Source organism: Nocardia puris (genome assembly GCF_003315035.1).
Classification (GTDB): domain Bacteria; phylum Actinomycetota; class Actinomycetes; order Mycobacteriales; family Mycobacteriaceae; genus Nocardia; species Nocardia puris.
Genome location: NZ_QNRE01000009.1, coordinates 113,866 through 296,168 on the forward strand (window position 1 = coordinate 113,866; position 182,303 = coordinate 296,168).

Below are 182,303 nucleotides of genomic sequence, written 5' to 3' on the forward strand. Positions count from 1 at the left end.
CGCCGAGGATGTGCTCGATCTGCTTGCGCGCGTTGGTGCCGACCTCCTTGAGGCGCGCACCGCCCTTGCCGATGACGATCGCCTTCTGACTCGGCCGCTCCACGTACAGCAACGCGTGCACGTCGAGCATGTCCGGGTTCTCCTCGCGCTCGAGCACCTCCTCGATGACCACGGCCAGCGAATGCGGCAGCTCGTCGCGCACACCCTCCAGCGCGGCCTCGCGGATGAGCTCGGCCATGAGAGTTTCCTCCGGCTCGTCGGTCAGCTCACCGTCGGGGTAGAAGGCGGGGCCCGCCGGCATCTTCGAGGCGATCACGTCGACGAGGACCTCGACCTGTTCGCCCTTCACCGCCGACACCGGCACCACGTCGGTCTCGGACCCGAGCAGCTCCGACACCGCCAGCAACTGCGCGGCGACCTGGTCGCGGCTCACCTTGTCGATCTTGGTGACCACGCCGAGCAGGGTGGTCTTGGGCGCCATCTGCTTGACCTGGGAGACGATCCAGCGGTCGCCGGGGCCGATCTTCTCGTCGGCGGGAATGCACAGCGCGATCACGTCCACCTCGGAGTAGGTGTCGCGCACGAGATCGTTGAGCCGCTGGCCGAGCAGGGTGCGCGGGCGGTGCAGGCCCGGGGTGTCCACCAGGATCAGCTGGGCGTGGTCGCGGTGCACGATGCCGCGGATGGTGTGGCGCGTGGTCTGCGGCCGCGAGGACGTGATCGCGATCTTGGCGCCCACCAGCGCGTTGGTCAGCGTCGACTTGCCGGTGTTGGGCCTGCCGACGAAACAGACGAATCCGGAACGGAATTCGGTGCCCGGCGCGTCAGCCACCCTGCACCTCGACGGCCGCGTCGTCGACGATGTCGAACACGGACTCGCCCGCCCGGTCGGTGAACACGATCCGCGCCGAGGGCGACACCTCGCGCACCGCGGCCACACCGGCATCGGAGAACCGGCCGGCCACCACGACCGCCGCCTCGAACCCCTCCGCGCCGCTGGACAGTGCGGCGGCCACGGCGGCCTGCAACGCGGTCAGGCGCAGCGCCTGCAACTCGACCTCCCCCGCCGCGTAGGTGCGCCCGTCGGTGTCGCGCACCGCCGCGCCGCCCGCGCCACCGGTGCGGCCCATCGCGCCCCGCGCCAGGGTGAGCAGCTTGGTGTCCTCGGCATCCAGTTCAGTCATCGGTGTCTCCGTCCTCGTTCCCATTGCGTGTGCGCTTGCCGCCGACCGATTCTCCGTCGCCCGGCGCCGCCGCGTCCGCTTTCGCGGATTTCTCGGACTTGTCCGGCGCCTTGCGCACCAGCACCGTGTTGACCCGCATCCGGCCGCGCTGATCGGGGCCGCCCTCGCCGCGCAGCACCAGCCCGTGCGCGACCACTTTCGACCCGGGCAGCGGCACCCGGCCCAGCCCGTGCGCGAGCAAGCCGCCCACGGTGTCGACGTCTTCGTCCTCGATGTCCAGGCCGTACAGTTCGCCGAGATCCTCCACCGACAGCCGCGCCGACACCCGGAACCGGCCGTCGCCGAGATCCTCCACCGGCGGGGTCTCGTCGGTGTCGTATTCGTCGGCGATCTCACCGACGATCTCCTCGAGCACGTCCTCGATGGTGACCAGGCCCGCGATGCCGCCGTACTCGTCCACCAGCAGCGCCATGTGGTTGCGCCGGCGCTGCATCTCGTCCAGCAGATCGTCCAGCGGCTTGGAGTCGGGCATGAACACCGCCGGGCGCATCACCTGGCGCACCAGCACCTTGCGGCTGCGATCCGCGTACGACACAAGGTCTTTCAGGTACACCACGCCGAGGATGTCGTCGACTTTCTCCCCGACCACCGGGATGCGGGAGTGGCCGCTGCGCACCGCGAGCGAGAGCGCCTGGGCGGCGGTCTTGTCGGCCTCGATCCACACCATCTCGGTGCGCGGCACCATGACCGCGCGCGCCGGGGTGTCGCCGAGTTCGAAGACCGACTGGATCATGCGGCGTTCGTCGTCGGCCACCACGCCGCGCTCGCCGGCCATCTCGACCACCTCGCGCAACTCGATCTCCGAGGCGAACGGACCGTTGCGGAAGCCCCTACCGGGGGTGATCGCGTTGCCGATGAGGATCAGCAGGCGGCTGACCGGGCCCAGCAGCGCGCCGATGAACTGCAACGGCAGGGCCGAGGCCAGCGCCAGCGAGTAGGCGTGCTGGCGGCCCAGGGTGCGGGGTCCGACACCGATCACGACGTAGTCGACCAGCACCATGATCGCCGCCGTGGCGACCAGCGCCCAATTGTCGTCCCAGACCGCCATCAGCGCCGCCGCGAGCAGCACCGTCGCGCCGATCTCGCACAGCACGCGCAACAGCACCATCAGGTTCACGTAGCGGGCGCGGTCGGCCACGATCCGGCTCAACCGGGCCGCGCCGGGCCGTTCGGCGCGCGCCATATCGGCGACCCGCGCCGGGGACACGGTGTTGAGCGCGGCGTCGACGCCCGCGAACAGGCCACCCGCCGGGACCAGCAACACCGCCAGCAGGATGAGGGTCGCCGGACTCACGCGGGGCCCAGCGCGTCACCGGGGCCGGTGAAGCCCGCCTTGCCGAGCAGGCGCGCGTCGCGTGCGGCCAGTTCGGCCCGCCGCCGCGCCTCGCGCAGGCTCTCGTACCACTCCTCCAGCAACCGCGCCTGCAGCGCGAACATTTCCTTCTCCTCCTCCGGCTCGGCGTGGTCGTAGCCGAGCAGGTGCAGTACGCCGTGCACGGTGAGCAGGGCCAGTTCGTGTTCCAGGGAGTGGCCCGCCTTGCGCGCCTGCGCGCCCGCGAACTCCGGGCACAGCACGATGTCGCCGAGCATCGAGGGGCCGGGCTCCGGGCTGTCCGGGCGCCCGCCGGGCTCGAGTTCGTCCATCGGGAACGACATCACGTCGGTCGGGCCGGGCAGATCCATCCACCGCATGTGCAGATCGGCCATGGTGTCGAGATCCACCAGCACCATCGACAGCTCGGCGGCGGGGTGCACGTCCATCCGGGCGATCACGAACCGCGCGACACTGACCAGATCCTCCTCGGGTACGTCGATGCCCGACTCATTGGCGATCTCGATGCTCACCTGATCAGGGTATTCGGTGCCCCCCATCACGTCCCGACCGGCTCGCGGTCACGAGTCACCCTCGATGTTCCGTGCACGGCCGACACGGTTGGTGAGCCGGGGCGCCTCCGGAAACGGCCAGCGCGAGTGCGCACCGACCGGCGCGCCGGGAACGTCGCTCCATCCGACCGGGAATCACCCGCGATTCGACTCCGGTCAGGACGGTCGCCCGGCACACGGGATCATCCGCGGCGGGGTGCCGCCGCGCGCACAAGTCGACCCGCTACATGGCCGAATGCCGCGCGCACCGCATCCGCGCTACACCCCGCGACCTGAGTCAGGCCCAGCCACTCTCAGCGGCGGGCCGAGCGCCCAGCGGCGCGGCGCTGGGCACGGTTGCCCGGCATGTGCGGACCGACCGGACGGGTGTCGGCCTCGAAGCGGTCGTAGGCGTCGACGATGTCGGAGACCAGGCGGTGCCGGACCACATCGCTGCTGGTGAGCTCGGCGAAGTGGATGTCCTCGATATCGGTGAGGATCTCCGTGGCCGCCCGCAGACCCGACCGCGCCCCGCTGGGCAGATCGACCTGCGTGACGTCACCGGTCACCACGATCTTCGACCCGAACCCGAGCCGCGTCAGGAACATCTTCATCTGCTCGGCCGTGGTGTTCTGCGCCTCGTCCAAGATGATGAAGGAGTCGTTGAGCGTGTTGTGCGTCAGCAGGAAGTCCTCGGTGACGTACAGCGAGTCGGCGGCCGCGACCCGGATGCACACGGCTTCCTCGGTACCGGCCGATTCGATGCGGTCGATGAACCGCATCGGGCGGCCACCACCGTGCTCGGCGTACTTCGCGGCTTTGCGCTCCAGCCGGAACGGCTCGATACCCTCGGGCAGCCGGATGTCGAGAATGTGTGCGTCCGAACGATGTTCGACCGCCCGGCCCTTCGCCAGGCCGGGTGAGCGGCCTTCGGCAAGGCGGGTGCGGCTGTGGGCGATACCACCGAGCGACTGCACCAGGAAGATCACGTTGTCGCGCAGTTCCTCCGAAACCGTCGTGAACTGGATCCCGCAGGCGCGCCCGTGCTGCGTGACCGGCCCACCGTCGGCGTCGAGCAGACCTTGCAAGACACCCAGCCGGACCTCGTGATCGTTGTACAGGTACTCACGCGGCACGAACTTGGTCGCCGAGCGGGCGCCTGCCAGACCCAACTGCCGCGCTATCGCGGTCACCGGGTTGGCGGTCGTGAACACGTCACTGGGGGCGGTCACTCGATTCAGGACGTCATCCACGCCCGACTCGTGCCGAACCACGATCCCGGGAATCGACCGCTCGAGCACCCGCGCGAGCTCGGGATCGTTCGTCGCGAAGGTGGGCGTCGTCGAGCCGGTGAGGCACCCGTCGCCGAGCAACAGGCCGAGCGCGTACGGGTCCATCGGCACCGCGACCGACGGGAATCGAACAGGCGAACTGAGCAGTGGCAATTCGTACCGGTGGTAGTGCGCCGCGCGCAGATTGCCGATCATTTCCTTGGTCTGGAGCACCCGTGGGGGCTTCCCGCGGCGGCGATCGTCGCGCGTGTAGACCGACCAGAGGTGGTCGCCGGATGCCAAGGTCGATGCGCCGTCCTGCGTGTGGACGCGGTAGATCTCCTTGAACCCCTGCGGATAGACGCCGAGCACCTCGGTAGCGCTACCGTCGGACCCGATGACGAAGTCACCGACCTCGATCTCACCGATCGGCCGGAAACCGGCCGGCGTCAGCACCTTGGTGTGCAGCGGCTGCGCGCGGCCCCGCATGTACGCCAGGGGCGCTACCTCGATGACGCCGGCGGCCATGAGTTTGGGGATGGCCTCGGGGTCCATCATGTCGTGCAGGGCGTCGTAGAGCGGGCGCAGGTAGGGGTCGATCTTCTCGTTCAGCGTGCCGGGGAGGAACCCGAGGCGTTCGCCGGCCTCGACCGCCGGGCGGGTGAGGATGATGCGGTTGACCTGCTTGGACTGCAGCGCCTGCACGGCCTTCGCCATGCCCAGGTACGTCTTGCCGGTGCCCGCGGGGCCGATGCCGAACACGATGGTGTTGGCGTCGATGGCGTCGACGTAGCGCTTCTGGTTCAGGGTCTTGGGCCGGATGGTCTTGCCGCGCCGGGACAGGATGTCCAGGCTCAGCACCTCGGCCGGGGACTCGCTCGACCCCTCGGTCAGCATCGACACCGTGTGCCGCACCGCCTCGGGGCCGACCACCCGGTTGCGGCCGGTCAGGGCGATGAGCTGCTCGATCACCCGCTCGGCCAGCGCCACGTCGGCCGCCTTGCCGGTGAGGGTGACGGAGTTGCCGCGCACGTGGATGTCCGCGTCGAGGAGGCCCTCGAGCTCACGCAGGTTCTCGTCGGCCGAACCGAGGAAGGGGAACACGGATTCCGGAGCGAGTTCGATGCTGGAGCGTACGGTGCGTGCCGCGGGCACCGAACCGTTGTCGCGGGCGGCGGTACCCGCCACGGGGTTGGTCGGGTCTCCGATCTCGCCTTGTGTTCGCAAAAGTTGTGCAGCCTGCTTCCGGTCTCGACAGCCAAAGGAATGACCAAAGTCTAACCCGCACCACCGACACCGGACAGTGAATAACCGGCCACCGATCGGTCGCCGTCGGGCCTCGTCGGCGCGCATCGGGCACACTGTGACCCGTGAGTGAGCCGGAACCGACCTCGAACGACGACGGCGCCGCCCTGAGTACCGGGGTGGCCCTCGGTCTCTGCTTCGGACTCGCCTTCGGGCAGCTGATCCTCGACGACCTCGCGCTCGGCCTGTCCCTCGGCCTGGTCTTCGGCGTCGCCTACGGCGTGCTCGCCGGGCGTAAGAATCGCTGACGCGGCCGCTACCAGCGCGCGGTCAACGCCCCTAGCGCGCCGAGCGCCACCGCCGCCGCGGTCGACGTACGCAACACGGTCGGACCGAGCAGCACCGCCCTGGCACCGGCGTCCGCGAGCGCGGCGAGTTCGTCGTCGGCCAATCCGCCTTCGGGACCGACGATCAGCACCACCTCGGGTGCCTCGCGCAGCGGCAGTTCCGTGAAACGTCCTGCGCCGGACTCGTGTAGCGCCGCGACCACCGCCCCCCGCGCCACCTCGTCGCGCACCAGATCGAGCAGATCGCGCGTGCGGTGCAGGTCGGTGACCTCGGGGATGTAGGCCCGACGGGACTGCCGCGCGGCCGAGCGCGCCGCCGACCGCCATTTCTCGACGCCCTTGGCCGCCTTGGCTTCCCAGTTCGCGACGCAGCGCGCGGCCTGCCACGGGACGATCCGGTCGGCGCCCGCCTCGGTCATGAGTTCCACGGCCAGCTCCGAGCGCTCCGATTTGGGCAGCGCCTGCACCACCGTGACGCGCGGCGGAACCGGTTGCGCCACAACCTTTTCCAGCACCGTCAACTCGAGCCGATCGCGTTGGGCGGCAACGACTTCCGAGGCGGCGAGCACACCGCGCCCGTCGGACAGCGTGATCGGCTCGCCCACCCGGATGCGCCGCACGGTGGCGGCGTGGCGGCCCTCGGGGCCGCCGAGCACCGCGCGGCCGCCCGGCTCGGGAATGTCGTCGAGGTAGAAGACCGTGGCGGCCAACGGATCAGCGCCCGCTGAACGAGGCGCGCAGCCGGGCGAACAGTCCGCTGTTGTGCTCGGACTGCGCCGACATCACCTCGGCGCGGTCGCGGTCGCGCATGCCTTTGTACTTGCGCAGCAGATCGGTCTGCTTACCGTCCAGCTTGGTGGGGATGACGATGTCGAGGTGCGCCAGCAGATCACCGCGCGCGCCCGAGCGCAGCCGCGGCATGCCGTGCCCGCGCAGCACCGAGACCTCGCCCGGCTGGGTGCCCGCGGGGATGGACAGCTCGACGGGGCCGTCGAGGATGGTGTCGATGACGACGGTGGTGCCCAGCGCGGCGTCCACCATCGGCACCCGCACCGTGCAGTGCAGGTCGTCGCCGTCGCGGACGAACACGTCGTGCGGCTGCTCCACGATCTCGACGTACAGGTCACCGGCGTGACCGCCGCCGGGCCCGACCTCACCCTGCGCGGCGAGCCGCACGCGCATCCCGTTGGCCACACCGGCCGGGATCGGCGCGGCGATCTCGCGGCGGGCGCGCACCCGTCCGTCGCCGCCGCACTTGTGGCAGGGGTCGGGGATGGTCTCGCCCGCGCCGCGGCAGGTGGGGCAGGGCCGCGAGGTGAGCACCTGGCCGAGGAAGGACCGCTGCACCGACTGGACCTCGCCCGCGCCCCCGCAGGTTTCGCAGCGCACCGGCTTGGAGTTGCCGTTGGTGCCCGCGCCGTGACAGGAATCGCACAGGATGGCGGTGTCGACGGTCAGGTGCTTGGTGACGCCGACCGCGCACTCGGCCAGGCTCAGGCGGGTGCGCAGCAGCGAGTCCGCACCCGGCTGCACGCGCCCGCGCGGTTTGCGCTGGCCGCCGCCCGCGCCGCTCATCCCGCCGAAGAACGCCTCGAACACGTCGCCGAGACCGCCGAAGCCCGCGCCGGAGAACCCCGCGCCGCCCCCGCCGGATTCCAGCGGATCGCCGCCCATGTCCACGATGCGGCGCTTCTCCGGATCCGAGAGCACCTCGTAGGCCGCTGACACTTCCTTGAACTTGGCCTGCGCTGCCTCGTCGGGGTTGACGTCGGGGTGGAGTTCGCGCGCGAGCTTGCGGTAGGCGCGCTTGATCTCCTGGTCCGTCGCGTTCTTCGCGACGCCGAGCAGTCCGTAGTAGTCCCGTGCCACTTGAGTTCTCTAGTCCTTGGTCGCTGTCCACCCGCCGGCCGGGTGGCCGGGGAGGTCGCTCGTCGTCATGGTTCCCACCGGTGCCGGCCACAACATTAGCCGGACACACTCAACTTTAACCGGCGGGAGGTTCGAGGGTAGCAGCGGCGACCTCGCGGCCCGCTCAGCGCTCGGCGAGCACCTCGCCGATGTAGCGCGCCACGGCGGCCACCGACGCGATCGTCCCCGGGTAGTCCATGCGGGTCGGGCCGAGCACGCCCATCCCGCCGAGGACCGCCCCCTCGGTGCCGTACCCCGTGGACACCACCGAGGTGCCGCGCATCTGCTCGACCTGGGTCTCCTCGCCGATCCGGACGGTGACGGTGCCCGGCTGCTGCGCGGCGGCGATCAGCTTCAGCACGATCACCTGCTCCTCGAGCGCCTCGAGCACCTGGCGCAGCGAACCGGGCAGGCCGAAATCGCCCGCGTTGCGGGTGAGATTCGCGGTGCCGCCCAGCACCAGCCGCTCCTCGGGATGCTCGACCAGGGTCTCCACCAGCACCGTCGACACCCGGATCAGCACATCGCGCAGCCGCTGCGGTGCGGTCTCGGGCAGGGCGGCGACCGCGGCGGAGGCGGTGGCCAGGCGCTTGCCGTCCATCGCGCCGCCGAGCATGGCGCGCAGCGCCGCCAGATCCTCGTCGTCGATGACCGCGCCGAGTTCCACCAGGCGCTGGTCGACGCGGCCGGTGTCGGTGATCACCACCAGCAGCAGGCGGGCCGGGTTCAGCGCGACGACCTCGATGTGACGCACCGTCGACGCCGACACCGTAGGGTACTGCACCACCGCGACCTGCCGGGTGAGCTGGGCCAGCAACCGCACGCCGCGGCGCAGCACGTCATCGAGGTCGACGCCGGATTCGAGGAAGTCCATGATCGCGCGGCGCTCGGCGGGCGAGAGGGGCTTGACCTCGGAGATGCGGTCGACGAACTGCCGGTACCCCTTGTCGGTGGGGATGCGCCCGGAGCTGGTGTGCGGCTGGGTGATGTAGCCCTCGGCCTCGAGCACGGCCATGTCGTTGCGGACCGTGGCGCTGGACACACCCAGGTTGTGCCGCTCCACCAGGGTCTTCGAGCCGATCGGCTCCTTGGTCGATACGTAGTCCGCCACAATCGCGCGCAGGACCTCGAAGCGCCGATCCTCGGTGCTCGACATCGGCCCAACCTCCTCGCTGCCTCCCTGCGCCGCGGGCTCGCCGGCGCAGCCCGGGCGTGCGTCACCACCGTTCCCGGTGGACTGAGTATCCAGTTTAATTGTCTCTCCGCCAATCGACCGTGCGCGACCGTCCGTGTCCGCGCCGATCGATCCCACTGCGCCGCAGGCGATTGCGCCGTGACGCACGTCACTGTCACACCTCGCGATGCCGCGTCGTCCCCTCAGCGAAGTCCCGAGCGGAAGAGGAGAACGACATGCGGGTAGCGGTGATCGGCGCGAGCGGACGGATCGGACGCGAAGTGGGCGCCGTCCTGAAGGACAAGGGCCACGAGGTCGTGGAGATCACGCGGGCCGGTGGCGTGGACGTCTACACCGGCGAGGGGCTCGCGGCCGCGCTGACCGGGGTGGATGTGGTGGTGGACGCGGCGAACACACCGGTGGTCGACACGGCGGCGGTGACGGATTTCTTCGCGACCGTCGCCCGCACCGTGCAGCGGACCGCGTCGGCGGCGGGCGTGCGGCGGATCGCGGTGGTGTCGATCATCGGCATCGACGTGTTCAGCGAGGGGCACTACGCGGGCAAGCTGGCCCACGAACGCGCCTACGCCGAAGGGCCGGTGCCGGTGCGCGTCCTGCGGGCGGCCCAGTTCCACGAGTTCACCGAGATGATGCTCGGCTGGACCACCGACGGTGACACCGCGTTCGTGCCGGAGTTCCGCGCCCAGCTGGTCGCGGCCCGCACGGCCGCCGAGCACTTGGCCGAGCTGGCCGTGGCCGACGACGCGCCCGACCGGGTCGACCTCGCGGGACCGCACGCAGTGAATCTCGCCGAAGCGGCGGCGAAGGTGGCGGCCAGGCGCGGGCACCCGGCCCGGGTGGAGCAGGTGTTCAACGCCGACGATCCGAACCAGCGGCCGCAGGCCGAGGGCGCGCTGCTCCCCGGTCCGGACGCGATCCTGGACGGGCCCACGCTGGACGAGTGGTTGGACGAGCACTACCCGGTGCGGTGAGCGCGGGCCGGGTCAGCGCGGCGGGATGACGATCTGCCTGCCGGCCAGGGCGTCGAGCCCCAGCATCGCGAGCAGGGATTCGCAGTCCGCGGCATTCTGCGAGTGGCCGGCCACCGTGCGGGCCGCCATCGCGTTGACCCGCTCGACCTCCGCTTTCTCGGCCGCTTTCGCCTCGGCGAATTCATTCTGATCATGGACGAGCCGGACGCGCCGTGCGGTTGACATAAGTCTCCTCGTGGTTGAAAGGGAGCCTACGCCAGAGGGGTGAGTCAGGTCACGCCGCCCCGCCGAGGGTGAGCGAAGTGGCCGGTCGGAGGTGGTTTCGGAGGGCGCTGGCGAACGAGCTGTCGCCGGATTACGTGTCCGGGACGCTGCCGAGGACAAGGGGTGTCCTGTGTCGAAGGTTCACGCGCCGGTCTCGGAGCGTCGGGTGACGTGGTCAGGAGTGGTCGCGCCGAGTCGGTCGCGGTTCCGGGGATCCCAGTCGGGACCGCGGTCAGAGCAGCAGGTCGCGGATGATGCCGTCGGCCAGGAGGCGGCCGCGGTCGGTGAGGATCAGGTGGGTGGGGGTGCGGGTGGCGAGGCCGTCGGCGACGGCGCGGTCGACGGCCGGACTCGCCGAGGGGTCGAGGTCGGCCAGCGGCAGCCCGGAGCGCAGGCGCAACGTCAGCATGACGCGCTCGGTGTACTGCTCCTCGGGCGTCAGGGTCTCCCAGCCCGCGGCGGGCAGTCCGCCGCGGGCGACGCGCTCGGCGTAGCGGGCAGGGTGCTTGACGTTCCACCACCGCACGCCGCCCACGTGGCTGTGCGCGCCGGGGCCCGCGCCGAGCCAGTCACCACCGTCCCAGTAGCCCAGATTGTGCCGGCAGCGCGCGGAATCATTTGCGGCCCAATTGGATACCTCGTACCAACGGAGCCCGGCCGCGCCCAATCGCGCGTCGATGCGTTCGTAGCGGGCGGCGAGCACGTCCTCGTCGGGGGCGGGCAGTTCGCCGCGGCGCACCTTGCGGGCCAGGGCGGTGCCGTCCTCCACGATCAGCGAATAGGCCGACACATGGTCCACGCCTGCGGCCAGCACCGCGTCGAGGCTGGCGTCCAGATCGGCGTCCGTCTCGCCGGGGGTGCCGTAGATGAGGTCGAGGTTCACGTGGTCGAACCCGGCGGCGCGCGCCTCCCGCGCGGCCGCGACCGCGCGGCCCGGCGTGTGCGTGCGATCCAGGATCGCGAGCACGTGCCGGGCGGCGGACTGCATGCCCAGCGAGACCCGCGTGTATCCGGCGTCGCGGATGCGCGCGAAGAATTCGGGCGAGGTGGATTCGGGGTTGGACTCGGTCGTCACCTCGGCGTCGGGTGCCAGCGGGAACTCGGCGCGCACCGCGTCGAGCACGGCGGCCAGTCCGTCGCCGCCGAGCAGCGAGGGCGTGCCCCCGCCCACGAACACCGTCGCCACCTCGGGCTGCGCGCCAGGCAGCCGCCCGAACTCCGCCGCCGCGACGCCGAGTTCGCCCCGCAACGCCGCCAACCACGACTCGGGCGAGGCCGAGGTGCCCAGCTCACCCGCTGTGTACGTGTTGAAATCGCAATAGCCGCAACGCGTCGCGCAGAACGGCACGTGCACGTACACACCGAACGCCCCACCCCCGAAGCCCCGGAGCACGGGTCCTTGGTCGACGGCAGGCGCGGAGCTACTCACCGAACCATTGTGCCGCCCGCCCGACCTCCGCTCCCACCGGGACCCGCCCGCGCCTACACCACTACCGGCGTGTTCTGGCCGACGGTGAGCAGCCACCGCCCGTCCTCGCGGGTCATCACGTACAGTGGCGTCCCCTCGCCGTCCACCGCGCCGTCGAGGGTGATGTATCGCTGCCGCACCTTCACCGCCGCCACCTCCGGGCGGATGAACTGGACATGTTCGACCTCGTAGGTCGCGTGCCCGTGCGTGTTGGCCCCCGGCAGCACCTCCTCGGTGAACTCCCGGATCGCCGCCCGCCCGTACAACCGCTTCCCGTGCCCGGTGGTCCACAGCGCGTCCTCGTGGAACAGCGCCAGGAAGTCGTCCACCGACTCCGCCCGCTGGGCCCGATCGACGGCCGCGACCACGGCGTGAACGGCGGCGATATCAACTTCGGTACCGGTCTCAGTGCTCATGACGACAACCCTCCGACCTGAACAACACTCGAGGTCAACAGCTGTGACCCATCCCACTCCCTCGACGCGCGACGGCGGAGGCGGTGCCGCACCCCACACCGGACAGTTCGGGCGAATCACCGGTCGCGACCGTAGGGAGGTCTATGACGCCGGTCACAAATGGGCCCCGTGGTCCAGGGAATTTCCCGGGTTTTCGCGGGGAATACCGGCATCCCGGTCGGAGCGACCTCGCTGACGTGGCAGAATGGCTCGCATGCGCGCATTCGGAGTACGACTGGTGGCACGTCGCCACGTCGATTACAAGCGCGTCTGCAGCGACTGTTGTCGGCCCGGGTTCTCCCGGTAGCCCAGCGGCGCCTCCGTCCGGATCCTCCGGCGACTCCCCCATCGGTCCGCTGATACCGCGGGCGTGAGATCAGCCCCTCGCGCCTTCAGCACGGATGTTCCACCCACCCCGCAGGAGCGACCCCATGACGTCGAGCACCGACGCCGGTCACACCGATCAGCCCGCACCCGCCGCCCGTCCGGCGCGCTCGGCCACCGAACGCCCGCAGCGCGCGGACGCCGAGCGTCCCGAACGCCCGGCCGCGGAACGCCGCGCCCGTGCCAACCGCCCGGAGCGACCCCGCCGGGAGGTCCCGGCCGGCACCCGCGCCCGCACCGGCGCCCCGGTCCGCCGCAAGTCCGAGGGCCAGTGGGCGCTCGGCTACCGCGAGCCGCTGAACCCGAACGAGCAGAGCAAGAAGGACGACAACCCGCTCAACGTCCGCGCGCGCATCGAGAACATCTACGCGCCCGGCGGTTTCGCCAGCATCGACAAGGCCGACTTGCGCGGCCGTTTCCGCTGGTGGGGCCTCTACACCCAGCGTGAGCAGGGCTACGACGGCAGCTACACCGGCGACGAGAACATCGACCTGCTCGAGGCCGAGTACTTCATGATGCGGGTGCGCTGCGACGCCGGCGCGCTCAGCGTCCGCCAGCTGCGCACCCTGGGCCAGATCTCCACCGAGTTCGCCCGCGACACCGCCGACCTGTCCGACCGCGAGAACGTCCAGTACCACTGGATCCGCATCGAGGACGTGCCGGAGATCTGGCGACGCCTCGAGGACGTCGGCCTGCAGACCACCGAGGCCTGCGGCGACTGCCCGCGCGTGGTGCTCGGTTCGCCGCTGGCGGGCGAGTCGCTCGACGAGGTCCTCGACCCCACCCCCGCCATCGAGGAGATCGTGCGCCGCTACATCGGCGACAAGCGGTACTCGAATCTGCCGCGCAAGTTCAAGTCCGCGATCTCGGGCCTGCAGGACGTGGTGCACGAGATCAACGACATCGCGTTCGTCGGCGTGGTGCACCCCGAGCACGGTCCCGGCCTGGACCTGTGGGTGGGCGGCGGCCTGTCCACCAACCCGATGCTGGCCCAGCGCGTGGGCGCGTGGGTGCCGCTGGACGAGGTGCCCGACGTGTGGGAGGCCGTGGTGGCCCTCTACCGCGACTACGGCTACCGCCGCCTGCGCACCAAGGCGCGCCTGAAGTTCCTGGTCAAGGACTGGGGCATCGAGAAGTTCCGCCAGGTGCTCGAGGACGAGTACCTGAAGCGCAAGCTGATCGACGGTCCCGCGCCGGAGCAGCCCGCCAAGCCGATCGACCACGTGGGCGTGCAGAAACTGCGCAACGGGCTCAACGCCGTGGGCTTCTCCCCCATCGCCGGCCGCGTGTCGGGCACCATCCTGCAGAAGGTGGCCGACGCGGTGGAGCGCGTGGGGTCCGATCGCATCCGGTTCACGCCGTACCAGAAGTTGATCGTCCTGGACGTCGCCGACGACAAGGTCGAGGAGCTCATCACCGAGCTGGCACCGCTGGGCCTGCAGGCACGTCCGTCCATCTGGCGGCGAAACCTGTTGGCGTGCAGCGGTATCGAGTTCTGCAAGCTCTCCTTCGTGGAGACCCGCAAGCGGTCACAGGTGCTCGCGCCCGAACTGGAGCAGCGCCTGGCCGACCTCAACGCCGACCTCGACGTGCCGATCACCGTGAACATCAACGGCTGCCCGAACTCGTGCGGGCGCTCCCAGATCGCCGACATCGGCTTCAAGGGACAGTTGGTGGACGACGGCGACGGGAATCAGGTGGAAGGCTTCCAGGTTCACCTGGGTGGCAGTCTCGGCCTCGACAGCGGCTTCGGCCGCAAACTGCGCCAGCACAAGGTGACCAGCGCGGAACTCGGTGACTACATCGAGCGCGTGGTGCGCAACTTCGTCAAGAACCGCGACGCGGACGAGCGTTTCGCGCAGTGGGCGGTGCGTGCCGACGAGGCCGATCTGCGATGAGCGTCGTGACTCGCGTGACGGGAGAGCAATGGTGACAACGAAACTCGCGGAGAAGCTGTCCGAGGACGAGCTGCGGTCCCTCGCCGAACAGGGCGCCGCCGACCTCGGCCCCGACGCCTCGGCGATCGATCTGCTGCGCTGGACCGACGAGACCTTCGGCACCGGGTACATCGTCGCCTCGAACATGCAGGACGGCGTGCTGGTGCACCTGGCCGCGCAAGTGCGTTCGGGCGTGGACGTGCTGTTCCTCGACACCGGGTACCACTTCGCCGAGACCATCGGCACCCGCGACGCCGTGGAGGCGGTCTACGGCGTGAACGTGGTGAACGTGCGGCCCGACCACACCGTCGCCGAGCAGGACGACCTGCTCGGCAAGGATCTGTTCGCCCGCGACGCGAACGAGTGCTGCCGCCTGCGAAAAGTGGTGCCGCTGAAGCGATCCCTGGCGCCCTACAACGCCTGGGCCACCGGCATCCGCCGGGTGGAGGCGCCGACACGGGCGAACGCGCCGCTGGTCTCCTACGACGAAGCCTTCGGCCTGGTGAAGATCAACCCGATCGCGCCGTGGTCCGACGACGAGATGCAGGCCTACATCGAACAGCACGGCATTCTCGTCAATCCCCTGGTGGAAGAGGGATATCCGTCCATCGGCTGCGCTCCGTGCACGCGGAAGCCGGAGCCGGGTGCCGATCCGCGCAGCGGCCGCTGGGCCGGCCTCGCCAAGACCGAATGCGGGTTGCACAAGGCATGAGCGAGGCGCACACCGTGCCCGCGGCACGAGGAGACAGCATGACCGAGTCAGGGCCCGCAGGCAGCTCGCGTAACCACGTGGGGCCGCTCGGGAATGCGAAAGAGGGAACAGCATGACGAACACCGTGAAGACCGAACGTTCGCTCGGGATCAGCGAATTCGACACGCTGGCCGCGCTCGAATCCGAGTCCATCCACGTATTCCGTGAGGTGGCGGGCGAATTCGAGCGGCCGGTGATCCTGTTCTCCGGTGGCAAAGACTCCACGGTGCTGCTGCACCTGGCGCTCAAGGCTTTCTGGCCCGCGCCGCTGCCCTTCGCGCTGCTTCACGTGGACACCGGACACAACCTGCCCGAGGTGCTGGAGTTCCGCGATCACGTGGTCGAGAAGTACGGTCTGCGCCTGCACGTCGCGAAGGTGGAGGACTACCTCGCCGACGGCCGGCTCACCGAGCGCCCCGACGGCATCCGCAACCCGTTGCAGACGGTGCCGCTGCTGGACGCCATCACCGAGCACCGCTTCGACGCGGTGTTCGGCGGCGGCCGCCGCGACGAGGAGCGTTCGCGCGCCAAGGAGCGGATCTTCTCGCTGCGCAACGCCTTCGGCCAGTGGGACCCCAAGCGCCAGCGCCCCGAGCTGTGGAACCTCTACAACGGACGGCACGCGCCGGGTGAGCACGTGCGGGTGTTCCCGCTGAGCAACTGGACCGAGCTGGACATCTGGCGCTACATCGCCAGGGAGAACGTGGAATTGGCCACGATCTACTACGCCCACCAGCGCCCGGTGTACCAGCGCGACGGCATGTGGATGACCCCCGGCGTGTGGGGCGGCCCGCGCGAGGGCGAGGTGCTCGAGACCCGTTCGGTGCGCTACCGCACCGTCGGCGACGGCTCCACCACCGGCGCCATCCTGTCCGACGCGGCGACCAACGAGGCGATTCTCGCCGAGGTCGCGGCGTCCCGATTGACCGAACGCGGTGCCACCCGCGGTGACGACCGTGTCTCCGAAGCCGCGATGGAAGACCGCAAGCGAGAGGGTTATTTCTGAGATGTCCGACCTGTTGAGGCTGGCCACCGCCGGTTCTGTCGACGACGGCAAGTCCACCCTGGTCGGACGGCTGCTCTACGACACCAAGTCCGTGCTGGCCGACCAGATCGACGCGGTGACCCGCGCGTCGGTCGACAAGGGCCTGTCCACCCCGGACCTGTCGCTGCTCGTGGACGGGCTGCGGGCGGAGCGGGAGCAGGGCATCACCATCGATGTCGCCTACCGCTACTTCGCCACGCCCAAGCGGTCTTTCGTGCTCGCGGACACCCCCGGGCACGTGCAGTACACCCGCAACACCGTGTCCGGCGCGTCCACCGCGCAGCTGGTGATCCTGCTCGTCGACGCGCGCAAGGGCGTGATCGAGCAGACCCGCCGCCACGCCGCGGTGCTGGCGCTGCTCGGGGTGCCGAAGCTGGTGCTGGCCGTCAACAAGATCGACCTGGTCGACGACGCCGCCACCGTATTCGCCGACATCTCGGCCGAATTCACCAAGCTCACCTCGGCACTGGGCTGGGCGCCCGAGGACGTGCTCGAGATCCCGGTCTCGGCGCTGCACGGCGACAACATCGCCAGCCGCTCGGAGAACACGCCCTACTACGACGGCCCATCGCTGATCGAGCATCTCGAATCGGTGCCGGCGGACGCCGACAACACGGGCACGCATTCGCTCGGCCTGCGGTTCCCGGTGCAGTACGTGATCCGCCCGCGCACCCCGGAATACCCCGACTACCGCGGCTACGCCGGGCAGATCGCGGCCGGTTCGGTGGCGCCCGGCGACGAGGTCGTGGTGCTGCCCTCGGGTGTGCGCACCACGGTCGAGCGCATCGACACCCCCGACGGCGAGCTGGCGGTCGCGCAGTTCGGGCGCAGCGTGACGCTGATCCTGGCCGACGACGTGGACATCTCGCGCGGCGACATCATCGCCTCGGTGGCCGACGCGCCGGAGCCGATCGACAGCTTCGACGCCACCGTGTGCTGGCTGGGCGACAAACCGCTGCGCCCCGGCGCCCGCCTGCTGCTCAAGCACGGCACCAAGACCACCCAGGCCATCGTCGGCGCGCTCATCGAGCGGTTCGACGAGCAGCGCCTGGCCGCCGATCCGAATCCGGAAGCGTTGTCGCTCAACGATATCGGCCGCATCTCGGTGCGCGTCGCGGAGCCGATCGCGACCGACGACTACCGGGCCAACCGCCACACGGGCAGCTTCCTGCTGATCGACCCGGCGGGGGGCAACACCCTCGGCGCGGGTCTGGTCGGTGACGTGCTGACCGCCGTCGAGGTCGGCGCGGGAGTCTGAGGTGAGCGCGGTGTTCCCCGGAATCCGGCCGGACCGCGTGGGCCCGGTCGCGGGGGCACGTCCCGCGTTGATCGCGGTAGCGCACGGCAGTCGTGATCCGCGGTCGGCGGCCACCATGGCGGCGGTCGCGGCCGGGATCGCCGCCGCGCGGCCCGATCTCGACGTGCGGCTGGCGTTCCTCGACCTGAGCGCGCCCTCGGTCGAGCAGGTCGTGGATGCCGTTGCCGCCGAAGGACATTCGGAGGCGATCGTGGTGCCGCTGCTGCTGGGCAGCGCGTTCCACGCCCGGGTGGATCTGCCGGGATTGCTCGACGCGGCGCGTGCGCGTCATCCGCGGCTGACGCTGACGCAGGCGGATGTGCTCGGGCCCGATCCGGGGCTGATCGGCGTGCTGCGCGACCGTGTGATCGCGGCCGCAGGGGCGCTCGAGCCCGGTCTGGGTATCGCGGTGGCCGCCGTCGGTTCGTCCTCGGCCGCCGCCAACGTGCGCACCGCGACGGTGGCGCGTCAGCTCTCGGCGCTGACCGGATTGCCCGCCGAAATCTGCTTCGCGACAACGGAACCCACCGTGCACGAGGCCATCACGCGCCTGCGCGCCCGCGGTGCCGGGCGGGTGATCGTGGCGCCGTGGTTCCTGGCGCCCGGCCTGCTGACCGATCGGCTCCGCACCGCCGCGCCGGAGCTGGTGCACGCCGGTGTGCTCGGCGCGCACGGCGCACTCGTCGCGTTGGCCTGCGCGCGTTACGAATCGGCGTACAGCGGCGCGCTCGCACTGTCGGCCTGAGGGATTCGGGGCCGGACCACGACTCACTGCGGCATCCTGCACCATGCCTGAGTGCTGGAGTGCCGATGCCGCCCGGCCGAGCCCGTCACTCGCCGCGACCACCCGGAGGGCAGGCGCGACACCCGCGCGGCAGCGACCGGCATGTGTGAATCCCGTTCCGCGAGCCAGTTTTCAAGCCAGCAGGCGGTCCACCAGTTGCCGCGCCATGCGAACGCGCTTCTCATCGCCGAACTGATGGGCGGTGCTGGCGGCTCCCACCAAGACGTCCAGTTCGAACGCGAGGGCGTCGGGGTCGTGGCCGGTCAGCGCGCCCGCCGCCTGCGCCTTGCCGATCTCGCCCGCGAGGAAGGTCAGCCATTCGTCGCGGTCGGCGGCGATGGCGTCGCGCACCGGGCCCGGCCTGCTGTCGAACTCGGCGACCGCGGCGGTGCGGAAACACCCGCCGGGGAAGGACGGCTCCAGCACATGGTCGAACCAGCGGTCGATCAGGACGCGGAGTCGTCCAGGTCCAGACGGCTCCGCCATGGCGGGCGCGATGATCCGCTCCACGAACACCTCCCGCGCGGCCCGCACGGCGGCCAGTTGTAGCGCTTCCTTCGACCCGAACAGCGTCGCGATGCCGCTCTTGCTGACGCCGAGGTCGGCCGCCAGCCGCCCGATGCTCACGCCGGTGAGCCCCTCGACCGAGGCCACGTCGGCCGCGTGCCTGGCGATCGCCGCGCGGGACCTCGCGCCCTTGACCAGGCGCTGATCGGTTGTCGTCTCGGCCATGTGCGTCATTCTTCCATCGGGGGCTTGCACGGACGAACGATCGGCCATACTTTAATGCACGAACGATCGTACGTTTTGTTTCTCTCCCGAAGGATACCCATGTCCGAGGTGCGGACCGAGAGTCCCCCGACCACCGGCCCCCTGCTCGTCGCCTGCGGCGCGGCGTTCATCGCGTTTCTCGATCTCTCCGTGGTCAATATCGCCTTCCCCGCGATCGCCCGCGACTTCCCCGGCACATCCACCGCCACCCTCACCTGGGTGGTCAGCGGCTACGCCGTCGCCTTCGCCGCGCTGCTCACGCCGGGCGGCCGCCTCGCCGACGCGCTCGGCCGGCGGCGGGTGTTCCTCGGCGCGTTGCTGGCGTTCGCGCTGACTTCGGCGCTGTGCGCGCTGGCGCCGAACGCCGCGACGCTGGTCGCCGGGCGCATCGCCCAGGGCGCGAGCGCGGCGCTCATGGTGCCCGCCGCGCTCGGACTGGTACTCGCCGCGAGCAGGCCGGAACGGATCGGCGCCGCCATGGGCGCGTGGTCGGCGGCGGGCGGGTTCGCCGCCGTCGTCGGGCCCGCCGTCGGTGGCGGTCTGGTCGAATTGTTCGGCTGGCCAGCGGTTTTCCTCGTCAATGTGCCGGTGGTCGCGATCCTGATCGCCGCCGTGCTGCGGGTGGTGCCCGCCGACACGCACCGCGACGGGCGGTGGCCAGACCCCGTGGGCACCCTCGCCGTGGCGCTCGGTCTCGGCGCGATCGTCGCCGGGATCACCGAGAGCCATCGGTGGGGCGCACTCGGCACGTCCGTCGCGATCGTCCTCGGCGGCGCGCTGCTCGTGCCTGCGGTGCTGCGGTCGGCGCGCCACCCCGAACCCGCCGTGACGATAGACCTGTGGCGCGATCGCGGATACGCGCTGGCGGGCGCGAGCTCGTTCGTCTTCGGCGCGGCGATGTTCGCGTGGTTGCTGGCCGGACCGCTGTTCCTGGACGCCATCTGGGGCTACTCGACGCTCGGGGCGGCGGGCGCGCTGTCGATCGGCGCGGTGTCCTCGATGGTCACCGCCGTGGCGGCGGGCCGCCTCACCACGCCACGGGCGCGGCGCGCGGCCGGTGTACTCGGCACGCTCCTGTTCACCGGGACCCTGGTCTGGATGAGCACCGACGCGTTCGGGCCCGAGCCCGCGCTGTGGACGGCCTGGGTGCCCGCGGGCATCCTGGGCGGTGGCGGGGTCGGGATCGTGGTCACCGTGCTGTCCGCGGCGGCCGCGAGTGTCGTGCCACCGCAACGCTTCGCGGCGGGCATCGGGATGACGCTCACCGCCCGGCAGCTCGGTGGCGCGCTCGGCGTCGCGATCCTCGCCGCGGTGTTCGCCGCGAATCCCGGCGCACCGCTCACCGCGCTCCATACCGTCTTCGCGATCGGCGCGGGCATCACCGTGCTCGCCGCCTGCTTGATCGCCCTGCCCGTCCCCGCCGCCGATTCCCGATCAGGAGAAACGATATGACCCGCGATATCCCGCGCACCGAAGCCGACGACCCGATGGTGTTGTCTCCCTATACCGCTCGCGCACTGCTCTTGGACGCCCCGTGGCGACGGTTCGCGGTGCTGGGCGACTCGATCGCCGAGGGGGTCGGCGATCCCCGGCCCGGTTACGCCGACGGCGGCTGGGCGAAGCGCGTCGCGGGCGCGCTCCGGGCCGCGCACCCCGACACCGCCTACCTCAACACCGGGCTGCGCGGGGCCACGTCGGCGCAGGTCCGTGCCGAACAGCTCGGTGCCGTACTGGATTTCGCGCCCGACCTGGTGCACGTGACCTGCGGCGGCAACGACCTGTTCCTCGCGGGCGCGGGTCTGGAGACCGTCCGCGCCAACCTGGATGCCATATACGCGGCCCTCGCGCGCACCGGCGCGCAACTGTCCACTTTCACCGTCGCGGACGTGTGGGACAGCGACCGCATGGCCCCGATGCGGCCCATGCGAGCACCGATGGCCGCGCTCAACGACATCATCCGCGACCTCGCGGCCCGCTACGACGCCGTCCTCGTGGACTTCTGGGAGCACCCCCTGCGCCTGCGCACCGACCTGATGAGCGACGACCTGATCCACTTCGCCGCCAGCGGCCACGCGGTGGTCGCGACCGAAGTGGTGCGAGCACTCGCCCAGCGAGCGGCGGTGCCGACCGGGTAGGCACGATCGAGTGGTCGCCGTCGACCCAGCCGAACGCGGGCCGCTCTTCGACCCGGCACATGTCGTCTTCGTTCGCCTCCGAACCAGTGACGGGTGAGTTCGGCGAGCGCGATGTGGTTCGGCTGAAGGCGAGCCGTCGCCGGGACACGGATCGGGCCGTGCCGGAGATTCCGGCACGGCCCGATTGTGGTGCGGTTCAAGGGAATCCGCGTCAGCCCTGGATCAGGGCAGCACCTGGGGCATCAGGTGCGGGGCGATCGCGCCGACCAGCAGGCCGACGACGGCGCCCGTCACGGCGCCGCTCAGCGCGCCGGAGATGCCGCAGGGCACCGCCATCACGATGAACGCGGGCAGGCAGGTGGCCGCGGCCAGCACACCCGAACCCGCGGCGCCGGCGGCCGCGCCCGCGACCGCGCCATTGGCCAGCGGATCGGAGTTCTGCGCGTTCGGGTCGGTGGCGACGTCCTCGAGCGGGATACCCACCGCGGCCGCGAACACCGGCACCTGCGCGGGCTCGGCGATCTGCTGGACCACCGGCGCCGGCGCCGCGACGGGTGCCGCCTGCGCCGGCGCAGGCGGACCGACGAGCGCGACCGCCGCCGCCACCGGCAACGCCGCCGCGATCACCGTGCGACCGGCGTTGCGGAAGATTGCACGCCCCATGATATTTCTCATCTCTCCCCCGACCATGATCTCGAATTTCGTTGCTGGGCAACGACAGTCCGGAACCTCGCGAACCGGACGAGATCATGCAAGCCGGTCCGGCATCCGGAAGGCAAACTCAGTGGCTCAAATCACGTTTAGCCGCGTCGGTGTACGGGTCCGGCCGCATGGCGGACCCATACTCGAGATCGACCGGGCCCGCACCATGGAGAGCACGAGTCCCGCCGTCTGGTGGACCCCAGACGATCACTCGGCGGCTCCGGTGGGGCGGATCCTCGGCGGTGGGCGGCGAGCACGTCGCGACGATACCGACCACCGTGCGCGGCGACCAGCTCGACGGTGGCGGCCGCCGTGAAACCGCTTCCAGGAACGGCTAATTCGCGGTCGCGCCATACCGCCGCAGCAGTTCCGTCCCGAGTCCGGCCAGTGCCTCCAGTACCGGGGCCGGTCCCAGCACCTCCACGTCGTCGCCCCAGCCCGCGAGCTGGCGGGCGACCATGCGCGGGGTCGGGGCGGTGATGCGGACCAGGACGCGGCCGTCCCCGACCGGCCCGTCCACCTCGCAGTGCCTGCCCTGCTGGTCACGCAGCACCGGAAGCAGATCCGGGGCCACCAGGACGTCGGCCGAGGTGGCGGCGCGGCGGCGTTCCATCTCCTCCACCACCTCCGCCCACGCCTCGGCGAGATCGAAATCGGCTGGGCGGTCGAAGATTTCGTCGAGGGGGCGGGATTCCACGATGCGGTCGACGCGGAAGGTGCGCCTGCCGCGGTCGGTGCCCGCGACCAGGTACCAGACGGCGTCTTTGTCGATGAGGCCCCACGGATCGACCGTCCGCGTGGTGCGGCGGCCCGCGCTGTCGTAGATCAGCCGCACACGGCGACGCTCGACCACGGCACGTTGCAGCACAAGCACTTCCGCCGGACGCTCCCGGTCGCGAGCGCCCCAGCGTGACGGGTCCACGACCACCGCGTCGGCAGCCGCTTCGGCGTCGGCGCGGAAGGTGTGCGGGAGCGCACGAATCAGCTTGCGCAGCACCGACTCAAGCTCGGGATTGCCGGTGGCCGAGGGCCCGGCGAGCAGGAACAATGCCCGCGCCTCGGATTCGGTGAGCCCGGTGAGATCGGTGCGCGCCCCGCCCACCAGCTGCCAACCTCCACCGCGACCCGGTTGCGGATACACCGGGACACCCGCCGCCGACAGCGCCTCCAGGTCGCGGCGCGCCGTCGCCACCGACACCTCGAGTTCGGCGGCGAGTTCAGCCGCCGTCACCCGCCCGCGCGCCTGCATCAGCAACAGGGTCGCCACCAACCGGTCCGCTCGCATACCGGAAATTCTGCCAGGAAAAGTGCTCACTCGATGAGCACTTTGCCCGCGAGGATGGTTTCACCAGCACGAACGACGAACCAAGGAGACGGACATGTTGCGCGGAATGACCACGGTCACCTACTACGCCGACGACCTCGAGGCCGCCAAGGACTGGTACACCGAATTCCTCGGCCAACCGCCCTACTTCCGCGTCCCCGGCGGCTACTACGAGTTCCGCGTCGGCGACTACCAGCACGAACTCGGCCTCGTCGACCGCCGCTACGCCCCGCCCGGCGCGAGCGACACCCCCGGCGGCAGCGTCCTGTTCTGGCACGTGGACGATCTCGAAGCCACCGTCGAACGCCTGCTCGCCCTCGGCGCGACGGTGTACGAGCCGATCACCCCGCGCGGCGAGGGTTTCGTCACCGCGTCCGTGGTCGACCCCTTCGGAAATGTCTTGGGCGTCATGACCAACGCCCACTACCTGGACGTGCTCGAGCGGACCGGCGGGTGAGCCGACGCCTGCGGCGTGCTCGGCAGTAGGTGCTCGAGTCCGCAGCGGGTGGGGTCACCGCCGCCGTGGGCGCCTCGTCCGCGGTAGCGGGTGCCGCGCTCGCGGCGACCAGCGGCGGCGCGGCCGCGATCCTGGCTCAGCGAGGCGCACGCCGGAGCCCACGGCCTGCGGGCGGACGTAGGTGCGGGTGCCGCGCCGCCTCGAAGAGGTGCGCCGGCAGATCGGTCCCACCACCGAGACCCTCTCGCAGCGCCTGGGCCGTTGGCATCACGGTTCAGCCGGTGGTGACCGACCTCGAATCGAGCTTCGCGGGCTCAGAACCAGCGTTCGAGGATGCGGGCCGCGCCGTCGGTGGTGACGTCGGTGGTGATTTCGTCGGCGAGGTCCTGGATTTCGGCGGGCGCGTTGGCCATGGCCACGGAATGGCCTGCCCAGGTGAGCATTTCGCGATCGTTGTAGCCGTCGCCGATGGCGAGGGTTTCGGCCCGGGGGATGTCGAGGGCGCGGCGCAGGCGTTCCAGCGCCCAGCCCTTGGAGACGCCGCGGGGCGAGACGGTGAGCCACGGGCCGAGATCACCGTGCACCCAGGAGGATTCGGGCGACTCCCAGGATTCGAGCAGGGGCAGCATCTCCTCGAGCGAGCCGTCGGGCCACCAGCAGTTGAGCCGCGGCGTGGGTTCGCTGCCCAGGGCGTCGTGGTCGACCAGCAGGTAGTCGCCGATCGGGTAGCCGCCGGGACTCGCGCCGGTCGCCCAGGTGCCGACCCCGACCTTCTCCACCGCGAACACCATCTCCGGGAACAGATCACGCAGCGTCGCGACGGCGGGCGCCGGGTCGAACGCGTGCACCGCGACCGGCGCGCTGCGCCGCACATCGATGTGCACGGCGCCGTTGGAGCACAGCGCGTGCCCGTCGACGAGCCCGAGTTCGGCCAGCACGGGCCGCGTCGCCAGCAGCGAGCGCCCGGTGGTCACGACGACATGCGCGCCCTGCGCCACGGCGGCGCGCACCGCCGCGACCACTCGCTCGCTGACCGGCACCCCGGCGTCCAGCAACGTCCCGTCGACGTCCAACGCGATCAACCGAGGCCGTCCCCCACGCACAACCACCAGCCCATTGTGCCCTCCCCTCCCCCACCCCGTCCCCGAATTCCCCGGGCTGACCGGGGGTGTTCACCCTCGCCGCACGCGGCAGTCGCACGGGCCGGAGACGGTGGAACCCAACGCGCTACCACCGGACCGGATGTACCGCCATCCGCTGAACAAACGTCGGCCGACAAGGCTCGACCGTCACCGCCACCCGAACCGCCGTAGCCGCCAGCGGATTCGGCACTGCCGCCGGTCGAGCACGGCCGCTGATCAGACCGCCGCCGACAAGGCTCGCCCGACTGCCCGGCCGATCTGTGGAGGTAGTGGTGAGTCATCGGCGGCCACCGCCCGGGCGCGCCCTGTACCCGCACCCGCCCGCGAGGCTCCGGTTTCGCCGTCACTGTGACATCGCGATCCGTGCCGCTCAACCGAACACGCGGCGAATTTGCGACGGGTCTGCGCGGGATCGCTTGTGGCTGTGAGCGCTTCGTCAGCGGCCGCCGCCACGGGCACCGCCGCCGCCTCCACCACCACCGTTGCCGCCGCCGCCCGAACCACCCGAACCGCCGCCGGACTTGGAGCCGCCGCCGGAGCTCGAGCTGCCGCCGGAGCTGTCGGAGCCGCCGCCGGAGCGTGAACCGCCGGAGCCACCGGAGGACTGGCTGCCGCCCGAGCCACCGCCGCCACGGGAGGACGAGTTGGAGCCCGAAGAGTTGCCGCCGGAGGAGGAGTTGCCGCCACCGCCGCTGGACGAGGCGCCGCCGCCGGAGGAGTTGCCGCCGCCGGACCCACCCGAGGACGCGCCCCCGCCGGATTTGCCGCCACCCGATGCGCCGCCCGACGCACCACCGCCGGACGCACCACCACCGGAAGCGCCACCACCGGAAGCGCCACCACCGGAAGCACCTCCGCCTGAAGCACCACCACCGGAGGAGTCACCACCCGAGCCACCGGAGCCGCCCGAGCCGGCGCCGCCGGAAGACGCACCGCCCGAGGAGGTTCCGCCTCCGGCGCTGTCGGAACCACCGCCGGAGGAGGCCCCACCGCCGGTACCTCCGCCGGTCGATGCCCCACCGCCGGCCGCGCCGCCGGTTCCCGTCGATCCGCCCGATGTACCACCGGAACCGCCGGTCGGCGAACCGTCGGACGGGTTGGTCCCGGGCGCACCGTTGGAAGGCGTACCCGCACCGGGAGTTTCGCCAGTTCCCGGCGCCCCCGTGCCCGGCGCTCCGGTTCCCGGCGCCCCCGTTCCGGGCGCTCCGGTCCCCGGCAGTCCGGAGCCGGGCGTCCCCACACCGGGCACCCCGCTCCCCGGCACCTCCCCGATCGGATCCACGGGCCCCGGATTCGGCTGCGGCGCCGGATTGTTCGGGTTCGGCAGCGACGGCAGGCTGATCCCGGGCACCCCGGGCCGCTCCCAGCCGGGCGAACTCACCGGCCGGTCGCGCTGGAACGGCAGCGGGTTCCGGAAGTGCGCCGGATCGGCGTATTGCGTTCCCGTGCCGCCGGTTCGGTGATCGCCGGGGCTGCCCGACCGATGATCACCGAGCACGCCGCTGCGCGTGAGCGCGGGCCCGTAGGTCATCGTCTGGCCCACCGACGACATCGCGCGACTCACCGCGCTCACCCCGCTCATCGCGAAGGTGGCGTTCTGCACCAGGCTCGCGGGCAGGCCGTTGCGCACCGCGCGATCCACCACGGTGTCACCGTTCGGCTCGTACAGCAGCGCGTTCGGCGGCAGCGGCAGCGCGACGGGGAACCGGTCGAGCACCGGCAGCAGCCCCGAATCACCGGACCCGCCGAACACGGTCGCCGCCGACATCGCGAGCGCGGAAGCCACTGCCGCACTGGAGAATACGGCCACGCGCGGGGCAGGACGATCACCGTCACCGGCGGGTGCGAAGGCGCGCAGCGCGAACCGCGCGGCACCCACCGCGGTGATCTGGCCGGGATCGGCCGACACCACGACCGGCCGCCCCAACTCCCCCAGGGTCCGCGCCACCTCCGCGGGGCGCGACGCACCGCCGACGAGCAGCACGCGGCTGATATCCGACATCGCCAGCCCGGTGGAGCGCACGCAGTCGCGCACCAGATCGAAGGAATCGCGCACGTGGTCGGCGCGCAACCCGTCGACGTCGACCATCGCGGTCATCGGCAGCGCAGCGCCCGGCGCGGACCGGCCTCCGTACCTGGCGATCATGTCGCCCAGCGAGCGCCCGCCGAAATCGTAAGAGCGGACCGGCTTTCCCACGATCGGGTGGTCTTCCCAGTCCGGTCCCACGCGCACCACCGAGACGTCCAGACTCTCGCCGCCGAGGTCGTAGACGAGGACGAAGCCGGTCTCGAGCGGCCCGTGCTCCCAGTCCAGCCATTCGGCGGCGGCCACCGGCTCCGGCACCAGCAGCACATGCCGCGCGCCGCCGAGGTCGAGCGCCTGGCGCAGCAGCGCGAGTTGTTTGTCGGTGTAGACGGCCGGATACGTGGCCACGGCGCCCGAATCAGGTTCGGCGCCCTCCAGCAGCCCGTTCACCACCGCCGCCACGAGGTTCGCGGGCGAGAAGAGCCTGCCGCCGACGATCATGGCTTCGGGGTCGCGCGCGAGGTCGGCGAATTCGGTTGTGGCGGTGTCGTACTGGGAGATGCGACTGAGTCGTGCGCCACCCGCGTCGTCGAAGGTGAGCGCGGTTCGCCGGGTACGCACGGTCGGTCGTAGTCCGGCGGCCGATACCGCGGCCGACACGGAGTTCACTGAACCGATGCTGAAACCCAGACCAGTAGTCATATGCCATCCCGTCAACGCACCGTGACCACGTCCAGCACACAGTCCAGCCATGTGGCCGCGGTCGTCTTCCAAACAGCCCCCACAGGTTAGCTGCTGATCGACTTTTCCGGATGCCAATTTGATATGAAACGTTTTGCTTCTGTTGATGATGGGTCGAACGCCCAGGTAGGAAGGCCCGCGACCGACGGTCCAGCCCCCTCGACGCGTCGCAAAAACCAAGCGCCAGGCCCGATTCCGCTACCAATCAGCGACCCGAAGTCGCTACTCGCGAGTAGCGGGTCACGGGGTGGTCACCCTCCGGCAAATCGGGTAACAGACACCGACCGGTCGGTAACTGAAGGATTGCCACGAGTTTCCCCGCTCGACGACGCCCATTCCACCCTATAGATGACACGTCAAATGCCATGGCCGATCTCCGCCAGCACGCCCACCGACGGACCGGTTGACTCGATAGCACCGGCCGGACAACGCACACGAAAGGTCAAAAACCAGAAGGGAAGTGGTCACCATGGCGACACGATTCGCCGATCGGGTCGTGCTCATCACCGGAGCCACCTCGGGCATCGGGCTCGCGGTGGCGGAGCGGCTCGCCGCCGAGGGCGCGACCTTGGTCCTCGGTGCGCGCGGCAAGGACGCGGGCGAGGAGGTCGCCGAACGCCTGCGCGACGCCGGCGCGCGGGTCACGTTCGTCCCCACCGATGTGACCGTGGAATCCGAGGTCGCGCACCTCACCGACACGGCCGTGACCGAGTACGGCCGTCTCGACGCCGCGTTCAACAACGCGGGCGCGATCAGCGCCTACGGCCCCGTCGAGGAGATCGACGAAAACGGTTGGCGCGCCGATATCGAACTCAACCTGACGGCGGTCTTCTACGGCCTGCGCCACCAGGTGCCGGCCATCGCGGCCTCCGGCGGCGGTGCGATCCTCAACACCGCCTCCAACCTCGGCGTGGTCGGCATGGGTTCGGTCGCCCCGTACGTGGCGGCCAAGCACGGCGTCATCGGGCTCACCCGCGCCGTCGCGATGGAGGGCGCCGAGCGCGGGGTCCGGGTGAACGCACTGGTCTCCGGCGCGGTCGACACCCCCGCCTTCCGCTCCTCGATGGGCGCGACCCCCGAAGGCGTGGCGCGGGTCGAAGCGTTGCACCCGCTGGGCCGCGTCGCGAGCGCGGACGAGATCGCGCCGCTGTGCGCCTACCTGCTCAGCTCGGAGTCGAGCTTCGTGACCGGCGCGGCGCTGACGATCGACGGTGGATTCACCGCGCGCTGACCGCGAAAACGCCGAACGTCACGCCGGAAAGGGCGTGACGTTCGGCGTGGTCTCGTCCGCCCTCATCGCGGACCGAGAGCGGCGGGCCTCAGGCGCGAGCCAGCAGCCTGCGTAGCGGACCCGGTTGCGGACTCACCGCGCCACCGGCGATCACGCTGGGCCTGCGTTCGCGCACCAGCCGATCGAAATCGGCGGCGCCACGGGCGGGTTCGGGCAGCTTGCCCGCGTTGTAGTCGTCGGCCAGCTGCCGCACCGTCTCCTGCGCGCACGACTTGTTCGTGCCGATGAAGCCGGTGGGGCCGCGCTTGATCCAGCCGGTCACGTACGAGCCGGTCAGCACCGGGCCGTCGACGCCGTCGAGCACCCGGCCCGCGCTGTTCGGGATGACACCGGCGCGCTCGTCGAACGGCAGCCCGCGCAGCGGCACACCGCGATAGCCCACCGAGGTGAGCACCAGCCCGGCTTCGACGCGGTCGGTCTCACCGGTCGCCACCGCGGTGGTGCGGCCGTCCTCGCCCACCACCAACTCGTTGCGGGCCAGCTCGATACCGGCCACCCGGTCCTCGCCGAGCACCGCCACCGGAGTGGACAAGTAGCGGAACACGATCCGCTTGCGGTCGCCCACCGGGCGGTCCGCCACCTGGTGCAGCAGCCGCAGCTTCTGCTCGACCTTGTACGGCAGGTCCGGCGTGATCGGGGGCAGTTCGCCCGCCACCACGATGTCCAGATCCGCGGCCAGCAGGCCGACGAATTCCGGGACGGTGAACGCGGATTCGGCCGGACCGCGGCGGGCCGCGATCACGACCTCCTCGATCTTGCTCTCCCGCAACGCCTTCAGCGCGTAGGGCGCGATATCGGTGCCCGCCAGCGAATCGGGATCGCTGACCAGGATGCGCGCCACGTCGAGCGCGACGTTGCCGTTGCCCACGATCACCGCGCGCCGCGCGGACAGATCGAACTCGTCGTCCGCGTGGTCGGGATGCCCGTTGTACCAGGCCACGAAATCGGTGGCCGACACGGTGCCGGGCAGGCCCTCACCGGGGATGCCGAGCTTGCGGTCGGTGGAGGCGCCCACCGCGTAGATCACCGCGTGGAAGTGCGCGAGCAGCTCCTCGTGGGTGATGTGCGAGCCGACCTCGACGTTCAGGTACGAGCCGAAGCCCGGCTGCGCCGAGATCACGTCGAACAGGTGGCTGACCTGCCGGGTGCGCGCGTGGTCGGGCGCCACGCCGTGGCGGGCCAGGCCGTAGGGCACGGGCAGCCGGTCGAACACCGTGACCGCCACGTTCGGCTGGGTGAGCAGTTCGTCGGCGGCGTACATGGCCGACGGTCCCGATCCGATGATCGCCACCCGCAGCGGGGAGCGCTTCGTGTGGATCTTCGCCGCGGGCACCGGCCGGGCCAGCAGCGGGCGCGGCCGGCTCTGCCGGTAGAAGTCGGCGTTGATCTCGATGAACGGCTTCTGCTCCTCGGTGAGCTTCTTCGAGGAACTGATCGCGTCGACCGGGCAGGCCGTCGCGCACGCGCCGCAGTCCACGCACGCCTTGGGGTCGATGTAGAGCATCTCCGCCGTCAGGAAGTCCGGTTCGTCGGGCGTGGGATGGATGCAGTTGACCGGGCAGGCGTACACGCACGACGCGTCGCTGCAACAGGATTGAGTGACGACGTAGGGCATGGGGTACCGCCGCTCAGCTCGCCTTGACGACGCGCAGCGGCTCCGAGCGGTAGCGGCTCATCGGGCCGTCGATGCCCAGCAGCTTCCACACCCGCTTGGAGATCGGGTTCATCAGGCCGAGCTCCTTGGCCAGCGCGCGCACGTCGACGAAGTAGTCGGCGAAGACCTGCTTGGCCTCGGGCGAGCCGTAGAACAGCTCCTTGCGGACCTTGGCCGGGATGTCGAACTCCTTGAAGAACGACTTCGGCGGGGTCGCGATGGAGCGGCCCAGGATGAACATGATCGTCGGCATGGCGATCGAGAGCACGAACTTGTTGGCCGCGTTCACCTCGGGCACGTGCTTCTTGAGGAACTCGTGCGCGAAGGAGATGTGGCGGGCCTCCTCGGCGACGTGGATGGCCATCACGCCGAGCATGATCGGGTGGACCTCTTCGCCGGAGCGCAGGATCTCCTTCTGGATGTGGTCGATCGGCTCCTCGCCGGCGAGCACGGCCATGAAGAACAGGTTGGGGAATTTGGCGGCGACCGGCGCGGCGAGGTACTTGAACATGCTCACCAGCGGGCCCATGCCGGGCACGTCGATGCCGATGCGGTTCACCATCTCCTGGAACATCAGGGTGTGGTTGTGCTCCTCGATCATCTCGTGGGAGCAGTAGCGGAACTCGGGCGAGCCGTTGGGCAGGCCGAAGTTGTAGGTCACCATGCCGCTGATCAGGATGGACTCGAACTGGAGCCCGACCTTGGCGATATTGGCCTGGCGGTACTTGCCGAGGGTGATCTGCTCGTCCTTGGACAGGGCCAGGTACCAGGGGTGGCGAGCGAGCGGATCGGCCGACTTGGGCAGGATCCAGCGCTCCTCGCCGGCGTCGGCGGCGTAGTCCGGGTTGTCCCAGTCGATGTCCTCGAACGGGTCGAAGTGCTTGTTCACCGAGCCCTCGGACAGCAGCAACAGCCTGGCGGCGTATTCCTGCGCCTTCGCGAGATCGGGATCAACTGCGGGCGTCGCGGCTGTCGACATCGTCGTCACTGCCTTCCTCATGGGACGTATTACCTGTACCCAATAGTTACACCAACGATGGGTCACGTCAACTCTGACGGCAGACACGCCGACGGCGGCCGGGCTCGCGTGCCCGGCCGCCGTCGAATGGTTCCGATCAGAACAGTCCCAGGGCGCCCAATCCGGCGATCACGCCGTCGGCGGGGACGGCGATCGCCACACCGACACCGCTCGCGATCATCGCGAGCGCCGCGGCCACACGCGCGGGCTTGCGCCGCCGAGCGGACAGCAGACCGCGCCGCTTGCGCACGCCGGCCGCCTCCTCGGCGGCCTCGGCCGTGCGGCGGGCCAGCAACGCGGCACCGTCGGCGATGGTGCGCTCCGGATCCCGGGCGACGATCACCGGTCGCGCCAGTTCCTCCTCCAGCACCCGCGCCACCTCGGCGGGCCGGGCCGCGCCGCCGACCACGAGCACGCGGTCCACGTCGGCCATCGTCACGTCGGCCAGGCCGAGGCAGCGGTAGACCAGCTCCAGCGAGGACCGCACGTGGGCGATGCGCAGTTCATCGGCGTCGACCGACGACGAATCGCCCGCACCGCGCGTCACGACCGACGCGCCGAACGCCCGACCGCCGAAATCCGCTGAGCGCAAGGGTATTCCGACGATCGGATTGTGCGGGCGGCCCGCGCCGACCCGCACCAGCGTGACGTCGAGGCTGGCTCCGCCCAGGTCGTAGACGAGCGTGAGACCCGGCATGAGCGGGCCGTGTTCGGCCTCCAGCCAGGTCGCGGCCGCGACCGGTTCGGCGACGAGCGCGACGTCCTCGCGCCCGATCGAGTCCAGCGCCTCGCGTAGTCGGGCGACCTGCTCGGCCGTGTAGACGGCCGGATGGGTGAGGGCGACGCCGAGTCCGTCGCCGCATTCGGTGCGCGCCTCGGCGACAAGGCGGTCGGTCACCAGGGCGACCAGGTCGGCGGGGCCGAGCGAGCGGTGCGCGACCCTGGCCCGCACCGCGCGCTGGCCCAGATCGGCGAATTCGGTGATGGCGCGGCCGTGGCGCGGGATGAGTCCGACGCGGGCGGTGCCCGTGCTGTCGAAGGTGAGGGTGGTGCGTCTGGTGACGGCCGGCGCGCGACCCGCGGCGCGGCGGTGGCCGAGCAGCAGGCCCGGCGGCGCCTTCCCCGCCCCTTCCTCCGCGCGCGCGGAAACCGTGTTCACCGTGCCGATGCTCAAACCCATACCTACTGCCATCGCGAAATACCCGATCGACGAGCGGACGTGCTTCGAACACCGCCCACGCAACCATCCCGCGATCGTGATGCCAAGCACAGGACAACCGGTTGTCCGCACACCGCCGCCCCGTTCGCCCCACCAGCCCCGTGAAGAACAGCAGGACGACCGGCCGACACCACCGCCCACCCACCCGAACACACGGATCCCCTTCCAGGGAGAGGACATTCACCGTTCGCCGGTCTACGGTTGCCCGTCGTCTGCCAGACGGCGGGCAACCGCGTCTCCCCGGTCGGCATCACGCAACGTCGGCAAGGATCAGTGTCTTTGTCGAATAAGTCGCGGCAGGTGAGACCGCGTCGAGCGATGAGATTGTGTGGTGCGCGGAGTCTCTACTTTCACACCCGCTCGCATCGAGGGGTGGCACGGTTCCCCATTGCGGGTGGACGACGGAGGTTCGATGAGCAATCCGATTCGGCTATATATGTCGATGTCGCTGGACGGCTTCATCGCCGGGCCGGACGATCGGCCGGGACAGGAGCTCGGGCGTGGGGGCGGGCGGTTGTTCAACTGGCTCGACGACCGGGAATCCGACGGTCCCAGCGGGCAGATCTATCGCGAGGCGCTGGCCACCGGCGCGCTCATCTCCGGCCGGCGGACGTTCGAACTCGCCCGGCGCTGGCAAGGTGACCATCACGACGGCGTGCCGATCTTCGTCCTCACCCATCGCGTCGAGGACGGGGACGTGCCGCCCGGCCACGCGCGTTTCGTCACCGATGTCGACGACTGCGCGCGTCAAGCCCGTGCGGCCGCCGGTGACCGGCCCGTCATGGTCCACGGCGCAGGCGCGGCCCAATCACTGTTGCGCGCCGGGCATCTCGACGAGATGGAGATCCACCTCGTTCCGGTGCTCCTCGGCGAGGGCCGTCGGCTGTTCGACCATCTCGGCGACGAACACATCGAACTCGAGCTCGTCCGCCGCCTCGACGACCGGGACGTCACCCACCTTCGCTATCGGGTGCACCGCCCCGCGTGAGGGCGTAGGCAGCCCATCACGTCTCCGGCAGCTCCGGAATGCGGGTCGCCCGCGCGTACACGGTCTCCCCGTCCGACAAGCGCAGCGCTTCCGCGTCGCCGCGGGTGACCTGGGCGGAGAAGCGGTCGCCGGTGGCGGCGTTGAGGAGGTCGACGCGGACCTCGAAGCCGAGGTGGACGACGCGCTCGACGGTGGCGCGGGTGACGCCGGCCGAATCGGCGGTGCCCTCGTCCTTGGCCAGCGCCATGCTGGGATCGCGGCCGATGCGGATGTCGTGCGGGCGCACCAGGTGGCCGTTGAGCCGCGCCACATCGCCGAGGAAGGACATGACGAATTCGTTGGCGGGCCGGTCGTAGACGTCCTCGGGGCTGCCGAACTGTTCGATGCGGCCCTTGTTCATCACCGCGATCCGGTCGGCGACGTCGAGCGCCTCCTCCTGGTCGTGGGTGACCAGCACGGTGGTGACGTGCACCTCGTCGTGCAGGCGGCGCAGCCAGGTGCGCAGATCGGCGCGGACCTTGGCGTCCAGCGCGCCGAACGGCTCGTCGAGCAGCAGCACCTGCGGGTCCACCGCGAGCGCGCGGGCCAGCGCCATGCGCTGGCGCTGACCGCCCGAGAGCTGCGCCGGGTACCGGTGCTGGAAGCCGTCCAGGCCGACGATGCCGAGCAGCTCGTCGACGCGCTTGGTGATCTCGGCCTTCGGACGCTTGCGGATCTTGAGGCCGAACGCGACGTTGTCGCGCACCGTCATGTGCTTGAACGCGGCGTAGTGCTGGAACACGAAGCCGATATCGCGCTTCTGCGGCGGCACGTGGGTCACGTCGTTGCCGGCGATCACCACGACGCCGGAATCCAGCGTCTCGAGTCCGGCGATCGAACGCAGCAGAGTCGATTTGCCCGAGCCGGAGGGCCCGAGCAGCGCGGTCAACTCGCCGGACGGGATGTCGATGGTGACGTCGTCGAGTGCGGCGAACGTACCGTATTTCTTGCGCGCACCGGTCACGGTGATCATTGGTCGCCCCGCTTGCGTTCGAGGAGGGTCATCAACAAAAGGGTCACGATCGCTATCCCCATCAGCAGCGTCGCGGCGCAGTACGCGCCGAAGGTGTTGTGGTCATCGATGTAGCGGCTGTGCACCAGCAGGGTCAGCGTCTGCGAGACGCCGGGGAATCCGGACGACACCATGATCACCGCACCGAACTCACCGAGCGAGCGCGCGACGGTGAGCACCACACCGTAGCCGAGGCCCCATCGGATGGCGGGCAACGTGACACGTACGAAGGTCTGCCATCCCGACGCCCCCAGGGTCGCCGCGGCCTGTTCCTGTTCGATGCCGATCTCGTGCAGGACGGGCTCGACTTCGCGCACCACGAACGGCAGGGTCACGAAGATGGTGGCGATCACCATTCCGGGCAGCCCGAAGATCACTTTGAACCCCAGACCTTCGACACCGCCCAACCAGCCGTTGGCGCCCCACAGCATGATCAGCGCGACACCCACCACAACTGGCGATACGGCGAACGGCAGGTCGACGATGCCCTGCAGCAGGGTCCGGCCCGGGAAATTGCCCCGCACCAGCGCGAGCGCGGTAACGACGCCGAAGGCGACGTTGAGCGGGACCACTATCGCCACGATGAGCAGCGAGACTTGGAACGCAGCTTGCGCCGCCGGAGTCGTGATCGAGTCGAGAAACGCTGCGACACCGTTCTCGAACGTGCGCCACAGGATGATCAGCATCGGTAACGCCACCAGTACGAACAGGTAGCCCAGCGCCACGGTGCGCAACGAGATCCGCGTCAGCGCGGACGGCTTCATCGGACCATCACCCCCGATCCGGCGCGGCGCGCCGTTGCGCTGTGGTTCATCAACTGTCCTTGTCCTTGCGCGCGGTCCGTTCGGCGAGGACACGCAGGGTGACCAGCACCAGGAATGAGATCCCGAGTAATGCCACCGACACCGCCGCCGCATTGAGCGGACGGTCGATCTCGATCTGCTGCTGGATGTATTGCGAGGCCACCTGGGTCTCCCGAGGGATATTGCCGCCGATCAGCACGACCGAACCGAACTCGCCGATGGCGCGGGCGAAGGCCAGGCCACCACCGCTGATGATGGCCGGGGCGAGCGCGGGCAGCACAATGCGCCGGAAGGTAGTCCAGTTGTTCGCGCCGAGCGACAGCGCTGCCTGTTCCACGTCCTTGTCCAACTCCATCAGTACCGGCTGCACCGAGCGGACGACGAACGGCAGGGTTACGAACGCCAGCGCCACTACCAAACCGGGTTTGGTGGCGTTGAGGTGAACGTCGATCGGACTCTGCGGACCGTACAACGAGAGCAGCACGATGCTGGCAACGATGGTCGGCAGCGCGAACGGCAGGTCGATCAGCGTGTTCACCAGACCCTTGCCGGGGAACTCGTCGCGGACCAGCACCCAGGCGATGAGCGTGCCCATCACCACGTTGATCAGAGCGACCACGACCGATACCAGCACGGTCACCCGCAATGAAGCGAGTGCAACCGGTGCGGTCACGGCATCCCAGAATCCGGAGAAGCCGGCGTCGAAGGAGGCGACGGTCAGCGCGGCCAGTGGCAACAGCACGATGATGCTGAGCCACAGCACGGCCACCGCGACACCGAGGTGCCCGGACGATCCGGTGATCCACGACCGGATCGACCTGCCGCGCGGGGGACGAGTCGTCTGATTGCCAGGGCCAAGAGAGCGGGGAGTGGCTCCGCTCCGCGCGGCACCGCCGGTACTGCTGTCAGTCACTGTTCGAGTATCCCGTGTGCGATCGGCGTCCCTTACCTGGTGGCTTCGTCGTAGACCACCGCTACCGAACCCGTGTCGGGAGCGAACAGTTCGGTGTCGACGGTCGGCCAGCCACCCAGGTCATCGATCGTCCAGATCTTGTCGGGTGTCGGAAAATCGTCCGCGAAGTCGGCGGCCACCTGGGGATCGACCGGGCGGAAGCCGGCCTCCGCCCAGGCGCGCTGCGCCTCGGGTGTGAACAGAAAGTCTCGGAAGGCCATAGCCTTCTCGACGTTCTTGCTGTTCTTCACCACCGCGACCGGATTCTCGATCCGGAAGGTGGTCGACGGTACGACGAAGTCGATCGGATGACCTTCGCGCTGAACGAACAGCGCCTCGTTCTCGTAGCTCAGGAGCACATCACCGGTGCCTTGCAGGAATGCTTCGGTGGCTTCCCGCCCGGACTTCGGCTGGACTCGGATGTGGTCGGGGCTCACCAACCTGCTCAGGTATTCGATACCGGCCTGCGGATCGCGGCCGCCTTCGGACTTCGCGGCGTAAGGGGCCAGCAGGTTCCATTTCGCCGCCCCCGAGCTGAACGGATTGGGCGTCACCACCTCGACTCCGGGCCGGAGCAGGTCGTCCCAGGTGCGGAGGTTCTTGGGATTGCCTTCCCGCACCACCAGCACCACCACTGAGCCGAAGGGGATTCCCTTGTCGGCGCTCGAGTTCCAGTTCTCGTCTACCAAACCGGCGTCGACCAGGCGGGTGACATCGGGCTCGACCGAGAAGTTCACGACGTCGGCGTCCGCACCGTCGCGCACCTTGCGCGACTGGTCGCCGGACGCGCCGTAGGACTGCTGAATCCGGACTCCAGCACCCGCCTCGGTCTGGTTGAACAGCGGCACGACTCGGTCGAATCCGGGCTTGGGCACCGCGTAGGCGAACAAGTTCACCGTCCCGCCGCTGCCGTCCGCCCCGGTTCCACCGACCTCGTCGCTGGGGCCGGGATTGCACGCGGTGAGCGCGACGGCCGCGAGCACGGCGAGGGCTACGGCGCTCCGTCGGAGGGTGGGCGACCATGATCTGCCTGGCATCGGGATGGACCTTTCCTGCGACCGCCTCACCGGGGCCTGCCGGGGCGGAGGGTTCGTGTCGGTCTGGACGCATCATTTCGCGCTCACAGCTGCCGTCAGCGGCGAGCCGGCACGGCGCGTGAAAAAGCGCGGCCGAGTTTACGGGCCGCGTCCACGGGACGTGCCTGACGAGCGATCAGCGACAGAGAATGTCCGCGACAGCGAGATTGCCGACAGCGATCAACGCCAATTCATGGCGGACCTGCGGAACGGCGCTCGAAGACACGGGCAGACTGTAGCAGAGCACTACGGTGGAGATCGAATCGACGAGATGTCCCGAACAGGGGGGTTCCAACTCATGACCAACAGCCCGGACCGGGTGCGCGCGCACTTCCCCGAGATCAGCACCCGCACGTGGGAACACCCGGCCGATCGCACCGCGCTGGTGACGCTGCGCTCGCTGAGCGGATTCGACACCGTGCTGCGCACGCTGTCGGGTTTGCTGCAAGAACGCCAGCACCGGCTGCTGTACCTGGCGACGGCGGTGCGGGTGGACGACAAGCAGTTCCGCACGCTGCATCACCTGCGGGCGGATTGCGTGCGCATCCTGGACGCGCCCACCACGCCGGAGATGTTCGTGCTGCAGAGCCCGCAGGTGAACGCCTTCACCATCGGCATGGACCGGCCGTTCATCGTGCTCACCACCGGGTTGATCGAGCTGATGGACACCGAGGAGCTGCGGTTCGTGGTGGGGCACGAGCTCGGGCACGCGTTGTCGGGGCACGCGGTGTACCGCACCATGCTCATGCATCTGCTGCGCATCTCATCGTCGTTCGGGTGGATGCCGGTGGGCGGCTGGGCGTTGCGCGCGATCGTGGCGGCGCTGATGGAGTGGAGCCGCAAGTCCGAACTGTCGGGCGACCGCGCCGGGCTGCTGTGCGGGCAGGACGTGGAGGCGTCGGTGCGCGTGCACATGAAGACGGCGGGCGGCGCGTGGCTCACCGAGATGAACCACGGCGCGTTCCTGGCCCAGGCCGACGACTACGAGCGGTCCGGCGATCTGCGCGACGGCGTGCTCAAGCTGCTGAATCTCGAACTGCAGTCGCATCCGTTCTCGGTGCTGCGGGCGGCCGAGCTGCGCCGCTGGATCCAGTCCGGCGAGTACGAGCGCATCCTCGGCGGCGACTACCCGCGCCGCGCGCACGACAAGAACGCCCGCATCAGCGACGAGATCAAGGGCGCGGCGCGCACCTACCGCCAGAACTTCGACCAGTCCGAGGACCCGCTGATCCGCACCGTGCGCAACCTGAGCCGCGATGTGGGCGCGGCCGTCGGCACGGTGGGCCAGGAGGTCGGCGAGACGGTCTCCAAGCTCGGTAAGCGCCTGTCGGATTGGCGCAACGGGGAGGGCAAGGACTGAGCGCGACGGGCCGGATGTTCGCGTCGCCGCAGCCGCGCGCTCGGAAGAACGCGGCCCGGCGAGTTCACCGACCCCGCGCGACTGGAAGCGCATACCGGAGCGGTCATAGACGTCGGGAAGCGCTCAGCGCGTGAAGAACCAGGCGATCACGACGAGCGCGAGCAGGGCGATGAGGGCGAGTTGCACCCGGGAGCGCGGCATCAGCGGACTCCGCTCTGCGCGGGCTCGCGGCGCGCGTCCTCGCGCACCGGGAAGTCCGCGGGCAGCGGCGGACCGGCGACGGCGGCGGCCTCCTCGCGGGCGACCACGCGGTCGCGCCCGAGCAGGCGCAGGACGGCGCGCAGGGAGCGGTCGAGCAGGTAGGCGATGCCGAGGCTGACGGGCACCATGCCGATCAGCACCACGAGGAACTGCGGGAGGAACGGCAGACCCGCCACCCACAATTCGAAACCGTCCCACCAACCCGCGATGCGCTGCACGATCTCCAGCCTACTGCGCGCTCGCGCGGCGGCCCTCGGCGCGTGCGGTGGACGGCGGACGCGTCGCGCCCCGATGATGGGGTATGGCGTCGACCGATGATCTGCCCGTCCCCAGCATGCTCACCGAATCCAGGCACCACGGCTCGTTCCCGCCCATCGACGACTACGCCTTCCTCTCCGACTGCGAGACCAGCTGCCTGGTGGCCAGCAACGGCGCGGTGGAGTGGATGTGCGTACCGCGCCCCGACTCCCCCAGCGTGTTCGGCGCGATCCTGGACCGCAGCGCCGGGCATTTCCGCGTCGGCCCGTACGGCGTCAACGTGCCCGCCGCGCGCCGCTACCTGCCCGGCGGCATGATCCTGGAGACCACCTGGCAGACCGACACCGGCTGGCTGATCGTGCGCGACGCGCTGGTGCTCGGCACCTGGCACAACAACGATCAGCGCAGCCGCACACACCGCCGCACCCCCATGGACTGGGACGCCGAGCACATGCTGCTGCGCACGGTGAAGTGCGTGAGCGGCACGGTGGAACTGGAGGTGAGCTGCGAGCCCGCCTTCGACTACCACCGCGCCGCCGCCCACTGGGAATACACCGGCAAGGTGTACGAGGAGGCCACCGCCCGCTGCGTCGACGATTCGGGCCAGGGTCCCGCGCTGGTGCTCACCACCGATCTGCGCCTCGGCCTCGAGGGACGCGAGGCGCGGGCCAGGACCAGGATGAAGGACGGCGACGAGAAGTACGTCGCGCTCACTTGGTCGGATCTGCCCGCCCCGAAGACATTCGCGGACGCGGCCGAGAAGATGTGGGCCACCACCGAGTGCTGGCGGCAGTGGATCACGCTCGGCAAGTTCCCCGACCATCCGTGGCGCAGCTACCTGCAGCGCAGCGCGCTCACGCTCAAGGGACTCACCTACGCGCCGACCGGTGCGCTGATGGCGGCGGCCACCACCTCGCTGCCGGAAACCCCTGGCGGCGAACGCAATTGGGACTACCGCTACACCTGGGTACGGGACGCCAGCTTCGCGCTGTGGGGCCTGTACACGCTGGGCCTGGACCGCGAGGCCAACGACTTCTTCGCCTTCCTCAACGACGCCACCACCGGCGAACGGGGCGAGCCCGTGCCGCTGCAAGTGCTCTACGGCATCGGCGGCGAACGCGAACTCACCGAGCAGGAGCTCGACCACCTCTCCGGCTACGAGGGCGCCCACCCGGTGCGCATCGGCAACGGCGCCTACAACCAGGACCAGCACGACATCTGGGGCACCATGCTCGACGCGGTGTACCTGCACGTGAAATCGCGCCAGCAGGTGCCGGAGACGCTGTGGCCGCTGCTGGAGCGCCAGGTGAACGCGGCCATCGCGCACTGGCGCGACCCCGATCGCGGTATCTGGGAAGTGCGCGGGGAGCCCCAGCATTTCACCTCGTCGAAGGTGATGTGCTGGGTCGCGCTGGACCGCGGCGCGAAGCTGGCCGAACTGCACGGGCAGTTCGAGCGGGCGAGCGAATGGTACGAGATCGCGGAGACGATCAAGGCCGACGTGCTCGCCCACGGCGTCACCCCCGAAGGGGTGTTCACCCAGACCTACGGCGGCACGACGCTGGACGCCTCGCTGCTGCTGGTGGTGCTGACCCGCTTCCTGCCGTCCGACGACCACCGCGTCCGCGCGACCGTGCTCGCGATCGCCGACCACCTCACCGAGAACGGACTGGTGCTGCGCTACCGCACCGAGACCACCGACGACGGATTGTCCGGCGAGGAGGGCACGTTCACCATCTGCTCGTTCTGGCTGGTGTCGGCGCTGGTGGAGATCGGCGAACTGCAACGCGCCAGGCACCTGTGCGAGCGGCTGCTCGGCTACGCCAGCCCGCTGCGGCTCTACGCCGAGGAGATCGACCCGCGCAGCGGACGCCACCTCGGCAACTATCCGCAGGCCTTCACCCACCTGGCGCTGATCAACGCGGTGACGCACGTGATCCGGGCCGAGGAGTCCCGCGACGCGAGCCAGTTCCAGCCCGCGCACACTCCGGCGGCGCGGACGCTCTGAACGGGGGTGGGTCGGGCGGCCAGCGCCGCGGCACGGATGCCTGACCCGTCGGCGGGGTGGGTCAGGCGGTCAGCGCCTCGGCGCGGTCGCGTAGCGCGCGCAGGCTCGACAGCTGCGCTTCGAGATCGGCGATGCGCTCCTCGCGGCGGTCGCCGTACTTGCTGTAGGACTCCTCCGCCGCGCGCAACGCGTCGTCGGCGGTGCGCAGTACCTCGTCGGCGATATCGGTGAAGTGGTCGCGCAGCGCGCGCTGCACGGCGCGCAGGCGATTGCGCGACTCCTTGCTCACTTGGAAGATCACGTCGTCCATGAGCCGCGCGACCGCGACCTTGGCCTCCGACCGGCGGCGCAGTTTGCGGTTCTTGCGGTCGTCCCAGATCGCGTTGACGCCGAGCAGTACGCCCGCGCCGGCCGAGTACCAGTTCACCAGCGACATGCCGAGCAGGCTGGTGGCCAGGCCGACCATGAGGATGCCGCCGTAGGAGCCGCGCAGACCCGACAGGAACTGTTCGGTCACCGCGGGTTTCGCGCTGTCCAGCGATTCGAGCGGGGCCACCGGCTCGAGCACCTCGCCCGGATTGGCCAGGCGCAGATCCGGCAGCGGCGGGGTGCGGTTGTCGGCGGGGAACTTCGCGGCCACCTGCTCGCACAGCTCCACCGAGCGGTAGTGCGCCATGACGAAGTTCTCCTCGACCGCCTCGCAGATGCGCGCGTCGAGGTCCTCGCCGAACTCCTTCCAGGTGCGCGCCGGATCGGTGCGCGCGATGTCGGCTTCGGCGTCGCGCACCAGGCTGCGCAACCGGTGGCGCAGGTCGTGCTCGATATCGGCCATCAGCTCGGTCGCGCCGTCGGCCAGCGCGAGCTGCCAGTTGGCGGTGCGCTGGCGCAGCCGGTCGGCGTCCTCGCGCGCGGCGGCCAGCTGCTGGGTGATCTGGGCCCGGCGGCTCGGGTCGCGCAGCGACTCGGCCTCGGTGTAGAGGGTGACGGCCAGGTGGTCGGAGACCAGCCGGATGTCGCGCAGCGCCGAGTCCCGCGCGACAGCGTCGGCGCGGGCCACCACGTAGTCACGCAGGTGGTCGATCAGCTGCGGCACCCCGGATTCGATATCGCGCTGGTAGTTGCCCGCCTGGCGATGCAGCAGCGCCGAGACCGGCGCCACCGCGAAACCGAGGCCCGCGGCGTCGAGCAGATCGCGATCGCGCTGCTGCACGTGCGACCACTGCGGGTACATGTCGATCTTGTTCAGCACGCAGATCACCGTGGGGCACAACTGCTGCACACGCTGCAGGTACTCCAGCTGCGCGGGCGTCAGCTCGGCCGCGGCCTCGGTCACGTAGAGCACCGCGTCGGCGGCGGCGATCATCGACCAGCGGGTGCGCTCGTCACCGGAGCCCGGCGCGTCCATCAGGACGATGCCGTCGGCGAGCAGCTGGCTCGGCTCAGTGAACTCGGCCCGCACCACACCCTTCGCGAACAGCGCGGGGCCGGGGTCGAGCGGGTCCACCGGCTGGCGTTCGGTGTGGCCCGGCCCCACCGACTTCACCAGCGTGGCACTGGCCTCCGGGCCGTACTCCACGATCACGGGGGCGCTCACCGCGGTGTCGGTGGCGCTGACCTGCGCGCCGACCAGACTGTTGACCAGCGTGCTCATCCCGTTCTTCGGATCGCCGACGACGACCAGACGCACCCGGGGATCGCCGATGCGGGCGCGGACCATGCCCAGGCGTGCGCCCAGGTCGTCGCGTCCCGCGGATCGAGCCGTCTCCCGCAGTTCGTCCAGTATCCGGATGAGCGGCGTCATCGCGTCCGGATGTTTCACCGTCGCGGACCCCAGCCCGGCTGCGGCAGACAAGCCTCCTCCTAACTCCCGTGTGGTCTCGTTCGTCGATAAGCCGTCCCGGACAGTGTCCGTCGTTCCCCTCGCCCGGTCAGATCCGGTAGAACAGGTCGGCGTCGTGAGCGGTGTGGACAGGCTGGTGGTACCCGATCGTGTCGGGCAGCAATCCTGAACTCAGTCCACCGGCGAGCAACGAGTGGTCGGCGCTGCCCGCGGTCGCCACGTGATGGTAGGCGGCCAGGTTGTCGTCATCGCTGATCGGGCGGGGCTTGGGCGGCTCCACGATGGTCGGCGGCTTGACCGGCGCCGGGTTCACCGTGGTCGGCGCGACGGTCGGCACCTCCACCGTCGGCACGTCCACCGTGGCGGTCGGGACGTCGACCGTGGGCACGTCGGCGGTGGGCGCCGAGGTCGGCACGTCGACGGTCGCGGTCGGGACCGAGACGGTGGGGACGTCGGCGGTCGCGCTGGGCACCGACGGGGTGCCCGCGGAACCGCCGGTGTCGGTGCCCGTGCCGCCCGTGGTCGGCGATCCGGTGCCCGAGTTGCCGGTACCGCCGCCGGGGGTGCCGGTGGGCTGGGTGACGGTCGCGCCCGGCGTCTTGGTGATCGTCGAATCCGAGCCGCCGCCGTTGCCCTGGGTGGGCGGCACGGTGACACCTGGCGTCTTCGTGACGCCCGGGGTCAGCGTGACATCGGTGTCAGGCTTGGTCGGTGTGGGCACCGACGGGGTGGGCACCGTCTGGGTGATCGTGGTCGGCACCGAGGGCGCCGTGCTGCCAGGTTCGACCGTCGGCGTGCTCGGCGAGCCGGTGGGCGGCGTGACGGTGGGCTCCGGAGTTTTCACCGGACGATCCACGAACAGCGCGGGCACCACCGCCGCGGGCGCGGTCAGCGGGGACGGCACGTCGGGAGTGCCGATGACATTCGCGATCGGGGTGCTCGCGGCCTCCGGCTGGATCGTCGTCTGCAACGGGGTGGCCACCACGGGAGCCGCCGCGGCGGCCGCGGGAGCCGGCGCGACAGGTGCGGGAACCGGAGCCGGAGCGGGGACGACCGGCGCGGGAGCCGCGGCGGGCGCCACCGGCGGGGCGACCGCCTGCGGGGCGGGCGCGGCGTGCGGCGCGGGCTGCGCGGCCGGGGCGATCTGCGGGGTGGCGCTGGTGGTGGCGGGCGCGACGCCCGAGCCCGAAAGTCCGCCGCCTACACCGGGAGTCGAGGCGCCCGGCTGCTCGCCGACGCGCGGCGTGGCCGGATCCTGACGCGAACCGGACAGCCAGTCGGAGAAGTTGTCGAGCTGGGTGCCGATATCGGTGCCCGCCGCCGTCTTCACCGCGAACTCGGCCGAGGCCTCGACGCGCAGATCGGTGGTGAGATACATCCCGTCGGGGCCGATGCCCATATCGACTTCGAGCTTGGTCCAGATCTCGGCGCTGCCCTCGACACCGAGGTACACCCCGAAATCGCCGGGCGCGTCGAAATCGGCGGGCGTGCCGACGCCGCCGAACATGTCGCCGTACGAATTACCCGGCTGCGCAAAGGGATTGGTCGGCTCGTCCAGACCCGGCTCGCGGTCCGACGACGCCGAGCGCTCCGACGCGGCGGTCTCCTCGGTGCGTCCCGCGGCCGGAATCTTGGGCAGCGCGAAGGGATTCGAGCCCGGCGCGAGGAAGCCCTCCGAACCCGGCAGCCCGAAACCGTGCCCGGCCTGGCCGAGCCCGTGGCCCGGCAGGCCGAAACCGCCTTGCTGTTCCCACCATTCGTACGGCGAGGAGCCGCCGGGTACCGATTCGACCGGCGGCTGCGTCTGTTCCCACGGATTCTGGTCCGCGTAGCCCGGGGCGGAACCCTGCTCGTCCCACCATTCATACGGGTTGTTGTTCTCGGTCTCGCCCGGACGGAGTTGTCCGTCGACGCGGGGGTTCCAGTGGCCCTCGGGCGCGGGCGCCGGGCCGAACTGAAGTCCGGGTGCGGGCGCCTGCGCGCCGACCGGATCGGGCGTGTAGGGCAGATCGTCCGGATCGGGGTCCGGGAAGGTCACCACCGGGCTCGGCACATCCGGATCGGGATCGGCGGAGGACGCCCACCCGGTGTTCCAGCTGTCCAGACGCTGGCCGCCCGGCTGGGCCGGGACCCCGCCGCCGTTGGCGGCCACCAGGGCACCGCCGGTGACGTACGCGCCCGCACGGGCGACACGCGCGACCCCCGTGGCCACGCGGTAGGCGGTGTCGCCCGGCTGCTCAGCGCCCTCGGAGTCGTCGTCGAAGGGCAGGTCACGCGTCATGCAAGCTCCACATCTCGGGTCTCCAGCGATCCTCACCATGCCGGGCAGCCGAGTGAAGATCACCTAACGATATTTCCGGAGAACCCAGCTGTCACATCCACGGAGTCGGTGATCCCCCCGGAGGTGGTGAGCACCACAACCTTGCCACCCCGCCGATCGGACGCCAAGCCCCTTTTTCACGGGTATATCGAACTGGACAACATACCAGTTCAACGGGGGTTTCCGCACCCGGAACCGACCGCTACTTCTTGTCCTTGGGCTTGTCGGACTGGGCGTCCGAGGACAGCGCGGCAACGAAGGCCTCCTGCGGCACGTCGACCCGGCCGATGGTCTTCATGCGCTTCTTGCCCTCCTTCTGCTTCTCCAGCAGCTTGCGCTTACGGCTGATGTCACCGCCGTAGCACTTGGCGAGCACGTCCTTGCGGATGGCGCGAATGTTCTCGCGGGCGATGATCTTCGAGCCGATCGCCGCCTGGATCGGCACCTCGAACTGCTGGCGCGGAATGAGTTCGCGCAGCTTGGTGGTCATCTTGTGGCCGTAGGCCTGGGCCGCGTCCTTGTGCACGATCGCCGAGAAGGCGTCCACCGCCTCACCCTGCAACAGGATGTCCACCTTCACCAGCTGCGATTCCTGCTCGCCCGACTCCTCGTAGTCCAGCGAGGCGTAGCCGCGGGTGCGCGACTTCAGCGAATCGAAGAAGTCGAAGATGATCTCGGCCATCGGCATCGTGTAGCGCAGCTCGACGCGCGTCTCGGACAGGTAGTCCATGCCGCCGAGCTCGCCGCGCCGCGCCTGGCACAGCTCCATGATCGAGCCGATGAACTCGCTCGGCGTGATGATGGTGCACTTCACGACGGGCTCGAACACCCTGCGCACCTTGCCTTCCGGCCAGTACGAGGGGTTGGTCACCACCTGCTCGGAACCATCCTCCATCTCCACCCGATACACCACGTTGGGCGCGGTGGAGATGAGGTCCAGATCGAACTCGCGCTGCAACCGCTCCCGGGTGATCTCCATGTGCAGCAGGCCCAGGAAGCCGCACCGGAAGCCGAAGCCCAGCGCCACCGAGGTCTCGGGGGCGTAACTCAGGGCGGCGTCGTTGAGTTGGAGCTTCTCCAGCGCGTCGCGCAGGTCCGGGTAGTCCGAGCCGTCCACGGGATAGAGGCCGGAGTACACCATCGGGCGCGGTTCGCGGTAGCCGGTGAGCGGCTCGACCGCACCGCCGCGCGCCGCCGTGACCGTGTCGCCGACCTTGGACTGGCGCACATCCTTCACGCCGGTGATCAGGTAGCCGACCTCACCGACGCCGAGTCCCGCGGTGGGCTTGGGCTCGGGCGAGACGATGCCGATCTCGAGCAGCTCGTGTGTCGCGCCGGTCGACATCATCTTGATCTTCTCGCGGGGGGTGAGCTTGCCGTCCACCACGCGCACGTAGGTCACCACGCCGCGGTAGGTGTCGTAGACGGAGTCGAAGATCATCGCGCGGGCCGGGGCGTCGGCGTCGCCCACCGGCGGCGGGACCTGGCGGATCACCTCGTTCAGCAACTCGGGCACGCCCACACCGGTCTTGCCCGAGACGCGCAGTACGTCCGACGGCTCGCAGCCCACGATGTGGGCCAGCTCGGCGGCGTAGCGGTCCGGGTCGGCGGCGGGCAGGTCGATCTTGTTCAGCACCGGGATGATCGTCAGATCCTTGTCCAGTGCCAGATACAGGTTCGCCAGCGTCTGCGCCTCGATGCCCTGGGCCGCGTCCACCAGCAGGACCGCGCCCTCACACGCCTCCAGCGCGCGCGACACCTCGTAGGTGAAGTCGACGTGGCCGGGGGTGTCGATGAGGTGCATCACATAGTCGGTGTCGTCCACCTGCCACGGCAGCCGCACGTTCTGCGCCTTGATGGTGATGCCGCGTTCGCGCTCGATGTCCATCCGGTCCAGGTACTGGGCGCGCATCGCCCGTTCCTCGACCACACCGGTCAGCTGCAGCATCCGGTCGGCCAGCGTCGACTTGCCGTGGTCGATGTGGGCGATGATGCAGAAGTTCCGGATCCGCGACGGATCGGTGAACGTCGTGTCGGCGAAGCTGGCGGGCACTCCACTCCTTGGCTGGTCCGGGCAAACTGCGCTCCATCGTCCCATGCGCGCGGGCGGCGGCCGACCGCACCCGGTCCGAGAGCGCCGTCCCGGGCCGGATGTGTAGTCGTCACCGCACCGTTATTCTCCAGGGATGGCCCGAAGTTGGAACTCTCTCGGCAAGCAGTTGAGCCTGATCGCGAAGGAGCAGGGTCCCAAGATCGTCAAGCAGCAGGCCCCGAAGCTGGTCGAGAGACTGGTCGGCGCCGCTCAGCGCAGGCGTGATCGAAGCCCGGCCGTGCGCCCCACCGCGTCCCCGCCCGTGCCGACCGCCGAGCGGGCCCGCCAGATCGTCTACTGCCCGCACCTGGACGGGCGTGCCGATCCCGGCGAGATCGTGTGGACCTGGGTGCCCTACGAGGAGGACCCGAGCAACGGCAAGGACCGCCCGGTGCTGGTGGTCGGGCGCGACCGGCGCACCTTGCTGGGGCTGATGCTCTCGTCGAATCCCGAACGCGCGCACGATCGCAACTGGGTCGGCATCGGCAGCGGCAGCTGGGACCACGACGGCAGGCCGAGCTGGGTCCGGCTGGACCGGGTGCTGGACGTGCCGGAGGCGGGCATCCGCCGCGAGGGCGCCATCCTGGCGCGCAAGACCTTCGACCTGGTCGCGCACCGGCTCGTCATCGAATACCACTGGAGCTGAACGCGTCGCGGCCCCGATTCCACGGGGGAACCGGGGCCGCGCACGAGAATTCGCTCAGCTGAGCATTTCGCGGCTGAGTTCAACCACCCCGCCGGCTACGCCGGCTGCCGTCCCCGTCGCCCGAAAAGCAGTCCGTAGACCAGTGCCCCGAGCACACCGCCTATCAGCGGGAACACCACGAACGCCCACACCTGGCCGCCCGCGCCCTCCTGATAGAAGGCCACGCCGAGGCTACGCGCCGGGTTGACCGAGGTGTTGTCCACCGGGATCGAGATCAGGTGGATCACCGCCAGCGTGACGCCGATGGACAGACCGGCCAGCGGCACGTCGGAGATCTGGTCGGTGGAGGCCAGCACCACGAACACCAGCAGCGCCGTGAGCATCACCTCGATGATGATCATCGCGGCCATGCCGTAACCGTCGCGGATCACGACCTCGCCCAGCGGGCCGGTCTCCGCCGACGGGCTGTGCGGGCCCCAGCCGTTGGCGCCGAGTCCGTCGGTCTTGCGGTCGTAGGACGGCAGGTTCTTCGCGATGGCGAAGAGCACCAGGCCCGAGAGGAACGCGCCGATCAACTGCGCGACAACGTATCCCGCCGCGCTCACCGCCGAGAGGCGCCCCAGGATCAACTGTCCCAGCGTGACCGCCGGATTCACGTGACACCCCGAGATCGGGCCGATCGCGTACACCAGAAACAACAGCGTGAGGCCGAAGGCGAGCGCCACACCCAGCGCGCCGACCCGCTCACCCGCCAGTACCGCGGTGCCGACGCCACCCATGACGAGCACGAACGTGCCGAGTGCCTCGGCCGCCCATTTCTTCCCCTCGGGAACCGGCCCGTCCTCGGCCAGTTCCTCGACAACTTCTTGCGCTGTCGGAGACATACAGACACCTTCCGCTCGAGCCGAACCCCACTGCCAGAAGAAGTACCGCGAAATGGACGCTACGCCAGACGGGTGATCTCTACAACGACCTCGAGGTCTGTCGAACCGCCGCCCGAGAAAATTCCTTTCAGCGGCGGCACATCCGCGTAATCGCGACCCACCCCGACCGACACGTGTTGTTCACTGATCGGAATGTTGTTGGTGGGGTCGTATCCCCACCATTGGCCGGTCCACGCCTCGATCCAGGCGTGTGACTGTCCAGCGACGGTGTCATCGATGCGGGCCGACGGGTTCGGATGCAGATATCCGGAGACATAGCGACTCGGAATCCCCATGCTGCGCAACAAAACAAGCGTCAAATGCGCGTAATCCTGGCACACGCCTTGCCGATCGGCGAATGCTTCGACGGCCGAGGTGTGCACCGAGGTGGTACCCGCCAGATAGGTCATTTCGCGGTGCACCCATTCGGAGGCTTTGATCACCGCTTTGGCCGGCGATACGCCGCGACTGTGCTGGCGCGCGATGGTGGCGAGTTTGCGATCGCGCGGCACATACGCGGTGGGTTGGAGCAATTCGTCGTATCGATCCGCGACGTGGTCGGCGCGCAGTTCCTCCCAGGACAGTTCCTCGGCGGGCCCGGTGAACGGTTCGGTCTCCACGACCGACGACCCCGTCACCTCCAGTTCCGTGTGCGGGGCGTGCAAGTCGAACGCGGTGACGGCCGTGCCCCAGTAGTCCGTGTAGCGATAGGACCGCGTGGAGGGCACCGTCTCGACCCGGTTCAGGATGACGTTCTGCCTGCTGTCCGCGCGCGGCGTCAGCCTGGCCTCGTTGAACGACCGGGTGACCGGCGCGTCGTACACGTAACCGGTGGTGTGCACCACCCTGATCCGCCAGCTCATACTTCCCCCTCCACGTGCACGCGATGGTCGTGACTGCTGCGCAGATCCGTCCACGCCACCCAGGGCGCGGCGTGGAAGTACTGCAACGCGATGGCCTCGCTGACTTCGCGGCAGGTCTTCTGCAACGTGAGCAGGCGATCCTGCAGGTCCTCCAGCAGCGCGCCGGGCGGCAGGAATTCGAGTTCGCTGCGCGCGCGGCCCAGCAGGCGCTGCGCCTCGTGCCGGGCGCCGACCCGGCTGCTGGGCCGCTGATCCAGTTCGGTCAGGCAGGATTCGGCCACCCGCACCGCGTGGAACACCGACCGCGGGAACAGCCGGTCGAGCAGGATGAACTCCGCCACGCGGTTCGCGTCCAGCGCCCCGCGATGGGTGCGCAGGTAGGTGTCGTGCGCGCCCGCCGAACGCAGCAACGTCACCCAGGCGGGCGAGGAGGTGCGGTCGCCGGCGCGCGAGAGCAGCAGGCGCACCATCATGTCCACGCGCTCGATGGAACGGCCGAGCAGCAGGAAGCGGTACCCGTCGTCGCGGCTGAGCGTGGAATCGGACAGGCCGGCGAACATGGCGGCGCGGTCCTTGACGTAGGAGAAGAACTCGTGCGGGCCGAGGCTGCGCGCGGCCCGCTCCGCCGCGTGCAGGCCGTTGAAGGTGGCGTTCAGGCACTCCCACATCTCGCTGGAGGTGACTTCCCGCGCGCCCCTGGCGTTCTCGCGGGCGTTCGCGATCGAGTCCACGATGGAACCGCCGTGCTCGTGACTGAACCCGACCAGGTCGGTCACCGCCCACACGTCCAGCGTGCCCTCGGGCGGGTCGATGCCGAGCACCTTCAGCAGCACCCGCGAGGTGCGGTCGGGATCGACGGTGGCGTCCTCGAGCAGTTGGTGCACGGCCACGTCCAGGATGCGCGCGGTGTCGTCGGCGCGTTCGGTGTAGCGGCCTATCCAGTACAGGGATTCGGCGTTGCGAGCCAGCATGGGCTATCCCTTTCGCTCGTCGTGACGCCGCATTCCGTGCTGGACCTGCTGCGGTTGGCCAAGGCGCCACGCTTGCTGCTGCTGGCCCTGCCGTTGTTCCTGTTGCTGTTGTTGTTGCTGCTGGTTGGCCTGGGCGGCGGTGAGTTCCCGGCCGACCTCGCGCGAATCCGATTGCGGCGGATCGCTCACCAGCTCCGCGCCGGAGAGCTCCCGCTCGGCAGGCGAGGTGCGCCCGGCCAGCACCCAGGTGTCCTTGCTGCCGCCGCCCTGGCTGGAGTTCACCACCAGCGAGCCCTCCGGCAGCGCCACCCGGGTGAGCCCGCCCGGCAGCACCCAGATGTCGTCGCCGTCGTTCACCGCGAACGGGCGCAGGTCCACGTGCCGGGGCAGCAGCTCGTTGCCGATCTTGGTCGGCACCGTCGACAGCTGCACCACCGGCTGAGCGATCCACCCGCGCGGATCGGCCTTGATCTTGCGGCGCACCGCGTCGAGCTCGCGCGGCCCGGCGTCGGGACCGATCACGATGCCGTAGCCGCCGGACCCCTCCACCGGTTTGACGACCAGTTCGGCGAGCCGGTCGAGCACCTGCTCCCGCTCCTCGTCCAGCCAGCAGCGGTAGGTGTCCACATTGGGCAACACCGGTTTCTCGTTCAGGTAGTACTCGATGATGGTGGGCACGTAGGTGTAGGTGAGCTTGTCGTCGCCCACGCCGTTGCCGACCGCGCTGGAGATCACCACGTTGCCCGCGCGGGCGGCGTTGAGCACCCCGGCGACGCCCAGCACCGAGTTGGGCTGGAAGTGCATCGGGTCGAGGAACGCGTCGTCGATGCGGCGGTAGATCACGTCGACCTGCCGCTCCCCCTCCGTCGTGCGCATGTAGACGAAGTTGTCGCGGCAGAACAGATCGCGCCCTTCCACCAGTTCCACACCCATCTGCCTGGCCAGCAGCGAATGCTCGAAATAGGCCGAGTTGTAGACGCCAGGGGTGAGCACGACGACCGTCGGGTCGGCTTCATTGGGCGCGGCGGACGCCCGCAGCGCGCGCAATAGATAAGTGGGGTAGTCGCCGACCGCGCGAACCCGGTGCGAGGAGAACAGATCCGGGAACACCCTCGCCATGGTGCGGCGGTTCTCCATCACATAGGAGACGCCGGAGGGCGAGCGCAGGTTGTCCTCCAGTACACGGAAGTCACCACGCTCGTCCCGAATGAGGTCGATGCCCGCCACGTGGATGCGCACCCCGTTCGGCGGCACCAGTCCCGCGGCCTCCCTGTGGAAGTGCTCGCACGAGGTCACAAGGCGTTTCGGGATCACCTCGTCGCGCAGGATGTTCTGCTCGCCGTACACGTCGGCGAGGAACAGTTCGAGCGCCACCACCCGCTGTTTGATCCCGCGCTCGAGCTTGGCCCACTCCGCGGCCGCGATCACCCGGGGCACCAGGTCCAGCGGGAACGGGCGCTCCTGGCCCGAGAGCGAGAAGGTGATGCCCTGGTCGATGAACGCCCGGTCCAGCGCGTCGGAACGGCGCTCCAGATCGGCCACGTCGATGGGCGCCAGCGCGGCGAAGATCCCCTTGTACGGCTGGCGCACCCGTCCGGCGTGGTCGAACATCTCGTCGAACGCGTCCGCGAAACGCCCCGGCCCGTAGCCCTCGAACAAACCCGCCCGCGCGTTGTCCCCCGCCCGCTCCCGTGACCTGCCGCGATGCGGTGCGTGGGATCGGGCCGAACGCGGCGGAGAGGCGGAAGTCATGCGAAAATCGTGCTACACGCAGCGTCTTTGCCGTGTGAGACACAGGTAAATTTCTTGCATCACTCGGCCGGGACATCGCGGTCTCCGCCGGGCGTGTCGGCGCCGATCGGCGCCGATTTCGTGTGCCGCGCGGCGGCTGGTACCCTCGATCTTCGGCGATGCGTTACCCGTTTCCCGGGTGATCGGCACGCGTACGACTTCTCAGTACAGACCACTCAGCGACAGGAACACGAGGAAACAGGCGTGGCCAATATCAAGTCCCAGATGAAGCGGATCCGCACCAACGAGGAGGCGCGCAAGCGCAACCAGTCGGTCAAGTCCGCGCTGCGTACCGCGATCCGCAGCTTCCGGGAGGCCGCCGCGGCCGGCGACAAGGAGCAGGCCGGCGAGCGTCTCCAGTTCGCGAGCCGCAAGCTCGACAAGGCCGCCTCCAAGGGCGTCATCCACGCCAACCAGGCCGCCAACAAGAAGTCGGCCCTCGCCCTGGCTTACAACAAGCTGGGCTGATCGCGCCGGTCCCGCTCCGGGACCGTCCGTTCTTCTCTGACGCCAGCCGCTGCGGCCTCGACGACCACGGCGGCTTTTGTCGTGTCCGCAGGTTCTGCGGCCGTCCGGGAGTTCACCGGACCGTAGCCGCGATGTCGGCGGGTGCCGCTACCATTCCGCGCATGGTTACCGTCTACGCGAATCAGACCGTCGTCCGAGCAGAGGATCTGCCGGAGGTCATCCGCGCCGCCGAGGTGCTGGGAATCGGGATCAAGATCGAGAACGTCATGGTGCCCATCGACGAGGACGGCAACTACTCCCTCGAGTGGATCGTCACCCGCGACGAGGAGGTGCCCGCCTACGAGGAATGGGAGGGCCGCTACGAGGGCGCCGAGGAGGACGAGGACGAACTCGTCCTGAGCGCGGCGGAGTAGGGTTCAGCGCCGCACGGGGGTTCACCGCCGTGGAGGGCAAGCTCAGTGGCGCGGGACGAGGGTGGCGCCCTCGGCCAGGCGGTCCAGGGCCGCCTGGGATTCCGGGTCCGCGGCACGGTAGATGATCACGCGTTGCCCGGGATCCTGGATCGGCGTCAGCGCCTCGTAGCGCACCGACACCGGGCCCACCACGGGGTGGTGCAGGCGCTTCACGCCGCGCCCCTGCACCTTCACGTCGTGGCTGTTCCACGCGGCGGCGAATTCGGGGCTGCGTTCCCGGAAGTCGGCGATGAGCCGGGCCAGCTGCGCGTCCTCCGGGTGGTTCGCCCAGGCGGCGCGCAGATCGGCGACGCCTTCCCGGATGATGCGCTGCCGGTCCAGATACAGGCCGGCCAGGCGCGGTTCCAGCAGGCACAGCCACATCGAGTTGCGCCGGCGCGGCGGGACCGCGCCGAAATCGGTGATGAGGCCCGCCATCTCCCGGTTCCACGCGAGGATGTCGAAGCGGTGGTCCACCAGCATGGCCGGTAGCGGCGAAAGATCGTGCACCAGCATGGTCAGCGACGGATCGATCTCGTCGGCCGGGACCGTGTGCGCCGCCGAGTTGTCCGGTGGGCGCTGACGGGCCAGGTCGAACAGGTAGGACCGCTCGTCGGGCGTGAGCCGCAGTGCCCGCGAGAGCGCCTCCAGCACCTCCGCGGAGGGACGCAGACCGCGTCCCTGTTCCAGCCGCACGATGTAGTCGGTGCTCACTCCGGCCAGTTCGGCCACTTCCTCGCGACGCAGGCCCGGCGTGCGGCGCGCCTTGCGGTGCGGCAGGCCGAGGTCGGCGGGGTGGAGGCGCGCGCGGCGAGCGCGCAGGAACGCCGCCAGTTCCTCTGTCACATTCACTGTCCCGGTCATCGCCTCCGATCGTACGGTCGCGAGGGTAGGAACTGGGGTCCCAGGAAATTCCTTCCCTTACCGGCCGCTCCCCCGCGCTCCAGACTCGGTGTCTCCATCGAACGCACAAGGAGCCGGACATGTCCGCATCCCGCACCCTCGACACCTACCGCCTGCTCGGCCGCTCCGGCCTGCGGGTCTCGCCGCTCGCGCTGGGCACCATGACCTTCGGCGCGGACTGGGGCTGGGGCGCCGACCGCGACGAGGCGCGCAAGATCTTCGACACCTACGTCGAGCGCGGCGGCAACTTCCTCGACACCGCCAGCCGGTATACCGACGGCACCTCCGAGCGGCTGCTCGGCGAATTCACCGCCGACCACCGCGAAAGCCTGGTGCTGGCCACCAAATACACGATGCTGCGCCGCCCGGCCGATCCCAACTCCGGCGGCAACCACCGCAAGAGCATGGTCGGCTCGGTGGAGGAGAGCCTGCGCAGGCTGAACACCGACTACATCGACCTGCTCTACCTGCACGCGTGGGACGCCCGCACCCCGGTGGAGGAGATCCTGCGCGCCATGGACGATCTGGTGCGCGCGGGCAAGGTGCTCTACGTCGGCATCTCCGACGCGCCCGCCTGGCAGGTCGCGCGCATGCAGACCATCGCCGATCTGCGCGGCTGGTCGCCGCTGATCGCGTTGCAGATCGAGTACAGCCTGCTCGAACGCACCGTGGAGCGGGATCTGATCCCGATGGGCCGGGAACTCGGGCTCGGCGTGATCCCGTGGTCGCCGCTGGGCAGCGGCGTGCTCACCGGCAAGTACACCCGCGCCGACCTCGGTGAGGCGGTCGAAGCCTCCGCCGCGGGCACCCGCAAGAACGTCGCCGCCGCCAGTGGTGCCCTCACCGAACGCGGCCTCGACATCGCCGACGTCGTGCGCGAGGTCGGCGACGACCTCGGCCGCACCCCGGCCCAGGTGGCCCTAGCCTGGACCCTCACCCGTTCCGGCGTCACCTCCCCTATCATCGGCGCCCGCACCACCGCCCAACTGGAAGACAACCTCGGCGCCCTCGACCTCGAGTTCGACCCCACCCACCTCACCCGCCTCGAATCCGCTTCCGCCATAGACCTCGGCTTCCCCCACGACTTCCTCCGCCGCCCCCTCACGAGAAGCGTGGTGGACGGGGAGTTGAAGATCGAAGAGCGGGTGTAGGGAGATCGCCCACTGGGAATCGGCGGCGCAGTTCGGGCGACGCGCGAGTTTTGTTGTCACCCACTAGACCGCAAGGCGCCGGACGAGATCGCACTCGTCATCACGGGGATGACGGGCATGCGGACGAGGACCTGGCATGCGCTGGAGACATCTCCGCACTGCCGGCGGCCGACGAGGTGGACCCAGCGCCATTTCTGGGAGCGTGCTCGGCGGCGGCGAACGGCCTCGATGAAGGCGGGGGTGTTCATCCCGACGACGAGCGGCTTTGTTCGGAAGTCGACCGCTTTCCGTTCGCCATGGCCGCGGCCGGGACTGCCTCGGGGATGGCCTCGACCGCCGTGTAGGCCGGCGGCCGGGAGTGGGCCCCGGTGCGGCCTGTTCTCCGCGGCACTGTGTGCCGGTGCTGAGGCGTCGCGGCACTGTGTGCCCGTGCTGAGGCGTCGTGTGGTGGCGGGTCAGTTCACGCAGGGGATGTCGCCGCCGAGGGTGGTGTCGAAGGGTTTGCCCACGTCGGGGGTGGGGAGGGCGCTGGTTCCCCACGGGGTGGTGGTGGGGGTGGGGGTTGTGGTGGTCGTGGTGCCGGTGAGGGTGGTGGGCAGGGTGAAGTCGTAGCCGAGGACGACGCGGAGGCGGTCGGGCGGGACGACGCCGGTGAGGACGGTCGGGAGCCCGCCGAGGGTGTCGGCGAGGCGCGCGGCCTCCGATTCACCGCCGGGGCCGTAGTACACGGCGGAGGTCGAAGTACCCGCGTAGTTGTTGCCCACCAACCCTTTCGGGTGCCCCTTGTCGACGAGGGCTTCGGAAACCGTTGCGGCATAACCGGTTCGCGCGCCCGCGTTGCGCACGTCGACCGGCCGGGTCGGCGTGACCGGCGCGCTGGGTTCGGATTCGCCGAAGGCGGCCCGCACTTCGCGCCGGATGGCGGCCGGGTCCACGATGTTCACGTCCTGGCCGTTCACCACGTCGTAGCGCAGTACGGGCAACGTGCGGAACTCCACGGCGGGGCTGTCCGCGCCGCCGACGGTGCGCAGGAAGTCGGTGACGTCCCACCCGTCGGACAGCACGATATTGCGGTGCGCCACATCCATCAGCGAGTTGAGCTTGCCGAAATCGGTGAAGGTGCCGGCGGCGCGCAGATCCTTGGCGACCGAGGTGAGGAATGCCTGCTGGCGGCGGGTGCGATCCAGATCGCCGTTCTCCAGATTGTGCCGCTGCCGCACGAACGCCAGCGACTGCGCGGGATCGAGGCGCTGACGGCCCGCCGGGAAGTCGGCGCCGGAGTACTCGAGATCCCGCGCGGGTTGACGCAGGCAGACCTCGACTCCGTTGAGCGCCTTGGCCAGATCGTAGAAACCGCCGAGCGTCACCTCGGCGAACCGGTCGATCGGCACCCCCGTGAGGTTCCGGACGGTCTGCACGATGGACGCGCGGCCCGCCTCGCGACCCTCGCGTTCGAGCACCGCCTGATCGGTGACGCCCTTGGCCATGAGTTCGTCTTGTACGACAGCCTTTTTGAGGCCGTACGCTTCCTTGATCTTGACGTGCGTGTAGCCCGGGATCCCGGAGACCGCGACGTAATTGTCGCGCGGAATGGAGACCGCGGTGATCTTCTTCAGGTCGGCCGGGATGTGCACCAGGATCAGCGTGTTGGCGTTGTAGCCGCCCTGGTCACCGTCGCCGGCGTGCAGCTTGTCGAGGACGTCGTCGGGAAGATCCTTGCCGTCCTGGTCTTTTCGCGTGTCGAGCCCGATCAGCAGGACGTTGAGTGAACCGTCGAGGGAGCGGGGCGCGTCATCACCCAAGGCATTGGAACGGCCGAAGCCGTCGTCGAATCCGGTCTCGGCGGCCCACCCCGCCGCGGTGCCCGCGAGCACGAGCGCGGACAGTCCCGCCGCGGCGACCTTGACCAGTTTCCGGCCGAGGTGGCCCCGCTTGCGCACGCCGCGTCGATGCGCCCCGTGCCGGCGTGGACCGGGGCTCTGTTCCTCGATCCGGGGGATCGGTGTTGTCGGTTCATCCATGTCCAGATCAAGTCTGGCACGAATCCATTTGCTGATGGTTCGCCGCTGTGACAGGGATCTCGATCAGCCCGCGCCGTGCAGGTCCAGAATCCGCATCAGCGCGTGCTCCAGCGCGTATCCGGAGTCGGCGGCGCCGCCTTTGACGTCGGCGTTGAGGGTGGCGACGACCTGCATCGCGGACCCGATGGTGACGCCGGTCCAACCGCGCGCCTGCGCCTGCGCCTTCTTCACCTTCCACGGCGGCATACCCAACTGCTGGGCGAGTTTGAACGGGTCGCCGCGGCCAGCCGATCCGACGCGCGCGATGGTGTGCACGGAGTCGGCGAGCGCGTCGGCGAGCAGCACGTGCGGAACACCGGTATCGAGGGCCCAGCGCAGCGCCTCCATGGCGCCGGGCCGGTCGCCGCCGACAGCCAGTTCGGCGACGTCGAATCCGGAGACCTCCGCGCGGCCCGAGTAGTACTGGCGCACGGCGGCCACATCGATCTTGCCGCCGGTGTCGGCGATCAGCTGCGAACACGCGGCGGCCAGTTCGCGCAGATCGGAGCCGACCGATTCCAGCACCACCTGCACCACGTCGGCCGGCACCCGGACGCCCGCGGTACGGAACTCGCCGCGGACGAACTCGACCCGCTCGGAGGCCTTCGTGAGTTTCGCGCACTCGTGCACCTGCGCGCCCGCCTTCTGCAGCGCGGGCGCGAGTGCCTTGGCCCGCCCGCCGCCGGAGTGCAGCACCACCAGCACCACGCCGTCGGGCGGGTCGGCCGCCGCCTGCGTGATCACGCTCACCGCCTCTTTGCCCGCTTCGGCCGCCGATTCCAGGATGATCACCCGGTCCTCGGCGAACAGCGAAGGACTGAGCAGCTCCGCCAGTTCGGCGGAGCTCGCGTCCCCGGCCCGCATCCGATCCACCGGCACGGCGTCCGGGTCCGGCGCGTCGGCACGCACGGCCGCGGTGATCCCCGCGATCGCGCGCTCCATCAACAGCTCTTCCTCACCCAGTACCAGGTGCACCGCCGCAGGCCGTCCGCTCACCCGCCCGATCCTACGATCCCCCACCGACACCCCTTCCCGCACGCCGTCCTCGACTCTCCACCGCAAGGGCGGAGGCGTTCCCACACACTGCGGCCTCCTTCACGCACTACGTCCTCCGAGTTCATGCACGGCGCCCACCGAGCGGGCAGGCGGGCGATGTCCGCATTCGATCAGTCGGATGCCACGGCGGGCCGGGCCCGTAGGTCGGTACGCGTACGCAACCTGAGCTGAGGTCCCCCACTCGGACTCCGGAAGCTGAGCGCGCCGCATGGGAAGCGCTACGGGCGCTGGTGTCGACCGCGATCGGCACGTGTGTGCCGGGGCCGAACGGTGGGGGCGTTCCGCTCAGTCGCGGCATTCCGGTCTGCCAGAGGTGCAGTGGGATCAGAAGGGTTGCGTAGAGCGCGAGCAGGGTGGCGGTGAGGCGGCGGAAGCGGCTGTTGCGCAGCGCCGGGATCACGGCGAGGACGATCACGCCCGCGACGAGTCCGCCGGGCACGCCACCCGGCACCGACACCGTCGCACCCGGCAGGCTGGCGGTGCGCTCGGCCACCTCGAGCAACCACCACAGCGGTGGACTCGCGCAGCGCAGGGCCAGAACGGCGAGCGGCATCCACAGGCAGGAGCACACCGCGCCGAGGGCGCCGATCACCGTGATGGGTGCGACCACCGGTGTCACAAGGACATTCGCGAGTATCGCCACGACGCTGACGCGGCCCGCGATCACGATGACGATCGGGATCGTGACCAGGAACGCGGCCGCCGACACCGCGACGATCTCCGCCGGTAGCCGCCACCACCCACGGGCCCGGAGCCAGTCCGCCCAGCCTGGCGCGATGAGGATCAGCGCACCCGTGGCGAGCACGGAGAGCGCGAATCCGGCGCTCACGGCCAGCGCGGGCCAGAGCAACAGCAGCCCGATGACCGCCGCGCACAGTGCCGGCAATGCCTGCCTGCGCCGCCCGGATGCCAACGCCAGCAGCGTGATCGACCCCATCGCCGCCGCGCGCAACACGCTCGGGTCGGGCCGCGCCACCACCACGAACATGAGCAGCGCACCCGCCGCGATGATCGCCGTCGCGCGCGGGCCCAGCGCGACCCTGCGCACCCCGAACAGCACGACCGCGAGCAGAATAGTGAAGTTCGCGCCGCTGACCGCGGTGAGATGCTGCAAGCCGGACGCCTCGAAATCCGTTCGCACGGAATCGGAGATGCCGGAGGTGTCACCCACAACGAGGGCTCGCACCATCCCCGCCTGATCCGCCGGCAACGCCGCGACGGACGCGGTCTCGAAGTCGGATCGCACGGCCGAAGCGCCGCGCTGCCACCACGGCGGGGAACCCATCCGTTCGGGCGCACCGTGCGACCTCAAGGTCGCGACGGTCAGATCGCGATTCCACGGATAGTCCACGCGGGCACGGAATTTCACACGCTGTCCGGGCGCGATCCGATCCCAGTCTGCCCCGGAAGCCAGGACGACAACGGATCCGCCCGCCGTCACGGTCTGCGCTCCCGTGCGGAAGTGGTGCAGCGCCGCCTTCACCAACCACCGTCGCTCACCTCCAAAGCCACTGTCGCCCAGCGGTTTCGGGTCATTTGTCGGTGTCACCACCACCGACACCGACTTGCCCATCTCATCGCGCAACGGATGGGTGGCCGCGCTGTGCTCCCGCCACGCCGCCGCCACCGCGAAGCCCGTCCCCAGCGCCATCGCCGCCACCACGGTCACGGCAACTCCGCCCCACCTGGGAGTCCCGCGAAAACACCTGTGCCCCAGACTGACCGACACGCCCACCGCTCCCCCGAGAACAACCGCGAGCACCACCCCGTACCACCATCCGCCCACCAGCACCGCGATCGTCACGCCCCAGCAGCTCAACGCCGCGGGCAAAAGACGTGCGTCCAGAACCGCGCGCTCCTCCTCACCGACCCCGCCACCCCCGCTCACATCAACCCCACTCCGCACCACACGGTGGCACTCGTCCGGACAAGATCCCCCAAAAGACCAGAGACAGCCACGCATCGCGATCCACCCACTCCCCGCCACCGACCACACCCGCATCGGCGCCCGCTCCGAACCGCGACGCTCGGCCGAGACAAGACGTGGCCAACGACCACGCATCCACAACGACCTCGGCCCCATCGAGGTGGCGGTACACGGCGCGCTCGCCGATATCGCCGAGAGCTCCCGACACCGCGAGCCTCGACGTCGCCGCGCGGTGCGCCGTCCTCGGCGCCGGAGCCCTCGTTCCAAAAATCACCGGCTCCTCGTGGCCGGACACGCCACGTTCATTCGAATCAGCCCCACCGGGATGGCTCTGCGCCACTTGGCAGTACGACATTCCCCGGGCACCCGCCGCTCCCGGAAGGTTCACAGGCAGTCGGCCGATGGGGTGCGACGAGGCGACCGCCCGAGTGCTGCGAAGCCGGACGTCACTGCCTCTGGTCGCCACGCTGCGGCTTCGCCCGCTCATACCGTCACCAGGTCGCGGAGGCGGGCGAGGCGGGTGGGCCCGATGCCGTCGACCTCGGCCAGTTGGTCGACGCTGGTGAACCGTCCGTTGGTCGTACGCCAGGTGATGATGGCGGCGGCGGTCACCGGGCCGACGCCGGGGAGGGCGTCGAGCTGGGATTCGGTGGCCGTGTTGAGGTCGACACGGCCGGCCGGCGTGGACCCCGCACTCGGGGGCGTGGCACCGGGGCCGCTGATGGTCGCACTGCCGAGGCGGGGCGTACCGTCACCCTGAGCGGGGCCGACGAGGATCTGGTCACCGTCGTTGAGTCGCTGGGCGAGGTTGAGGCCCGTGAGGTCGGCACCGTCGCGCGCACCGCCCGCGGCCGTGAGGGCGTCGGCGACCCGCGCACCCGGCGGGAGCCGCACCAGTCCCCCTCGGTGCACCAGTCCGACCACGCTCACGACGAGTTCGTCCTGCTCCCCGCCTGTCACGGGAGCGGCCGGAGCCTGCGCCGGCGCGGCACTCGTCGCACTACTGCTGACGGCGGGCAACGGCGGAACCGGTTGCGCGACCGGCTGTTCCCGCAACACCACCACCATCGCGACGATCACCGCCAGCAGCCCGACCCCGGCCAGCGCCACCACACCGCGCCGCCCGGGATCGACCCGCATTCCGCGAAACCTTTCGGGCACAAGCCGATCCACCCACCCGAATCGCTCACCCTCCCCGGCCAGCCACCCCGGCACCGGTGCCTCCCGCACATCGACTCCCGCCTCCGGAGACCTCGCCCTGCCCTGGCTCGAATCCCACTGCCGACCGAACCCATCCACTTCATCGGTCCCCACCCACGTGTCCGCCGAACGCCCCCGCGCATGCCCGCCGACTCCGCTGGCCTCAGCCCGCTCCTGCGCCGCGGCAGCAAGCGCGGATTCACCAGGCGTGGCGGCACTTTCGGGACGTGCCGCGTCAGGAGCCAAGGACTCGAGATCCCAGTTGCCGGAGGAGGATTCGCCCTCTGAACTCGCGACGTCCGGAGGTCGGGCGAGTCCCGGCACGGAGTTCCCCATCCCACGGGCCGTGTGGCCGGGCTGTACGCCGGAGAGTCCGATTCCTCCCGCGCCTGTCCGGCGGCGCGCGGCCGACACACCGACGCGCGTCACCGCTCCATGCGGGTGGGTGAGGGCCGGCGGGGCGCTCGGGTCGCCCGCGCGTTTGCTCGCGTCGACACGGGCGGTCAGGGCGCCCAGGCGGTGGCGGATGCGCTCGCGTTCGTCTTGTCGTGCCATGAGAAGCACGGTAGGCAGGCCGGACTACCTACGCGCTCGCGTGACCAGGCCTTTCCCCGGTCCTGTGGAAACCGCTGTCCCTGTGGACAACTCACGTTCACGCGGGCGACCGCGTGACCGGTGCCCGTTTACTGGAGTTGCTTGGCGTAGCACTTCGAGAGGGGCAGCACGTGATACGGAGCGAAGATCGGGATGCGGTGGTATCCGCTGCGTTCGTAGAACCGCACGGCATCGGGCTGGAGGTGGCCGGTCTGCAGGATCAGCCGGGGCAGGCCCAGTTCCCGGGCGGCGTCCTCGGCGGCGGTGAGCAGCGCCGTCGCCGCACCCGAGCCACGGTAGGCGGGGCGCACGAACATCCGCTTGACCTCGAGTTCGCCCTCGTTCCAGCGGACGGCGGCGTGACCGGCGGGTTCACCGGAGTACACCACGAACGTCCGGTGCACGGTCTGCGGATCGACGGAGTTCGCGGCCGTGCGACCGGAAGCCACCAGGTCGGCGTAGCGGGGGCCCACCTCGGCCGCCATCTCGCCGCGCAAGGTCACCGCGTCGGGGTGCTCCCAGTCCACGGCGCTGACGATCAGCGGCGGCCGGGTGGGCGGAGTCGCACTGGTCATATCGCGCAGGCTAACCGGAGTACTCCGCGACGGCACGGTTTGGGATCATCGAGATCACTCCCCGCATCCGCCGGGTACCACGAGCACCCCCACCGCGCCGAGTCCCAGGTGCACGCCGAGCACCGGCCCGAATTCGGCCACGACGAGTTCGCGGATCCCCGGAATGAGTTCGCGCAGTTGCCCGGCCAGCGTCTCGGCGGCCTCGGCCGCGTCGAGGTGCTGTACCGCCACGGCCGCGCCGTCCTCGCCCGCCGCGTCCACCGCCGCCGCGACCAGCTTCGCGTACGCCTTGGAACGTGTGCGGGCTTTCTCGCGCAGTTCGAGGCGGCCCTCCACGATCTGCAGCAGCGGTTTGGTCACCAGTTCACTGCCGAAAAACGTGGCCGCCGTGCTCAACCGCCCGCCGCGCCGCAACTGTTCGGTGCGGTTGACCAGGAAGAAGGTGCGCGCGCGACTGCTCGCGGCCACCGCGGCGTCGTACACGATGTCCAGGGCCGCACCGGTTCTCGCGCGACGTGCCGCGGCGAGCGTCGGCAACCCCGTGGCCAGGCCGGCACCGAGGGAGTCGACCAGCCGCACCCGGTCGGCGGCGTCCATATCGCGCACGGCTTGGCGGCCCGCCTCCCAGGTGGCCGACAGACTTCGCGAAAGATGCACGGCGACAACGCCGTCACCGCCGCTGCGCTCCAGCGCTGCCTCGTACACCTCGCGCAGCTCGCCGGGCGAGGCGGCGGAGGTCGTCACAGTGTCCGCGGCGTAGTCGATCTCGACGGGTTCGACACCTTCGCGCACGGCGCGGTCGCCCACCAGCACGTGCAGCGGCACGACGTCGATGCCCAGCTCGGCGACGTACTCGGTGGGCAGGCTGGCGGACGAATCGGTGACGACCACGACGGCCACGGACTACCCGACCTCCCGCAAGGTCTTGGTCATCGCCGCCGCGACGGCGGCGTGCCCGGCCCAGCCCCAGTGGATGCCGTCGGGATTGGCCTCGCCCGAGTGGATGTCGTCGCGGACCGCCTCGCCGAGGTCGACCAGCGGCACGCCGCTGCGCTGCGACCACGCGAGCAGCGCCTTCACCGCGCGCGGACGCCCGGAGTGCACGCGACCGTAGGCCGCGCAGTTGTGCACCGAGGGCAGCACCGCCACGAACGGCAGGTCGGGCCGCAGGTGGGCGAGCGCTTCGCGGGACTGTTCGAGGTAGCCGACGCTGACCTTGGGCGGCAGCGCGACCGGACGGCCGAGCCGGGAAAGCTTGGGCTGCAACCAGTTGTAGGCCGCGCGAACCCCGCGCCGCATCGCCGGCGGGCGCACGTAGCGGATGAGCTCGCGCAGCGCGGTGGGCAGCGGCGACGGCAACGTGTCCATACCGCCGACCGCGAACACCACGGCGCTCGCCTTCGGGACGGCGGCCCACACGCGCGGATCACCGATCAGCGCCCAGTACCCGTCACGGCACGTCCAGCCGATCCGGCCGATCAGCTCCACGTCCCAATCCAGTTCGGCGGCCACGAGGTTCGGCCAGATCCTCGGATCATCGGCGGGCAGCCCACCCTTCGGTCCGAAGTAGGCCAGGGAGTCCGCGATCACCAGCAGCACCGGCTTCTGACGCGGTTCGGCGACCGGCGCGAGCGCGGCCTCGGCAGCCACAGCCACCTCCGAACCACCCTGCACTACAGGTGCTTCCACCTTCTCGGCAACGGCGAGCGCACCGGCCGCCGAGGCGACGACCACCGGATTCGCCGTGCCGACATCGTCGGGCTCGGGACCCGCCGAACCCGGCTCGGTTCGCGCGAGATCATCTGCGGCGGCCACGGTCGGACCCGACTCGGCCGCGGCGAGCGTGGCGGCGGTCGCGGTCAGGACTGCGTCCGCAGCGGTGTCGATCGCCGGCCTGACCGAACCGGTCCCCTCGAGCGCACGGCTCGCACCGGAGGCGGGGGACGTAACATCCGCTCCCGCTTCGGAATCGGACGTCTGCTTCGCCGCTCCGATCGGGTCGGACTCCGCCTCGCCGAGACCGTCCGCAGTCGCCGCGGACTCCGGCCCGTCGGAAGCGCCCGGAGCCGACTCGCGTCCGGTGGCGGTATTCGAGAGCGCGTCCGGCTCCGCGCCGTCGAGCTCGCTGACATCCGTGCGCAAATCCGGCTCGACCGCTGCGCGTTCGCCTACAGCGGCCACCGAACCGGACGCGGCTCCAGCCAGGTCATCCGCCGCCGCCACCGAGCCGGACTCGGCTCCAGCCAGACTGCCCACAGGAGCTGCCGAATTCAGCTCGGATTCGGCCAGGTTGCCCGCAGCCGCCCCCGAAAACGACCCAGCTCCAGCCGGATCGCCCACAGCCGCCACCGAATCCGGCTCGGCCCCAGCCAAGTCACCCACTGCACCCGACGCGACGTCAGCAACGACGCCCGGAGGTACGGCGGCGGCCTCAGCCACCACCGAATCCGACTCGGATTCGGCGGAGTCACCCACTACACCCGACTCGACGTCAGCATCGACACCGCCGGGCTCGGCGGTATCCGACTCGACGTCCCTCTCCGAGCCCTGCCCCGCAACGGATTCCGCTCCGGCACCCGACTCCCGCACCGCATCCGGCGCCGCGGACTCCGATACCGCAACCTCCTCGTCGCCGGGTTCGGCGGAGTCGCCTGTCGAACGATCGGCGGCCTTCGGGGGTGGGCCGCCGAACAGCGCGTCGGGCAGCTGGCGTTCCGGCCGCGCAGTCACCTGCTTGAACAGTTCGTCGGGAACCGTCCGCAGCGGCTCCTCACCCTTGGAGCCCTTCGGCCCTTTGGCCGCGGGGGCGGGGGCGGGGTTGGCCGGCGGCGCGCTGCCGAACAGCGCGTCGGGGAGTTGGCGTTCCGGTTTGCCGGTGACGCGCTGGAACAGTTCGTCCGGCACCGACTTGATCGGATCTTCAGAGGACATCGGGAGCTACCTTCGCCGCTGCGTTCCACACATCGAGACGCCACCCGGGCTGCTCGATGCCTGGACCGTGGCTGCTCAGTTGCACCCAGCTGGTATTGGCCAGTCCGCCGAGGATGGGCCAGTTGTCGGGCGGCAGATCGAGCAGCGCGGCCGTCAACGCTGCGATCAGCCCGCCGTGCGCCACCAGGATGATAGTCCGGCCGGGCCAATCCTGTCGCTCGCGGAAGAGTTCCTGCACCACGGGCAGCGACCGCGCGCCGACCTCGAGTTTGCTCTCGCCGTTGGGCGGCCGGTAGGTGGCGTCGAGCCGCCAGGCTACCCGGGCGCCCGGGTAGTCGGCGTCCACCTCGAGGTGGGTCAGCCCCTCCCAGTCACCGAGGTGGGTTTCGCGCAGGCGTTGATCGCGCACCACCGGCACCGTGGTGTGTTCGGACAGGGCCTGCGCCGTGTCGTAGGCCCGTTTCAGATCGGAGGAGACGATGGCGATGGCGTTGCGTGAAACCAGTTCCCGCGCGGCTTCTTTCGCCTGTCGGCGGCCCAGATCGGTGAGATCGGTGTCGATCTGGCCCTGCATACGGTCCGAGGCATTCCATTCGGTCTGCCCGTGCCGCAACAGGATCAGGGTGCGCACACCGGCATACTTGCTCACTCGGCGCCGTCTCCCTCACCGTTGCCGGTGGCGCGCGGATCGCCGATGCCGTCGACGGGCACCACCGGACAGTCCTTCCACAGCCGCTCCAGGCCATAGTAATTGCGCTCGTCGTTGTGCTGGATGTGCACCACGATCTCCACGTAGTCCAGCAGCGCCCACCGTCCCTCGCGGGTGCCCTCGCGGCGCACGGGCTTGTACCCGGCGTCGCGCAGCTTCTCCTCCACGTTGTCGACGATGGCGTTGACCTGGCGCTCGTTCGGGGCGGAGGCGATGACGAAGCAGTCGGTGATGACCAGCTGCTCGGACACGTCCAGGACCACCACGTCGGAAGCCAGCTTCTCGTCCGCCGCCCGCGCGGCGACCTGCGCCATCTCGACCGACTCGACAGATGCGCTCATTCAGCTACCTTCCGCTGCTCCGGGCACGTACAGGTGCCGCTTCGATATGTACTGGACCACGCCGTCGGGGACGAGGTACCACACCGGCCGGTTCTCGGCGGCGCGTCGCCTGCACTCGCTCGACGAGATGGCCAGGGCCGGGACCTCGATCATCGTCACCGCATCGGACGGAAGATCACGCAGATGTTCCCGCAGATGGTCGGCGTTCAGCTCGTAGCCCGGTCGGCTCACCCCGACGAACTTCGCCAGTTCGAACAGTTCCGCCCAATCCTGCCACGACAGGATGTTGGCCAGCGCGTCCGCACCCGTGATGAAGTACAGGTCCGCGTCGGGATACTGTGCCCGCATCTCCCGCAGTGTGTCCACCGTATAGGTGACCTTGCCGCGGTCGATGTCGGCTCGGCTGACCGAGAAGCGCGGGTTGGAGGCGGTCGCGATGACCGTCATCAGGTAGCGGTCCTCACCGGGGCTGACCTTCTTGTGCGCCTTCTGCCACGGCTGCCCGGTCGGGACGAAGATGACCTCGTCGAGCGCGAAGCGGTTGGCGACCTCGCTGGCCGCGACCAGGTGGCCGTGGTGGATGGGGTCGAACGTGCCACCCATCACCCCCAGCCTGCGTCGGGCCGGCCCTGTCTCGTGCATGAGTGCCGAGCTTATCGGTCGGCGTCGGGCTCGGGGCGGCGTGCCCGGGCGCTCAGCGCTCCCGCATGTCGGCGAGCTGGCGGTGGGTGTGCTCGAGTTCGAGGGTGACCTCCGGCGACGGCGCGTCCCCGGCGCGCGCGGTGAGCTCGTCCAGCACCTCACGCAGCGCGGCGACGCCCTGCTCACGCTCCGGTTCGGTGGTGGCGGCCCAGTAGCGCAACCAGGCGGCGGCGCGCAGGCAACGGCAGCGCGGGCCGATGCGTCCCAGCTCGCCCCAGAGCTGCGCGGCGCGCAGGTAGGCGACCTGGGCGCGGTCCTCGGCACCGCCCGCGTCCAGTGCGGAGGCCGCCGAGGAGGCGAGTTCGGCTTGCAGCTCGGTGCGCGTGCGGTCGGTGCGGACCAGCCGCGCCGCCTCCAGGAACTGTTCGGCCGCGTCGAGGTACTTGCCGGTCAATGTGAGCGATTTGCCGTACTGCCCGCGCAGGACGGCCATCTCCGTGGCGGGGTAGAGCGCGGCGTCGGCGGCGATCGGCCGTTCGAACAGCGCCGCGGCCCTGGCGTGATGGCCCGCGCGGTGGCAGGCCCGCGCGGCCACGAACGTGAGGTGCGTGGCGGCCGACGCCGACAGCCCGTCCCACTGCTCGGCCGCCCGCAGCGCCGCCTCGGCGAGTTCGGTTTCGCGCCCCGCGTCGCCGGAGAGCACCATGACCAGCTGCGAGTGCCAGCGGGCGAGTTCGTCGGCGGGCACCGCCCCCGCCCCCACGTCCAAGGCCTCCCGCAGATGCGCTTCGGCCGCCTTCGGCGCGTCCAGCAATCGCGCCGCCGCCAGCCCCGCCGCGTGCCGCGCCCGCACGGCGCGCAGATCGCCGTCGTCGTGCTCGGACCGCGCACCCTCGAGCGTGTACTCCTGCCGCATCCCCATCCCCCTCGTTTCCTCCCCGTCCACCCGCGAACCGTCCCCGTCGAGCCGGGAGATGTCCCGGTCCTCGTTCCCCGACACTCCGGTGCGCACCGGCTCCCCGCCCGCGGGCGTTCCGTTCACCATGCGGGCGATCGTCATGACGCCCGCCAATGAAACGCTTAACAAAATCTGATCGCGGCCATAAGGCGAGGGTTTCGGCGTGCGGGGCCTCAGACGGGCAGCAGCCGCGACACCACCTCGGTGAGCTGGCGCGCCGAACGGCACTCGTGCATCTCGATCACCTCGAGGTAGCGCTCGGCCGCTGAATCGCCGGATCCCCATTGGGTGCGCGGTTCCGGGTTCAGCCAGTGCGCGTGTTTGGCGGTTCCCACCAGCGAGCGCAGCGTATCCAGTTGCGGGTCGCGGTAATTGGTGCGCGCGTCACCGAGGACCAGCAGCGAGCTGCGGCTGGTGACGGCGTCGGGGAACTCGCGGACGAAGCTGGACAGCGCGCCGCCGTAGTCGGAGTGCCCGTCGTAGCCGACGACGTCGGATTCGGTCATGATGGCGGTCATCGCCTGGTCGAGCTGGGTGTCGGGGGTGAAGAAGCGGGTCACCTCGTCGGTGTTGTCCACGAACGCGAAGATCCGCACGCGCGAGAACTGTTCGCGCAGGGCGCTCACCAGCAGCAAGGTGAAGTTGCTGAAGCCCGCGACCGAACCGGACACGTCGCACAGCAGCACCAGTTCGGGGCGGCCGGGGTGCGGTTTGCGGTTGACCAGGTCGATCGGCACCCCGCCCGTCGACATGGACTTGCGCAAGGTGCGGCGCAGGTCGATCTCGCCGCGCCGGGAATGCTTGCGCCGCACGGCCATCCGTGAGGCCAGCACCCGGGCCAAGCGCTGGGTGCTGCGCCGCAGCTCGGCCAGTTCGCGCTCGGAGGCCCGCAGGAAGTCGACGTCCTCGGCCTGCCGGGCCACGCCGTAGGTCGCGACGCGCTCGCGCCCGATCCGCTCCGCGACCCGCCTGCGGGTCTCGGCCTCGACGGTGGCGCGGAACCCGTCGATGCGCTGCCGGGCCGCGCGGCGGGCGACCTCGGTCTCGAAGGGGCTCGTGTCCGGGCCTATCGCCAGGCCCGCGAGGATCTTCGCCAGCAACGTCTGTGGCTGAACCTCTTTCAGCGCTTGATACGCCGAGAAGGAGGGGCCGCGCGCAGACTGATACTGCCCGAGCTGTTCCACGAGCTGCGCGGCTATCTGCTCGAGCTGGCGCCCGGGATCCTCCATAGCCAGCAGCTCGGCGAGCATCTCCCGCAGGGCGGGAATATCGACGTCCCCGGCGGGGGTGTGCGGAATCTCGATGTCGTCGTCGGCAGGGTCGCGTTCGCCGAGCGCCACCGGGAACCAAAGGTCGAACAACCCGTCGAACGTCGCGCGGTGGGTGGTGCGCCGCAGGAGTGAACAGGCCAACCCCTCCCGCACGGCCTCACGGTCGAGCAGATCGAGGACGGTGAGCACCCGGCCCGCGTCCACCGTCTCCGACGGGCCGACCGGGACGCCGCGCGCTCGCAGCGCCTCCACGAACCCCACGAGATGCCCCGGCATCCCGTGTGGCGCGGTGAGCGCCGTCTCGTTCACGGCTCAGGCCAGCTTCAACTCGGCCAGCGCGCGCTGATGGTCGCTGCGGTGTTTGAGCACCACGCCCAAGGTCGCACGCACTGTGGCATCGTCCAGGTCGGTCAGGCCCAGCGCCAGCAGGGTGCGGCCCCAGTCGATGGATTCCGCGACCGAGGGCAGCTTCTTGAGCTGCATCCCGCGCAGCACGTGCACGATCCGCACCAGCTGCGCCGAGACCGCCGCCGACAGCTCCGGCACCCGGCTGGCCAGGATGCGGCGCTCGAGTTCCTCGTCGGGGAAGTCCAGGTGCAGGTAGAGGCAGCGCCGCTTGAGCGCCTCGGAGAGCTCGCGGGTGGCGTTGGAGGTGAGCACCACGAACGGCTTGCGACGCGCGGTGATGGTGCCCAGTTCCGGCACCGTCACCGCGAAATCGCTGAGCACTTCGAGCAGCAGGCCCTCGATCTCGACGTCGGCCTTGTCGGTCTCGTCGATGAGCAGCACGGTGGGGTCGGTGCGGCGGATCGCGGTGAGCAGCGGGCGGCTCAGCAGGAACTCCTCGGTGAAGACGTCGGCTTTCGTCTCCTCCCAGTCGTTCTCGCTGGAGGCCTGGATGCGCAGGATCTGCTTGGCGTGATTCCACTCGTAGAGCGCGCGGGCCTCGTCCACCCCCTCGTAGCACTGCAGGCGCACCAGCTCCGCGCCCGAGGTCTGGGCCACGGCGCGGGCCAGTTCGGTCTTGCCGACACCGGCCGGGCCCTCGATGAGCAGCGGCTTGCCGAGCCGGTCGGCCAGGAACACCGAGGTGGCGGTGGACTTGTCGGCCAGGTATCCGGTGGTGGCCAGCCGTTCGATCACGTCGTCGACCGAATGGAACGTCGGCTCCTGCGCTTCGTCCACGGGGTGGTCCTTCCTCACGTCACGCCGGGCGGATCTGGCCGTCGCCCCACACGATCCACTTCGTGGAGGTGAGCTCCGGCAGCGCCATCGGGCCGCGGGCGTGCAACTTCTGGGTGGAGATGCCGATCTCGGCGCCGAAGCCGAACTGCTCGCCGTCGGTGAACGCGGTGGACGCGTTGACCATCACGGCGGCGGCGTCGACGCGGCTGGTGAACTCGCGGGCCGCGGCCAGTTCGGCGGTGACGATGGCCTCGGTGTGCCCGGTGCCCCAGGTGTTGATGTGCTCGACGGCGGCGTCCAGATCGTCCACGACCTTGAGCGCGATATCGAGGGTGAGGTACTCCTCGCCCCAGTCGGCGTCGGTGGCGGGCACTTGACCGGGCAGGTCGCCGTGGATGGTGACGCCGCTGCGCTCCAGGGCGGCGGTGAGCCGGGGCAGGGCCGCGTCGGCGATCGCCTTGTCGATGAGCACCGTCTCGGCCGCGTTGCAGACGCTGGGGCGGCGGGTCTTGGCGTTGAGGAGGATGTTCTCGGCCATGTCGAGGTCGGCGGCGGCGTGCACGTAGACGTGGCAGTTGCCGGTGCCGGTCTCGATGGTGGGCACGGTCGCGTCGCGGACGACGGCGTTGATCAGGCCCGCCCCGCCGCGCGGGATCACCACGTCGACCAGGCCGCGGGCCTGGATGAGGTGGGTGACGCTGGAGCGGTCGTGGCTGGGCAGCAGTTGCACGGCGTCGGCCGGAATGCCCAGGGCGCCGAGCGATTCGCGCAGCACCTCGACCAGCGCGGCGTTGGACTTCGCCGCGGAGGAGGACCCGCGCAGCAGGGCCGCGTTGCCGGACTTGAGCGCGAGGCCGAACGCGTCGACGGTGACGTTGGGCCTGGCCTCGTACACCATGCCGACCACGCCGAGCGGCACCCGCACCTGACGCACCTCGAGGCCGTTGGGGAGGGTGGAGCCGCGCACTACGTCGCCGACCGGGTCGGGCAGGCCCGCGACCTGGCGCAGTCCGGACGCGATGCCGTCGATCCGCGGCTTGGTGAGGCGCAATCGGTCCAGCAGCGAGGCCTCGGTGCCCGCGGCCTCGGCGGCGGCGAGATCCTCGGCGTTGGCGGCCAGCACGGTGTCGGCGGCCGCCAGCAACGCGTCCGCGGCGGCGTGCAGGGCCTCGTTCTTCTGCGCGGTGGTCAGCTGAGCGAGCGCCCTGGACGCGACGCGAGCCCGTCGCGCGGCCGCGTGCACCGCCTCCCGCACATCCCGCTCGGTGGTCGTTGCCGTCATGGGTACAGCCTACGCACCGGTCACAAGCCGGTTTCGCCGGTATTCGGCGTTCCCGCCCCGCCCCCGAAACCAGGGGCACCGCACGGCTTCTCGCGGCACGCCGTACCGCGGGTCCGCCTGCGACACGCCGTCCCGGCGCGGGCTCGATCGCTGACACGGCCTCGATTACCTGCGTGAACGCGCCGGGGCGGACTAGCGTCCGGCGCATGACCGATCCCGTCATCGCCGTGCTCGGCAGCATCAACATGGACCTGGTCACCACGACGCGGCGGCGCGCCTCACCCGGCGAGACCGTATTCGGCACGGGGTTCACGACGCTGCCCGGCGGCAAGGGCGCCAATCAGGCGATCGCGGCGCGGCGGGCGGGCGCCGAGGTGGAGTTCGTGGGCGCGGTCGGCAGCGACGTGTTCGCCGACAATCTGCATCGCGCGCTGACCGACGCCGGGGTCGGCACGAAACAGTTGCGCACCGTGCCCGGACCGAGCGGGGTGGCCTCGATCGTGGTGGACGGCTTCGGTGAGAACAGCATCATCGTGGTGCCGGGCGCCAACGGGAAGCTCACCGACCTCGGCGAGGACGATCTCGCCGTGATCGCCGCCGCCGACGTGCTGCTGTGTCAGTACGAGATCCCGGCCGCGACGATCCTCGCCGCCGCCCGGCACGCCCGCGCCCACGCCACGGTGGTGGTCTTCAATCCCTCCCCCGTGCAGGCGCTGCCCGCGGACCTGGTGGCGAATCTCGATGTCGTCGTGGTCAACTCGACCGAGGCGCTCGCCTACGGGTCGGCCCTCAACCCCGTGCCCCACCTCGTGATCACCCGCGGCGGCTCCGGGGCCACCTGGTTCGGGCCGCGCGAGGCCGAACTCACCGTCCCGGCCTTTCCCGTCGACGTCGTGGACACGACCGGCGCGGGTGACTCCTTCGCCGGCGCGCTGGCCGCCACGTGGCATCTCGGACCAGCCACCGCCCTCCAATGGGCCAGCGCGGCGGGCGCGTTGGCCACCACGAACCTCGGCGCCACCGCCGCGATTCCGGAACGGCCCGCCATTCAAGCGCTGCTCCGCGATCACGGGCTGTAGGGGCCCTTTCTTCGACGGCCGCCATTACCGAGCGGCAAGCAGCAACTCACCCACGGCAACGCGACCCGAGCGTCGATTCGCTCGGCGCGTTCCTTCCGGTCGGCGTGCCCCTGTTCAGCTCATGACGCATCCGCCGGACGCCGTTCTGTTGGGCGATACCTTTCGATAGGTGCGGGGAAACGCGCGAACCGTTCACCGCTCGGAGACAAGTCCCGGCCGACGCGGTTACCATTCGGTCGCACGACAATTGGCTTTCATTCTGAAAATTGCCCACTGCAAACGGGAATGACATTGTCACCGATCGACCGGAACAACACCGCGACCACGATGAGAACGCCGTGTCCTGCACGCGATCGCCGAGTTCCACACGGCCATTCTCATTTCGAGAATGCCGCGGGAAACGCGATCACGCTCACCACATCGAAGCCCACATCGAAGCCCACGCCGGAACCCCTCGGGTTCCGCGCGGGACACCGATGTCGAAATGTTCTCCCGCTCAGGGATGGAACGTTCCGGCGCGGGCGCCGGAGACGAACGCGTCCCATTCGGCGGGCGCGAAGATCAGCGCCGCACCACCGGGATTCTTGGAGTCGCGCACGCCGACGCTCCCCGCGGCCAAGTGCGCGACCTCCACGCACTCCTTGCCCGCCGAGCTACGGGTGCTCTTGAACCAGTTCGCTTGGGACAGATCGAGATTCATCACCGGAACTCCCTTGCCATGTGCCGGAACATCTGCCTGCTGGTCGCTTCATCGTACGCCGCCGCGCGGATCACCGCGGCCGCTCGGCGATGTGCCCGCACATCGATATCGTCCTCCAGGTACATGTCGCCGGCCAGCGACGACTCGGTGTACACGATCGTCGGGGTGGCGCTGACGCCCCGCGGCTCCGGCGCGAAGTCCAGGACGGTGAACGGACCGACCTGCGCGCCGGTCGGAAATCCCGCGCTGTAGGGCAGGATTCGCAGACGAACGTTGGGCAGCGTGCTCACGTCGGCGAGGTGTCGCATCTCGCCCTCCATGGTCGCCGCGCCGCCCACCACCGTGCGCAGGGCGCTCTCGTGGAACACGGCGTCCACGGTGACCTGGCGCAACTTCGTGGTGAGTATCGCCTGCCGCTGCAGCCGCACCTGCACGCGCCCCGCCCGCCCCTCCTCGGATTCGTCCGGGAAGTAGGTATCGTCCAGCGCGCGTGCGTAATCCGGCGTCTGGAACAGCCCGGAGACGATGTCCGGGCGGAAGATCTCGAGCCGGCACGCTTCGTTCTCCAAACTGATGTAGACGTTGAAGCCCGCCGGGATCAGGTGCCCGCATCGATTCCACCAACTCTTCTGTGCCACTTGACGAGCCAGGTCGATCAGCACGTCGGTCTTCTCCCGGCTCAGGCCGAGGATGCTGGCGAGCAGTTCGAGGTCGCGGTCGTACAGCTTTCCGGTGTGCCCCTGTTCGAGGCGGCAGATCTTGCTCACGCTCCACTGCATCTTCTCGGCGACGTCGGTCTGGCGGAGGTTCGCGGCGAGCCTGGCGTCACGGACGTAGTGACCGAGCAGGCGGTGTGGGAGCGGAATGTGTTGTGGATAGGCAGTGTTCACCAATGCTCCTGGAGTTCTCAGGACGTGTCGGGCGTTTTCAAACGAAAAATCGCTCTGGGGGTTTGCAGCACTTTTGGCGAATCCGCGGATCGATGACACCGAATCGCGCGAATCGTGGTGTGCTACTGAAGCGCCCGGCAAGGAGATCGCCAGATATCTCCACCCCGGTTCCGTGTCCCCACACGCACTGCCCCGACCGGGGGCCGGGCGCTTCCGAATCCAGAGGCTACCAGGGGGTTTCGAAATGTCCACATCGGTTGTACCCGCCGAAATACTCGGTGGTTGCCATTACCTCCGCACGGTTGGGAACCTGCCGGTGCATATCGATCGCCAAAACCGTCTCGCGGTGGCGATCGGCGGAAGTATTCGTGCGATCTCGATGCCGGAGCATTGGGGGTACAGGACCAAGGAAGAGCTTCGGAAGTTCAGTATCACGGGGCCGATCGTGTGGCACCCGTTCCATAGGCTCACATTCCTGACCCGGGCGCTCGACCCCCGTGACCGGGATGTGAACGCCGAATACGTTCTGCGATACACCGACTCGGTAATCATCGAACCGGGGCGTTCGGTGGTCCTGCCGACCCCCGGTCTCTCGGGGCGGGGTTGGGACACACCTATCCGCGATCACTTCCGCCCCGCGATGTCCAGTGTGCTGGCCGCGCTCATCGGGTGCGCCGATGCCGAACGCGGGGTGAAGTGACCGCCACTGCCTATGCAGATGACGAACCGCACCGGCGCTGCTACCCCGTCGCCCGGTTCCGTGATCGCACAGACCATTACATGCACGGGCCCCGGATTGTTTGTCCCATAGAACTGTCCGGCCCGTCCGAGTCAGATGACATAGGGATGCGCCCGTGGAATGCAGGCAACCTATGACCGCACCGCTGCCCACTCGCGACCAACTGTTACGTGCCTGCCGGGGCGAGGACACCGCCACACACCCGCTCGCCCCGCACGCCCGTGAACTCGCCGATCTCCACAAAAGCAGGCTCACCGCGGAAAGGGAGGCCGTACCGGACATCGACGCGCACCGCACCCGCCTGGTCCGGGACATCGATCGGTGGACGGCGACGCACCTGCCGAGCGCACCCGGCGGCGCGTACCTGCACACCGAGGGGCTCGGCGCGATCGTCGACCGGCTGGCGCAGCTGACCGCGCTCGCCTACAACGCGCTGGCCACGGTCGACGGCTGGGACCTCTGGAACGCGTGGGAACGGCTCGCCGAGCTGTCCCTCGCCTACGAGGACCTCGCCGGCGAACTCACCGCCGGCCGTCGGCGACTCCCCACACCCGACTGAGCCGCCCGCCGACCCCCGCCTCCGAGAACCCCCCGTCGCGCCGATCCGCCACCGGAAGGACGCGCACGCGAGATCATCGTGAGACCGCATGGTCGCGCGAAACGCTTGCGGCCGGGCGACAATGGAGTTCCACGGCGGGATCGCGCAGGAGGCGAACGATGTCCTACCAGTACCAGCCGCCCCCGGACTGGACGCCGCCCGGCGCGCAGTTCCGCTCGGGCGGCACCCTGGGCCGCACCGCGATCGGTGTGCTGATCGGACTGGTGGTCACGCCGATCGGTCTCGCGCTCGCCGCGCACGGCGCCGCCACCACCCGCCAGTGGGTGATCATGGGCGACGCCGCGAACCGCTGGGGCTCCACCTTCCAGATCATCGCGGGCGCGGCGCTGCTGCTGTTGGTGGCGGCGCTCGCGGCGTATTCGCCCGCGGGCACGATCCTCGCGGGCATGGTGTGGGGGATCTTCCCGGGGATCGTCTACTTCCTGTTCCCCGACGACACGTTCCGCCTCATCGACGACCTCCCGCTGTTGTCCGACGAGACCCGGCTCGCCGTGCACGCGTGGGTGATCAACGGCAGCGTGTTCCTCGCGGGCGTGCTGCTGGTGGGCGCGGGGGTCGCGGCCACGTTGCGCAGGCGCTGATCGCGGCGCGGCGGTCGAACGGACCGCCGCGCCGTGCTCGGGTTCACCCCTTCACGCACAGCACCTGACGCAAGGTGGCGACGACGTCGACCAGGTCGCGCTGCGCCTCGATGACCTCGTCGATGCCCTTGTACGCGGCCGGGATCTCGTCCACCACGCCGGCGTCCTTGCGGGACTCGACGCCCTCGGTCTGGGCGACGAGATCGGCGACGGTGAACTGCTTCTTGGCCTTGGTGCGGCTCATCCGGCGGCCCGCGCCGTGCGACGCGGACTGGAACGAGGCCGGATTTCCCTTGCCCCGCACCACGTACGAGCGCGTGCCCATCGACCCGGGGATCAGCGCGAGGTCGCCCTCGCCCGCCCGGACCGCGCCCTTGCGGGTGATGAGCATAGGCATGCCGTCCACCATCTCCTCCGCCACATAGTTGTGGTGGCAGGAGATCGGCGTCTCGAAAAGCACCTCGCGCCCGGCGAATTCGTCACGCACCGCCCGGCACACCAGCGAGAGCATCACCGCGCGGTTGCGCGCGGCGTACTCCTGCGCCCAGGTGAGGTCGCGGCGGTAGGCGTCCATTTCCGGTGTGCCGGAGAGGAACACGGCCAGATCACGGTCGGGCAGGTCGCGGTTGTGCGGCAGGGTCCGCGCGACGGCCATGTGCCGCTCGGCGAGTTCCTTGCCGATATTGCGGCTGCCCGAGTGCAGCAGGATCCACACGCGCTCGTGCTCGTCCAGGCACACCTCGATGAAGTGGTTACCCCCGCCGAGGGACCCCATCTGCTTGTGCGCCTTGCTCTCCAGCGCCCCCACGCCGGGGTCCAGGTCACCGAAGGCGCCCCAGAAGCGGTCCCAGCCGCGCGCCTTCCGCGCCGCGTCCCCGTGCGAGCCCGCGAACTCCGCACCAAGCCGCGCGACGTTCACCGCCTCCTTGTGCGCCTGGAACCCGACCGGCACCGCGGCCTCGATGCGGGCACGCAGCCCGCGCAGATCGTCGGGCAGGTCGGCGGCGGTGAGGTCGGTGCGCACGCTCTCCATCCCGCAGCCGATGTCGACGCCGACCGCGGCCGGGGCGACGGCGTCGCGCATGGCGATGACCGAGCCGACCGTCGCGCCCTTGCCGAGGTGCACGTCGGGCATGACGCGCACCCCGTACACCCATTCCAGTTGCGCGATGTTTCGCAGCTGCCGCACGGCGGCAGGCTCGATCTCGTGCTCGTGGGCCCACAGGAGCGTCTGCGCCTTGGTGCCGCGCAGCTCGACGGGAAACATCGGACTCACCTTTCGTGGATTACTCGACTCCTCTCACCGTAAAGAGCCGTTGACCGGGGCGCACTCGAATTACGCCGCGACCGCACTGCGCGGACTGTCGGTGGGGTGGGGCACCATGGAGCGCGTGACCACCGCCGCGATCGACCTCGCCGCGCCCGACCTTCGCGATCGGGCCGAGGAACTGCTGCGTGACCTGGCCGGGCCCGGCGCCCGGCTCCGCGAGGACCAGTGGACGGCCATCGAGGCGCTGGCCGTGCACCGCCGCCGCGCGCTGGTCGTGCAGCGCACCGGGTGGGGCAAGTCGGCCGTGTACTTCATCGCCGCCAAGCTGCTGCGCCGCGCCGGGCGCGGGCCCACGGTGATCGTGTCGCCGCTGCTGGCGCTGATGCGCAACCAGGTGGCCGCCGCCGAGCGCGCGGGCGTGGTCGCGGCGACGATCAACTCCGGCAATGTCACCGAATGGGACGAGATCCACGAGCGGGTGGCGCGCGGCGAGGTCGACGTGCTGCTGGTGAGCCCGGAACGGTTGAACAACCCCGACTTTCGCGATCAGGTGCTGCCGAAGCTGGCGGCCGACGCCGGACTGGTCGTGGTGGACGAAGCGCACTGCGTATCGGACTGGGGGCACGATTTCCGCCCCGACTACCGCCGCATCCGCACCCTCATCGCCGATCTCGGCGCCGACGTGCCGGTGCTGGCCACCACCGCCACCGCGAACGACCGGGTGGTCACCGACGTCGCCACCCAGATCGGCACCGACACCCTGGTGCTGCGCGGCACCCTGGACCGCGAGTCGCTGCACCTGTCGGTGGTCCGGTTCGACGACGCGGTGCAGCGCACCGCCTGGCTGAGCGAACACCTGCACCGGCTGCCCGGCTCGGGCATCGTCTACACGCTCACCGTCGCCGCCGCGCACGACCTGGCCGACGTGCTGTCCACGCACGGGCACCGCGTCGCCGCCTACACCGGACAGACCGATCCGGCCGAGCGGGAGGCGCTGGAGGCGGCGCTGCTCGGCAACGAGGTGAAGGCGCTGATCGCCACCTCCGCGCTCGGCATGGGATTCGACAAGCCGGATCTCGGGTTCGTCGTGCACGTGGGCGCGCCGTCCTCCCCGATCGCCTACTACCAGCAGGTGGGTCGCGCGGGGCGCGGGACCGATCGCGCCGAAGTGATCCTGCTGCCCGGTCCGGAGGACACGCGGATCTGGACCTACTTCGCCTCGGTGGCCTTCCCGCGCGAGCACATCGTGCGCACGGTGCTGGCCGAGCTGGACGCCGAGCGGCCGCTGTCGACGGCGGCGCTGGAACCGCTGGTGGAACTGAACCGCTCGCGCCTGGAGATGGTGCTGAAGGTACTGGACGTGGACGGCGCGGTGCGGCGGGTGCGCGGCGGCTGGATCTCCACCGGACAGCCGTGGGTGTACGACACCGAACGCTACGAGCGCTTGGCGGCGGCCCGCGAGGTGGAACAGCAGGCGATGCTGGATTACCAAACCACCTCCGGCTGCCGGATGACGTTCCTGCGCGCCCAGCTCGACGACCCTGGACTCGCGGGCGCCCCCGACTGCGGGCGCTGCGACAACTGCACCGGCACACGTCCGGATGTCAGCGTCGCGGCCGACGCGGTGGCCGCGACTCGCGCCCGGCTGGACCGTCCCGGTCTGGACCTCGCACCCCGCAAGCAGTGGCCGACCGGAATGGCGAAACTGGGAATTCCGTTGTCCGGCAAGATCACCGAGGGCGCGGAGACCGGGCGGGCGCTCGGACGGCTCACCGACCTCGGCTGGGGTCAACGGCTGCGCGCGCTGTTGGACGCCCCCGACGATCCGGTGCCCGACGCCGTGTTCGACGCGTGCATCGCGGTGCTGCGCGAATGGGATTGGGAACGCAGGCCGACGTCGGTGATGGCGCTGGCGCCACCGCGCCATCCGGTGCTCACCGCCACGCTGGCCGCGCGCCTGGCCGAGGTGGGCCGCCTGCGGGATCTCGGCACGCTGCCGGTGCGGCCCGACCGGCCGCCGGTGTCGGCCGCCAACTCGGCGCACCGCGTCGCCGGGCTGCACGACTCGTGGGAGGTGCCCGACCTGTCCGGCCTCGACGGTCCGGTCCTGCTGGTCGACGCCCTCACCGACACCGGGTGGACCCTCACCCTCGCCGCCCACGCCCTGCGCCGCGCGGGGGCCCCGGCCGTCCTCCCCTTCGCCCTGGCCACGGTGAGCTGAGCGGGCGGGCCGGCGCCGCGACCCGCTGGGGCGATGGTCGGCGGGAGTCGCCCACGCCGGGTTAGGGTCGGGTGTGGCCAGCAAGTCGGTGGGGGACGCCGTCGAACTCGACGTCGGGGAACGGCGGGTCCGGGTGTCGAGCCCGGACCGGGTGTACTTCCCCGACCTCGGGCTCACCAAGCTCGACCTGGTGCAGTACTACCTGAGCGTCGGCGACGGGATCGTCAACGCGCTGCGGGACCGGCCCTGCATGCTGCACCGGTTCCCGAAAGGGTTGCCGGGCGGCAAGGTGCACCAGAAGCGGCTGCCCGCCGGTGCGCCGGACTGGATTCCGACGGTGCGCGTGTACTTCCCGCGCTACGGCCGCCACGCCGACGAACTGTGCGTGCGCGAACTCGCGGACGTCGTATGGGCCGTGCAGATGTCCACCGTGGAGTTCCATCCGTGGAACTCGCGGCGCGCCGACACCGAACGCCCCGACGAATGGCGTATCGACCTGGACCCGATGCCCGATTGCCCGTGGTCGCGAGTGCAGCGGGTGGCGGGGGTCGTGCGCGAGGTGCTGGACGAACTCGGGGCCGTCGGATGGCCGAAGACCTCCGGCGGCAAAGGTCTGCACGTGTACGTCCGAATCGCACCGGAGTGGGGCTTCACCGAAGTACGCCGCGCCGCATTGGCTTTCGCGCACGAGGTCGAGCGCCGCGCCCCCGACGACGTCACCACGACCTGGTGGCGAAAAGACCGCGATCCGAAGCTGCTTTTCGTCGACTACAACCAGAACGCCCGCGACCACACCATCGCCGCCGCCTACTCGGTGCGCGGCAATGCGCAGGCCACGGTCTCCGCTCCCGTCGGCTGGGACGAGATCCCCGATATCGATCCGCGCGACTTCACCGTCCGCACCGTGCCCGCCCGCTACGCCGAACTGGGCGACCTGCACGCCGGGATCGACGACGCCGTGTTCCGCATCGAGGAACTGCTCGCCTGGGCCGACCGCGACCAGCTCGAGGACCCGCCCGACGAGGAGTAGATCCTCACTCGGACTCCGGCCGGAGAGAACCGTGCTTCAGATCGTCGCCCGGCAAAGCCGAGGAGGAACCGATCCCGGACTGTCTCGGTGAGGACGACAACGCGGCGATCCGAGCCGCAGAGGGACACAGAGCCCGTGCTCAGTACCCCCGCTGCGGATCGATCGGAGCGAGGAGTTCGCGCCCCGCCACGAACCGGACGACGTTCGCCGCCACGTGGTCGGCGAAGGCCGCGAACCGCAACTGCGGCGGATTCGAATCATGCGGCGTCACAATGGCGTTCGGCAGCACCCAGAGCGGGTGGCCGTCGGGCAGCGGTTCCGGGTCGGTCACGTCGAGCCCCGCGCCGCCGATCGCGCCGGAGGCCAGCGCCGAGACCAGGGCGTCGGTGTGGATCAGGCTGCCGCGCGCCACGTTGATCACCCAGGACGAGGGCTTGAGGCGGGCCAGCACGTCGGCGTCGATCAGGTGCCGGGTGTCGGGCGTGGCGGGCGCGGCGACCACCACGTGGTCGGTGCGCTGCCACACCTTGCCCAGTTGATCGGCGGGCACCGTCTCCACGTCGTCGGGGATGCCGGGCCCGGTGACCGGGCGGCCGGAGCGGTTCACCGCGACGACGTGCGCGCCCAGCGGCGTGAGCATCGGAATGAGCGCGCGGCCGATGCCGCCCGCGCCGACGATGGTGACGGTCTTGCCGCGCAGCGTGCCGACGTGCGGGAAAAAATCCTGCTGACGCCAACTGCCCGCGCGCAGGTGCTCGGGGAGGTAACGCACGCCGGCGAGCAGCATCATCAGGGCGTGTTCGGCGACGCTGGCGGAGAAAGCGCCCGCGGCGGAGGTGAACCGGACCTGCGGATGGCGCGCGATGATCCCGGCGTTGAACCAGTCCTCGACGCCGGCGGCGGGCAGCTGGACCCATTCGACGGAGTCGGGCAGTTGTTCCGGGAATTCGCCGGGGCCGCCGTTCCAGATCAGCGCCCGCGCGCCGGCCAGCTCGCTGAGCACCGCACCGCCCTCGGCGACGGCCTTCGCGAGCATGGTCGGCACGGGTGTGGTGGGGCCGATCGCCACGGGAACCGCCGTCTCGCTCACCCGCGAACCTCCTTCGGACGTACCGGCCGCGGCCCACCGCGGACCGCACGCTTCGCCTCCGCGACGGTAGCACCACGCGGCCCGAACGGCCGTCTACCAGCCGCGACCACCCCGAGACGCGGCTGCAACAAATGAGCCATTGACAACTGGCACATTGAAGGATGATTCTGAATGACATGACAGGGTCAACGACGACCTCGGTCCCCCGCGTTCCGGCCGCACCCCGTGTGCGCTCCGGGACAACGGCCGCCGAGCACCGACGGCGGTCGCGCCCGCGCGTCGCCGAATCCGACACCCGGCCCGTGGTGAGCCACGTAGCGGCCGATTCCCACGCGCACAGTCGCGATCAGAAGTGGGTGAGCTGACATGTTCGGACTGGAGAACCTGATCCCCCTGAGCCTGCGCAACCGGCGCAGCCACCACGCCCGCGCCGTCGTGACGGGCGCGGGCAGCGGCATCGGGCGGGCGTTCGCCCTCGAAATCGCCGCGCGCGGTGGACGAGTCGTGTGCGCCGACATCGATGAGGCGCGCGCCGACGAGACGGTCGCGCTCATCGAACGCGCCCATCCCGGCGCGGCCCACGCGTTCCGCTGCGACGTGTCGCGCCGGGAGGACGTGGAGGTGCTGGCCCGGTTCGCCGAGACCGTCTTCGACGCTCCCGTCTCGCTCGTGATCAATAACGCGGGCGTGGGCATCGGCGGAAAACACGTGGGCGACATAGGTTTCGCCGACTGGGAGTGGGCGCTCGGGATCAACCTGTGGGGCGTGGTGCACGGCTGCGAGATCTTCACACCGCTGCTGCGCGCCGGCGGTGGCGGCGGCATCGTGAACGTGGCCTCGGCCGCCGGCTTCGCCGCGGCGCCCTCCATGGCGGTGTACAACACGTCCAAGGCGGCGGTGCTCTCGCTGTCGGAGACCATGTCCGCCGAACTCTCCGGCACCGGGATCGCGGTCACCGTGCTGTGCCCGACCTTCGTCAAGACCAACGTCGCGCGCGACGGGCGCATCACCGACGGCTCGCAGCGGCTGGCCGAAACCCTCATGCGCTGGACCGGTTTCACGCCCGAGCGGGTCGCGCGCACCACCCTAGACGCCAACGATCGCGGCCGCCTCTACGTGCTGCCGCAGCTGGACGCGCACCTCGTCTGGCGGCTCAAGCGCTACTTCCCCACCCAGTACACCCAGGTGCTCGGCCTGCTGGACCGGCTGCTGCCGCAGGACGCCCCGAGCACCGACCGCCCCGCGGTCACCGACCGGACAGGAGTCTGAGATGGCCGGCATCACTATGGATTTCGACGACATGCTGCGCAAGATCAAGGATCGCCAGTGGGCGCTGGCCGATATCGACTGGGACGCACCGGGAGCCGAGACCATCTCCCCCGAATTGCACGCCAAACTCAAGCCTTTCATGGCCGACCTGATGTGGATCGAGAACGTGGGCGCGCGCGGGTTCGCGGCGATGGCCAAGAAGGCGCCCACCGAGACGCTGCGCGAGATCTACCGGTACTTCCACGCCGAGGAGCAGAAACACGCCAACGCCGAACTGGCGCTCATGCGGCGCTGGGGCATGCTCGACGGTGACGAGATCCCGCAGCCGAACGTGAACGTCAAGCTCGTGATCGACTTCCTGGACAAGTACTCCGACGACATGTCGCTGTCGTTCCTGGGCACGGTGATCCCGATGCTGGAGGTGGCGCTGGACGGGGCGCTGGTCAAGTTCATCATGGACGAGATCGAGGACCCGGTGTGCCAGGAGGCGTTCCGGCGCATCAACGCCGACGAATCCCGCCATCTGGCCGTCGATTTCGCGGTCATGGACCTGCTGGGCCACGCGGAGATGCGCAAGCTGCTGATCGAGTTGGTGGGCGGCTGGGTCAAGCCCACGTTCCTGATCGGCGTGCTCAGCTACGTGCCGCTGCTGAACAAGATGCGCGACAACATCGTCGAGATGGGCGTGGACGAGCAGAAGCTCTACACCGCGCTCAAGCGCTACGCCAATGTCGGGGAGCGCAGCCGGTTCGCGCGCAGGCTGCCGATGTATCAGATCGTGAAGATGCACGGCGGCTGGGTGATCAACCGCGGTCATCCCTACCACCTGCTGGCCGACGCGCTGGTGAAGATCACCGGGCACCTGCCGAACGCGGTGTTGCGCCGGGATCCGTCCTGGGCCAAGGAAATCACCTACGATCCGGCAGCCTGAGAGGTAGGCGCATGAACATCCTCGACGTGGCCGTGATCGGTGGCGGGTTCGCAGGTCTGGGCACCGCGATCCGCCTGAAACAGCGCGGTATCGACAATTTCGTCATCCTGGAGCGCGACACCGCCCTCGGTGGCACCTGGCGCGACAACACGTATCCCGGTGCGGCATGCGACATTCCGTCGCGGCTGTACTCCTACAGTTTCGCGCCGAATCCGGACTGGTCGCGCACGTACTCGGGCAGCGCCGAGATCCTCGCCTACATCGAGGACATGGTGCGGCGATTCGGGCTGGCCCCGCACGTGCGCTACGGGTACGAGGTCACCGGCCTGGCGTTCGACGAGGACGCGGGCCGGTGGGAGGTGTCGATCGCCGGGCGCGCACCGCTGTTCGCGCGCACGGTGGTGCTGGCCTCGGGCCCGCTGTCCAACGCGAGCCTGCCCGATATCCGAGGCATCGAGACCTTCGAGGGACACAAGATCCACAGTGCCCGGTGGGACCACGACTACGACTTCACCGGCAAGCGCGTCGCGGTGGTCGGCACGGGAGCGAGCGCCGTGCAGATCGTGCCCGAGCTCGTCCGGAAAGCGGCCTCGGTCAAGGTCTTCCAGCGCACGCCGGGGTGGGTGCTGCCGCGCGTGAACCGGCGCACCGGGCCGCTGGCCAAACAGCTCTACCGGCACGTGCCCGGCGCCGAATCGCTGGCCCGCGGTGCCTGGTTCTACGGGCACGAGTCGGTGGCGCTGGGCGTGGTGTGGAACACACCGCTCACCAGGGTGGTCGAGCTGGTCGGGAAGGCGCAGCTGCGCAGGCAGGTGCGCGACCCGTGGCTGCGCCGCCAGCTCACGCCCGATTTCCGGGCCGGCTGCAAGCGACTGCTGATGACCGACGATTTCTACCCGGCGTTGCAGCGGCCGAACTGCAAGCTCATCACCTGGCCGATCGCGCGGATCGCACCGCGGGGCATCCGCACGGCCGAAGGCATTGAGCACCAAGTGGATTGCATCGTCTTCGCGACCGGGTTCGACGTCTCCAAGGCGGGGACGCCGGTCCCGATCACCGGGCGCGGCGGACGGGTGCTGGCCGAGGAGTGGTCGCGCGGGGCGTACGCGTACAAGAGCGTGGCGGTGTCGGGGTACCCGAATCTGTTCGTCACGTTCGGGCCGAATTCCGGGCCGGGGCACAATTCGGCGCTGGTGTACATGGAAGCGCAGATCGACTACCTGGTCGAGGCGATCGGCACCATTCTGGCGCGGGATCTGCGCCTGCTCGACGTGCGCCGCGAGGTGCAGGATCGCTACAACGCGTCCCTGCAGCGCAGGCTGGCCGCCACCACGTGGAATTCCGGCTGCCGCAGCTGGTACCTCACCGACGAGGGGTTCAACGCCACCATGTTCCCCGGTTTCGCGACGCAGTACGTGCACCAGTTGCGCAGGCTCCGGCTGGCGGACTACGAAGCGATCCCCGCCGGGGCCCGGTCCGAGGTGGGGGTCGGGTAGGGGCCGGGCGCGGCTCCGGCACGGCGCCGCGCCCGCATCGCTAGACTCGTTCCCTCCAGGAACGTGACGTGAGGAAGGTGACCGCGGTGCCGGAGTACCGGATCGACGATCTGGCCCGTGCGGCCGGCACCACCACTCGCAACGTGCGCGCCTATCAGGAGCGCGGCCTGCTGCCGCCGCCGATCGGCAAGGACGGGCGCGCCAGCCTGTACGGTGACCGGCACCTGGAACGGCTGCGGCTCATCGACGCGCTGCTCCAGCGCGGCTTCACCACCGCGCACATCGCCGATTTCATCACCAGCTGGGAGACCGGCAAGGACATCACCGAAGTGCTGGGGCTCGAGCGCGCGGTCACCACGCCGTGGTCGCACGCCGAGACCTTCGAGGTCTCGCGGGAGCTGATCGACTCGTTCCTCGGGCCCGAATCCGCCGATCTGGTGGAGCGGCTGACCAGGCTGAAGCTCGCCGAGCTGGACGGTGAGACGGTGGTGTTCACCGACACCCAGCTGCTGGCCGCGTTCGCCGAACTGCACGAGTACGGCATCGAGTTGCGCACGCTCATCGAGATCTACGCCGGAGTGGCCGAGCGGATCGACGAGATCACCCAGATCATGATCAGCGCCGCCAAGCAGCACATCGTGGACGAGCACGGTCCCGGCTGGCTGCCGGAGACCAACGCCGAGATCACCGAGACCACCACGATGCTCACCAAGATGCGCGGGCTGGCCACGGCCTCGGTGCACTCGACGCTGGCGCGGTCGCTCGACCTCACCCTGCGCCGCGAACTGGCCGACTACATCGCCATCGCCGCCGAACGGTCGGACAGCCGCAAGGACTCGTAGACGGTTCAGCGCCGCGCGTAAAGGATTGCGGCGCAGATGTATCCGGCTACAGTCAGGCCGCAGCACCAGAGCACCGCGGCGACCACCTGTCCGCCAGGGCCGATGTCGAGGTACCCGCGGATCGCGCCGACGACCGGCGTGGCGGGCTGACGGTCGGCGAACGGGTGCAGCCACCCGGGCATGGTGTGCACCGGGACGAACGCGCTGCTGATGTAGGGGATGAACATCACCGCGTACGTGAAACCGCCCGCGGCTTCGGGTGATCGGGCGAGCAGGCCCAGCGCGAGGGCGATCCACGTGACGGCGTGGGCGAACAGCACCAGCACACCCAGCGCCGCCAGCCACGCGAGAACGCCCGCGCCCGTGCGGAATCCGAGCGCGAACGCCACCGCGAACACCACGCCACCGGCCGCGAGATTGCGGAGCGTCCCCTCGGCCGCGTGCCCGGCGAGCAGCGCCTGACGGAAGCAGGGCAGCGTGCGGAAGCGCTCGACCGCGCCCGAGCGCACATCCGTCGCGACCGCGGTCGCGGTGATCGAGGCGCCGAAACCCGTGCACAGCAACAGGATTCCGGGAATCACGTAGTCGAGGTAGGGCATGCCGACCTCGATCGCGCCGCCGAACACGTAGACGAACAGCAGCATGATCAGGATCGGCAGCAGCAGCGAGATGACGAGCGTGTCGCGCCCGCGGATCGTTCGGCGCGCGGCGCGCCGGAACATGACCGCGGAGTCGGTCACCGCCGCCACCGCGCGGTTCATGCGTCGCGGAGGACCGCTCGGGGGTGCGCGGCCCGCAGCACCCGTGCGGTGCCGCGACACGGCTCGTCCGAGCCGAGCCCCGGCTCGGAGCCGACGGCACGTTGACCGCCGGTCCGGGCTTCCCGGCCGCACGCGGACCCGCGTGATCGCCTCGCGCGAGCCGCGTCGCTCATTCGGCCGCCCGCTCGACGATGTCGGCGGTGCGCTGGGTGGCGTCCGCGTTCGAATGCAGCTCCGCCGACAGCGTTTTCGCGCGCTGCGCGGTCTCGGGAGCCAGCAGCGTGCGCACGCCCTCGGCGAGGCGGTCGGCGTTCAGCTTCTGGAACGGCAGGTGCGCGCCGACGCCGAGGCGCTCGACCTGACCACCCCACATCGGCTGATCGAACGACACCGAGCACACCAGCGTCGGCAGGCCGGCGCGCAGGCTCTCGAACGTGGTGCCGATGCCCCCGTGGTGCACGGCCGCCGCGCACAGCGGGAACACGATGTCGTGCGCGAGCGGGCCGACCACCCGCACCGACGCACCGGTTTCGGCGTTCGCGGCGTCCAGATCGCTCCAGCCCGCGCTCACCAGACCGCGCCTGCCCAGGCGCGCGCACACCTGCTCGACGATGGCCAGCACGGCGTGGGTGTCGCGAATCGGCATGCTGCCGAAGCCGAAATACACCGGCGGCTCGCCCTCGCCGATCCAGGCGAGCACCTCGCCGTGGTCGACGGCCAGCTCGCCGATGGCTTCGCGCGCGGACCGCTCCAGCGGCAGGAAGCCGACCAGCGGCCTGCGCTCGCCCCACTCCTCGGCCAGGCCGGGTACCAGCGCGCGGTCGTAGATCTGCACCTCGGGCACACCGCGCTTGCCGAGCACCGCCGCCGGGCTCGCCGCCGACTTGGGCAGACCGAGTTCGCCGCGCAACTGGTTGAGATAGCGCAGGAACACCACGCGGCGCAGGTTCTCGCCGATCGACCAGGTGGCGCGGTTCACCCAGCCCGGTGGGCGCCAGTGCGGCGGCAGCGTGCCGGGGAAAGGGTACGCGCTGTTCTTGCGGCCGGGGAAGCCGTGCATGGTCACCTGCGGCACGCCCATGGCCTCGGCCACCGACATGGCCCGGTCCTCGGTGAGCAGCGTGGAGACGATCACGTCGGCGTCGCGGCACACCTCGATGACCTCGCGGTTCATCCGGGCGGCGTACTCGGCCATCTGCTTGCCGACCAGCTGCATGAGCCGGAAGCTGCTGCCCGCGGCCAGCGCCCGCTGTCCCTCGTCGGAGGAGTAGAGCTGCTGCACGTCCGGGCCGCAGGGCAGGGCGGTGAGACCGGTGCGGGTGGTGAAGTCGACCAGGTTGGGCGGCGCGCCGACGACCACGTCGTGGCCGCGGCGGCGCAGTTCGAGGCCGAGCGCCACCGCGGGCTGCACATCGCCCCTGGTGCCGGTCAGCGGGATCGCCACCCTCATGCCGCCCCATTCCGCTCGGCGCGTTCTTCCCTCATCGGTCCTCCTGCGTCCGTACGGTGGTGACCATGCACGTTGCGCTGTTCACCGATTTCCACCCGACCACCGTCGGCGGGATCCAGACATCGGTGAACGCCCTGCGGCGGGGCCTGGAACGGGCCGGTCACCAGGTCACGATCTTCGCCGCGCCCACGCGCGAATCTACCGAATACGACCCCGACCTCGTGGTCCTTTCCGCACTCGCGGGCGTTTCGGTGAACGGATTCGCCGCCGTGCTGCCCACCGCCGAGAACAACAAGCGCATCGACGCCGCGTTCGCGGTGCGCGGACCGGTCGACGTGGTGCATCTGCACACCACCTACGGCGTGGCCGTCGCGGGATTGCGGGCCGCGCGCAGGCACGGAATTCCCGTGGTGCAGACCGTGCACAGCCGCGACGACGCGTTCATCCAGCACACCTCCCCCACCCCGTACCTGTCGGCGCTCACCATGCGCGCCCTGCACGGCCGTTTCGTCCCGCACGGCGACCCGCTGCCGCCGCTGCCGGAATCCCGTGCGGCCCATCATGCTTGGCGCACGATGGTCGGTCACGCGCGCAACGCCGACCACGTCGTGGTGCCCACCGAGCACTTCGCCCGCCGCTTCCGCGACCACGGACTGGAGCGCCCGATCACGGTGATCTCCAACGGAATCGACGACGACCTGCTGGACGCGGCGCGCGCGGCGGTGGATTCGGGCGTGGCCGGGTCACCCGCGCAGGTCGCGAATTCCCTGGCCGCCGAGGATCTCACAACGCGAGTAACTACCGGGTCCGACATTGAGCGCACATCCCTGCGTGTCGTGTGGTGCGCGCGGCTGTCCGCCGAGAAGCGGTTGCTCGAGGCGATCGAGGCCGTGCGGCTGGCGCCGGAGTGCACGCTCGACATCTATGGGAGCGGCGATCAGGAGGGGGCCGCGCGGGAGGCCGTCACGGCGGCGGGGATCGAGGAGCGGGTGCGGCTGCACGGGGCGGTGCCGCAGGGCGAGTGCCTGGCGGCGATGGCGCGCCACGATGTGCTGCTGTTCCCGTCGATGGGGTTCGACACGCAAGGGATGGCGCTGCTGGAAGCGGTCGCGATGGGCTTGCCGGTGGTCTACTGCGACCCCGACATGGACGAGACCGTGCCGAAGGGCGGTGGGGCACGCACGGCCGACCCGTCGCCCAGCGCAATCGCGCGGACCCTGCGGGAGCTGGCCGCCGACCCGTCGCGGCTGGAGTCGATGCGGTACGCGCTGGCCGGGCACACCGATTCCACCCGCCAGTCCACGCTCACCGGCGCGATGGTCGCGGTCTATGAGTCCGTGGCGAAAGAGGTTTCCGTTCAGCGCCTTTCGGACGTGCCGACCGCCCCGGGAGGGCTCCCGCTGCTCGGGCACAGCCTGGTCGCGCTGCGCGGCGGGCTCGATTTCGTCACCTCGCTCACCGACCTCGGCCCGATCGTGCGCATCTACCTCGGCCCGCGACCGGCCTACGTGCTCACCACGCCGGAGCTGATCCGCGAGGTCGGCTTCGGCACGGCCGGCGCGTTCCACCGCGAGGAGATGCGCGAGGCCGTGCACGACGTGCTGCGCGGCGCGTCCAACGTGCTCAGCGGCACACCCCACGAACTGCGCCGCCGCATGATCGCGCCCGCGCTGCGACAGCGCAGGCTCGCCGAATACGCCACCGTCGCCGCCGGACTCGCCGACGAGTGGGCGCGCTCGCTGCCCGCCGACCGCCCGCTGAACCTGGTGGCGGAAGCGCACCGGCTGGTGCTCGACGTCATCACCGCCACGCTGTTCACCGCCGATTTCGGCGCCGACGCCAAAAGTGAAGTGCGCCAGAATATTCCGTGGCTGCTGAGCCACGTGGTGCAGCGGGCCGCGCTGCCGCCGCCGGTGCGCAGGATGCGCGTGGTGGCCAATCACCGGTTCAAGACCAAGGCCGCCGCGCTGCGCCGCGAGATCGGCGCCGTGGTGGCCGAATACCGGCGTGCCGACCGGGATTTCCACGATGTGCTCTCCGCGCTGGTGCGCCACACCGACGACGAGACGGGCGCGACGCTGTCCGACGAGGAGATCGTGGACGAGCTGATCCTCATGCTGGCGGCCGGCGTCGGCTCGACCGCCTCGATCATGGCGTGGGTGTGGCACGAGGCCGCGCGCGATCCCGGGATCGGCGACGAGCTGCGGCGCGAGCTCGACGACTTCGTGGGTCGCGAACCGGTGCGGCCCGAGCACGTCACCTCGCTGCCCTACCTGCGGAGCGTGGTGGTGGAGACGCTGCGGTTCTGGGGGCCGTGGGTGAGCACGCAGACCGCCGACGGACCGGTCACGCTCGGCGGCGTCACCCTGCCCGACGGGGCGATGGTGGTGTACAGCCCGTACCTCGTGCACCACACCGAGCGCTACTACCCGGCGCCGGAGACCTTCGACCCGGACCGGTGGTTCCCCGGACGGGTCGAGGAGATCGACAAGAAGGCGATCCTGCCGTTCGGCGTCGGCGCCCGGCACTGCCCCGGCAACACCTTCGCGATCCTCACCGTCACGCTGGCCACGGCGGCGCTGTTCGCCCGCTGGCGGGTCGACCCCGACCCCGGGCACACGGTGCGCGCGAACACCACGGACTTCGTGCCCTCCCCCGACCGGCTGCCGGTGACGCTGCGCCCGCGCTGGTGAAGACATAGGCACTTCACCTGCGGTTTCCCTCTTCTCGTGGGCACGCGGCGGTAGGCTCGACCCGGCGTGTGCCGACCACCCGAGGGAATGGAATCCGTCATGGCCCCAGGACGCAACACGATGCCACCGCTGCCGCTGGTGCGGGCGGTCGAGCGGTTCCGGGCGGGACTGGTCTTCCTGCACCGCAAGCTCGTGCCGAGCGAGATCGCAGTGCTGGAGATGATGACCGCGGGCTGGCTGGCCCAGGCCATCGCCGCGGCCGCCGAACTGCGCATCGCCGACGAACTCGCCAAGGGGCCCCGCTCCGCCGCCGATCTGGCGACCGCCGTCGGCGCCGATGAGGACGCGTTGCGGCGCCTGCTGCGGCTGCTGATCAGTCACGGCTTCTTCGCCGAGGACCGCGACGGCCGCTACCGGCTCAACAAGACCGCCCAGGTGCTGCGCGGCGACTCGCCCGTGACGCTGCGGGACATGGCGCTGTTCGTCGGATCGAAGCTGCACCGGGAACGCTGGTCGCAGCTCACCGACGCGGTGCGCACCGGACGCCCGATCGCCTCGGGCGGCGCCGAGTTCTTCGAACTCGCGCAGACCGATCGCGAAGTGGGCGAATTGTTCGACAGGGCGATGGCCAGCGTCAACAGCATCGGCCGCGAAGCCCTGCTCAACGCCTACGATTTCAGCCGCTACGGGGTGATCGTGGATGTCGGCGGCGGCACCGGAATGCTGCTCTCCGAGATCCTGCGCCGCACCCCGGGTGCGCGCGGCGTCCTGCTCGATCTGCCGCAGGTGGTGGCCGACGTGCCCGACCGGCTCGCGGAAGACGGCCTCGCGCAGCGGTGCGAGGTGGTGGGCGGCTCGTTCTTCGAGTCGGTGCCCGAGGGTGGTGACGCCTACATCCTCCAGCACATCGTGCACGACTGGCCGGAGGCCGATCTCGCGCGCATTCTCGGGGCCGTGCGCGCGGCGATGAAGTCCCACTCCCGGCTGCTGCTCATCGAGATCGTGCTGCCCGAACACGATCGGCCCCACCCCGGCAAGTACATCGACCTCGAGATGCTGGTGAACGTCGGCGGGCGGGAGCGCACGGTGGCGGAGTACCGGGACCTGCTGGCGCGCAACGGTTTCACGCTGGAACAGGTGGTCCCCACCGTATCGCCGGAGAATATCCTGGTCGCGCGCCAGGCCGACGGGTAGTCCGCCGTTGTCAGGTGGGGGTGAGCACCACCGCTTGCGCGATCAGCGTGAGATACAGGGCGAACACGAAGCCCACGGCGGGCAGGATCGGGTAGTCCGGCTTCGTCCCGCGCCGGAACGCGACCGCGCCCGCCACCGGAATCACCAACAGCGCCAGGGGAATCCACGCGAGCGCGGCCTCCGCTCCGGTGTAGCCCCACGACCGCACCAGCAGGATGTCCACCACCGAGGCCAGCGCGGCGAACACGACGATCGCGACGGTGCCGCCCGTCACCCCGAGGGCATTCGAGTACAGGTGCTCCCCCGCGCGGTGCTCACGAGAGGTCTTGCGGGCGAACTCGAATTGCAGGAACGCGCCCGCGAACAGCACCGCCACGGCGAACAGGCGCGGCGTCGCCGACACCTCACCCGTGTCGATCGCCGAGACGAGCACATACGCCGTGAGCACCAGCTGCACCGGGTAGGTGACCAGCAGGTTGAGCAGGATGCCCTCGCGCACCGCCACCGACCGCCGCTCCACGGCCCACAGGAACAGCCCGTAGCCCAGCGTGGCGGCCATCGCCAGCGCCGAGCCCACCGACAACGCCAGGCTCGCGCCGACGGTGACGACCGCGATCACGGCCATGGCCGCCCGCAACTCCCCCGCGCTCACCGCGCCGGTCACCAGCGGCCGGTCGGGATTGTGGATGCGGTCGTACTCCAGGTCCTTCTGCTCGTCCACCATGCGCAGGTACAGCAGCACCGCGGCGACGACGGCGATCCGCACCACCGTCGCCCAGCCGGGCCGCCACGCCGTATCCGGTTGCGACACAAGGGCGGCCGTGCCCTCCACCGCCAGCACCCAGACGATGCCGTAGAGCAGGTAGTGCGGTTTGTACATGACGGCGGTGAACCGCCAGACGCGCGCGATCGATGCGAGCGCGCCGGGGGCATCGCTCACGCGTTCCACCGATCCCAATAGGTGACCTCGTCGGCTGGCGCGCGGCGCGGCGCGGGCGACGCGGACCCCGGGCGCAGGTGCGCCACCGGCAGCAGCGCCACCTGGGTGACCTCGTCGAACGGGATCGACAGCAGGTCGGCGATCTCGCGCTCGTAGACCAGGTGGGCGGTGGTCATGGTGGCGCCCATGCCCCGATCATGCAGGGCGAGAAGGAAATTCCACACCGCCGGATAGATCGAGCCGTAGAAACTGGCCAGGCGGTGGGCGTTGCCGTCGGCGGGCGGGCGGCCCAGCGAGCAGACCAGGACCAGCGCGGGCACCTCGTGCAGATGGTCGGCGAGGTAGCGGCCGGACTCCAGGTCACCGAGTTGGTCCGGGCGCGGCGTGCGCGCGGAGAGGTAGGCGGAGAACGCCTTTCGGTAGTACTCGGCGATGGCCTGACGGGTGTCGGCGTCCTGGACGATCACGAAGCGCCACGGCTGCCGGTTGGTGCCGCTCGGCGCGTGCACCGCGATGTCCAGGCATTCCAATAGATCTCGGCGCGCCACCGGGCGGGTCAGATCCAGCCGCTTGCGGAACGCGCGCGTGGTGCGCAGCAGTTCGGAACTCATGCGCCGTCCACGATCGGTTCGGCGTCCAGCGCGTCCCCGGCGAACTCGACGTCGACGCGCGCCGCCACGGCCCCCGCCTGCCGGATCTCGCCGCGCACCACAGCGGTGCCCGCGCCGGATTCGATGATCTCGCCGACGCATTCGGCCGGCAGATCCAGTTCCACGAATCGCTCGAAGGTGCTGGCCACGCTCACCGGGCGCGGCAGCTCCGGCAGCACCAGGCTCAGCCCGATCTGCCGGCACGCCTCGATGAGCAGGCTGCCGGGCACATGGTCGAGCTGGTGGTCGAACAGGAACGGGTGCGACAGGTCCGAGACCAGGTCGGCACGCGCGATATCGCCGTCGCGTTCGGGCGGGCCGATCACCACGTTGCGTTTGCTGCCCCGGCCCACCGACGCCGCGTCGGCCCGCTCCCCGATCGGCGCCGCACCGCGGAAAGGCCCGAGCCCCAAGCTCTTCCGGAATCCGTCGCGCAGGGCGGTCCAGTGGCTCGCGGTGGTCCAGGAGAACGACCCGTCGACGGTGAACATCGGTTCGCCGTCCGCGAAGATCTCCAGCACCATATCCAGGCCGTGCAGCACGTCGCCGCGCCGGTGATGATTCGGCGCCCGCACCCGCATCACCAGATCGCTCGGCGCCACACCGGTTTCCCAGGCGCGGGTGTCGGCGCCGGTGCCGTTGAAGGTGCGCACCACGAACGCGCGGTCGGTGGGCACGCCGTAGAACTCGTGGGTGAGCGCGATGGCCGCCTGCCGCGCCGCCTCCATCACCAGCAGCGGATCATGGCGCAGCCCTTGGGATCCCGCGTGATCGCCGTAGTAGGCGTGCATGCGCGGCAGCTGGGCGCCGACCAGGAAGGAATCCGGGCCGAGGGTGTCGAGGGAGGTGACGAACACCTCCGACACGGCGCACCGGTGCGCCAGCTGCCGTGGGATGGTGCTGATGTGCGTCGCCGCCTTCTCGGCGGCCGCGTGTGTCGTCACGATCGTCCCTCCATCCATTCTCGGGCGGTGACGGGCGGCAGGGTCTGCGACTGCGTTCCGACCCGCATCGGCAGCACGTAGGAACCGAGCACCAGCGTCGACCACGGATCCGGGCGCACCCCGGCCGCCCACGCCGCGTACAGCAGATCCGCGCCGTCGCCCTCGGCGGCGATACCGGCCCTGGCCAGGTCGTCCCGGACGACGCGCAGCGCCTCCTCGCGCTCGAAACTGCGGGCGGGCACGGTGCCGTACAGGTTGGCGGCGGCCGCGGCGGCGTCGGCGGAGCGGTCCGCGCCCGCCAGCGCCTCGGCCAGCACCTCGGCCCTGGTGTCCTCGTCGAAATAGATCGCCAGCTCGCGCAGGACGTCGGCGGGATCGTCGGGCGTGTGCACCAGGTTCAGCAGGAAGTTGTGGCGGCCCAGCGCGTAGCGCAGTTCGCCGGGCTTGCGGCGGCGCGGATCGGTGGGGCCCTTCGCCTCGGTGAGCCGGATCGGCACGGGCAGTTCGCCGTCGGGGGCGCGCACCACCAGAACCAGCACGTCGGAGATGCCGACCAGCAGGTCCGCCAACCGCCTGCGCTCGCGGGAGGCGATGTTCCAGGCGAAATACCACAGCGCGCGCACCAGGTGCGGGTTCACCGTCAGGCGACGCGCGGCGACGACGCGGAAACCGTTGGCGGGCAACCACTCCAGCGTCGGTTCTACGGAGCGGGCAACGATGGCGTCGGGCTTGAGCAGCAGCAGGGAGTGCCGGCGGGCGAAGGCGACCGGGTCGATCTCGAGGCGCTCGAGCTGTTCGGCGGTTTCCTGCACGTAGGTGTCGCCGACGTAGGCCGTGACCTTGTCCGGAGAGGGCGTGAGCCGGGTGAGGACGGCGCGCAGGCGGTCCTCGACGGTGTGCTGCGGTGCGGTGGTCATCGGCCGCTCCCGTCGAATCCGTTGGCGGCCAGGATCGCTTCGATCGAGGGCAGCGGAACCCCCAGGTAGCCGGACTCCAGGCAGTGGTCCAGCAGCAGCCGCAGGTAGTCCTTGCCGGTCGCGGGTGAGGGTCTGCCGAGCAGGATCTCCGCGCGGGTGGTCTCGAAGTCGAGGCGGCGCCGGAAGTACGTGGTGTACAGGGATCCGATGCGGCGGTAGTACTCCCGCTCCACCGGCTCGAGATCGTCTTCGGCGAAGGAGGATTCGGGGACGAACGTGGCCACCTCGAACGAGGGGTACTCGGCCAGCACGTCGGAGACGTCGCGCAGGGAGAGCGTGTCGCGGCCCAGGGCGTGCAGGGTGCGGCCGTGCGCGGAGTCGAAATCCAGCGCGGCGGCGGCGATCACGTCGGCCACGTGATCCACCGGGGCCAGCGAGAGGGTCGCGTCGTAGCGGCCGGGCAAAGTGCGCAGTTTGCCCTCGACCATCAGTTTCACGACGGTGTAGAGGTTCTTGTAGTCGCGGATCTCGCCGCCGCCGGTCGCGCCGGTGACGATGCCGGGGCGTACCACCGCCCACTGCAAGCCCCGCTCCCCCGCCTCTCGCACCAGCTGTTCGGCGCGGAACTTGCTGCGCTCGTAGCCGTTTCCGAAGGTCTGCCCCGCCTCGAGCTCGTCCTCGGTGACGGTGCCGCCGCGCATCCCGCACACGTAGGCGGTGCTCACGTGCACCAGCGGCACGTCCCAGCGCAGCGCGAGGTCGATGGCGTGGCGCGCGCCCCGCACGTTGAGTTCGTCGTAGACGGCCTCGGTGGCGTCGAACGCGGTGGTGGCCGCGCAGTGCACCACCAGCCCGACCCGTTCGGCGAGATCGGCCTCGTCGCGCGCGGAGAGCCCCAAACCCGGGCGCCGGATGTCGCCCGCGACGGGCATGCCCGCCTCCAGCAGCGTGCCGTCATTGCGCACGATGTCGGCCGCGCTGTGCAGCACCGCCGCCACCGGCCTGCTCGCCGCCGACAGCCGCGCCACCACCTCGGCACCGACCAGTCCGGTCGCGCCGGTCACCAGGACTGTTTCGCGATCGCTCATGCCTGCCCCTCGCTGACGCTCGGCTCCGGCTTGCGCGAAGCGCACTGGCACATGATTCGCTCACCGCGTTCGCTCATGCCTGCCCCTCCCCGACGTAGTAGGCCGCGCTGCGCCGCACGGTCCGGACGGCTCGGGTGGGGCGGGATTCGGCAGTCGCGCGCGGACCGGACGCCGGTCGGGTGGTCGCTCCGGCGGCAGTCCCGCCGCACGCCGACATCGCGCCTTGGGTCCGAGGTGCGCTCCGCCTCAGCTCGGTCAACCGGTGCGCGGGGCTCATGAGGGCACCTCGCTGGTGGGGCGGGCGGCGCTCGCGCGGTCGACCAGGGTGATGACCTGGCCGACGCGCAGGACGCCGGCCAGGTCCTCGGGGCGTTGTCTGGGGAGGTCGAAGGCGCGTTCGAGGACGACCGTGAGTTCCATGAGGCGCAGCGAGTCGAAGCCGAGGTCCTCGATGAGGCGGTGGTCGTCGGCGAGTTCGGCCGGCGGTTCGGGGGCCATGGCCAGGACCAGGCGGCGTACGGCGGTGGCGGTGTCGGCGGTCATGTCGCCTCGCTTTCACGCAGGTGAGGCTGTTGGCCGCCGCTGGTGAGCAGGTCGCGGGCCTCGTCGAGGGGCAGGTCGGTGTTCAGGTAGGAGGCCAGGCGCAGCCAGTCGTAGCCGATGGCCAGGGTGCGCCGCCACTGGTCGCGCGAATCGAACGAGGCCGGGAACACGACGGCGGCGTCGGCCCCGCCCGCCACCCGGCGCACCAGCGCCACGAAATCGTCCAGCGTGGCCAGCGCCGAGGACGTGTCACCACCGGCGGCGAGCAGGTGCGAGAACCGCACGCGCCGTGCCGAATCCAGCAGTGCCAGCACCTCCGCGCGACCGGACGCGTGCGGAGGCAGCAGGCGCGCTACGGTTGCGGCCGGGGACACGTCGGCGGGCAGCGGGTGAATACCGAAGGCGGACAGCAGGACTCGCACCGCCATGGCGACCAGCCGGTGCGCGGAGATGTCGGCGACACCGCCCTGGGCGTCCTTGACCGCGCCCGCCAGATCCTCCCTGGCGTTCTCCAGCACGATATTCGACCACACCAGATTCAGTGCGCACTCGGTGAACCGGCGCGCGGGCAGCGGGCAGAGCGTCGCGACGGCCGCGTCGTCGCGGGCCGCGCCGGTGAGCCCGAGCGCGGGCGCGTACGCGCCGGGGACGGGCGTGCAGGGCGCGGCGACCTTGCACATGGCGAGCGCCGGGCGGATCACTTCCGCACCGCGCCATTGCAGGCCGACCAGGCCCAGACGCACGAATTCGGCCAGGTCGGGCGCGATATCGCGCGGGGCGCGGGCGAGCACGTCGCGCACGGAGTGCTTGAAGACCACCGAGCGCCACGCGGTGACAGCCTCGGCGGAGAGTACGAACACCTCGGCGTCGTCGCGCAGGACGTGCACGCGCCCGCCGATGGTCCACGTCGTCACGCCGGGACGGCGCGCGAACAGCACCCGGTGCGGATCGTCGGCGACGTCGGTGATGCCGAGATCGGCCACCAGCGACCAGAATTCGTCCCAAGTGGTGTTCGCGGCGAGGGCGCGTGCCTTGGCCGCGCCGAGGATGCCGGAACCGCCCTGCGGATCACGGCGGCCGTCGGAACCCTCCTCGCCGTCGCGTCGACCGTCGGAATGCTCCTCGCCGTCGCGCCGGTCGACAGAACCCCCGCCGTCCGCGCGCCGGCCGTCGGAGCTCTCGCCGCCCACGCGTCGGCTGTCGGCGAACCGATCCACACTCGACGGCAGATCACCCAGGTCTCGATCGTCCACCGTCCAGGCGGCCGGGTCGCTCAGGTCCCGGTACCGGTCGGCGAACGGGCCACCGAGCCGATCCAGTTGGCGCGGCAGCCATTTCGTCTCGACATAGGTCTCGCCCTGCCGTGCCGCCCACGCCTTCACCGCCTGGGTGAGTCCGTCGCGGGCCCATTCGATCGCCTCGTCCTCGGCGCGCAGCGCCCGCAGCGCGACGGCGTAGCGCAGGGCCTGGGTGGCGCGCGCCGCCCACCAGTCGGCGACGACATCGCGGAACACCCGGTGCGGCAGGATCTCCCGCAGTCCCGCGAGGTCCACCGCGCCGGATCGGACCACGGTGGCGCGCAGGAAGCGCTGACAGCGGTTGAGCAGGTCCTCGTCCAGCGCGGACGGGTCCGCCTGGGCCGCGCGCTCCAGTTGGCCGCGCAGCTGCGCGAGCGACCGGGTGCGCACCTCCACCCGGCGGCCATCGATGAACAGCACCGTCGGCAGCGTCGGCAACTGCTCGTCGCCGGGGGCCACCACCAGGAAGTCCACGTCGGAGCCCTCGTTGCCGAACCCCTCCGCGAGCGAGCCCTCGAACAGCACGGCCGAATCAGCCGGTACGACAACGCTTTCCAGCGCACCGTCGAGCAGCTGCTCGATCCGCTCGCGCGGCAAGGCGGGGGTGGGCAGGTCGTCGGCGGACCCGGATTCGCTGTGCGCCCCGGCCGCCGTGCCGCCCGGCGCATCGCTGGACACGCCGATCACAATCGAATCTCGTTGTGCCGAGGTGGCTTTCGCGTCTGCCGGATGCGTCAGCGCCGAGGTCCCGTCGGCCTCGTGCACCTCCACACCGGTGAGCCCACCGTCGCGGAACAGCTGCCACAGGTGACGGCGGCGCGGCTTCCCGCTGGACGTGCGGCGGATGGTGCCGCGCGGACCGGTGACGATCGTGATGGCGGCCGCCGGACCGAGCTCGCCGCGAATGATCTTGCGGGCCTTGCCGATCCACTCGCCCGAGGGCGCCTCGGCGAACAGCGCGATGCCGGGCGCGCCCACGTCGGTGAGCGCGACGGCCGCCAATTTGCCTTTGGTGATGCCGGTTTCGCGGGCGACGCGCGATTCCACGTCCTCCATGAACACCGAACGGCCGCGCACCTTCAGGCTGGTGCCCATGCGGCCGAGCACGAACACCTCACCGCGGTGCAGGAATCCGGCGTCGCCGGAGTAGAGCCTGCCGTCCGCGAGGCGGGTGGCGGCGGTCGCCGAATCGCCCGTGTAGCCCATCGCCACCGAATCGCCGACGACGACCAGTTCGCCCAGCACACCGTCGGGCAGCTCGCGCCCGTCCTCATCGACGGCGAGCACAGTCGACTCCGGCGTGGAGTAGCCGAGGCCGGTGATCCAGCCCGCGCCCTCCACCCGGCGCCGGTCGTCGAGGAATTCCTCGGCCAGCACGCCGACCGGCTCCCCGAAACGCAGAGTGGGCGTGTCCAGCCGCAGGGCGGTGATCGGCCGGTTCCGCGCCGACGAGGTCACCATGAGCGTGGCCTCCGCCAAGCCGTAAGCCAGGGTGTAGGCCGGCATCGAGAACCCGCGCGGGCCGGTGAGCGCGGCGAAGGACTGGAGGTCGGCCACCTCGACCGGTTCGGAGCCGACGGCCAGCGTGCGCCAGCCCGACAGGTCCAGTTCCTCGATCTCCTCCGGCCGGACCCGGTGCGCGACGTAGCCGAGCGCGAACGACGGCGAGGGCGAGTGCTGGGCGTGCGCCATGGCGCGCAGCCAGCGCGCCGGGTCGCGGACGAACTGGTCGGGCCGCATCAGGTACAGGTCGCCCTGGTTGGTGACGGTGGTCAGGAACGCGCCCACCAATCCCATGTCGTGGTACAGCGGCAGCCACGACACCATCGCCTCGCCCGGCCGCCAGTCGATGAGGCGGGAGATCATCGCGACGTTATTGGCCAGGTTGTGCCAGCTCACCCGTACGCCGCGCGGCGTGCCCGTGGAGCCGGAGGTGAATTGCAGCAGTGCGCACTCGTCCGGCTCACCGAGCACCCGGTCGGCGGGCGGGTCGGGCAGGTCCGGGCCGATCACCAGCGGTTCGTCGGTGCGTCCCGCCGCCGTCGCCGCACGGCGCACCAGGTCCTCGAACTCCGGCGAGGTGACCACCAGTTGCGGTTCGGCGACCGCCAGGATGGACGCGATGTGCGCGATGATCTGCTCGAGATCGCCGAACATCGGCGGCGCGATCGGGGTGAACACCCCGCCGCACGCCCACACCGCGTAGAACGCGGCGGTACAGGCGAAGCCGGTGGGCATGATGACGCAGGCGCCACCCCCGCTGTCGAGTCCGTGCGCGCGCATGAGCGCGGCGATCGACCACGCCTGGTCCGCCAATTCGGGATAACCGCGGAATGCCCAGCCGTCGGCTTCGTCGGCCAGATGCACACCGGTGTCGGCGGCCGGATGCAGCAACCAATCCCGAACGGCCGCAACGTCTTTGTCAGGTGCCATCGCCGTGATCTCCTTCGGACAGCACAGTAACCGTTCCCGCGGTCCCGTCGACCCGAATCCGCATACTGGTCCGTATCTTTCTCGTGACGTCGCGGACCTGCACGACCGTCGGGACGCCCAGTTCGCGCGCCACGATCGCGACGTGGGTGAGCGGGCTGCCGCGCTCGATCACCAGCGCCGACGCCGAGGGCAGCGCCGCCACCCACCCGGGATCGGTGCGGTAGGCCACCAGGATGCCGCCCGCGACGTCACTCGGCTCGTCCACCACCACCGCCGCGCCCTCCACGACGCCCGCCGCCGAAGGGGTGCCCTCCAGCACGGTGCCCGCGGTCGCGGCCGGGGTGTCGGTGATCGGCACCCAACCCTGCTCGGCCAGTTCGGCCCGGCCGAAGGCGTCGCCGTGGGTGACGAAACGGGCGGGCGCGACCAGTTCGGCGTCCGGACCGCGCCGCGCCTTGCGGGCCGCGACCAGACCGCGCAGCGCGGCGGTGTCCGCGCCCTCGTAGCAGCCGCGCAGTTCGTGCACGGTGAGGTAGAAGACGTCGCCGAACTCGTCGAGCACGTCGCGCGCCACCAGATCGCGGCCCATGGCGCGGATCATCCGCTTGACCATGCCGAACGCCCTGGTGCGGCAGAAGCGCAGCCGTTCGCGGTGGGCGGCGCACCGCGACACCTTGGCGCGCAACCGCTCGTAGACGCGGCGCCGGACGCCGCCCAGGTGCGCGTTCAGGTAGTCCTCGGCGTCGCCGCGCCGGTCGTCGGGCGCGGCCTCGCCCACCCGGCCGAGCGCGCTGCGCAGCATGATGAACAGCCCGGACGGGTCCTCGCGCAGATCGGGGGTCTCGAGCTTGAGTTCGTCCAGGCTGCGGTAGCCGTAGCGATCGAGATAGGCGTCGACCTCGGCGCGGAAGGCGGGATAGTCGTCCAGCTTCGCCCACATCTCGCCGGGCGGGGTGGTGCGCACCAGCTCGGCGAGCGCCGGATCGGCGTGCACCGAGCGGGCCAGCGCGGTCATGGCGCGGGCGGGTTCGGCCGACTCCACGTCGGAGCCCGGACCCACCACCGCGTACAGGAACCACTCCGGGGCCTTGGGCAGGAAGAGCTTGGTGAGGATGTAGAGCGCGCCGGTGCAGGTGAGCAGAATCGCGTCCAGCACCATCAGCGGGCCCCAGCGTCGCACCAGGTCGCGATCCACCTCGCGGTAGGCCGTGTAGGCCCGCTCGCCGGAGAGGTTCGCGTAGTCGAGGGCGTCGTAGCGGTCGTACACGCGGTAGAACTCGTCGAGGAACCGCTCCACCAGCGCGTCGATGCCGAACAGGCGGCGCAGGTAGGTCACCGTGGTCACCGCCCGCGAGCGCGCCTTGGCGATCGGGTTGCGGAAAGTGAAGGGCCGCAACGTCTTCGCGATCTCATCGGGCAGCGGTTCGTCGACGCCGAGCGCCGCCTCGAGCACCTTGCGGTTGAGCGGATAGCCGGGCGCGATGCCGACCATGCGATACCAGTGCAGCAGGTTGTAGTAGACCCGGCCGTGAAAGTAGCCGAGCAGCACGGGAGTCCACGCCTCGGTCTGGCGCACCTGCGCGGGTGGTACCCGCAAAGACTCGGCGTAGCCGCGATATACGCGGCCGTAGATGTCGGCCGCCGTGGTGTAGGTGAGCGGAGACGTGATGCCGCTGAAGCTTTCGATGATGTTGGAGTTGTCCCAGATGCGCATCTCCCCGGGCGCCAGCGTTTCACCCGCGCCGCGCAACAGCGCCGCCGCGCGCCGGGCGGGCGCGAGCGGGGTGGTGATCGGGCGGGACTGGAGCACCCAGACCCCCACGTCGTCGATCGCCCACTCCACGTCCTGCGGTGCGCCGCAGACGATTTCGATCTTGCGGCCCAGCTCCACCAGTTCGGCGAGCTCCGCGTCGGTGAGCGCGGCGGCACCGCGCGCGGCGGCGTCGACGTCAGCGATCGCGCAGCCCTGCTCCGCCCCGGGTGTGTAGCTGCGCTCCTTGTCGCCGACCACGGTGTCGAGCACGACGCCCGAATCCTTGTCCACCACCGTGGTGTCCGCGTCGACCGCGCCGGACACCAGACCCTCCCCGAGCCCGTACACCGCGCTGACGACCATCTCGTCGGACGCGCCGGTGCTCGGGTTCGCGGTGAACAACACGCCGCTCACCCGCGCCGACACCAGCCGCTGCACCACCACCGCGGGCGCTCCGCCGCGCGGCAGGTCGCGCGCGAACGCGTAGCGGGTGGACCGTTCCGAGAACGCCGACGCCCAACAGTCACGCACCCGGTCGGCCACCGCGTCGGCGCCGTTCACGTTGAGGAACGAGTCGAACTGTCCCGCGTAGGAGTGGGCGTCGCCGTCCTCGGCCACCGTGGACGAGCGCACCGCCACCGGGCCGCCGCCGAGGTCGGCGTACGCGCGGTCGATCAACTCCCGCAACGCGGCGGGCAGCGGTGCGGCGGTGATCGCGGCACGCAGCTCCGCGGACGCGGCGACCGCGCGGTCCTGGTCCTCGATCCGCGCGAACTCGGCGATCGCGGCGTCCACCCCGCTCTCGGCGGCGAAGGCCGCGAACACGTCGGTGCCGAGCGCCACCCATTCGGGCACCCGGAAACCGCCGTTGTGCACCCTGTGCAGTCCGCGCGCCTTGCCGCCCGCCAGCGGGCCGATCGTCGAGCTGTCGTTCCACGAACCGAGTACCTGCACGCATCTCTCCCGTCGACCCTGCTCAGCGCGCCGGAACGGGATACTCACCGCGCGCGGGAAATCAGGGCTTGTCTGGATATATCCGAGATTTGGCCGTGACGTTAGCCGTCAAACATGTGGTACCAGTTCACAGACAGTTCGTCGCGCGGCGCGCGGCACCGTTATGCTGCGGTCAGTTCGTGGGTTCGGTAAGGAGTGATTCGGCGTGGGTTGGACGTTCACCCCGGACGAGTTCGCCCATGTCTGGCGGGAGACCGAGGTGGATCGCCACCCGTTCCCGCTGCGCATCCTGGAGACGCCGCGCACCGAGCACGACGCCGAGGCCCTGCGCAGGCAGCTCGCCGAGCGACTGCCCCTCGGCGGCGACCCCGACCTGTCCGCGTGCCTGCGCATCCTCGCCGCACCGCACACCAGGATCGTCGTCATCGGCGGCGGGCACACGCCGGGCAGCGAACTGCGACTGCTGGCTTGCGCCGTCTACGACCGCGCCGTGCTGGCCGTGCAGGAACCCGGGAAGCGACCCGATTTCGGCGGGGGCATCCACCTGTCCATCGGGCACGTCGGCAAGCTGGGCCACCGGATCGCCGCGCTGCTGCCCACCGCCCCCGCGGGCCGCGAACCCGCCCGCGCCGCCGACTCGGCCGCCGTGCGCGACACCGAGGCCGTCAGCCGCAACGGCGCCACCTCCATTCGCAGGCTGCTGCTCAAACCGCACACCGCCGAAGGGCACATCCGCATCGAACCGCGGCTGGACCGCGACGAGCCGCCCACGCCCGTCCACTACACCTGGATCGACGTTCGCGACGACGGGCGCTACCTGATCAAGGCGGATGACACCGTGCGCGTGGTGCCCGCCTCACCCGACCAGATCGCCGCTCAGCTGCAGAAACGCATTCCGGCGCAAGCCCGCTGATACCGCGGAGCCGCTCGTCTCCGCCGGCCCGAACGCGAATAATTCATCCGAATTGTCGCGTACCTCACGAAATTCCGCCGGACCCCGGTCGCCGCCGTGCGGACCATATGATCCGCCCTTAGACTGCGAATGATTTCGTGCGGATGGTAAGGCGGTATCGTGCAGAATTCTCCGAATCTCGTTTCCGCGGACAGACCGACTGCCGACTCGGTCCTCGGCGAGGCGCGGAGCCTGTTCGAGCCCGTTTACCGCACCGTGGTCGAAACCCTGCCGAGCGCACTGGCGGAAATTGTCGGACAGCACCGCGGATGGCATACGGCCGGCGCCTCGAAAACCGGTGGGCGGGCTATCCGTCCCGCGTTGGTCATCGCCTCCGCGCGCACCGTACCCGGCTGTTCCGGCCACACCGACGCGGTGCTCGCCGCCGCGGTTTCGGTTGAACTCGCTCACGATTTCACGCTCATTCACGACGACGTCATGGACGCCGACGAAATGCGCCGCGGCCGGCCCGCCGTCTGGGCGGAATTCGGGGTAGGCCCGGCGATTCTCGCGGGCGACGCACTGTTCGCGCTCGCGGTCGACCTCCTCGCCGAACGCGCACCAGCGGCCACTTCGACATTGACCCGCGCGCTGCGCACCCTCTGCGAAGGCCAATCCGCCGACCTCACCTTCGAGCAGCAATCGGATGTGGACATCGAAGCGTGCCTGCGCATGGCCGCCGGCAAGACCGGCGCCCTGCTCGAAGCCGCGTGTGCGCTGGGCGGCCGGACCGCGGGCGGCACCGAGCGCCAGGTCGACATCCTGCGCCGGTTCGGCGCCCACGTCGGCCTCGCCTACCAGATCGCCGACGATCTGCGCGGGATCTGGGCGCATCCGGCCGCCACCGGCAAGCGTGCGCACACCGATCTGGTTCGCCGGAAGAAGACCGTGCCGGTGGTGGCGGCGTTGTGCTCCGACACCGCAGCGGGTCGGGAGCTCCGCAGAAGGTACGCGACCCCGTCTGCCGCCTGCATCGAAGAGACCGTGGATCTGGCGGACCTGGTCGAGCGCGCCGGTGGCCGCCGTCACGCCGAGGCGCTGTTGCGCCAGCACTGCGACAGCGCACGCGACCTGCTGGTACGGCTCGGCTCGCCCCCGGACCGACTGGGCGACCTGCGAGCCCTGGTGACCCTGATCGAGCGGTGGCACTGAGCGCCACGTCGCGTCACACGTGAGCGAAGGACCACAGCAGCCCCGCCGAGGCCGCGACCACGGCGAGGCACACCACCTGCGCGTGACTCAGGTATCCGAGCCGCGTCGTGTGCCGGTGCCCGCGATACCGCTCCAGTACGAAGCGCACCGTCGCGTACCCCGACAAGTAGGCGGGCAGCGCCTCAGGAGTGGGCTCCGCGCGCACAACGACCCATGCCGAGATCGCTAGAAGCAGGGCGAGATTGGTGAGAATGTCCCAGACCTGGACGGCGTGCACCGGGGTCGTGGCCGACTCTCCGACGCTCACCTTTCGCCACCATTGGTCGGCCGGTCGCTGCGTCTCCCGCCGATACCGCACAATGAGCGGCCCCCGCCGACCCGGCGCGGGGCGGCCGTAGCAACAGCCGCTCAGCAGGCAGCCAGTGCGCGCGAAGCATGCCGCCAGCGGAAAGCAGAGGCCCAGAAAAGTAACCGCGACACGCCACGGCACGCCGGTGGCGACGACGAGCGCGAGAAAAATCGGCGTGAGCACCACCACCATATCGGTCAAGTAGGACCGCGCCGCCAGTCCCCAATAACGCTCCTTCGCCCAGAGCAGAATCGGGTACACGGGAAAATAGAACACGGCGACCGCGAGAATCGGTAAGCGCCATCGGTGATCATCCAGCCATAACGCACCCATACCGAAGGCGAGCAGCGCGCAGACCGCGGCCCCGATATCGTTGAGCGCGAAATAGGGGTGATATCGGGTACCCGTGATCTCGTGAGCCCGCCGGATGACAGTTTCGAGGCGGTTCTCCGGCTGAGCGGAGGTATCCAGCATCGTCGCTCCCTCAGTCTCCGGGGAAGAACTCGGCGGCACGCGCATCGAAGGTGTTCCAAAAGAGCACATTCGCCTCGCCGGCCAACTCGCGCGCCGCGGCGAACGCTTTGCCCGAGCACACCGGGTCCAACGACACACCGTCATCACCGGCCGCGCGGGCCACGGCGGCCGTCCCCGACGCGGTCGGATGCCCGTATCCCGCTCCCAGCCACTCGTCCCTGAGTTCCACGTGCGGCGTCCCCTCCGGCATTCCGACGCCGTGAGCGCGCAGGAACCGGTGACACTGCACCAGCAACCGGCGAAGCCGCCGCTCGTCACAACGGGGTCGATCGTTGATGATCACGCCCATGACCGTGGCGGACAGCCCGCCCAGGTGCAGGCCGGTCGCCAGGCCCGCGGCGGTGCCGCCGGTTCCGACGGGCAGGACCACGCGGTCCGGGCAGGGCAACGCGCCCGCCCGGACCTGTTCGGCCAGCTCCAACCCCGCTTCGACGTACCCGAGCATTCCCCGGACCGAGGAGCCGCCCGCCGGAATGATCCGTGGCCTGCTCCGGTGCCGGCTCGCCGCCGCCGCGAAGATCGCGGGCGCGGCCAGATACGTCCGGCGCACAGTGCGTGTGTGGTGCACGGTGGCGACGCGCCGGAGTCGCGCCATCTGCTCGTCGACCTCCGGACTCGGCGGCTGGTCCACCACCGCGACGTGGGTGGTGATGCCCACCCGCCGCGCGGCGGCCGCAGTGGCCAAGCCGTGGGCCGCTCCCGCTGCCGACGCCGTGCACAACACCCGCGCACCACCGCGCGCCGCGGCCGGCAGCAGCCATTCGAGCTTGCGCAGCTTGTTTCCACCGTAGTAGCAGCCGTAGACGCCGTCGTCCTTCAGCCATAGACCGTCCCCCGACAGCCGCCGGACCGGCGTAGGACTCCCGGCGTCCGCCCGAACGATTTCCGGGGACAGGCCGCAACGGCTGTGCAAGCGCGAGTCAGTCATCACCGTCGTCCTTCAGGATGCGCGGACGCGGGATCGCGGGAATCCGCCTCGGCAGCGCGCGAAGCACCCGCGGCCCGAACAAGGCGGACGGCGAACCACAGAGCGTGAGCAGATCCAGGGCGGCCGCTTGGGCTCCCGCGTCGACGCGACCGAGGTTCATCACGCGCTGCAGATACCGCCCACGCAAGTCCGGACGGTGCGCGTCGCCGGCCAACAGCCCCTGGTCGACACCCGTCGCGGTGAGCCAGGCGACTTCACCCGCCGAGGTGACCCGGGCCTGTAGGGCGCGCCCGCTGCCCGGGCCGAGCCCAGCGCGCAGGATCATGTCGCGCAGACTCAGCGCTGTCTGCGCCGCGACCGTCATGCCTTGGGCGTATACGGGATTGAAGTGACATGCGGCGTCCCCGACGACAACGAAACCATCCGGCCACACCGGGAGAGCATCGAACTCGAAACGGCGGTTGCCGGTGGGACGGAAGCCTGCCACCTCGATCGGGTCCACTGCTTCGAGCACACGGCCGAGCACAGGGTCGGCCAAGCCCGCACTGAACTCGCGGACGCCCTCGAAGTCGGCGGGCGGGCGATCGCCCAGACATCCGACGACAGTGAGCAACCATTCACCGTTCTCGATCGGAAGCACTTGGCCGCGCCTGCTGGTATGTGGCGCCGATTGCAGAACTATTCCCCGCCAGGGATCGGCCAATGCCAACGGCCCGTGGAACCGGACGCTGGTGTGGCCCGATCCGATGTCGACGACTGTTGATTCCGGCTCCCCGATGCCGAGTTCCTTCAACCAGGTGACGCCGCGGGCGTGCCGGCCGGTGGCATCGACCACCAGGTCCGCCCCGGTGAGCTCGCCGCCGTCGGCGGTGCGGACACCGTGCACTCGCGCGTCCCCCCGGGCGAGCAGACCCGTCACCCGAGTGTGGTATCGGAATTCGACATTCGGCAATGCGGCGACGATTCGACGGATGCGCCATTCCAGCAACGGCCGCGAGCAGGAGAGCAACCTGTGCGCATTGTCGAGGCGGTGGGCCCAGCCGTGATAAGTCCACCAAGCGAGATCGGCGGACATGGACAGTGGCACCACACCGTCCTCGGCGAGGTCGCCGAGGAAGTCACCGAACAACTCGGAGAAGGCGCGCAGTCCGCCCTCCATCAGCGTGTGGGTCAGGGCCGCGTGCGGCACTCCCGGGCGGCGACGAGGGCCTTCGGGCTCGGCGTCACGCTCGACGACGATGACCTCGCCCGCATGCGGAGACATTGCCGCTGCCAGCGACAACCCCGCGATACCGCTCCCGACGACAAAGACTTTTCCGATACGCATCGTCTCTCCGAGCTGACATGCCCCCGGGAGGACGCCCGGGCGGACGGGTGTGTGCTGACAAAATGTCACAGCCGGTCTTCCGCGGCCAGCCGGGTGGGCGATCTATGACCGAGATAACCATCGGCCGACGCAACGCACCACCGACATGAATTGCCCTGCGACACAGCGCGTTACCACTGAACTGTGATCTCGCCGTTAATCGTGGGCAACAGTGTGGCGAACACGCGGAAGTTCCCATCCCGCATATCCGGTTGCCAGGAAGCAACATTCGCGCTATCGGACCTGGCGCTCCAGTCGAGGAGCGCCCGAACACTATGCGAACCAGTGCCTTCGACCACCATGCACCGGCTCACGAGCCTTCATGAGCCAGAGCCCCCTCTTGCTCGGCGAGCGCATGTCGACTGCCGACCCCCGTGAACGCGACGCCCGCCGGACGCAGTGTGGCCGCGACTGCCACCCACCGGTGTCGCCGGCACCGGTTAATCTGGGTCGGACCGACCGAGCCCCGGGGGTGCGCATGACGATCGAGAACAGCCGAGCCGATATCGCGCGGTTCAAGCAGCAAGCGCAGGCAGGCACCGTCACGTTCGATCCCGAGGCGGCGCGGCGCTGCGCCGCGATGTACGAGCATCAGGCCGACCGGCTGATCCATTTGCAGCAGCGGCTGGAATCGGTGTCAGAACTGCGCGGCTTCGGCGGATTCGTCTCCGCCCAGCAGTTGCAGGCCGGGTACGGGCACAAGGCGCGCGACGCCGCCGCCCTGCTCGACCACTACATCGAGGCCGCCTACCGGATGAAGGAGGCGTTCCTGATCAGCGCGGGACTCTACGAGGAGGCCGATGCCGCGAGCGCGGCGGCGCTGCGCGCCGTCGAGGCGAGGTTGCCGCGATGACCGGCACCGATCCCGTCTACATCAACTCGATGGAGCACTTCGAGTCGATGCCGCACGAGGAGATCCACGCCAAGACCCAGCAGATCGACGCCGGCGAGATCCTGCGCGCCTCCACCGCCTGGCTCGAGGTGGCGGCCACGCTGGCCACCTCCATGCCGCTCACCCGCACCAGCGCCGACCGCGTGATGAACGGGATGGCGTGGGAGGGCGCGGCCGCCGAGGCCGCCTACGCCAGCACCCGCAGCTTCGCCGCCGCCGTCGAGGAACTGAGCGCGGTGATGGGCGAGGTGGGCGCGCGGCTCGGCGGTGTGGCCGCCGCCGCGGAGGCGGTGAAACTGGCCGTGGTGCCGCCCGGCGGGTCGGGGCCGATCGGGGCCATCGCCCAGCTGCTGGAGGCGGCGAACGTCATCGACGCGCAGATGGCGCAGGAGGCGCTGCGGCAAGAGGCCGTGCTCGCCATGAACATGATCTACAAACCCGCCTACACCCTGGCGGGGACCGGTGTGCCCGCGCTGCCGGAGCCGCCCGCGGTGGCCGATCTGGGCACCGTGCCGCCGCCGGACTACGCGCCGCAGCCGGAGGCGCCGGGTGCGGAATACGTTCCGGTGCCGCAGGATTCGCCGTCGTCGCCCGGTGCGAATGGGCAGACGCCGGAGGCTCCCGGCGAGAACGGTCAAGCGCCCGGTGAGGGCGGGCGGACGCCGGAGGAAGGACAGGCGCCGACTCAGCAAACGCCGCCCTCGTCCGGGGACACGCCGCCCGAGGAGGGAACGCCCGCTCCGCAGGAGAGTCCGGCACCGCCGACGCAGCAGGCTCCCACCGAATCTCCCGCGCCGTCTCCCTCGGAGACACCGGCGCCCACGCAGGAAGCTCCCGCACCGAGCGAGGCACCGGTGCCCACCGAGGAGAGTCCGGCACCGCCCACGCAGGAGGCTCCCGCGCCCACGGAGGAGGCCCCCGTACCAAGCGAGGTACCGGAAACTCCGGCCCCTACGGAGGAGCCCCCGGCACCGCCGACCCAGCAGGCCCCCGCACCCACCGACGCACCGGCACCACCGGAACCTCCGGCACCCACCGAGGAGGCCCCGGCGCCCGAACCCGCCCCACCCCCGGACCAGCAGTCCCCACCGTCGGGCGAAACCCACCCCCTCGACCCGGGCGGCCAACCCGGCGTCACCGGCCCGATCCCCGGCACCGCCGAGGGCTCCTCCCACACCGACCAACCGGGCGTCATCCCACAACCCGGCACGGTGTGACGCACGCGGACGCCCCGGCGTCGTAGCGCGCCGCAGACCGAACCTCTGGGTCGAGAGCGCGAAACGGTCACGGGTGGTCGGACTGCGGCGCGACAATCACGGTGATCGTCGCCTGCGCTGACCGCCGGACAGTTCGTGCGATAGTGCTCGGCGCGCATCTCAGGCCGGTCGAGGCCGACCTCGGTGAGCAGGTCGTCGTCCTTCCTCCGCGCGCGCCGCCAGGCACTGCGCCGATGCACGATCAGCGCCCCGCCGTTGTAGGCGACGCGCGCCAAGGATCGCCTCACCGGGGCGTCGGCCACATCCGCTCCGAGCGGAACCCGTTGCCCGGCAACAGGTTCCGTGCCTCAGACCTTGACGAGGTCGTCGGCGTGGATGACGGGGCGCTGCATGGTGTCGGGGAGTTCGGTGGTGGAGCGGCCGAGCATGGTGGACAGCTCGGTGCTGTCGTACTCGACGACGCCGCGCGCCACCAGGCGGTGGTCGGCGGCGAGCAGATCCACCACGTCGCCGCCGTAGAAGCGGCCCTTGACGCCGATGATCCCCGCCGCGAGCAGCGAGCGGCGGCGGTGGGCGACGGCCTGCACCGCGCCCTCGTCGAGCACCAGCGCGCCCCGGCTGTCGGCGGCGTGGCGGACCCAGAACTTGCGGGCCGACAGGCGGACCGGGCGGGCGGCGAACGCGGTGCCCACCGTGCCCGACGACAGCGCGGTCGCGGCCTGTTCGGCGGCGGCCAGCAGCACCGGCACGCCCGCGTCGGCCGCGAGCCGCGCGGCCGACAGCTTCGACGCCATGCCGCCGGTGCCGAGCGCGCCGCCGCTGCCAGCGATCACACCGTCCAGATCGGCGCTGGTGCGCACCTCGGGAATGAAATTCGCCGCACCCTTGCGGGGGTCGCCGTCGTAGAGCCCCTCCACATCGGAGAGCAGGAACAGCGCGTCCGCGCCCACCAGGTGGGCGACCAGGGCGGCGAGCCGGTCGTTGTCGCCGAAACGGATCTCCTCGGTGGCCACCGTGTCGTTCTCGTTGACCACGGCCACCGCGCCGAGCGATCGCAGCCGGTCCAGGGTGCGCTGGGCGTTGCGGTGGTGCTCGCGGCGCGCGAAATCGTCGGCGCTCAACAGCACCTGGCCGACGGTGCGCCCGTAGCGGGTGAAGGAGGTGCCCCAGGCGTGCGCCAGGGCCAGCTGACCCACGCTGGCCGCAGCCTGCTTTGTCGCCAGGTCCCTTGGCCTGCTGGACAATCCGAGCGGCGCGATCCCGGCGCCGATGGCGCCCGAGGACACCACCACCACGTCCGAACCGGCCCGCATGCGCGCCTCCACGGCGTCGGCCAGCCGGTCCAGGCGCTCGGTGTCCAGACCGCCCTTCAAACTGGTCAGCGCCGACGACCCGATCTTGACCACCACGCGGCGCGCCGCCGCGATCGCCTGGCGCGCCTCGCTCAGCCCCTCGGGCGAAACAGCTCGCGCCAGTGCGGAATCGACCTCCGTCACAACGAAACTCCCCGTAACACCGCGGTTCGCACCGCGTCCTTCACGAATCCCCGTCCTCGGTGACCAGTCCGCGCCGCACCCGCGACGCGTGCTTGCGCTCGGCGGCGCTCACCCGGTCGGTCTGCTCCAGGCGCACGTCGGTGCCGCGGCCGGTGGGCACCATGTCCACACCCGCCGAGATCTGCGGCTCCCAGTCGAACGTGACGTCGCCGATGGTCACCGGCGCACCGGGTTCGGCGCCGAGGCGCACCAGTTCGTCCTCCACGCCGAGGCGGGCCAGGCGGTCGGCGAGGTAGCCGACGGCCTCGTCGTTGTCGAACTGGGTCTGGCGCACCCAGCGTTCGGGCCGGGTGCCGCGCACGATGAAACCGCCCGGCTCGTCGGGATCGGCGATGACACTGAATCCGGTCTCGTCCACCGCGATCGGGCGGATCACCGGACGCTTGGGCGCCGCCTTCGGGTGGGCCTCGCGGTACTCGCGCACCAGATCGGCCAGCGCGAAGGTCAACGGGCGCAACCCGGCCCGGCTCACCGCCGAGATCTCGAACACCGGCCAGCCGCGCTCGGCGAACTCGGGGGTGACCATCTCGGCCAGCTCGGCGGCGTCGGGCACGTCGATCTTGTTGAGGATCACCACGCGCGGGCGGTCGGCCAGATCGCCGAGGCCGGCGTCGGCGGAGAGCGCGGGCTTGTAGGCGGCCAGCTCGGCCTCCAGGGCGTCCACGTCGGACACCGGGTCGCGACCGGGCTCTAGGGTGGCGCAGTCCACCACGTGCGCGAGCACCGCGCAGCGCTCCAGGTGGCGCAGGAAGTCCAGCCCGAGCCCGCGGCCCTCGCTCGCACCCGGAATGAGACCCGGCACGTCGGCGACGGTGAAAGTGGTGTCGCCGCTGGCGACCACGCCCAGGTTCGGCACCAGCGTGGTGAACGGGTAGTCGGCGATCTTCGGCTTGGCCGCCGAGAGCACCGACACCAGCGAGGACTTGCCCGCCGAGGGGAAGCCGACCAGGCCGACATCGGCCACCGACTTGAGTTCGAGGACGAGGTCGCGCTCCTCCCCCTCCTCGCCGAGCAGGGCGAAGCCGGGGGCCTTGCGCGCCTTGGAGGCCAGCGCGGCGTTGCCGAGCCCGCCGCGCCCGCCGCGAGCGGCGATGTACCGGTTGCCCGCACCGACCAGATCGGCCACGATCTCGCCGTCCTGGCCCAGCACGACCGTGCCGTCGGGCACCTTGAGCAGCAGGTCGCCGCCGGTCTTGCCGTCGCGGTTGCCGCCCTCGCCCGGTTTGCCGTTGCCCGCTTTGGCGTGCGGGTGGAAGTGGAAGTCCAGCAGGGTGTGGACGTTCGGGTCCACCTCGAGGATCACATCGCCGCCGTTGCCGCCGTTGCCGCCGTCGGGACCGCCGAGCGGCTTGAACTTCTCGCGGTGCACCGAGGCGCATCCGTGACCGCCCTTTCCGGCACGTACGTGCAACACGACGCGATCGATGAACTTCGACATGGTCGAATCATCCTCCTTCTGGGCTGGTCGTTCGTCGGCGGCGCGCGGCGCCACGAGAACGCGAAAGCGGGTCAGGGCGTCTACCCTGACCCGCTCGGCTGTGTCCGGAGTGGCTACCTGGCGGTCAGGCCACCGGCTCCGGGACGACGATGTTGATGGTCTTGCGACCGCGCTTGCTGCCGAACTGCACCGAGCCCGCCGCCAGGGCGAACAGGGTGTCGTCGCCGCCGCGACCGACGTTCACGCCGGGGTGGAAGTGGGTGCCACGCTGACGGACGAGGATCTCGCCCGCCTTGACGACCTGGCCGCCGAAACGCTTGACGCCGAGTCGCTGGGCGTTGGAGTCACGTCCGTTCCGGGAGCTGGACGCGCCCTTCTTGTGTGCCATAGCTGTTTCTCCTCGGGATGTCTTACTTGATGCCGGTGACCTTCAGGACCGTCAGCGGCTGACGGTGACCCTGGCGCTTGTGGTAGCCGGTCTTGTTCTTGAACTTGTGGATGCGGATCTTCGGGCCCTTGGTCTGCTCGACGAGTTCCGCGGTCACCGAACGCTTGGCCAGCGCGGCCGCGTCGGTGGTCAGTTCGGCGCCGTCCACGACGAGGACGGGCGAGAGCTCGACGGAAGCGCCCGCCTCACCCTCGATCTTCTCGACCTTCACCAGGTCACCGACCGCGACCTTGTACTGCTTTCCGCCGGTCTTGACGATCGCGTACGTTGCCATCGGTCGGCTTCCTCCACTCGAATGTCTACTCGTGCTTACTCACGCCACAGTGGTGTGGCGCGACTGGCTTGGCTGGTTGCTGCACGGGGGCGCTTACCTTGCTGCTCAGCAGCATCGGGCGCATCGCCAGGCAGCGACCGACCAAGGCTACCAGACCCCCGCTCCCCGACCCAATTCGGTCCGGATGCGGTCCCTCCGGGCCACCGGAACGTCCTCCGGCGGGCACGGTGGACCCGCGCGCCGGAAGACGGGTCCGGCCGGTCCCCCGCGGAGACCGGCCGGACCTCGGGAACTTCCTCAGTCCTCGGATTCCGCGGGCGGCGGCCCGGCCGGGCGGCCGACGGCACGACGCCGCGGACGCTCCCGCCTGGGCACCTCCACCGGCTCGAGCGCGGCGAGCTCGGCCACCGGGGTGGCGGGCGGCTCGGAGCCCGAGAGGACGAACACCGCACCGGCGCTGTCGGCGGCGGGAGCCGACGCCGAGCGCGCCACACGGCGGCGACGCGGCGGCGGGGACGCGGAGACACCGTTGGCGGCGTGACCGGCCGCGGCGGGAGCCGGCTCGCTGGGAGCCTGCGTCGCCGGGGCGGGCTCAGCGGGAGCCTGTGTCGCGGCAGCGGACCCGTGCCTGCTTACGGCCGGCTCGTCGACCTTCACCGCACTCGCGGGTTCGGACGCCGCGGCGATCGCGGCCTCGGCGGCCTCCACCTCGGCGCGCACGGGAACGGGTTCGGGCGCGAGCTCGGGGGCGTCGGCCTCGGTGACCGGGACGATCCCGCCGGCGGTCTCCACCGCCACGACGGCCTCGGCACGTTCCTCGGCCCCGTCCGGCGCCGTGGCGACATCCGTCTCGTCCTCGGCGGTGACGACCTCCACACCTTCCTCGTCCTCCGAGTGGTGCGCGGCCATCGCCAGCGCCACCGGATGCGCCCGCTTGACGGCCGCCTCCTCCTCGGGCGACTCCACCGGCTGCGCCGCCGGTGCCGGAGTCGCCGCGGCGGCGGGCGCGGGCGCGGTCTTGTCCTTGCCGCGACGACGGCGCGAACCGCTCTCGCGACGACCGGGCGCGTCCTCGGCGGGCGAGGGCTCCACCGGGTAGGTGTGCACGATGATGCCGCGCCCGTGGCAGTGCTCGCAGGTGCTGGAGAACGCCTCGACCAGGCCCGTGCCCAGCTTCTTGCGCGTCATCTGGACCAGGCCCAGCGAGGTCACCTCGGACACCTGGTGGCGGGTGCGGTCGCGGCCCAGCGCCTCGGTGAGACGGCGCAGCACCAGGTCCCGGTTGGACTCGAGCACCATGTCGATGAAGTCGACGACGATCATGCCGCCGATGTCGCGCAGCCGCATCTGGCGCACGATCTCCTCAGCCGCCTCCAGGTTGTTCCTGGTGACCGTCTCCTCCAGGTTGCTGCCGCCGGAACCGGTGAACTTGCCGGTGTTGACGTCGATGACGGTCATCGCCTCGGTGCGGTCGATCACCAGGGTGCCGCCCGAGGGCAGCCACACCTTGCGGTCCAGCGCCTTGGCCAGCTGCTCGTCGATGCGGTAGGTCTCGAAGACGTCCACGCCGTTGTTCTCGTGCCGCGCGACGCGCGCCAGCAGGTCGGGCGCGACGGTGCGGATGTAGCTCTCGACGGTGTTCCAGGCGCGGTCGCCCTCGATGACCAGCTTGGAGAAGTCCTCGTTGAACAGGTCGCGGATGACCTTGACCAGCAGGTCGGGCTCCTCGTAGAGCGTCTTGGGCGCGCCGCTCTTCTCCTTGGCGGCCTGCTCCTCGATGCTGCGCCAGGTGGCCTGCAACCGTTCCACATCGCGGGCCAGCTCGGCCTCGGCGACGCCCTCGGAGGCGGTGCGGATGATCACACCCGCGTCGGCGGGGACGATCTCGCGCAGGATCTCCTTGAGGCGCTTGCGCTCGGTGTCGGGCAGCTTGCGGCTGATGCCGGTGGAGGTGCCGCCCGGGACGTACACCAGGAAGCGGCCCGCCAGGCTGATCTGCGTGGTGAGCCGGGCGCCCTTGTGCCCGACCGGGTCCTTCGAGACCTGGACCAGCACCTGGTCACCGGGCTTGAGGGCCTGCTCGATCTTGCGCTCCTTGCCGCCCAGACCGGCGGCCTCCCAGTTCACCTCACCCGCGTACAGCACGCCGTTGCGGCCGCGGCCGATGTCGACGAACGCCGCCTCCATGCTGGGCAGCACGTTCTGCACCTTGCCGAGGTACACGTTGCCCACCATGGACGCCTGGCCGGTGTTGGTGACGAAGTGCTCGACGAGGATGTTGTCCTCGAGCACCGCCACCTGGGTGGCGGTCGGGTGGTCGGCGAAGGACTTCTCGCGCACCACCATCACCCGATCCACCGCCTCACGGCGGGCCAGGAACTCCGATTCGGTGAGGATCGGCGGGCGGCGGCGCCCGGCCTCGCGCCCGTCGCGGCGGCGCTGGCGCTTGGCCTCGAGGCGGGTGGAGCCGGTGATGCCCTGCACCTCGTCGGCGTTGGCCCGGCCGCGCGACTTGTTGCGCGGCTCGCGCTCGTGCACGACGGTGTTCGGCGGGTCGTCCTCGGCCGGCGTCTCCTCGGCGCCCTCGCCGCCCACCTTGCGGCGGCGGCGACGGCGGCGACGGCGGCTGGACCCCTCGGGCAGCGCGTCGTCGTCGGATTCGTCGTCGGACTGGTCCCCGGTGTCGGTCGCGGCGGCCTCGGCCGGGGTGGTGTCCTCGGCCTCGGATTCGGCGTCCTCGTCGTCGGTGTCCGACTCGTTGTCGGACTGCTGCTCACCGCGGCCGCGCCCGCGACCCCGGCGGCCGCGCCGCCTGCGCCGCGGCTGACCGTCCTCGCCCTGGGCGTCGCCGGTGTCGGTGTCGTCCTCGGCGGTGGTGTCGGGCTCGTCGTCGGTCTCGGCGACGGGCGGCTCCTCGCGCTTGGGCGCTTCCCGCTCGGCGCGGCGGCGCTTGCGCGTCTGCTCCACGGCGGTGGCGTCGGGCGGGAGGAACAGCGGCGCGGCCACGGCGGGCGCCTCGAAGACCGGCGGGGCCGGCGGCTCGTCCTGCGCGGAGTGGGTGAACAGCTGCGGCGCGGCGGCCGCGGGCGTGTACACCGTCTCCTGCGCGAAGACCGGATCCGGCGCGGAGAACAGCGGCCCGGCGCCCACGGCGTGCGCGGGGGGTTCGGCGGCGGGGGTCTCGGTGGTCGGCGCGTCCGCTTCGGCGGGCTGTTCGGGGGCGGCGAGCGCGTCGCGCACCGATTCCGCGACGGCCCGGTCGACGTTGGATTGCGCGCTGCGTGCGTCGGCGCCCAGTTCGGCGAGCTTGGCCAGAATGCGCTTGCTCGTCACCCCCAGCCGCTTCGCGAGTGCGTGAACTCGGATTCGCTCCGGCAATTGATCGGCATCCTGTGATGTTGTTTCCAGCGGCTCTTGATCGGCCACGAAGTCTCCTCGGGCCCCCGGGCGCGTCCCTGTCGGTAATTCAGTGACGCGGCCAACGCGGGGGCGCTGTCCGTACACCTCGCGCCGTCGACGCGAGGTCCTGTGGTCTCGCACCGCGTGCCCGGTCGGTACCTGTTCGTTCGTCGGTCGGGCTAACTGGTCACGCGGCGCCTGGCTGTTGGCTGAACTCCACGGAACGCACGTTCATCCAGCGTGCCGACGCGGAGCGCCGCGCCCTCGGCAATTCGGGCGTGACTCTCCGTAGCAGCGATGATCGGCATCGAACCGCGGTGTCATCCGGTCGCCCCCGTCACCCACCGTTCGCGTACCTGCGCGAACCGTCGGTATCGATGACGACCACTGTCAGTATCCCACACCGTGTGTGCCCGGCTCGCCATCGGCGCGTGAGCGGCGCGATGCCAGGGGGTTGCTGGGGTGGGTGTGTTGCCGGCACGGGGTGCCGATAGTGCACTCGCCGCGCCGGAACCTTCCGGCGCGGCGAGTGGAGTCGGGGTGCGCTCAGGCGGGGAACTCGGGGAACCAGAGCGCGATCTCACGCTTGGCCGACTCGGGCGAATCCGAGCCGTGGACGAGGTTGTACTGGGTCTCCAGGCCGAAGTCGCCGCGGATGCTGCCCGGGGCGGCCTTCTCGACCGGGTCGGTGCCGCCCGCCAGCTGGCGGAACGCGGCGATGGCGCGCGGGCCCTCGAGCACGGCGGCCACGACCGGTCCGGAGGTGATGAACTCGATCAGCGACCCGAAGAACGGCTTCTCGGCGTGCTCGGCGTAGTGCTCGCGCGCCACCTCGTCGGATACGTTCTTCAGCTCGAGGGCCGCGATCGTCAGGCCCTTGCGCTCGATCCGGGCCAGCACCTCGCCGACCAGTCCGCGCGACACGCCGTCCGGCTTGATGAGTACCAACGTCTGCTCAGTCACGGGCCACAGCGTAACGGCCCCCCGTTACAGACCACGAGCGAGTGCCCTCGACCGGTCTCAGCCCGGGTGCCGCCAGCCGCGCTCGATTCTGGTGAGTTCGGTGAATCCGCACTCGAGCAGCAGCGGGAGACCGGGCTCGCCGGGGTAGCGGTAGTCCAGCAGGCGGTCGATCGCGCCGAGGCGCAACCAGTCGGCGACCCGGCCGAACAACCAGCGCAGCACGTCGGGTTCGCCCTCGGCGTCGCACACGTCGGCCCAGCCGCCGCCGCGCGAGATCCGTTCGGGCGGGGTCAGATCGGTGTCGATCTCGAGCGCGCCGACCCGGGTGTCGCCGCGGCAGGCCGTGAAGACGGTGCCGAGTTCCCCCATCGACCGCCGCACCGTCAGGTCGGCGCGGTCAGGGTGGTGCAGATCGCGGGTGGCGGCCACCAGCACGATCTCGGTGACCGGGTCCTCCACCCGCACCCACCCGGTGCGGTCGAGCAGGGCGCGCAGGTGCGGCCACTGGTCGGGTAACCCGTAGACGGCCGGCGCGGGCAGCTTGCCGTCGTACCAGCGGTGTGCCGAGCGCCAGCGCGCGAACTGGGCGAGGCAGGCGGTCATCACACCGTCGGCCGCGGCTTGTTCGTCGGCGCCGACGGGAGCGAGGAACCATTCGATCGCCGCGGCGTCGCGGTAATCGCCCGAGACGCGGGCGTCATCGCCGTAGCGCAGCAGGTGCGCGGCGGCCACGATCACCCCGCGCTGTTCGGCGACCAAGGTCATCCGTTCGATCACCCACGGGTCGAGGATCGTCTCCTCCGGCCGCCGCTCGATGCGGCTGAGCACGGTGTTGACCGAGACGGAGGCGCCGGGATTCACGGCGGCGATGTGCCGGTCGACCAGGCGGGTGAGGTGATCGCGGTCGTCGCGGCGGAAAGGACGAATCACGAAGTCGGACATGGCGAATCTCCGGAGAAGTCGGCCGAGCACGCTCGGCGCGGGGATCCGCCAGGGGGAAGGTACCGCCGAAACTCTAGCAGTACCGTCGCCCTCAGCGGCCCATGCGCTGGCTGGGCAGCATTCCTTTGTCCATGCGGCGTTTCACGTCGGTGCGCAGCACCAGGATGAACGCCCAGACCGCGACGAACAGCAGGCCGATGATGCCGATCGACAGGTGGATGAACGCGCCGAGCAGCAACAGCACTTGCAGGCCGAGATTGAACGACAACGCCCACGGGCGGCGCTGCAGACCGGCGCCGAGGATCATCAGCACCGCCAGCACCACCAGGTAGGTGCCGGAGAACCAGGTGACGCCGCCGCCGACGTCGGCCACCACGGGCAGGGCCAGCAGCACCACGATCGATTCGAGCACCAAGGTGCCCGCCATCACGCCGCGCAGGCCCTTCCAGGGATCGGGCGGGGCGGGCGCCGTGCCCTCGGGCTCACTCATGCTCACACCTCACGCCGGGTCCTTTCCGAACAGGGCGCGCGCCGCGCCCGCCGTCACCACCGAACCGGTGACGATCACACCCGCGCCCGACACCGCCTCGCCCGGATCGCCGACCTCCTCGGCCAGCGCGATCGCGGTCTCCAACGCGTCGGGCAGGGTGTCGGCGGTGACGACGCGCTCGTCTCCGAAGCGCTGCACCGCCAGATTCGCCAGGCCGTCGACATCCAGCGCGCGCGGCGAGCCGTTGGTGGTGACGACGATCTCGTCGAGCACCGGCTCCAGCGCCTCCAGGATGCCGGCGGCGTCCTTGTCGCCGAGCACCGCGACCACGCCGACCAGTTTGCGGAAGTCGAACTCGCCGGTGAGCGTCGCCGCCAGCGCCCGCGCGCCCGCCGGATTGTGGGCGGCGTCGATGAAAATGGTGGGCGCGCTGCGCATCCGCTCCAGCCGGCCGGGGCTGGCGACCGACGCGAAACCGGCGCGCACCGCGTCGATGTCGAGTTGACGTTGCGCGCCCGCGCCGAAGAACGCCTCCACCGCCGCGAGCGCCAGCACCGCGTTGCGCGCCTGGTGTTCGCCGTGCAGCGGCAGGAAGATCTCGTCGTACACACCGCCGAGCCCCTGGAGTTCCAGTTGCTGGCCGCCCACCGCGATGCGGCGGCCGACCACCCGGAACTCCGAACCCTCGCGCGCGACGGCGGCGTCCACTTCCACGGCGCGGCGCAGCAGCACCTCCATGGCCTCGGGCTCCTGCTCCGCGATCACCGCGACGGTGTCGCGCGGGATCAGGCTCTCCGGGGCACGCTTGATGATCCCGGCCTTCTCCCCCGCGATGGAGGTGAGGTCGGGGCCGAGGTAGTCGGTGTGGTCGAGGCCTATCGGGGTGATCACCGCGACCTGCCCGTCGACGACGTTCGTCGCGTCCCAGGTGCCGCCCAGTCCGGTCTCCACCACCGCCACGTCCACCGGCGTCTCCGCGAACGCCGCGAACGCCATCCCGGTGAGCACCTCGAACTTGCTCATGGCGGGTCCGCCCGCCGCGGCAGACTGCGCATCGATCATCTCGACGTAGGGCTGGACCTCCCGGTAGGTCTCCACGTAGCGGGCCGGGCTGATCGGCGCGTTGTCGATGCTGATGCGCTCGGTGGCCAGTTGCAAGTGCGGGCTGGTGATGCGCCCGGTGCGCCGGTGCAGCGCGGTGAGCAGCGCGTCGATCATCCTGGTCACCGAGGTCTTGCCGTTGGTGCCCGCGATATGGATCGCCGGGTAGCTCTGCTGCGGCGAGCCGAGCAGATCCATCAGGGTGGCGATGCGGGTGAGCGAGGGCTCGATCTTGGTCTCGGGCCAGCGCCGGTCCAGTTCGGCCTCGACCAGAGCCATCTCGGCCAGGTCGACGGGCGAGGGCCCGGCGCCGAGCCGGGTGCCCCCGGAGTCGCCGCGGTATTGGCGCTCCGGCTCCGGGTTCTCGACCCCGTGCTCGTCGTCGGTCACTTGGCGCTCAGCTCCGCGAGGCGGGCCCGGATGCGCTCGACTTCGGCGGCGGCCACATCGCGGCGGGTCCGGATCTTGGCGACCACCGGTTCGGGCGCCTTGGCCAGGAACGCCTCGTTGCCGAGTTTGCCCTCGGTGCCGGTGAGTTCCTTCTCGGCGGCGGCCAGGTCCTTCTCCAGGCGGCGGCGTTCGGCGTCGAGGTCGATCGCGCCGGAGGTGTCGAGTTCGACGGTCACCGTGGCGCCCGACAGGCGCACCTCGACCGACGCCGTGGCGGTGAAATCCGGGCCCGGTTCGGTGAGGCGGGCCAGGTTCGCCACCGACGGGGCGAGCGCGGTGAGATCGGCGGCGTCGATGCCGAGGAGCTTGGCGGCCACCTTCTGCTTGTCGGCCAGGCCCTGGTCGCTGCGGAAGCGGCGGATCTCGGTGATCAGGCGCTGGGCGTCCGCGATGCGTTGCGCGGCGGTCTCGTCCGCAGTCACGCCCGAATCGGTGGGCCACGCCGCGACCACCACCGACTCACCGCCGGTGAGCGCCTGCCACAGCGATTCGGTGACGAACGGCATCGCCGGGTGCAGCAGCCGCAGCACCGCGTCGAGCACGGTGCCGAGCACCACCCTGGTCGAGGCCGCGCGCTCCTCGGCGCCGGAGAACTGCACCTTGGCCAATTCGAGGTACCAGTCGCACAGTTCGTCCCAGGCGAAGTGGTACAGCGCCTCGCACGCCTTGCCGAACTCGTAGCGGTCGAAGGCCGCGTCCACCTCGGCGCGCACCGCGTCGAGCCGGTCCAGGATCCAGCGGTCGGCGTCGGTGAGGGTGTCGCGCGCGGGCAGCTCGCCCGGGGCCGCGCCGTTCAGCAGCGCGAACTTGGTGGCGTTGAACAGCTTGGTGACGAAGTTGCGCGAGGCCTGCACGTGCGGCGGCCCGACGGACAGGTCGCTGCCGGGCTGCGCGCCGCGCGCGAGGGTGAAGCGGGTCGCGTCGGCGCCGTACTCCTCGATCCAGACCAGCGGGTCGACGCCGATGCCCTTGGACTTGGAGTACTTGCGGCCGAACTCGTCGCGGATCAGGCCGTGCAGGAACACGTCGTGGAACGGGACCTGCTTGCGCGCCGGGTTCTTGCCCGCGGTGATCGCCGGGTCCTCCGACACGAACATGCCGAACATCATCATCCGCGCCACCCAGAAGAACAGGATGTCGTAGCCGGTGACGAGAACGCTGGTGGGATAGAACTTCTCGAGCTCGGCCGACGACTCCGGCCAGCCCATGGTGGAGAACGGCCACAGGCCCGAGGAGAACCAGGTGTCGAGGACGTCGGGGTCCTGCACGTAGCCCTCGGGCGCGGTCTCGCCGGGGCCCACGCACACGATCTCGCCCTCGGGGCCGTACCAGATCGGGATGCGGTGGCCCCACCACAGCTGGCGCGAGATGGTCCAGTCGTGCATGTTGTCGACCCATTCGAACCACCGCGGCTCCTGGCTGGCCGGGTGGATCTTCACGTCCCCGTTGCGCACCGCGTCGCCCGCGGCCTTGGCCAGCGATTCGACCTTCACCCACCACTGCATGGACAGGCGGGGTTCGATGGGCTCGCCGGAGCGCTCGGAGTGGCCGACGCTGTGCACGTACGGGCGCTTGTGGGCGACGACGCGCCCCTCCTGCTCGAGCCGCTCGCGGATCGCGACGCGCGCCTCGAACCGGTCCATGCCGTCGAATTCGGTTCCGCTGTCGGCGATCCGGCCGGTCTCGTCCATGATCGTCGGCATCGGCAGATTGTGGCGCAGGCCGATCTCGAAGTCGTTCGGATCGTGGGCGGGCGTGATCTTCACCGCGCCGGAACCGAATTCGGGATCCACGTAGTCGTCGGCCACGATGGGGATCTGACGACCGGTGATCGGGTGGTAGACCGTGGTGCCGATCAGATCCTTGTAGCGCTCATCGTCGGGATGCACCGCGACGGCCGTATCGCCGAGCATCGTCTCGACGCGCGTGGTCGCCACGATCACGTGCGGTTCGTCGTCGCTGAGCGAGCCGTAGCGCAGCGAGACCAGCTCACCTTCCACGTCCTCGTATTTGACCTCGACATCGGAGATCGCGGTCTGGAGCACCGGCGACCAGTTCACCAGGCGCTCGGCCCGATAGATCAGGCCCGCGTCGTAGAGGCGTTTGAAGATGGTCTGCACGGCGTTGGAGAGGCCGTCGTCCATGGTGAAGCGGTCGCGGCTCCAGTCGACGCCGTCGCCGAGACGGCGCATCTGGCCCTGGATCTGGCCGCCGGACTCGCGTTTCCAGTCCCAGACCTTGTCGATGAACAGCTCGCGGCCGAAGTCCTCTTTGGTCTTGCCGTCCACGGCGAGCTGCTTCTCCACCACGGACTGGGTGGCGATGCCCGCGTGATCCATGCCCGGCAGCCACAGCACCTCGTACCCCTGCATGCGCTTGCGGCGGGTGAGCAGGTCCATGAGGGTGTGGTCGTAGGCGTGACCCATGTGCAGGTTGCCGGTGACGTTCGGCGGCGGCAGCACGATCGAGTAGGGCGGCTTGTCGCTGCTCGCGTCGGCGGTGAAGTACCCGGCCGCTACCCAGCGCTCGTACATCTCGGCCTCCACGCTGGGGTCCCAGCTCTTGGGGAGGGCATCGGCACGATTAGGCGAGTTGTCAGGGGCTGCGCTGGTCACTCCGTGATTCTAGGAGGTGGTCCCCGGCACGCCGCCGCCCCCCGCCCGCACGGCGCGGACCGGGGTGCGGACAGAAAAGAAGGCGGAGCCTTCGGTGGATGAGGGACACCGAACACTCCGCCTTACACCTGACAGCTTACCGCCGTTCACCGGCGCGGCCCCGAATCCACAACTAATTCTCAGACTCGGCCGTCTCACTTGTGCCACGTCACCGCGCCGTGGCGGCCCCGCACGTGTCATGGGTGGCCGATGATCGCCAGTTCCTCGGGCGCTCAGCGGATTTCAGGGTTTCCCCGGGTTGCCGAAACGGACAAACGTGAGGAATCTGGAAGGGGTGAATCCCCCGCTCGACGCCGCTCCCCTGCGCTCACCGGAGCAACGCGCGCCGCTACCCGGCGCGACGGTGCTGGTCCCGACCGGTGTGCACGACCTACGCGGCCAGGCCGTGGACGAATTGCGCTACCCCGCGAGCGCGGCCGTGATCTTCGCCGGCGTGCCCGGCGCGGGCAAGAGCACCGCGCTGCGCATGTTCTTCGGCGCGACCGCGCAGGCCGAGGCGCCGCCCACCGGTCCGTTCGGCTCGATCGTGCTGGACTCGCACCAGGCGCGGGTGCGCTGGCGGCGGCGCCTGGGCTGGTTGCCCTACCCGCTGTGGCGCCCGCTGGTGCACCTGGCGCACTACGCGGGCATCCGCGCCGCGCTGCGCGACGCGCACGGGCCGGTGGTGATCCACGACTGCGGCACCTTCGGCTGGAGCCGCCGCATGATCGCGCGCTGGGCGGGCGGCCACGACCGCGACCTGCACGTCATCATGCTCGACGTGCCGCCCCCGGTCGCGGTGGCGGGCCAGCACGCGCGCGGGCGCCGCGTCAACGGCTTCTTCTTCACCCTGCACTGCCGCCGATGGGACCGGCTGATCACCGCCCTCCACGCACCCGAGCGGCCGCCGGGGCTCGGTTCGTCGTCGGTGGTGATCGCCGACCGCGACACCGTGAACCGGTTGTCGCGCATCGCGTTCCAGAGTTGGTAAGGGGCGCGCCGCCCGCATCGCGCCTCGGCCGGCGGCTCCCGGGCGATACTGCGCGTTCGGCAATCGACGCCCCAGCACGGCACCTTCGCATCGACCGCCGGTGTGACAGCACCCGCGCCGCGGTCACCGAGTGACAGTGCGCCACAGCGGATCAGGGCACCAGCACCGTCAACGCCGAGGGGACCGCGCGCACGGTGATCGGCAGCGTGCCCGCCGGTTCGCCGTCGGCGGTGGCCGGGGTGTTCGGCGCGCTGAGCGTCACCGCCGACGCGCGGTACCTGGTCACGGCCCGGTGCTCCACCCGTCGTCCCGAGGACAGGGCGGGCAGCAGGCGCAGCATCTCCCGCCGCGACACCGCGCCCACCACGGTCAGATCGAGCAGGCCGTCGTCCATCTCGGCGTCCGGGCACACCAGCATGCCGCCGCCGTAGGTGCGGGTGTTGCCGAGGGCGATCAGCACCGCCCGCGTCTCGATCGGGCCACCGCGCTCCGGATTGTCCTGCACGCCGTGCGGGGCGCCGGACAGCTCGATCCGGTAGGGCACGGTGAAGTTGCCGGTGATCTCGGCGAGCGCGGCGAAGGTGTAGCGCAACCGTCCCTTGGGCCAGCGCATCTCGTTGGCGCGCAAGGTGACTCGCGCGTCGAACCCGGTGCCGGTGATGGTCGCGAAGTACATGGGCTCAGCCCCACGGGACTCGATGCGGCCCAGATCCATCACGCGGGTGCGCCCACCCAGCACCACGCCGACGGCCGCCGCGGTGTCGTCGGTGGGCACGCCGAGCGCCCTGGCCAGATCGTTGCCGGTGCCGCTGGGCACCAGGCCGAGCGGCATTCCGGTGTGAGCGAGGGCGGCCAGCATTACGTTGATCAGTCCGTCGCCGCCCACGCACACCACCGCGTCGGGGCGCAACGCCGGATCGAGCGCGGCCAGCGAATCCCGCACGAGCAGCACGGTTTCCGCGGCCGAGGGCGCGCGGATCTCGGTGACGTCCACCCCGCGCGCGGCGAGTTCGGCGACGGCGGCCGACGCCGTGTCGTGCCCCTTGCCCCCGCCGGAGAGCCGATTGGTCACCACCAGCACGGAACGGATCTCGCGCGACGCCATCAGATCAGCTTCCCGGGATTGAGGATGCCGGCCGGGTCCAGCTCCGCCTTCACCGCGCGCAGCACCCGGATGCCGAGATCGCCGACCTCGGCGGGCAGCCACGGGCGGTGATCGGCGCCCACCGCGTGGTGGTGCGTGATGGTGCCGCCGGCCGCGATGATCGCGTCGCCCACAGCGTTTTTCGCGATACCCCACTGCGTGAGCGGGTCGTCGAGCTGCTTGGCGACGATGGTGAAGTACAGCGACGCGCCGGTCGGGTAGGTGTGCGAGATGTGGCACATCACCAGCGGCGGCGTGCCCTGGGCGCCCAGCGAATCCGTCAGCGCCGCGGTCACTTTCGCCTTGAGTTCGGCGATGTTGGACCAGGTGGTCGCGGTCTCCAGTGTCTCGCACAGCACGCCGGCGTCGAGCAGCGAGTCGCGCAGGTACGGCGCCCCGAAACGGCCGTGTTCCCATTCGCGGGCGGGGTCCTCGCCCAGCGCGGTGCCGCCCGCGGCCGCGAGCAGTTCGTGCGCCTCGGCGCTGCGCGCGGCCACGTGCGCGGCCGTGCCCTCGAAGGTCGTGATGGCCAGGCAGCCGGTGACGGGCGCGCCGCCGATGTCGCCCGCCCGCGCGAGGTTCATCCCGGTCTCCACCTCGTCGGACAGGCGCAGCACCGTCGGGGCCGCCCCGGCCTGCACGACGGCGCGCAAGGCCGCGGCGCCGGTGGCGAAGTCGGGGAACGACCACGCCTGGTAGGCGGTGGTCTCCGGCACCGGGTGCACGCGCACGGTGACCTCGGTGATCACGCCGAGCGTGCCTTCGGACCCGACGAACAGTTCCCGCAGATCCGGCCCGGCCGCCGAGGCGGGCGCGCGGCCCAGGTCGAGGGTGCCGCTCGGAGTGGCCACCTTGAGCCGCTGCACCATGTCGTCGAAGCGGCCGTAGCCGGCCGACGCCTGACCCGAGGAACGGGTCGCCGCGAACCCGCCGATGCTGGCGAACTCGAAGCTCTGCGGGAAGTGCCCCAGCGAAAGACCGTGCGCGGCGAGCAGTTCCTCGGCGCGCGGGCCGGTGAGCCCGGCCCCGAGCGTGGCGGTGCCGCTGACCGGATCGATCTCGGAGACCGTGTCGAGGCGGCGCAGATCGAGCGCGACGACGGCGTCGAACGCGCCGCGCACCGGGTCGACACCCCCCACGACGCTGGTGCCGCCGCCGAACGGCACCACGGCGATGCCGTGCGCGGCACAGTGGGCGAGCACGGCGAGCACCTGCTCGTGATCGGCGGGGAAGACGACGGCGTCGGGGGCGTCCTGCGGCCCCTCGGCGCGGCGGCGCAGCAGATCGGGCGTGCTCTTTCCGCCCGCGTGCCGGAGGCGGTCGCGGTGGTCGGCCGACACGTTGTCCGCGCCGACCACCTCGACCAATCCGTCCCGTTGCGCCGGCGTCAACGCCGACGGCCGCAGTGGCACGTCACCCTCATCGCGGCGCGCCACCGGGTCGCCGGACACCCCGAAAACCTGCGTCAGCAGGCCGCGGATCGTCGCCGACAACGGTTTCTGTCCGGCCGGGACACCCCAGGCGTCCCACACCATACTCGCTGCCCGCTCCGGCGCGTCGGGGTTTGCGGCGGGGATCGGGGCCCCGTCCGTGTGCTTCGTGTCGACCATGCGTTACAGTTTGACATAGACTGTCAAGCAGTAACGAACCCGATCTTCCGGTGGTGACCAGTGACCGACGCCGAGCCCTCGGCCATCGACCTCGCGATCTTCGACGCGGCTCGCGCCTGCGTGCAGGAATTCGGCGTGCGCCGCACGACCCTCACCGAGGTGGCGCGCCGGGCGGGAGTCAGCAGGCCGACGGTGTACCGGCGCTGGCCCGACACCGGCTCGCTGGTGGCCGAGCTGCTGGTGCGCGAACTGCGCGCCATCCTCACCGCCGCCATGCCGACGGCGGGCGCCGCGCGCACCCGGCTGGTCACGGGCGTGGTCACCGGCGCGGAGATGGTGCGCTCGAATCCCTTGTTCGGCAAGATCTTCCGCACCGACACCGACCTGATGCTCACCTACGTGTTCGGCAGGCTCGGCCGCAACCAGCGCACCCTGATCGACCTGTTCGCGGCGGGTATCGCCGAAGGGCAGCGCGACGGGTCGATCCGCGCGGGCGAGCCCGTGCACCTCGCGACAATGCTGCTGCTCATGGTGCAGTCCGCCGTCCAGTCCGCGGGCACGGTCGAGCCGCTGCTGCCCGGCCCGGCACTGGACGCCGAACTGGCCCGCGCCATCGACGGTTACCTCACCCCGGACCTCCCCGCGACGAGGAGGGGGCGGTGAGGTTGCCACCGCACACCCGAAAGGCCCTGCGATGACCTCTGATTCGATCGCGCGCGGCGATTCCGCGCTGAACGCCGCCCGGCGCGACCGCGAACTGCGCGCGCTCGGCGACGCACCCGAGATCGACGTACTGGTGATCGGCGGCGGCGTCACGGGCGCGGGCGCGGCGCTGGACGCCGCCGCGCGCGGCCTGCGCACGGTGCTGGTGGAACGGCACGACCTCGCATTCGGCACCAGCCGGTGGAGTTCGAAGCTGGTGCACGGCGGATTGCGCTACCTGGCGAGCGGACAGGTCGGCATCGCGCACGAGAGCGCGGTCGAGCGCGGCATCCTGCTGTCCACCACCGCGCCGCACCTGGTGCGGCCGCTGCCCCAGCTGGTGCCGCTGCTGCCGAATATCGGTGGGGCGCAACGGTCCTTGATCCGCGCCGGCTTCCTGGCCGGGGACGCGCTGCGACGCGGCGCGGGCACCTCGGCGGACCTGCTCCCCCGGTCGCGGCACGTCGCCGCAGCCGAGGCACTGCGCCTCGCGCCGACCGTGCGCCGGTCGGGACTGCGCGGGGGCCTGACGGCGTGGGACGGGCAGCTAGTGGACGACGCCCGCCTGGTCGTCGCCATCGCCCGCACCGCGGCCGCCCACGGGGCGAGCGTGCTGACGCGGGTGGAGGCGCTGGATGTCACCGGTGAGTCCGCGACCCTGCGCGACACCCGGACGGGGGAAACACTGTCCGTGCGAGCTCGTTCCGTGGTCAACGCCACCGGCGTGTGGGCCGATCAGGTGGATCCGAGCATCGAGCTGCGGCCGAGTCGCGGTGCGCACCTGGTGTTCTCGGCCGAATCCTTCGGGGGGCTGACCGCCTCGCTGACGGTGCCGGTGCCGGGCAGCACCAGCCGGTTCGTCTTCGCGTTCCCCGCCGCGCACGACCGCGTCTATCTCGGCCTCACCGACGAGGACGCGCCCGGCCCCGTCCCCGACGAGCCGGAGCCCACCGACGCCGAGATCGACTTCCTGCTCGACACCATCAACACCGCCCTGCGGGAACCCTTGACCCGCAACGACATCCGCGGCCGCTTCGCCGGGCTGCGACCCCTGTTGCGCACCGGCGACGGCAGCACCTCCGACATCTCCCGCAAGCACGCTGTGCTGCGCGCCCCCAATGGCGTCCTCACCGTCGTCGGCGGCAAGCTCACCACCTACCGGCGCATGGCCGAGGACGCGATCGACGCGGCGGTCGCCCACGCCGGGCTCGCCGCCGCGCCCTGCCGCACGACCCGCCTTCCGCTGATCGGCGCGGTGGCCGGTTCGGCGCGCGACCGCGTCGCCGCTCCCCCACTGCTGGTGGACCGCTACGGCAGCGAGGCGCGCGCTGTTCTCGGGCTCGCCGAACGCGATCCGGCCCTCGCCGCACCCGTCGCCCCCGGAATCGACGTCACCGCCGCGGAATTCACGTTCGCCCGCACCCACGAAGCCGCCCTGGACCCGAGCGACCTGCTGGACCGCCGCACCCGCATCGGCCTCGTCCCCGAAGACCGGGCCGCCGCCCTGCCCGCGGCGGAGTCGGCCTTCGCCACCGCCTGAGCGGAGTCCGGGCGGCACCGCCCGCGTCGGGTCCCTTCCACCGGCTCAGGCCGAACGCGCGCTTTCCTCGGCGTGGTACCGGCGGTTGATCGCGATCAGCTCGTCGAGCCGGGCCCGGGTGTCGACGAGTTCGGCGATGTGCGCGTCGAGCTTGGCCCGCTCCTCGACCATCCGCTCCCAGGCCGCTTCGGTGGCCTGGGAGCTGGGCGAATCCACGCACGGCAGCACCTCGGCGATGGTGCGGCTGGACAGCCCGGCCGCGAGCATGCGACGCAGGAACTGCACCCGCGACACGTCGCTCTCGGCGTACTGCCGCTGCCCGCTGGCGCTGCGCGAGCTGATCAGCAGCCCCTGCTCCTCGTAGTACCGCAGCGAGCGCACGCTCGCGCCGCTGCGCTGGGAAAGCTCCCCGATCCGCATGTGATCCTCCGAGATCCGCGTCACAACACTTGCCTCTGACGTCAGTGTCAGCTTTTAGCGTAGCGCCATGACGACACTCTTCGACGCGTACACCGCAGGTTCGCTCACCCTGCCGAACCGTATCGTGATGGCCCCGATGACCCGGGTCCGCTCCGACGCCGACGGCCTCGCCAACGCCTCGATGGCCCGCTACTACGCACAGCGCGCCACGGCGGGCCTGCTGATCAGCGAGGGCGTGCAGCCCAGCAAGCTCGGCCAGTCCAACCCGTTCACCCCCGGCCTGCACACCGACGCGCAGGCCGAGTCGTGGCGGCAGGTCACCGACGCGGTCCACATCAACGGCGGCCGCATCTTCGCCCAGATCATGCACGGCGGCCGCATCAGCCATCCGACCACCTCGGGACTCCAGCCGGTCGGCCCGTCGGCGGTCGCCGCCCGCGACGTGCTGGTGTTCGCCCCCGCAGGGCGGCTGCCCGCCCCGGTGCCCCGGGAGCTGACGCTCGCCGAAGTGCCGCAGGAGGCCCACTCGTACGCCGCGGCCGCGGTGCGCGCCAGCGCCGCGGGGTTCGACGGCGTCGAATTGCACGGCGCGAACGGCTATCTCATCGCGCAGTTCCTCTCCAGCAACGCCAACCTGCGCACCGACCGCTACGGCGGCTCGATCGCGGGGCGCATCCGGTTCGCCGTCGAGGCGGCCGAGGCCGCCGCCGACGCCATCGGCGCCGACCGCGTCGGCATCCGCCTGTCCCCGGGCGCCGGCATCTGGGACGCCCACGAGACCGACATCCCCGAGTTGTACGGCGCGCTGCTGGCCGAGCTGGCCCGGCTGGACCTCGCCTACCTCCACCTCGAGGCGTCCACCGACGAGCAAACCCTGGTCGGCCTGCGCCGCGCCTGGCCCGGCACGCTCATCGTCAATCCCACCCACCCGGCGGGCGCCGAAACGGCCGGGCGCAAGCACGCCGACCACTGGCTGGGCCTCGGCGCGGACCTCATCTCGTTCGGCCGCGCCTTCCTCGCCAACCCCGATCTGGTCGAGCGGCTGCGCGCCGACCTGCCCCTGGCCGAGGCCGACGAGGAGACGTACTTCCAGGGCGGCGACAAGGGATACCTGACCTACCCGCACTACCAGCACTGAGCCGGCGGGGCACACGGGCCGACATCGTGATGACCACCGCCCCGGCAGAGCTGACGGACGGTCAGGTTCGACGGAATCGAGTCGTAGCCACCGGAGTTCACGACGTTCGCACCGGTCGCCCGGCGCGAGCCCGCTCGCGTGATCAGGGCTGCGGAGTCGACACCTGCGCATCCGGCTCGGTGCCGTCCGGCTCGAACTCCCACCCGGCGAGATCCGCGCGCATCGCGGCGCGCGGCCAGTGGTCCAGTCCGTGCGCCGATTCGGCCGCGCGCACCGCCAGCAGTTCCGGCGTCTCGTCGGTGGGCAGCACGTAGCGGAAGCCGAGCCGCTCGTAATACGGCCCGTTCCACGGGACTTCGACGAACGTGGTGAGCGTGATCGCGGACAGTCCCTCGGCCCGCGCCCACCGGATCGTGTGGTCGATGAGGCGCTTGCCCAGGCGCCGCCCGGCGTAGGCGGGCAGCACCGAGACCTGGTCGATGTGCGCGTTGCCGTCGACCAGGCCGGCCACCAGGTAAGCGACGGGCTCGTCCGCGGCGTCCGCGTACACCCAGGCCCGTCCGGCGCGCTGGAACTCGCGCAGCGTTTCGAGAGAGGGTGGCTCGTCGTCGGCGACGGTCCGCATTCCGATCTCGGCGAAGGGAGCGCCCGCCGCGCGCTCTATCTCACGCAAGGCGGGCAGGTCGGCCTCGGTGGCCGGGCGCAGGATCAGCATCCCCGCAGTATGGACCCCGCGGGCCGAACCGGTCGCGCGAGTATCCGCTAGGACGACCCGCGCGCCGATCCGGTGAACAGGTTGCTCAGGAAATCGGTGAACGGCACGCACACCGCCGCGCCACCGCTCAGCGACGGCGGAAAGCAGGTCACAGCCGACACTTCCGCGGCCCGCTCCGCCGGCGCGCTCGCCTGCGCGGTGCCGCCGAGGCCCGCCACACCGAGGGCGACGCCGACCGCCGCCGTTCCCAGTATCCGAGATGTGAGTCGCATGACACTGTCCTTTCCGGCATCCTCCCGCGCCGACGGTAACGCCGTGCGCGCGGCTCCGGCGGCCCCGAGTTCTAGGTGCGCACGGCCGCCAGCGCCGCGACCAGGCGGTGGCTGCGGGCGGTCATGTCCTCGGCGCTCTCCTGCGGGTGCCGCAGCCACCAGTTGACCAGCGCCGTCACCGCGCCCATCCACACGTCGGTGAGCGCGGACGCGTCGTCGGGATCGTCCAGTCCCGCGGCCTCCAGCACCGCACGCACCCCGCGCGCGGCCTGGTCGGCGATGCGGTGCCGGGCCCGCTTCACGGCGTCGGCCGCCGGGCCGTCGGCGGGATGGGAGCGGTCGAACAGCACGTTCCAGTCCTGCGGCCGCGGGGCCAGCGCGTGGAACACCGCGCTCAGCACCTCCCGCGCCATATCGATCGAGCCGGGCCCCGCGATCGCCGCCTCGATGGCATCGCCGAGCACCGCGGCCGCCCGCTCCACGCACGCGACGTACAACCCGTCCTTGGTCTGGAAATAGGCGTAGACCAGCGGCTTCGAGACACCCGCCCGCGTCGCGACCTCGGCGATCGACAGTCCCGCGTAGCCCACGCGCCCGATCTCGTCGACCGCGATATCGAGGATCTGCGCCTCGCGCTCGGCGCGCGGCACCCCTTTGGTTCCCGCTGTGCTCACGCTGTTCATCCAACCATTCGCCCGGCACCGCCCTGGCGCGGCTACTTCGCGATCGACACCAGGACCAGCCTGAGCATGGGCGCCGGCGCCCTCGGTTTCATGCTGCTGTTCAAGACGCTCACGCTGGTGCTGTTCGTCTTCCTCTGGGCGGTGGTCGCGCCGTGGCAGCTGCCCACCGACGCCTGGTGGTCCAGTTCTTCGTCCACACCGAGACCGTCGGCACGCTGGCCCGGCCGATCGAGTTCCTGTTCAACACCCCGTCGCACCACCGCGTGCACCACGGCAGCGACCCCGAATACCTGGACAAGAACTACGGCGGCATCCTCATCCTCTGGGACCGCCTGTTCGGGAGGTTTCAGCCGGAGCTGCACCGCCCGACCTACGGGCTCACCGAGCCGGTCGACTCCTACAACCTGCTCCACCTGCAACATCACGAGTACGGCAACATCCTGCGCGACGTGCGCGGCCACCCGCTGGCGCGACAAGCTCGGCTACCTGTTCGGCCCGCCCGGCTGGGAACCGAAACCGGAGCTGTCCGCGGCCCGGATCGCGGAGCCGTCGGTGTAGCCGAAGCCCCACGTCGCCCCGCCCTCCGTCAACCCCCGCGAACACGCCTCGGGAATCCGGCCACGCGTGCGCGAACCGCCTGGCGACGACCGGTGCGGGGCCGCCCACCTCGGCGCGGTCCCGTTCGGACGGGCGCTGCCCGGAACGCGCACCCCTTATGCTGGACGCCGAAAGTGCGCGGGAAGGAGGCGCGGGTGCGCAAGAACCCTGCGACCGTTGGGATCGCGCCGGGTGACGGACTGATCGCCCGATTCGGCGCGGTGGTGGTGTATCTCGCGGGTGAAACCGCGTCCACCGACCGGATTCTGGGGGCGATCGAGGCCGTCGCGTCCGGGGACCATCCGGGTGCGGCGATCGCCCACCGGCTGGCCGCGGTGGTGTTCGGCACCGGGTCCGAGCCGCCGCCCTTCGGCGTGGTCGCACCCACCGGCGACGGCACCGTGATCCTGCTGCGCGGTCCGGTCACCGCCGAGATTCAGGGCGCCGAAGGCGTGCGCAAGCTGTCTGGCGCGCGGGCCTTCACCTGGGTCGACGAGATCGTGCGCGAACCCGTGCGCCGCATCGCCATCAGCGGCAACGACGCTCCGGCGCATCCGCGCAGCGACCTGCGCGGCGGTGTGGTGCCCGGCGGCGGCTTCGAATGGCGCGTGGGCGTGCGCCGCGCCGGCGATGCCGACAAGCCCGCCCGCCCGTCCACCACCGCGACGCCGGTACCGGGGGAGCCGCCCGCCACCGCGCCCGCCGGACTCGAGGCGCTGGCCGACGAGTCCGAGACGCGCCCCGCCGGCGAACCCCGAGGCACCCAGGCCATGCCGCTGGCCTGGTCGCAGACCGGTCTCGACCGCGCCGCCGAACCGATTGCCCTGCAAAAGAATCCGCCCACCCGCGGCGCCCGCATCCCGCCCCCGCGCCGGGCCGAGGGAGCCGAAACCCCCACGGGCGCACTGGTCTACGAGGACTCCGTCTACCCGCTGGACCGCCCCTACGTGATCGGCCGCAACCCCGACGCCGACGACTCGGTGCGCAACGCCATCGCCTCGCCGCTGGCCGTGCCGCGCGACCGGCACGTCTCCCGCGTGCACGCCTACGTCTCCCTCGATCGAGGCAAGGTGTTCGTGCGCGACGCCGCCACTCCCGCGGGCACCTTCATCGCCGCGCCCGGCGTCGAGCAGTGGACGCGGGTCGGCACCGCCCCCGTGGAACTGCCGCCGGGCTGGAGCATCCGCATCGGCGAGAAGGTGCTCACCCACCGCAACGGCGAACGGCACCCGGCGGCGCAGACCCGCCGCGCGTGACACCGGTCACCCCTCGGCCACAGCGCCGGGAGCACAATGGCGGTATGCGTCGCCACGGCCCCACCCAGGACATCGATGAATCCGCGTTGACGGTCACCCCGCCGAAGCGGCAGGCCGCGGGCGTGACGGCGGTCGCGGTGGCCCTGGCGCGCTCGGTGGAGGAGATGGGCGTGGTGCGCACCGCTCGCTCGCTGGCGCGGGTCAACCAGGCGCACGGCTTCGACTGCCCCGGCTGCGCGTGGCCCGAGCCCACCGGCCACCGCCGCCCCGCCGAATTCTGCGAGAACGGCGCGAAGGCCGTCGCGGAGGAGGCCACGCTGCGCACGGTCACCCCGGAGTTCTTCGCCGCGCACTCCGTCGCCGAGCTGGCGGAGAAATCCGGCTACTGGCTCGGGCAGCAGGGCAGGCTCACCCACCCGATGGTGCTGCGCCCCGGCGACACCCACTACTCGCCGATCTCCTGGGACGAGGCCTACCAGCTGATCGCCGGCGAACTGCGCGCCCTGGACTCCCCCGACGAGGCCGTCTTCTACACCTCCGGCCGCACCGCCAACGAAACCGCCTTCCTGTACCAGCTGCTGGTGCGCAGTTTCGGGACCAACAACCTGCCCGACTGCTCGAACATGTGCCACGAGTCCTCGGGCACGGCGCTCACCGGCTCCATCGGCATCGGCAAGGGATCGGTGTCGATCGACGATTTCGCCGAGGCCGATCTGATCATCGTCGCGGGCCAGAACCCCGGCACCAACCACCCGCGCATGCTCAGCGCCCTGGCGGGTGCGAAGGCGGCGGGCGCGCGCGTGGTCGCGGTGAACCCGCTGCCCGAGACCGGTTTGCTCGGCTTCCGCGACCCGCAGACCGTCCGGGGCGTCACCACCGGGGTCCCCATTGCCGACGACTTCCTCCAGATCCGGCTCGGCGGCGATATGGCGCTGTTCCAGGGGCTGGGCAGGCTGCTGTTCGAGGCCGAGGACCGCGCGCCGGGCACGGTGATCGACCGCGCGTTCGTCGACGCGCACTGCGCCGGTTTCGCGGAGTACGAAAAGCAGTGCCGCGACGTCGATCTCGACGTGGTGGAGCGGGCCACCGGACTCACCCGCGCCGAACTGGACCGCACGGCCGATCTGCTGGCCGGCGCGCGCAACGTCATCATCTGCTGGGCGATGGGACTCACCCAGCACACGCACGGCGTCGCCACCATCGAGGAGGCGACCAATCTGCTGTTGCTGCGCGGCATGATCGGCAAACCGGGCGCGGGCGTGTGCCCGGTGCGCGGGCACTCCAACGTGCAGGGCGACCGCACCATGGGCATCTGGGAGAAGATGCCCGACACCTTCCTCGACGCGCTGGACCGCGAGTTCGGCATCACCAGCCCGCGCGCCCACGGCTACGACACCGTCCACGCGATCCGCGCCATGCGCGAGGGCCGGGCGCGCGTATTCTTCGGCATGGGCGGCAATTTCGTCGCCGCGACACCCGACACCGAGGTCACGGAGGCGGCGCTGCGCGGCTGTTCGCTCACCGTGCAGGTGTCCACAAAACTCAACCGCAGCCACCTGGTGCACGGACGCACCGCGCTCATCCTGCCCACCCTGGGCCGCACCGACAAGGATCTGCGCGGCGGGGTGAAACAGCAGGTGTCGGTGGAGGATTCGATGTCGATGGTGCACCTGTCCACCGGGCGTCTGGACCCGGTCAGCGAGCACCTGCGCAGCGAGGTCGCCATCGTGTGTGAGCTGGCGCGGACACTGTTCGGGCCGGAACATCCGGTGCCGTGGGCGCGCTTCGCCGACGACTACGACGCCATCCGCGACGCGATCTCCCGGGTGGTGCCCGGCTGCGCCGACTACAACCGCCGGGTCCGCGCGCGCAACGGTTTCGTGCTGCCGCATCCCCCGCGCGACAGCCGGGAGTTCCGAACCACCACGGGCCGAGCGAATTTCGCCGTCAACGAACTCACCTGGCTGCCCGTCCCCGAGGGCAGGCTGATCCTGCAGACACTGCGCAGCCACGACCAGTACAACACCACCATCTACGGCCTCGACGACCGCTACCGAGGCGTGCACGGCGGACGCAAAGTGGTGCTCGTCAATCCCGACGACCTCGCCGAATTCGGTTTCGCGGACGGGGAATTGGTCGACGTGGTGTCGGAATGGACCGACGGCGTCGAGCGGCGCGTGCGCGGATTCCGTCTCGTCGGCTACCCCACACCGCGCGGCAACGCCGCCGCCTACTACCCCGAGACCAACCCCCTGGTACCGCTGGATCACGTTGCCGCGCGGTCGAATACGCCGGTCTCGAAGGCCGTGGTGATCCGGCTGGAACGCCACGAGCACGAGGTGCGCGCATGAGTCGCGTCACCGCCCGCCGCCGCACCGTGCGCCTGTCGGCGTCGGGCGAGACACGCAGGCCCGACACGCTCGCGGTGGAGGAACCCCTGGAGATCCGCCTCGGGGGTCGCTCGCTCACCGTCACCATGCGCACCCCCGGTTCGGACATCGATCTCGTACACGGATTCCTGGTGAGCGAGAACATCATCGGCGCCCCCGGCGACGTCGTGAGCGCCCGGTACTGCGCGGGCACCGACGACGAGGGCCGCAACACCTACAACGTGCTCGACATCGCCCTGCGCAACCCCGGCCCGGTGCCCACCCGCGCCTTCCTCACCACCGGCGCGTGCGGGCTCTGCGGCAAGACCGCGCTCGACGAGGTCCGCACCCGCACCCGCTTTCCCCTGCCGCGCGACTCCTTCACCGTCGACACCGATGTCCTGGCCGGGATGCCGGAAACGTTGCGCGACAAGCAATCCGTGTTCGACGCCACCGGCGGGCTGCACGCGGCGGGGCTGTTCGCGCCCGACGGCACGGTGCTCGCGGTGCGCGAGGACATCGGCAGGCACAACGCCGTGGACAAGGTGATCGGCTGGGCGTTGCGCGAAAACCGGGTCCCCGCACACGATCTGGTGCTCATCGTGAGCGGCCGGGCCTCCTTCGAGCTCGTGCAGAAGGCGCTGATGGCGGGCATCCCGATGCTGGGCGCGGTGTCGGCGCCGAGCTCACTGGCCGTCGATCTGGCCGACGAATCGGGTATGACGCTGGTGGGTTTCCTGCGCGGCGACACCATGAACGTCTACGCGGGCGCGCGACGCCTGCGCCATCGCCCGCTGGCGCGGCCCGCGAGCTGACGGTATTGCCCACGGCGCGGGGCCGTTCTACGGTGACATCACCCGGTCGTCACCCGGAGCGTGCCCGGCGACGCCGTGTCACGGTCTCCGGCCGGACGGACCTGCCTCAGCGCGAACGGAGACCCTCATGCGCTTCTCGGTGGACAACAAACGCGGCGGCGTCCGCGTGCGAATGAACTTCGAACAGCATCGCCACCGCTGGCTCGCCGTCCGAATCATGCTGGGAATCCTGGCTTTTCAGGGCATCGTGATCGGCCTGTGGGCGGTGTTCGCGCCGCACTCCTGGTACACCAGCTTCCCCGGGTTCGGGATGCGGTGGATCTCGGCGGACGGCCCGTTCAACCATCACCTGGCCGGGGATGTCGGCGCGTTCTTCCTCGCGCTCGGCGCGATCAGCGCGTTCGCGCTGTGGCGCGGCGGCAGCGCATTGGCCCAGGCCGCCGGGCTGGGCTGGCTGGTCTTCGCCGTACCGCACTTCATCTATCACGCCTCGCACAAACCCGAGGCGCTGGGCGCGGCGAGCTTCACGATCAGCCTGCTGGCGGCGGCCGCGCTGGTGGCACTGGGCCTGGCCGTCCTGCTGATCACCCCGCGCGGGGCGCAGGTACCCGACCCGAAACCGATCGAGTTCCGTCTCCCGCGCCGCCGCGGCACGCGCTGAGCGCGGACAGGCGCGTTGCGGCGTCGGCCGACGGGCCGACGCCGAGCGCCTCGAAGCAGGCCGCGCTCAGGCGTCGAGCGCCTTGAGCAGCGCCTCGCGCTGACGGGCGCCGAGTCCGCCGATGCGACGGTCCTCCGGGATCTCGGCCTGATCCATGAGCTTGGCCGCCTTGACCGGGCCGACTCCGGGCAGCGCCTTGATGACGGCGGCGACCTTGGTCTTCTTCACCAGATCGTCGGACTCCGCCTTCTTCAGCAGGTCGGCGACCGAGACCTTGCCTTCCTTCACCTTGCCGATCAGCTCCGAGCGCGCCTTGCGCACCGCGGCCGCTTTGGCCAACGCTTCGGTGCGCTGTTCCGCGGTCATCGTGGGCAGTGCCATGTCTCCTCCGCTTTCACTCGTCACTCGAACATCTGGTTGACCGCACCGAGTAAACAGCACGGCACCGTAGACGCTACGCCGACACACCGGTCGGCGTGGCCGATGAGTTTTCCCGCGCATCGCCGTCTGAACGGGTGAGCGACCCGCGTGAACCGGGTCGCAGCGACGAAAGGAAGCATCGCCATGGAACTGTCCCTGACCCAGTTCATCTCCCTCGACGGCGTCTACCAGGCCCCCGGCGGGCCCGAGGAGGATCCCTCGGACGGTTTCACGCAGGGCGGCTGGACGGCCCCGTTCGTCGATGAAGGCTTCGGCTCGTTCGTCGATTCGGCCTTCGCGCGGGCCGACGCGTTCCTGTTCGGCAGGCGCACCTACGACATCTTCGCCTCGTACTGGCCGAAGGTGGGCGACGAAGAGCCGGTCGCCAAGGCGTTCAACGCGCTGCCGAAATACGTCGCCTCCCGCACGCTCGACCGCGCGGACTGGGCCGGCACCGAGATACTGGGCGGCGACGTGGTCGAGCAGGTCGAGGCGCTGAAGCAGCGTCCGGGGCGCGAACTCCAGATGCACGGCAGCGGTGGCCTGGCGCAGACGCTGCTGGCCGCCGGGCTGATCGACACGCTGTACCTGCTCACCTTCCCGGTGGTGCTGGGCAACGGCAGGCGTCTGTTCCCCGCGGGCGCCGCGCCGACCCGATTCCGGCTCGCCGAATCACGGACCACCGGCACCGGAGTCGTGCTCGGCACCTACCGCGCCGACGGCGCACCGGCGTACGGCCTGATCGGCGAGTGACCTGCGTAACACCCGGCCCCACTCCGACGACAGCATGTACGACAGCTTCACCACGGGATCGAGGTTCAACGGCGAACCAGGGGATCAACGGCGCTCCCCGACCCCGCGATCCCGCCGAAGCCGCGACCGGCAGAGCGCACACTGCTACCCTGCGAACTGAAACACGTTACATTTTTCCGTTCACAGAGGTGTGCCATGACACGACAGATCCGGGATGTGGTCGAGCAGTACGTCAAGCTCGTCGGCTCCGGCCCCACCGACGCCATCGTCGAGCTGTACGCGCCCGACGCCACGGTCGAGGACCCGATCGGCACCCCCGTGCGCCACGGCCACGAACCCATCCGCGAGTTCTACGACGTGATCGCGGCCCTGGACCGCTCCACCACCCTGCACGCCGACACCGTCCGCATCGCGGGCAACCACGCCGCCTTCATGTTCGACATCGTCACCAAGGTCGGCGACCAGACGTTCACGCTGACCCCCATCGACGTCATGGAATTCGACGACGAAGGCCGCATCACCACAATGCGAGCGTATTGGAGTCAGGACGATATGCGTATCGAACCGGCCTGAGAAACTTTCGACGCCGCACCGAATCCGGTGCGGCGTCGCTTGTCTCGTCGGCCGGACCGCACCGACCGGCTCGTCACCCGCGGCGGCGCAGATACGCGTAGAGGACGAAGTTGCCCGGGGTGACATCCATGCTCGAGATGTTCACCAGCTCCCACCCGAAGTGCTCGTCCAACCACTCGACGCAGACGAGCATCGCCGACACCCTGCCTTGGTAGTCGTCATCGAGCAGGGCGGACCCCAACGGGAACGTGGTCTGCGCCGTCGCGCTGACAGCCAGGTACTTGTGCTGATACGTCCGCATGTCGACCAACCGTTGAGGATGGCGACCGCATCCAGGACCCGTTCGGGCCCCACCGGATGCAGCGGTGGGGACGGCTGCACGTGCTATCGATCCCCCCGGGCGCGCCTTACGCCGACTTCTCGCGGCGTTCGGTGCGCTGTGCCTTGCGCGGCACGATGGTGGGCAGCACGTTGTCGTTGACGGTGTCGGCGTTCACGACCACCTTGGCGACGTCGTCGCGGCTGGGGATGTCGTACATCACCGGCAGCAGGACCTCTTCCATGATGGCGCGCAGGCCGCGGGCGCCGGTGCCGCGCAGGATGGCCTGGTCGGCGACGGCCTCGAGTGCGTCCTGGGTGAACTCCAGATCCACGCCGTCCATCTCGAACAGCCGGATGTACTGCTTGACCAGCGCGTTCTTCGGCTCCGACAGGATCTTGACCAGCGATTCCTTGTCCAGGTTCGTCACCGACGCCACGACGGGCAGGCGGCCGATGAACTCCGGGATCAGACCGAACTTGATCAGGTCCTCGGGCATGACCTCGGCGAAGTGGTCGGTGGTGTCGATCTCCGCCTTGGAGCGGACCTCGGCGCCGAAGCCGATGCCGCGGTGGCCGGTGCGGTCGGAGATGATCTTCTCCAGGCCGGCGAACGCGCCCGCGACGATGAAAAGCACGTTGGTGGTGTCGATCTGGATGAATTCCTGGTGCGGGTGCTTGCGCCCGCCCTGCGGCGGCACGCTGGCCTGGGTACCCTCCAGGATCTTCAGCAGCGCCTGCTGCACGCCCTCACCGGAGACGTCGCGGGTGATCGACGGGTTCTCGCTCTTGCGGGCGATCTTGTCGACCTCGTCGATGTAGATGATGCCGGTCTCGGCGCGCTTGACGTCGTAGTCGGCGGCCTGGATCAGCTTGAGCAGAATGTTCTCCACGTCCTCGCCGACGTAGCCCGCCTCGGTGAGCGCGGTGGCGTCGGCGATGGCGAACGGGACGTTGAGCATCTTGGCCAGCGTCTGCGCCAGGTAGGTCTTGCCGCAGCCGGTCGGGCCGAGCATCAGGATGTTCGACTTGTGCAGCTCGACGGTCTCACCGCGGCTGTCGCGGCCCTTGTCACCGGCCTGGATGCGCTTGTAGTGGTTGTACACGGCCACCGCGAGGGTGCGCTTGGCGGTGTCCTGGCCGATGACGTAATTCTCCAGGAAGTCGCGGATCTCGGCCGGCTTGGGCAGCTCGTCGAGCTTCACCTCGCTCGACTCGGCCAGCTCCTCCTCGATGATCTCGTTGCAGAGATCGATGCACTCGTCGCAGATGTACACGCCTGGTCCCGCGATGAGCTTCTTGACCTGCTTCTGGCTCTTTCCGCAGAACGAGCACTTGAGCAGATCGCCGCCGTCTCCGATGCGCGCCATCTCGTGGGTCCCTACTTCCTTGTCCGCGTGCAACCGTCCGTCCAGGTTGCCAGCAATCCGCCGAACTCGGGTGTAATCGCGAACACTTCGAGTTATCGCGGCGGGTCGAGCGTTGCCGTCAACCAAGAGACCAGGTCCCTAGCTTGACCGTACCCGGTGTGCGCGATGGAGGTCGACAACTCGCGCATGTTTCTCGCCGGGCCTGTGCGAGTTATCACGACATCAGAACACGTTCCGCGAGTCGTGCCCCCCGCCGGGGCGGCCGATCGTCCGGCGTGTCCGTTTCCCGCGACGAAATTCGCCGCGTTTGCGGAATGCAATTCACCCCGGTCCGCAGGGCCGGCCGGGCGGCGCGTTCTCGCGCACACCGCACGGCCGAATCCCGGACCGACCGGAGCGATTCGCGAGCGAGGGCCGCCGGAGCCGCCGCCCGCGACCACTCACTTCTTCTGCGCGCTGAGCTTGCGGTAGTCGAACACCTGGTCGATGATCCCGTAGTCCTTGGCCTCCTCGGCCGTCAGGATCTTGTCGCGGTCGGTGTCCTTGCGGATGGTGTCCGCGTCCTTGCCGGTGTGGCGCGCCAGCGTGGTCTCCATCAGGCGGCGCATGCGCTCGATCTCGGCGGCCTGGATCTCCAGGTCCGACACCTGACCCTGGATGCCACCCTCCAGCGCGGGCTGGTGGATGAGCACGCGGGCGTTGGGCAGGCAGGCGCGCTTGCCGGGGGTGCCCGCGGCCAGCAGCACGGCCGCGGCCGAAGCGGCCTGGCCCAGGCAGACGGTCGCGACGTCGGCGCGCACGTACTGCATGGTGTCGTAGATCGCCATCAGCGAGGTGAACGAGCCGCCGGGCGAGTTGATGTACATGGTGATGTCGCGGTCGGGGTCCAGCGACTCCAGCACCAGCAGCTGCGCCATCACGTCGTTGGCCGACGCGTCGTCCACCTGCACGCCGAGGAAGATGATGCGCTCCTCGAACAGCTTGTTGTACGGGTTGGACTCCTTCACGCCGAAGCTGGAGTGCTCGATGAAGGAGGGCAGGATGTAGCGCGACTGCGGTGAGTTCGGCGCGATGCCGGACAGTCCGGCGCGGGGGTCGATCAGAGCCATTTCGTCTCCAAAGTCTGTGTGTTCGACGGCGATTGGGTGCGGCGCTGGCCGCGGCTCACCCGGCCGAGCCGTTGGTGGCGGCGGGGTTCGCGCCCCTGATCACGTGATCGATGAAGCCGTACTCGAGGGCTTCCTGCGCCGTGAACCAGCGGTCGCGATCGGCATCGGCGGCGACCTGCTCCACGGACTGGCCGGTGTGCAGGGCCTGCAACTCGTTGAGTTCCTGCTTCAGACGGACGAACTGCTCGGCCATGATGGCGATATCGGCCGCCGAACCACCGATGCCCGCCGACGGCTGGTGCATCATGATCCGCGCGTGCGGCAGCGCGTGGCGCTTGCCCTTGGTGCCCGCGGTGAGCAGGAACTGGCCCATCGAGGCGGCCAGGCCCAGACCGTAGGTGGCGATATCGCACGCGGCCAGCTGCATGGTGTCGTAGATGGCCATGCCCGCCGACACCGAGCCGCCCGGCGAGTTGATGTAGAGCGCGATGTCCTTGGTGGGATCCTCCGCCGAGAGCAGCAGGATCTGCGCGCACAGCTTGTTCGCGATGTCGTCGTCGACCTGGGTGCCGAGGAAGATGATGCGCTCGCGCAGCAGGCGCTCGTACACCGAGTCACTGAGATTGAGACCAGCAGTCGCGGATGTCATGACCCCTGCCTGGTTGTTCGTCACGGATACCTGCCTTCTCTTCGCACCGGCTTGTCACTGAAAGCTACACAGCGCGCCTCGGCGCGCAGCTCTCAACGGTTCGTTGTCACAAACACTAACGAAGTAGGGCGGCACCGAACTTCCGGTACCGCCCTACTTCTCTCACAGCAGAACTTCGGGCGCGCCCCGGCCGGACGCACCGGCCGTCGCGGCGGCACACGAAAGCCCGTCACGCTGTGGATTCACGGATCTACTCGGCGTTCTCGGCGGCCTCGCCCTTGTCCTCGGCGTCCGCGGGGGCGCCGAACATCTCGGCGGTGTCCACGGCGCTGCCCTCGGAGTCGGTGACCTTGGCCCGGCCCACCACGCCGGCCAGCGCCTTGCCGCGGCGCACGTCGGCGAACACCGCGCCGAGCTGGTTGGCCTGCTGCACCTGCTGGATGAACTGCTCCGGCGACATGCCGTAGCGCTGCGCCTGGAACAGGATGCGCTCGGTGAGCTCCTCCTGGCCGACCTGGGTGTTCTCCGCCTCGGCGATCGCGTCCAGCAGCAGCTGGGTCTTCACCGACTTCTCGGCGGCCTCCTTGGTGTCGGCGTCGAACTCCTCGCGGCTCGAGCCCTGCGCCTCGAGCGCCTCGGCCAGCTTGGCCTCGTCGTGGTCGAAGCCGTGCACGGCGTCGTGCAGCACGGCGTCGATCTCGGCCTGCACGACCTTCTCCGGCAGCGGGATCTCGGTCTGCTCCAGCAGCGCCTCGAGCACCTTGTCGCGGATCTCGCCGGCCTGCTGCACCTTCTTGACGCGCTCGGCGCGGGTGCGCAGATCGGTCTTCAGTTCCTCGAGGGTGTCGAATTCCGAAGCCAGCTGGGCGAATTCGTCGTCGGCCTCGGGCAGCTCGCGCTCCTTCACCGACTGCACGGTGACGGTGATGACCGCTTCCTTGCCCGCGTGCTCACCGGCCACCAGCGTGGAGGTGAACTCCTTGGACTCGCCGGCCGACAGACCCACGATCGCCTCGTCCAGGCCCTCGATGAGCTGGCCGGAGCCGACCTCGTGGGACAGGCCGGTGGTGGACGCCTCGGCGACCTCCTCGCCGTCCACGGTGGCCGAGAGGTCGATGGAGACGAAATCGCCCTCCTGGACCGCGCGCTCGACGCCGGTCAGAGTGCCGAAGCGCTGGCGCAGCGAGGTGAGCTGCTCCTCGATGTCGGCGTCGTCCACGGTGAACGCGTCGACGGTCACCTCGATGTCGCCGAACTCGGGCAGGGTGATCTCGGGGCGCACGTCGACCTCGGCGGTGAACGCGAGCTCCTCGCCGTCCTCGATCTTGGTGATCTCGATGTCGGGCTGGCCGATGACCTTCACCTCGGAGGTGGTGACGGCCTCGCTGTAGCGGCCCGGCAGCACGTCGTTGACGACCTGCTCCAGGATCGCGCCGCGGCCCAGGCGGGCCTCGAGCAGCTTGGCCGGGGCCTTGCCGGGACGGAAGCCGGGGATGCGGACCTGCTTGGCGAGGGCCTTGTAGGCGCGATCGAAGTCCGGCTTCAGTTCCTCGAAGGGCACCTCGACATTGATCCGGACCCGGGTCGGGCTCAGCTGCTCGACGGTGCTCTTCACGGACATGCTCCTTGGTTCGGTGTCAGGTTGGTTCGGTGGTGTTCGGGCAGCGCGTCACGGCGGGTGCGCGCACGCATCCCGACCAGGGTAGTTGACCGGCCGTGGCGGCCTGCACTCGGTCGGGGCACGGCGGCGAGCGCCCACCGTGCCCCGACCGGCGTCAGGCGCCGACGGCGACCGCGTCGGTCACGAAGACCAGCGTCTCGTTGGGCGCGATGCCGTTGCCGCCCTGGCCGTAGCCCAGATCGGGCGGGATGATGAGCAGCCTGCGCGCGCCCTGCTGCACGCCGACCAGGCCCTGGTCCCAGCCCTGGATGACCTCGCCGCCGCCCAGTTCCAGCTCGAACGGGGCGCCGCGGTCGAAGGAGCTGTCCAGCTTCTGCTTGTTCGACCAGGTGACCAGCGAGTAGTTCATGGTGAGCGGCTGGCCGACGGTCGCGCCGGGGCCGCTGCCCTCGACGAGGTCCTTCACGACCAGCTGGGTGGGCGGATCGCAGTCGTCGGGGATGGTGATGGTCGGGTTCTCGCCGAAGCCGCCGGTCACGCCGATGTCGTCGGCGGTGCATTCGCGGCCGTGCTTCTGCTGGGCCGCGGCGGCGGTCGTGGTGGCGGCGGTCGTCGCGGCGGCGCCGCCGTCGTCGTCCGAACCGCAGGCGGTCAGCGCGAACGCGGCCGCGGCGGTGAGCCCGATGCCGAAGATCCTGCCGAGTGTGTGCATGCGGCCGAACCCTAGACGACCGGGCGCCCGCCGTGGGGCGCGCCCCCGCCGGATGCGGCCCGCGCTCACCTTCTTTCACGGGCGGGCGCGGCCCGCGGTGAGTAGGCTCGGCGGTGATCTCCCGCCCGCCGGAAACGGCGGCGCGCACCGGACCGAACGACGGCGGACCCATCGGGGTACCGCCTCCGCGCCCGACCGTGAGGAGTCCTGCCGATGACCCGGACCGCAGGCGCCGAGGGCGACACCTCGGCCGACAACGTCGGAGCGCACGGCGGCGCTTCGATCGCCCCCACCCCCTACGTCCTGACCGACGCGCCCGGCCCGCTGGCGCACGAGGAACTGGTCGCGCTCGACGCCTTCTGGCGCGCCGCGAACTACCTCGCGGTGGGCCAGATCTATCTGATGGCCAACCCGCTGCTGCGCGAGCCGCTGATTCCCGAGCACATCAAACCGCGGTTGCTCGGCCACTTCGGCACCGTGCCCGGACTGAATCTGGTGTGGACGCACGCCAACCGGGCCATCCGCGCCCGCGATCTGGATGCGGTGTTCGTCGCCGGTCCCGGCCACGGCGGTCCCGGCCCGAACGCGTGCGCGTGGCTGGAGGGCACGTATTCCGAGCTCTACAGCGACATCTCGCGCGACGCGGCGGGGATGGGCGCGCTGTTCGCGCAGTTCTCCTTCCCCGGCGGGGTGCCCAGCCACTGCGCGCCGGAGACGCCCGGTTCCTTCCACGAGGGCGGCGAGCTGGGCTATTCGCTGCTGCACGCGTTCGGCGCCGTGCTCGACAACCCCGATCTGACGGTGTTCTGCGTGGTGGGCGACGGCGAGGCCGAGACCGGTCCGCTCGCGGGCAGCTGGCACGCGAACAAGTTCGTCAACCCCGCGCGCGACGGCGCGGTGCTGCCGATCCTGGCGCTGAACCAGTACAAGATCGCCAACCCGACGCTGTTCGCCCGCATCCCCGAGGACGAGCTGATGTCGCTGCTGCGCGGGTACGGCTACGACCCGGTGCTCGTCGCCGGCGACGATCCGAGCCGCGTGCACCAGGACATGGCCACCGCGCTGGACCGCTGCCTCGACCGGATCGCCGCCGTGCAGCGCGCGGCCCGCGACGGCGCCGACGGCGCGCGCCCGGCCTGGCCGATGATCGTGCTGCGCACCCCGAAGGGCTGGACCTGTCCGCCCGTCGTGAACGGCGACCAGGTGGAGGGCACTTTCCGGGCCCACCAGGTGCCGCTGCCCGCCGCCCGCACCGACGACACGCACCGAGCGGTGCTGGAGCAGTGGTTGCGGTCCTACCGGCCCGACGAGTTGTTCGACGCCGACGGCGCGCCCGTCGCCGCGCTGCTGGACCAGGTGCCGGTCGGCGCGCGCCGGATGAGCGCCAACCCGGTGGCCAACGGCGGCGAGCTGATCCGCGATCTGCGCCTGCCCGACTGGCGCGAATTCGGCGTGGAGGTCGAAGCGCCCGGTGCGATCAAGCGGGAGGCCACCCGGGTGCTCGGCGGGTGGCTGCGCGAGGTCACCCGGCGCAACCCCGACAACTTCCTCACCTTCGCCCCCGACGAACTGGCCAGCAACCGGCTCCAGGACATCCTCGAGGTGACCGGCCGGGACTGGCAGGCCGAGATCGGCGAGTTCGACGTGGACCTCTCGCGCACCGGCCGGGTGATCGAGGTGCTCTCCGAGCACATGTGCGAGGGCCTGCTGGAGGGCTATCTGCTCACCGGCAGGCACGGCGTGTTCACCTGCTACGAGGCGTTCATCCACATCGTCGACGCCATGTTCAACCAGCACGCCAAGTGGCTCGACGCGAGCGCGGCGGTGCCGTGGCGGCGGCCCCTCGCGAGCCTGAACTACCTGCTCTCCTCGCACGTGTGGCGCCAGGACCACAACGGATTCACCCACCAGGACCCGGGATTCCTGGACGTGGTGCTGAACAAGAAGCCCGAGATCGTGCGCGTCTACCTGCCGCCGGACGCCAACACGCTGCTCTCGGTCTACGACCACTGCCTGCGCTCGCGCCACTACGTGAACGTGGTGGTGGCGGGCAAACAACCGCAGGAGGCGTGGCTCTCGGTGCCCGAGGCGGCGGTGCACTGCGCGCGCGGCGTGGGCATCTGGGAGTGGGCGGGCAACGGCGATGTGACCGGCACCGCGCCCGACGTGGTGCTGGCGTGCGCGGGCGACGTGCCCACGCTGGAGACGCTGGCGGCCGCCGCGATCCTGCGGAATCGACTGCCGGACTTGCGCGTTCGCGTGGTGAACGTGGTGGACCTGATGCGGTTGCTGCCCGCCGAGGAGCATCCGCACGGCCTACCCGACAGCGAATTCGACACGTTGTTCACGCGGGACCGTCCGGTGATCTTCGCCTTCCACGGCTACCCGTGGCTGATCCACCGGCTCACCTACCGGCGCACCAACCACGCCGGACTGCACGTGCGCGGCTACAAGGAGAAGGGCACCACCACAACGCCTTTCGACATGGTGATGCTCAACGATCTGGACCGCTACCACCTCGTCATGGACGTGGTGGACCGGGTGCCGGGCCTCGGTGAGCGGGCCGCGGCGCTGCGCCAGGACATGGTGGACGCCCGCTGGCGGGCGCGGGCCTGGACGCGCGAGCACGGCGCCGACATCCCCGCCGTCGCCGACTGGACCTGGCCCGAACCGGGGCTGTAGCACGGAAACCTGGTTGCCGCGCACGCGCCGGTGGGACACGATCGCAGGATGCTCTTGACGATCACCTGCACCCGACCGGACGGCGCCGACTGGCCCGCGACCGACCTGGGCTTCCTGCTGCACAAGAACCCCGCGCGGGTGCAGTCGTTCGAGCAGTCCTACGGCACGGCGCACGTGCTGTACCCCGAGGCGGAGCCACAGCGGTGCAGTGCCGCGCTCGTGCTGGAGGTGGATCCGATCCGGCTGGTGCGCGGACGTTCCCGTGGCACACCGGATTTCAGCCTCGGGCAGTACGTGAACGATCGGCCGTACGCGGCGTCGTCGCTGCTGTCGGTGGCGATCGGGCACGTGTTTCGCACGGCGTTGCAGGGGCGCAGCAAGGATCGGCCCGCGCTGGCCGAGACGCCGCTGCCGCTGCGGGTCGAGCTGCCCGCCGTGCCGTGCCGCGGCGGCGCCGAAGCCGCCGAACGCGTCTTCGCGCCGCTGGGCTGGACCGTCGAAGCGACGCCGATCCCTCTCGATCCGGCGTTCCCGGAGTGGGGCGATTCGCACTACCTGCGCCTGTCGCTCACCGGGACCGTGCGCGTGGGCGAGGCACTGTCACACCTGTACGTGCTGCTGCCCGTCCTGGACGGGGCCAAGCACTACTGGATGGCCGCCGACGAGGTGGACAAGCTGATCCGGGCGGGATCGGGATGGCTCGCGGAACACCCTGAGCGCGGGTGGATCACGCGGCGGTACCTCGCGCGGCGCGAGTCGCTGGTGCGGACGGCCCTGGCCCGGCTCGCCGAGGTGGACGAGGCCGATCCGGACGAGCTGGGCGCGGTCGAGGATCTCGGTGCGGAGGGGGATGAGATGGGCGTGGAGGCCGAGGTGAGGGTGGACGCTACGGGTGCGGCCGACGCGAGTTCGATTGTGAAATCGGCGAATACGGCGGGCGCGACGGATGCGACGACCGCGGCAGGCCCGCCGGACACGGCGACCACGGCGGGCTCGGTGACCACAGCAGACGCCGCAGATGCGACGACTACGGCGACCACCGACGTGCACGGAACGCCCACGGACGCAGCCGAAACCGCCGAGCGCAAGCCGTCTTTGGCGGTCCTGCGCCGCGCCGCCGTGCTCGCCGCGCTGCACGAGACCGGCGCGCGCCGCGTACTCGATCTCGGCTGCGGTGAGGGCGCGCTGCTGCGTCAGCTCATGGCGGACCGGACCTTCGGCGAGATCGTCGGCGTCGATGTGTCGCTGCGGGCGCTGCACATCGCCAAGCGGCGGCTGAAGCTGGACCGGCTGCCCGAGCGGGCCGCGCGGCGGCTCACGCTGATCCAGGGTTCGCTCACCTACACCGACGCGCGGCTGCGCGGGTACGACGCGGCCGTGCTCATGGAGGTGATCGAACACGTCGACCCCCCGCGCCTCGGAGCGCTGGAGCACGCCGTATTCGGCGCCGCCGCACCGGGTTCGGTGATCGTCACCACGCCCAACGCCGAGCACAATGTGCTCTACGACAGTCTGCCCGCGGGCGAGTACCGCCACGACGACCACCGATTCGAGTGGACGCGTGCGGAATTCGCGGACTGGGCCGGCGGGGTCGCCCAACGGCACGGGTACCGGGTCGAGGTGCGTCCCGTCGGACCCGAGCACCCCGACCACGGGGCGGCGACCCAGCTCGCCCTGTTCACCAGGAACACCACCGCCGACGAGAAAGGAGCCGCGTGATTACCGACACGACCGTCGACCTGTCGGTGCCCGAACTGTCCCTCGTCGTGCTGATCGGCAGCACCGGCTCGGGGAAGTCCACGTTCGCGCGAGAACACTTCCCGCACACCGCGATCGTGTCCTCGGACGCGTGCCGCGGCATCGTGAGCGACGACGAGAACGACCAGGCCGCGACGCCCGACGCGTTCGCCCTGGTGCACCACATCGCGGGCATCCGGCTGCGGCGCGGCCTGCGCACCGTGATCGATGCGACCAACGTGCAGCCGCACGCCCGCAAGGAACTGGTGGCGGTGGCCCGCGCGCACGACGTGCTGCCGGTCGCCATCGTGCTCGACGTACCCGACGCGGTGTGCGTGGAGCGCAACAAGTCTCGGCCCGAACGCGCGCACGTGGCGGCGCACGTGGTGCACCGCCAGCAGCGCGAGTTGCGGCGCAGCCTGCGGCACCTGGAACGCGAGGGCTTCCGCAAGGTGTACATGCTGCGCGGTCTCGAGGAGATCGCGCACGCGCGCATCGTGGACGAGAAGGCGTGGAACGACAAGCGCGATCTCACCGGCCCGTTCGACGTGATCGGTGACGTGCACGGCTGCCGCGCCGAACTGGAAACGCTGCTGGGCGAACTCGGCTACGCGCTGGACCGCGACGAGGCCGGGCGCCCGGTCGGCGCGCGGCACCCGGAGGGTCGCACCGCGGTGTTCGTGGGCGACCTGGTGGACCGCGGCCCGGACACGCCCGGCGTGCTGCGCCTGGTGATGGGCATGGTCGCCGCGGGAACGGCGTTGTGCGTCACCGGGAATCACGAGTTCAAGCTGGTGCGCGCGCTGGACGGCAAGAAGGTGCGGGTGGCGCACGGCCTGGCCGAATCGCTGGCCCAGCTCGAGGCCGAGGACGAGGCATTCCGCAAGGACGCGCTGGAGTTCTGCCGCGGGCTCATCAGCCACTACGTGCTCGACGGCGGCAACCTGGTGGTCGCGCACGCGGGCCTGAAGGAGGAGTACCACGGCCGGGCGTCCGGGCGGGTGCGTTCGTTCGCGATGTACGGCGAATCCACCGGCGAGACCGACGAATACGGCCTGCCGGTGCGCTACCCGTGGGCCGACGACTACCGCGGCCGCGCCACCGTGCTCTACGGGCACACGCCGGTGACGGAGCTGCGGTGGGTGAACAACACCCTGTGCCTGGACACCGGTGTGGTGTTCGGCGGAAAGCTCTCCGCGCTGCGCTACCCCGAGCGCGAGCCGGTTTCCGTTGCGGCCGAACAGGTCTGGTACGAGCCGGTGCGTCCGCTGGCGGCCACCACCGTGGCCACCGGCGACGCCGTGGTGCGCCGCGACCCCGGCGTGCTCGACCTGGACGACGTGCTCGGCAAGCGGGTCGTGCAGACCCGCCACCACGGCCGGATCGGCGTGCAGGAGGAGAACGCGGGCGCCGCGCTGGAGGTGATGAGCCGTTTCGCGGTCGATCCGCGCTGGCTGGTGTACCTGCCGCCGACGATGTCGCCCTGCGCCACCTCGGAATCCGACGGGTACCTGGAGCACCCGGCGGAGGCGTTCGCGTACTACCGCTCCGAGGGCGTACGGCGGGTCGTGTGCGAGGAGAAGCACATGGGGTCACGGGCGGTCGTGGTCGTCACCCGGTCGGCCGAGGCCGCGCCCCGGCGGTTCGGCCTCGAGGGAGACGGTGCGGTCTACACGCGGACCGGCCGTCCGTTCTTCGACGACCCGGCGCGGACTTCGGCACTGCTCACCCGGGTGCGGGCGGCAGCCGAGGCGGCGGGCCTGTTCGAGGAGCTGTCCAGCGACTGGCTGCTGCTCGACACCGAGCTGCTGCCGTGGTCGGCGAAGGCGGTCGGGCTGCTGCGCAATCAGTACGCGGCCGTCGGCGCGGCGGCCGGCGCGGCGCTCGGCGCGGCCGCCGAGGTGCTCGCCGCCGTGGCGGCGCGCGGACTGGACGTGGGCGAGCTCGCCGAGCGCACGGCGCTGCGCCGCGCCGATGCGGCCGCCTTCACCACCGCCTACGGCCGGTACTGCTGGCCGACGGAGGGACTGTCGGGCATCCGGCTCGCGCCGTTCCAGCTGCTGGCCGCCGAGGGCGTCAACCACGCCGTGCGCGACCACGGCTGGCACCTCGAGCGCGCCGACCGCCTGGTCGCCACCGATCCGGAGCTGTTCACGGCCACCGGACGCCGCGTGGTGGACCTGTCCGATCCGGAAGCCGAGGCCGCCGCGACCGCGTGGTGGACGGAGCTCACCGCGGCGGGCGGGGAGGGCATGGTGGTGAAGCCGCACGACTCCCTCGTCCGCGGTGGGAACGGCGACTCGCCCGAAACGACAGGACGTCTCGTGCAGCCGGGCGTGAAATGCCGTGGCCCGGAATATCTCCGGATCATCTACGGCCCGGAGTACCTGCGCGAGGACAACCTTGGCCGCCTGCGCCACCGCGGGCTGGGCCGCAAGCGGTCCATGGCGCTGCGGGAGTACGCCCTGGGCTTGGAAGCCCTCGACCGCCTCGCCGCCGGCGAACCCCTGTGGCGGGTGCACGAAGCGGTGTTCGCGGTGTTGGCGCTGGAGTCGGAGCCCGTCGATCCGCGGTTGTGAGCCGAGACGCGGCCGGTGCCGAGACGCGCCGCAGTGGTGCGCCTTCCAGCGGGGCTTGCTAACCCGGTGACCGCCCCTCCCCCTTCAGCTTCCGCCAGCCGCCCGCGCGGTTGTCGGCGATGATCTGCCGGAACATCGCCGACAGCGCGGGCGCGTTCACCGTCTCGCCCTCATAGACCGCCACCGTGCGCGCGGTCTTGTTGTCGTGCCCACCGGTGATGATCCCCTCCGGATCGGGCACGATCCCGCCGTCGTACAGGAACACATTGACGTGGTCCTTGGTCGCCAGCAGCGCGCAGATGTTCCCCTCCAGCACGAAATAGGGCCGCACCCGCCGCTTGATCGTCTCCTCGACCTCCGGGTCCGCGTCATGCACCAGCTCGCGCACCTGTTGACACACCGCCCGCTGCCAGGCAGGCAACGCGTCGATGTACTCGTCGACGCGCGGATCCACCACGTAGGTCATGTCTCGATCGTGACACGCACCACAACCCGCCACCACCCGCCGCGCGCCGACCGGGGCGATTGGCGCAACGCGAACCCGATTCGGTACAGTCGTGGCGCACACGACATCGTGGCGATCCCATCGATGTCGTATGCCCGCGGGTGTAGTTCAATGGTAGAACCTCAGCCTTCCAAGCTGATGGTGCGGGTTCGATTCCCGTCACCCGCTCAAACAGTCATTCCTCGTCGGCGGCCCCACCACCGCGAGGCCACGGGGTGTAGCGCAGCTTGGTAGCGCATCCGCTTTGGGAGCGGAGGGTCGCAGGTTCAAATCCTGTCACCCCGACCATGACAGGTTTACTAGAACCATTGACCGTGAAAACACGGGACAAGGTCGGTAGGTCCGTCTTGGTAGACACAGCAGAAGCCTCCGCGATGCGGGGGCTTCTGCTGTGTGAGGTGACCGTGTCCACGCCCTCGCCCAGATAGGCGCGTTTCGCATCAGCGATCTCTTGGAAGATGGGCGTCTTCTGGTCGCGGGTGACACGGCTGTCATCGAGGTAGATGCGCTCGAAGAAGGTCTGGTTGAGGTGGCGCCGCGCGGCGTTCGAAACGTTGGCATAGAGCTTGCGCGGATCTGAGACGAGATGAAGGGCGTGGCGGAGCGCGTCGGCACCGGTCCCGAGCTCGATGGCAGCTGCCGAGAGCCCGGATTCAGCTCGTTCACGTTCGGACGCAAGTTCAAGCAGCCTGGTGCGGATCTTCGCTTGGGGCATGTCTCCGATAGCCGCGAGCTGAAGGAGACGGTCCTCCTGCTGGTCGATCTCTTTCAGGCGCCGTTTGAGGTTGGCGTGCATCGTGTGCGTCGCAGCTTTTTCGTCGTGCACGACCTGCTCAAGGCGTATCTGGACGGCTTCGGCGAAGTCCTCAGGTAGTTCGAGCGTCTGATAGTGGTCAGCAATAGCCTGCTCCACCAGATCGGCAGGAAGGTGCGGCAAGTCGCACGCTTTCTCCTGTCTGCCTCGGCATAGGAAGTAGTGATACTTCTTCCCAGTTCGGCCCTTGACTTCGACATAGATTAGCCGAGACACGCGCCCATTTTCGTAGCAACGATCGCAGAACAGCGCCCCCTTGAGGTAGTGCATAAGAATGCGATCACGCTGCCCGTAGGCACTGCGAGCGTTGAAAACATCTTGCACTCGTTCAAACAACTCCAGCCCAACGATAGCGGGATGCCGCCCCGGATACTTCTCACCCTTGTACACCACGTAACCAAGATAATATGGGTCGGTGAGCATCTTGTGCAACGTCGACGCTGCAACTGTCCTCGCCGCCGGGTGCCGGGGTGTTCGACGACTTGTCAGCCCCAGGTCCGCCATCGTAGCTTCCAATCGGTCAATACTGTAGTCACCAGTGGCATAAAGCTCGAAAGCGCGCAGCACTAGCGGTGCGCGCTCTTCATCCAGCGCAATTGTATTGACCTGCCGACCCTCAACTTCAACTCGAATATTTCGGTACCCTAGCTTCGCAACGCCGATGGTCCCACCATTGATCGCCTTGTTGCGCATCTTGATACGTATGTCCTCGCCGGACATCTTGTTTTGCATGTCGTTAAAGACATCCGTAATTGCTTCCATAGCCTCCGAGAAGATGCTGTCACCGAAATCCTCACGGGCGGAGACAAGCTTGACATCCAGCTTATCCAGCTCCCGCTTAGTTAGAGCGGCGTCGATGTAGTTCCGGAAAGCGCGGGAGCGCGCGTAGACAATCACGTACTTAACTTCCGGATGTTCGCGCAGGTATCGAATCATGTCCTGGAACTCGCTCCTTTTGTCGATAGTCTGCGCTGACACGCCAGGGTCGAAGAACTCCTCAACAATCCGAGCGCCCAGATTCTCAGCTCGACGATCGACGTGGACGCGCTGCGTCGCGATCGAGTTGCCATCAGGATCAATATCACGGGCGGTGTCGAGCTGTTTCTTACTTGACACCCGAAGATAGGATACAGCCGGGGCCAATTCGGCAGTCGCTAGAGAAAGCCCTGCAGAGAGTGCCGTTCGCGTCATATTATTTCCCCTTTCAGGTCCGCTGCCCGCCGCTTGCCCGACGGCGATGTTGCCAATATGATCCGTACGCCCAGCCGTGAAAAGTGTCCGCGCAACAGTTCAGCGTGATCCGTAGTGCGGGCGAAACGGTGCACACTAGGGAAAATGACATAGCGGATGTCAGGATGGTTCTTGAGATAGGCCAACAGGCGCCGCAGAGCGGGGCGACGACGCAGAGCGGTGGCAGGCGCTCCAATCTCGATGAATTCCTTTACAACGCCAATGCCGTGCTGAAGCGCCGTTCGGTGGCCAGCCTGACGCTGGAGGCCAATCCTGATGGGCTCGCCGCCAGCTGCGATGTCGGCCTGGCTGATCGCGGCGATGGACAGGAACATGACCGCCGGTGGAAAGAGCGGAATACAGGCGTGGTGCGGCCGGGCGAGCCGTTGCAGTACACGGAGCGGTTTCATGCGGCGCCCCCGTCAGGACCAGCAACGTCCGCAGCCCGGTGTCGGCGGGCGCGGCCGGTATCGAGTCCGAGCGGCGTATCCACGAGCCGACGTTCTGTCACGAATTCGGGGACGCTGAAGTGCACGGAAAGCTCGGCGGCCGTGCCGATGTCGTTGCTCCACGCCCGGCGAAGTAGGCGGTCAGGTACAAGAAGGTGATCGGCAAAGTGGTCGGCAGCTTGCTCGGCAAGGTAGCGGCTACTGGTGGCGTCTGTACTGGGATAGAGGTCGTCAGCGTGAGGGTAATCGAGGATGTGCTTGAACTCGCGGGCCAGCGCCCAGCGCTGCTGCTTCCAGCTATCGGCGTACGCAAGTTGGATGACCCACTGCCGAGCGGCGGTATCCCAGAATCCAGCGCTCGGTAGGCGTTGACCGGGAACCCATTCGACGCGAATCCCCCTGAGTTCAGTTATCACCTCCGCTGGAATCATTCCCGTGTCTACTGGATGCGCGTCGAGGAGCATCTCGGCCTGCCGTCGCGCCAGGTGCAGGCTGCGCTCAACAGGAGTAACTCCCACCGCGGCGATCGCCCTAAGCTTTGCCAGCGTTACCCGTGGGGGGTCATTGCCTTCTCTACTTGATTTCAGTGGTGGTACCGCCTGTGACATGTCACATCTCCTTTCTTTACATTTCTTCGCCAACCTCGCCTACTGCACACTTACGCGATAATCCGACGATACGCATGCAGCTCAATCTGATCCCTGGCGGCAATAGCGGCAATAGCTTGCTCAATATCGTCAGCCACACGCCCAGACACCCCTTGGTAGATGACGCGGATTGCGGGCTGGTCTTGCCTAGCTGCAGGTGTCAGCCATCCGGCGATGACATATAGCTCGTCGGCCGCGATGTCGAGGGCATCGGCTATCATGCGCAAGCTGTCTGGCGTCGGTTTGACGAAGACTTCCTGCTCGATTCTGGTTATGGTTGACGGATGCAGCCCCGATCGCTCTGCCAGCTCCGATCGAGTCATGCATAGCTCTTTACGTCGCGTTTTGATGACGTTCGCCAGATTGGCAGCGGAGCCCCTGCTCCTGGATGTACCCATAGTTGTTTCTCCTATTATTGTTACCCAGTCGGAAAATAACTCCTTTCTTGCGCGAAAGCAATTGTTTTTGACAATTTAACATCGCTTTCTCGCAAAAATGCGCCTCCATTTGTCGAACTAGGCTTGAATGCTGAATATCCACACGCCGTTCTCTGCGGGCAGTGGCACGATCACGCCGTCGGCCTCCAATTGAGCAGCCACAGCTTGGTAGTCGACAGCAACGAACGGACGGATCTCCTGGGGCATCGCCCGGTCGAGAATGGCCTCGTACGCCATCGGCCGGAGCTGTTCGCGGATGAAGGCAGCGGCCGACTCGTAGTGCCCCTTGTAGGCGCGGGCGAAGTGGTACAGCGGCTGACGGTCGTCTTCGTTGTATTTGGCCCAAGCGGCGAAAGCGGGGCCGTACTCCTTAATGCCGATGGCGATTTCGGACAGCGTGTCGATGCTGTCGACACCTTCGAGTCCGATCGCGCCGGTGGTGACGTCGAAGGCGCCGTAGTCGCGGTAGTCCCAGATGTACAGCGGATTCCCGGCGTGCTCCTCGTCTGTCAGCGCGCTGTACATTTCGGCCTCGATGTCGCGTGGCGACCGGGCCATATCCAGCCAGAGCCCAGCGGTGAGCTCGGTCCGGAGCGGCAGGCCGCGGGTGACATAGATCCGGGGGTTGAGCTCGCGTGGCTCGGGTTCGTGGCTAACGGCGCGTTCGAGCTGGGGCGGATGTTCGCCGTGTGAATGGGGAAGGCGTTCACTCACGACCACCTCCTTCCCCAGGCGCGGATGCCGTTCGTCCTGGTTCGCCTGAGATTTCGTGGCGGATCAGACGAAGGGCGACAGCTTCGAGCGCCCCTTGCAGGTCGCTGGTCGTGAGTTTGTCGTGCTCACCGGCGAAGCGAACGATCTCGTTGAAGACCTGGTTGGCCACGGCTGCTTCGGCGTGCATGTTCCCCTCACTGGTGGGGTCGAACTGATGCGTGAACCGCACGACTTTGGCGGCGACGCGGGCTGCGGCTGCGTGGTCGCCAGGATGTTTGGCTAGATTGTCCACGGCGGCCAGCAGGGCGTCGCTGATCGTCCACAGCAGTTCCCATTCCTGGTCGCTGTCGTGTTCTGGGAGCGTGGCTGGCATGGCGTCGGGCTCCTGGCGGTGCTCACCTGAATTATGTTGCGGATAGTGCTCTTTCATAGGCTCCTTTCGGGTTACGCTTGTGTGTTCGGCCGGACGGGTGGCAGAGAGCGTGAACGCTCGATCTGTCACCCGCCGGCCGTCACCGGGGGTCGCTGAGTGGGACTCAGCTGTCCGGCTGTCCGCTGTCCTGTTTGCCGGTGCGGCGGGTCCGGGGGCTAGGTTTGCTCTCGGATTCGCCGGTTGCCGTGTCATCCTGGGTGGGCGGCGGTGGCGTGGCGGCGAACAGGTTGGCGATGGCTGCCTGGCGGGCACGCGCTTCTTCTTCGATGGCGGCGCGAGCGGCGTCGGCTTTGGCCATCAGCTCGGAATCGTTCTTGGCGGCGTCGATGTAGGCATCGACGGCTTTGAAGCACTCGGTCTTCAGGTTGCTGCCGCGCAGTTCGGCGATCCAGGTGAGCTGGGCGTGCCGGGCGGTGTCGATCCGGATGGCAAGGGTGACTTCCTTGCCGCCGGACACCTCGGGTGTGGACATCGCTCCTCCTCGGTGCGAGCGGCCGGTAAACGCTTGCTGCGCTTACGGGTACGGCCGCATGACACCGAGGAGCCAAAGCTACGGTCCCGCGCGAGCCAGGCTCGGAACCGTGTTCATCCGGCTTCTCCCTGCCGGAATTTCGAGTCGGACGGCACCGGGTAGCCGGCGATGACAATGTCGGAGTCGATTTCGTTGCCCCAGGCATCCCAGCCAGGCTGCGACCTCCGGGCAAACAGTTCGAGATACGGGCCCTTCGAAACCCGTTCGATGATGGCGTACTGTTCCTCCGGCTTGTGGCTGTGGGACTGGAGCGGCGCGAACACCCAGGTCGGCTGCGCCTTGAAGTTGACCGGAGCGCGACCTCGGGTTCCGAGGATCATGTGTTCGGTGGTGTTTCTCAGGTAGACGCCCAGGCCGAGGCGCGGTTTGACCCAGGTGAGCGGACTGCGCGGAACGAACCCCCATGCCTCCATAACGTCGTAACCGATGCGCAGAGTGGCATTCGTTACCCAGAGCCATAGGTGGGCGTCGTCCTCGGCCAGATCGGCGACGGGGATGGCCTTGATTTGTTCGACGGTCATCAAGGGGTAGTGCTGGTCCGCGCCGCGGCCTCCGGTCTGGTGGATATCCCAGGGCGGGTCGGCCATGATCGTGCGGTAGCGGGTCCTTCGTGTGGGGTGAATGTGATCGCTACTGGTCATATTCGGCTCCTTTCTGCATGGCGAGGATGAGGTCGTGGGGTGCGATGATCTGGAACAGACCGTCCGGGAGGTGGCGGTCCTTGGCGATGGCCTTGCGCAGAGCGGCCCGCCGCCGCTTAGCCTTGGCTTCGGTATCAGCAGTCATCGACCAGACGACGGTCGGGAAGGTGTTGTCGGCGCGCTCCTGTTCGATGCCTTGACGGCGATATGACTCGTAGTCACGGCACTTCTTCAGCAGGGTCGGCAAATGTTCAGTGCCCATGTCGATCTCGATGAAGGCTGCGTCGACGTAGTCGCTCCCCGGCGGTGTCGCGGTCTCGGCGTACAGGTCAGGCTTGAGGGTCAGGCGTGCACCACCGACGCCAACGTACGTCCGCCAGGAGGTGGGCTCGATCTCGCAGCGCAGCAGTTCGAGTTGCCGGGCACGATCGGCTTGGACGAAGGCCACGTGAGCGTCGGCAATGCCCAGCTGGTGGTCAAGGAACCGTTGAGTTGGTTGTTCGAACCTCCGCCTCGCAGTACGTCCGCTGTCCAGGCGCAGCAGCCGGTCGCCAACTTCATCGACGTAGTGGACTGAGGCACTGCTGCCCGCCTGGTGCCCACCGATCCGTTGCGGCAAGCAGCTAAGAACGCGGTGCCGCCGGAGCCGTGCCAACACCCGTTGGGCCGACCGAAGTCCACTGGATTCAGGCTGATCGCCAAAATGCAGCGAACGGATGTGTGCCACGGACAAGAAGCGGTGTTCATCGACAGACCGCAGGATCGACCAGTCCCGCTCACTGAGCTGCTGGGCGAGCCGGGCCAGGTCGCGAACCGGCCGCCGAGCAGGCTGTGTGGTGCCCGAAAAGGCACCATCATTCCCCTCCCGCAAGGCAGGAAACTGCGGGGTCAGAAGGGATTTCGTGGTCAGGCCGGGACGAACAGCGGGACGAATACCGCTCCCAGATGTCGTTGCTTCATCTACGTCACTACTTCCGTACGACTTTTCAGACTTCATGACTGCCTCCTTCGGCGTCCGCCGCGTGGGTTGTCCATGTCGCCCGCCACCTGGTCAAGCAGTTCGGTGAAGCCCTGCTCGACTTCGTCGAGCGGCTGGCCGTAGCGTTCGCGGGACAGGCGCCGGATCTCATTCGGATCCGATGTGGCCGGAGGTGGTGGCAGTGTCACGCCTGACGCCCACGGCTGGACCGTGTTGTCGCGCATGGCGTTGACGTAGACATGGTGGGCAGGCAGCGCGCCGAAGTCCTCGGGGGCGAGGACGGATTGTCCGGTGGCCATGTCCTTGGCGTCGCCGGATTGGAGTTGGAAGGTGATGCGGCTTCTCGCGTTGTTGCGGAAGGCGTCCAGCATCGCGGGCGGCAGCTGCTTCTGGTACTGGTGCGCCAGGTGGAATCCGGCCCGCAGGCTGCGAGCGGTGGCGAGCGCATCGCCCAAATCCGTTGGCAGCTTGAGGTAGTCCTGGACTTCGTCGATGTAGACCATCACCGGCGTCCGAGTGTCTTCCGGCGTCCCGGCGCGCTCGCGGACGGCCTGCCAGAGTTCGGCCAGGATGATGGCCCCGAGCAGGGTTGCCGACTCCGGCCCGATGACGCCCTTCTGGAGCGGTACCAGGAGCACCTTGTTCTCCCGGAGGACTTGCCGGATGTTGAACTTCGGGTTGCGTTGTGCCAGCACCGCTCTCAGCTGCCGGGTCAGCAGGGGCCGGAGTTTGTTGCTGAGCGGGGCGATTTTGGTGTCGACCGCTTCGGGTGACAGCGAGTCGAACCATTGCCAGAACGGCCCGGCGGCGAACGGATCTTCTCGGATCACCCGCTGAGTGAGCGACCGCCGAAACCCCGGGTTGGTCAGCAGCAGCGGCAGCATGGTCAGGCTGGCGTCGTCGCGTTTGGCCAGAACCTCCAACGAGTTTCGGAGGATGTCGGCTGACCGCGGCCCGAGGTCGCCGTGGATGGCGTGGATGGTGCCGAACAGCGAGTCGGCGATCACCTCTGGCGTTCGGCCGTCGCTGTGCGCCAGCGGGTTGATGCCGACCGGCGCGCTGTCGAGCGGGTCGAGCAGCACGATGTCGGCTTTGCGGTGGTCGGGGATGCGCGCCAGGATGTCGGCCACCAAGTCCTTCGGCTCGATCACCACCACCGGCCGGCCCGCCTCAAGGTCCTGGACGATCAGGTTGAGCAGCAGGGTCGACTTGCCGGTTCCGTTGGGCCCGATGACCCAGGTGTGGCGCATGGCGTCGAGCACGTCGTAGCCGATCGTGCCGCTGACCCCAGGCGCGTTGGCGGTCGCGATCACCCGTTTCCCGCTGAGCAGTGCCGGGGTTGGTCGGACCGGGCGCGGATGGATAGGCGGCTGGCCTGGGAACCGGTCGTCGCGGTTGTCCGATACCGGCCAGGCCAAGAGGTGGCTCACTTCGGGGACGCTGAGCGGCTGGGCCGGGGTCAGGATCGACCAGGTGGCCTTGGGCTGATTGACAGCGCCGGGCTTGTCGTTCACCAGCTTCAAATGCGCCCCAGGCGTTTCCACCGTCCCGATGGCGGCAGCCAGTCCGAGCAGCAGGGATTTCCTGCGGTCCGCGGCAGCGGCCTGCACGCCGAGCCGGATAGCGGCAGTGAAGCCATGCTGGCCGAGCTTGCGCAGGAGGGCTTGTTTGGCGTTCGGGCGCCGGTCCGGCACCAAGCCGCTCCATACCTTTGAGGCTGTCGATTGATGGCTGCCGGTGGGCCGTTCGGTCGGGAGCATCGGCTGGCGGCGCGGCCCGAGCACCAGCTGGACGACCAACCGTTCGCCGGGGGCGTTCACCGCGGTAAGTGCGCTCAGGATGGAGCGGCTGGTGGCCACCCGGTCCGAGGGCTCCAACGGCCAGTCGGTCGCCGTCAGTTTCAGCCGACGCGCGGTCGCGATCTCACCTCGTTCGTTGCTGTCGAACGGGGTGACCACCGATCCCGGTACCAGCTGTTCAACCGAGCGCCGTACGCCATGGGCGTGCCGTAGCTGGGTGCCGACCAGGTATTCCACCCCGTCGACAGTCGAACGAGCCTCAAGAATCAGCTGCGGGGCGTGTTTCTGCGCCGCCCAGTCCCGGAGAAGCGCCAGGGCCGATGCCTCGCGAAACGGGCTGGGCCAGAATAGGAATTGCCAGACCAGTGAGTCGGCTGTCAGTTCCGGCGTTGCCGGGATGGTCGTCATTGGCGGTCTCCTTCTCGGACCTCGTCGCCCGGTGCGGCATCGGCGCCCGCGCTGTCGGCATTCGCCTTGGCGGTGTCCGTGTCGGCCAAAGCAATCGCGATGACGGCGCGGCTGAGCTTGTGCAGGTCAGGCGGATTGCGCTTCTCGCTGCGTACCGTGATGGTTCGCTCCGCCCTCGTGGATCCGCTGCGCCGCTTGGCTTCTCGGTCCACGCGGCGATGGTTGGGGCGTCCTGTTTTAGACATAGCTCTCCTCCTTGTCGAATTAGGTTGGTATTTCGATGAACTTGCGCCGAACGCTTGGTCGGCACTGGATTTGCGTACGCGCAAAATCCGTTCTGCGATTTACTATGAATTGCGCGGCTGCGGGGTCAAATCAAGATTGCAAAAACCACCACACCGGCGCGAACACGGCTTGCCGTAGTAGAAAAGGCGACATTATTGGCAGAATTTCGCCTACCAACCGCCACGCATCTTCCGGTAGATCGCGATGCCCGCGACCGGGACGCCGACGAGGGCGGCGATCCCGATTACGAGTACCAATGCGGGCCAAATAATTTCGATGACCGCCACTGCGGCGTAGAGGGCAACAGCGCCGACCAGGAAGGCGACACAGGCGCGCTTGAAGGCTTCGGCCAGGCCCGACGGGGAGTCGCCGCTCATACTCACCACTCCCCGTCAAGTTCGTCGGTATCATCCCCAAGGTCGTCGTCGCCCAAGCTCAGGGCGAACGCTTCGGACGCCGCGGATTTCCGCGCGCTGGCCGTCTTGGTGCTGCCAGCGGTGAACTCATCGAGCTTGTCCATCACCTCGTCGAGGACGGCGTGGTCGATCGTGGTGTTGGGCGCAATCAGGTTGGCGTGCGGGCTGCCGCCATTCGCGCGGATGGTGGCGTCGGCACCACAGCCCTGATGGTAGGCGCGGGCCAGCAGCCGAAGCTGATCGGCGCCCTTGACCGGCTCGCCCATCTTGGTGAGCGTCGCGCCGTAGACCCGCTCGGCCCGCAATCGGATCCGCGCCAGTTCGGGGCCGATGGCGTCGATGCGCCGCTGCATAGCAACCCGACGTTCCTCGATCGGCCCGAGAACCCCGGCCAGCTGGGCGATCTCGTCGGTCTGCAGCGAACCGTCTCGGTAGTGGACGAAGAACACCACCGCGTTCACAGTGATTACCACGATGGCGAAGAAGCCCCCGAGCATCACCGCGCCCATGGTGCCGCCGCCCGCGGCCAAACTCTCGCTGATAATCCGGTAGGCCATCAGGAGCCCCGCGCTGATCGCCAGCGCCACTGACAGCCCGCCGAACAGCAGCGGGATGACCCGCGCTCCCCCGTCCGGCATGGCCAGGTGTCCATGGGCGTCCTTGTAGCCCTTGAGTTCCCGACCGAGGAAACTGAGACCGACCGCCACCGCCAGCGTGCCGAGCAACGCGAACACCATGCTGGTGAGCAACGGCACCAGGCCGCCGCCCCATGCCGTGCCGTCCCCAGCCGTCAGTCCGGCAAGATCGACGTTGAACACCTGCGTGGTGAAGTGAAGCAGCACCGGGAAGTCCACCACTGCGGCCGCGATCGCCACGGCGCGCAGCGGCCGCGACACCAGACGGTGCTTGAGGCTGCCCTCGTCCCGCTCGCCGGTGACGGCGGCGCTGACTGTGCCCATGCGCTCGCGGACAGCTTTGGCCGTGGTGATCTCGCCGTTCGTGCCGGTAACGGACGTGGTGTCGAGCCGGCTGAGTTCGGCGCGCAGGACGGTCTCCTCGCCGGTCAGAGCGGCCGCCTGGTCGAGCAGCTTGGCCAGCTCGTCGGCGCCCCGTTCCCGGGCGTGCTCGGCGGCGGCCATGCCTTTGCTCGCCACGAACGCCTCCATATTCGACAAGCTGTCCGGCTCCCGGGTATACCCGATACGTTGCTGCTCCCTGGCCAGGGCGTCGACCTGAGCGACCCAGTCGCGCGGGATCGGGCGGCCGGTAGCCAGCGACCAGGCCATGTCGGAGGTGGGCACCGCCGGGGAGCGGGACGTGGTCGTGGGCGGGTCGGTGGCTTTGCGCAGCGACACCGGAGCAGATTCGGGCACACGCCCGTTTGTCGCGGTAGGGATAGCAGTCATGGCGAAATCTCCAATCGTGGTGCTGGACAGGGGTTGAGGAGGTGGGAGCTGGGGCACGGGGGTCACCGCCGCGCGAGTAGGAAGGTCATTTCGACGCGCCGGTTCTGCTTGGCTTTCGCTTCGTCGAACACGCCGTTGGTGAAGTTCGGGACGACGGGTTCGTGGGCATCCCGGCCAGCAACCGCACCGAGGACACCGCTCGGAAGGCCCAGGGAGACCAGGCGATCCGCGACGGCACGGGCACGCCGCTGGGCCAAGTTGTCCCTCGCGTCGCCGGTGCCGGTGTCGGCGATATGCCCGGTGATATCTACGCGCCTGATATGGCAGCGGAATACGGCCTCGGCAAGGGGGCGGAGGACATCGTCGGCTGACGCCGGCAGGACCGCGCTGTCCGGGGCGAAGTGCAGTACCGCGTCCGACAGCCGTGTCCACACCGGGCAGCCGGCCTCGGTGTAGGCCTCCGGCACCGGCACCACCGGCACTGGCGCCGTCGCGACCGGTGGCAGGGCTGTTGCTGACGGAGGAGCAACGCGGCAACTGGCGGCCCCCGACCGCTCGCACAGCTGGTGATGCAGGGATTCGATGAACGACCGGGTGAACGGCGGTAGCACCGGCTGCTGCCCGGCCACCACACCCAGCCCATAAAACGTCACGTGACGGCCAGGCAGGCGGGGTATGAGCCCCTGCTTTTCCACGCTGTCGATGACGGCATGCGGGTCGGTGCTCCACCCAATACGGCGCAGATCCACCGGCGCCTCGGTGCTGACGCCGGAGGTGAGGACGTGCAAATCGCCCGGTAACTGGCCAGCCCGATCCAATAGCGGCAGGACGCCGAGGCCCGGCTCGGTGGCCCTCAGCGCCCCCACAGTGGCGGCGAGATCATCGAGGGCAGCACGGATTTGGCGGTCGGCATCAGCCTGGGCGTGCTGGACTTGCCCGTTCGGCCGGAGCGGCGTCAAGTCGTGGGTGACCACCTCGCCGGTGGCGCTCATGACCACGTGGACGGTGGCGTCGCCGGGACGCTTGGCGCGCTTGGCCATGGCCACCAGCCCGCTAGCGAGCGAGTCCGGCAGCGAGGGGCGGGGTTCGGCCGCGGTGGCGGTGGCAACGATGGTGACCGCCGTGGTTGACGGGCTCTCCGACGGGGCGCAGCTGGTGATGCAGAGCGCCGCCAGCGCCAGCACGAGGATGGCGACCAGCGCCATCCTCGACGGCCAGATCGGCGCGAACGGCGCCACCGCGGTGCGCCTGGTACGGGAAGCTGGCATGCGGAAACTCCTTACCGGTGAGATGGATTCGGCAGCCGCGCAGCTCACGACGGCCGCGGCCAGCGCAGAGCCCATTCGGCGAGCAGCCGCTGGTAGCCGGCTGCGAGGTCGTGCACGTGATCGGCGCTGGTGGGCGCCCCGATCTCGCGTGCATTGGCGAAAAGGGTGATGCGGGACCGCAGTTCGCGAATGCCCTGGAAGACGTACGCCGTGATCTCGTGCACGGTCGACGGGTCATCACCCTCAGGGACAGCCAGTCCGGGGCCGGACGGTACCGGCGTGGCGTCAGGCTCATTCGCGGTGACGCCGCCCGAGGTGAGGTCAGAACCGACCTGTGCGGCCGCTGTGGGCCATTGCCGTATCCACTCCAGCAGGCCGGTGCTCAGCGCGCCGGACAGCTCCCAGGCGTAGGCAGCGATCGTTGGCGCGGCAGCGTAGTGGTGGTTCAGGAACTGCCGCAGGCGATCGTCGAACTGGCCGTGCTCCACGAGGACGTAGTTCAGGATGTCCGACGCGGTGGTCAGATCGTCCCCGGGCGGGACCAGTGGGCACAACTCGTCGGCCAGCTGCAAGCGGGAATAGGCGGTAGGCGCTGTCGCATCCATTTGCGCTGTCTCCTCCATTCAGATGAACGTCGCCGGTTCGTCCGGCGTACTTCGAGGAGAACCCCTGGGCTGTCGGCGAATCCGGTGGACGGTCCGGCATGAACTCGGGGAGAATCTGGGCATGTCGGCATCAGGGGGACTTCCAGACCACGCAGCGGTCGCCCGCGAGCTCCGTGCCGTTCGGGAGAAGGGGCTCGGTGCCTTACGGCGTCTGAACCTGCCGGTGCTGCACAACGTCGCCCGCCAGGTCGACCTAACGACCACCGATGTCGAGCCAGAGCCGGCAGCGATCGAAGCGTTGGTACGCCAAGCAGTCGACCACCTCGATGGCGGCGAGTTCCAGGAGGCCGCCGAATACACCTTCGGCCTCATCGGCGGCACCAAGTTCGCGCCCAGCACCGAGCGCCGCCGCCAAGCAGCCAAAGCCGCAAGCATCCAGCCCGAGACGTTCCGAAAGGGCATGGAGAAAGACATCATCGAACAGACCGCCGAAGCTGTGCTTGCTGTCTGCCACGATGCCGCTATGCGTCGGGCCCACCTAGCGATGGAGCGCCGCCACCCCGCAGATAGCCGACTGGCAGTGGCGTGGGTAGAACGGTTCGAGGCCTACTACCGGATCTGGACGCCTGTGTACGCGCTTGGCGCTGACCTCCGCGCAGCGCTCCAGACCTACCAAGAAGAACCCGCCGACCACCTGCCGTGGGACCCGGACAGCGACGAACCATTCGACCCGATCAAGGAAGCGCAAGGGTACGCCCGTAGCGCCCTGCACTGGTACGCCCGGTTCCTGCTGGAGGAGCGGCGGTTCATCGCCAAACACGGTGGCCTGTGGCTACTTTCCGACGCTGACGTCGAAAGTGAGGTCCGGGACGCTGTGTTCCGCGTCGGCTGGCACAACCCGATCAACGAGGAGAACGACTCGTGGCTCCGGCGGACGCTGGCAACGCGACAGCTCGAAGAGCCCGAGCTGTTCTACCGGGCCCTCGAAACCTCCGCCCAAGGTGAGATGATCCACGCCATCTGGCAGAAGTTCGTCCTCGACGGCCACCAGTCCGAAGTCGACGGCGATACCTCAAAAAGCCAGGTACACAGCACCATCCAGGCGTGCGACGACTACACCAGCAAGGTCGACGAGGACTGGATGAAGATCGCGGACTGGTATGCCCCGGGACAGGCGCCGCCGCGCGGCGTGGACGGTGCAGCGCTGTACGACGGGCTATTGTCGAGGAATGACAGTAGAGGCTGAGAATCGTCAGCGCAGGGTAATGTAATCAGTTTCGTGTCATGACGATCGGACGATTGATTGGTTAACGATTGATGTCGTGCGGCGAGCTGTTGGCCTAACGCCATCGAGCTTCCGCTCGGCATCGGTGGTGACGGTTCAGCGGTAGTCGCTTTCAGTACGGCTCCGTGGACCGTGCCGATACACCATGCGTGCCTGTGCCGACGACGAGTGCCGCGACCACAGGGCCATCGCCGTTGCGCAAAACTGGCGCTCAACTACGAAGCCGCGCGCCACAGCGTCCGGCGATCGCCCACTCTCAAAGACCGGACTCGCACCTCCAGCTGCTCAGCTGCGGCCGGCTTGTGCGGCGCCAGCCGAATGTACGACGCGATCGAGTGCAACTCGGCAATGTCCCGAAGTAGCCGCCACCCCGGCCAACTAAGCATGTCGTAGCCGTAGGCGCCGAGGAACCCGCGCCGCTCAGGCTCCGGACGCTGGAAGTGGTCCGGCAACCCGCCAATGAGATCCAGTTCTCGTGGGCCGATGCAGGATTGGTCCCAGTCGATCAGAACGTAAACATTTCCGTTCCAAACGACGTTCTCGGTGTGGGCATCGGCATGGACGACGCCGATACCGAGCGGAAAGTCGGTCACGCGGTATGCCTCGACACCAGCTGAGTTCTGCGGCGCAGGGGGATGGGGCAGAATTCCCGCCGCGGCGGGTGTGGCCGGACGATGCGGGATCGGTATGAGCAGGCCGGAACCGATGCCGGAGCGGGCGTTTGTGCAGGCGAGCGGCAAGCTGGCGGAGTTTATGTGCCAGGTACACCTGATGGAGCTGACGCCCGAACGGGCCCGCGAGCTTCGGTATGTCCACCGGTTTCATCACCCAGACGAGTGCCTCGTGCACCTGGAGGCGGCTTATCTGCTGCTGACCGAGGATGGCGGCTGAGCGATGGCGCCTTTCCTCGTTGCCATCCCCTAGGCAGAATCGGTCATCTTGGGGCGCTGAGCGCTGCGGCTATCGCACGTGCGTGTATCAAACCATGTCGAGAGACGGTAGTTCGAGACCCTGTACAGTCCATTATGGTCAAGTGGTCAGCGATTGGACAGATCCCACCGTCAACGCAGACAGCGACCTCAAGTCCGCTCGTATTCACGAACTCCTGGACCTCAGCGATCGTGATGGACGGACCTGGGCCCACAATTCCCGGGGTACCAGAGATATTCGCCGAGGTGGCTGCGATGGGGACAGGTGAGCGCACTGCCAACTCTCCGAGTAGGCCGACCTCGTTGACGACAAGCGCATTCGGTGATCCGACTGCCGCGTGCCTCTTTCCGTTTCCTGCGTCTCTCCAGGGAAGTATCAGCGCCAGATCACCAGGCCAGAATGCTGCGGCGAGTTGGTGAGCATCGTCACTGAAGACAAAGAGGTCGGCTGCTTCTCCTGGAGACCGGACGACAAGTGCGAGCGGCTTGGCGGCTGGTCGACGCTTACCTTCATAGATACGATCGCAGGCGACTGCGTCGCGCGCATCGGCACAAATCATGTACCACCGATGAGTTGGGATAACTACCAACTTACCGGCCGCCACTGCGTCGACCGCGACATCCAACTGGGTTGGCTCAATAATCTTCATGCACAGTATTCCTCTACATCCGATACCGGAATCAGTCCCTGACTGCGAAAAATCCGAAAGGCGTCGGCGCGACTAATCGGAGTTATGCCGCCATCAAATATCCGAGTTCGCTTCTGCGCTGTCGACCTCAGACTACGCGCCAGATCTTCCAGCGGGTCGGCAAGTTGTTCAGCCGCCTGGTCCCCGCAATCGCGGAGGCACAGGTCTACTGCCGCCAAAGGTGCAGAATCGGGGGCGATTTGGTCCAGCAGGCTGAACCCTGCGCAAACTCTGGGATTAATCTCGTGGATGCGATAGATTCCGTCCTGAATCACGCCGTCTACTCCGAATGCGCCAGCGTAACTGGTGTTTCGATGGAGCCGTCGCCCCAAAGTTTGGATAGCCGAACGGGCGTTTTCCAGCTCGGAGGCAGACAGCTCAAGCGGCCAGACGATACCCGGAGCATGTACTCGCCATGTTCGCTGATCCCAAAATACCAGCGCTTCAACGGGACCGAACTCGACCACCCAATTGCGAGCCAGGAAACCGTAGAAAGTGCATGGAATTCCGGTGTGAAGAGGACGAAGTACTACCGTGTCACAGTCTCGACCGAGTCGGCGTTTCAGTGCGGCGACGTTGTCACTGCTCGCATCCTTGGGGACGATGTAGGTGTGGCTCGATGACATTGCCAGCCCCTGACGCGGGATTCCCTGGATCACTGTTGGAGCCGGGACACCCCAATTGAGTTCGACCGAGCATACCGTGCCACCAACCAGCCGAGCCTGCATGTCTTTTCGTTCCGCGTCGGCCTGAACGGCCGTCCGTGCGCCTAACACCGGCCGACCGTCGACCTCCCTCACCGAGGCGAAGGAGCCAGCGTAGAGAAACGCGGAGCGGTGAGGGTCGATCATCTCAAGTCGGCTGCGTAGATCGGTTGGAGGTGATCTCAGGGTTGCCTCATACGCTGCGAAGCGTCCCTGAGTGTTGTCACCCTGATAGTCGAGCATGACGCTATCGACATGCGCTGCCGATGCCGCTTTGAAGAAGGCTGCCAGTTGCGTGCTGTGAGCTGCCGCGCCAACGAGTAAGACAGTCCGGCCGCGGACCAACGGAGCTACCAACCCAAGGGAGGTTTGCCGCAGGGGCACAGATGAGAGGTTCACAAGGTTCAGCTAGCGCCCTTGCCTAGATGCAACCAATGCAGGAAAGTCCAGCCATGGGTCTTTCAGTGCGGCCAGACGCCTCGACTGGTGGTCGACATGCGAGACGCGGAAGTACACCATAGTCCGCGGCGTGCTCGTTATGTTCGCACCGACCGCATGTGGAACCAGGTGATGCATTAGTAGCACATCACCGGGTTTGCCCAAGAATGGAATGCCCTTTTCCGAGTCGACATCCGGCGGTGTTTGATGAGTCAACCCGAGCGCCCATTCATCACGAAACCACTCCGACATTCGCAGGTGGCCACCAGGCTGGTAGTGGAGGGCGCCACCACTCGGGCTCCCGATATCGGACAACACCACTCCGACAAGAAGCGAGAACGTTCGAAGCTCGTTCGGGTCGAGATGAGGACAAGCCACCCCGTCGACGTGCATCGCCTTGGTCGGCTGCGGTTTGTGTAATTGGTTCTGCGGTAATCGGATCTGAATCTGGGCCGTCTTCACGGGACACGGCTCACCTACCAACTCTCGTACGGCACCGGCAACTTCACGGGTGTAGTACAGGTCGAGAAGAATTGGATGGCTTCCAAGTTCCGGAGCGAACGTCCGTTGGGTATAGCCTGCCAGGTGATTGAGGTCCATACCGGTTACGAGCCAGTCGTTGATCAGCGACCGTGCGGACTCGATCCGGTCGCACGCGATCAAATCTCTCTTAATTAAGACGCCATCAGTAGCGAATGATGCGCGATCCTCGGTCGTAAGCACTGTTTCTTGCCTGCCCTAGGTTGATCTGAATTCTTCTTGTTTCAAGAGTCGTTCCAATACCGGCGGACAGTAATTCAACGCGCTTTCAATGATGGCCTCGCCGATCTCGGACGTGGCACCGCGCGGATCGCTACCCATGATGCCGAGGCTGGAGATCTCGGCATCCCTCGATGTCCATGGCCAGGTGACACCGCGGTCGAGGATGTAGTCGCGGATCGACTCGCGACGCAGATCAGCTTCGGTGAAGGACTCCGGGATGCGATCGATGTGAACGTCCGCTGGCGACAGCGCGAGCATAACGCTGGTCTCGCGCATGCCAGCGTGAATTTCTGGCAACGAGGTTTGGATCTTTGCGGTGGACAGAGAACTCGGGTGCAGAACGCAAGCATTGACCCCGCAGTCTCGACGCAGCTCGTACAGTACGGCTTCTAAGATGCCGCGGTTTCCGCCATGTCCGTTGACGATCAATAGATTCCGTGCCGGTACCGATCGCGTATATGCGGCGACGACTGCCCTCAAGAGTGTGCTAAGGGTGTTAGTTGTCAACGATATCGTGCCAGCAGACCACGAGTGTTCAAGGGACAAACCATATGGCAGAGTTGGCAGTTGCCACAGATCAAAGTCATCGCCGTAACGTTCGACGATCCGCGCCGAAAACTGCTCGGCGATGACAGCGTCAGTATGCAGCGGCAGATGCGGGCCGTGCTGCTCGAACGAGCCTATCGGCAAGCACAAGATAGACTCCGGCGTTAAGCGGGACGTCTCCAGTGCTGTCAGCTGACCGAAGTTGCGTCCCGTCATCGCGGTGGAGTCCTTCGGCCTATGCGGATCACGAACTCATTGTCTTCTGGGAAGCTGTCGTCGCTACTGAATTTCGCGAGCTGTTGCCGAACGGCCTGCTCAAACTCGCTCAGCCGACCACCGAACAAGTGCGGAGCAGCAAACGATGTTGAGTAGAGATATCCGAGAATGCTCTCTGCTGACCATGTCCGGTGAACCGGAACCGTGAACTCCTCAACATGACTGAACGGCGATTCCCTCATGATTTCGCTGTACGGCCGATCATGATGCTTGAACGTGCCGTCACCAGCACGGCGTTCGTCTCCCAGGAAGTCCTTGACCACCGAGCGGACTGCGCTCTTCCAAGGACTGCCGGCTGCCCAGAAGCTACTGTCACCGAAGATGGCGACCGCGCCATCAGGCGCCACCTGGCTGTCCAGGCGCTGGAGCATCACCTCTTGGTCGATCCAGTGGAAGGCCCTACAGATGGTTACGAGATCAGCCTTCCAGTCATCCGGCGGCATGAAGTCTTCGGCTTCGATGGCCGACAGGGCGAGCGTTGTGCCGACTGGCAGTTGGGGCCGCAGCGCCGCTTCAGCAGCGGCCAGCATGTCGGGGTCATTGTCGATGGCAATGATGTCGTCGAATCGCCCCAGGAGAGCCTCGACAACCAGACCAGTACCGGTGCCGACGTCCAACAACCGGCGGGGCTTCCGTTGGGGGACCGCCTGATCGAGCAACACTGCCACAGACTCGGGGATACCTGGCCGGTACTTCCGGTAGTACTCAACGGTTCCCGTGAACATACTCATATACGGCTCCCTACCATGCGTTGGATGAGCGGGACTACCTGGCGAAGATCAGTGGCGACCATCACAGTACCGTCCTCCATCTCCTCCGGCATCGGTCGACCGCGAGAAATCCAGATTGGACGGGCCCCAGCCGCCAAAGCGCCTTTGACATCACATTGCCAACTGTCCCCGACGTGGATCATTGCCTCTACAGAAGCACCCACAGCATTGCAAGCGAAGTCAAAAGCGCGCCTATCCGGCTTTACGCATCCCGTGCGACACGAGGGAAAGAAATCCGTCACCCAAGGTTCGAACAATAAGCGGAGTTGCTTCATGTCTAAATCAACGGCGGAAACATTCGATATTGTAATCACCGTTCCATAATAACTAAGTTCTCGAACAACGTCGATAGCATGCCGATCCGGAACGAATTCATCTTCTCCGCGATCAATCGACAGAGCCGATTCAATTCCCAGCATTTCGCAAATTTCCGCCATTGTTGCACTTGAGACTTCAGGCAGCGCATATAGCTGCTCCCGTATAATATCTCGAGTCTCGTCGGGCGAGCGTTGGGAAGCTGATCGAAGCCGAGATGGCACACTCGGCGCCGAGCTTGACCCCAACGTTCCCCCGACGTCGAAACTGATGACGATGGGGCTTCTTCCATCTATCTGCGGCACAGGCGGCAACGCGCTGACTATAGCATCCACACGAGCTTCTCGGATTTCCGGTTTCACCGCCTCGGAAAGAAACGTGAGTGCATATTGGAGCTCCGCATCGTCGAGGACTGTCAAATCCCGTCGACGAGCCGACGCCGCTGCTTGCAGCTCAAAAGCTATCTGACGAGAACGTAGGCCATGTGGAATATGTAGGATTCCGGATTCATGGGCCCCGTCGGACAAGGCGCGACCCTCTGCCACTCTGAGCACGGTGATATCATCAAACGTTAGGATACGGACTGATCGTTTAATACCGTTGATCTCCAGCACTCCAGAAAGAAATGTATCATATCCGACGAGCCGCTCCGACAGGATGAAGTGATCGCCTTTAAATCGACCGGCGACAGGCAGGCTAATGGCAATTGCGGGCATCAGGCCTCCTTGGTGTCGTCCCCAATCCGCTCGTCGAAGGCACATGGAGCTCACCGTGCATAGGGAGGCATCCCTCGGCATACAGGCGCTGCCGTCGCGGCTCCCACTGCAGCTGGTATTCAACTGACTGGAAGACGTCACTATATGCGGCGGCCAGATGAATTGCAGGCATTAGTGAGCGACCATGCGGTGAGATCATTACCCCCAGCTGACGTGCCAGCAGCATGAGGCCTAGCACGCACGTGATCCCACCAAAGCCCACAACGTCGATAGTTAGGGCACGCAATTGTGCGATATCGAACTGATCGATCCTTTTATCGTCAATGGTGAAATACTCCCCAACGCTAAGCGGGACACCGCATTCAGCAATTCGCCTGTAGCTCGTGATGCATTCGTATGGGAGAGGGTCCTCAATCCAGACTATCGGTAGCCGACGGACCAAATGACAAAACTCCATTGCAAGGTCCAGGTCCCACGTTTGTAGCGCGTCGAAGGCGACTTGATTCACTGCGGACTGCGATACCTGAATTGCCAGCTTCGCGAGCCGGGCCGCGTCGCCCAGTTCGCTTCTTAATCCCCATTTAGTGAACGCCCATCCGTCCGCAGAGACCGCCTCGACTGTCGATAACGCGTCCGCTGAGGCGAGATCGAATCGAAGCCAAGATCCATAAGCTGGTACGACGGTGATTCGGTGGCTTGTAAGCAGGTCTACGACCGGCATACTCAGCAATTTCCCATGCAGATCCCATATTGCGCAGTCGAGCGTTCCTATGGCCCAGGAGCGACAGCGTTGGTCTACAACCGGACTCGGATGTCCGCGAAGGACTTCAACCGCCTTCTGGTGCTCGAATGGTGAGCAGCCGATCAGCCGATGCATGAGATACCGTTCGATGTAGCTGACGTGGTCGGCGTGGACCGGCCCATACCAGCCAGAGTGCCCAGCGGCATACACTCCGACAAAGAAGCCGGCATCGCCGTCCTCGACCTCGTCACTAAGGTCCAGTACCTCGATTTTCTCAATCGTGACGGTCGCCGTCATGCGGTTCTTTCCCGCTCTCTTGCAAGCTCGATAACCGCCTGCACAATGCCAGACGCATCTAGGCCAGCAGCGATGGCTAATCTTTGTTGCGATATCGGCGCCGGTGGTTCGCGCCATCCGATCACCCGGACGGGCTGGCGAATGCGTCCCGCCAGCAGGCCCCATATCGCAGCCGGATGTCCTAGAGTCACTACCAGCACCGCGGCGCTCCGGCCGACGTATTCGCCCCATTCATCAGGGCGCAGTCCGCGCGGCCAGTCGGCTGGGTCACCAAGCACTGTCAGATCGGCGACACCCACAACCCGAACACTGCCGACGCGCTTCCGCCTGAGCAGCGGGATTGCCGCGCCGACAGCGGTAGCGGGGATATCTCCGGCGCAGAGGATGGTCACGTCTGGTTCAGACGAGTCACTGAGATGCTCCCAGACGGACAGGCCACGTGACAGCTCCGATATCATGGACTGCGAGGGAAGCGTTGCCCGTGAATGCTTGCCCGCCACAATGACATTCACCCGGTTCGTAGAATCAAGGCTCTGCTCGAGAACAGCTCCCAGTCGCATCGGGTCGGCGGGCACGTACATGCGCACAGCCGGATCTGCTATACCCACCAGCGTCGTGATCAGGGAGGGGTCACCATGGGTGTATACGTTGTGCCATCCATATGACGTCAGCAATAGATTCAAGCTCGGGAGCTCCGATGTACGGAGGCGGCGTTGCTTCAAATGCGAAACCAGCCCGGCTGTCAGCAGAGTCGAGAATGCCTCGTAGGAGACCAGCAGACCGCGCCTGCCACTTGAGGTCCAGCCCGCCAGCCATCCGAAAAGGACTTCCTCGGCCAACACCTCGGACACCCATGAGGCACCGGCCAGCTGCCCGAGCCGGTTCGATTGCATCTCGTCGGGGCTGAAGACGCGGAAGTCGCCGCGCGCGCCGTGGGCTCCGAGCACGGAGGTGACGACATCGGTGAAATCCGAACTGGCACGTTTTGGACCAAGTGGCTCTCTCGCAAAGCTTCGATCCCGCGGCGGGGCAGAGCTATTGTCGATCCGTATCAGCTCCAGCGCAGCCTTGAGAGCGCCAGTCGGGCAACCGTGCTCATCAAATAGCAAGCGCGGCCGGTACGAGAACAACCACTCCTGCAGCTGGGCACGCTGGTCGGCCGACGTCGCCGCGGACGTCAACGGCGTCTTGTGCAATTTGGCTGTCCCGAGATACCGCACCCCATCCACGACGACGGGTCCACCCCAACCTTTCTCACACCGCAACACCAGGCAGCAACGTTGGCCACCTACAGTTTCGGCCGTTGCTCTTCGGAGAAGGTGATGGAACGCATCGTGCTCAGAGCCATCGGCAGCGTGAACGGTGAATATCCGACAACCCCAGCCCAGCGCCTCGAAATACCGCCTGACCTCGTCATTGCTCATTCTTCCCAGGATCGAACGGCTTCCCATTCGAAACTCATTGAGATGGATGATCGGTAGCACTTTCGCGTTTTCTAACTCGCGTGCCGCCAACCAGGACGCCGCCATGGTCGGTGTCTCGCATTCTCCATCACCGATGATTGGCACGATCACCTGATCGTTGTGGAGTGCAGCTCCACATGCGAATGCCAACGCACCGCCGAGGCAACCGCCGAGAAAGTCACCAGCTGGAAGGTCCGGATGGACTTCGGAACCAAAACGCGGGACATTGGGGAATGATTGAGCAAGCGCGGCCAGCCCCTTCTCATTGAGGCTATAGTCGGGGATATGTCGCCTCAAGTCGCCGGTCAGCCAACTCAATGCCAACTGGGCTACCCCGGTGTGCCCGGCACCGAGTAGGGGCACGAGGCGTACGGAAGAATCCTCCCCGGCGTGCAATCCGATATGCGCCAACAGCCACGCGGTACCTGGCACGGTGCCCCAGTGACCTGTGGGCCAAGTCTTGATGTCACCCGACCGCAGCGGACGCGTCAATAATACGTTGTCATTCAAATGTAGCTGAACGACGGAGACATACACGATCGCCCGCCACAGGGCATCAGCACAGTCTCTCAAGTCAACCATCTCTAAGGTACCAGCCGTTCACCGCCGAATGAGAAATACCACAACGGGCGGTAGCCTTCCCACGCTTGAGGTCGCAAGTTTGTGTCTCCAAATATCCGCTCGATCTCCATCCGCGCCTGCAGGTAGTATTCGATCTCGGATGCGGCCGGCGCCCGAAGTCCGGCCATGATGGCGTTATGCGCTTGGTAAACTTGGAAGTTGGGGAATTCTGTGACGTACTGGGCGAGGGGTGCAAGTCCTAACCGCAGATCGGTCAGGTGATCCAAACCGCAGATGTATGTAAACGATGTGTCCAGGCCATGCCCCTGAGCGCGACACAGGACATCCGGTATCTCGGCTGGCGTGAGGTCTGCCTTGCTAGCCTTCAGCAAGAGGTTGCGCCGAGTGAAGCACTCGATCGTCAGCCGCAGAACGAACGGCGCGACGTCAGTAGCCAATTTCCGAAACGAGTTATCGCTTCTAAGCACGGATGTCAGCAGACCGATCCGAGCGCCGATGCCATGATCCGACAGGGCACGACGGAGCCTCTCCAAGTGCGACAATGCCGCGGACTCGTGCTCAAAGCACCCAGTCGAGACAGTCACCTCCTGAAGCTCGGAAAGATCGCCCCGCGGGTGCTGTTCGCGCATCGCGTCCAGCAGTTCGGAAAGTTGGCGTTCTTCAGAAAGCCGTGGATCAGCTGCGGCCTCAAGCGTGTTAGGACAGAATGCACATCCCGTACAGCGACTACGTGCATTCGGATTCAATGTCGCCGCCTTGCCGCCATTACGAAAATAACCGCCAACTGCCTCGTCGGCATCTATCCGATGGACGGTACCCACGACCTCCGCACCGAGACGTAACTCGTTATCCACCATTATGAACGGTGATCCTGTGGCATTGAGCGGAACAATCACCATCCACGGTACTTCCATTTTGGTAGTCAGTCGGACGGTCACCCGAGCCCGATGTCGTGGCTGGTCTGAGGATATTCCGTACAGGTTTAATGCTATGAGTAGCGCATCCTCAGCTGGCACTTCATATTTGGCGGACAGTTGCTCAAGCTCATCAAGGAGCAGCGGATGGACCCGCGAGCCTACTACCATGCTTCACCCCGCAAAGAGTCCATTTTTGGGCGCCGAGACAGGCCGGATACTCCCCCGCACGTTCGACGAACGCACACCGCATCGTTCGATCACAGTTCCAGCCCTTCCACAGCGAAATAGACTGAGCCAGTAGTCCGGACCCCGTAGTCGGACGTTTGAGAGATCATCCCCAGTCCACGGCAGCTTACCGCACGTTTGTATGAGTCGCCGCCCTATGAACCAACGACGTCGACACAGCAGAGAAGTCCCAGCTCACCCTGCCGACTGCCGCAAATATTCCGGTTGATTCTACGGAGGAGCAGACGATACCTTGTCGTACGTTCACTTGATATTGCATCGGCAAGTGCATTTGCAAAGGACACTCGATGCGGTGCACAGCTCCACCCGCACCTCAACCATGCCGTATAGCTCAACTTTGTCGGCGCCCACGGCCCAGCTGAAGTCCTCATGGAGGTGCGACCTTGGTCGGACGAATGGAGCTTGCACTCAAGATCACCGAGGAGTGTGCCCGACTACCGGAACCACTCGGACGGGCGGCCGTCGTGGCCCTGGCGCTTGACAGGGAGAGCAATCAGACCGATCGCCGGTTCTTGCGCCAGCGGGTTGAGGAGCTTGCGGCAAGTCTCGATCGTGAGTCACGCACCGCCGTCCGCCGGATCGACCAAGCGTTCTTCATGTTGGCCGAGTCGATGGCAGAGACGGCAGGCACGGAAGCTCAAGGTGCGCAGGCACCGTCAGATGACGGTTGGTACACCGACTCGCTGACTGCCACCCTCCACCTGGATGAAGATCCAGTCCGTCTGATCGAAACGCGACGAATTGTGGCTACTGCAGATGAGCTCGATGAGATCGTATTCTCGTGGAGCGTTTCCGCATCCTCGGTCGAGCCGCGTCAATTGTCCGCCGAGGTCACATCCGGCGGAAAAATTCTCGAGAAGCGCACGGTCGGACGATCGCACGTTGATTTCCGAATGCGTCTACCGGAACCGATAAGCTTGAGTCAGCATCACGACTACACCGCTATTATCATCGCAGGCCCACGGCGGTCGATCCGTCCGTACTATATTGTTACACCGTGGCGCACATGTAAATTCTTCCGTCTGCGTATCTGTTTTGGGCCCAGGACTCCCGCGGAGATTTGGCGAATTCGCGGCCTCCCCTCGCGGCAGTAGTCGATCTTGAGCCCGACAGATGACATGATTCAGCACGACAGCATCGGTGAATTGCAGGTGGACTTCGACAGCCTTAGACTGGGGCGTAGTTATGGTGTGGGCTGGCGGTATTGAGGTCTATGGGCGAAAGTCGGGAGGTCAAGTCCTGGGGTGTGGTGTAACGGAGTTGGTCACCGCGTGATCGGTTGTTCGGTCAGGCGGTGAGTTCTGCGGGGGTGGTGTCCTCCTGTT

163 protein-coding genes, 2 tRNA genes and 2 pseudogenes (1 of these 167 running past the window's edge) are annotated in these 182,303 nt (G+C 69.2%); 54 read left to right on the forward strand and 113 right to left on the reverse strand.

Translation table 11 applies throughout. From position 1 onward, the window contains the following. The 5 genes from era to DFR74_RS21810 form a co-directional block, all read right to left on the reverse strand. Positions 1-832: the 5' portion of a GTPase Era gene (gene era, locus DFR74_RS21790; RefSeq protein WP_067511955.1), read on the reverse strand. 83 nt of this gene lie to the left of the window's left edge; the window shows 832 of its 915 coding nt (coding positions 1-832); its start codon is at positions 830-832; its stop codon lies beyond the left edge, outside the window. Next, entirely contained in the window at positions 825-1,184 is a 360-nt protein-coding gene (locus tag DFR74_RS21795; RefSeq protein ID WP_067511957.1) for a cytidine deaminase, read from the reverse strand. The genes era and DFR74_RS21795 overlap by 8 nt, the downstream gene beginning before the upstream one ends. Continuing rightward, on the reverse strand, positions 1,177-2,538 hold the full coding sequence (locus DFR74_RS21800; protein ID WP_067511958.1) for a hemolysin family protein: 1,362 nt from the start codon (positions 2,536-2,538) through the stop codon (positions 1,177-1,179). The genes DFR74_RS21795 and DFR74_RS21800 overlap by 8 nt, the downstream gene beginning before the upstream one ends. Further along, entirely contained in the window at positions 2,535-3,089 is a 555-nt protein-coding gene (gene ybeY / locus DFR74_RS21805) for an rRNA maturation RNase YbeY (RefSeq protein ID WP_067512032.1), read from the reverse strand. Before ybeY ends, DFR74_RS21800 begins: the two co-directional genes overlap by 4 nt. A 332-nt stretch (positions 3,090-3,421) precedes the next feature. Beyond that, a complete protein-coding gene (locus DFR74_RS21810) occupies positions 3,422-5,533 on the reverse strand; it encodes a PhoH family protein (protein ID WP_067512034.1) in 2,112 nt (703 codons plus the stop codon). A gap of 215 nt (positions 5,534-5,748) precedes the next feature. Between DFR74_RS21810 and DFR74_RS21815 the strand changes: the two genes are divergently transcribed. Then, complete coding sequence (locus DFR74_RS21815) at positions 5,749-5,931, forward strand: hypothetical protein (RefSeq protein ID WP_067511960.1); 183 nt, start codon at positions 5,749-5,751, stop codon at positions 5,929-5,931. An 8-nt stretch (positions 5,932-5,939) separates the two neighbouring features. On the opposite strand, the gene DFR74_RS21820 is transcribed toward DFR74_RS21815, so the two are convergent. From DFR74_RS21820 to hrcA, 3 genes are all read right to left on the reverse strand, one after another. Then, entirely contained in the window at positions 5,940-6,680 is a 741-nt protein-coding gene (locus DFR74_RS21820; RefSeq protein WP_067511962.1) for a 16S rRNA (uracil(1498)-N(3))-methyltransferase, read from the reverse strand. Positions 6,681-6,684: 4 nt separating this feature from the next. After that, positions 6,685-7,839 carry a molecular chaperone DnaJ gene (gene dnaJ / locus DFR74_RS21825; RefSeq protein ID WP_067511964.1) on the reverse strand — a complete coding sequence of 385 codons (1,155 nt, stop codon included), beginning with the start codon at positions 7,837-7,839 and terminating at the stop codon, positions 6,685-6,687. A gap of 163 nt (positions 7,840-8,002) precedes the next feature. After that, positions 8,003-9,034, reverse strand: coding sequence for a heat-inducible transcriptional repressor HrcA (gene hrcA / locus DFR74_RS21830; RefSeq protein ID WP_067511966.1), 1,032 nt, complete (start codon positions 9,032-9,034; stop codon positions 8,003-8,005). 254 nt (positions 9,035-9,288) lie between these two features. Between hrcA and DFR74_RS21835 the strand changes: the two genes are divergently transcribed. Beyond that, a complete protein-coding gene (locus DFR74_RS21835) occupies positions 9,289-10,044 on the forward strand; it encodes an SDR family oxidoreductase (RefSeq protein WP_067511968.1) in 756 nt (251 codons plus the stop codon). 12 nt (positions 10,045-10,056) lie between these two features. On the opposite strand, the gene DFR74_RS21840 is transcribed toward DFR74_RS21835, so the two are convergent. The 3 genes from DFR74_RS21840 to DFR74_RS21850 form a co-directional block, all read right to left on the reverse strand. Beyond that, positions 10,057-10,269, reverse strand: a complete 213-nt coding sequence (locus DFR74_RS21840; RefSeq protein ID WP_067511971.1) for a hypothetical protein — start codon at positions 10,267-10,269, stop codon at positions 10,057-10,059. 271 nt (positions 10,270-10,540) lie between these two features. Continuing rightward, complete coding sequence (gene hemW / locus DFR74_RS21845) at positions 10,541-11,737, reverse strand: radical SAM family heme chaperone HemW (RefSeq protein ID WP_084537977.1); 1,197 nt, start codon at positions 11,735-11,737, stop codon at positions 10,541-10,543. 53 nt (positions 11,738-11,790) lie between these two features. Beyond that, a complete protein-coding gene (locus tag DFR74_RS21850) occupies positions 11,791-12,192 on the reverse strand; it encodes an SgcJ/EcaC family oxidoreductase (protein ID WP_067511975.1) in 402 nt (133 codons plus the stop codon). Between the two features lie 470 nt (positions 12,193-12,662). Here DFR74_RS21850 and DFR74_RS21855 point away from each other — a divergent pair, with 470 nt between their 5' ends. From DFR74_RS21855 to DFR74_RS21875, 5 genes are all read left to right on the forward strand, one after another. Continuing rightward, positions 12,663-14,513: a nitrite/sulfite reductase gene (locus tag DFR74_RS21855; protein WP_067511978.1), complete on the forward strand. Its 1,851-nt coding sequence runs from the start codon at positions 12,663-12,665 to the stop codon at positions 14,511-14,513. A gap of 28 nt (positions 14,514-14,541) precedes the next feature. Further along, a complete protein-coding gene (locus tag DFR74_RS21860; protein WP_067511979.1) occupies positions 14,542-15,264 on the forward strand; it encodes a phosphoadenylyl-sulfate reductase in 723 nt (240 codons plus the stop codon). Between the two features lie 112 nt (positions 15,265-15,376). Further along, entirely contained in the window at positions 15,377-16,309 is a 933-nt protein-coding gene (cysD, locus tag DFR74_RS21865) for a sulfate adenylyltransferase subunit CysD (protein WP_067511981.1), read from the forward strand. A gap of 1 nt (position 16,310) precedes the next feature. Next, positions 16,311-17,606: a sulfate adenylyltransferase subunit 1 gene (locus tag DFR74_RS21870; protein ID WP_067511983.1), complete on the forward strand. Its 1,296-nt coding sequence runs from the start codon at positions 16,311-16,313 to the stop codon at positions 17,604-17,606. Positions 17,607-17,616: 10 nt separating this feature from the next. Continuing rightward, complete coding sequence (locus tag DFR74_RS21875; protein WP_267898915.1) at positions 17,617-18,390, forward strand: sirohydrochlorin chelatase; 774 nt, start codon at positions 17,617-17,619, stop codon at positions 18,388-18,390. Between the two features lie 171 nt (positions 18,391-18,561). On the opposite strand, the gene DFR74_RS21880 is transcribed toward DFR74_RS21875, so the two are convergent. Next, complete coding sequence (locus DFR74_RS21880) at positions 18,562-19,170, reverse strand: TetR/AcrR family transcriptional regulator (protein ID WP_113975236.1); 609 nt, start codon at positions 19,168-19,170, stop codon at positions 18,562-18,564. A gap of 90 nt (positions 19,171-19,260) precedes the next feature. Here DFR74_RS21880 and DFR74_RS21885 point away from each other — a divergent pair, with 90 nt between their 5' ends. Together DFR74_RS21885 and DFR74_RS21890 are read left to right on the forward strand one after the other, a co-directional pair. Continuing rightward, positions 19,261-20,652: an MFS transporter gene (locus DFR74_RS21885; RefSeq protein ID WP_067511985.1), complete on the forward strand. Its 1,392-nt coding sequence runs from the start codon at positions 19,261-19,263 to the stop codon at positions 20,650-20,652. Then, positions 20,649-21,335, forward strand: a complete 687-nt coding sequence (locus DFR74_RS21890; RefSeq protein WP_067511987.1) for an SGNH/GDSL hydrolase family protein — start codon at positions 20,649-20,651, stop codon at positions 21,333-21,335. Before DFR74_RS21885 ends, DFR74_RS21890 begins: the two co-directional genes overlap by 4 nt. 222 nt (positions 21,336-21,557) lie before the next feature. Here the strand turns inward: DFR74_RS21890 and DFR74_RS21895 are convergent, their stop codons facing one another. Together DFR74_RS21895 and DFR74_RS21900 are read right to left on the reverse strand one after the other, a co-directional pair. Further along, entirely contained in the window at positions 21,558-21,998 is a 441-nt protein-coding gene (locus DFR74_RS21895) for a hypothetical protein (RefSeq protein WP_067511989.1), read from the reverse strand. A 373-nt stretch (positions 21,999-22,371) separates the two neighbouring features. Beyond that, complete coding sequence (locus tag DFR74_RS21900) at positions 22,372-23,322, reverse strand: helix-turn-helix transcriptional regulator (RefSeq protein ID WP_067511991.1); 951 nt, start codon at positions 23,320-23,322, stop codon at positions 22,372-22,374. A gap of 94 nt (positions 23,323-23,416) precedes the next feature. Between DFR74_RS21900 and DFR74_RS21905 the strand changes: the two genes are divergently transcribed. Beyond that, positions 23,417-23,818: a VOC family protein gene (locus tag DFR74_RS21905; RefSeq protein ID WP_067511993.1), complete on the forward strand. Its 402-nt coding sequence runs from the start codon at positions 23,417-23,419 to the stop codon at positions 23,816-23,818. Between the two features lie 314 nt (positions 23,819-24,132). On the opposite strand, the gene DFR74_RS21915 is transcribed toward DFR74_RS21905, so the two are convergent. Together DFR74_RS21915 and DFR74_RS36720 are read right to left on the reverse strand one after the other, a co-directional pair. Further along, a complete protein-coding gene (locus DFR74_RS21915) occupies positions 24,133-24,927 on the reverse strand; it encodes an HAD family hydrolase (RefSeq protein WP_113975237.1) in 795 nt (264 codons plus the stop codon). 469 nt (positions 24,928-25,396) lie between these two features. After that, entirely contained in the window at positions 25,397-27,607 is a 2,211-nt protein-coding gene (locus DFR74_RS36720) for an Hsp70 family protein (RefSeq protein ID WP_195125775.1), read from the reverse strand. A gap of 589 nt (positions 27,608-28,196) precedes the next feature. Between DFR74_RS36720 and DFR74_RS21925 the strand changes: the two genes are divergently transcribed. After that, the gene (locus DFR74_RS21925; RefSeq protein WP_067512042.1) at positions 28,197-28,958 is read left to right on the forward strand and encodes an SDR family NAD(P)-dependent oxidoreductase; all 762 of its coding nucleotides are present in this window, start codon (positions 28,197-28,199) and stop codon (positions 28,956-28,958) included. Positions 28,959-29,046: 88 nt separating this feature from the next. Here the strand turns inward: DFR74_RS21925 and DFR74_RS21930 are convergent, their stop codons facing one another. The 3 genes from DFR74_RS21930 to DFR74_RS21940 form a co-directional block, all read right to left on the reverse strand. Beyond that, a complete protein-coding gene (locus tag DFR74_RS21930; protein ID WP_067511997.1) occupies positions 29,047-30,633 on the reverse strand; it encodes an FAD-dependent oxidoreductase in 1,587 nt (528 codons plus the stop codon). Between the two features lie 13 nt (positions 30,634-30,646). Continuing rightward, complete coding sequence (locus DFR74_RS21935) at positions 30,647-31,672, reverse strand: AurF N-oxygenase family protein (RefSeq protein ID WP_228791319.1); 1,026 nt, start codon at positions 31,670-31,672, stop codon at positions 30,647-30,649. A 115-nt stretch (positions 31,673-31,787) separates the two neighbouring features. Next, positions 31,788-32,882: an Hsp70 family protein gene (locus tag DFR74_RS21940; protein ID WP_067512001.1), complete on the reverse strand. Its 1,095-nt coding sequence runs from the start codon at positions 32,880-32,882 to the stop codon at positions 31,788-31,790. A gap of 439 nt (positions 32,883-33,321) precedes the next feature. Between DFR74_RS21940 and DFR74_RS21945 the strand changes: the two genes are divergently transcribed. Next, positions 33,322-33,897 (forward strand): dihydrofolate reductase family protein, encoded by a 576-nt coding sequence (locus tag DFR74_RS21945; RefSeq protein WP_067512044.1) that lies wholly within the window; start codon positions 33,322-33,324, stop codon positions 33,895-33,897. Positions 33,898-33,913: 16 nt separating this feature from the next. Here DFR74_RS21945 and DFR74_RS21950 read toward each other — a convergent pair whose 3' ends face one another. The 5 genes from DFR74_RS21950 to DFR74_RS37840 form a co-directional block, all read right to left on the reverse strand. After that, entirely contained in the window at positions 33,914-34,909 is a 996-nt protein-coding gene (locus DFR74_RS21950; RefSeq protein WP_067512003.1) for a sulfate/molybdate ABC transporter ATP-binding protein, read from the reverse strand. After that, on the reverse strand, positions 34,906-35,712 hold the full coding sequence (cysW, locus tag DFR74_RS21955; protein WP_067512005.1) for a sulfate ABC transporter permease subunit CysW: 807 nt from the start codon (positions 35,710-35,712) through the stop codon (positions 34,906-34,908). The genes DFR74_RS21950 and cysW overlap by 4 nt, the downstream gene beginning before the upstream one ends. Before the next feature lie 49 nt (positions 35,713-35,761). Next, positions 35,762-36,565 (reverse strand): sulfate ABC transporter permease subunit CysT, encoded by an 804-nt coding sequence (cysT, locus tag DFR74_RS21960; RefSeq protein ID WP_067512046.1) that lies wholly within the window; start codon positions 36,563-36,565, stop codon positions 35,762-35,764. Positions 36,566-36,696: 131 nt separating this feature from the next. After that, a complete protein-coding gene (locus DFR74_RS21965; RefSeq protein WP_067512007.1) occupies positions 36,697-37,740 on the reverse strand; it encodes a sulfate ABC transporter substrate-binding protein in 1,044 nt (347 codons plus the stop codon). A 175-nt stretch (positions 37,741-37,915) separates the two neighbouring features. Then, positions 37,916-38,005: an Ms4533A family Cys-rich leader peptide gene (locus tag DFR74_RS37840; RefSeq protein WP_309546086.1), complete on the reverse strand. Its 90-nt coding sequence runs from the start codon at positions 38,003-38,005 to the stop codon at positions 37,916-37,918. Between the two features lie 72 nt (positions 38,006-38,077). Between DFR74_RS37840 and DFR74_RS21970 the strand changes: the two genes are divergently transcribed. Next, entirely contained in the window at positions 38,078-39,139 is a 1,062-nt protein-coding gene (locus tag DFR74_RS21970; protein ID WP_067512009.1) for a M48 family metallopeptidase, read from the forward strand. Between the two features lie 200 nt (positions 39,140-39,339). Here the strand turns inward: DFR74_RS21970 and DFR74_RS21975 are convergent, their stop codons facing one another. Then, the gene (locus tag DFR74_RS21975) at positions 39,340-39,618 is read right to left on the reverse strand and encodes a hypothetical protein (RefSeq protein WP_084537979.1); all 279 of its coding nucleotides are present in this window, start codon (positions 39,616-39,618) and stop codon (positions 39,340-39,342) included. Between the two features lie 83 nt (positions 39,619-39,701). On the opposite strand from DFR74_RS21975, the gene DFR74_RS21980 reads away from it, so the two are divergent. Beyond that, entirely contained in the window at positions 39,702-41,666 is a 1,965-nt protein-coding gene (locus DFR74_RS21980; protein WP_084537980.1) for a glycoside hydrolase family 15 protein, read from the forward strand. A 61-nt stretch (positions 41,667-41,727) separates the two neighbouring features. On the opposite strand, the gene DFR74_RS21985 is transcribed toward DFR74_RS21980, so the two are convergent. From DFR74_RS21985 to lepA, 3 genes are all read right to left on the reverse strand, one after another. Next, positions 41,728-43,518 (reverse strand): dynamin family protein, encoded by a 1,791-nt coding sequence (locus tag DFR74_RS21985; protein WP_067512013.1) that lies wholly within the window; start codon positions 43,516-43,518, stop codon positions 41,728-41,730. A 76-nt stretch (positions 43,519-43,594) separates the two neighbouring features. After that, positions 43,595-45,787 (reverse strand): hypothetical protein, encoded by a 2,193-nt coding sequence (locus tag DFR74_RS21990; protein ID WP_113975239.1) that lies wholly within the window; start codon positions 45,785-45,787, stop codon positions 43,595-43,597. A gap of 241 nt (positions 45,788-46,028) precedes the next feature. After that, the gene (gene lepA, locus DFR74_RS21995) at positions 46,029-47,924 is read right to left on the reverse strand and encodes a translation elongation factor 4 (protein WP_067511661.1); all 1,896 of its coding nucleotides are present in this window, start codon (positions 47,922-47,924) and stop codon (positions 46,029-46,031) included. Between the two features lie 88 nt (positions 47,925-48,012). Here lepA and DFR74_RS22000 point away from each other — a divergent pair, with 88 nt between their 5' ends. Further along, the gene (locus DFR74_RS22000) at positions 48,013-48,564 is read left to right on the forward strand and encodes a type II toxin-antitoxin system PemK/MazF family toxin (protein WP_067511659.1); all 552 of its coding nucleotides are present in this window, start codon (positions 48,013-48,015) and stop codon (positions 48,562-48,564) included. Positions 48,565-48,659: 95 nt separating this feature from the next. On the opposite strand, the gene DFR74_RS22005 is transcribed toward DFR74_RS22000, so the two are convergent. From DFR74_RS22005 to DFR74_RS22020, 4 genes are read right to left on the reverse strand one after another with little or no spacing between them, the layout of a single operon-like run. After that, on the reverse strand, positions 48,660-49,448 hold the full coding sequence (locus DFR74_RS22005) for an aquaporin (RefSeq protein WP_067511657.1): 789 nt from the start codon (positions 49,446-49,448) through the stop codon (positions 48,660-48,662). 59 nt (positions 49,449-49,507) lie between these two features. After that, complete coding sequence (locus DFR74_RS22010) at positions 49,508-50,350, reverse strand: transglutaminase family protein (RefSeq protein WP_067511655.1); 843 nt, start codon at positions 50,348-50,350, stop codon at positions 49,508-49,510. Further along, entirely contained in the window at positions 50,347-51,321 is a 975-nt protein-coding gene (locus DFR74_RS22015) for an alpha-E domain-containing protein (RefSeq protein ID WP_067511653.1), read from the reverse strand. The genes DFR74_RS22010 and DFR74_RS22015 overlap by 4 nt, the downstream gene beginning before the upstream one ends. A gap of 3 nt (positions 51,322-51,324) precedes the next feature. Continuing rightward, a complete protein-coding gene (locus DFR74_RS22020; RefSeq protein ID WP_407674991.1) occupies positions 51,325-53,073 on the reverse strand; it encodes a circularly permuted type 2 ATP-grasp protein in 1,749 nt (582 codons plus the stop codon). Between the two features lie 243 nt (positions 53,074-53,316). On the opposite strand from DFR74_RS22020, the gene rpsT reads away from it, so the two are divergent. Together rpsT and DFR74_RS22030 are read left to right on the forward strand one after the other, a co-directional pair. Next, positions 53,317-53,580, forward strand: a complete 264-nt coding sequence (gene rpsT, locus DFR74_RS22025) for a 30S ribosomal protein S20 (RefSeq protein ID WP_067511649.1) — start codon at positions 53,317-53,319, stop codon at positions 53,578-53,580. Positions 53,581-53,741: 161 nt separating this feature from the next. Continuing rightward, entirely contained in the window at positions 53,742-53,993 is a 252-nt protein-coding gene (locus tag DFR74_RS22030; RefSeq protein ID WP_067511688.1) for a hypothetical protein, read from the forward strand. A gap of 42 nt (positions 53,994-54,035) precedes the next feature. Here the strand turns inward: DFR74_RS22030 and DFR74_RS22035 are convergent, their stop codons facing one another. After that, positions 54,036-54,896, reverse strand: coding sequence for a helix-turn-helix domain-containing protein (locus DFR74_RS22035; RefSeq protein ID WP_067511638.1), 861 nt, complete (start codon positions 54,894-54,896; stop codon positions 54,036-54,038). A gap of 119 nt (positions 54,897-55,015) precedes the next feature. Here DFR74_RS22035 and DFR74_RS22040 point away from each other — a divergent pair, with 119 nt between their 5' ends. Next, entirely contained in the window at positions 55,016-56,086 is a 1,071-nt protein-coding gene (locus DFR74_RS22040) for an aldo/keto reductase (protein ID WP_067511636.1), read from the forward strand. A 455-nt stretch (positions 56,087-56,541) separates the two neighbouring features. Here the strand turns inward: DFR74_RS22040 and DFR74_RS22045 are convergent, their stop codons facing one another. The 14 genes from DFR74_RS22045 to DFR74_RS22110 form a co-directional block, all read right to left on the reverse strand. Further along, positions 56,542-58,107, reverse strand: a complete 1,566-nt coding sequence (locus DFR74_RS22045; protein WP_084537952.1) for an LCP family protein — start codon at positions 58,105-58,107, stop codon at positions 56,542-56,544. Between the two features lie 63 nt (positions 58,108-58,170). Continuing rightward, positions 58,171-59,142 carry a DNA polymerase III subunit delta gene (gene holA, locus DFR74_RS22050; RefSeq protein ID WP_084537951.1) on the reverse strand — a complete coding sequence of 324 codons (972 nt, stop codon included), beginning with the start codon at positions 59,140-59,142 and terminating at the stop codon, positions 58,171-58,173. A 121-nt stretch (positions 59,143-59,263) separates the two neighbouring features. Further along, positions 59,264-60,871: a ComEC/Rec2 family competence protein gene (locus DFR74_RS22055; protein ID WP_067511633.1), complete on the reverse strand. Its 1,608-nt coding sequence runs from the start codon at positions 60,869-60,871 to the stop codon at positions 59,264-59,266. Between the two features lie 741 nt (positions 60,872-61,612). Further along, complete coding sequence (locus DFR74_RS22060) at positions 61,613-62,428, reverse strand: helix-hairpin-helix domain-containing protein (RefSeq protein WP_407675255.1); 816 nt, start codon at positions 62,426-62,428, stop codon at positions 61,613-61,615. Between the two features lie 584 nt (positions 62,429-63,012). Beyond that, positions 63,013-63,498 carry a GNAT family N-acetyltransferase gene (locus DFR74_RS22065; protein WP_067511626.1) on the reverse strand — a complete coding sequence of 162 codons (486 nt, stop codon included), beginning with the start codon at positions 63,496-63,498 and terminating at the stop codon, positions 63,013-63,015. A 54-nt stretch (positions 63,499-63,552) separates the two neighbouring features. Next, on the reverse strand, positions 63,553-64,398 hold the full coding sequence (locus DFR74_RS22070) for a DegV family protein (protein WP_067511624.1): 846 nt from the start codon (positions 64,396-64,398) through the stop codon (positions 63,553-63,555). 3 nt (positions 64,399-64,401) lie between these two features. Further along, positions 64,402-65,154 (reverse strand): diglucosylglycerate octanoyltransferase, encoded by a 753-nt coding sequence (gene octT, locus DFR74_RS37845; RefSeq protein ID WP_407675254.1) that lies wholly within the window; start codon positions 65,152-65,154, stop codon positions 64,402-64,404. Between the two features lie 1,264 nt (positions 65,155-66,418). After that, positions 66,419-67,078 (reverse strand): histidine phosphatase family protein, encoded by a 660-nt coding sequence (locus tag DFR74_RS22080; protein WP_067511622.1) that lies wholly within the window; start codon positions 67,076-67,078, stop codon positions 66,419-66,421. Further along, positions 67,075-67,479, reverse strand: a complete 405-nt coding sequence (rsfS, locus tag DFR74_RS22085) for a ribosome silencing factor (RefSeq protein WP_067511620.1) — start codon at positions 67,477-67,479, stop codon at positions 67,075-67,077. The genes DFR74_RS22080 and rsfS overlap by 4 nt, the downstream gene beginning before the upstream one ends. Further along, a complete protein-coding gene (nadD, locus tag DFR74_RS22090) occupies positions 67,480-68,121 on the reverse strand; it encodes a nicotinate-nucleotide adenylyltransferase (protein WP_084537949.1) in 642 nt (213 codons plus the stop codon). It abuts the gene before it with no gap. A gap of 52 nt (positions 68,122-68,173) precedes the next feature. Further along, a complete protein-coding gene (locus DFR74_RS22095) occupies positions 68,174-69,166 on the reverse strand; it encodes a hypothetical protein (RefSeq protein ID WP_147265872.1) in 993 nt (330 codons plus the stop codon). Between the two features lie 86 nt (positions 69,167-69,252). Then, positions 69,253-70,626: a vWA domain-containing protein gene (locus DFR74_RS22100; RefSeq protein ID WP_067511681.1), complete on the reverse strand. Its 1,374-nt coding sequence runs from the start codon at positions 70,624-70,626 to the stop codon at positions 69,253-69,255. Between the two features lie 36 nt (positions 70,627-70,662). Further along, complete coding sequence (locus DFR74_RS22105; protein WP_067511680.1) at positions 70,663-71,535, reverse strand: AAA family ATPase; 873 nt, start codon at positions 71,533-71,535, stop codon at positions 70,663-70,665. A gap of 19 nt (positions 71,536-71,554) precedes the next feature. Then, positions 71,555-72,817: a glutamate-5-semialdehyde dehydrogenase gene (locus DFR74_RS22110; RefSeq protein WP_067511610.1), complete on the reverse strand. Its 1,263-nt coding sequence runs from the start codon at positions 72,815-72,817 to the stop codon at positions 71,555-71,557. Between the two features lie 206 nt (positions 72,818-73,023). Here DFR74_RS22110 and DFR74_RS22115 point away from each other — a divergent pair, with 206 nt between their 5' ends. Then, on the forward strand, positions 73,024-73,896 hold the full coding sequence (locus DFR74_RS22115; RefSeq protein WP_067511609.1) for a ribokinase: 873 nt from the start codon (positions 73,024-73,026) through the stop codon (positions 73,894-73,896). A gap of 496 nt (positions 73,897-74,392) precedes the next feature. Here DFR74_RS22115 and DFR74_RS22120 read toward each other — a convergent pair whose 3' ends face one another. Then, on the reverse strand, positions 74,393-74,596 hold the full coding sequence (locus DFR74_RS22120; RefSeq protein WP_067511608.1) for a DUF397 domain-containing protein: 204 nt from the start codon (positions 74,594-74,596) through the stop codon (positions 74,393-74,395). Next, positions 74,596-75,486, reverse strand: coding sequence for a helix-turn-helix domain-containing protein (locus DFR74_RS22125; protein ID WP_170160783.1), 891 nt, complete (start codon positions 75,484-75,486; stop codon positions 74,596-74,598). Before DFR74_RS22125 ends, DFR74_RS22120 begins: the two co-directional genes overlap by 1 nt. A gap of 244 nt (positions 75,487-75,730) precedes the next feature. Between DFR74_RS22125 and DFR74_RS22130 the strand changes: the two genes are divergently transcribed. From DFR74_RS22130 to DFR74_RS22140, 3 genes are all read left to right on the forward strand, one after another. Further along, the gene (locus tag DFR74_RS22130; protein ID WP_147265873.1) at positions 75,731-76,186 is read left to right on the forward strand and encodes a hypothetical protein; all 456 of its coding nucleotides are present in this window, start codon (positions 75,731-75,733) and stop codon (positions 76,184-76,186) included. A gap of 172 nt (positions 76,187-76,358) precedes the next feature. Further along, positions 76,359-76,784, forward strand: coding sequence for a DUF4254 domain-containing protein (locus tag DFR74_RS22135; protein WP_067511604.1), 426 nt, complete (start codon positions 76,359-76,361; stop codon positions 76,782-76,784). A gap of 158 nt (positions 76,785-76,942) precedes the next feature. After that, a complete protein-coding gene (locus tag DFR74_RS22140) occupies positions 76,943-77,425 on the forward strand; it encodes a hypothetical protein (protein ID WP_067511602.1) in 483 nt (160 codons plus the stop codon). Between the two features lie 43 nt (positions 77,426-77,468). Here the strand turns inward: DFR74_RS22140 and DFR74_RS22145 are convergent, their stop codons facing one another. Beyond that, positions 77,469-78,692, reverse strand: coding sequence for an RtcB family protein (locus tag DFR74_RS22145; RefSeq protein WP_067511599.1), 1,224 nt, complete (start codon positions 78,690-78,692; stop codon positions 77,469-77,471). 115 nt (positions 78,693-78,807) lie between these two features. Between DFR74_RS22145 and DFR74_RS22150 the strand changes: the two genes are divergently transcribed. Both DFR74_RS22150 and ligD read left to right on the forward strand, forming a co-directional pair. Then, positions 78,808-80,916: a RecQ family ATP-dependent DNA helicase gene (locus tag DFR74_RS22150; RefSeq protein WP_113975250.1), complete on the forward strand. Its 2,109-nt coding sequence runs from the start codon at positions 78,808-78,810 to the stop codon at positions 80,914-80,916. Positions 80,917-80,989: 73 nt separating this feature from the next. Beyond that, positions 80,990-81,946 carry a non-homologous end-joining DNA ligase gene (gene ligD / locus DFR74_RS22155; RefSeq protein ID WP_067511597.1) on the forward strand — a complete coding sequence of 319 codons (957 nt, stop codon included), beginning with the start codon at positions 80,990-80,992 and terminating at the stop codon, positions 81,944-81,946. A gap of 139 nt (positions 81,947-82,085) precedes the next feature. Here ligD and DFR74_RS22160 read toward each other — a convergent pair whose 3' ends face one another. Then, positions 82,086-82,982 carry a D-isomer specific 2-hydroxyacid dehydrogenase family protein gene (locus tag DFR74_RS22160; protein WP_067511676.1) on the reverse strand — a complete coding sequence of 299 codons (897 nt, stop codon included), beginning with the start codon at positions 82,980-82,982 and terminating at the stop codon, positions 82,086-82,088. A 420-nt stretch (positions 82,983-83,402) separates the two neighbouring features. Between DFR74_RS22160 and DFR74_RS22165 the strand changes: the two genes are divergently transcribed. From DFR74_RS22165 to DFR74_RS22180, 4 genes are all read left to right on the forward strand, one after another. Continuing rightward, entirely contained in the window at positions 83,403-84,305 is a 903-nt protein-coding gene (locus tag DFR74_RS22165) for an SDR family NAD(P)-dependent oxidoreductase (RefSeq protein ID WP_067511596.1), read from the forward strand. A gap of 10 nt (positions 84,306-84,315) precedes the next feature. Then, entirely contained in the window at positions 84,316-85,236 is a 921-nt protein-coding gene (locus DFR74_RS22170; protein ID WP_067511674.1) for a ferritin family protein, read from the forward strand. Positions 85,237-85,247: 11 nt separating this feature from the next. Further along, positions 85,248-86,732 carry a flavin-containing monooxygenase gene (locus tag DFR74_RS22175; RefSeq protein WP_067511593.1) on the forward strand — a complete coding sequence of 495 codons (1,485 nt, stop codon included), beginning with the start codon at positions 85,248-85,250 and terminating at the stop codon, positions 86,730-86,732. 68 nt (positions 86,733-86,800) lie between these two features. Next, positions 86,801-87,574, forward strand: a complete 774-nt coding sequence (locus DFR74_RS22180; RefSeq protein ID WP_232331841.1) for a MerR family transcriptional regulator — start codon at positions 86,801-86,803, stop codon at positions 87,572-87,574. Between the two features lie 5 nt (positions 87,575-87,579). Here DFR74_RS22180 and DFR74_RS22185 read toward each other — a convergent pair whose 3' ends face one another. Together DFR74_RS22185 and DFR74_RS22190 are read right to left on the reverse strand one after the other, a co-directional pair. Then, positions 87,580-88,314: an ABC transporter permease gene (locus DFR74_RS22185; RefSeq protein ID WP_232331840.1), complete on the reverse strand. Its 735-nt coding sequence runs from the start codon at positions 88,312-88,314 to the stop codon at positions 87,580-87,582. A gap of 190 nt (positions 88,315-88,504) precedes the next feature. Further along, complete coding sequence (locus tag DFR74_RS22190; protein WP_067511589.1) at positions 88,505-89,785, reverse strand: glycosyltransferase; 1,281 nt, start codon at positions 89,783-89,785, stop codon at positions 88,505-88,507. A gap of 65 nt (positions 89,786-89,850) precedes the next feature. Between DFR74_RS22190 and DFR74_RS22195 the strand changes: the two genes are divergently transcribed. Both DFR74_RS22195 and DFR74_RS22200 read left to right on the forward strand, forming a co-directional pair. After that, entirely contained in the window at positions 89,851-92,478 is a 2,628-nt protein-coding gene (locus DFR74_RS22195) for a cytochrome P450 (RefSeq protein WP_067511670.1), read from the forward strand. 99 nt (positions 92,479-92,577) lie between these two features. Further along, on the forward strand, positions 92,578-93,672 hold the full coding sequence (locus tag DFR74_RS22200) for a methyltransferase (protein WP_067511668.1): 1,095 nt from the start codon (positions 92,578-92,580) through the stop codon (positions 93,670-93,672). A 10-nt stretch (positions 93,673-93,682) separates the two neighbouring features. Here DFR74_RS22200 and DFR74_RS22205 read toward each other — a convergent pair whose 3' ends face one another. From DFR74_RS22205 to DFR74_RS22240, 8 genes are all read right to left on the reverse strand, one after another. Beyond that, entirely contained in the window at positions 93,683-94,612 is a 930-nt protein-coding gene (locus DFR74_RS22205) for a UbiA prenyltransferase family protein (RefSeq protein ID WP_067511586.1), read from the reverse strand. Then, positions 94,609-95,223, reverse strand: coding sequence for a nitroreductase family protein (locus DFR74_RS22210; protein ID WP_067511584.1), 615 nt, complete (start codon positions 95,221-95,223; stop codon positions 94,609-94,611). The genes DFR74_RS22205 and DFR74_RS22210 overlap by 4 nt, the downstream gene beginning before the upstream one ends. Beyond that, positions 95,220-96,206 (reverse strand): ScbA/BarX family gamma-butyrolactone biosynthesis protein, encoded by a 987-nt coding sequence (locus tag DFR74_RS22215; RefSeq protein ID WP_232331839.1) that lies wholly within the window; start codon positions 96,204-96,206, stop codon positions 95,220-95,222. The genes DFR74_RS22210 and DFR74_RS22215 overlap by 4 nt, the downstream gene beginning before the upstream one ends. Next, positions 96,203-97,123 (reverse strand): nucleoside-diphosphate kinase, encoded by a 921-nt coding sequence (locus DFR74_RS22220; RefSeq protein ID WP_067511581.1) that lies wholly within the window; start codon positions 97,121-97,123, stop codon positions 96,203-96,205. The genes DFR74_RS22215 and DFR74_RS22220 overlap by 4 nt, the downstream gene beginning before the upstream one ends. Then, positions 97,120-98,211 (reverse strand): SDR family oxidoreductase, encoded by a 1,092-nt coding sequence (locus DFR74_RS22225; protein WP_067511579.1) that lies wholly within the window; start codon positions 98,209-98,211, stop codon positions 97,120-97,122. Before DFR74_RS22225 ends, DFR74_RS22220 begins: the two co-directional genes overlap by 4 nt. 273 nt (positions 98,212-98,484) lie before the next feature. Then, positions 98,485-98,754, reverse strand: coding sequence for an acyl carrier protein (locus DFR74_RS22230; protein WP_067511577.1), 270 nt, complete (start codon positions 98,752-98,754; stop codon positions 98,485-98,487). Then, positions 98,751-102,485 carry an AMP-binding protein gene (locus tag DFR74_RS22235; protein WP_232331838.1) on the reverse strand — a complete coding sequence of 1,245 codons (3,735 nt, stop codon included), beginning with the start codon at positions 102,483-102,485 and terminating at the stop codon, positions 98,751-98,753. Before DFR74_RS22235 ends, DFR74_RS22230 begins: the two co-directional genes overlap by 4 nt. Continuing rightward, positions 102,475-105,192 carry a phosphoenolpyruvate synthase gene (locus DFR74_RS22240; RefSeq protein WP_084537947.1) on the reverse strand — a complete coding sequence of 906 codons (2,718 nt, stop codon included), beginning with the start codon at positions 105,190-105,192 and terminating at the stop codon, positions 102,475-102,477. The genes DFR74_RS22235 and DFR74_RS22240 overlap by 11 nt, the downstream gene beginning before the upstream one ends. 205 nt (positions 105,193-105,397) lie before the next feature. On the opposite strand from DFR74_RS22240, the gene DFR74_RS22245 reads away from it, so the two are divergent. Both DFR74_RS22245 and DFR74_RS22250 read left to right on the forward strand, forming a co-directional pair. Then, the gene (locus tag DFR74_RS22245; protein ID WP_067511576.1) at positions 105,398-106,105 is read left to right on the forward strand and encodes an ESX secretion-associated protein EspG; all 708 of its coding nucleotides are present in this window, start codon (positions 105,398-105,400) and stop codon (positions 106,103-106,105) included. 255 nt (positions 106,106-106,360) lie between these two features. After that, entirely contained in the window at positions 106,361-107,296 is a 936-nt protein-coding gene (locus DFR74_RS22250; protein ID WP_195125793.1) for a polyprenyl synthetase family protein, read from the forward strand. Positions 107,297-107,309: 13 nt separating this feature from the next. On the opposite strand, the gene DFR74_RS22255 is transcribed toward DFR74_RS22250, so the two are convergent. From DFR74_RS22255 to DFR74_RS22265, 3 genes are read right to left on the reverse strand one after another with little or no spacing between them, the layout of a single operon-like run. Next, on the reverse strand, positions 107,310-108,164 hold the full coding sequence (locus DFR74_RS22255; RefSeq protein ID WP_170160785.1) for a prolipoprotein diacylglyceryl transferase family protein: 855 nt from the start codon (positions 108,162-108,164) through the stop codon (positions 107,310-107,312). Beyond that, positions 108,130-109,107: a 1-aminocyclopropane-1-carboxylate deaminase/D-cysteine desulfhydrase gene (locus DFR74_RS22260; protein WP_067511573.1), complete on the reverse strand. Its 978-nt coding sequence runs from the start codon at positions 109,105-109,107 to the stop codon at positions 108,130-108,132. Before DFR74_RS22260 ends, DFR74_RS22255 begins: the two co-directional genes overlap by 35 nt. After that, positions 109,100-110,434 (reverse strand): FAD-dependent oxidoreductase, encoded by a 1,335-nt coding sequence (locus DFR74_RS22265; protein WP_170160786.1) that lies wholly within the window; start codon positions 110,432-110,434, stop codon positions 109,100-109,102. The genes DFR74_RS22260 and DFR74_RS22265 overlap by 8 nt, the downstream gene beginning before the upstream one ends. A gap of 517 nt (positions 110,435-110,951) precedes the next feature. Here DFR74_RS22265 and DFR74_RS22270 point away from each other — a divergent pair. After that, positions 110,952-111,326: a hypothetical protein gene (locus DFR74_RS22270; protein ID WP_067511571.1), complete on the forward strand. Its 375-nt coding sequence runs from the start codon at positions 110,952-110,954 to the stop codon at positions 111,324-111,326. Then, complete coding sequence (locus DFR74_RS22275) at positions 111,323-112,582, forward strand: hypothetical protein (RefSeq protein ID WP_067511570.1); 1,260 nt, start codon at positions 111,323-111,325, stop codon at positions 112,580-112,582. Before DFR74_RS22270 ends, DFR74_RS22275 begins: the two co-directional genes overlap by 4 nt. A gap of 347 nt (positions 112,583-112,929) precedes the next feature. Here the strand turns inward: DFR74_RS22275 and proB are convergent, their stop codons facing one another. The 10 genes from proB to DFR74_RS22325 form a co-directional block, all read right to left on the reverse strand. Then, on the reverse strand, positions 112,930-114,030 hold the full coding sequence (gene proB / locus DFR74_RS22280) for a glutamate 5-kinase (RefSeq protein WP_067511664.1): 1,101 nt from the start codon (positions 114,028-114,030) through the stop codon (positions 112,930-112,932). A gap of 88 nt (positions 114,031-114,118) precedes the next feature. Continuing rightward, a complete protein-coding gene (obgE, locus tag DFR74_RS22285; RefSeq protein ID WP_067511663.1) occupies positions 114,119-115,576 on the reverse strand; it encodes a GTPase ObgE in 1,458 nt (485 codons plus the stop codon). Between the two features lie 124 nt (positions 115,577-115,700). After that, positions 115,701-115,964 carry a 50S ribosomal protein L27 gene (rpmA, locus tag DFR74_RS22290; RefSeq protein ID WP_067511569.1) on the reverse strand — a complete coding sequence of 88 codons (264 nt, stop codon included), beginning with the start codon at positions 115,962-115,964 and terminating at the stop codon, positions 115,701-115,703. 22 nt (positions 115,965-115,986) lie between these two features. Next, on the reverse strand, positions 115,987-116,298 hold the full coding sequence (rplU, locus tag DFR74_RS22295; protein ID WP_067511568.1) for a 50S ribosomal protein L21: 312 nt from the start codon (positions 116,296-116,298) through the stop codon (positions 115,987-115,989). A 297-nt stretch (positions 116,299-116,595) separates the two neighbouring features. After that, entirely contained in the window at positions 116,596-119,724 is a 3,129-nt protein-coding gene (locus DFR74_RS22300) for a translation initiation factor IF-2 N-terminal domain-containing protein (protein WP_113975241.1), read from the reverse strand. A 519-nt stretch (positions 119,725-120,243) separates the two neighbouring features. Beyond that, a complete protein-coding gene (gene ndk / locus DFR74_RS22305) occupies positions 120,244-120,660 on the reverse strand; it encodes a nucleoside-diphosphate kinase (RefSeq protein WP_067512376.1) in 417 nt (138 codons plus the stop codon). A gap of 57 nt (positions 120,661-120,717) precedes the next feature. Continuing rightward, positions 120,718-121,602 (reverse strand): hypothetical protein, encoded by an 885-nt coding sequence (locus DFR74_RS22310; RefSeq protein WP_067512378.1) that lies wholly within the window; start codon positions 121,600-121,602, stop codon positions 120,718-120,720. Between the two features lie 91 nt (positions 121,603-121,693). Beyond that, positions 121,694-122,092: a DUF4233 domain-containing protein gene (locus DFR74_RS22315; protein WP_067512380.1), complete on the reverse strand. Its 399-nt coding sequence runs from the start codon at positions 122,090-122,092 to the stop codon at positions 121,694-121,696. Between the two features lie 9 nt (positions 122,093-122,101). Further along, positions 122,102-123,583, reverse strand: coding sequence for a bifunctional tetrahydrofolate synthase/dihydrofolate synthase (gene folC / locus DFR74_RS22320; RefSeq protein WP_411719875.1), 1,482 nt, complete (start codon positions 123,581-123,583; stop codon positions 122,102-122,104). Continuing rightward, on the reverse strand, positions 123,580-126,258 hold the full coding sequence (locus tag DFR74_RS22325) for a valine--tRNA ligase (RefSeq protein WP_067512383.1): 2,679 nt from the start codon (positions 126,256-126,258) through the stop codon (positions 123,580-123,582). Before DFR74_RS22325 ends, folC begins: the two co-directional genes overlap by 4 nt. A 316-nt stretch (positions 126,259-126,574) precedes the next feature. Here DFR74_RS22325 and DFR74_RS22330 point away from each other — a divergent pair, with 316 nt between their 5' ends. Then, entirely contained in the window at positions 126,575-127,288 is a 714-nt protein-coding gene (locus DFR74_RS22330; protein ID WP_232331856.1) for an ATP-binding protein, read from the forward strand. Positions 127,289-127,439: 151 nt separating this feature from the next. Here DFR74_RS22330 and DFR74_RS22335 read toward each other — a convergent pair whose 3' ends face one another. Continuing rightward, the gene (locus DFR74_RS22335; RefSeq protein WP_067512385.1) at positions 127,440-128,393 is read right to left on the reverse strand and encodes a diacylglycerol kinase family protein; all 954 of its coding nucleotides are present in this window, start codon (positions 128,391-128,393) and stop codon (positions 127,440-127,442) included. Beyond that, a complete protein-coding gene (locus tag DFR74_RS22340; protein ID WP_067512468.1) occupies positions 128,393-129,967 on the reverse strand; it encodes an FAD-binding oxidoreductase in 1,575 nt (524 codons plus the stop codon). The genes DFR74_RS22335 and DFR74_RS22340 overlap by 1 nt, the downstream gene beginning before the upstream one ends. Before the next feature lie 135 nt (positions 129,968-130,102). Between DFR74_RS22340 and DFR74_RS22345 the strand changes: the two genes are divergently transcribed. Both DFR74_RS22345 and DFR74_RS22350 read left to right on the forward strand, forming a co-directional pair. Then, complete coding sequence (locus DFR74_RS22345) at positions 130,103-130,705, forward strand: TetR/AcrR family transcriptional regulator (protein WP_067512387.1); 603 nt, start codon at positions 130,103-130,105, stop codon at positions 130,703-130,705. A gap of 31 nt (positions 130,706-130,736) precedes the next feature. Then, positions 130,737-132,284: a glycerol-3-phosphate dehydrogenase/oxidase gene (locus DFR74_RS22350; protein WP_067512389.1), complete on the forward strand. Its 1,548-nt coding sequence runs from the start codon at positions 130,737-130,739 to the stop codon at positions 132,282-132,284. Between the two features lie 45 nt (positions 132,285-132,329). Here DFR74_RS22350 and DFR74_RS22355 read toward each other — a convergent pair whose 3' ends face one another. After that, positions 132,330-132,704 carry a MerR family transcriptional regulator gene (locus DFR74_RS22355; RefSeq protein ID WP_067512470.1) on the reverse strand — a complete coding sequence of 125 codons (375 nt, stop codon included), beginning with the start codon at positions 132,702-132,704 and terminating at the stop codon, positions 132,330-132,332. A 67-nt stretch (positions 132,705-132,771) separates the two neighbouring features. Between DFR74_RS22355 and DFR74_RS22360 the strand changes: the two genes are divergently transcribed. Beyond that, complete coding sequence (locus DFR74_RS22360) at positions 132,772-133,842, forward strand: alkene reductase (protein WP_067512391.1); 1,071 nt, start codon at positions 132,772-132,774, stop codon at positions 133,840-133,842. Between the two features lie 142 nt (positions 133,843-133,984). Here DFR74_RS22360 and DFR74_RS22365 read toward each other — a convergent pair whose 3' ends face one another. From DFR74_RS22365 to DFR74_RS37275, 3 genes are all read right to left on the reverse strand, one after another. Then, positions 133,985-134,557 carry a GNAT family N-acetyltransferase gene (locus DFR74_RS22365; protein ID WP_067512393.1) on the reverse strand — a complete coding sequence of 191 codons (573 nt, stop codon included), beginning with the start codon at positions 134,555-134,557 and terminating at the stop codon, positions 133,985-133,987. Between the two features lie 47 nt (positions 134,558-134,604). Next, positions 134,605-134,829 carry a hypothetical protein gene (locus tag DFR74_RS22370; protein WP_113975242.1) on the reverse strand — a complete coding sequence of 75 codons (225 nt, stop codon included), beginning with the start codon at positions 134,827-134,829 and terminating at the stop codon, positions 134,605-134,607. Positions 134,830-134,900: 71 nt separating this feature from the next. Beyond that, positions 134,901-135,503, reverse strand: a complete 603-nt coding sequence (locus DFR74_RS37275; protein ID WP_438944312.1) for a TetR/AcrR family transcriptional regulator — start codon at positions 135,501-135,503, stop codon at positions 134,901-134,903. A gap of 182 nt (positions 135,504-135,685) precedes the next feature. On the opposite strand from DFR74_RS37275, the pseudogene DFR74_RS38030 reads away from it, so the two are divergent. The 5 genes and pseudogenes from DFR74_RS38030 to DFR74_RS22400 all read left to right on the forward strand — a co-directional run. Beyond that, positions 135,686-136,070 (forward strand): annotated as a pseudogene (locus tag DFR74_RS38030) (sterol desaturase family protein); the annotation flags it as partial. 173 nt (positions 136,071-136,243) lie between these two features. Then, complete coding sequence (locus DFR74_RS38035) at positions 136,244-137,365, forward strand: FHA domain-containing protein (RefSeq protein WP_067512399.1); 1,122 nt, start codon at positions 136,244-136,246, stop codon at positions 137,363-137,365. Between the two features lie 44 nt (positions 137,366-137,409). Then, positions 137,410-139,716, forward strand: coding sequence for an FdhF/YdeP family oxidoreductase (locus DFR74_RS22390; RefSeq protein ID WP_067512401.1), 2,307 nt, complete (start codon positions 137,410-137,412; stop codon positions 139,714-139,716). Then, on the forward strand, positions 139,713-140,549 hold the full coding sequence (gene fdhD, locus DFR74_RS22395; RefSeq protein ID WP_067512403.1) for a formate dehydrogenase accessory sulfurtransferase FdhD: 837 nt from the start codon (positions 139,713-139,715) through the stop codon (positions 140,547-140,549). The genes DFR74_RS22390 and fdhD overlap by 4 nt, the downstream gene beginning before the upstream one ends. A 127-nt stretch (positions 140,550-140,676) precedes the next feature. Beyond that, the gene (locus tag DFR74_RS22400) at positions 140,677-141,210 is read left to right on the forward strand and encodes a hypothetical protein (protein WP_067512405.1); all 534 of its coding nucleotides are present in this window, start codon (positions 140,677-140,679) and stop codon (positions 141,208-141,210) included. A gap of 66 nt (positions 141,211-141,276) precedes the next feature. On the opposite strand, the gene mihF is transcribed toward DFR74_RS22400, so the two are convergent. After that, complete coding sequence (gene mihF, locus DFR74_RS22405; RefSeq protein ID WP_067512407.1) at positions 141,277-141,591, reverse strand: integration host factor, actinobacterial type; 315 nt, start codon at positions 141,589-141,591, stop codon at positions 141,277-141,279. A 183-nt stretch (positions 141,592-141,774) separates the two neighbouring features. Here mihF and DFR74_RS22410 point away from each other — a divergent pair, with 183 nt between their 5' ends. Then, on the forward strand, positions 141,775-142,383 hold the full coding sequence (locus DFR74_RS22410; RefSeq protein WP_067512409.1) for a dihydrofolate reductase family protein: 609 nt from the start codon (positions 141,775-141,777) through the stop codon (positions 142,381-142,383). Positions 142,384-142,578: 195 nt separating this feature from the next. Beyond that, on the forward strand, positions 142,579-142,956 hold the full coding sequence (locus DFR74_RS22415) for a nuclear transport factor 2 family protein (protein WP_067512410.1): 378 nt from the start codon (positions 142,579-142,581) through the stop codon (positions 142,954-142,956). 73 nt (positions 142,957-143,029) lie between these two features. Here DFR74_RS22415 and DFR74_RS22420 read toward each other — a convergent pair whose 3' ends face one another. The 6 genes from DFR74_RS22420 to DFR74_RS22445 all read right to left on the reverse strand — a co-directional run bounded on the left by DFR74_RS22420 (position 143,030) and on the right by DFR74_RS22445 (position 148,735). Then, positions 143,030-143,257 (reverse strand): hypothetical protein, encoded by a 228-nt coding sequence (locus DFR74_RS22420; protein ID WP_113975243.1) that lies wholly within the window; start codon positions 143,255-143,257, stop codon positions 143,030-143,032. Positions 143,258-143,363: 106 nt separating this feature from the next. After that, the gene (gene clpX / locus DFR74_RS22425) at positions 143,364-144,644 is read right to left on the reverse strand and encodes an ATP-dependent Clp protease ATP-binding subunit ClpX (protein ID WP_067512414.1); all 1,281 of its coding nucleotides are present in this window, start codon (positions 144,642-144,644) and stop codon (positions 143,364-143,366) included. A gap of 440 nt (positions 144,645-145,084) precedes the next feature. After that, positions 145,085-145,753 (reverse strand): ATP-dependent Clp protease proteolytic subunit, encoded by a 669-nt coding sequence (locus DFR74_RS22430; RefSeq protein WP_067512416.1) that lies wholly within the window; start codon positions 145,751-145,753, stop codon positions 145,085-145,087. Positions 145,754-145,808: 55 nt separating this feature from the next. Continuing rightward, entirely contained in the window at positions 145,809-146,402 is a 594-nt protein-coding gene (locus tag DFR74_RS22435) for an ATP-dependent Clp protease proteolytic subunit (protein ID WP_067512418.1), read from the reverse strand. A 250-nt stretch (positions 146,403-146,652) separates the two neighbouring features. Continuing rightward, positions 146,653-148,017, reverse strand: coding sequence for a trigger factor (gene tig / locus DFR74_RS22440; RefSeq protein ID WP_067512472.1), 1,365 nt, complete (start codon positions 148,015-148,017; stop codon positions 146,653-146,655). A 160-nt stretch (positions 148,018-148,177) separates the two neighbouring features. After that, entirely contained in the window at positions 148,178-148,735 is a 558-nt protein-coding gene (locus DFR74_RS22445) for an FKBP-type peptidyl-prolyl cis-trans isomerase (protein ID WP_067512420.1), read from the reverse strand. A gap of 213 nt (positions 148,736-148,948) precedes the next feature. Here DFR74_RS22445 and DFR74_RS22450 point away from each other — a divergent pair, with 213 nt between their 5' ends. Genes DFR74_RS22450 through DFR74_RS22460 form a run of 3 tightly spaced genes read left to right on the forward strand, consistent with a single transcriptional unit; the run spans position 148,949 to position 155,733 of the window. Further along, entirely contained in the window at positions 148,949-151,417 is a 2,469-nt protein-coding gene (locus tag DFR74_RS22450; protein WP_084538008.1) for a phosphoketolase family protein, read from the forward strand. Between the two features lie 48 nt (positions 151,418-151,465). Next, positions 151,466-153,136, forward strand: a complete 1,671-nt coding sequence (locus DFR74_RS22455; protein ID WP_067512422.1) for a 3' terminal RNA ribose 2'-O-methyltransferase Hen1 — start codon at positions 151,466-151,468, stop codon at positions 153,134-153,136. Then, complete coding sequence (locus DFR74_RS22460) at positions 153,133-155,733, forward strand: polynucleotide kinase-phosphatase (RefSeq protein WP_232331857.1); 2,601 nt, start codon at positions 153,133-153,135, stop codon at positions 155,731-155,733. The genes DFR74_RS22455 and DFR74_RS22460 overlap by 4 nt, the downstream gene beginning before the upstream one ends. 58 nt (positions 155,734-155,791) lie before the next feature. On the opposite strand, the gene DFR74_RS22465 is transcribed toward DFR74_RS22460, so the two are convergent. Next, positions 155,792-156,199: a DUF1801 domain-containing protein gene (locus DFR74_RS22465; protein WP_067512424.1), complete on the reverse strand. Its 408-nt coding sequence runs from the start codon at positions 156,197-156,199 to the stop codon at positions 155,792-155,794. A gap of 136 nt (positions 156,200-156,335) precedes the next feature. On the opposite strand from DFR74_RS22465, the gene DFR74_RS22470 reads away from it, so the two are divergent. From DFR74_RS22470 to DFR74_RS22480, 3 genes are all read left to right on the forward strand, one after another. Continuing rightward, a tRNA-Gly gene (locus DFR74_RS22470) sits at positions 156,336-156,406 on the forward strand. A 43-nt stretch (positions 156,407-156,449) separates the two neighbouring features. Continuing rightward, positions 156,450-156,526 (forward strand) — tRNA-Pro (locus DFR74_RS22475). Between the two features lie 298 nt (positions 156,527-156,824). After that, on the forward strand, positions 156,825-157,112 hold the full coding sequence (locus DFR74_RS22480) for a hypothetical protein (RefSeq protein WP_067512426.1): 288 nt from the start codon (positions 156,825-156,827) through the stop codon (positions 157,110-157,112). A gap of 24 nt (positions 157,113-157,136) precedes the next feature. On the opposite strand, the pseudogene DFR74_RS38040 reads toward DFR74_RS22480, so the two are convergent. The 15 genes and pseudogenes from DFR74_RS38040 to DFR74_RS22560 form a co-directional block, all read right to left on the reverse strand. After that, a pseudogene (locus tag DFR74_RS38040) lies at positions 157,137-158,243 on the reverse strand (recombinase family protein); the annotation flags it as partial. After that, positions 158,240-158,692: a recombinase family protein gene (locus DFR74_RS22495; protein WP_084538009.1), complete on the reverse strand. Its 453-nt coding sequence runs from the start codon at positions 158,690-158,692 to the stop codon at positions 158,240-158,242. The pseudogene DFR74_RS38040 and the gene DFR74_RS22495, both read right to left, overlap by 4 nt. Continuing rightward, positions 158,689-159,339: an ImmA/IrrE family metallo-endopeptidase gene (locus DFR74_RS22500; protein ID WP_084538010.1), complete on the reverse strand. Its 651-nt coding sequence runs from the start codon at positions 159,337-159,339 to the stop codon at positions 158,689-158,691. Before DFR74_RS22500 ends, DFR74_RS22495 begins: the two co-directional genes overlap by 4 nt. A gap of 50 nt (positions 159,340-159,389) precedes the next feature. Continuing rightward, a complete protein-coding gene (locus DFR74_RS22505) occupies positions 159,390-159,776 on the reverse strand; it encodes a helix-turn-helix domain-containing protein (RefSeq protein WP_084538011.1) in 387 nt (128 codons plus the stop codon). A 117-nt stretch (positions 159,777-159,893) separates the two neighbouring features. Then, positions 159,894-160,529: an antirestriction protein ArdA gene (locus tag DFR74_RS22510; RefSeq protein ID WP_147265877.1), complete on the reverse strand. Its 636-nt coding sequence runs from the start codon at positions 160,527-160,529 to the stop codon at positions 159,894-159,896. Continuing rightward, entirely contained in the window at positions 160,522-160,959 is a 438-nt protein-coding gene (locus DFR74_RS35495) for a hypothetical protein (protein ID WP_147265878.1), read from the reverse strand. Before DFR74_RS35495 ends, DFR74_RS22510 begins: the two co-directional genes overlap by 8 nt. A gap of 106 nt (positions 160,960-161,065) precedes the next feature. After that, positions 161,066-161,434, reverse strand: coding sequence for a hypothetical protein (locus tag DFR74_RS22520; RefSeq protein WP_067512435.1), 369 nt, complete (start codon positions 161,432-161,434; stop codon positions 161,066-161,068). 113 nt (positions 161,435-161,547) lie between these two features. Continuing rightward, the gene (locus DFR74_RS22525) at positions 161,548-162,135 is read right to left on the reverse strand and encodes an MT-A70 family methyltransferase (protein WP_067512437.1); all 588 of its coding nucleotides are present in this window, start codon (positions 162,133-162,135) and stop codon (positions 161,548-161,550) included. Beyond that, positions 162,125-163,132 carry a replication-relaxation family protein gene (locus tag DFR74_RS22530; protein ID WP_084538012.1) on the reverse strand — a complete coding sequence of 336 codons (1,008 nt, stop codon included), beginning with the start codon at positions 163,130-163,132 and terminating at the stop codon, positions 162,125-162,127. Before DFR74_RS22530 ends, DFR74_RS22525 begins: the two co-directional genes overlap by 11 nt. Next, positions 163,129-165,321, reverse strand: coding sequence for a type IV secretory system conjugative DNA transfer family protein (locus tag DFR74_RS22535; protein ID WP_067512439.1), 2,193 nt, complete (start codon positions 165,319-165,321; stop codon positions 163,129-163,131). Before DFR74_RS22535 ends, DFR74_RS22530 begins: the two co-directional genes overlap by 4 nt. Next, complete coding sequence (locus DFR74_RS22540) at positions 165,318-165,533, reverse strand: hypothetical protein (RefSeq protein WP_067512441.1); 216 nt, start codon at positions 165,531-165,533, stop codon at positions 165,318-165,320. Before DFR74_RS22540 ends, DFR74_RS22535 begins: the two co-directional genes overlap by 4 nt. A gap of 243 nt (positions 165,534-165,776) precedes the next feature. Further along, the gene (locus DFR74_RS22545) at positions 165,777-165,983 is read right to left on the reverse strand and encodes a hypothetical protein (RefSeq protein ID WP_067512443.1); all 207 of its coding nucleotides are present in this window, start codon (positions 165,981-165,983) and stop codon (positions 165,777-165,779) included. A gap of 2 nt (positions 165,984-165,985) precedes the next feature. Further along, the gene (locus DFR74_RS22550; protein WP_067512446.1) at positions 165,986-167,377 is read right to left on the reverse strand and encodes a hypothetical protein; all 1,392 of its coding nucleotides are present in this window, start codon (positions 167,375-167,377) and stop codon (positions 165,986-165,988) included. 113 nt (positions 167,378-167,490) lie between these two features. After that, positions 167,491-168,696: an OmpA family protein gene (locus tag DFR74_RS22555; protein WP_170160788.1), complete on the reverse strand. Its 1,206-nt coding sequence runs from the start codon at positions 168,694-168,696 to the stop codon at positions 167,491-167,493. Between the two features lie 44 nt (positions 168,697-168,740). Further along, positions 168,741-169,319, reverse strand: a complete 579-nt coding sequence (locus tag DFR74_RS22560) for a hypothetical protein (protein WP_147265879.1) — start codon at positions 169,317-169,319, stop codon at positions 168,741-168,743. A gap of 103 nt (positions 169,320-169,422) precedes the next feature. Here DFR74_RS22560 and DFR74_RS22565 point away from each other — a divergent pair, with 103 nt between their 5' ends. Then, positions 169,423-170,547: a hypothetical protein gene (locus DFR74_RS22565; RefSeq protein ID WP_147265880.1), complete on the forward strand. Its 1,125-nt coding sequence runs from the start codon at positions 169,423-169,425 to the stop codon at positions 170,545-170,547. Between the two features lie 254 nt (positions 170,548-170,801). Here the strand turns inward: DFR74_RS22565 and DFR74_RS22570 are convergent, their stop codons facing one another. Then, positions 170,802-171,179 carry a phosphotransferase family protein gene (locus DFR74_RS22570; protein WP_067512452.1) on the reverse strand — a complete coding sequence of 126 codons (378 nt, stop codon included), beginning with the start codon at positions 171,177-171,179 and terminating at the stop codon, positions 170,802-170,804. 94 nt (positions 171,180-171,273) lie between these two features. Here DFR74_RS22570 and DFR74_RS22575 point away from each other — a divergent pair, with 94 nt between their 5' ends. Continuing rightward, entirely contained in the window at positions 171,274-171,477 is a 204-nt protein-coding gene (locus DFR74_RS22575; RefSeq protein ID WP_067512454.1) for a hypothetical protein, read from the forward strand. Between the two features lie 43 nt (positions 171,478-171,520). Here DFR74_RS22575 and DFR74_RS38045 read toward each other — a convergent pair whose 3' ends face one another. The 9 genes from DFR74_RS38045 to DFR74_RS22615 all read right to left on the reverse strand — a co-directional run bounded on the left by DFR74_RS38045 (position 171,521) and on the right by DFR74_RS22615 (position 180,714). Next, entirely contained in the window at positions 171,521-172,165 is a 645-nt protein-coding gene (locus tag DFR74_RS38045; protein ID WP_084538015.1) for an L-threonylcarbamoyladenylate synthase, read from the reverse strand. Beyond that, a complete protein-coding gene (locus tag DFR74_RS35500; RefSeq protein ID WP_147265881.1) occupies positions 172,162-173,151 on the reverse strand; it encodes a hypothetical protein in 990 nt (329 codons plus the stop codon). Before DFR74_RS35500 ends, DFR74_RS38045 begins: the two co-directional genes overlap by 4 nt. 165 nt (positions 173,152-173,316) lie before the next feature. Next, positions 173,317-174,069, reverse strand: a complete 753-nt coding sequence (locus DFR74_RS22585; protein WP_084538016.1) for a phytanoyl-CoA dioxygenase family protein — start codon at positions 174,067-174,069, stop codon at positions 173,317-173,319. A 15-nt stretch (positions 174,070-174,084) separates the two neighbouring features. Beyond that, complete coding sequence (locus DFR74_RS22590) at positions 174,085-174,870, reverse strand: creatininase family protein (RefSeq protein ID WP_084538017.1); 786 nt, start codon at positions 174,868-174,870, stop codon at positions 174,085-174,087. Next, positions 174,867-175,661 carry a class I SAM-dependent methyltransferase gene (locus tag DFR74_RS22595; protein WP_067512459.1) on the reverse strand — a complete coding sequence of 265 codons (795 nt, stop codon included), beginning with the start codon at positions 175,659-175,661 and terminating at the stop codon, positions 174,867-174,869. Before DFR74_RS22595 ends, DFR74_RS22590 begins: the two co-directional genes overlap by 4 nt. Beyond that, on the reverse strand, positions 175,658-176,731 hold the full coding sequence (locus DFR74_RS22600; RefSeq protein WP_170160789.1) for an HAD family hydrolase: 1,074 nt from the start codon (positions 176,729-176,731) through the stop codon (positions 175,658-175,660). Before DFR74_RS22600 ends, DFR74_RS22595 begins: the two co-directional genes overlap by 4 nt. Further along, the gene (locus tag DFR74_RS22605; protein WP_170160790.1) at positions 176,712-177,770 is read right to left on the reverse strand and encodes an enolase C-terminal domain-like protein; all 1,059 of its coding nucleotides are present in this window, start codon (positions 177,768-177,770) and stop codon (positions 176,712-176,714) included. Before DFR74_RS22605 ends, DFR74_RS22600 begins: the two co-directional genes overlap by 20 nt. Then, positions 177,767-179,815: a phosphoketolase family protein gene (locus tag DFR74_RS22610; protein WP_084538020.1), complete on the reverse strand. Its 2,049-nt coding sequence runs from the start codon at positions 179,813-179,815 to the stop codon at positions 177,767-177,769. Before DFR74_RS22610 ends, DFR74_RS22605 begins: the two co-directional genes overlap by 4 nt. A gap of 2 nt (positions 179,816-179,817) precedes the next feature. Further along, the gene (locus DFR74_RS22615) at positions 179,818-180,714 is read right to left on the reverse strand and encodes a radical SAM protein (protein WP_198161853.1); all 897 of its coding nucleotides are present in this window, start codon (positions 180,712-180,714) and stop codon (positions 179,818-179,820) included. Positions 180,715-181,373: 659 nt separating this feature from the next. Between DFR74_RS22615 and DFR74_RS35505 the strand changes: the two genes are divergently transcribed. Further along, on the forward strand, positions 181,374-182,072 hold the full coding sequence (locus DFR74_RS35505; protein ID WP_147265882.1) for a hypothetical protein: 699 nt from the start codon (positions 181,374-181,376) through the stop codon (positions 182,070-182,072). The last annotated feature ends 231 nt before the right edge of the window (positions 182,073-182,303 follow it).

Coding starts and splice junctions, on each gene's coding strand:
- DFR74_RS21795 (WP_067511957.1), bottom strand. CDS start 1,184: ATGACTGAACTGGATGCCGAGGACACCAAGCTGCTCACCCTGGCGCGG.
- hrcA (WP_067511966.1), bottom strand. CDS start 9,034: ATGTCGAGCACCGAGGATCGGCGCTTCGAGGTCCTGCGCGCGATTGTG.
- DFR74_RS21835 (WP_067511968.1), top strand. CDS start 9,289: ATGCGGGTAGCGGTGATCGGCGCGAGCGGACGGATCGGACGCGAAGTG.
- DFR74_RS21840 (WP_067511971.1), bottom strand. CDS start 10,269: ATGTCAACCGCACGGCGCGTCCGGCTCGTCCATGATCAGAATGAATTC.
- DFR74_RS21850 (WP_067511975.1), bottom strand. CDS start 12,192: ATGAGCACTGAGACCGGTACCGAAGTTGATATCGCCGCCGTTCACGCC.
- DFR74_RS21855 (WP_067511978.1), top strand. CDS start 12,663: ATGACGTCGAGCACCGACGCCGGTCACACCGATCAGCCCGCACCCGCC.
- DFR74_RS21860 (WP_067511979.1), top strand. CDS start 14,542: ATGGTGACAACGAAACTCGCGGAGAAGCTGTCCGAGGACGAGCTGCGG.
- cysD (WP_067511981.1), top strand. CDS start 15,377: ATGACGAACACCGTGAAGACCGAACGTTCGCTCGGGATCAGCGAATTC.
- DFR74_RS21870 (WP_067511983.1), top strand. CDS start 16,311: ATGTCCGACCTGTTGAGGCTGGCCACCGCCGGTTCTGTCGACGACGGC.
- DFR74_RS21880 (WP_113975236.1), bottom strand. CDS start 19,170: ATGACGCACATGGCCGAGACGACAACCGATCAGCGCCTGGTCAAGGGC.
- DFR74_RS21885 (WP_067511985.1), top strand. CDS start 19,261: ATGTCCGAGGTGCGGACCGAGAGTCCCCCGACCACCGGCCCCCTGCTC.
- DFR74_RS21890 (WP_067511987.1), top strand. CDS start 20,649: ATGACCCGCGATATCCCGCGCACCGAAGCCGACGACCCGATGGTGTTG.
- DFR74_RS21895 (WP_067511989.1), bottom strand. CDS start 21,998: ATGGGGCGTGCAATCTTCCGCAACGCCGGTCGCACGGTGATCGCGGCG.
- DFR74_RS21900 (WP_067511991.1), bottom strand. CDS start 23,322: ATGCGAGCGGACCGGTTGGTGGCGACCCTGTTGCTGATGCAGGCGCGC.
- DFR74_RS21905 (WP_067511993.1), top strand. CDS start 23,417: ATGTTGCGCGGAATGACCACGGTCACCTACTACGCCGACGACCTCGAG.
- DFR74_RS21925 (WP_067512042.1), top strand. CDS start 28,197: ATGGCGACACGATTCGCCGATCGGGTCGTGCTCATCACCGGAGCCACC.
- DFR74_RS21930 (WP_067511997.1), bottom strand. CDS start 30,633: ATGCCCTACGTCGTCACTCAATCCTGTTGCAGCGACGCGTCGTGCGTG.
- DFR74_RS21935 (WP_228791319.1), bottom strand. CDS start 31,672: ATGAGGAAGGCAGTGACGACGATGTCGACAGCCGCGACGCCCGCAGTT.
- DFR74_RS21940 (WP_067512001.1), bottom strand. CDS start 32,882: ATGGCAGTAGGTATGGGTTTGAGCATCGGCACGGTGAACACGGTTTCC.
- DFR74_RS21945 (WP_067512044.1), top strand. CDS start 33,322: ATGAGCAATCCGATTCGGCTATATATGTCGATGTCGCTGGACGGCTTC.
- DFR74_RS21950 (WP_067512003.1), bottom strand. CDS start 34,909: ATGATCACCGTGACCGGTGCGCGCAAGAAATACGGTACGTTCGCCGCA.
- cysW (WP_067512005.1), bottom strand. CDS start 35,712: ATGAAGCCGTCCGCGCTGACGCGGATCTCGTTGCGCACCGTGGCGCTG.
- DFR74_RS21965 (WP_067512007.1), bottom strand. CDS start 37,740: ATGCCAGGCAGATCATGGTCGCCCACCCTCCGACGGAGCGCCGTAGCC.
- DFR74_RS21970 (WP_067512009.1), top strand. CDS start 38,078: ATGACCAACAGCCCGGACCGGGTGCGCGCGCACTTCCCCGAGATCAGC.
- DFR74_RS21980 (WP_084537980.1), top strand. CDS start 39,702: ATGGCGTCGACCGATGATCTGCCCGTCCCCAGCATGCTCACCGAATCC.
- DFR74_RS21990 (WP_113975239.1), bottom strand. CDS start 45,787: ATGACGCGTGACCTGCCCTTCGACGACGACTCCGAGGGCGCTGAGCAG.
- lepA (WP_067511661.1), bottom strand. CDS start 47,924: ATGGGACGATGGAGCGCAGTTTGCCCGGACCAGCCAAGGAGTGGAGTG.
- DFR74_RS22000 (WP_067511659.1), top strand. CDS start 48,013: ATGGCCCGAAGTTGGAACTCTCTCGGCAAGCAGTTGAGCCTGATCGCG.
- DFR74_RS22005 (WP_067511657.1), bottom strand. CDS start 49,448: ATGTCTCCGACAGCGCAAGAAGTTGTCGAGGAACTGGCCGAGGACGGG.
- DFR74_RS22010 (WP_067511655.1), bottom strand. CDS start 50,350: ATGAGCTGGCGGATCAGGGTGGTGCACACCACCGGTTACGTGTACGAC.
- DFR74_RS22015 (WP_067511653.1), bottom strand. CDS start 51,321: ATGCTGGCTCGCAACGCCGAATCCCTGTACTGGATAGGCCGCTACACC.
- DFR74_RS22020 (WP_407674991.1), bottom strand. CDS start 53,073: ATGACTTCCGCCTCTCCGCCGCGTTCGGCCCGATCCCACGCACCGCAT.
- DFR74_RS22030 (WP_067511688.1), top strand. CDS start 53,742: ATGGTTACCGTCTACGCGAATCAGACCGTCGTCCGAGCAGAGGATCTG.
- DFR74_RS22035 (WP_067511638.1), bottom strand. CDS start 54,896: ATGACCGGGACAGTGAATGTGACAGAGGAACTGGCGGCGTTCCTGCGC.
- DFR74_RS22040 (WP_067511636.1), top strand. CDS start 55,016: ATGTCCGCATCCCGCACCCTCGACACCTACCGCCTGCTCGGCCGCTCC.
- DFR74_RS22045 (WP_084537952.1), bottom strand. CDS start 58,107: ATGGATGAACCGACAACACCGATCCCCCGGATCGAGGAACAGAGCCCC.
- DFR74_RS22065 (WP_067511626.1), bottom strand. CDS start 63,498: ATGACCAGTGCGACTCCGCCCACCCGGCCGCCGCTGATCGTCAGCGCC.
- rsfS (WP_067511620.1), bottom strand. CDS start 67,479: ATGAGCGCATCTGTCGAGTCGGTCGAGATGGCGCAGGTCGCCGCGCGG.
- nadD (WP_084537949.1), bottom strand. CDS start 68,121: ATGCACGAGACAGGGCCGGCCCGACGCAGGCTGGGGGTGATGGGTGGC.
- DFR74_RS22095 (WP_147265872.1), bottom strand. CDS start 69,166: ATGGTGAACGGAACGCCCGCGGGCGGGGAGCCGGTGCGCACCGGAGTG.
- DFR74_RS22100 (WP_067511681.1), bottom strand. CDS start 70,626: ATGCCGGGGCATCTCGTGGGGTTCGTGGAGGCGCTGCGAGCGCGCGGC.
- DFR74_RS22110 (WP_067511610.1), bottom strand. CDS start 72,817: ATGACGGCAACGACCACCGAGCGGGATGTGCGGGAGGCGGTGCACGCG.
- DFR74_RS22115 (WP_067511609.1), top strand. CDS start 73,024: ATGACCGATCCCGTCATCGCCGTGCTCGGCAGCATCAACATGGACCTG.
- DFR74_RS22120 (WP_067511608.1), bottom strand. CDS start 74,596: ATGAATCTCGATCTGTCCCAAGCGAACTGGTTCAAGAGCACCCGTAGC.
- DFR74_RS22130 (WP_147265873.1), top strand. CDS start 75,731: ATGTCCACATCGGTTGTACCCGCCGAAATACTCGGTGGTTGCCATTAC.
- DFR74_RS22135 (WP_067511604.1), top strand. CDS start 76,359: ATGACCGCACCGCTGCCCACTCGCGACCAACTGTTACGTGCCTGCCGG.
- DFR74_RS22140 (WP_067511602.1), top strand. CDS start 76,943: ATGTCCTACCAGTACCAGCCGCCCCCGGACTGGACGCCGCCCGGCGCG.
- DFR74_RS22145 (WP_067511599.1), bottom strand. CDS start 78,692: ATGTTTCCCGTCGAGCTGCGCGGCACCAAGGCGCAGACGCTCCTGTGG.
- DFR74_RS22150 (WP_113975250.1), top strand. CDS start 78,808: ATGGAGCGCGTGACCACCGCCGCGATCGACCTCGCCGCGCCCGACCTT.
- DFR74_RS22160 (WP_067511676.1), bottom strand. CDS start 82,982: ATGCTCGCGAAGGCCGTCGCCGAGGGCGGTGCGGTGCTCAGCGAGCTG.
- DFR74_RS22165 (WP_067511596.1), top strand. CDS start 83,403: ATGTTCGGACTGGAGAACCTGATCCCCCTGAGCCTGCGCAACCGGCGC.
- DFR74_RS22175 (WP_067511593.1), top strand. CDS start 85,248: ATGAACATCCTCGACGTGGCCGTGATCGGTGGCGGGTTCGCAGGTCTG.
- DFR74_RS22190 (WP_067511589.1), bottom strand. CDS start 89,785: ATGAGGGTGGCGATCCCGCTGACCGGCACCAGGGGCGATGTGCAGCCC.
- DFR74_RS22195 (WP_067511670.1), top strand. CDS start 89,851: ATGCACGTTGCGCTGTTCACCGATTTCCACCCGACCACCGTCGGCGGG.
- DFR74_RS22200 (WP_067511668.1), top strand. CDS start 92,578: ATGGCCCCAGGACGCAACACGATGCCACCGCTGCCGCTGGTGCGGGCG.
- DFR74_RS22210 (WP_067511584.1), bottom strand. CDS start 95,223: ATGAGTTCCGAACTGCTGCGCACCACGCGCGCGTTCCGCAAGCGGCTG.
- DFR74_RS22220 (WP_067511581.1), bottom strand. CDS start 97,123: ATGACCACCGCACCGCAGCACACCGTCGAGGACCGCCTGCGCGCCGTC.
- DFR74_RS22225 (WP_067511579.1), bottom strand. CDS start 98,211: ATGAGCGATCGCGAAACAGTCCTGGTGACCGGCGCGACCGGACTGGTC.
- DFR74_RS22230 (WP_067511577.1), bottom strand. CDS start 98,754: ATGACCGCCGACACCGCCACCGCCGTACGCCGCCTGGTCCTGGCCATG.
- DFR74_RS22235 (WP_232331838.1), bottom strand. CDS start 102,485: ATGGCACCTGACAAAGACGTTGCGGCCGTTCGGGATTGGTTGCTGCAT.
- DFR74_RS22255 (WP_170160785.1), bottom strand. CDS start 108,164: ATGCGCGTGCCGCCGAGTTCTTCCCCGGAGACTGAGGGAGCGACGATG.
- DFR74_RS22260 (WP_067511573.1), bottom strand. CDS start 109,107: ATGACTGACTCGCGCTTGCACAGCCGTTGCGGCCTGTCCCCGGAAATC.
- DFR74_RS22265 (WP_170160786.1), bottom strand. CDS start 110,434: ATGCGTATCGGAAAAGTCTTTGTCGTCGGGAGCGGTATCGCGGGGTTG.
- DFR74_RS22270 (WP_067511571.1), top strand. CDS start 110,952: ATGACGATCGAGAACAGCCGAGCCGATATCGCGCGGTTCAAGCAGCAA.
- DFR74_RS22275 (WP_067511570.1), top strand. CDS start 111,323: ATGACCGGCACCGATCCCGTCTACATCAACTCGATGGAGCACTTCGAG.
- obgE (WP_067511663.1), bottom strand. CDS start 115,576: ATGTCGAAGTTCATCGATCGCGTCGTGTTGCACGTACGTGCCGGAAAG.
- rpmA (WP_067511569.1), bottom strand. CDS start 115,964: ATGGCACACAAGAAGGGCGCGTCCAGCTCCCGGAACGGACGTGACTCC.
- rplU (WP_067511568.1), bottom strand. CDS start 116,298: ATGGCAACGTACGCGATCGTCAAGACCGGCGGAAAGCAGTACAAGGTC.
- DFR74_RS22310 (WP_067512378.1), bottom strand. CDS start 121,602: ATGTCCGACTTCGTGATTCGTCCTTTCCGCCGCGACGACCGCGATCAC.
- DFR74_RS22315 (WP_067512380.1), bottom strand. CDS start 122,092: ATGAGTGAGCCCGAGGGCACGGCGCCCGCCCCGCCCGATCCCTGGAAG.
- DFR74_RS22335 (WP_067512385.1), bottom strand. CDS start 128,393: ATGGCGTCGCGCGAGATCCGTTCCGTGCTGGTGGTGACCAATCGGCTC.
- DFR74_RS22340 (WP_067512468.1), bottom strand. CDS start 129,967: ATGGTGTGGGACGCCTGGGGTGTCCCGGCCGGACAGAAACCGTTGTCG.
- DFR74_RS22350 (WP_067512389.1), top strand. CDS start 130,737: ATGACCTCTGATTCGATCGCGCGCGGCGATTCCGCGCTGAACGCCGCC.
- DFR74_RS22355 (WP_067512470.1), bottom strand. CDS start 132,704: ATGCGGATCGGGGAGCTTTCCCAGCGCAGCGGCGCGAGCGTGCGCTCG.
- DFR74_RS22360 (WP_067512391.1), top strand. CDS start 132,772: ATGACGACACTCTTCGACGCGTACACCGCAGGTTCGCTCACCCTGCCG.
- DFR74_RS22365 (WP_067512393.1), bottom strand. CDS start 134,557: ATGCTGATCCTGCGCCCGGCCACCGAGGCCGACCTGCCCGCCTTGCGT.
- DFR74_RS22370 (WP_113975242.1), bottom strand. CDS start 134,829: ATGCGACTCACATCTCGGATACTGGGAACGGCGGCGGTCGGCGTCGCC.
- DFR74_RS22390 (WP_067512401.1), top strand. CDS start 137,410: ATGCGTCGCCACGGCCCCACCCAGGACATCGATGAATCCGCGTTGACG.
- fdhD (WP_067512403.1), top strand. CDS start 139,713: ATGAGTCGCGTCACCGCCCGCCGCCGCACCGTGCGCCTGTCGGCGTCG.
- DFR74_RS22400 (WP_067512405.1), top strand. CDS start 140,677: ATGCGCTTCTCGGTGGACAACAAACGCGGCGGCGTCCGCGTGCGAATG.
- mihF (WP_067512407.1), bottom strand. CDS start 141,591: ATGGCACTGCCCACGATGACCGCGGAACAGCGCACCGAAGCGTTGGCC.
- DFR74_RS22410 (WP_067512409.1), top strand. CDS start 141,775: ATGGAACTGTCCCTGACCCAGTTCATCTCCCTCGACGGCGTCTACCAG.
- DFR74_RS22415 (WP_067512410.1), top strand. CDS start 142,579: ATGACACGACAGATCCGGGATGTGGTCGAGCAGTACGTCAAGCTCGTC.
- DFR74_RS22420 (WP_113975243.1), bottom strand. CDS start 143,257: ATGCGGACGTATCAGCACAAGTACCTGGCTGTCAGCGCGACGGCGCAG.
- clpX (WP_067512414.1), bottom strand. CDS start 144,644: ATGGCGCGCATCGGAGACGGCGGCGATCTGCTCAAGTGCTCGTTCTGC.
- DFR74_RS22430 (WP_067512416.1), bottom strand. CDS start 145,753: ATGGCTCTGATCGACCCCCGCGCCGGACTGTCCGGCATCGCGCCGAAC.
- DFR74_RS22435 (WP_067512418.1), bottom strand. CDS start 146,402: ATGACATCCGCGACTGCTGGTCTCAATCTCAGTGACTCGGTGTACGAG.
- DFR74_RS22445 (WP_067512420.1), bottom strand. CDS start 148,735: ATGCACACACTCGGCAGGATCTTCGGCATCGGGCTCACCGCCGCGGCC.
- DFR74_RS22450 (WP_084538008.1), top strand. CDS start 148,949: ATGACCCGGACCGCAGGCGCCGAGGGCGACACCTCGGCCGACAACGTC.
- DFR74_RS22455 (WP_067512422.1), top strand. CDS start 151,466: ATGCTCTTGACGATCACCTGCACCCGACCGGACGGCGCCGACTGGCCC.
- DFR74_RS22465 (WP_067512424.1), bottom strand. CDS start 156,199: ATGACCTACGTGGTGGATCCGCGCGTCGACGAGTACATCGACGCGTTG.
- DFR74_RS22480 (WP_067512426.1), top strand. CDS start 156,825: ATGAAGGGCGTGGCGGAGCGCGTCGGCACCGGTCCCGAGCTCGATGGC.
- DFR74_RS22495 (WP_084538009.1), bottom strand. CDS start 158,692: ATGAAACCGCTCCGTGTACTGCAACGGCTCGCCCGGCCGCACCACGCC.
- DFR74_RS22500 (WP_084538010.1), bottom strand. CDS start 159,339: ATGTCACAGGCGGTACCACCACTGAAATCAAGTAGAGAAGGCAATGAC.
- DFR74_RS22505 (WP_084538011.1), bottom strand. CDS start 159,776: ATGGGTACATCCAGGAGCAGGGGCTCCGCTGCCAATCTGGCGAACGTC.
- DFR74_RS35495 (WP_147265878.1), bottom strand. CDS start 160,959: ATGAAAGAGCACTATCCGCAACATAATTCAGGTGAGCACCGCCAGGAG.
- DFR74_RS22520 (WP_067512435.1), bottom strand. CDS start 161,434: ATGTCCACACCCGAGGTGTCCGGCGGCAAGGAAGTCACCCTTGCCATC.
- DFR74_RS22525 (WP_067512437.1), bottom strand. CDS start 162,135: ATGACCAGTAGCGATCACATTCACCCCACACGAAGGACCCGCTACCGC.
- DFR74_RS22530 (WP_084538012.1), bottom strand. CDS start 163,132: ATGAAGTCTGAAAAGTCGTACGGAAGTAGTGACGTAGATGAAGCAACG.
- DFR74_RS22535 (WP_067512439.1), bottom strand. CDS start 165,321: ATGACGACCATCCCGGCAACGCCGGAACTGACAGCCGACTCACTGGTC.
- DFR74_RS22545 (WP_067512443.1), bottom strand. CDS start 165,983: ATGAGCGGCGACTCCCCGTCGGGCCTGGCCGAAGCCTTCAAGCGCGCC.
- DFR74_RS22555 (WP_170160788.1), bottom strand. CDS start 168,696: ATGCCAGCTTCCCGTACCAGGCGCACCGCGGTGGCGCCGTTCGCGCCG.
- DFR74_RS22560 (WP_147265879.1), bottom strand. CDS start 169,319: ATGGAGGAGACAGCGCAAATGGATGCGACAGCGCCTACCGCCTATTCC.
- DFR74_RS22565 (WP_147265880.1), top strand. CDS start 169,423: ATGTCGGCATCAGGGGGACTTCCAGACCACGCAGCGGTCGCCCGCGAG.
- DFR74_RS22575 (WP_067512454.1), top strand. CDS start 171,274: ATGAGCAGGCCGGAACCGATGCCGGAGCGGGCGTTTGTGCAGGCGAGC.
- DFR74_RS38045 (WP_084538015.1), bottom strand. CDS start 172,165: ATGAAGATTATTGAGCCAACCCAGTTGGATGTCGCGGTCGACGCAGTG.
- DFR74_RS35500 (WP_147265881.1), bottom strand. CDS start 173,151: ATGCTCGACTATCAGGGTGACAACACTCAGGGACGCTTCGCAGCGTAT.
- DFR74_RS22590 (WP_084538017.1), bottom strand. CDS start 174,870: ATGACGGGACGCAACTTCGGTCAGCTGACAGCACTGGAGACGTCCCGC.
- DFR74_RS22595 (WP_067512459.1), bottom strand. CDS start 175,661: ATGAGTATGTTCACGGGAACCGTTGAGTACTACCGGAAGTACCGGCCA.
- DFR74_RS22600 (WP_170160789.1), bottom strand. CDS start 176,731: ATGCCCGCAATTGCCATTAGCCTGCCTGTCGCCGGTCGATTTAAAGGC.
- DFR74_RS22605 (WP_170160790.1), bottom strand. CDS start 177,770: ATGACGGCGACCGTCACGATTGAGAAAATCGAGGTACTGGACCTTAGT.
- DFR74_RS22610 (WP_084538020.1), bottom strand. CDS start 179,815: ATGGTTGACTTGAGAGACTGTGCTGATGCCCTGTGGCGGGCGATCGTG.
- DFR74_RS22615 (WP_198161853.1), bottom strand. CDS start 180,714: ATGGTGATTGTTCCGCTCAATGCCACAGGATCACCGTTCATAATGGTG.
- DFR74_RS35505 (WP_147265882.1), top strand. CDS start 181,374: ATGGAGCTTGCACTCAAGATCACCGAGGAGTGTGCCCGACTACCGGAA.